This is a genomic window from Streptomyces sp. NPDC111507 (genome assembly GCF_055638955.1).
In genome coordinates, this window is sequence record NZ_JBVKBU010000003.1 from 341009 (window position 1) to 571694 (window position 230686).

At 69.2% G+C, this 230686-nt stretch carries 181 protein-coding genes and 14 pseudogenes (1 of these 195 only partly in view); 86 read left to right on the forward strand and 109 right to left on the reverse strand.

Annotation, left to right across the window (positions count from 1 at the left end; all coding sequences use genetic code 11):
* From ACZ7M2_RS14210 to ACZ7M2_RS14225, 4 genes are all read right to left on the reverse strand, one after another.
* On the reverse strand, positions 1 to 242 hold the 5' end (the start) of the coding sequence (locus tag ACZ7M2_RS14210) for a GntR family transcriptional regulator (RefSeq protein ID WP_095851607.1). 433 nt of this gene lie to the left of the window's left edge; only the first 242 of its 675 coding nucleotides appear in the window; the start codon lies at positions 240 to 242; its stop codon lies off the left edge, out of view.
* A 161-nt stretch (positions 243 to 403) separates the two neighbouring features.
* Complete coding sequence (locus ACZ7M2_RS14215) at positions 404 to 1351, reverse strand: beta-ketoacyl-ACP synthase III (protein WP_352044744.1); 948 nt, start codon at positions 1349 to 1351, stop codon at positions 404 to 406.
* A gap of 179 nt (positions 1352 to 1530) precedes the next feature.
* Entirely contained in the window at positions 1531 to 1668 is a 138-nt protein-coding gene (locus ACZ7M2_RS14220; RefSeq protein ID WP_471595467.1) for an MFS transporter small subunit, read from the reverse strand.
* Entirely contained in the window at positions 1634 to 2971 is a 1338-nt protein-coding gene (locus tag ACZ7M2_RS14225; RefSeq protein ID WP_471595468.1) for an OFA family MFS transporter, read from the reverse strand. The genes ACZ7M2_RS14220 and ACZ7M2_RS14225 overlap by 35 nt, the downstream gene beginning before the upstream one ends.
* Positions 2972 to 3319: 348 nt before the next feature.
* Between ACZ7M2_RS14225 and ACZ7M2_RS14230 the strand changes: the two genes are divergently transcribed.
* Together ACZ7M2_RS14230 and ACZ7M2_RS14235 are read left to right on the forward strand one after the other, a co-directional pair.
* Complete coding sequence (locus ACZ7M2_RS14230) at positions 3320 to 3643, forward strand: glycosyltransferase (RefSeq protein ID WP_393020388.1); 324 nt, start codon at positions 3320 to 3322, stop codon at positions 3641 to 3643.
* A complete protein-coding gene (locus ACZ7M2_RS14235; RefSeq protein ID WP_471595469.1) occupies positions 3640 to 4743 on the forward strand; it encodes a class I SAM-dependent methyltransferase in 1104 nt (367 codons plus the stop codon). Before ACZ7M2_RS14230 ends, ACZ7M2_RS14235 begins: the two co-directional genes overlap by 4 nt.
* A 300-nt stretch (positions 4744 to 5043) precedes the next feature.
* On the opposite strand, the gene ACZ7M2_RS14240 is transcribed toward ACZ7M2_RS14235, so the two are convergent.
* Positions 5044 to 5367 (reverse strand): hypothetical protein, encoded by a 324-nt coding sequence (locus ACZ7M2_RS14240; RefSeq protein ID WP_471595470.1) that lies wholly within the window; start codon positions 5365 to 5367, stop codon positions 5044 to 5046.
* Positions 5368 to 5688: 321 nt separating this feature from the next.
* Positions 5689 to 7005, reverse strand: coding sequence for an outer membrane protein assembly factor BamB family protein (locus ACZ7M2_RS14245; RefSeq protein ID WP_471595471.1), 1317 nt, complete (start codon positions 7003 to 7005; stop codon positions 5689 to 5691).
* 806 nt (positions 7006 to 7811) lie between these two features.
* Between ACZ7M2_RS14245 and ACZ7M2_RS14250 the strand changes: the two genes are divergently transcribed.
* Genes ACZ7M2_RS14250 through fdhD form a run of 5 tightly spaced genes read left to right on the forward strand, consistent with a single transcriptional unit; the run spans position 7812 to position 14258 of the window.
* Positions 7812 to 8783: a 2-dehydropantoate 2-reductase gene (locus ACZ7M2_RS14250; protein ID WP_471595472.1), complete on the forward strand. Its 972-nt coding sequence runs from the start codon at positions 7812 to 7814 to the stop codon at positions 8781 to 8783.
* Entirely contained in the window at positions 8780 to 10699 is a 1920-nt protein-coding gene (locus ACZ7M2_RS14255; protein ID WP_471595473.1) for a molybdopterin oxidoreductase family protein, read from the forward strand. The genes ACZ7M2_RS14250 and ACZ7M2_RS14255 overlap by 4 nt, the downstream gene beginning before the upstream one ends.
* A gap of 4 nt (positions 10700 to 10703) precedes the next feature.
* Positions 10704 to 12536 carry an NADH-ubiquinone oxidoreductase-F iron-sulfur binding region domain-containing protein gene (locus tag ACZ7M2_RS14260; RefSeq protein WP_471595474.1) on the forward strand — a complete coding sequence of 611 codons (1833 nt, stop codon included), beginning with the start codon at positions 10704 to 10706 and terminating at the stop codon, positions 12534 to 12536.
* Complete coding sequence (locus tag ACZ7M2_RS14265; RefSeq protein WP_471595475.1) at positions 12533 to 13393, forward strand: 2Fe-2S iron-sulfur cluster-binding protein; 861 nt, start codon at positions 12533 to 12535, stop codon at positions 13391 to 13393. The genes ACZ7M2_RS14260 and ACZ7M2_RS14265 overlap by 4 nt, the downstream gene beginning before the upstream one ends.
* Positions 13394 to 13400: 7 nt before the next feature.
* Positions 13401 to 14258, forward strand: coding sequence for a formate dehydrogenase accessory sulfurtransferase FdhD (gene fdhD, locus ACZ7M2_RS14270; protein WP_471595476.1), 858 nt, complete (start codon positions 13401 to 13403; stop codon positions 14256 to 14258).
* Positions 14259 to 14329: 71 nt separating this feature from the next.
* On the opposite strand, the gene ACZ7M2_RS14275 is transcribed toward fdhD, so the two are convergent.
* Complete coding sequence (locus ACZ7M2_RS14275) at positions 14330 to 14872, reverse strand: isochorismatase family protein (protein WP_471595477.1); 543 nt, start codon at positions 14870 to 14872, stop codon at positions 14330 to 14332.
* Positions 14873 to 14891: 19 nt separating this feature from the next.
* A complete protein-coding gene (locus ACZ7M2_RS14280) occupies positions 14892 to 15326 on the reverse strand; it encodes a MarR family winged helix-turn-helix transcriptional regulator (RefSeq protein ID WP_471595478.1) in 435 nt (144 codons plus the stop codon).
* A gap of 109 nt (positions 15327 to 15435) precedes the next feature.
* Here ACZ7M2_RS14280 and ACZ7M2_RS14285 point away from each other — a divergent pair, with 109 nt between their 5' ends.
* The 3 genes from ACZ7M2_RS14285 (at position 15436) to ACZ7M2_RS14295 (ending at position 19675) form a co-directional block, all read left to right on the forward strand.
* Positions 15436 to 16383, forward strand: a complete 948-nt coding sequence (locus ACZ7M2_RS14285; RefSeq protein WP_471595479.1) for a quinone oxidoreductase family protein — start codon at positions 15436 to 15438, stop codon at positions 16381 to 16383.
* 138 nt (positions 16384 to 16521) lie between these two features.
* On the forward strand, positions 16522 to 18420 hold the full coding sequence (locus ACZ7M2_RS14290; protein ID WP_471595480.1) for an exo-alpha-sialidase: 1899 nt from the start codon (positions 16522 to 16524) through the stop codon (positions 18418 to 18420).
* A gap of 10 nt (positions 18421 to 18430) precedes the next feature.
* Entirely contained in the window at positions 18431 to 19675 is a 1245-nt protein-coding gene (locus tag ACZ7M2_RS14295; RefSeq protein ID WP_471595481.1) for a DUF4185 domain-containing protein, read from the forward strand.
* Here ACZ7M2_RS14295 and ACZ7M2_RS14300 read toward each other — a convergent pair.
* Positions 19608 to 20648 carry a bile acid:sodium symporter family protein gene (locus ACZ7M2_RS14300; RefSeq protein ID WP_352044730.1) on the reverse strand — a complete coding sequence of 347 codons (1041 nt, stop codon included), beginning with the start codon at positions 20646 to 20648 and terminating at the stop codon, positions 19608 to 19610. The genes ACZ7M2_RS14295 and ACZ7M2_RS14300 overlap by 68 nt on opposite strands.
* 136 nt (positions 20649 to 20784) lie before the next feature.
* Between ACZ7M2_RS14300 and ACZ7M2_RS14305 the strand changes: the two genes are divergently transcribed.
* From ACZ7M2_RS14305 to ACZ7M2_RS14315, 3 genes are all read left to right on the forward strand, one after another.
* The gene (locus tag ACZ7M2_RS14305) at positions 20785 to 21678 is read left to right on the forward strand and encodes a LysR substrate-binding domain-containing protein (protein WP_099944252.1); all 894 of its coding nucleotides are present in this window, start codon (positions 20785 to 20787) and stop codon (positions 21676 to 21678) included.
* Position 21679: 1 nt separating this feature from the next.
* Positions 21680 to 21823 carry a hypothetical protein gene (locus tag ACZ7M2_RS14310; protein WP_471595482.1) on the forward strand — a complete coding sequence of 48 codons (144 nt, stop codon included), beginning with the start codon at positions 21680 to 21682 and terminating at the stop codon, positions 21821 to 21823.
* Between the two features lie 440 nt (positions 21824 to 22263).
* Complete coding sequence (locus ACZ7M2_RS14315) at positions 22264 to 24093, forward strand: AMP-dependent synthetase/ligase (protein WP_471595483.1); 1830 nt, start codon at positions 22264 to 22266, stop codon at positions 24091 to 24093.
* Between the two features lie 24 nt (positions 24094 to 24117).
* Here ACZ7M2_RS14315 and ACZ7M2_RS14320 read toward each other — a convergent pair whose 3' ends face one another.
* The 8 genes and pseudogenes from ACZ7M2_RS14320 to ACZ7M2_RS14355 form a co-directional block, all read right to left on the reverse strand.
* Positions 24118 to 26145 (reverse strand): PQQ-dependent sugar dehydrogenase, encoded by a 2028-nt coding sequence (locus tag ACZ7M2_RS14320; protein WP_471595484.1) that lies wholly within the window; start codon positions 26143 to 26145, stop codon positions 24118 to 24120.
* Between the two features lie 12 nt (positions 26146 to 26157).
* Positions 26158 to 31647 carry a glycosyl hydrolase family 28 protein gene (locus ACZ7M2_RS14325; protein WP_471595485.1) on the reverse strand — a complete coding sequence of 1830 codons (5490 nt, stop codon included), beginning with the start codon at positions 31645 to 31647 and terminating at the stop codon, positions 26158 to 26160.
* Positions 31648 to 31658: 11 nt separating this feature from the next.
* Complete coding sequence (locus ACZ7M2_RS14330) at positions 31659 to 32450, reverse strand: Tat pathway signal sequence domain protein (protein ID WP_471595486.1); 792 nt, start codon at positions 32448 to 32450, stop codon at positions 31659 to 31661.
* A gap of 7 nt (positions 32451 to 32457) precedes the next feature.
* Positions 32458 to 33657 (reverse strand): glycoside hydrolase family 88/105 protein, encoded by a 1200-nt coding sequence (locus tag ACZ7M2_RS14335; RefSeq protein WP_471595487.1) that lies wholly within the window; start codon positions 33655 to 33657, stop codon positions 32458 to 32460.
* Entirely contained in the window at positions 33654 to 34739 is a 1086-nt protein-coding gene (gene pqqE, locus ACZ7M2_RS14340; RefSeq protein WP_471595488.1) for a pyrroloquinoline quinone biosynthesis protein PqqE, read from the reverse strand. Before pqqE ends, ACZ7M2_RS14335 begins: the two co-directional genes overlap by 4 nt.
* Positions 34736 to 34990 (reverse strand): pyrroloquinoline quinone biosynthesis peptide chaperone PqqD, encoded by a 255-nt coding sequence (pqqD, locus tag ACZ7M2_RS14345; protein ID WP_471595489.1) that lies wholly within the window; start codon positions 34988 to 34990, stop codon positions 34736 to 34738. Before pqqD ends, pqqE begins: the two co-directional genes overlap by 4 nt.
* Positions 34991 to 35502: 512 nt before the next feature.
* Positions 35503 to 36213: pseudogene (pqqC, locus tag ACZ7M2_RS14350) on the reverse strand (pyrroloquinoline-quinone synthase PqqC); the annotation flags it as partial.
* Positions 36214 to 36231: 18 nt separating this feature from the next.
* Complete coding sequence (locus ACZ7M2_RS14355) at positions 36232 to 36426, reverse strand: hypothetical protein (protein ID WP_352044723.1); 195 nt, start codon at positions 36424 to 36426, stop codon at positions 36232 to 36234.
* A gap of 324 nt (positions 36427 to 36750) precedes the next feature.
* Here ACZ7M2_RS14355 and ACZ7M2_RS14360 point away from each other — a divergent pair, with 324 nt between their 5' ends.
* Both ACZ7M2_RS14360 and ACZ7M2_RS14365 read left to right on the forward strand, forming a co-directional pair.
* Positions 36751 to 37542, forward strand: coding sequence for an aldo/keto reductase (locus ACZ7M2_RS14360; RefSeq protein WP_471596012.1), 792 nt, complete (start codon positions 36751 to 36753; stop codon positions 37540 to 37542).
* A 235-nt stretch (positions 37543 to 37777) separates the two neighbouring features.
* Positions 37778 to 38473 carry a glycoside hydrolase family 75 protein gene (locus tag ACZ7M2_RS14365; protein ID WP_352044722.1) on the forward strand — a complete coding sequence of 232 codons (696 nt, stop codon included), beginning with the start codon at positions 37778 to 37780 and terminating at the stop codon, positions 38471 to 38473.
* A gap of 73 nt (positions 38474 to 38546) precedes the next feature.
* Here the strand turns inward: ACZ7M2_RS14365 and ACZ7M2_RS14370 are convergent, their stop codons facing one another.
* From ACZ7M2_RS14370 to ACZ7M2_RS14380, 3 genes are all read right to left on the reverse strand, one after another.
* Positions 38547 to 39248 (reverse strand): SDR family oxidoreductase, encoded by a 702-nt coding sequence (locus ACZ7M2_RS14370; RefSeq protein ID WP_471595490.1) that lies wholly within the window; start codon positions 39246 to 39248, stop codon positions 38547 to 38549.
* A gap of 85 nt (positions 39249 to 39333) precedes the next feature.
* Positions 39334 to 39855 carry a WD40 repeat domain-containing protein gene (locus ACZ7M2_RS14375; RefSeq protein WP_471595491.1) on the reverse strand — a complete coding sequence of 174 codons (522 nt, stop codon included), beginning with the start codon at positions 39853 to 39855 and terminating at the stop codon, positions 39334 to 39336.
* A 358-nt stretch (positions 39856 to 40213) separates the two neighbouring features.
* Positions 40214 to 41107: a class I SAM-dependent methyltransferase gene (locus tag ACZ7M2_RS14380; protein ID WP_471595492.1), complete on the reverse strand. Its 894-nt coding sequence runs from the start codon at positions 41105 to 41107 to the stop codon at positions 40214 to 40216.
* A gap of 139 nt (positions 41108 to 41246) precedes the next feature.
* Here ACZ7M2_RS14380 and ACZ7M2_RS14385 point away from each other — a divergent pair, with 139 nt between their 5' ends.
* On the forward strand, positions 41247 to 42017 hold the full coding sequence (locus tag ACZ7M2_RS14385; RefSeq protein ID WP_471595493.1) for a phytanoyl-CoA dioxygenase family protein: 771 nt from the start codon (positions 41247 to 41249) through the stop codon (positions 42015 to 42017).
* Between the two features lie 28 nt (positions 42018 to 42045).
* On the opposite strand, the gene ACZ7M2_RS14390 is transcribed toward ACZ7M2_RS14385, so the two are convergent.
* Together ACZ7M2_RS14390 and ACZ7M2_RS14395 are read right to left on the reverse strand one after the other, a co-directional pair.
* Entirely contained in the window at positions 42046 to 43761 is a 1716-nt protein-coding gene (locus ACZ7M2_RS14390; protein ID WP_471595494.1) for a glycoside hydrolase family 6 protein, read from the reverse strand.
* Positions 43762 to 43884: 123 nt separating this feature from the next.
* Positions 43885 to 45351 (reverse strand): cellulase family glycosylhydrolase, encoded by a 1467-nt coding sequence (locus ACZ7M2_RS14395; RefSeq protein WP_471595495.1) that lies wholly within the window; start codon positions 45349 to 45351, stop codon positions 43885 to 43887.
* A gap of 257 nt (positions 45352 to 45608) precedes the next feature.
* On the opposite strand from ACZ7M2_RS14395, the gene ACZ7M2_RS14400 reads away from it, so the two are divergent.
* Positions 45609 to 48530 carry a glycoside hydrolase family 48 protein gene (locus tag ACZ7M2_RS14400; RefSeq protein ID WP_471595496.1) on the forward strand — a complete coding sequence of 974 codons (2922 nt, stop codon included), beginning with the start codon at positions 45609 to 45611 and terminating at the stop codon, positions 48528 to 48530.
* 237 nt (positions 48531 to 48767) lie between these two features.
* The gene (locus ACZ7M2_RS14405; RefSeq protein ID WP_471595497.1) at positions 48768 to 51422 is read left to right on the forward strand and encodes a cellulose binding domain-containing protein; all 2655 of its coding nucleotides are present in this window, start codon (positions 48768 to 48770) and stop codon (positions 51420 to 51422) included.
* 58 nt (positions 51423 to 51480) lie between these two features.
* Here ACZ7M2_RS14405 and ACZ7M2_RS14410 read toward each other — a convergent pair whose 3' ends face one another.
* Positions 51481 to 53355 carry a rhamnogalacturonan lyase gene (locus ACZ7M2_RS14410; protein ID WP_471595498.1) on the reverse strand — a complete coding sequence of 625 codons (1875 nt, stop codon included), beginning with the start codon at positions 53353 to 53355 and terminating at the stop codon, positions 51481 to 51483.
* Positions 53356 to 53450: 95 nt separating this feature from the next.
* Positions 53451 to 54398, reverse strand: a complete 948-nt coding sequence (locus ACZ7M2_RS14415; RefSeq protein ID WP_471595499.1) for a helix-turn-helix transcriptional regulator — start codon at positions 54396 to 54398, stop codon at positions 53451 to 53453.
* Positions 54399 to 54438: 40 nt separating this feature from the next.
* Between ACZ7M2_RS14415 and ACZ7M2_RS14420 the strand changes: the two genes are divergently transcribed.
* Positions 54439 to 54945, forward strand: a complete 507-nt coding sequence (locus ACZ7M2_RS14420; RefSeq protein ID WP_471595500.1) for a hypothetical protein — start codon at positions 54439 to 54441, stop codon at positions 54943 to 54945.
* Positions 54942 to 55412: a hypothetical protein gene (locus ACZ7M2_RS14425; RefSeq protein WP_471595501.1), complete on the forward strand. Its 471-nt coding sequence runs from the start codon at positions 54942 to 54944 to the stop codon at positions 55410 to 55412. Before ACZ7M2_RS14420 ends, ACZ7M2_RS14425 begins: the two co-directional genes overlap by 4 nt.
* Here the strand turns inward: ACZ7M2_RS14425 and ACZ7M2_RS14430 are convergent.
* Together ACZ7M2_RS14430 and ACZ7M2_RS14435 are read right to left on the reverse strand one after the other, a co-directional pair.
* On the reverse strand, positions 55381 to 56139 hold the full coding sequence (locus ACZ7M2_RS14430) for a class I SAM-dependent methyltransferase (protein WP_471595502.1): 759 nt from the start codon (positions 56137 to 56139) through the stop codon (positions 55381 to 55383). The two genes, ACZ7M2_RS14425 and ACZ7M2_RS14430, sit on opposite strands and share 32 nt — an antisense overlap.
* 5 nt (positions 56140 to 56144) lie before the next feature.
* The gene (locus tag ACZ7M2_RS14435; RefSeq protein ID WP_471595503.1) at positions 56145 to 56450 is read right to left on the reverse strand and encodes a 4a-hydroxytetrahydrobiopterin dehydratase; all 306 of its coding nucleotides are present in this window, start codon (positions 56448 to 56450) and stop codon (positions 56145 to 56147) included.
* A 187-nt stretch (positions 56451 to 56637) separates the two neighbouring features.
* Here ACZ7M2_RS14435 and ACZ7M2_RS14440 point away from each other — a divergent pair, with 187 nt between their 5' ends.
* Both ACZ7M2_RS14440 and ACZ7M2_RS14445 read left to right on the forward strand, forming a co-directional pair.
* Complete coding sequence (locus ACZ7M2_RS14440) at positions 56638 to 57483, forward strand: helix-turn-helix domain-containing protein (RefSeq protein WP_471595504.1); 846 nt, start codon at positions 56638 to 56640, stop codon at positions 57481 to 57483.
* Positions 57484 to 57538: 55 nt separating this feature from the next.
* A complete protein-coding gene (locus tag ACZ7M2_RS14445) occupies positions 57539 to 58405 on the forward strand; it encodes a helix-turn-helix domain-containing protein (protein ID WP_471595505.1) in 867 nt (288 codons plus the stop codon).
* 76 nt (positions 58406 to 58481) lie between these two features.
* Here ACZ7M2_RS14445 and dnaK read toward each other — a convergent pair whose 3' ends face one another.
* The 6 genes from dnaK to ACZ7M2_RS14475 all read right to left on the reverse strand — a co-directional run bounded on the left by dnaK (position 58482) and on the right by ACZ7M2_RS14475 (position 66656).
* Positions 58482 to 60350, reverse strand: coding sequence for a molecular chaperone DnaK (gene dnaK / locus ACZ7M2_RS14450; RefSeq protein ID WP_471595506.1), 1869 nt, complete (start codon positions 60348 to 60350; stop codon positions 58482 to 58484).
* A 130-nt stretch (positions 60351 to 60480) separates the two neighbouring features.
* Positions 60481 to 60906: an OsmC family protein gene (locus ACZ7M2_RS14455; protein ID WP_403690954.1), complete on the reverse strand. Its 426-nt coding sequence runs from the start codon at positions 60904 to 60906 to the stop codon at positions 60481 to 60483.
* A gap of 130 nt (positions 60907 to 61036) precedes the next feature.
* Entirely contained in the window at positions 61037 to 62773 is a 1737-nt protein-coding gene (locus ACZ7M2_RS14460) for a vWA domain-containing protein (RefSeq protein ID WP_471596013.1), read from the reverse strand.
* Between the two features lie 71 nt (positions 62774 to 62844).
* Positions 62845 to 63906 carry an ATP-binding protein gene (locus ACZ7M2_RS14465; RefSeq protein WP_471595507.1) on the reverse strand — a complete coding sequence of 354 codons (1062 nt, stop codon included), beginning with the start codon at positions 63904 to 63906 and terminating at the stop codon, positions 62845 to 62847.
* A 124-nt stretch (positions 63907 to 64030) separates the two neighbouring features.
* Positions 64031 to 66115: a phage holin family protein gene (locus ACZ7M2_RS14470; RefSeq protein WP_471595508.1), complete on the reverse strand. Its 2085-nt coding sequence runs from the start codon at positions 66113 to 66115 to the stop codon at positions 64031 to 64033.
* Between the two features lie 88 nt (positions 66116 to 66203).
* The gene (locus ACZ7M2_RS14475; protein ID WP_471595509.1) at positions 66204 to 66656 is read right to left on the reverse strand and encodes a hypothetical protein; all 453 of its coding nucleotides are present in this window, start codon (positions 66654 to 66656) and stop codon (positions 66204 to 66206) included.
* A gap of 85 nt (positions 66657 to 66741) precedes the next feature.
* On the opposite strand from ACZ7M2_RS14475, the gene ACZ7M2_RS14480 reads away from it, so the two are divergent.
* Positions 66742 to 67515, forward strand: coding sequence for an MBL fold metallo-hydrolase (locus tag ACZ7M2_RS14480; protein ID WP_471595510.1), 774 nt, complete (start codon positions 66742 to 66744; stop codon positions 67513 to 67515).
* 14 nt (positions 67516 to 67529) lie between these two features.
* Positions 67530 to 68204, forward strand: a complete 675-nt coding sequence (locus ACZ7M2_RS14485; protein ID WP_471596014.1) for a DedA family protein — start codon at positions 67530 to 67532, stop codon at positions 68202 to 68204.
* An 18-nt stretch (positions 68205 to 68222) separates the two neighbouring features.
* On the opposite strand, the gene ACZ7M2_RS14490 is transcribed toward ACZ7M2_RS14485, so the two are convergent.
* The 4 genes from ACZ7M2_RS14490 to ACZ7M2_RS14505 form a co-directional block, all read right to left on the reverse strand.
* Positions 68223 to 69383, reverse strand: a complete 1161-nt coding sequence (locus tag ACZ7M2_RS14490) for an MBL fold metallo-hydrolase (RefSeq protein WP_471595511.1) — start codon at positions 69381 to 69383, stop codon at positions 68223 to 68225.
* Positions 69380 to 70627, reverse strand: a complete 1248-nt coding sequence (locus tag ACZ7M2_RS14495; RefSeq protein ID WP_471595512.1) for an aminotransferase class I/II-fold pyridoxal phosphate-dependent enzyme — start codon at positions 70625 to 70627, stop codon at positions 69380 to 69382. Before ACZ7M2_RS14495 ends, ACZ7M2_RS14490 begins: the two co-directional genes overlap by 4 nt.
* A 94-nt stretch (positions 70628 to 70721) precedes the next feature.
* A complete protein-coding gene (locus ACZ7M2_RS14500) occupies positions 70722 to 71756 on the reverse strand; it encodes a hypothetical protein (RefSeq protein WP_471595513.1) in 1035 nt (344 codons plus the stop codon).
* Between the two features lie 168 nt (positions 71757 to 71924).
* Positions 71925 to 72695, reverse strand: a complete 771-nt coding sequence (locus ACZ7M2_RS14505) for an ANTAR domain-containing response regulator (protein WP_471595514.1) — start codon at positions 72693 to 72695, stop codon at positions 71925 to 71927.
* A gap of 110 nt (positions 72696 to 72805) precedes the next feature.
* On the opposite strand from ACZ7M2_RS14505, the gene ACZ7M2_RS14510 reads away from it, so the two are divergent.
* Positions 72806 to 73933: a PAS domain-containing protein gene (locus ACZ7M2_RS14510; protein WP_471595515.1), complete on the forward strand. Its 1128-nt coding sequence runs from the start codon at positions 72806 to 72808 to the stop codon at positions 73931 to 73933.
* Between the two features lie 2 nt (positions 73934 to 73935).
* On the opposite strand, the gene ACZ7M2_RS14515 is transcribed toward ACZ7M2_RS14510, so the two are convergent.
* Complete coding sequence (locus ACZ7M2_RS14515; RefSeq protein ID WP_352044693.1) at positions 73936 to 74730, reverse strand: RNA polymerase sigma factor SigF; 795 nt, start codon at positions 74728 to 74730, stop codon at positions 73936 to 73938.
* Between the two features lie 190 nt (positions 74731 to 74920).
* Positions 74921 to 76933, reverse strand: coding sequence for a hypothetical protein (locus ACZ7M2_RS14520; protein ID WP_471595516.1), 2013 nt, complete (start codon positions 76931 to 76933; stop codon positions 74921 to 74923).
* 69 nt (positions 76934 to 77002) lie between these two features.
* On the opposite strand from ACZ7M2_RS14520, the gene ACZ7M2_RS14525 reads away from it, so the two are divergent.
* Both ACZ7M2_RS14525 and ACZ7M2_RS14530 read left to right on the forward strand, forming a co-directional pair.
* A complete protein-coding gene (locus tag ACZ7M2_RS14525; RefSeq protein ID WP_471595517.1) occupies positions 77003 to 77191 on the forward strand; it encodes a DUF2795 domain-containing protein in 189 nt (62 codons plus the stop codon).
* A 4-nt stretch (positions 77192 to 77195) separates the two neighbouring features.
* A pseudogene (locus ACZ7M2_RS14530) lies at positions 77196 to 77579 on the forward strand (DJ-1/PfpI family protein); the annotation flags it as partial.
* A 131-nt stretch (positions 77580 to 77710) separates the two neighbouring features.
* Here the strand turns inward: ACZ7M2_RS14530 and ACZ7M2_RS14535 are convergent.
* Positions 77711 to 77947, reverse strand: a complete 237-nt coding sequence (locus ACZ7M2_RS14535; protein ID WP_471595518.1) for a DUF6158 family protein — start codon at positions 77945 to 77947, stop codon at positions 77711 to 77713.
* Positions 77948 to 78164: 217 nt separating this feature from the next.
* Positions 78165 to 79784 carry an ABC-F family ATP-binding cassette domain-containing protein gene (locus ACZ7M2_RS14540; protein ID WP_471595519.1) on the reverse strand — a complete coding sequence of 540 codons (1620 nt, stop codon included), beginning with the start codon at positions 79782 to 79784 and terminating at the stop codon, positions 78165 to 78167.
* Between the two features lie 179 nt (positions 79785 to 79963).
* On the opposite strand from ACZ7M2_RS14540, the pseudogene ACZ7M2_RS14545 reads away from it, so the two are divergent.
* Both ACZ7M2_RS14545 and ACZ7M2_RS14550 read left to right on the forward strand, forming a co-directional pair.
* A pseudogene (locus ACZ7M2_RS14545) lies at positions 79964 to 80545 on the forward strand (phosphatase PAP2 family protein); the annotation flags it as partial.
* Between the two features lie 151 nt (positions 80546 to 80696).
* Positions 80697 to 81518: a class I SAM-dependent methyltransferase gene (locus tag ACZ7M2_RS14550; protein ID WP_471595520.1), complete on the forward strand. Its 822-nt coding sequence runs from the start codon at positions 80697 to 80699 to the stop codon at positions 81516 to 81518.
* A gap of 43 nt (positions 81519 to 81561) precedes the next feature.
* Here ACZ7M2_RS14550 and ACZ7M2_RS14555 read toward each other — a convergent pair.
* Positions 81562 to 83412: pseudogene (locus ACZ7M2_RS14555) on the reverse strand (transketolase); the annotation flags it as partial.
* Positions 83413 to 83524: 112 nt separating this feature from the next.
* A pseudogene (locus ACZ7M2_RS14560) lies at positions 83525 to 83767 on the reverse strand (NAD(P)/FAD-dependent oxidoreductase); the annotation flags it as partial.
* 182 nt (positions 83768 to 83949) lie between these two features.
* Between ACZ7M2_RS14560 and ACZ7M2_RS14565 the strand changes: the two are divergent.
* Positions 83950 to 84306 (forward strand): VOC family protein, encoded by a 357-nt coding sequence (locus ACZ7M2_RS14565; RefSeq protein WP_054230276.1) that lies wholly within the window; start codon positions 83950 to 83952, stop codon positions 84304 to 84306.
* Between the two features lie 58 nt (positions 84307 to 84364).
* On the opposite strand, the gene ACZ7M2_RS14570 is transcribed toward ACZ7M2_RS14565, so the two are convergent.
* From ACZ7M2_RS14570 to ACZ7M2_RS14615, 10 genes and pseudogenes are all read right to left on the reverse strand, one after another.
* Entirely contained in the window at positions 84365 to 86338 is a 1974-nt protein-coding gene (locus tag ACZ7M2_RS14570; RefSeq protein ID WP_471595521.1) for a DUF5107 domain-containing protein, read from the reverse strand.
* A 115-nt stretch (positions 86339 to 86453) separates the two neighbouring features.
* Complete coding sequence (locus ACZ7M2_RS14575) at positions 86454 to 87005, reverse strand: GNAT family N-acetyltransferase (RefSeq protein WP_471595522.1); 552 nt, start codon at positions 87003 to 87005, stop codon at positions 86454 to 86456.
* Positions 87006 to 87031: 26 nt separating this feature from the next.
* On the reverse strand, positions 87032 to 87973 hold the full coding sequence (locus ACZ7M2_RS14580) for a S66 peptidase family protein (RefSeq protein WP_471595523.1): 942 nt from the start codon (positions 87971 to 87973) through the stop codon (positions 87032 to 87034).
* Complete coding sequence (locus ACZ7M2_RS14585) at positions 87970 to 90006, reverse strand: prolyl oligopeptidase family serine peptidase (protein ID WP_471595524.1); 2037 nt, start codon at positions 90004 to 90006, stop codon at positions 87970 to 87972. The genes ACZ7M2_RS14580 and ACZ7M2_RS14585 overlap by 4 nt, the downstream gene beginning before the upstream one ends.
* A gap of 10 nt (positions 90007 to 90016) precedes the next feature.
* Positions 90017 to 91378, reverse strand: a complete 1362-nt coding sequence (locus ACZ7M2_RS14590) for a M20/M25/M40 family metallo-hydrolase (RefSeq protein ID WP_471596015.1) — start codon at positions 91376 to 91378, stop codon at positions 90017 to 90019.
* A 10-nt stretch (positions 91379 to 91388) separates the two neighbouring features.
* Positions 91389 to 92222 (reverse strand): M55 family metallopeptidase, encoded by an 834-nt coding sequence (locus tag ACZ7M2_RS14595; protein ID WP_471595525.1) that lies wholly within the window; start codon positions 92220 to 92222, stop codon positions 91389 to 91391.
* 44 nt (positions 92223 to 92266) lie between these two features.
* Complete coding sequence (locus ACZ7M2_RS14600; protein ID WP_471596016.1) at positions 92267 to 92428, reverse strand: SAM-dependent methyltransferase; 162 nt, start codon at positions 92426 to 92428, stop codon at positions 92267 to 92269.
* Positions 92429 to 92507: 79 nt separating this feature from the next.
* Positions 92508 to 92609 (reverse strand): annotated as a pseudogene (locus ACZ7M2_RS14605) (hypothetical protein); the annotation flags it as partial.
* A 27-nt stretch (positions 92610 to 92636) separates the two neighbouring features.
* Positions 92637 to 92888, reverse strand: a complete 252-nt coding sequence (locus ACZ7M2_RS14610; protein ID WP_403690929.1) for a hypothetical protein — start codon at positions 92886 to 92888, stop codon at positions 92637 to 92639.
* 591 nt (positions 92889 to 93479) lie between these two features.
* Positions 93480 to 93875 (reverse strand): helix-turn-helix domain-containing protein, encoded by a 396-nt coding sequence (locus tag ACZ7M2_RS14615; RefSeq protein ID WP_351438890.1) that lies wholly within the window; start codon positions 93873 to 93875, stop codon positions 93480 to 93482.
* Positions 93876 to 94105: 230 nt separating this feature from the next.
* On the opposite strand from ACZ7M2_RS14615, the gene ACZ7M2_RS14620 reads away from it, so the two are divergent.
* From ACZ7M2_RS14620 to ACZ7M2_RS14635, 4 genes are all read left to right on the forward strand, one after another.
* A complete protein-coding gene (locus ACZ7M2_RS14620) occupies positions 94106 to 94321 on the forward strand; it encodes a hypothetical protein (protein WP_254649600.1) in 216 nt (71 codons plus the stop codon).
* Between the two features lie 108 nt (positions 94322 to 94429).
* A complete protein-coding gene (locus ACZ7M2_RS14625; RefSeq protein ID WP_054230284.1) occupies positions 94430 to 94648 on the forward strand; it encodes a hypothetical protein in 219 nt (72 codons plus the stop codon).
* A gap of 80 nt (positions 94649 to 94728) precedes the next feature.
* Complete coding sequence (locus tag ACZ7M2_RS14630; RefSeq protein ID WP_471595526.1) at positions 94729 to 96642, forward strand: hypothetical protein; 1914 nt, start codon at positions 94729 to 94731, stop codon at positions 96640 to 96642.
* 65 nt (positions 96643 to 96707) lie between these two features.
* Positions 96708 to 97406 carry a hypothetical protein gene (locus ACZ7M2_RS14635; RefSeq protein WP_471595527.1) on the forward strand — a complete coding sequence of 233 codons (699 nt, stop codon included), beginning with the start codon at positions 96708 to 96710 and terminating at the stop codon, positions 97404 to 97406.
* Positions 97407 to 97474: 68 nt separating this feature from the next.
* Here the strand turns inward: ACZ7M2_RS14635 and ACZ7M2_RS14640 are convergent, their stop codons facing one another.
* From ACZ7M2_RS14640 to ACZ7M2_RS14655, 4 genes are all read right to left on the reverse strand, one after another.
* Positions 97475 to 98203, reverse strand: a complete 729-nt coding sequence (locus ACZ7M2_RS14640; protein ID WP_471595528.1) for a class I SAM-dependent methyltransferase — start codon at positions 98201 to 98203, stop codon at positions 97475 to 97477.
* A 141-nt stretch (positions 98204 to 98344) separates the two neighbouring features.
* Positions 98345 to 100801 carry an ATP-binding SpoIIE family protein phosphatase gene (locus ACZ7M2_RS14645; protein WP_471595529.1) on the reverse strand — a complete coding sequence of 819 codons (2457 nt, stop codon included), beginning with the start codon at positions 100799 to 100801 and terminating at the stop codon, positions 98345 to 98347.
* A gap of 195 nt (positions 100802 to 100996) precedes the next feature.
* Positions 100997 to 103387, reverse strand: a complete 2391-nt coding sequence (locus ACZ7M2_RS14650) for an MFS transporter (protein ID WP_471595530.1) — start codon at positions 103385 to 103387, stop codon at positions 100997 to 100999.
* Positions 103388 to 103571: 184 nt separating this feature from the next.
* Positions 103572 to 104015: an SRPBCC family protein gene (locus ACZ7M2_RS14655; RefSeq protein WP_471595531.1), complete on the reverse strand. Its 444-nt coding sequence runs from the start codon at positions 104013 to 104015 to the stop codon at positions 103572 to 103574.
* Between the two features lie 149 nt (positions 104016 to 104164).
* On the opposite strand from ACZ7M2_RS14655, the pseudogene ACZ7M2_RS14660 reads away from it, so the two are divergent.
* The 8 genes and pseudogenes from ACZ7M2_RS14660 to ACZ7M2_RS14695 all read left to right on the forward strand — a co-directional run.
* Positions 104165 to 104395: pseudogene (locus ACZ7M2_RS14660) on the forward strand (Rv2578c family radical SAM protein); the annotation flags it as partial.
* A 35-nt stretch (positions 104396 to 104430) separates the two neighbouring features.
* Positions 104431 to 104637 (forward strand): hypothetical protein, encoded by a 207-nt coding sequence (locus ACZ7M2_RS14665; protein WP_471595532.1) that lies wholly within the window; start codon positions 104431 to 104433, stop codon positions 104635 to 104637.
* A gap of 898 nt (positions 104638 to 105535) precedes the next feature.
* Positions 105536 to 105823 carry a hypothetical protein gene (locus tag ACZ7M2_RS14670; protein WP_471595533.1) on the forward strand — a complete coding sequence of 96 codons (288 nt, stop codon included), beginning with the start codon at positions 105536 to 105538 and terminating at the stop codon, positions 105821 to 105823.
* A 12-nt stretch (positions 105824 to 105835) separates the two neighbouring features.
* Positions 105836 to 106117 carry a hypothetical protein gene (locus ACZ7M2_RS14675; protein WP_471595534.1) on the forward strand — a complete coding sequence of 94 codons (282 nt, stop codon included), beginning with the start codon at positions 105836 to 105838 and terminating at the stop codon, positions 106115 to 106117.
* Between the two features lie 60 nt (positions 106118 to 106177).
* Complete coding sequence (locus ACZ7M2_RS14680) at positions 106178 to 106945, forward strand: hypothetical protein (protein WP_471595535.1); 768 nt, start codon at positions 106178 to 106180, stop codon at positions 106943 to 106945.
* Between the two features lie 490 nt (positions 106946 to 107435).
* A complete protein-coding gene (locus ACZ7M2_RS14685; RefSeq protein WP_471595536.1) occupies positions 107436 to 109898 on the forward strand; it encodes a hypothetical protein in 2463 nt (820 codons plus the stop codon).
* Positions 109895 to 110425 (forward strand): hypothetical protein, encoded by a 531-nt coding sequence (locus ACZ7M2_RS14690; protein WP_471595537.1) that lies wholly within the window; start codon positions 109895 to 109897, stop codon positions 110423 to 110425. Before ACZ7M2_RS14685 ends, ACZ7M2_RS14690 begins: the two co-directional genes overlap by 4 nt.
* Positions 110426 to 110542: 117 nt before the next feature.
* Complete coding sequence (locus ACZ7M2_RS14695) at positions 110543 to 112195, forward strand: hypothetical protein (protein WP_471595538.1); 1653 nt, start codon at positions 110543 to 110545, stop codon at positions 112193 to 112195.
* 47 nt (positions 112196 to 112242) lie between these two features.
* On the opposite strand, the gene ACZ7M2_RS14700 is transcribed toward ACZ7M2_RS14695, so the two are convergent.
* Positions 112243 to 112449: a hypothetical protein gene (locus tag ACZ7M2_RS14700; RefSeq protein ID WP_471595539.1), complete on the reverse strand. Its 207-nt coding sequence runs from the start codon at positions 112447 to 112449 to the stop codon at positions 112243 to 112245.
* A 31-nt stretch (positions 112450 to 112480) separates the two neighbouring features.
* On the opposite strand from ACZ7M2_RS14700, the gene ACZ7M2_RS14705 reads away from it, so the two are divergent.
* Complete coding sequence (locus ACZ7M2_RS14705) at positions 112481 to 112840, forward strand: muconolactone Delta-isomerase family protein (RefSeq protein WP_471595540.1); 360 nt, start codon at positions 112481 to 112483, stop codon at positions 112838 to 112840.
* 282 nt (positions 112841 to 113122) lie between these two features.
* Here the strand turns inward: ACZ7M2_RS14705 and ACZ7M2_RS14710 are convergent, their stop codons facing one another.
* The 3 genes from ACZ7M2_RS14710 to ACZ7M2_RS14720 form a co-directional block, all read right to left on the reverse strand.
* Positions 113123 to 113350, reverse strand: a complete 228-nt coding sequence (locus tag ACZ7M2_RS14710) for a hypothetical protein (RefSeq protein ID WP_471595541.1) — start codon at positions 113348 to 113350, stop codon at positions 113123 to 113125.
* 658 nt (positions 113351 to 114008) lie between these two features.
* The gene (locus ACZ7M2_RS14715) at positions 114009 to 119318 is read right to left on the reverse strand and encodes an NACHT domain-containing protein (RefSeq protein ID WP_471595542.1); all 5310 of its coding nucleotides are present in this window, start codon (positions 119316 to 119318) and stop codon (positions 114009 to 114011) included.
* Positions 119319 to 119763: 445 nt separating this feature from the next.
* Entirely contained in the window at positions 119764 to 121206 is a 1443-nt protein-coding gene (locus ACZ7M2_RS14720) for a recombinase family protein (protein ID WP_471595543.1), read from the reverse strand.
* 306 nt (positions 121207 to 121512) lie between these two features.
* On the opposite strand from ACZ7M2_RS14720, the pseudogene ACZ7M2_RS14725 reads away from it, so the two are divergent.
* A pseudogene (locus ACZ7M2_RS14725) lies at positions 121513 to 121719 on the forward strand (ATP-binding protein); the annotation flags it as partial.
* Here ACZ7M2_RS14725 and ACZ7M2_RS14730 read toward each other — a convergent pair.
* Together ACZ7M2_RS14730 and ACZ7M2_RS14735 are read right to left on the reverse strand one after the other, a co-directional pair.
* Positions 121720 to 123009 carry an MFS transporter gene (locus tag ACZ7M2_RS14730; RefSeq protein ID WP_471595544.1) on the reverse strand — a complete coding sequence of 430 codons (1290 nt, stop codon included), beginning with the start codon at positions 123007 to 123009 and terminating at the stop codon, positions 121720 to 121722.
* A 646-nt stretch (positions 123010 to 123655) separates the two neighbouring features.
* Complete coding sequence (locus ACZ7M2_RS14735) at positions 123656 to 123934, reverse strand: hypothetical protein (RefSeq protein ID WP_471595545.1); 279 nt, start codon at positions 123932 to 123934, stop codon at positions 123656 to 123658.
* Positions 123935 to 124267: 333 nt separating this feature from the next.
* On the opposite strand from ACZ7M2_RS14735, the gene ACZ7M2_RS14740 reads away from it, so the two are divergent.
* Complete coding sequence (locus tag ACZ7M2_RS14740; protein ID WP_471595546.1) at positions 124268 to 124720, forward strand: hypothetical protein; 453 nt, start codon at positions 124268 to 124270, stop codon at positions 124718 to 124720.
* Here ACZ7M2_RS14740 and ACZ7M2_RS14745 read toward each other — a convergent pair.
* A complete protein-coding gene (locus ACZ7M2_RS14745) occupies positions 124717 to 128325 on the reverse strand; it encodes an AAA family ATPase (RefSeq protein WP_471595547.1) in 3609 nt (1202 codons plus the stop codon). The two genes, ACZ7M2_RS14740 and ACZ7M2_RS14745, sit on opposite strands and share 4 nt — an antisense overlap.
* Positions 128322 to 129215, reverse strand: coding sequence for an S-4TM family putative pore-forming effector (locus tag ACZ7M2_RS14750; protein WP_471595548.1), 894 nt, complete (start codon positions 129213 to 129215; stop codon positions 128322 to 128324). The genes ACZ7M2_RS14745 and ACZ7M2_RS14750 overlap by 4 nt, the downstream gene beginning before the upstream one ends.
* Positions 129216 to 129247: 32 nt before the next feature.
* On the opposite strand from ACZ7M2_RS14750, the pseudogene ACZ7M2_RS14755 reads away from it, so the two are divergent.
* Together ACZ7M2_RS14755 and ACZ7M2_RS14760 are read left to right on the forward strand one after the other, a co-directional pair.
* A pseudogene (locus ACZ7M2_RS14755) lies at positions 129248 to 129484 on the forward strand (IS3 family transposase); the annotation flags it as partial.
* A gap of 98 nt (positions 129485 to 129582) precedes the next feature.
* Positions 129583 to 130068: a DDE-type integrase/transposase/recombinase gene (locus tag ACZ7M2_RS14760; protein ID WP_471596017.1), complete on the forward strand. Its 486-nt coding sequence runs from the start codon at positions 129583 to 129585 to the stop codon at positions 130066 to 130068.
* A 54-nt stretch (positions 130069 to 130122) separates the two neighbouring features.
* Here the strand turns inward: ACZ7M2_RS14760 and ACZ7M2_RS14765 are convergent, their stop codons facing one another.
* Positions 130123 to 131754 carry an IS4 family transposase gene (locus ACZ7M2_RS14765; RefSeq protein ID WP_471595549.1) on the reverse strand — a complete coding sequence of 544 codons (1632 nt, stop codon included), beginning with the start codon at positions 131752 to 131754 and terminating at the stop codon, positions 130123 to 130125.
* 497 nt (positions 131755 to 132251) lie between these two features.
* Here ACZ7M2_RS14765 and ACZ7M2_RS14770 point away from each other — a divergent pair, with 497 nt between their 5' ends.
* Positions 132252 to 132446, forward strand: a complete 195-nt coding sequence (locus ACZ7M2_RS14770) for a hypothetical protein (RefSeq protein ID WP_471595550.1) — start codon at positions 132252 to 132254, stop codon at positions 132444 to 132446.
* Between the two features lie 199 nt (positions 132447 to 132645).
* Here the strand turns inward: ACZ7M2_RS14770 and ACZ7M2_RS14775 are convergent, their stop codons facing one another.
* Both ACZ7M2_RS14775 and ACZ7M2_RS14780 read right to left on the reverse strand, forming a co-directional pair.
* The gene (locus ACZ7M2_RS14775; RefSeq protein ID WP_471595551.1) at positions 132646 to 132996 is read right to left on the reverse strand and encodes a hypothetical protein; all 351 of its coding nucleotides are present in this window, start codon (positions 132994 to 132996) and stop codon (positions 132646 to 132648) included.
* 865 nt (positions 132997 to 133861) lie between these two features.
* On the reverse strand, positions 133862 to 134020 hold the full coding sequence (locus ACZ7M2_RS14780; RefSeq protein ID WP_471595552.1) for a hypothetical protein: 159 nt from the start codon (positions 134018 to 134020) through the stop codon (positions 133862 to 133864).
* Between the two features lie 382 nt (positions 134021 to 134402).
* Between ACZ7M2_RS14780 and ACZ7M2_RS14785 the strand changes: the two are divergent.
* Positions 134403 to 134840, forward strand: a pseudogene (locus ACZ7M2_RS14785) (VOC family protein).
* 49 nt (positions 134841 to 134889) lie between these two features.
* Here the strand turns inward: ACZ7M2_RS14785 and ACZ7M2_RS14790 are convergent.
* A complete protein-coding gene (locus tag ACZ7M2_RS14790; protein WP_471595553.1) occupies positions 134890 to 136068 on the reverse strand; it encodes an IS110 family RNA-guided transposase in 1179 nt (392 codons plus the stop codon).
* A gap of 414 nt (positions 136069 to 136482) precedes the next feature.
* On the opposite strand from ACZ7M2_RS14790, the pseudogene ACZ7M2_RS14795 reads away from it, so the two are divergent.
* Positions 136483 to 136804 (forward strand): annotated as a pseudogene (locus ACZ7M2_RS14795) (thioredoxin family protein).
* An 804-nt stretch (positions 136805 to 137608) separates the two neighbouring features.
* Here the strand turns inward: ACZ7M2_RS14795 and ACZ7M2_RS14800 are convergent.
* Together ACZ7M2_RS14800 and ACZ7M2_RS14805 are read right to left on the reverse strand one after the other, a co-directional pair.
* A complete protein-coding gene (locus tag ACZ7M2_RS14800; protein WP_471595554.1) occupies positions 137609 to 138475 on the reverse strand; it encodes a serine peptidase in 867 nt (288 codons plus the stop codon).
* The gene (locus tag ACZ7M2_RS14805) at positions 138472 to 138921 is read right to left on the reverse strand and encodes a hypothetical protein (protein WP_471595555.1); all 450 of its coding nucleotides are present in this window, start codon (positions 138919 to 138921) and stop codon (positions 138472 to 138474) included. Before ACZ7M2_RS14805 ends, ACZ7M2_RS14800 begins: the two co-directional genes overlap by 4 nt.
* Between ACZ7M2_RS14805 and ACZ7M2_RS14810 the strand changes: the two genes are divergently transcribed.
* Positions 138916 to 140391 carry a S8 family serine peptidase gene (locus ACZ7M2_RS14810; RefSeq protein WP_471595556.1) on the forward strand — a complete coding sequence of 492 codons (1476 nt, stop codon included), beginning with the start codon at positions 138916 to 138918 and terminating at the stop codon, positions 140389 to 140391. The genes ACZ7M2_RS14805 and ACZ7M2_RS14810 overlap by 6 nt on opposite strands.
* On the opposite strand, the gene ACZ7M2_RS14815 is transcribed toward ACZ7M2_RS14810, so the two are convergent.
* The 5 genes and pseudogenes from ACZ7M2_RS14815 to ACZ7M2_RS14835 form a co-directional block, all read right to left on the reverse strand.
* Positions 140331 to 141854 (reverse strand): FGGY-family carbohydrate kinase, encoded by a 1524-nt coding sequence (locus ACZ7M2_RS14815; RefSeq protein WP_471595557.1) that lies wholly within the window; start codon positions 141852 to 141854, stop codon positions 140331 to 140333. The genes ACZ7M2_RS14810 and ACZ7M2_RS14815 overlap by 61 nt on opposite strands.
* A gap of 99 nt (positions 141855 to 141953) precedes the next feature.
* Positions 141954 to 142880, reverse strand: a complete 927-nt coding sequence (locus tag ACZ7M2_RS14820) for a sugar phosphate isomerase/epimerase family protein (RefSeq protein ID WP_471595558.1) — start codon at positions 142878 to 142880, stop codon at positions 141954 to 141956.
* Positions 142880 to 143350 carry a hypothetical protein gene (locus ACZ7M2_RS14825; RefSeq protein ID WP_471595559.1) on the reverse strand — a complete coding sequence of 157 codons (471 nt, stop codon included), beginning with the start codon at positions 143348 to 143350 and terminating at the stop codon, positions 142880 to 142882. Before ACZ7M2_RS14825 ends, ACZ7M2_RS14820 begins: the two co-directional genes overlap by 1 nt.
* Before the next feature lie 505 nt (positions 143351 to 143855).
* Positions 143856 to 144770, reverse strand: a complete 915-nt coding sequence (locus ACZ7M2_RS14830) for an ROK family protein (RefSeq protein WP_471596018.1) — start codon at positions 144768 to 144770, stop codon at positions 143856 to 143858.
* Between the two features lie 90 nt (positions 144771 to 144860).
* A pseudogene (locus ACZ7M2_RS14835) lies at positions 144861 to 145043 on the reverse strand (helix-turn-helix domain-containing protein); the annotation flags it as partial.
* Positions 145044 to 145168: 125 nt separating this feature from the next.
* Here ACZ7M2_RS14835 and ACZ7M2_RS14840 point away from each other — a divergent pair.
* From ACZ7M2_RS14840 to ACZ7M2_RS14860, 5 genes are all read left to right on the forward strand, one after another.
* Complete coding sequence (locus tag ACZ7M2_RS14840; RefSeq protein WP_471595560.1) at positions 145169 to 146473, forward strand: MFS transporter; 1305 nt, start codon at positions 145169 to 145171, stop codon at positions 146471 to 146473.
* A gap of 111 nt (positions 146474 to 146584) precedes the next feature.
* A complete protein-coding gene (locus ACZ7M2_RS14845; protein ID WP_471595561.1) occupies positions 146585 to 147694 on the forward strand; it encodes a Gfo/Idh/MocA family protein in 1110 nt (369 codons plus the stop codon).
* Between the two features lie 180 nt (positions 147695 to 147874).
* Positions 147875 to 148279, forward strand: coding sequence for a hypothetical protein (locus tag ACZ7M2_RS14850; RefSeq protein WP_471595562.1), 405 nt, complete (start codon positions 147875 to 147877; stop codon positions 148277 to 148279).
* A complete protein-coding gene (locus ACZ7M2_RS14855; RefSeq protein WP_471595563.1) occupies positions 148276 to 149421 on the forward strand; it encodes a Gfo/Idh/MocA family protein in 1146 nt (381 codons plus the stop codon). Before ACZ7M2_RS14850 ends, ACZ7M2_RS14855 begins: the two co-directional genes overlap by 4 nt.
* Complete coding sequence (locus tag ACZ7M2_RS14860; RefSeq protein ID WP_471595564.1) at positions 149418 to 150437, forward strand: sugar phosphate isomerase/epimerase family protein; 1020 nt, start codon at positions 149418 to 149420, stop codon at positions 150435 to 150437. The genes ACZ7M2_RS14855 and ACZ7M2_RS14860 overlap by 4 nt, the downstream gene beginning before the upstream one ends.
* A gap of 89 nt (positions 150438 to 150526) precedes the next feature.
* On the opposite strand, the gene ACZ7M2_RS14865 is transcribed toward ACZ7M2_RS14860, so the two are convergent.
* Positions 150527 to 151681 carry a sensor histidine kinase gene (locus tag ACZ7M2_RS14865; protein ID WP_471595565.1) on the reverse strand — a complete coding sequence of 385 codons (1155 nt, stop codon included), beginning with the start codon at positions 151679 to 151681 and terminating at the stop codon, positions 150527 to 150529.
* Between the two features lie 161 nt (positions 151682 to 151842).
* Between ACZ7M2_RS14865 and ACZ7M2_RS14870 the strand changes: the two genes are divergently transcribed.
* The 4 genes from ACZ7M2_RS14870 to ACZ7M2_RS14885 all read left to right on the forward strand — a co-directional run bounded on the left by ACZ7M2_RS14870 (position 151843) and on the right by ACZ7M2_RS14885 (position 155693).
* Positions 151843 to 152214, forward strand: coding sequence for a DUF4333 domain-containing protein (locus ACZ7M2_RS14870; protein WP_471595566.1), 372 nt, complete (start codon positions 151843 to 151845; stop codon positions 152212 to 152214).
* A 13-nt stretch (positions 152215 to 152227) separates the two neighbouring features.
* The gene (locus tag ACZ7M2_RS14875) at positions 152228 to 152911 is read left to right on the forward strand and encodes an ABC transporter ATP-binding protein (protein WP_471595567.1); all 684 of its coding nucleotides are present in this window, start codon (positions 152228 to 152230) and stop codon (positions 152909 to 152911) included.
* Between the two features lie 83 nt (positions 152912 to 152994).
* Positions 152995 to 154974: an FtsX-like permease family protein gene (locus ACZ7M2_RS14880; RefSeq protein WP_471595568.1), complete on the forward strand. Its 1980-nt coding sequence runs from the start codon at positions 152995 to 152997 to the stop codon at positions 154972 to 154974.
* 14 nt (positions 154975 to 154988) lie between these two features.
* Complete coding sequence (locus tag ACZ7M2_RS14885) at positions 154989 to 155693, forward strand: response regulator (protein ID WP_471595569.1); 705 nt, start codon at positions 154989 to 154991, stop codon at positions 155691 to 155693.
* A 56-nt stretch (positions 155694 to 155749) separates the two neighbouring features.
* Here ACZ7M2_RS14885 and ACZ7M2_RS14890 read toward each other — a convergent pair whose 3' ends face one another.
* The 7 genes from ACZ7M2_RS14890 to ACZ7M2_RS14920 all read right to left on the reverse strand — a co-directional run bounded on the left by ACZ7M2_RS14890 (position 155750) and on the right by ACZ7M2_RS14920 (position 162121).
* Positions 155750 to 156904 carry a DUF475 domain-containing protein gene (locus tag ACZ7M2_RS14890; RefSeq protein WP_471595570.1) on the reverse strand — a complete coding sequence of 385 codons (1155 nt, stop codon included), beginning with the start codon at positions 156902 to 156904 and terminating at the stop codon, positions 155750 to 155752.
* 8 nt (positions 156905 to 156912) lie between these two features.
* Entirely contained in the window at positions 156913 to 157404 is a 492-nt protein-coding gene (gene rraA / locus ACZ7M2_RS14895) for a ribonuclease E activity regulator RraA (RefSeq protein WP_471595571.1), read from the reverse strand.
* 48 nt (positions 157405 to 157452) lie between these two features.
* Positions 157453 to 158091 carry a 3-oxo-tetronate 4-phosphate decarboxylase gene (gene otnC, locus ACZ7M2_RS14900; RefSeq protein ID WP_471595572.1) on the reverse strand — a complete coding sequence of 213 codons (639 nt, stop codon included), beginning with the start codon at positions 158089 to 158091 and terminating at the stop codon, positions 157453 to 157455.
* Complete coding sequence (gene otnK / locus ACZ7M2_RS14905) at positions 158088 to 159347, reverse strand: 3-oxo-tetronate kinase (RefSeq protein ID WP_471595573.1); 1260 nt, start codon at positions 159345 to 159347, stop codon at positions 158088 to 158090. Before otnK ends, otnC begins: the two co-directional genes overlap by 4 nt.
* A 95-nt stretch (positions 159348 to 159442) precedes the next feature.
* Positions 159443 to 160528: an isocitrate/isopropylmalate dehydrogenase family protein gene (locus ACZ7M2_RS14910; protein ID WP_471595574.1), complete on the reverse strand. Its 1086-nt coding sequence runs from the start codon at positions 160526 to 160528 to the stop codon at positions 159443 to 159445.
* Positions 160529 to 160589: 61 nt separating this feature from the next.
* On the reverse strand, positions 160590 to 161423 hold the full coding sequence (locus tag ACZ7M2_RS14915) for a sugar phosphate isomerase/epimerase family protein (RefSeq protein ID WP_471595575.1): 834 nt from the start codon (positions 161421 to 161423) through the stop codon (positions 160590 to 160592).
* Positions 161420 to 162121 (reverse strand): aspartate/glutamate racemase family protein, encoded by a 702-nt coding sequence (locus ACZ7M2_RS14920; protein WP_471595576.1) that lies wholly within the window; start codon positions 162119 to 162121, stop codon positions 161420 to 161422. Before ACZ7M2_RS14920 ends, ACZ7M2_RS14915 begins: the two co-directional genes overlap by 4 nt.
* A gap of 607 nt (positions 162122 to 162728) precedes the next feature.
* Here ACZ7M2_RS14920 and ACZ7M2_RS14925 point away from each other — a divergent pair.
* From ACZ7M2_RS14925 to ACZ7M2_RS14935, 3 genes are all read left to right on the forward strand, one after another.
* On the forward strand, positions 162729 to 164024 hold the full coding sequence (locus ACZ7M2_RS14925) for a CitMHS family transporter (protein WP_471595577.1): 1296 nt from the start codon (positions 162729 to 162731) through the stop codon (positions 164022 to 164024).
* A gap of 130 nt (positions 164025 to 164154) precedes the next feature.
* Positions 164155 to 164430, forward strand: a complete 276-nt coding sequence (locus ACZ7M2_RS14930) for a hypothetical protein (protein ID WP_471595578.1) — start codon at positions 164155 to 164157, stop codon at positions 164428 to 164430.
* A gap of 73 nt (positions 164431 to 164503) precedes the next feature.
* Entirely contained in the window at positions 164504 to 164749 is a 246-nt protein-coding gene (locus tag ACZ7M2_RS14935) for a hypothetical protein (RefSeq protein ID WP_471595579.1), read from the forward strand.
* Positions 164750 to 165450: 701 nt separating this feature from the next.
* On the opposite strand, the gene ACZ7M2_RS14940 is transcribed toward ACZ7M2_RS14935, so the two are convergent.
* The 3 genes from ACZ7M2_RS14940 to ACZ7M2_RS14950 all read right to left on the reverse strand — a co-directional run bounded on the left by ACZ7M2_RS14940 (position 165451) and on the right by ACZ7M2_RS14950 (position 169159).
* Entirely contained in the window at positions 165451 to 166158 is a 708-nt protein-coding gene (locus tag ACZ7M2_RS14940) for a FadR/GntR family transcriptional regulator (RefSeq protein ID WP_471595580.1), read from the reverse strand.
* A 611-nt stretch (positions 166159 to 166769) separates the two neighbouring features.
* A complete protein-coding gene (locus ACZ7M2_RS14945) occupies positions 166770 to 168461 on the reverse strand; it encodes a GAF domain-containing sensor histidine kinase (RefSeq protein ID WP_471595581.1) in 1692 nt (563 codons plus the stop codon).
* A complete protein-coding gene (locus ACZ7M2_RS14950) occupies positions 168458 to 169159 on the reverse strand; it encodes a response regulator transcription factor (RefSeq protein WP_471595582.1) in 702 nt (233 codons plus the stop codon). The genes ACZ7M2_RS14945 and ACZ7M2_RS14950 overlap by 4 nt, the downstream gene beginning before the upstream one ends.
* A gap of 155 nt (positions 169160 to 169314) precedes the next feature.
* Here ACZ7M2_RS14950 and ACZ7M2_RS14955 point away from each other — a divergent pair, with 155 nt between their 5' ends.
* The 8 genes from ACZ7M2_RS14955 to ACZ7M2_RS14990 all read left to right on the forward strand — a co-directional run bounded on the left by ACZ7M2_RS14955 (position 169315) and on the right by ACZ7M2_RS14990 (position 177699).
* Entirely contained in the window at positions 169315 to 170856 is a 1542-nt protein-coding gene (locus ACZ7M2_RS14955; RefSeq protein ID WP_471595583.1) for a class I adenylate-forming enzyme family protein, read from the forward strand.
* 54 nt (positions 170857 to 170910) lie between these two features.
* On the forward strand, positions 170911 to 171702 hold the full coding sequence (locus ACZ7M2_RS14960) for a nitroreductase family protein (protein ID WP_471595584.1): 792 nt from the start codon (positions 170911 to 170913) through the stop codon (positions 171700 to 171702).
* A gap of 8 nt (positions 171703 to 171710) precedes the next feature.
* Positions 171711 to 172400: a GTP cyclohydrolase II gene (gene ribA, locus ACZ7M2_RS14965; RefSeq protein ID WP_471595585.1), complete on the forward strand. Its 690-nt coding sequence runs from the start codon at positions 171711 to 171713 to the stop codon at positions 172398 to 172400.
* Complete coding sequence (locus ACZ7M2_RS14970) at positions 172397 to 172729, forward strand: hypothetical protein (protein WP_471595586.1); 333 nt, start codon at positions 172397 to 172399, stop codon at positions 172727 to 172729. The genes ribA and ACZ7M2_RS14970 overlap by 4 nt, the downstream gene beginning before the upstream one ends.
* 16 nt (positions 172730 to 172745) lie before the next feature.
* Positions 172746 to 173750, forward strand: a complete 1005-nt coding sequence (gene cofD, locus ACZ7M2_RS14975; RefSeq protein WP_471595587.1) for a 2-phospho-L-lactate transferase — start codon at positions 172746 to 172748, stop codon at positions 173748 to 173750.
* Complete coding sequence (locus tag ACZ7M2_RS14980; RefSeq protein WP_471595588.1) at positions 173747 to 174163, forward strand: PaaI family thioesterase; 417 nt, start codon at positions 173747 to 173749, stop codon at positions 174161 to 174163. The genes cofD and ACZ7M2_RS14980 overlap by 4 nt, the downstream gene beginning before the upstream one ends.
* Positions 174160 to 176706 carry a bifunctional FO biosynthesis protein CofGH gene (locus ACZ7M2_RS14985; protein WP_471595589.1) on the forward strand — a complete coding sequence of 849 codons (2547 nt, stop codon included), beginning with the start codon at positions 174160 to 174162 and terminating at the stop codon, positions 176704 to 176706. Before ACZ7M2_RS14980 ends, ACZ7M2_RS14985 begins: the two co-directional genes overlap by 4 nt.
* 96 nt (positions 176707 to 176802) lie before the next feature.
* On the forward strand, positions 176803 to 177699 hold the full coding sequence (locus tag ACZ7M2_RS14990; protein ID WP_471595590.1) for a hypothetical protein: 897 nt from the start codon (positions 176803 to 176805) through the stop codon (positions 177697 to 177699).
* Positions 177700 to 177870: 171 nt separating this feature from the next.
* On the opposite strand, the gene ACZ7M2_RS14995 is transcribed toward ACZ7M2_RS14990, so the two are convergent.
* The 6 genes from ACZ7M2_RS14995 to ACZ7M2_RS15020 form a co-directional block, all read right to left on the reverse strand.
* Complete coding sequence (locus tag ACZ7M2_RS14995) at positions 177871 to 180261, reverse strand: pectinesterase family protein (protein WP_471595591.1); 2391 nt, start codon at positions 180259 to 180261, stop codon at positions 177871 to 177873.
* An 83-nt stretch (positions 180262 to 180344) separates the two neighbouring features.
* Positions 180345 to 182147: a LamG domain-containing protein gene (locus ACZ7M2_RS15000; protein WP_471595592.1), complete on the reverse strand. Its 1803-nt coding sequence runs from the start codon at positions 182145 to 182147 to the stop codon at positions 180345 to 180347.
* Between the two features lie 481 nt (positions 182148 to 182628).
* A complete protein-coding gene (locus ACZ7M2_RS15005) occupies positions 182629 to 184899 on the reverse strand; it encodes a helix-turn-helix transcriptional regulator (protein ID WP_471595593.1) in 2271 nt (756 codons plus the stop codon).
* A 500-nt stretch (positions 184900 to 185399) separates the two neighbouring features.
* Positions 185400 to 187586, reverse strand: a complete 2187-nt coding sequence (locus tag ACZ7M2_RS15010) for an ATP-binding SpoIIE family protein phosphatase (protein ID WP_471595594.1) — start codon at positions 187584 to 187586, stop codon at positions 185400 to 185402.
* A gap of 168 nt (positions 187587 to 187754) precedes the next feature.
* Positions 187755 to 189365, reverse strand: a complete 1611-nt coding sequence (locus ACZ7M2_RS15015) for a CocE/NonD family hydrolase (RefSeq protein ID WP_471595595.1) — start codon at positions 189363 to 189365, stop codon at positions 187755 to 187757.
* 203 nt (positions 189366 to 189568) lie between these two features.
* A complete protein-coding gene (locus ACZ7M2_RS15020) occupies positions 189569 to 190480 on the reverse strand; it encodes an SDR family oxidoreductase (protein WP_471595596.1) in 912 nt (303 codons plus the stop codon).
* A 627-nt stretch (positions 190481 to 191107) separates the two neighbouring features.
* On the opposite strand from ACZ7M2_RS15020, the gene ACZ7M2_RS15025 reads away from it, so the two are divergent.
* The 5 genes from ACZ7M2_RS15025 to ACZ7M2_RS15045 all read left to right on the forward strand — a co-directional run bounded on the left by ACZ7M2_RS15025 (position 191108) and on the right by ACZ7M2_RS15045 (position 197699).
* Positions 191108 to 191530 (forward strand): hypothetical protein, encoded by a 423-nt coding sequence (locus tag ACZ7M2_RS15025; protein WP_471595597.1) that lies wholly within the window; start codon positions 191108 to 191110, stop codon positions 191528 to 191530.
* Positions 191531 to 192216: 686 nt separating this feature from the next.
* On the forward strand, positions 192217 to 193485 hold the full coding sequence (locus ACZ7M2_RS15030) for an extracellular solute-binding protein (protein WP_471595598.1): 1269 nt from the start codon (positions 192217 to 192219) through the stop codon (positions 193483 to 193485).
* Positions 193486 to 193580: 95 nt separating this feature from the next.
* Positions 193581 to 194432 (forward strand): carbohydrate ABC transporter permease, encoded by an 852-nt coding sequence (locus ACZ7M2_RS15035; protein ID WP_471596019.1) that lies wholly within the window; start codon positions 193581 to 193583, stop codon positions 194430 to 194432.
* Positions 194429 to 195259, forward strand: a complete 831-nt coding sequence (locus tag ACZ7M2_RS15040) for a carbohydrate ABC transporter permease (RefSeq protein WP_471595599.1) — start codon at positions 194429 to 194431, stop codon at positions 195257 to 195259. The genes ACZ7M2_RS15035 and ACZ7M2_RS15040 overlap by 4 nt, the downstream gene beginning before the upstream one ends.
* An 85-nt stretch (positions 195260 to 195344) precedes the next feature.
* Positions 195345 to 197699 carry a glycoside hydrolase family 3 N-terminal domain-containing protein gene (locus ACZ7M2_RS15045; RefSeq protein ID WP_471595600.1) on the forward strand — a complete coding sequence of 785 codons (2355 nt, stop codon included), beginning with the start codon at positions 195345 to 195347 and terminating at the stop codon, positions 197697 to 197699.
* A 6-nt stretch (positions 197700 to 197705) separates the two neighbouring features.
* On the opposite strand, the gene ACZ7M2_RS15050 is transcribed toward ACZ7M2_RS15045, so the two are convergent.
* The 4 genes from ACZ7M2_RS15050 to ACZ7M2_RS15065 form a co-directional block, all read right to left on the reverse strand.
* Positions 197706 to 198737 (reverse strand): LacI family DNA-binding transcriptional regulator, encoded by a 1032-nt coding sequence (locus ACZ7M2_RS15050; RefSeq protein WP_471595601.1) that lies wholly within the window; start codon positions 198735 to 198737, stop codon positions 197706 to 197708.
* 87 nt (positions 198738 to 198824) lie between these two features.
* Positions 198825 to 201026 (reverse strand): RICIN domain-containing protein, encoded by a 2202-nt coding sequence (locus tag ACZ7M2_RS15055; protein ID WP_471596020.1) that lies wholly within the window; start codon positions 201024 to 201026, stop codon positions 198825 to 198827.
* 763 nt (positions 201027 to 201789) lie between these two features.
* Positions 201790 to 202227 carry a hypothetical protein gene (locus ACZ7M2_RS15060; protein WP_471595602.1) on the reverse strand — a complete coding sequence of 146 codons (438 nt, stop codon included), beginning with the start codon at positions 202225 to 202227 and terminating at the stop codon, positions 201790 to 201792.
* A gap of 121 nt (positions 202228 to 202348) precedes the next feature.
* The gene (locus ACZ7M2_RS15065) at positions 202349 to 202732 is read right to left on the reverse strand and encodes an ATP-binding protein (protein WP_471595603.1); all 384 of its coding nucleotides are present in this window, start codon (positions 202730 to 202732) and stop codon (positions 202349 to 202351) included.
* 408 nt (positions 202733 to 203140) lie between these two features.
* Here ACZ7M2_RS15065 and ACZ7M2_RS15070 point away from each other — a divergent pair, with 408 nt between their 5' ends.
* The gene (locus tag ACZ7M2_RS15070; protein WP_471595604.1) at positions 203141 to 205558 is read left to right on the forward strand and encodes a SpoIIE family protein phosphatase; all 2418 of its coding nucleotides are present in this window, start codon (positions 203141 to 203143) and stop codon (positions 205556 to 205558) included.
* Between the two features lie 556 nt (positions 205559 to 206114).
* Here ACZ7M2_RS15070 and ACZ7M2_RS15075 read toward each other — a convergent pair.
* Positions 206115 to 206246: pseudogene (locus ACZ7M2_RS15075) on the reverse strand (transposase); the annotation flags it as partial.
* Positions 206247 to 206805: 559 nt separating this feature from the next.
* Between ACZ7M2_RS15075 and ACZ7M2_RS15080 the strand changes: the two are divergent.
* Together ACZ7M2_RS15080 and ACZ7M2_RS15085 are read left to right on the forward strand one after the other, a co-directional pair.
* Positions 206806 to 207003 (forward strand): hypothetical protein, encoded by a 198-nt coding sequence (locus ACZ7M2_RS15080; protein ID WP_471595605.1) that lies wholly within the window; start codon positions 206806 to 206808, stop codon positions 207001 to 207003.
* A gap of 72 nt (positions 207004 to 207075) precedes the next feature.
* Entirely contained in the window at positions 207076 to 208629 is a 1554-nt protein-coding gene (locus tag ACZ7M2_RS15085) for an AMP-binding protein (protein WP_471595606.1), read from the forward strand.
* A 243-nt stretch (positions 208630 to 208872) separates the two neighbouring features.
* Here ACZ7M2_RS15085 and ACZ7M2_RS15090 read toward each other — a convergent pair whose 3' ends face one another.
* From ACZ7M2_RS15090 to ACZ7M2_RS15110, 5 genes are all read right to left on the reverse strand, one after another.
* Positions 208873 to 210357, reverse strand: coding sequence for an MFS transporter (locus ACZ7M2_RS15090; RefSeq protein ID WP_471595607.1), 1485 nt, complete (start codon positions 210355 to 210357; stop codon positions 208873 to 208875).
* Positions 210358 to 210522: 165 nt separating this feature from the next.
* Positions 210523 to 211683: an NAD(P)/FAD-dependent oxidoreductase gene (locus ACZ7M2_RS15095; RefSeq protein ID WP_471595608.1), complete on the reverse strand. Its 1161-nt coding sequence runs from the start codon at positions 211681 to 211683 to the stop codon at positions 210523 to 210525.
* Positions 211680 to 211877 carry a ferredoxin gene (locus ACZ7M2_RS15100; protein WP_471595609.1) on the reverse strand — a complete coding sequence of 66 codons (198 nt, stop codon included), beginning with the start codon at positions 211875 to 211877 and terminating at the stop codon, positions 211680 to 211682. Before ACZ7M2_RS15100 ends, ACZ7M2_RS15095 begins: the two co-directional genes overlap by 4 nt.
* Before the next feature lie 219 nt (positions 211878 to 212096).
* The gene (locus ACZ7M2_RS15105) at positions 212097 to 213173 is read right to left on the reverse strand and encodes a cytochrome P450 (protein ID WP_471595610.1); all 1077 of its coding nucleotides are present in this window, start codon (positions 213171 to 213173) and stop codon (positions 212097 to 212099) included.
* Between the two features lie 384 nt (positions 213174 to 213557).
* A complete protein-coding gene (locus tag ACZ7M2_RS15110) occupies positions 213558 to 214637 on the reverse strand; it encodes an SMP-30/gluconolactonase/LRE family protein (protein WP_471595611.1) in 1080 nt (359 codons plus the stop codon).
* A 153-nt stretch (positions 214638 to 214790) separates the two neighbouring features.
* On the opposite strand from ACZ7M2_RS15110, the gene ACZ7M2_RS15115 reads away from it, so the two are divergent.
* The 6 genes from ACZ7M2_RS15115 (at position 214791) to ACZ7M2_RS15140 (ending at position 221968) form a co-directional block, all read left to right on the forward strand.
* Complete coding sequence (locus tag ACZ7M2_RS15115; RefSeq protein WP_471595612.1) at positions 214791 to 215330, forward strand: PadR family transcriptional regulator; 540 nt, start codon at positions 214791 to 214793, stop codon at positions 215328 to 215330.
* Between the two features lie 199 nt (positions 215331 to 215529).
* On the forward strand, positions 215530 to 218082 hold the full coding sequence (locus ACZ7M2_RS15120; RefSeq protein ID WP_471595613.1) for an MMPL family transporter: 2553 nt from the start codon (positions 215530 to 215532) through the stop codon (positions 218080 to 218082).
* A 111-nt stretch (positions 218083 to 218193) separates the two neighbouring features.
* A complete protein-coding gene (locus tag ACZ7M2_RS15125; RefSeq protein ID WP_471595614.1) occupies positions 218194 to 219513 on the forward strand; it encodes a sensor histidine kinase in 1320 nt (439 codons plus the stop codon).
* Positions 219510 to 220166, forward strand: coding sequence for a response regulator (locus tag ACZ7M2_RS15130; RefSeq protein WP_471595615.1), 657 nt, complete (start codon positions 219510 to 219512; stop codon positions 220164 to 220166). Before ACZ7M2_RS15125 ends, ACZ7M2_RS15130 begins: the two co-directional genes overlap by 4 nt.
* A 75-nt stretch (positions 220167 to 220241) precedes the next feature.
* The gene (locus tag ACZ7M2_RS15135) at positions 220242 to 221171 is read left to right on the forward strand and encodes an SGNH/GDSL hydrolase family protein (RefSeq protein ID WP_471595616.1); all 930 of its coding nucleotides are present in this window, start codon (positions 220242 to 220244) and stop codon (positions 221169 to 221171) included.
* A gap of 56 nt (positions 221172 to 221227) precedes the next feature.
* The gene (locus ACZ7M2_RS15140) at positions 221228 to 221968 is read left to right on the forward strand and encodes a LuxR C-terminal-related transcriptional regulator (RefSeq protein WP_471595617.1); all 741 of its coding nucleotides are present in this window, start codon (positions 221228 to 221230) and stop codon (positions 221966 to 221968) included.
* Positions 221969 to 222169: 201 nt separating this feature from the next.
* Here the strand turns inward: ACZ7M2_RS15140 and ACZ7M2_RS15145 are convergent.
* The 6 genes and pseudogenes from ACZ7M2_RS15145 to ACZ7M2_RS15170 form a co-directional block, all read right to left on the reverse strand.
* Positions 222170 to 222685 (reverse strand): annotated as a pseudogene (locus tag ACZ7M2_RS15145) (IS701 family transposase); the annotation flags it as partial.
* 129 nt (positions 222686 to 222814) lie between these two features.
* Positions 222815 to 223597: a class I SAM-dependent methyltransferase gene (locus ACZ7M2_RS15150; protein ID WP_471595618.1), complete on the reverse strand. Its 783-nt coding sequence runs from the start codon at positions 223595 to 223597 to the stop codon at positions 222815 to 222817.
* Between the two features lie 43 nt (positions 223598 to 223640).
* On the reverse strand, positions 223641 to 224762 hold the full coding sequence (locus ACZ7M2_RS15155; protein WP_471595619.1) for an IS630 family transposase: 1122 nt from the start codon (positions 224760 to 224762) through the stop codon (positions 223641 to 223643).
* 335 nt (positions 224763 to 225097) lie between these two features.
* Positions 225098 to 226006 carry a fumarylacetoacetate hydrolase family protein gene (locus ACZ7M2_RS15160; RefSeq protein ID WP_471595620.1) on the reverse strand — a complete coding sequence of 303 codons (909 nt, stop codon included), beginning with the start codon at positions 226004 to 226006 and terminating at the stop codon, positions 225098 to 225100.
* 28 nt (positions 226007 to 226034) lie between these two features.
* Positions 226035 to 226997 carry an MBL fold metallo-hydrolase gene (locus tag ACZ7M2_RS15165; protein WP_471595621.1) on the reverse strand — a complete coding sequence of 321 codons (963 nt, stop codon included), beginning with the start codon at positions 226995 to 226997 and terminating at the stop codon, positions 226035 to 226037.
* Between the two features lie 44 nt (positions 226998 to 227041).
* Positions 227042 to 228112 (reverse strand): alpha/beta hydrolase, encoded by a 1071-nt coding sequence (locus tag ACZ7M2_RS15170; RefSeq protein ID WP_471595622.1) that lies wholly within the window; start codon positions 228110 to 228112, stop codon positions 227042 to 227044.
* A 161-nt stretch (positions 228113 to 228273) separates the two neighbouring features.
* On the opposite strand from ACZ7M2_RS15170, the gene ACZ7M2_RS15175 reads away from it, so the two are divergent.
* Positions 228274 to 228927, forward strand: a complete 654-nt coding sequence (locus ACZ7M2_RS15175) for a TetR/AcrR family transcriptional regulator (RefSeq protein ID WP_471595623.1) — start codon at positions 228274 to 228276, stop codon at positions 228925 to 228927.
* A 157-nt stretch (positions 228928 to 229084) separates the two neighbouring features.
* On the opposite strand, the gene ACZ7M2_RS15180 is transcribed toward ACZ7M2_RS15175, so the two are convergent.
* Positions 229085 to 230050, reverse strand: a complete 966-nt coding sequence (locus tag ACZ7M2_RS15180) for an alpha/beta hydrolase (protein ID WP_471595624.1) — start codon at positions 230048 to 230050, stop codon at positions 229085 to 229087.
* Positions 230051 to 230686 lie beyond the last annotated feature (636 nt).

Sequence of the window (230686 nt, forward strand, 5' to 3'; positions counted from 1 at the left end):
AAGGCGCCCTGGGCGGGCCGGAGATCGACCCACCCTTCCGTGTTCAGCCGCTGGAGCGCCTCGCGGACCGGCTGCCGGGAGACGCCCAGGTGCCCGGCGAGCTCGCTCTCGACCAGGTGCTGGCCCGGTTGGAGGGCGCGGGTCGTGATGAGTTCGAGCAGCGCCTCGTAGACGCGGTCGCGCAGCGGGCCTGGCCGTTCGAGCTTGGGCACCGCCCCCGGCGGCAGTCCTGTCGACAACATCGGGGTCCCCTCCTGCCGAGCCATCCCGTCACCGTGACCGTCGCGTCACCGGAAAGCACGTGTCAAAAGACAGTATCGATTGTCTTTCGTCTACAGTCTACGGCGCACCATGGCCAGGCCCGGGGAGGGTCGGACGCGTCACACCCGGTTGTCCGCGCACGTCAGGGGCAGCGGACGACCTGTCCCGCGTACGAGAGGTTGCCGCCGAAGCCGAACAGGAGCACCGGGTCACCGGTGCTGATCTCGCCGCGTTCGACGAGCTTGGAGAAGGCGAGCGGGATGCTGGCGGCGGAGGTGTTCCCGGAGTCGACGACATCGCGCGCGACGACGGCGTTCACGGCGCCGATCTTCGCGGCGAGGGGTTCGATGATGCGCAGGTTCGCCTGGTGCAGGACGACCGCGGCGAGGTCCTCGGGCGCGAGCCCGGCCCGCTCGCAGGCCTGCCGGGCGATCGCCGGGAGCCGTGTCGTCGCCCAGCGGTAGACGCTCTGCCCCTCCTGCGCGAACCGCGGGGGCGTGCCCTCGATGCGTACGGCGTGCCCCATCTCGGGCACCGATCCCCACAGCACCGGTCCGATCCCGGGCTCGGTGCCGGGAGCGGCGGCCTCGACCACCGCGGCCCCCGCCCCGTCCCCGACCAGGACACAGGTCGTACGGTCGCTCCAGTCCGTGACCTCGGACATCTTGTCCGCCCCGATGACGAGGGCCCGGGTCGCCGCCCCCGCGCGCACGGCATGGTCGGCGGTGGCGAGCGCGTGCGTGAAGCCCGCGCAGACCACGTTGACGTCCATCGCGGCCGGGGAGGGCACGCCGATGCGGGCGGCGACCCGGGCGGCCATGTTCGGGGAGCGGTCGATCGCCGTGGAGGTGGCGACAAGGACCAGGTCGATGTCGGCCGAGGTGATACCCGCCGCCGCGAGCGCCTTGGCCGCGGCGTGCGCGGCCAGCTCGTCGACGGGCTCGTCGGGACCGGCGATGTGGCGCGTGCGGATGCCCACCCGGCTCGTGATCCACTCGTCACTGGTGTCGACCAGGCCCGCCAGGTCCTCGTTGGTGAGTACCTTGGCGGGCTGGTAGTGGCCGACGGCCGCGATGCGTGAGCCGTTCATTGGGGGGTCTCCCTCGTTGCCTGGGTAGGGGGATCCTCCAGTCTGATCAGTGACTCGCGGGTACGACGGCAGGTGTTGCCACAGGAAAGCGGCGTCAGGCTTGTCGGCTTCTGTCAGACCTTCGGACGCCCTGCCCACGTCCGTACACACGCCCGGCGCCGCAGTCCCTACGCCGGGCGTTACCCCGTGAACAGCTGTTTGGCCTTCAGGACGAGCTCGTACAGGCCGTAGCACAGCGGCGCCCCCACCCACAGCCACGCGAGGGCGATCAGCGGACGGCGGTCAGGCGGACTGCTGGGGCTGGACGGAGTCGTCATCGGCGGCCTCCCTCGGGGCGGGGATGTGGTGGCGGGCATGGACGGGTCGCACCAGCTCGTTGGCGACGAACCCGACGACCAGCAGCCCGATCATGATCAGGAACGAAGTGTCGTAGAGCTGCGCACCGTGTTTGCCCGCCTCCTTCTGGCGGTCCGCGATCCAGTTGACGATCAGCGGCCCGAGGACGCCGGCCGTGGACCAGGCGGTGAGCAGCCGACCGTGGATGGCACCGACCTGGTAGGTGCCGAAGAGGTCCTTCAGGTAGGCGGGAATCGTCGCGAAGCCGCCGCCGTAGAAGGAGAGGATCACCAGGGCGCAGATGATGAACAGGGGCTTGGAGGAGTCCCCGAACTGTGAGATCAGCAGATACATGATCGCGCCCACGCCGAGGTAGACGCGGTAGATGTTCTTGCGGCCGATCAGGTCGGACGTGGAGGACCAGCCGATCCGGCCCGCCATGTTCGCGGCCGAGAGCAGCGCCACGAAGCCCGCGGCGGCGGAGACCGACACCGGGGTCGAGGTGCCCGCGAAGAAGTCCGTGATCATCGGGGCGGCCTTCTCCAGGATGCCGATGCCCGCGGTCACGTTCATGCAGAGCACGACCCACAGGCACCAGAACTGCGGGGTGCGCACGGCATTGTTCGCGGACACCTGCACCCCGTCGAGCGGCGCGGGTCCTGCCTTGACCGGCGGTTTGTCGCCGCGCGGCACCCGCACCAGCAGGACGCCGAGCGTCATGAACACGGCGTACGACAGCCCGTGCACGAGGAAGGCGAGCGCGATGCCGGAGGAGTCGGAACCGAAGGACTTCAGCATCTGCGCGGACCACGGCGAGGCGATGAGCGCACCGCCGCCGAAGCCCATGATCGCGATGCCGGTGGCCATGCCGGGCCGGTCCGGGAACCACTTGATCAGGGTCGATACGGGTGAGATGTAGCCGATGCCGAGGCCGATCCCGCCGACGAAGCCGTAGCCGAACACGATCAGCCAGTACTGCTCGGTGGCGGCGCCGAGCGAGGCGATCAGGAAGCCGGTGGAGAAGCAGACCAGGGCGACGGTCATCGCCCAGCGGGGTCCGTTGCGCTCGACGAGGGTGCCGCCGAACGCGGCGGACAGTCCGAGCATGACGATGCCGAGCTGGAAGGGCAGCGCGCTCTGGGTCCCGCTGAGGCCGAGCGCGGATTCGAGCGGCGGCTTGAAGACGCTCCAGGCGTACGCCTGGCCGATGGAGAGGTGGACGGAGAGTGCGGCGGGCGGGACGAGCCAGCGGCTCCAGCCGGGTGGCGCGACAGGGGGACTCATGATCCCGGACGATAGGAAGCGGTTGCCCGGTTGTGAAGCCGTTCGACACCAACTCGTCGACGGTATGCGGTGAGCGGTATCCATCGCGCGACGAACGGTCGGCCGGCCTGCACGGTGGCCCACGGTGGTGTGACCGCGAGCGGCGGTTGGCGAGCCGCCTCGTGACGCTCGGCGCCGCCGACACCGATGTGGGGCGCGCTTCCTGGGCGGGTGCCTGGCATCCGTGCGCGAACGGACCGACCGGGCAGGAGGTGATCGTCGACCCGGGCCGCGCGCTCGGCGCCGACACCCACGACAAGGACGTCCTCGTTCTCTCCCTCGGTCCCTCAACTCCCGTTCCTGGAACGGATGGACGCAGTAACCTGCCACGCCAGTCACAACAACACCATGTGCGAGGCCCTCTGGCACGCCGTCCCCCTCGTCGTGGCTCCGCTCCGCGATGACCAGCCGGTCGTGGCCGGACAGGTGACCGACGCGGGCGCGGGCGTCAGGGTCCGGTTCGGCCAGTCAACGCCGGGCGGCTGGGCACCGCGCTGGACGCCGTACTTCACGATCCCGCCCATCGCGCGGCAGCCGTCCGGATCCGCACGGCGTTCCGCGCGGTCGGCGGCAGCGGGGTGGCCGCGACCCACCTGGAGCGGCCAATGGCGCGCTCCCAAGGAGGACCAGTGAGCAACGACCACAAGAACCGCACCCACGAGCACGAGCCCGTGTCCCCGGGCCGAGCCGAGCAGGTCGCCGCGCTGCGTCCGGTCTACCGGGCCGACCTCGCCGAAGGCCTGGACCGCTTCTTCGAACCCCGGCGCGACACCTGCCCGTGGTGCGGCTCGACCCGGTTGGCGACGCGGCTGCGCACCACGGACCTGATCCAGCACAAGCCAGGCCGCTTCGTCCTCGACCGGTGCGCGGGATGTCGGCACACCTTCCAGAACCCGCGGCTCAGCGAGGCCGGCCTGGAGTTCTATTACCGCGATTTCTATGACGGCCTGGGCGAGAAGCAGCTCGCCATGACCTTCGCAAGCCGGACGAAAATGTACGTGCAGCGTGCCGAGTCCCTGGTCCCATTCGCCCCCACGCCCAAGAACTGGCTGGACGTCGGCACCGGTCACGGCCACTTCTGTGAGGCGGCCCGCACTGTCTTCCCGGATACGAGCTTCGACGGCCTCGACTTCACCGACGGCGCCGAACTCGCCGAGCGCGCCGGACGCGTGGACCAGGGCCACCGGGGCAGCTTTCCCGAGCTGGCTGAGCAACTCACCGACGGCTACGACGTCGTCAGCATGTTCCACTACCTGGAGCACAGCACGGAACCGGCCCGCGAACTTCAGGCGGCGTACCGGGCCGTCCGACCCGGCGGCCACCTGCTGATCGAGGTCCCGGACCCCGACAGTCGCTATGCCCGCCTTCTCGGCCGCTGGTGGCTGCCCTGGCTGCAGCCGCAGCACCTGCACTTCGTCCCGGTCGAGAACCTGCGTACTCGTCTCACGGACCTCGGCTTCACGGTGGTCGCGGAGCAGCACGCCGAGCCCCACGACCCCGTCGACCTGCTGGCCGCTGTCTGGTTTGCCCTGGACGCGGTCGCACCGCGTGACGACCTGCCCTGGCTGCCGGTTCCGCCGTCCCGCCTTCAGCGCACACTCCGCACCATGACAGTGATCGCCGGCATCCCGGCCTTGCTCCTGGGCAGGCTGCTGGACCGCCTCGTCGTCAAACGCGTGGCCCGGCCCCTGGGCCTTTCCAACGCCTACCGGCTGGTGGCCCGCCGGGACTGACCCTCGCGACCCGTACCGTCTGTCCTCCGACGCCCTGCTGCGGGGCCCGGCGCGACCGCGCACCGGGCCCGGCAGCGTCCGTTCGGACGGCCCGTCAGAAGACGCGTCCGACGTCCCGGCGGACGATGGTCTCCATGCTGTGCTCGGCGAGCGCCGCGATGGTGTAGACGGGTGCGGGCGCCCGTGGAGCCGGGGAAGCGGGCGCCGTCCAGGACGTAGGGGCCCTGGTGGCCGAGGACGCGACCGTAGACGTCGACGGCCTCGCCCATGTTGCCCGGCTGGCGGGCCGCCGACACGGAATCAGTTCAGGTCCTCCCACGTCCACATGACGGCGGCCTGCCCATCGGACTCCCTTCCGAATCGGAACCGCTCCTCAGCATTGTTGATCTGGACGAATTCACTGAAGAGCCCTGCGGCAGGAAACCGGGCCAGAACGGCGGTCTCCTCGTCCGCCCCGGCCGCGCACAGGCTGTCCAACAGCCGGACCACCGCAGACGGGTTGTCGAGGGAGGCGTGCGTGGCGGCTCTCGCGGTCAGTGTGGTCAGCTGCTCCTCTGCCCCGGCGTCCCGTAGGCAATCAAGCAGTTGGGCCACTGCGGACGGGTCGTCGAGGGCGGCGTGCACGGCCGCCCTCGAGGCCAGTTTGGCAGTCTGCTCGGCCTCCCGCGTCTGCCCAGCAGTCTGGCTGCGGAGCGGCAGGCCTTCTGCCTGTTGTCCAACGTCCGGGCCGCCGGTACTGGCCCTCGGCCGAGCCAGACCAGCATGGCGTGATCGGCAGAGGCCGCGGCCTGGAAGACGACCGTCAGAGGAGTGAACTCGCGGGCCCACTCCGGCGAGGCAGATGACGCGGGCAATCGACCGGTCATGATCGGCATGCGCGCTCCGGCCGGCTCACCAGCCCGTTCTGAGCCGCATCGCCAGCTCCGAGTGATTGCTCCCGCGGGGTCACCCGCGAACTGAACACTCCAGGATGCGGCCGTCGACGGTCCCGACGAGCAAGTGCCCTTGGGACGCTACCGCGAGAGAAAGTGCGGTGGTCGGTACTCCGCCGACCTCAAGCTCGGTGTGCCATCGCACCGAGCCACTGCCGGCGTCCAGTGCTGTCAGGGCTCCGGAGTTGTAGGCCACGTAGACCGTATCTGCGTCAGCATCGAGGGCGGTGGCGGGATGATCGGTCCGGTACTGCCACTGCACCGCGCCGTTCAGGGATCGCCGTACGACGTAGGCGCCACCCGGCTGGAGCCCATGCCCATGGTGGACGGCGCCGGCATACACCAGGGACTGCCCGATCTCGACCGCCGGACCCCCGAAGTGGTGCTCCTGCGGTACCCAGGAGTGCGGGAAGAGCCGCCGCAAGGTCCCGTCGGCGCCCACGGCCGCGATCCACTTGTCCTTGTGCGGTCTATCCAGGTCAGTGCCTACCAGCACATACGGGCGACTCGCGCACCGGACTGCAAACCCGTGATTGAGCGGGTCGAAGCGGCCTACCTCGGGACCGTCCACCGGACTTTCGAGGTCGTACATCATCAGCCGCGCGGGACGCTTGCTGCGGCCGTCCAACGGCCTCAGGATCGTCCTCTGGCCGCCTGTGACGAGAACCGCGCACATGCCCGGGCTCAGGGTTTCCAGCACCTGCCCTGCGTCGACGGCGATCCTGACGAGCCGGGGCGCGGACGTCTCCCAGCGTCTTCCCTTCCGGCGACCGCGGCGTTCGGCGTTGGCCCAGACCGATGTTCCGTCGGAAGCCAGAACCAGCTGGCGGCCGCCTTCCTCGTCCTCCACCGCCCACTGCCGGTCTCCTGACGGCAGCCACGACTCCGCCAGGACCCCGTCCAGAGCGGCCAGCACGCGGCCGTCCTCCATGCCTTCGACAGCCCACACCCGTCGACGTACTGACCACTGCCGACCGGCGGCGGCTGCGAGGTCCGCGAGAAGCCGGCGGGTCTCCGCACTGTGATCCGGCTGAACGGCCGGCTCTGCGGGGGCTGCCATTTCTTCAACACCGATCGCCCGCAGCTCGACTGCGCCCCAGTCCGCGCGAGTGACAAGGACCGTATGTCCCTGCTTGTGTGCGTGCGGGTTGTCCCAGTCATCGCACGGGGCCAGGACCAGACGCAGTGCTGTCTCACTGCGCCATTCGACGCTGAGCACCTCCCGCGGGTGCGGCAACGCGGACACCACGTTGCCGGAACCGAGGTGTATCAGCAACAGCTCGCCTTCGAAGGAGTAGCCGCCGTCGTAGCGTCCCGTGCCGACGGCCAACAGGGGAAGAACAGGGTGGAAGGCGAGAGATCGTACGGGGTACCAGGACCTCACCAGATGCCGGCACCGCAATCCGTCCCGCTCATAGACACCGATCCGGTGCCCCGTCCATCTGCAGTCCGCGGTCCCACTGCCGTTCCACTGAACTGCCCCGACGTCCCCGCCCACAGCGACCATCCGCGAGCGATCGTCGCCGACGGTCAGAGCGGGCTCTCCGACAGGCGGAGGCACTCGCCGCACCGCCCGCGTCCATCTGCCATCAGCAACGGCCGTCCACGCCGTCTCGGCAAAGCGGACCTGGGGCGGCCGGCCGGGCTACTTCAAGAACGCAGGACGTGACATGTGCCCCTCCCACGCCGGCAGGCACCTCGGGGCGGGCCTCTGGAAGGCACATTGATCAGGACTCGATACGCAGGTGTGCATCACGGCGTCGGGCAGTCGTGGTGGGTTGCGTCGGGAACGGCGAGGTCCAGCCCGGAGCTGCGGCGAACCGGCGGAAGATCACGCCCCGTTCCGGGAAGGGTCGGAGGGCGTCCGGTTTCAGCTGCCACCGCCTCAGGACCGCACCACGTCGTACGCGGCGTACACCAATCTCCCCAACCGATCACAACCAAGCGCGTTCAGACCAGCACGCCGCTACCGCTCGCCGACCAACGATCGGAACCGCCACCTACCGCTCGTGGTCATGGTGGTCCGTCGAGGTGCTGCGCGAAGCCTTGCCGCCCCAAGTTCCATACTGTAGACAATATTTCGTCGACAGAGTTCGGCAGTTCCTCGGTACCCTCGACCGAACGGAGCGAGCCACAGTGAAAGTCGCCGTTCTCGGCGCCGGTGCGATCGGCGCCTATGTCGGCGCCGCGCTGCACCGCGCCGGCGCCGATGTGCACCTCATCGCCCGTGGACCGCATCTTGCGGCCATGAGGCAGCACGGAGTCCAAGTCCTCAGCCCGCGTGGCGACTTCACCGCGCGCGCCCATGCCACCGACGACCCGGCCGAGGTCGGCCCGGTCGACTACGTCCTGCTCGGTCTGAAGGCCAACTCGTACGCGGCGTGCGGGCCGCTGATCGAGCCTTTGCTGCACGACACCACGGCGGTGATCGCCGCCCAGAACGGCATCCCCTGGTGGTACTTCCACCGGCACGGCGGCCCGCACGACGGCCACCGTGTGGAGAGCGTGGACCCGAACGGCGCGGTCAGTGCGGTGCTCGCGCCCGAACGGGCCGTCGGATGTGTCGTGTACGCCGCGACCGAGCTGGAAGGACCGGGCGTCGTACGGCACCTGGAAGGCACCCGGTTCTCCGTCGGCGAGCCCGACCGCACCCGCTCCGACCGGTGCACGGCGTTCAGCGAGGCCATGACGGCCGGCGGTCTCAAGTGCCCGGTCGAGCGGGATCTGCGCAACGACATCTGGCTCAAGCTGCTCGGCAACATCTCCTTCAATCCGATCAGCGCGCTGGCCCGCGCGACGATGCGGCAGATGTGCCTGCACGGCGGCACCCGCAAGGTCATCGAGATCATGATGACCGAGACGCTCGCGGTCGCCGAGGCGCTGGGCTGCGAGGTGGGCGTCTCCATCGAACGGCGGCTGGCCGGCGCCGAGCGCGTCGGCGACCACCGCACCTCCACGCTCCAGGATCTGGAGCGCGGCAAGCCGCTCGAACTGGACGTACTGCTGGCGGCTGTCGTCGAGTTGGCGGACATCACCGGCGTCGAGGTGCCCACCCTGCGCACCGTCCACGCCATCTCGGACCTGCTCGCGCTGAGGAGCGCCGCATGAGGAAACGTGAATCGAAGATCTACGCCCGGCTCACGCACCCCCTGGTCCGTGACGCGCGCGACGAGCCCTTCCGGCGGGCCGGCTGGGACGAGGCCCTGACTCGCGCGGCGGCGGGACTGAGCGCCGCCCGCGGCGCCTTCGGCCTGTTCTCCTGCGCCCGCGCGACCAACGAGATGAACTACGTGGCCCAGAAGTTCGCCCGGGTCGTGATGGGCACGAACAACGTCGACTCCTGCAACCGCACCTGCCACGCCCCGAGCGTCGCGGGCCTGAGCGCCGCCTTCGGTTCCGGCGGCGGGACCTCCTCGTACGCGGAGGTCGAGGAGACCGACCTCATCGTGATGTGGGGCTCCAACGCCCGCTTCGCACACCCGATCTTCTTCCAGCACGTGCTGAAGGGGATCAGGAACGGCGCCCGGATGTACGCGGTCGACCCGCGCCGTACGTCCACGGCCGAGTGGGCGGAGAGCTGGCTCGGTCTGAACGTCGGCACCGACATCCCGATGGCGCACGCGATCGGCCGCGAGATCATCCACGCGGGCCTCGCCAACCACGCCTTCATCGAGCGGGCCACCAGCGGCTTCGAGGAGTACAGGGCGCTCGTCGAGCCCTGGACGTTGTCGCTCGCCGAGAAGGTGACGGGCGTACCGGCGGCGGCGATACGGCAGTTGGCGCACGCGTACGCCCGCGCCGAGCGCGCCCAGCTGTGCTGGACCCTCGGCATCACCGAGCACCACAACGGCACCGACAACGTCCGCGCTCTGATCAACCTGACCCTGCTGACCGGGCACGTGGGCCGCCACGGCTCCGGACTCCAGCCCCTGCGCGGGCAGAACAACGTGCAGGGCGGCGGCGATATGGGCGCCATCCCCAACCGCCTCCCCGGCTTCCAGGACATCCTCGACGCCGAGGCGCGGCTGAAGTTCGAGTCCGCCTGGGGCACCGTCATCCAGCCGCACTACGGGCTGAACCTGACGGAGATGTTCGAGGCCATGGAAGAGGGCACGCTGAAGGCCGTCTACTGCATCGGCGAGAACCCGGCGCAGTCGGAGGCCGACAGCGAACAGGCGGTACGGCGGCTGGGCGCCCTCGACTTCCTCGTCGTGCAGGACATCTTCCTCACGAAGACCGCCCAGTTGGCGGACGTCGTGCTGCCCGCGACCGCCGGGTGGGCGGAGACGGAGGGCACCACCACCAACAGCGAGCGGCGGGTGCAGCGGGTGCGCGCGGCGGTGACGCCGCCCGGTGAGGCCCGCGAGGACATCGCCATCCTCTGCGACCTCGCCGCGCGTCTCGGGCACGACTGGAAGTACGCCGACGCCGAGGCCGTCTGGAACGAGCTGCGGTCGGTGTCGCCGGACCACTACGGGATGACGTACGAACGTCTGGCGGAGCACCAGGGCATCCAGTGGCCCTGCCCCGACACCGGGCGGCTCGAACCCACCTATCTGCACGGCAGGTTGTGGGCCTCGGACCCCGCCGAACGCGGCCGACTCGCGCCGTTCGGGATCGTCCAGCACGACCCGCCCGTGGATCTGACGGACGAGGAGTATCCGATCCGGCTCACCACAGGGCGGCGGCTCGACTCCTACAACACCGGGGTGCAGAGCGGCGGCTTCGCCTCGCCGTTGCGGCGCGGCGAGTATGTCGAGCTCTGCCCGGAGGACGCCGAGCACTACGGGGTCGTGGTGGGCGAGGAGGTCCAGGTCTCCTCGCGCCGGGGATCCGTCATGGCACCCGTGTGGATCGACACCGCGCTGCGGCCCGGCCTTGCGTTCATGACCATGCACTTTCCCGACGAGGTGGACACCAACCAGCTGACGATCGAGGCGAACTGCCCGATCGCGGGGACGGCGGAGTTCAAGGCGTCGGCCATCCGGATCGAGAAGCTGCCGGTCGCGACTCAAGTGAGGTGATGTGGTGGATCTGCACTTCGGTGACAGCAAGCCGACGGACGAGGAGCGGGCGGCGATCGACGCGCTGCTCGGTCCGCCGGAGTCCTCGTGGGAGGGCGCCGCCCGCGATGAGATGAGGGCCGCCGACCTCAGGTGGGCGCGCGGCGGCCGGGAGGCGCGCGAACGCCGTGACCTGCTGTTGCCGGGGATGCACGCCGTCAACGACCGGATCGGCTGGATCAGCGAGGGCGCGCTCGACTACCTGTGCCGCAGGCTGACCGTGCCACCGGCGGAGGCGTACGGGGTCGCGACCTTCTACGCGATGTTCTCGGTGAAACCGCGCCCCGCGACCGTGCTGCACGTGTGCACGGACCTCGCGTGCGCGGCGGCGGGCGCGGCGGAGCTGTGCGCCGGGGTCGAGGCCCGCCTCGGGCCCGGCAGCGGCGTCGGCGTCGAGCGCAGCCCCTGCCTGGGGTTGTGCGAGCGCGCTCCGGCGGCCCTCGCGGTCAGGGCGGGCGATCCGGTGCGTACGGCCGTGTCGGCGCCCACCACCGTCGCGCGGGCGGCACAGGCGGCGAGCGCCCCCGACTCGGCGCCCGAGGAGCCGCCCGCGGCCTTCGCGGTGCCCCAGGCGGGCGATCCCTCCCTCGTACTGCTGAGCCGGGTCGGTGTGGTCGACCCCGCCTCGCTCGACGACTACCGGGCACACGGCGGGTATGCCGCGCTGCGGCGGGCCTTCGCACTCGGGCCGGCCGGGGTCATCCGCGAGGTCACCGACGCGGGCCTGGTCGGGCGCGGCGGCGCCGCCTTCCCCACCGGCCGCAAATGGCAGGCCACGGCGTCCCAGCCCGATCATCCGCATTACCTGGTGTGCAACGCCGACGAGTCCGAGCCGGGCACCTTCAAGGACCGGGTCGTCATGGAGGGCGACCCGTACGCCCTCGTCGAGGCGATGACCATCGCGGCGTACGCCGTCGGGGCGCACAAGGGTTACCTCTATCTGCGCGGCGAGTACCCGCGCGCCCTGCGCCGCATGGAGCACGCCATCGGGCAGGCACGCGCGCGTGGCCTGCTCGGCGAGGACGTCCTGGGCCAGGGGTACGCCTTCGACATCGAGATCCGGCGGGGCGCGGGCGCGTACATCTGCGGCGAGGAGACCGCCTTGTTCAACTCGATCGAGGGGTACAGAGGAGAGCCGCGTTCCAAACCGCCCTTCCCTGTGGAGAAGGGTTTGTTCGGCAAACCCACTGCCGAGAACAACGTCGAGACCCTGGTGAACGTCCTGCCGATCCTGACGAGGGGGGCCGAGGCGTACGCGGCGATGGGCACCCCGGGCTCCACCGGCCCGAAGCTGTACTGCGTGTCGGGCAGCGTGGACCGGCCCGGCATCTACGAACTGCCGTTCGGGGCGACGCTGGGCGAGCTGCTGGAGCTGGCGGGCGTGCGCGAGCGGCTGCGCGCGGTGCTGCTCGGCGGCGCGGCGGGCGGCTTCGTACGGCCCGACGAACTCGACATCCCGCTCACCTTCGAGGGCACCCGGGCGGCGGGCACGACCCTCGGCTCGGGTGTGGTCATGGCCTTCGACGACACGGTCCCGCTCCCCCGCCTCCTGCTGCGCATCGCCGAGTTCTTCCGCGACGAGTCGTGCGGGCAGTGCGTGCCGTGCCGGGTCGGGACCGTACGGCAGGAGGAGGCGCTGCACCGGATCGCCGAGCGGCGGGGCGCCGCGGCGGCCGACGACATCGCCCTGCTCAGGGAGGTGGGCCGCGCGATGCGGGACGCCTCGATCTGCGGTCTCGGGCAGACCGCGTGGAACGCCGTGGAATCCGCGATCGACCGCTTGGGAGCCTACGAATGACCGCGATACCGCTGGGAGTGCCGCGTCGGCTCGTCGAGTTCACCCTCGACGGGCAGGAGGCCAGGGTTCCCGAGGGCTCGACGATCCTCGACGCCTGCCGGGCGGCGGGCAAGGAGGTCCCCACCCTCTGCCAGGGCGACACGCTCACCCCCAAGAACGCCTGCCGGGTCTGTGTCGTCGAGCTGGAGGGTGCCCGGACCCTCGTCCCGGCCTGCTCCCGCAAGGCGGAGGCGGGCATGGAGGTACGGACGGACACCGAGCGCGCCCGCCACAGCCGCAAGGTCGTCATCGAGCTCCTCGCCTCCTCGGTCGACTTGTCGACCACTCCGGAGGTGGCCGGGTGGATCAAGGAGTACGAGGCGAAACCGGACCGCTTCGGCCCCGACGCGGCGCGCCTCGACGAGGAACCGAAGATCGACAACAGCCTCTACGTCCGCGACTACGACAAGTGCATCCTCTGCTACAAATGCGTCGACGCGTGTGGCGACCAGTGGCAGAACACCTTCGCGATCTCGGTCACCGGGCGCGGATTCGACGCCCGGATCGCCGTCGAGCACGACGCCCCGCTGACCGACTCGGCGTGCGTGTACTGCGGCAACTGCATCGAGGTGTGCCCGACAGGGGCTCTGTCGTTCAGGTCGGAGTTCGACATGCGGGCGGCGGGTACATGGGACGAGTCGGCGCAGACCGAGACGACGACGGTGTGCGCGTACTGCGGAGTGGGCTGCAACCTCACGCTGCACGTGCAGGACAATGAGATCGTGAAGGTCACCTCCCCGCACGACAACCCGGTGACCCACGGCAATCTCTGCATCAAGGGCCGCTTCGGCTACCAGCACGTACAGAACCGGGACTGATCAGGACATGGGACGAGTCACGGAACGACGCAAGGTGATCCGCATCCGGGACGGGGCCATCTCGACCCGCCCCGACACGCTCGTCGCCGAGGAGCCACTGGAGATCCGCCTCAACGGGAAACCGCTCGCGATCACCATGCGCACCCCGGGCGACGACTTCGCGCTCGCGGCAGGCTTCCTCGTCAGCGAGGGGGTCTTCGGCCGGGCCGACGAGGTGCAGAACATCGTCTACTGCGCGGGCGCCACGGTCGACGGTTCCAACACGTACAACGTGGTGGACGTCCGGACCGCGCCGGGCGTCGTGCTGCCCGACATCACGCTGGAGCGCAACGTCTACACGACCTCGTCCTGCGGCCTGTGCGGCAAGGCGAGCCTGGACGCGGTCCGTACGACGGCCCGCTGGGCCATCGACGACGGCGCCGACGCTCCCCCGGTCCGGCTGGAGCCCGCTCTCCTCGCCGGCCTCCCCGACCGGCTGCGCGCGGCACAGCAGGTCTTCGACCGGACCGGGGGTCTGCACGCCGCGGCCCTGTTCACGGAGGACGGGGAGATGCTCGACGTACGGGAGGACGTGGGCCGGCACAACGCGGTCGACAAGCTGGTCGGGCGCGCCCTGCAACGCGGCGACCTGCCGCTCTCCCGCACGGTCCTGCTGGTGTCGGGCCGGGCCTCCTTCGAGTTGGCGCAGAAGGCGGTCATGGCGGGCATCCCCGTACTGGCGGCGGTCTCGGCACCGTCCTCGCTGGCGGTGGACCTGGCCATGGAGACCGGGCTGACCCTGGTGGGCTTCCTGCGCGGCTCCTCCATGAACGTGTACGCGGGCGAGCACCGCATCGCCCTGCGGGCCGCGGCCGCCCAGGGCTGACCGGCTCCCCGCGGCACGGCGGCGGGGCCCCGACCGGCGGGGAGCGCCCCCTGCGCCGTAGGGGCCCCGCCTCAGCCCGCGCTGAAGTGCACCTGCGCGGTGGTCACGACCGTGCCGAGGCGGGGGAAGTCGAGGCGGACCGACGCCTCGTGTTCGGGCGCGGTGAGGGCCGCCATCGCGTCCTCGGCGAACACGAGGTCGTAGCCGAGGTCGCCGGCGGCGCGGGCGGTGGACTCGACGCCGAGGTTGGTGGCGATCCCGCCGAACACCAGGGTGGAGATGCCGCGCTCCCGCAGCCGCTCGTCGAGACCGCTGCCCTGAAACCCGCCGATGGTCCGCTTCACGACCTCGAGGTCACCCGCCACCGCGAGCCCGGCGACGAGTCCGCTGCCGGGCGGCTGTTCGGGCAGCCCGGGCCGTTCGCCCCGGACGAGCACGACGAGCGCGCCCGCCTTGCGGAAGGTGGCCGCCAGCTCCTCGGCGGCGGCGAGGACTTCGGTGCCCTTGCGGGGTTCCACGGGCAGTCCGACGATGCGCTCCATCAGATCCACGAGCACCAGGGCGGTGCGCGCGGGGTCGAGGGCGAGCCGGGGTTCGGTTTCGGATGCGGTCATGACGGAACGTTAGCCTTCATCAGCCGTCCGTACCGGAAATCCGGATCAACAAGCCCATGAACTGCTCCCGCTCGGCCCCCGAGAGCGGCGAGAGGAGCGCGTCGTTGGCCTCGCGCGCCGCCCGCTCGCAGCGCGCGAGGAGGCGCGCACCCTCCTCGGTGATGGACACCGCGTTCTTGCGCCGGTCCCTGGGGTCGGGTTCACGCAGGACCAGGCCCGCGCCCTGGAGGTCGTTGAGAACACCGACCAGGTCCTTGGGGTCGAGCTGGATGCTGCGGCCCAGTTCGGCCTGGGCGACGGGGCCGAGATCGGAGACGGCGGAGAGCACCACGTGATCCCACATCTTCAGGCCCTCGGCCGCCAGCGCCTCGGCGACGAGGGCACGGCCGCGCGCGGCGGTGCGGCCGAGAAGCCAGCTGGGGAGGGCGCGGATGGCGGGCAGGGGGGCGGACATGAGACCAGTCTAGCGAATAACCGTTGGGCACCCCAATGAATCTCGGTTATCGTTGGGACTCCCAACGACCCGAGGGCTCGCCCCCTCACCCCCCACCCCTGGAGGTGCGATGCGCCGCGTCCGATACGAGCACACCGGCGGCCCCCTGTTCCTGGAGGACGTCCCCGCCCCCGCCGCCGGGCCCGGCGAACTGCTGGTGCGCACCGAGGCGATCGGCGTCACCCTTCCCGTCGTCCGCAAGGTCACCGAAGCCGCGAAGCCGATCCCGCTGGGCGGCGAGATCGCGGGCGAGGTCGTCGCCGTCGGCGCCGGCGTCACCCGCTTCACGGCGGGCGACCGCGTCACCGGACTCTGCTTCGGGCACGGGTACGCCGAGCACGCCCTGCTGAACGAGACCATGGCCTCCCCCGTCCCGGCGGGCGCGAGCGCGGTCGACGCCGTCACCCTCGTCCGCAGCGGGCTGGTCGCGCTCGGCGCCCTGAAGGCGGCGCGCCCCGCACCCGGCGAGGCGGCGCTGATCACCGGCGCGGCGAGCGGGGTCGGCCATCTCGCCGTCCAACTCGCCCGACTGCGGGGCGCGTCACGTGTCGTCGGGGCCGTGTCCGCGCTCGCCCTCGGCAAGACGGAGTTCGTGCGGGGGCTCGGCGCGGACGAGGTGATCGCGTACGGCTCCGAGGACTGGGGCGAGCCCGTCGACTACGTCCTCGACGCGGTCGGCGGCGACCTGCTCACCCTGGCCGTCGCCGCCCTCGCCCCGGGCGGGCGGCTCGTCGCGTACAGCTCGGGCGGTGGGAGCGTACGAGCGTACGACCTGCTGGTGGGCGCCAAGTCCGTGATCGGCTTCCAGCTGGCCCGGATCGCCCGGAACGAGCCGGGGCGGTACGAGCGGTGGCGCGAGGAACTGTGGCGCCTGTTCACGGAGGGGGCCTTGCGGCCCGCCGTGCACGGGGAGTTCGCCCTGGAGGACGCGGCGAAGGCGCACGCGGCGATCGAGTCACGGTGCAACCTGGGGAAGGTGGTGCTGCGCCCCTGCCAGACGAGTTCAGATTTGGCGTGAACACGACCGGTGCTCGCTGCTTGTGGGGCCACTGAGAGCCCAAGTAGCGTCTGCGGCGTACACATTGGACGTCGGATGTCGGATGTCGGATGTCCAGATCACCCTGGTTGCCCAGACACACGAAGGGCAGGTCGCACCATGTCGGCACGTCTGCGCGCACGTCTCAGATCGACCCTGACCGCCGTCCTCACGGCCGCCGCACTGTGCGTGCTCGCGCTGCCGAGCCCCGCGAAGGCCTCCGCGTCCGGTGCGTCCGGTGCGTCCGGCGCGTCCGGCGCGTTGTTCGAGCAACAGGTGCTCTTCAGGGCCTCTCAGGATCCCGGCTACGCCTGCTTCCGCATCCCGGCCGTCGTGCGGAGCACCCACGGCACCCTGCTGGCGTTCGCCGAGGGGCGCGTGCACGACTGCGGCGACGCGGGTGACATCGACATCGTCGTCAAGCGGTCGACCGACGGCGGCCGGACCTGGGGACCGCTCCAGGTCGTCAACGAGGGGGCCGGCGACACCCACGGCAACCCCGCCCCGATCGTGGACCGCGAGACCGGTCGCATCGTGCTGGCGGAGACATACAACACGGGCCGCACGGACGGGCGCAGTTGCGACGTCCCCTGCGACCGCACGCCACATCTCCAGTACAGCGACGACGACGGCCTCAGCTGGTCCGCACCGCGCGACCTGAGCGCCGAGATCCTCCCGCCGAACTGGAACTCCTGGTACGCCACCGGCCCTGTGCACGGCATCCAGCTGACCCGTGGCAAACATGCCGGGCGGCTCGTCTTCGGCGTCAACACCGAGACCTGGAACGGCAGTCGGGTCACGGCCAACAACGCCGCCCTCATCACCAGCGACGACGACGGCGACCACTGGCGGATCGGTGCGAGCGACTCCTGGCCGATCGCGGACGACGGCACCTTCCGTCAGAAGCCGTCCGAACTGACGCTCACGGAACGCGCCGACGGGTCCGTCCTCGTCAGCGGGCGCGAGCAGGACGGCACCGACCTCGGCCACCGCACCCAGACCGTCAGCCGCGACGGCGGCGACAGCTTCACGGCGCCCTTCCGCGACCTCCCCGGCCTCTACGCGCCCCAGGTCCAGGGCTCCGTACTCCGCCTCGGCGACCGCATCCTGCTGGCCTGCCCCGGCGACCCCGACCGCCGCAGGACCATGATGATCCGCTCCTCGTACGACGGCGGGCGGACCTGGGACAGCGTGGACCGCGGCACGGTCGTGACCACCGACTGGTCGGGCTACTCCGACCTGGTCGGGATCGGCGGCGGCGCCGTGGGACTGCTGTACGAGGGCGGCGCGGTCGACGCACGCGACGAGGTCCGCTTCGCCCGCTTCACCGAGGACTGGCTCACCCCGCGCCGCGGCCCCGACCCGACGACCGCCGACCTCGCCCGGCACGCCGAGCCGGCCGCGGTCCTCGGCGGCGCCCAGGAGACGGCGGGCGTACGTGGCGGCGCGCTGGAGTTCGACGGCGCCGACGACGCCGTACGCCTGCCATATCAGGACCGGCTCCCGCTCGGGACGAAGGACTTCACCGCGTCGCTGTGGTTCCGCTACACGGCCACCGGCGGGGAGCAGCCGCTGCTGTGGATGGGCGGGATCGGGACGACGCAGCCGCAGGTGTGGATGCGCGCCGAGCCCGCGTCCCACCGGATCACCGCGCTGATCACCACCAGGAGCGGAGCCGCGGCCCCGACCTCCGCCTCCGTCCGCACCGCGAGCGCCTACAACGACGGCCAGTGGCATCATCTGGCCCTGCGCCGGGGCGGCGGACTGCTCACGCTCTTTGTCGACGGCACGGCGGTCGCCGCCGCGGACGTGCCCGGGTCGGTCAGCCGCAACTCGCCGTTCGGGGTCCATGTCGGGCAACGGATGGACAGCCGGGCGTACTTCACGGGAGCGATCGACGAAGTACGCGTCTACGACCGGGCGTTGAGCGACGAGGAGCTGTCCGCGCCGCCCTCCCGGGAAGTGACCCGGGACACCGTCCTGTATCTGCCCATGGACCGGGTGCGCGGCGGCCGCTAACGTCCCGTCCGTGCCCGACGACGCAACGGCACGACGACGGCGGACCGGGGCCGGCCTCGGTGTCCTGCTCGCCCTGGTCTGCGCGGCCGTGCTGCTCACCGCCCTCCCCGACCACGACCGGGAGGGCGGCGGCGCGTGCACGGCCCGCACGCTGCGGTCCTGGAGCGCGAACGCGCGGCTCACGGGCGAGTTCGCGCGGTACGGCGACGACGCGAGCCGTGTCGACGACTGGACCGGCGGCGACGGCACGCACTCGGTGCGGCTGCCGGACGGGCGGGTGCTGTGGCTGTTCTCGGACACGTATCTGGGCCAGGTGCACGGGCCGCCGAACCCGGTCGGCGAGTCGTACGCGTGGCGCGACACGAGCGCGCCCCTGGTGCGGAACTCGGCCGTGGTGATGTCGAAGGACGGGCGGCTGGAGACGACACTGCCGACGCCGGTGTTCCCCGACCCCGGGCCGGGGCGGTGGCGGTGGCCGGTCGCGGCCCGCGTCGAGCCCCGCTCCCCCGGCTCCTCCGAACAGGTCGTCCGCGTCCTGCTGTGGACCCGTACCGCCGGCCAGGCTCCCTGGATCTACGGCGTGCCCACGTCCACCGAGGTCGCCACGCTCGCGCTGCCCGACCTGCGGCTGGAGGGCATCGCCACGGTCTTGGACCAGGGTTCCGTGACGGATCCCTCCCGGCGGGTGCTGTTTGGCACCTCGACGGTCGACGCGGGCGCGTGGACGTACATCTTCGGCGGCGACGACGGCCGGGCCGCCTCGCGCCCCGCCTCGCAGGCGTACGTGGCGCGGGTGCCGCGCGGCCGGCTCGGGCAGCCGGCGGCCTGGGAGTACTGGGACGGCGGCGGATGGGCGGTGCGGGCACGGCCGACGCCGGTGCTCGGGGACGAGCGGCGCACGGGGGTGGGCAGCGCGTTCACGGTGGTGCGGGACGGCGGGACGTACGTCCTGTTCACGATGGCGGCGGGCACCGCGGGGCTGACGACGATCACCTCGTACTGGGCGTGCGCGCCGACCGGCCCCTGGCACGGGCCCACCCGGAGTTTCAGTCCGTCCCTGCCGCAGGGGCAGGTGGCCGCGTACAACCCGCAGGTGCACGCGGCGCTGAGCGACGGCGACCGGCTCGTCCTGAGCTATGACGTGAACTGGCTGGACACGACGGGCGGTGTCTCGGCGCAGGCGAACCTCAGTCGGAACGTGGCGCTGTACCGACCGCGATTCGTGACGCTGCGGCTGGGGGAACCGGGGTCGTAGCCGCCTCGGGGTCGTGGGCGCGGCGCTTGGCGATCACCGCGCACACCATCAGCTGCATCTGGTGGAAGAGCATCAGCGGCAGCACGGCGAGCGAAGCGTGCGCGCCGAACAGCACGCTGGCCATGGGAAGCCCCGAGGCGAGGGACTTCTTCGACCCGGCGAACTGGATCGCGATGCGGTCCTCGCGGTGGAAGCCCAGCGCCCTCGCGCCGTACCAGGTGAGCGTCAGCATCACCGCGAGCAGCACGGCCTCGACCGCGAGCAGGCCCGCCAGCCGCACCGCGCTCACCTGGTGCCATATGCCCTGCACCATGCCCTCGCTGAACGCGGTGTAGACGACGAGCAGGATCGAGCCGCGGTCGACGTACCCGAGGACCTTCTTGTGGCGCGTGATGAACCCGCCGATCCAACGGCGCAGCACCTGCCCGGCCAGGAACGGCACCAGCAGCTGAAGCACGATCTTGACCAGCGAGTCCGCGGAGAAACCGCCGCCGCTGCCGCCCAGCAGTGCCGCGGCGAGCAGCGGGGTGACGACGATGCCCGCGAGGGAGGAGAAGGAGCCGGCGCAGATCGCGGCGGGCACGTTGCCTCGAGCCATGGAGGTGAAGGCGATCGACGACTGGATGGTCGAGGGGACGAGCGTGAGGAAGAGCAGACCGGTGTAGAGGTTGTGTGTCAGGAGCACCGGTTCGAGGCCGCGGGCGGCCAGGCCGAGCAGCGGGAAGACGACGAAGGTGCAGGCCAGGACGGTGACGTGGAGCCGCCAGTGCTTGAGGCCCTCGACCGCCTCACGGGTGGAGAGCCGGGCCCCGTAGAGGAAGAAGAGGAAGGCGATGGCGGCCGTGGACGCGCCCGACGCGACGTCGGCGCCCGTACCCCGTGCCGGGAGCAGGGCCGCCAGGCCCACTGTCCCGAGCAACAGCAGGATGTACGGGTCGATCGGCATCCAACTCGGCCACTGCAGGCGTTTCACGGTGCTCCACTGCTCAGACGTCGTACGGGGCGGAACCGGGGCGGGTCGTGCCCTCTCCATCGTCCTCTTCCGGCCCGCGATCGGGAATCCGTCATACCGTTCTGACTGTCATCGCGATTCGCGATAACGTGGGGGTGTGTACGACCCCTCCCAGCTGCGTACCTTCCTGGCGGTGGCCCAGACTCTGAGCTTCACGCAGGCCGCACGGCGGCTCGGGCTGCGCCAGTCGACGGTCAGCCAGCATGTGCGCCGCCTGGAGGACGCGGTGGGACGGCAGCTGTTCTCGCGGGACACGCACTCCGTGGAGCTCACCGAGGACGGCGAGGCGATGCTCGGCTTCGCGCGCCGCATCCTGGCGGTGCACGAGCAGGCGACCGCCTTCTTCACGGGCACCCGCCTGCGCGGCCGGCTGCGCTTCGGCGCCTCCGAGGACTTCGTCCTGACCCGGCTCCCGGAGATCCTGGAGGGCTTCCGGTACGACCACCCGGAGGTGGACCTGGAGCTGACGGTCGAGCTGTCCGGCACGCTGCACGAACAGCTCACCGCGGGCAGGCTGGACCTGGTGCTGGCGAAGCGGCGGCCCGAGGATCCGCGCGGCGAGCTGGTCTGGCACGACCGCCTGGTGTGGATCGGCGCGGAACGCCTGCGGCTCGACCCCGACCGCCCGGTCCCCCTGATCGTCTACCCGCCCCCGGGCATCACCCGCGCCCTCGCCTTCGAGGCCCTGGAGCGCCAGGGCCGCGCGTGGCGCATCGCCTGTACCAGCGGCAGCCTGAACGCCCTCGTCGCGGCGGCCCGCGCGGGCCTCGGCGTGATGGCCCACTCACGCGGACTGATCCCTCCCGGCCTCGTCCGCGTCCCCGACCGCGCGGGCCTGCCGGAGCTGGGCGAGGTCGACTTCGTCCTGGTGCACGGACAGCGGCGTACATCCGCGCAGGGCGCGGCGGACGCCCTCGCCGCCGCGATCCTGGGGGGCGGGGACCGCCTGCTCAGGGGAGGCGGCCCCAGCGGGTCGGTCTCGCGTACGTGAGGTGCTCGATGCGGCGCCCGCCGTGGCGGGCATGGCGGGCGGCGCGGTGAACACGGTCCGCCAGCTGGGGTACGCGCTCGGGGTCGCCGTCTTCGGCACGGTGCTGACCTCTCGCATGCAGAACACGCTCTCGCGGCGGGCGTGACGGGGATGGTCGCCGGGGCGCTGGTACTGGTGTTGGTGCGGACGCCGCGCGCTGTGACGGACACGGCCGAGGCACCGGCGGAGCGGGCGACGGCGTCCCGCGCATGACACCGGTGAGGGCCCGGTGATGACACCGGCGGAGCCGGTCCCGGAGCCACCGGGACCGGCTCCGGCGGTAGCCGCACGGCGCGGAATCGGAACATCGGTGTCCGGTATTCGGCGCGCCGTGCCCCGTAGGAGGGTCGTACAGATTCCGTGGAGATTGCGGGGCCGAAACTTACGTGAGCGTAGGGAAGATGTCCGGTCCCTTCCCCTTGTGCGGGCATTTTCTCGACTGACCAGTGCATATGCCGCGCCCTCCACCGCTTCGACCCCTCTCCCGCCCGGCCGCTGGGTGGGGTAGCTTCCAAGGCGCTGTGCGGAGCGCCACTAGGAGCGGGATTGCGCGAGTTCACCAACCCTCCGTTGGCGTCGGCGCCGCCGCCGGTGGGCGGCCTGGCCGACGTCGTGTTCGAGCATGCCCAGGAAGACCCACTGCGGGCCGCGTTCGGCCGCAAGGACGAGAACCAACAGTGGCGCGACGTGACGGCCGCCGAGTTCCGTGACGAGGTCCTCGCACTTGCCAAGGGACTGCTCGCCCAGGGAATCCGATTCGGCGACCGGGTCGCGATCATGTCCCGTACCCGCTACGAATGGACACTCTTCGACTACGCATTGTGGACGATCGGCGCCCAGGTCGTCCCCATGTACTCGACGTCCTCGGCCGAGCAGGTCTTCTGGATGCTGTACGACGCGCAGGTGTCGGCCGCGGTGGTCGAGCACGAGGACCACGCGATGACCATCGCCACGGTGATCGACCGGCTGCCCCAGCTGCACAAGCTCTGGCAACTGGACTCGGGCGCGGTCCAAGAGCTCTACGAGGCGGGCGCGAGCATCGACGACGAGGTGGTGCACCGGCACCGGCGCGCCGTCACCCCCGAGTCGATCGCGACGATCATCTACACCTCGGGCACCACGGGCCGCCCCAAGGGCTGCGTCATCTCGCACGCCAACTTCATGGCTGAGGCGAGCACGGTCATCGGGCTCATGGAACCGATCTTCACCTCCAAGCGCGACAACGGGGCGTCCACCCTGCTGTTCCTGCCGCTCGCGCATGTCTTCGGGCGGATGGTCCAGGTCGCGGGCGTCCTCGGGAAGGTCAAACTGGGCCATCAGCCGCAGATGCACGCCGCCGTGCTGCTGCCCGACCTGGCCGCGTTCCAGCCGACGTTCATCCTGGCGGTGCCGTACATCTTCGAGAAGGTCTTCAACGCGGCCCGCCGCAAGGCCGAGAAGGACGGAAAGTCCGGTGCCTTCGAGAAGGCCGTGGAGGTCGCGGTCCGCTACGCGGACGCGATCGAGGCGAAGGCGTGGGGGATCGGCGCCGGGCCGTCGGCGAGCCTGCGGATGCAGCACCAGTTCTTCGACAAGGTCGTCTACACCAGGATGCGCGCCGCCATGGGCGGCCGGGTCAGACACGCGGTGTCGGGCGGCTCCGCGATGGACCGTCGGCTCGGGCTGTTCTTCGCCGGCGCGGGCATCCAGATCTACGAGGGATACGGGCTCACCGAGACCACCGCCGCCGCGGTCGTCACCCCGCCCGAGCGGACCCGGTACGGGACGGTCGGCCAGGCCATTCCGGGCACGACCGTGCACATCGCGGACGACGGCGAGATCTGGCTGCACGGCGACAACATCTTCCAGGGCTATCTGAACGACCCCAAGGCAACCGATGCCGCACTGCACGACGGCTGGCTCGCCACCGGCGACCTCGGCACCCTCGATGAGGACGGCTTTCTCACCATCACCGGGCGCAAGAAGGAGATCCTGGTGACCTCCGGCGGCAAGAGCGTCTCGCCGGGCGTCCTGGAGGAGCGTGTCCGCGACCATCCGCTGGTCGCCCAGTGCATCGTGGTCGGCAACGACCGGCCGTACATCGCGGCGCTCGTCACCCTCGACTCCGAGGCCGTCGAACACTGGCTCCAGATGCGGGGCAAGACGCGGCTGTCCCCGTCCGACCTGGTGCGCGACACGGACCTGGAGACCGAGGTGCGGCGGGCGGTGGTCGCGGCGAACACCCTGGTCTCGCAGGCCGAGTCGATCCGTACGTTCCGGATACTGGCGAACCAGTTCACCGAGGAGCACGGGCTGCTGACGCCTTCGCTGAAGTTGAAGCGGAAGGCTATCGAGAACGCGTACGCGACGGAGGTGGAGGCGTTGTACCGGGCATGAGCCCGGTACAACGCGCCGTCCGGGCTAGCTGATGCTCACCTTGAAGATCTTGTCCGAGCCGTCCGCCGCTCCTCCGTTGTTGTCGCAGTTGGTGGTGGAGAGCCAGAGCTGGTCGGCGCCGGGCACCTTGGTGACCGTGCGCAGGCGGCCGTAGGTGCCGACGTAGTACGCCGTCGGCGTGCCGACGTTCTCCGTGTCGCCGGTGATGGGGATGCGCCACAGCCGTTCGCCGCGCAGGGACGCCATGTAGACGACGTTGCGCACGATCGCGATGCCGCTGGGTGACGCCTCGGAGACGTTCCAGGTCGCCTTCGGGTTGGTCATCCCGGAGACGCTGCAACTGCCCTCACAGGTGGGCCAGCCGTAGTTGGCGCCCGGTTTGATGAGGTTGAGTTCGTCCTTGGAGCTGTTGCCGAACTCCGCTTCCCACAGGCGGCCGTTGCGGTCGAAGGCGAGACCCTGCGGGTTGCGGTGCCCGTAGCTGTAGACGTAGTTGCCGAACGGGTTGCCGGGGGCGGCCTTGCCGTCCGTCGTCATCCGCAGGATCTTGCCGTTCAACGACGTCTTGTCCTGGGCCAGTTCGGGTGTCTGGGCCTCGCCGGTGGAGACGTACAGATAGCCGTCGGGGCCGAAGGCGAGACGTCCGCCGTTGTGGTAGCGGTTCTTCTTGATGCCCTGGAGGAGAATCGTGTAGTTGGTGAGGGAACTGCCGTCGTAGGTCATGCGGACGACGCGGTTGCCCTCGGAGGCCGTGTGCATGAAGTACACGTAGTGGTTGGTGGCCCACTTCGGGTCGACGGCCACGCCCAGCAGTCCGCCCTCGCCGTTCGTGGTGACGGCGTTCGGCACGGTTCCGACCTGGGTCCTCGTGCCGTCCTTGGTGACCTTCCAGACCCGGAAGTCGTCCCGCTCGGTGACCAGCGCCGTCTGTCCGTCCGGCATCCAGTACGTGCCCCAGGGGATCGTCCAGCCACTGGAGACGGTCCCGATCGACGAGGGGACCCCGCCGTCGGTGGCGCAGGCCTTGGTCGTGAAGGTGACCGTGTTGCTCTGCGGCGACACGTTGCCGGCCGCGTCGCGCGCCACCACGTTCAGCGTGTACGGACTGTTGCAGGCGAGCCCGGTGAGTGTGGTCGACGTACCGGTGACGCTCTTGTAGACCGTCGTGTCGCTGCGCACGTCGTAGCCGACGACCGCCTTGTCGTCGGTCGAGGCGCCCCAGCTCAGGTCGGCGCTGGTGGCCGTGACGTTGGAGGAGGTGAGGGTGCCGGGTTGGGTGGGTGGGGTGGTGTCGGAGCTGGGCCGCGTCGTGCAGTCGACGACCGGGCTGGCCTGGGAGGCGTTGCCTGCGGCGTCGCGGGCGATGACGGTGAGGTTGTAGGTGGTGTTCGGACTCAGGCCGGTGAGCACCTTGGAGGTCGCGTCACCGGCCGCCTCGGCGAGCTTGTTGCCATGCTCGTAGAGGTCGTACGCGGCCACGCCGACGTTGTCCGTGGAGGCGCCCCAGGAGAGGGTGAGGCCGTCCTCGCCGATGGCCGAGCAGCTCGGCTGGCCCGGCCGCGAGGGTGCCTGGGTGTCGGCGGCGGCACCGACGCTGACGCGGTCGAGGTTGGGGCCGCCGTTCGCCGTGGTGGCGGTCGCGCGGATCTTGTTGGAACCCGCGTTGAGCTGGACGTTCACGCTCTTCGTCGCCCAGGTGTTCCAGTCGGTGGTGGCCGGGAAGGAGACCCCGGAGGCGACGACCGTGCCGTTGACGGAGAGGTCCATCGGGCGGTCGACGCTCGTGCCGTTGGCGTAGCGCAGGGCCAGCGAGGAGGTGCCGGCCGTGGCCGCGCTCACCGTGAACTCCACGTACGAGCCGGTGATGTTGGTGTAGTCGACGAAGCCGGTGCCCGTGTAGCCGGTGTGGTTGGTGGCGACGGCGCCCTGCGAGATCGTGGCGTCCTCGGCCTGGTAGTCGGTGGCCGCCTGCGCCGCCGTGCCGGTCAGTGCGACGAGCGGCACGGCCAGGACGAGCGAGAGGCACCAGGGCAGCGCTCTGTTGAGTTTCATGATTTCGTCCCCTCAGCCCGTGTACTGGGCGAAGACCTTGAGGTAGTCGTACGGCTGCTGCGACACGCCGCTGCAGGAGTCACCGTCGGAGCCGGAGCCGCAGGCCCGGTCGCGGTTCACTGCCCAGTAGGTGAGGCGCCCGATGTGGTGCTGCTGGGCGTAGGCGAGCATGGTCTTGAAGTCGGCGACGCGGACCCGTTCGCCGGAGTCGTCGGTCTTGCCGTTCATGGACGACAGGCCGATGTGCGCGTACGCCGTCGCGTCGCTGTATCCATAAGCCGACTTGACCCGTGCCTTGAGGCCCTCCATGGCCTGGGTGGTGAGCGTGCCCATGTTCGTGGTGCCGCCCCCGAAGTCGAACGGCATGATGCACCAGATGTCGTTCGCGAGGCCCGAGGCGGCGGCGCGCTTGATCATGTCGACGCCGGTGGAGTCCGGGCCGCTCGTCGTCGTGCCGAAGGTGATGATCGTCTTGAGCCCGGGGTTGCCGGCCTTCACGATCTTCAGCGCGTCGATCACCCGTTGCCGGACGGTGGCGTTGCTCCACTCGGTGTTCTCGATGTCGATGTCGATGACCTTGAGGCCGTAGGCGTTGATGACCTTCTGGTAGGCGCCCGCGAGCGCCGAGGCGCTGGAGCACTTCTCGCCGAGCTTGGCGCCGCTCCAGCCGCCGATGGAGACGACGACGTCACCGCCGGCCGCGCGGATCGCGTTGATCTTCGACTGGTCGTTGCCGCCGGTCAGCGGGCGCGAGCCGTCCCACTTCGGGTTGCAGGAGCCGTCGGAGAGGACGAACGCGAGCGTGAACCACTTCACCCCGGTCGCCGACATGACCGACGTCGGGTTCTGCGGGCTGCCCCAGCCGAGGTACTCGTAGGGTGCCACCGCCATGCCGGGTGAGGCCGCGGCGGTCTTCAGGGCGGTGCTCACCGGCTTCACCCGGATCAGGCGCGTCTCCCCCGGGCGCAGGGTCGCGCTGTACGAGTCGGCGATCGTGCCCTTGTGGGAGCCCGACCACAGGTCAGTGACGTCGCCGGAGCCGGTGAAGCCGACCTGCGACCAGTTCACAGCGACCGTGGAGTTGCCGGACGTGCCGGTGTTGAAGAGGGCGACGACGTACTGGCCGTCGCTCTCCTTCTTGCTCCAGACCTGCTTGACGCCACTGCTCACGATCCGCTTCGCGGCGACGCCGTCCTGGTCGACACCGGTGAGGCGGTCGTTGGTCAGCATCGGCTTGTCGACGGAGTCGAGGTTGGTCAGGTCCGTGCCGAGCAGCAGGGGCGCGCCCGCCATCGCCCACAGGGTGAAGTGCGAGCGGCGCTGGTCGGCGGTCAGGCCCGCCTGGTCACCGTTGCCGATCTCCAGGGAGTCCAGGTCGTTCCAGCCGCCGGGGCCGGCGTACTGCTGCCAGTTGGCGGCCGAGGCGAAGCGGGCGGAGACGTGGGACCAGTCGGTCAGCGGATAGCCGCTGCCGTTCGCGCCCGAGCCGCAGTAGCACTCGACATCGCCCTGGGTGCGCCAGCTGTTCGCCAGGGACTTCCAGGTGGAGGCATTGGCGATCGGCAGGTTGTTGGAGAGGGCGAAGGTGATGGGCCGGCCGGTGGCGCGCAGCGCCTTGTCCCAGGCCTGGACGTCGGGGATGTCCGCGCTGCCCACCCCGTCGATCTTCAGGTAGTCGACTCCCCAGGAGGCGAACTGCTTGGCCCACGAGTTCACGAACTCCTGGGCGCCCGGCTTCCCGTAGTCGATGTAGTACATGTTCTTGCAGTTGTAGTTCTTCTCGGTCTTCGAGGTGTCCGCGATGTCGGCCGCGTGGTAGGAGGTCCCCTCGATCGGTGTGTTCCTGGTGACGGCGTTCTTGGCGATGCCCGGCGTCACGTAGAAGCCGAACTTCAGCCCCTTGGAGTGGATGTAGTCGGCCAACGCCTTGATCCCGGAGGGGAATTTGGCGGTGTCGACGGTCCAGCGTCCGTAGGAGTCGACGGTGAACCCGTTCGCGTCGCACTTCTGCCAGAAGTCGTCGAGGTTGATGTACACGAAGCCGTGGTCCTTGAGCCCGCTCGCGACGAGCGCGTCGGCCTGGGCCTTGATCTTCGCCTCGGTCGGCCAGCGGCGCACGAAGCTCCAGCTGCTCCAGCCCATGGCGGGGCGCAGGGCCTGGCCGTTGTCCGAGTACGTGTTGACGGTGGCCGCCGGGGTGGCGTACGACGTGCCGATCCAGGCCTCGTCGATCCGCAGCCGCTTGTAGCGGGTGGTGTCGGTGGACGCGGCCCAGGTGGTGTCGACTTCGAGGCGTACGTATCGGGCGTTCGCGGCGGTCAGGTCGATCCCCTGGATGCCCCGCCGACTGGCGAGCTGACCGGTCTTGACCGCGCTGCCCCAGGTGGACCCGTCGTTGCTGAGGAACACCTTGTAGTCCTTGATGCGTGCGGACTGCTCGGTGTCGGAGCGCGCGTAGGCGACGGAGTCCTCGCGCTGGTTGAGGCCGATGTACTGGACCTTCTTCGCGCTGCCGAGGTCGAAGGTGAGGTTGACGGGCAGCGTCTTGTTGCTGTCCCAGTAGGTGAGGTAGTTGCCGTCGCCCGCAGCCGCCGCGCCGTGACCGCTCGCCGAGGCGCTCGCGGACATCGTGACGCCGGACGCGATGCCCTGGCGGCCGGCCGTGGTGACCTTGAAGACGGTGTCGTACGGGTCCCAGTTCGCCAGGCCGCTCAGGGTGAGCACGCCGCCCGACTGGGACCACGAAACAGCCGCTCCCGTACGGAGGTTGGTGACGGAGGCGATGCGGTATCCGTTGTCGCGGATGCGCAGGGTGCTGGTGCTGGGCGGGGTCAGTACGTGGATGTACTGGAGGTCGGGGTCGGTCTTGCTGACCGTGGTGACACCGTGGGCCCCGTCGTTCCAGAAGCCGGGCTTGAGGCCGCCGTACATGTAGCCGCCGCCCTCGGTGCCGTGCAGTGACTGCCAGATGGGGCCGAGATAGGAGTCGGCGAAGTTGTTGAAGGCCTCCTGGTTCGTTGGGAACTTGCCGTTGACCTGCGCGGTCTCGGCCATCAGGGCCTTCACGGAGGAGCCCGCGTTGGTGATCAGCCGGCCGAGGGTGAGCATCTTGTCGACGGAGGGGTTGGAACCGTCGTACCACCACGCCCCGCTCGACGGCAGCTTGAAGTCCGCTTCGGTGAGGCGGGGTTGGGCCGTGTAGACGGCCTGGGGGTAGTCGTAGGACGGGGTCATGCCCGTCTTCTGCTCATTGCTGATCATGTCCATGATCGGCGTGTCTTCGTTGTTGTTGCTGAGCGTGTAGTTCGGGCGCTTCTGCTGGATCTGCGCGTAGAGGTCATGGCTCTCCCAGTACGCGTTGTCGTTGTCGATCCAGAAGCCGCCGAGGTCCGGATAGCGGTCCATGACCTCGAAGAAGTTGTCGTAGCTGAAGCGGCCGAAGCCGTCGCGGGTGGTGAGGTCGACGTCGGTGCCCTTGTAGGCGGAGTACGCGGCCGAGTCGAGCCACTCGTGGCCGCCCTCGTTGTGCCACTGGGGGTCGTCGGTCATGTAGAGGATGACCTTGAGGCCCTTGGCCTTGGCGGCGGTGACGAGTTCGCCGAGGAAGTCCCGCTTGGTGGAGCAGCTGCCGGGGATCTTCGAGGGCCAGGGGCGGGCGTAGCCGAGGCGGCTGTGGAAGGTGGCGAGGACGAGGTACTGGGTGTGCAGTTTCTGGGCCTCGTTCACCCAGTAGTCGGGAGTCCAGCCGCCGTTGGTGACGTCGTTCTCCCAGGCGGTGCAGCTGGTGTGGGCGGGGGCGGTGCGTTCGCCCCAGTGCAGGAAGAGTCCGCCGACGGAGCCGCGCAGAAAGGCCTGGCGGGGGTTTTCGAGGTCGAGCGGTTTCACACCTGTGTGCGGCCGCTGCACGGCGGTGGTCGCCGTCGCCGTGCTCTTTGCCGCCGTACCGCAGTTCTCACTGGAGCCGCCGGCGGAAACCCGCAGCGCGCCGCCCGAAGGGTTGTGACTGTCCGTCAGGCAGTAGCCGGTGACGTTCTGGAAGCCCATGTCGTGGGGTGAGTTGCTCCCCCGCTGGGCCGTGAACCGGGTGAACCTGATCCCGTTCGCGGCGTTCGCGATGACGGCCGGGCGTCCGTCGTCGGCCGCGTACCTCACCGAGCTGTCCGTGAAGGTGACGTTGTCGGCGTTGTGGACGTACCAGCCGTAGGCGGGCCGTGTGCCGATGGCCTTCGGGTTGTAGTCGCCCGGGTCGTTGCTCGGCACGGCGGTGGACATGGTGCCGTTGCCGCCGGGGACGGTGATGTTGACGTTGGTGAAGGTCACCCCGTTGATGCGGTGCCCGCTCTCGCCCCACAGCGTCGGGCTGAAGGACGGACTCACCCCGGTCGCCGTGATGTTGTCGTACGTGACATTGCTGATCGAGCCGACGCCGGGACTGTTGCCGCAGCGCTTTCGGGTACCGATCTTCTGCATGATCGGTGAGCGGACACCGGTCATGGTGATGTCGCGGTAGTGGACGTCGGAGATCTTCGCGCCGTCCATGGAGACCATGCCGAGCCCGGACTTGTCGGAGCCCTCGATGCGTATCTTGGCGAACTGGTAGTCGGAGAAGTCTCCGCAGGTCTCGGACCCGAACATCAGGGCGTTGCAGCACACCGCCGACAGATACGAATCGCTCACCCGGACGTGGCCGTTGGGGAGCTTGGCGCCGAGCGCGTAGTCGCTCTTGAAGACGAGGGCGTCGTCGTTGGCCTTGATGTTGGCGTTCGTGACCGTGACGTTGGTCGTGCTGATGATGTTCCAGCCGTCGCGGTCGCTCGCGGTGTCGATGGTCAGGTGGTCCGAGGTGACGTTCGTACAGCCGTTGATGAGGGCCGCGAAGTGACCGCCGCGCCGCAGGGTGAGGCCGTCGCCGAGGCGCAGGCCGTCGCAGCGGGTCAGCGAGAGGATCTTGTCGGCCTCGCCGGACTTGGGGTTGCCGGTGATGAGGTTGCCGAGGCCGTCGATGACACCCTCGCCGACGAAGCCGATGTGGGTCAGCCGGTCGCCGTAGATCATCGCGTTGTGGAAGTGGCTGTGCCCGTAGTCCTGGTAGGCGTCGTTGGGGTTGGCCTCGGGCGGGTCGTAGGTGTCCGCGCTGGAGCCCTGGAGCGTCGCGCCCTTGTCCACTTGAAGAGTGACCTCGCTCTTCATGTGGATGGTGTTCTTGGACTTGTACTGGCCGGCGGGGAAGCGGACGGTGCCGCCGCCCGCCGCGTTGGCGGCGGTGATGGCCTTGTTGATGGCGGGGGTGTCGTTGGTGGAGCCGTCGCCCTTGGCTCCGTAGTCGTGGACGTCGAAGACGGCGGCGTGGGGTGCGGTGGTGGACGTGGACGTGGACGCGGTAGTGGGTGGGGTGGCGGTTCGGGGGGCCGCGAGGGCCTCGGGGTGGGTCAGGCCGAGTACGACGGCGAAGGCGAAGAAGACGCTCGCCGCCCAACTCCGTTTTCTCATGGGTGGTTTCATGGAACGGCTCCTCATACCAGTTGGTAGCCGCGCAGTTTGGTCAGCAGCAGGTAGCAGTCCTGCAGAGACCCGGAGGTGTCGCCGAGGGACCGGTAGATGCCCCACTTGGGGCGCACCCGGTCGGCGAGGAAGGTGTCAACGCCCGTCCTGGACTTGTCGATGATCGTGGTCGAGCCGCTCTTGAGGATCCAGCGGACCGAGCCCGACGTACCGTCACCGACCTTGATCTGGAAGTCGACGTCCGTCCACTTGTCGTGCAGCGGATCGAGGTTCGTACGGCCGATGAGGATGTCGTCGATGGCGAGCCTCAGCTCGATGGTCTGCACGCCGTTCACCCGGCGCAGCGACTGCACGACGATCGGCGAGGTGCCGGTGCCCGGCTGCTTCATCTGCATGATGTGTGTGAAGGTCGTGGTCGCCTTCAGCGAGCTCGGGATGTACATCGAGTACGTGAGCCGCCAGGTCTGCCCGGCGGTCCACTTGAGATAGCTGCTGCCGCTCGTACGCAGCCCGGTGACCTCCTGGCGCTGGCGGTCGGTGGAGGTGTCGCGGTCGACGGTGTGCATGTTGAAGCGCCAGTTGTCGCCGGTGGCGAAGATGTGCGGCTGTCCCGCGGGGTGCGAGTCCGCGCGGTCGTCCTCGATCGTCTCGAAGGCGCCGAGCTTGTCGGCGCTCGCCGAGGGGGACCACTTCAGCTGCCAGGAGGCGGCGTGGGCGGCGGTGGCCGTCGCCGGGATGCCGACCGCGGCTCCGGCGGCGCCGCCGAGCGCCGCGCCGAGCAGGGTCCTTCTGGTGGTGCTCATGGCTGACTCACCTCGTCCTGAGTGGGTGGGCTGTGAGCTGTTCGTTCATGATCAGAAAGGCGCCGAGGCCGTGGAAGTCGTTCGTGGCCCGGTCGCGGGCGATGTAGTACGCGTAGTCGCCGACATTGGTGCCGATGGAGATGTCGGTGAGGTTGGTGCGGCCGTCGGAGCCGACCGACATCCTGGCGAGGACGCCCTGGTAACCGCGTTGCGCGACGGTCGCGTAGTGCGGGTCGAGGTAGCCCTGCTGGGCGCCGCGGGAAAGGGCGTAGGTGAACATGCTGGAGCAGGACGTCTCGGTCCAGTTGTCGCTGCGGGCACCCTTGTCGATCACCTGGAACCAGCGGCCGGTGGCCGGGTCCTGGTACTTCTCCAGACCGGCCGCCAACCTCCTGAAAATTCCTACGAGTTGGGGCCGCCTGGGGTGGTTCACCGGGATCGCGTCGAGCACGTTGGCGATCGCCATCGCGTACCAGCCGACCGCCCGGCACCAGTGCTCCGGGGCGAGGCCGGTCGCCGGGTCGGCCCAGCTCACCGTCCTCGACTCGTCGTAGGCGTGCTTCAACAGGCCGTTCGCCACCTGAAGGTGGTTGCCGTAGACGTAGAGCTGCTTGGCGGCCTCGTCGTTCGCGTAGGTCGCGTCCCCGAACTCCTTGCCGTACTCGACGAGGAACGGGTTCACCATGTAGACGCCGTCCGACCAGAGCTGGTGGGCCCGGCTGCTGGTGTCGGCGTGCCAGAAGCCTCCGTCGGAGGTCCGCGGGTAGGTGTTCAGCCGGTTCCGGATCTTCAGGGCCGCCTTGCGGTAGCGGTCCTGGCCCGTCTCGTGGTGCAGGATCGTCAGCAGCCGGCCCGCCTGCATGCTGTCGAGACTGTTGAAGCTCTGGCCGATCGAACCGTCGCTCGACACGAAGCGGTCGACATAGCTCTTGATGTAGGTGAGATAGCGGGCGTCGTGCGTGCGCTGGTACGTGAGGTACTGGCCGTAGAGGTACAGCCCGACCGGGTACGACCAGCCGCCGATCGTGCTCGGGGTGTAGCGGGCCATGGTCGAGTCGATCAGGGCGACGGACCAGTCCTGGGCGGCGGCGGGCCTTCCCGCAGGCGCTTGGGGTAAAGGTGCCGGGGGTGCGGTGGCGGCCACCGTGGTCAGGCCGGCGGTGGTGAGCACGCCCGCCATCAGCGCTGCCCGCAGTCGTCGTCTCATGTTCCTCCCTCTCGGTAGGCGTAGGCGGAGTTCCTGAGCGGGGCCTCGTCGACGAGCGCGCGGACGAGGTGGTGGTCGGAGGCGTGGCGGCAGGCCGGGTCGGTGCGGGAGGCGTCGCCGGTGAGCGCGTACGCCTGGCAGCGGCAGCCGCCGAAGTCGGTCGTGCGCAGGGCGCAGCTGCGGCAGGGGTCCGGCATCCAGGCCTCGCCGCGGTAGGCGTTGAAGGCCTTCGACTCGCGCCAGATCCAGTCGAGCCGGTGTGCGCGCACGTTCGGCGCGTCGAGTGCGGGGAGTGTGGCGGCGGAGGGGCACGGGAGCGCGGTGCCGTCCGGGGCGACGGTCAGGGAAACGGCGCCCCAGCCGCCCATACAGGGTTTCGCGGTGGCGTCGAGCAGGTCCGGGGCGACCCAGACCAACTCCAGGGAACCGGCGAGTTGTTCGCGTCGGCGGCGCACGATGACGCGAGCCTGTTCGACCTGGTCCCGGGTCGGCAGCAGGGCGGTGCGGTTGCGGGCGGCCCAGCCGTAGTACTGCGTGTGGGCGAGCTCGATCCGGTCGGCGCCCCAGGCGAGGGCGAGCGTGATCAGGTCGTCGACGGCGTCGATGTTGGCCCGGTGCAGCACGACGTTCAGACCGAGTGGCAGCCCTGTCGCCCGCACCAGCCGTGCGGCGCGCTCCTTCGCGGTGAACGCACGAGCTCCCGCGATGAGTCCGGCGGCCTGGGCATCGGTGTGCTGTACGGAGAGCTGGACGCTGCGCAGTCCCGCGTCCACCAGCTCCGCGAGCCTTCGCTCGTGCAGACCCACTCCGCTGGTGACGAGCTGGGTGTAGAGGCTCACGGTGTCGGCGGCGGCGACGATCCGGGCGAGATCACGCCTGAGGAGGGGTTCGCCGCCGGACAGGTGGGTCTGCACAACGCCCAGGTCAGCGGCTTGACGAAAGACGTCGGTCCATTGTTCGGCGGTCAGCTCTCTTGACCGACTGATCAGTTCGACTGGGTTGGAGCAATACGCGCAGCGCAGCGGGCAGCCGTGAGTGAGTTCGGCCAGCAGGGCCCAGGGGGGATCGACGGTCGCGGTCATCGCAGCCAGCCCTCCTCGTGCAACGCCGAGAGGAATCGGGGCACTTCGTCGGCGACCGGCGCGCCGGGGAAGCGTGCGGCGAGCGCGGCAACGATCTCGGGTACCTCGCGCCTGCCGTCACAGAGCCGGACGACACTCCCGGCGTGGCCGCGCAGGACGACGACGCGTTCGGGCATGAGCAGCAAGTCGGTGTCGCGGACGGGATCATGACGGAGCATCAGGGTGCGGGCGAGAACGGGACGCCAGGTCATGGCGGCCCCCCTGCGGGGCCGGGCACCACCGGGGTGTCCGTCTGCACGGGTGCACCGGGGTGACGGGGCTGGGCCTTCGTCGGCATCGACGCACCCGAGGTCCGCGTCTGCGCCGCCGCGCCTGATGCCCCGGAATCCACGTCGCCGCCAGCTACATTCCGCGCGGCGCGGGGGCACCCCTGCGCGGGCCGGCGCGCACGCGAAGTCGCCACCGAATCCGACAGACCCGCTGAGGCGCCTCCGTGCGAGACATCCCCTGACGCCGACTCCAACACGAGGTGTGAGACATCTCCCGGCGCGCCCTCGGACACCAAGGGCAACACATCCCCCAACACATGCTCGAACACGAGGGATGAAGCACCTCCAGGCGCACCCTCAGGCACCGAGGGCAACGCAACCCCCGGAACACGCTCAGGTCCGAGGCCCGAGGCATCCCCCGACGCACCCCCGGACACGACAGACAAGGCATCCCCCGACACCCCGTCCGACGTGCCCGTCGGCACTGAGTCGCTCGCTCGGTCCACCGCGTCCAGGAGCGCCCACAGCACCTCGCACTTGAACGTCAGCGCCGCCACGGCCCGTTCCTGCTGCTCACGGGTGCGGGCCCAGCCCTGGACCAGGGCGAGCGCCTCCTCGCTGTCACGGCCGCCCTGCCCGATGCGGGTACGGAAATACGCGAGCCCCTCTGCCTCGATCCAGGGGTAGTACCGCTCGAACGCGGCGATCCGCGTGCGCATCAGCCCCGGTGCGGACAGCTCCGTGAGGGAGGCGGCGACCGCGTCGAGCGCGGGGCGCAGGCGGCAGAAATTGACGTAGCCCTCGACCGCGAGCCGGACGCCGGGCAGCACCCGGGCGGTGTTCCACAGCGCCGGCCGTTCGAGTCCGGCGGCCTCGCCCAGCCGCAGCCAGCGTTCGATGCCGCCCTGCCCGACAGCCGTGCCGTCGTGGTCCTGGATTCTGCGGACCCATACCCGCCGCAGTGCGGGATCGTCGAACTTGGCCAGGATCAGGGCGTCCTTGACGGGGATGTGGCGTTGGTAGTGGAAGCGGTTGATGATCCAGCGGCGCAGCTCGGCCGGGGTCAACTCGCCTCGGTGCATACGGACGTTGAAGGGATGACGGTCGTGGTAGCGGTCCTCGGCGACGGCACGCAGCCGCTCGGTGAACTCGGCGGTTCCCCAAGGGGCCGCGGCACCGTCGTCGCGCACCGGTGTCGCGGTCATGGTTCGACAACCGTGGGGCTAGGCCGTACGTGCCAGGTGCGGCCCGGCGGTTGCCCGCTCGGCCACCGGGCCCAGGCGGTCGCCGAGGGCGTACGCGGTGACCTCGAGGGCGGTCTCGACGACCAGATACCCGGGGGTCTCCCAGACCCTTTCCTCCGATGTTTCCCGAATGGCGTGCTCCACGCGGCGGCCTTCGAGGGCGCTCTTGTTCATGTGCGCGTACCTGCTTTCCTGATGGGTGGGGGGTATAGAGCCCAGACAGGTGCTGGTGTTCACATGCATGCACCGGGTTCATGAACCCGTTCGGTGACGCCCTACAGAGTGGTCGGATGACGGAACTCGGTCAATGGTCCGGACCGATAAGGTCGGATCCATTTCCGGCCAATCTCCGACCCTCACCAGGAATCCACAGCGAATCCGCCGGTCAGGAATGCATAACGACCGGTGATCGTTGACCATGGGAGTACCACCCGACAACTTAAGGATCAAAAGCTCGTGAGCAAGGTCCCCCCGATCATCCTGAACAACGGCGTCGAGATGCCGCAGCTGGGCTTCGGTGTCTGGCAGGTCCCGGACGACGAGGCGGAGCAGGCCGTCGCCACGGCGCTGGAGTCCGGATACCGCAGCATCGACACCGCTGCGATCTACGGCAACGAGGAGGGTACGGGCAAGGCCATCGCCACCTCCGGCATCCCCCGTGAGGAACTCTTCGTCACCACCAAGCTGTGGAACAGCGACCAGGGGTACGACTCGACGCTCCGCGCGTTCGACACCTCCCTGGAGAAGCTCGGCCTGGACTACCTCGACCTGTATCTGATCCACTGGCCGCTGCCGACCCGGGGCAAGTACATCGACACGTACAAGGCCTTCGAGAAGCTCTACACGGACGGCCGGATCAAGGCCATCGGTGTCTCCAACTTCTACCCGGAGTACCTGGAGCAGCTGATCGAGGCGACGTCCGTCATCCCGGCCGTCAACCAGATCGAGCTGCACCCGCACCTCCAGCAGCACGCGGCCCGCGAGTACCACGCACAGCAGGGCATCGCCACCGAGGCCTGGTCCCCGCTCGGCTCGGGCAAGGGCCTGCTGGAGGTCCCCGCGATCGTCGCCATCGCCCAGAAGCACAACCGCACGCCGGCCCAGATCGTGCTGCGCTGGCACATCCAGCTGGGCAACGTCGTGATCCCCAAGTCCGTGACCTCCTCCCGGATCAAGGAGAACATCGACGTCTTCGACTTCTCGCTCGACACCGAGGACATCGCGGCGATCAGCGCGCTGAACGAGGACCGTCGCCTGGGTCCCGACCCGGCGACGTTCGACATGGGCTGAGCCCGGCCCCCATGGGCTGAGCTCCCCCGATCCCACCGCCGGCCCGGACGCGCACCGCGTGTCCGGGCCGGCGGCGTTTTCCCCGCACGCGCCGACGCGCGCCTGCACCCCTTCACGGCGGTTTCAACCCCTGGACCGGACCAACTCCGCCGGGGGACTTGACGCGCTCATGCAAGAGGGCCACCTTGTACGGCAACCCGGTAAGGAAACTTTCCTAACAGAAGGGTCCCCCACAGTGCGCTCTCGAACACTGACCCTCGCGGCCGTCGCCGGCGCCGCGCTCCTCGCCACCGCGGCACTCCCGGCCAGCGCGTCGGGCTCCGTCACCCCCCGTTCCGCCCAGGAGGGTTCGGTCAGCGCGGCCGACCTGCTCGCCAAGGTGACATCCTGTTCGCAGATATCGAGTGGCAAGTACAAGACCGACGACGAGACCTCGGCCACCATCCCCGTGTGCGGCAAGAACGGCGCGGTGTTCTGGAAGGCCGACATGGACATCGACTGCGACGGTCAGGTCACCGGCAAGTGCAACGGTGACGCCGACCCCTGGTTCCAGGACGACACGGCGTTCCACCAGTCCAACGGGAAGCCGCTGCGCGCCGAGTCACTGCCGTATGTCGTCGTGCCCAGCACCAGCAGCATCTGGAAGTACACGAGCTACGGCATCAAGGGCGGCGGTGTCGTCGCCGTGATCTACAACAACAAGGTCGAGTACGCGGTGGTCGGCGACACCGGGCCCACGAAGATCATCGGTGAGGCGTCGTACGCCACGGCGAAGGCCCTCGGCATCGACCCCGACCCTGCCACGGGCGGGGCCGACTCCGGCGTGACGTACATCCTGTTCAAGAACTCCCAGGTGTCGCCGATCGAGAGTCACAGTGCGGCGGTGTCGCTCGGGGACTCGCTGGCGAAGCAGTTCCTGCAGAACAACTGAGGCGTCCGCAACGACTGAGGCTTCCGCAACAACCGAGGTTGCCGCTACAACCGAGGCGCCCGCGGATCCGGCGTCAGTTGGGCTGGCCGATCGGACGTACCACCACGGTGTTCACATCGACGCCCGAAGGCTGTCCGATCGCCCAGACGATCGACTCGGCGAGCTGGTCCGCCGTCAGCAGATGACCGGGTGGCAGACTCCCGTAGCTGTCCCAGAACGGGGTCTCCACCCGGCCAGGCGAGATCAGGGTCACGCCGACACCGAACTCGGTCACCTCGCGGCGGGCGTTCTCTGCGAGTCCGGTCACGGCCCACTTGGTGGCCCCGTAGATGTTGCCGGGGCCGTGGACGTGGCCCGCCACACTCCCGACCAGCACGATCCGGCCCCGCGTCTCCTTCAGGGCGTCGATGGAGGCCCTGATCAGCAGCGCGGGACCCAGCACATTGGTCAGCACCATCTCGGACCAGCCCGCCGGGTCACCCTCGGCGACGGTGTCGTGCGTGGCGAAGCCCGCGTTGGCCACGACGGTGTCGAGGCGCCCGAACTCCTTGAGCGTCAGCTCGACCGCGGCACGCACCTGGTCGTAATCGGCCGCGTTCCCGACGACCGTCAACAGGCCGGGCGGACGCCCGAGTTCCTCGGCGAAAGCGCTCAGCCGCTCCGCACCGCGGCCGGTGACCGTGACCCGGTGGCCGGCGTCGAGCAGTCGCCGCGCGACCGCGGCGCCGATACCGCTTCCGCCACCGGTGATGAGTGCGACAGGTGAGTCGGTCATGGATACCCCCGTATGTGTACGACAACGAACGGGAGTACATCACTTGAAGCACTCTCGAAGTCAAGGCCGGCACCGCCGGCCTCCCTCAACACGTCCGCCGGTAGGGCACGTCGGGCAGATATCGGCGCCACTCGGCCCGGGCCACCCCGCCCCCCGCCCGGGCGCAGACATCGCCCGCCGCACGGTTCGGCGCCAACTGTGCCGAACGCGGGGGAAGATGAGCTGTCGCGATGTGCAACTCCCTCGCGTCCTGGGTGAATCCGATCGCGAGGACCGGTCCGTCACCGGTGGGGAGACTCGCCCCCTCCAGTCGCGGGGACGCCGTCTCCCACACGCGGACCGAGCCGTCGGCCCGGCTCGCGGCCAGCAGCGAGCCGTCGGCCGAGAAGGCCAGGGCGGGCCGCTCGACGGTGGAGTCGGCGGCTGCCAGGACGGCGATCCGGTGCCGCCCGCCCGCGTCCCACAGGGTGAGGCGCCCTTGGGTGTCGGCGGCGGCCAGGTAGCGTCCGTCCGGGCTGAAGACCGCGGTCGGCAGGAGATCCTCGCCCTGGAGTCCCTGTCTGCGACTGCCCGTCGCGACGTCGATCAGGACTCCCTCGACGGTCACGACCGTGCGCCTCCTCGTGCTGCCCGCCCTGCTGCTCCTGCTGGTCTCGCTGGTCACCCCCCTGTATGTGGATCGCTATGTGCTCTACGGCCAGAGCGGCACCGCCCTGTTGACCGGCGCGGCGCTGGCCCGGCTCACCCGGGCCCGGCGGACCCGCGCGGCGGCGCTGACCTGTGCGGGCGCCGCCGTTCTCGCGCTGCTCCCCGTCACCCTGCAACTGCGTACACCACAGAGCCGGGTCGACGACGTGGGCGCGATCACCCGGGCCGTCGCCGAGGCCGGTGCGCCGGGTGACGGGGTCCTCTACCTGCCGGCGCGGCGCCGGGGCGGGCCCCGGCACCTGCTGACCGGACGGGAACTACTCCGGCTTCACCGCGACGTGCACGGTGTGCGCGGTCAGCAGGAAGACGTCCGGCCGGTGGTACACGCTCGCCTTGTCGTCCGGGTCGAGGAGACGGTCGAGGGTGGCGAGGTCGTCCGCGTCGAGGCCGGGAGCGAGGAAGGTGCGGCGGTGGGTGAGGGAGGTGACGACGAAGGCGCGTGCCTCGTCCGAGAGCGGGGCGGGGAGGTCGACGAGGAAGGTGCGGGTCGCGGTGTGGCGCAGGCCGACGGCGGTCATCAGGGCGGGCCAGTCCTCCGTCTCGGCCACCGCTCCGGGCAGCTCGTCCCGCATCCGGCCGAACCACTCGTCGTGGACCGCCTCGACACGGGACTGGAGGCCGGGGCGACCCATGCCGATGTCGCGCGGGAAGTAGCGCGTGGGCAGGCCGCCCTCCATGAGGGCGAGGGTGCCGCCGGGCGCGAGGGCGCGCGCGAATCCGGCGAGCGCGGCACGCTGGTCGCCCACGTGGTGCAGGGACCTGCTCGCCCACAGCAGGTCCGCCGGGTACTCCAAGTCGCTGAGCCCGCTGCCGAGTTCGGCGCGCAGGGTGCTGAAGCGGTCGCCGAGGCCGAGCCGGTCGGCGCGGGCGCGGGCCCGCTCCAGCAGGGGTTCCACCTCGTCCACGGCCACGACCCGCGCCGCGGGGAAGGTGTCCGCGAGGAGACAGGAGATGACACCGGGGCCACTGCCCGCGTCCACGATCAGCCCGGTCTCGGACCGCTGGTCCCGCAGCCAGCCCGCCGCCTCGGTGTAGAGCGGGCTGAACAGCTCCGCCTCCTGCTCCAGCATGGGGATCATCTCGGCGAAGTCCACGTGGGTGTGGTCATGAGCGTGCTGGGCGCTCTCGTGGCCGTGGTGGTCGTGTGCCATGGTGGTCCGCCTCTCGTCCGGGTGCGTACACAGCGTGCTCCTCGGCTCCCGGAAACAGCCAACGATGTTGCGCAAACGGCAAACCCGGCCGCCGAAAAACCTGATGCGTCCCAAGCGGCCCGTCCCCGAGCATGACCCCATGGACGACGAGATGGTGGAACGGTTCCTCGAGGACGGGTTCGTGAAGATCGAGGGCGCCTTCCCGCCGCGCGTCGCCGAGAGCTGCGCCCGGCTGCTGTGGAAGGAGACGGGATACGACCCGGACGATCCCGGCACCTGGAAGGACCCCGTGCACTGGGTGAGCGCCATGGCGCAGGGCCCGTTCGCCGCCGCGGCCAACTCCCCCGCGCTGCACCAGGCCTTCGATCTTCTGGTCGGCGAGAGACGCTGGGAGCCGCGCTACGCGCTGGGCAGCTTCCCGCTGCGGTTCCCGCACCCGCAGGAGCCGGACGACGCGGGCTGGCACATCGAAGGCAGTTACCTCCCCGACGGTGAGGCGCTCTACCACTCCAATCTCCGTTCGCGGGGCCGGGCCCTGCTGATGCTCTTCCTGTTCAGCGAGGTGACCGACGCCGACGCCCCGACCCGTATCAGGGTGGGCTCGCACCTCGACGTGCCGCCGGTCCTGAAGCCGTACGGCGAGGCGGGGGCCTCGTTCCTCGAACTCGGTCCGAAGGTGGCCGCGGCCTCCGCACACCGCCCGCTCGCCCACGCCACCGGCCGCCCCGGCGACGTATTTCTCTGCCATCCGTTCCTGGTGCACGCGGCGCAGCCGCACCACGGCACGCGCCCGCGTTTCATGGCGCAGCCGCCGCTGTATCCGGCGGTGCCCTACGAGCTGGAGCGGGCGGACGGCGACTACTCGGCGGTGGAGTTCGCGATCCGCCGGGGGCTGGCCCAGAAGGCCTGACCCCCGGCGGATCACCAGGTCGGACGCCCTACAGCGGCGGATACGCGTTCGTCATCAGCTGCTGGAACTGCGCCGAGAACCAGTGCCCCGACAGCGGGGCGTTCGGCAGCGCGCCGGACATGTTGTTGTTGTTCCGGGGGTTGCCCGTGTAGGTCGGGTCGCACATCCGGTCGAAGCCCTTGCCCTCGTCGTTGGCGATGGCGGAGCTGGAACCGTCGGACTCACCCGGGGGCTTCATCCAGACATAGGCGTCGATCCCGGTGGCCGGGGAGGCCTGCGGGCGCTCGCCGAGACCGGCACCGGCCTGGTTGCACCAGTTCCCGACGTGGATACGGCGGTCGTAGCGCCCGCCGTCGACGTAGGTGTCGACGCTGGTCGTCGCGCCGGGACCGGTGGGCCGGGCGGTGCCGCCCCAGCCGTTCCTGGAGGTGTCGATCAGCATGCCGATGCCGGAGTTGAAGCCGACCGACACGAGCTGGTTGCGGAAGGCCTGGGCGAAGGACAGCTCGTCGACATAGCGGTTCCAGTCGACCCACTTGGACTGGCGGACGGAGGTGCCGTTCACCGAGTCGTTGATGGTGAAGTTGTTCTCCTTCAGGGCGCTGTAGTTCGCCGTGTTGGTGATGAACCCGGCGACGTCGTCGACCGTGGCGCCCTCGCTGGTGGCCGCCTGCTTGAACAGGGTGGCGGACGCTCCGAAGTTGTCGTCCCAGCCGATCCAGCCGTGGTGGCCGGCGTCGAGGTAGTTGTAGACGTTCGGGATCGCACCGAGCTTGGCGAGCGCGTAGCCCACGCCCTTCACGTAGTTGCCGTTGGCGAGCATGGTGTCGCACTGCGGGGTGGCGGTGGCCCGGCTGCCGGTGTTGGTGACGAGGTTCGGCAGCGAGTCGATCTCGAGGGTCGTGACGATCCGCAGCGAGGCGTACTTGCTGTCCGCGAGGATCGCCGCGATCGGGTCGATGAACTGTGTCTTGTACTTGTCGATCTCCGTCGGGCCGAGCTCTCCGTTGGAGGCGAGGGCCGCGCAGTCACGTCCGGGCAGATCGTAGACGACCAGCTGGACGACCTCTTCGCCGCTGCCCTTCTGCGCGAGCGCCGCGTCGAGGTGGGCGCGCAGGCCCATGCTGCCGCCGGCCCCGTTGATCGCGGCGATCCGGTCGAGCCAGACACCGGTGGGCTGGTTGGAGATCCGGCTGCCGCCGGTCTCCGCCGCCGCCTTCGCGGACCACTCCGGGTTCACATACACCTTGGCACCGGCGTACGGGTTGTCGACTCTCCCGGAGGGGTCACTGCCCCCGCCGCCGCCTCCGCCACCGCTTCCGTCGTCGACGTTGCAGGTCACCCCGTCAAGGGTGAAGGAGGTGGGCAGCGCATTGGTGCCGCTGTAGGAGGCGTTGAAGCCGAAGCTGACCGAACCGCCGGTCGCCAGCGTCCCGTTGTAGGTCTCGTTGGCCGCGGTGACGGCGGTGCCGCTCTGACTGATCTTCGCGTTCCAGCCCGAGGTCACCTTCTGGTTCCCGGCGTACGCCCACTTCACCGCCCAGGAGGACTTGGCGGCGCTGTTGTTGGTGACCGTCACGGCGGCGGTGAAGCCGGTGTCCCACTGGTTCTGCACCTTGTAGTCGACGGTGCAGGGGATGGCGGCGATCCCGGCGGGGTCCGCGGGAACGGCCGCCACGGCGGTTCCCGAGGCGCCGGCGAGCAGGACGAGCGCCCCTAAGAGCGCGGTTTTGGTACGACTCATGAGTGCGGGTTCCCATCTCTTCTTGTGCGGGTGTCCGTTGACTTCCTGCGCGGGTGTGCGTCTGGTTCCTGCGCGGGTGTACATCTGTTTCCTGCGCGGGCGTGCGTGTGATTCCTGCGCCGGCTATCCTTTGAGGGCGCGCAGATGATCACGCAGCCCGACTCCGTACGACGTGGGAGTGCCGTCGTAGTCGGAGATCAGGGAGGGACCGGAGGAGCAGTCCCAGGTGTTCCAGGTCCAGCCGAGGTAGGAGAGCCCCCGGTCGTCGAACCACTTCATCGCGGTGTCGACGAAGCCGTGGGAGCAGGTGTTCTCGCCGATCTCCCCCGCCACGAGCGGGACTTGGGCCGCCACCGGGGCGAGCGTCGAGTTCCAGCAGCTCTCACTGGCGCACGTGTTGAAGTTGTAGGTGTGGAAGGCGGCGCCGAGGTTGCCCGTCGGATCGCTCGGCTTGTACGTCAACCACTGGCTCAGGTCGTTGGAGTACGCGAGCCCGCCGGCCAGGATCAGGTTCCTGGCGCCGGTGCCGCGCACCGCGTCGACCAGGTCCTGCATCCCGGCGACCTCGTAACCGATGCCCGGGCAGGTGCCGCCGTCCTTCCAACAGGCCCACGCCTGGGCGGTGGTGGAGGTCGCGCGGTCCGGGTAGGGCTCGTTGAACAGGTCGAAGGCGACGGCCTGGTCGTCCTTGAACGTACGGGCGACCGAGGACCAGAACGCCGGGCTGTACTGCGCGTCCGGCATCGGCTTCTGACAGGTGGCGTGCACGTCCGAGCAGCCCGCCGAGTTCCCGGTGTACTGCCCGTAGCTCCAGTGCAGTTCGACGAGCGGGGTCATCCCGTGCGCCTCGACCTTGGCCACCAGGTCCTTGACGGCGGAGATGTAGTTGGCGCCCGCGTACTCCGGTTTGACGTTGGACAGGCCGAGCCAGCACTCCTCGTTGAGCGGAATGCGGACCGTGTTGGCCTTCCAGTCGGCGATCGCCTTGACCGAGGCGTCGTCGACGGGGCCGTCGAAGATGCCGTAACCCTGGACGCACATGAACTCGCCGCCGGAGCGGTTGACGCCGAGCAGCCGCCGTGTCGCGCCGTCGGCGTCGACGAGCTTGTTCCCGGAGACGTGCAGCTCGGGTGCCGTACCGGTCGTGGGCGGCGGATCCGTCGGAGGCGGCTCCGTGTCCACGTTGCACGTGGTCCCGTTGAGCTTGAACGTCGTGGGTACGGCGTTGCTCCCGGACCACGAGGCGAGGAACCCGGCGCTGACACTGGCCCCTGAGCCCAGCGAACCGTTCCAGCTCTCGTTGGCCGCGGTGACCGTCGTGGCGGACTGGGACCACTTGGCGTTCCAGCCCTGGCCGACCTTCTGACCGTTCGCGAAGTCGAAGGTGAGACTCCAACCGCTGAGCGCGGCCCTGTTGTTGGTGATCTTCACGGCGCCCTGGAAGCCGGTGTCCCACTGGCTCGTGACGGAGTAGTCCACCGTGCACGCGGGTGTGGCTCCTGAAGCCGTGACGACCGGCGCGATCGCGGTGCCCACGAGGGCGACCGCGGCGCCGACCACTAAAAGTCCTGAACGCGGAGGGTGTCGCATGAGCGACTCCTTGCAGCTCGGGCGCGTCGTGACGGACGCGTCGACTGATGGAACCGCTCCCACTGGTGCGGATGAAGTTAGCGCCAAGTGTCGGTAAAGGACAGAGGCGTCGCACTGTTGATCAATCGAACAATTTCGACTCTTCAAGCACCTTGACCCCTTCGACCCCCCTCTCCAATATGGGAGCGCTCCCACTGGTTCAAGGCTTGTTGCTGCTCCGCCCCCCACTTCTCCGAGCCGCAAGGAGGAACCAGGACATGCACCCGAGTTCAAGAAGCAGACGCCGGAGGATCCGGCGGCTGTGGACCGCCGTGGTGGCAGCCCTCGCGCTTCCGCTCACCATGCTCGCGAACGGCTCAACTCCTGCTCAGGCAGCTGGAGTTCAGTGCAGCGTCGACTACAAGACCAACGACTGGGGCTCCGGCTTCACTGCGGATCTCACGCTCACCAACCGGGGCACGGACCCGGTCAACGGCTGGACCCTGACGTACGACTACACGGGCAACCAGACGCTGACCAGCGGCTGGAACGGGACCTGGTCGCAGTCCGGCAGGACGGTCACCGCGAAGAACGCCTCCTGGAACGGGACGATCGCCGCCGGGGCAGCGGTCTCCACCGGCGCGCAGTTCACCTACAGCGGCACCAACACGGCGCCCGCCTCCTTCGCGATCAACGGCACCACCTGCACCGGCGCCCACCAGCCGCCGGTCACCGTGCTGACCAGCCCGGCCGCGGGCGCGGTCTACACACAGGGCGACGCGATCCCGCTGGCCGCGACCGCGGCGGCCGCCGACAACGCGACGATCGCCAAGGTCGAGTTCTACGACGACACGACCCTGCTGGGCACGGACACCAGCTCCCCCTACACGCTGCCCACTTCCAGTTTGACCGTGGGCAGTCATTCGCTGGTGGCCAAGGCGTACGACAGCCTGGGCGCCTCCGCGGCGTCCACACCGGTCGGCATCACGGTCGCCTCGGGTCCCGCCGTGGTGGCCTCGCCGACCCAACTCGGCGTCCAGCAGGGCAAGTCGGGAACATTCGCCGTGCAGCTTTCGAAACAGCCGGCCGCGAACGTGACGGTGACGACCGCCCGTACGGACGGCAACACGGGACTGTCCGTGACCGGCGGCGCCTCGCTCACCTTCACCCCGGCCAACTGGAGCACGGCGCAGAACGTCACCCTCACCGCCGATGCCTCCGGGACCGGCGCCGCGACCTTCACGGCCTCGGCGACCGGGTACGCCAAGGCGACGGTCACCGTGACGGAGCTGGCCGCGTCGAAGGCGTACGACGCGCGTTTCCTGGACCTCTACGGCAGGATCACCAACCCGGCGAACGGCTACTTCTCCCCCGAGGGCATCCCCTACCACTCGGTGGAGACGCTGATCGTCGAGGCGCCGGACCAGGGTCATGAGACGACGTCGGAGGCGTACAGCTATCTGATCTGGCTGCAGGCGATGTACGGGAAGGTCACCGGCGACTGGTCCAAGTTCAACGCCGCGTGGACGACCATGGAGACCTACATGATCCCCACCCACGCCGACCAGCCGACGAACTCCTTCTACAACGCCTCGAAGCCCGCGACCTACGCGCCGGAGCTCGACACCCCGAACGAGTACCCGGCCAAGCTCGACACGGGCGTCTCCGTCGGCTCGGACCCGATCGCGGCCGAGCTGAAGAGCGCGTACGGCACGGACGACGTGTACGGCATGCACTGGCTCCAGGACGTCGACAACGTCTACGGCTACGGCGACGAGCCCGGCAAGTGCGAGGCCGGACCGACCGCGACCGGACCGTCGTACATCAACACCTTCCAGCGCGGCGCGCAGGAGTCGGTGTGGGAGACCGTGCCGCAGCCGACCTGCGACGCCTTCAAGTACGGCTCCACCAACGGCTACCTGGACCTGTTCACCGGGGACTCCTCGTACGCCAAGCAGTGGAAGTACACCGACGCGCCGGACGCCGACGCGCGGGCCGTGCAGGCCGCCTACTGGGCCGACGTGTGGGCCAAGGCGCAGGGCAAGGGCGGCGAGGTGTCCACGACCGTCGGCAAGGCGGCGAAGATGGGCGACTATCTGCGCTACGCCATGTACGACAAGTACTTCAAGAAGATCGGCAACTGTGTCGGCCCGTCGGCCTGCGCGGCCGGCACCGGAAAGGACGCCTCGCACTATCTGCTCTCCTGGTACTACGCCTGGGGCGGCGCGACCGACACCTCGGCGGGCTGGGCCTGGCGCATCGGCTCCAGTCATGTCCACGGCGGCTACCAGAACCCGCTGGCCGCGTACGCGCTCAGCTCGTACGCGGACCTGAAGCCCAAGTCCTCCACGGGGGCGGCCGATTGGGGGACCTCCCTCACCCGGCAGCTGGAGTTCTACCGCTGGCTGCAGTCCAACGAGGGCGCCATCGCGGGCGGCGCGACCAACAGCTGGGCGGGCCGCTACGCGACCCCGCCGGCCGGGACGCCGACCTTCTACGGCATGTACTACGACCAGCAGCCGGTGTACCACGACCCGCCGTCCAACCAGTGGTTCGGCTTCCAGGCCTGGTCCATGGAGCGGGTCGCCGAGTACTACCAGCAGACGGGGAACGCGAGCGCGAAGACGGTCCTCGACAAGTGGGTGTCCTGGGCGCTGTCCAAGACCACGATCAACCCGGACGGCACCTACCAAATCCCCTCGACACTCCAGTGGTCGGGCGCGCCCGACACCTGGAACGCGTCAAGTCCCGGCGCCAACACCGGACTTCACGTGACCGTCGCCGACTACACCAACGACGTCGGTGTGGCCGCCGCTTACGCCAAGACCCTGTCGTACTACGCCGCCAAGTCCGGCAACGCCCAGGCGAAGACGACGGCGAAGGCACTCCTCGACGGCATGTGGAGCAACTACCAGGACAGCCTGGGCATCGCCGTCCCGGAGACCCGCGCCGACTACAACCGCTTCGACGACACGGTCTACGTCCCGAGCGGCTGGAGCGGCAAGATGCCGAACGGCGACGCGATCAACTCCACCTCGACCTTCACCTCGCTCAGGTCCTTCTACAAGAACGACCCGAACTGGTCGAAGATCGAGGCCTATCTGGCGGGCGGAGCCGCGCCCTCCTTCACGTACCACCGGTTCTGGGCACAGGCGGACATCGCCCTGGCCATGGGCTCGTACGCGGAGCTTCTCGAATAGTCCCCGCCGAGCGCTCCGCGGGATGGGCGGTACGTGAACTGCGGGCCGTCTGTGGCTGGTCGCGCAGTTCCCCGCGCCCCTGAAGGGGCGCGGTAGCTCGCCGCGCTTCACCGGAACCGCTTGGAAGCTCCGCGTGCGCGGTCTCGTCACCTGACGACGAGGCCACCGGGCCGGGCGGCCCCCACCCGCACTGGGGGCCGCCCGGTCGTCATGCCCTTCTTCAGAGAGGACCTCAGCGTGCGAAGAACCCGCATCCTCACGGCCGTACTGGCCCTCGCCGCGGGCTTACTGGCGGGCAGTCCGTCCGCCCTCGCCGCGAGCACCCCGACAACGACGCTCGCCGCCGACACGTACACCTGGAAGAACGCCCGGATCGACGGCGGCGGTTTCGTCCCCGGCATCGTCTTCAACCGCTCCGAGAAGAACCTCGCCTACGCCCGCACGGACATCGGCGGCGCCTACCGCTGGCAGGAGTCGACGAAGACCTGGACCCCGCTCACCGACTCGATCGGCTGGGACCGGTGGGGCCACACCGGGGTGGTCAGCCTCGCGTCCGACTCCGTAGACCCGAACAAGGTGTACGCGGCGGTCGGCACGTACACGAACAGCTGGGACCCCGGCAACGGTGCCGTACTGCGCTCCGCCGACCGGGGCGCGAGCTGGCAGCGGACGGACCTGCCCTTCAAGCTGGGCGGGAACATGCCGGGCCGGGGCATGGGCGAGCGCCTCGCGATCGACCCCAACAAGGACAGCGTGCTGTACCTCGGCGCGCCGAGCGGCAAGGGTCTGTGGCGGTCCACGGACTCGGGTGTCACGTGGTCGCAGGTGACCAGTTTCCCGAACGTCGGCACCTACGTGCAGGACGCGACCGACACGAGCGGCTACGCCAGCGACAACCAGGGCATCGTGTGGGTGACCTTCGACGAGTCCACGGGCACCTCCGGAAGCGCCACGCAGACGATCTACGTGGGGGTCGCCGACAAGGACAACGCGGTCTACCGCTCGACGGACGGCGGCGCGACCTGGTCACGGCTCGCCGGGCAGCCCACCGGCTACCTCGCCCACAAGGGCGTCCTCGACGCCACGAACGGCTACCTCTACCTCGCCTACAGCGACAAGGGCGGCCCGTACGACGGCGGCAAGGGCCAGCTGTGGCGGTACGCGACCAGGACCGGGACCTGGACGAACATCAGCCCGGTCACGGAGGCGGACAGCTACTACGGATTCAGCGGACTGACCGTCGACCGGCAGCATCCGGGCACGGTGATGACCACGGCGTACAGCTCGTGGTGGCCGGACACCCAGATCTTCCGGTCCACCGACAGCGGCGACACCTGGACGAAGGCCTGGGACTACACCTCGTACCCGAACCGCTCGAACCGCTACACGATGGACGTGTCGTCCGTGCCCTGGCTGACCTTCAACGCGAACCCGTCACCCCCCGAGCAGTCCCCCAAACTCGGCTGGATGACCGAGGGGTTGGAGATCGATCCGTTCAACTCCGCGCGGATGATGTACGGAACGGGCGCGACGATCTACGGCACCGAGAACCTCACGAACTGGGACAGCAACAGCCAGTTCACGATACGGCCCATGGTCCAGGGCCTGGAGGAGACGGCCGTCAACGACCTGGCCTCTCCGCCCTCCGGGGCCTCCCTCCTCAGCGCCCTCGGTGACATCGGCGGCTTCCGGCACACGGACCTCACCAAGGTGCCGTCGATGATGTACACCTCGCCGAACTTCACCACGACGACGAGCCTCGACTACGCCGAGACCATCCCGAACACGGTGGTGCGCGTCGGCAACCTCGACTCGGGCCCGCACATCGCCTTCTCCACGGACAACGGCGCCAACTGGTTCGCGGGCACCGACCCTTCGGGCGTCAGCGCTGGCGGCACGGTCGCCGCGGCGTCCGACGGCAGCCGTTTCGTGTGGAGCCCGGTGGGCGCGGGCGTGCAGTACACGACCGGCTTCGGTACATCGTGGTCGGCGTCGGCCGGCATCCCGTCCGGCGCGATCGTGGAGTCGGACCGGGTCGACCCGAAGACCTTCTACGGGTTCAAGTCCGGCAAGTTCTACGTCAGTTCGGACGGCGGTGCCACCTTCACCGGCTCCGCCGCCACCGGCCTGCCGAGCGGTGACAGCGTGCGCTTCAAGGCGCTGCCCGGCACGAAGGGCGACGTGTGGCTGGCGGGCGGCGCGAGCGACGGCGCGTACGGGCTGTGGCACTCCACGGACGGCGGCGCGAGCTTCGCCAAGCTGTCGAACGTCGACCAGGCCGACACCATCGGCTTCGGCAAGGCGGCGACCGGCGCCTCGTACCAGACGCTCTACACCAGCGCGAAGATCGGCGGGGTACGTGGCATCTTCCGCTCGACGGACAAGGGCGCGAGCTGGACCCGCATCAACGACGATGCCCACCAATGGGGTTGGACGGGCGGCGCGATCACGGGAGACCCGCGGATCTACGGACGCGTGTACATCGCGACCAACGGGCGCGGAATCATCTACGGCGACAGCTCCGACACCGGTGGCGGGGGTGGCGGCACGGATCCGACGCCCCCGCCGACGGGCGCCTGCGCGGTGACGTACAAGATCACCAACCAGTGGTCGGGCGGCTTCCAGGCCGACGTGGCGCTCACCAACACCGGTACCACCGCCTGGAGCGGCTGGTCCCTCTCCTGGGCCTTCGCGGACGGACAGAGGATCACCCAGGCCTGGAACGCCGACGCCACCCAGTCGGGCACGACGGTCACGGCGAAGAACCTGACCTGGAACGCGAACGTGGCAACGGGCTCATCGGTGAGCTTCGGCTTCACGGCCGGCTGGACGGGCGCGAACACCAGACCCACAACCTTCAAGCTGGGCGATCAGGCCTGCTCGGTGAGCTGATCCACGAGGGTGGGGCGCGCGCCGGCCTCGGCACGCGCCCCTTCTCTCTGCTGCGGACCTACGGCGTGTAGACCGTCGGTCGGGGCGGCGTCGGCATTCCGTCGCCGAGGAAGAAGCTCGGGTGCGGGGGCTGGTTGTAAGCCGTGTTCTGCCAGGCCAGGGCCGTGCGGTACTGGGTGTCGTGGAGGAGGGTGGTGATCCTTGTGGTCGTCTCGTACGGGGTGGAGTAGATCCTGAGGGCCGTGTTGTCGGTCGTCGGCCAGACGACCTCCTCCCGCCAGTCCCCGAGGATGTCGCCGGACAGTGACGGAGTCGCCTTCGTGCTGTTGTTGGAGTGGACGCCCGAGCCGGTCAGCAGGCGGGTGTCGGACGAGGTGCCGTACTTGTCGATGTGCGTGTCGTCGAGGAGTTCACGGACGGGGTCCCCGTCCCACCAGGACAGGAAGTTGATGCTGCCCGGCTTGCGGGTCGCCACCACCGTGCCCTGCGGGTTGCGGACGCCGTCGGCGTGCGAGGACCAGGACTCGGCGCCCGCGCTGCCCGCCCAGATGTCACCGGAGACGCCTCGGCCGTTGTCGCCGTTGGCCGCCGTGGACCAGAGGATCGCGCCCGTCTTCGCGTCCGCCATCCAGGACGCCGGTTTCGAGGAGTCCTCGTCGACCTTGAACTCCTCCAGGCCAGGGCGGGACGGGTCGAGGTCGCCGACGTGCAGGGCGTCCCCGTGCCCGTTCTTGGTGGTCCACAGGCCGTTGCCGTTGTCGTCCACGGCCATCGAGCCGTACACGATCTCGTCCTTGCCGTCCCCGTCGACATCGGCGACCGACAACTGGTGGTTGCCCTGGCCGTCGTAGCCCTTGCCGCTGTTGGTCGAGGAGTTGGTGTCGAGGGTCCAGCGCCGGGTGAAGGCGCCGCCCCGCCAGTCCCAGGCGGCGATGACGGTGCGGGTGTAGTAGCCGCGCGCCATGATGAGGGAGGGCCGGGAGCCGTCCAAGTAGGCGGTTCCCGCGAGGAATCGGTCGACCCGGTTGCCGTACGAGTCGCCCCAGGAAGAGACCGTGCCGCGCGCCGGGACGTAGTCGACGGTGCCCATGGCGGCGCCCGTCTGCCCGTTGAACATGGTCAGGTACTCGGGCCCGGACAGCACGTATCCGCTGGAGTTCCGGTAGTCGGCGGAGGAACTGCCGATCACCGTGCCCCGGCCGTCCGTCGTCCCGTCCGCCGTCTTCATGGCGACCTCGGCCTTGCCGTCGCCGTCGTAGTCGTACACCTGGAACTGTGTGTAGTGCGCGCCCGAGCGGATGTTCCTGCCCAGGTCGATGCGCCACAGGCGGGTGCCGTCGAGCTTGATGCCGTCGATGACGGTGTTGCCGGTGTAGCCCGACTGGGAGTTGTCCTTGGCGTTGGTGGGCTGCCACTTGAGGACGAAGTCGAGCTGGCCGTCCCCGTCGAGGTCGCCGACGGAGGCGTCGTTGGCCTCGTAGGTGTAGGCGACTCCGTCGGGAGTGGTGCCCCCCGCGGGCGGGGTGATGGGCACGTCCTTGTATCCGGTGCGGAACTGGACGGCGTGGACGGAGTCGGCCTGCTCGACGCCGTTCACGATCGCGCGGACCGTGTAGTCGGCCTGGGCGGGCGCGCCCGAGTGGAAGTAGTTCGTGGAGCCGGTGATCGGCGTCGGGTTGACCAACGTACCGGCCCGGTAGACGTTGAACGACACGTCGTTCGGGTCGGTGCCGAGCCAGCGCCAGCTGACCAGGTTGCCGCTGTCGGTGTGGACACTGACGACGCCCCGGTCGAGGGCCTCCACCTGGCGGGCGGTGGCCGCCTGCGCGGTGCCGGTGCCGAGGGCGGTGAGCCCGGCGGCGATCAGGGCGGCCGTGGCCACCAGGGCCGAGCCGATGGCGCGTCTGCGGTGCTGCCTGTGCGGGTGCTGCACGACGGTTACCTCCTGGGAGGACAGACTGCTTCTGTCCCCTCAGTTGCCGCGGCGGGCAGCGGGGTTGCCGCCCTCGGACACCCGCCTGCGCATGCCTACTCCGCGTACAGGCGGGCCAGTGCCGCCACCGTGCGCGCGATGCGCTCCCTCAGTTCTGCGGGTTCCAGGACCTCGATGGCCGCGCCCAGTCCGAGGAATGCGTCGTGGGCCTGGTCGATGGACTCGATGGGAACGGTCGCGCGCGTCCAACTGTCCTGGTCCACATGTCCGTTGGCCTCGGCGGCCCGGGCCGTCGGGCCGGTGAGCACGGTTCCCGGCGCGATCCGGATCACGGCCTCGGCGCGGTGCAGCCGGTCGTGGAACTCCTGTTGGTACGCCGTCCAGTACGCGGCCAGGTCGAACGTCTCCGGGCGGCTGAACTCCTCATCCGTCGTGGTGAGTTCGAGCATCTGGTCGACGCGGAACGTGCGCGGACCGGGGCCCGCGACGACGTACCAGCGGCCCGCCTTCAGGACCAGGCCGTACGGCTCCAGGCGGCGCCGCACATCCGTGGGCTCGCGCCAGCGGCGGTACAGGACGTGCAGCACCCGCGCGTTCCACACGGCATCGGCGATGGCGGGGAGGTACGGGGTGTCGTCGGCGTCCGCGTACCAGCCGGGGGCGTCGAGGTGGAAGCGGCTGCTGATCCGGTCGGCGTGCGTGCGCAGCTCGCGCGGCAGGGCGGCGCGCACCTTCAGCTGGGCGGCGGCCAGGACCGGGCCGAGGCCCAGCTCGGCGGCGGGGCCGGGGACGCCGGCGAGGAAGAGGGCCTCGGCCTCTCCCTCCGTGAGGCCGGTGAGACGGGTGCGGTAGCCGTCGAGGAGGCGGTAGCCGCCGGCGTGCCCCGCGTCGCCGTACAGCGGGACGCCCGCCGCGCTCAGTGCCTCGACGTCCCGGTAGACCGTGCGCACCGAGACGTCGAGTTCCTCGGCGAGGTCGGCTGCGGTCATCCGGCCGCGGGTCTGGAGCAGCAGGAGGATCGAGACGAGTCGGCTGGACTTCACTGACACAGGATGTCAGTGAAGTCGGCCTAGCGTGCGCGTCATGGCTTCCACGACCTTGCCGAGCTCCTCGGACTTCAGGGAGAAACTGCTGACCGTGCCGCCGCCGATCGAGGTGGCGGGGCGACGGATCAAGCGCTACCACGTCACCGCGGACCCGGCCGGTATCGCACCCGACGTCGAGGCGGCGGCGTACGCGATGCTGCCGAAACTACTGCCGGAGCCCGACGGCACACCGCCCGCGACCTTCGTCGTACTGCACCGGGGCGGCGACGACGGCGCCTACCTCAACGCGTACAGCTGGGTGTGGGACAACGTCCTGCACTTCCGCGGCGCGTCGGCGGGCCAGCCGGTCCTGGGCTGCCCGGACCGGGACCCCACGCACTTCATCGCACCCGACCTCCCCTGGATCGGCTGCGTCTGGGAGCTGCCGCCGATCCTGCACGAACGCGACGCCTGGGTGCGGCACATGCTCGCGCCCGACGCCCCCGACCTCGACGCCTATCTCGCCGACTCCCTCCCCGAGGGCACGACTGGAGACCGCTCATGAGCAGCCCGCACGACTTCGACTTCTTCCACGGCGAGTGGGACGTCCGCCACCGGCGTCTGACCGACTTCCTCGACCCCGACAGCGGCTGGGAGGAGTTCGGGGCCACGAGCCGCTGCTGGAGCCTGTTCGAGGGGGCCGCGAACATCGACGAGATGACGGTGCCCGGTCAGGGCTGGCAGGGGCTCACCGTGCGCCTCTTCGACCCGGCGGCGCGGGTGTGGTCGCTGAACTGGTCGTCGAGCCGCAGCGGGAAGCTGTTTCCGCCGGTGGTGGGGCGGTTCGGGTCCGACGGGCGCGGTGAGTTCCACGGCGACGACACGCACGACGGGAAGGACGTGCGGGTGCGGTTCGTGTGGTCGGGGATCTCGCCGGCCACGGCCCGCTGGGAGCAGGCCTTCTCCGTGGACGGGGAGAGGACGTGGGTGACCAACTGGGTCATGGAGTTCGCGCGGCGGGGATCTTCCTGAACGCGCGGAGGGCGAACTGCGGGTCGGGGCGCGGGACTTCCTGATCGGGCAGCGCTTCGAGCAGCGTGACGAGATGCTCGGCCAGCGGTTCGTCCGGGGTGATCCGGGTGAACCAGCCGCGGCGCAGGTCCGCCACCGTGCTGTGCGGACTGCGACCCTGGCCGTGGCCCCGGAAACGGGCCCCACCGGCCGGGGTGAGGCCGTGCTCGACGGCGTACGCCTCGACGTCCTCGGTGCGGTCCTGGGCGGGGCGGCGCGGGCGGGAGGCGAGTACGGCGTCGATGTCGCTGCCCACGTCGTGTGCGGCGGCCTTGTCGACGGTGGTGACGTACACCCCGCCCGGGCGCAGGACCCGCGCGCACTCGGCGACGATGGCGCGGACGTCCTCGGCGCCGTCGACCAGATGGAGCAGCCAGACGCTGGTGACGGCGTCGAACGAGGCATCGGGGAAGGGCAGTCGGCGGCTGTCGGCGCGGATCACCGAGCCCGGGAGCCGTGCCGCCGCCATCCGGGCCATGCCCTGCGCGGCGTCCGCGCCCGTCACCCGCAGCGCCGGGCGGGCGGCGGCGAGGAGGCGCGTGACGATTCCGGTGCCGCAGGCGACGTCGAGCAGGGCCTGTACGCCGTCGGGGACGAGGCCGAGTACGGCGTCCGCGGCAGCGGCCGCTCTGGGCTCACCGCCCCTGCTGGCGTCGTACAGGTCGGCTTCCTTGTCGTAGTCCAGCATGTGGATCAGTGTGCGCCATGTCCCGGAGCGAGTGCCTCCACCCTGCGGGCGAGCTTGAGGTCGAGCTCGGTGACGGCGCCGCCGATGCTGTGGGTGTTCACGGTGAGGGAGATCGTGTTGTAGCCGAGGGTGAGGTCGGAGTGGTGGTCGAGCTCCTCCTGGACCTGGGCGATGTGTACGACCATCGCGGTCGCGGCGAAGTGGGAGGGGAGGCGGTAGGAGCGGGCGAGGTGGTCGCCGTCCAGCGACCAGCCGGGCAGCTCCGCGAGCTGATCCTCGATCTCCTTCTGCGACAGGGGTTCGACGGGCATGGCCTCGCTCCGTTCTTCTTGTGGTGGGGTGCGGCGGGGACTGTTCCTCAGCCTGCCACAGTCCCCCGACCAGGGCTCTCCGGCGCCCCGGCTCTCTCCGGAGGCTGCGCCCGAAAGTCCCGGCCGTCCGGCGTTCGGGGGCAAGGCCCACGCTCCACCCGCGGCGTTCCTCGGTTACGGTCGGTTTATGTCCCTCGTCGCGTCCGGTTCGACCAGATCCTCAACCCACCCCGTCGGCAAGGGCGTCGGCCCGCTGCTGCGCGGCTGGCGGGAGCAGCGCCGGGTCAGCCAGCTGGAACTGGCGCTGCGGGCCGACTCCTCGGCCCGCCACATCAGCTTCATCGAGACCGGCCGCTCCCGCCCCAGCGAGGAGATGGTGCTGCGGCTCGCGGAACACCTCGACGTCCCCGTACGGGAACGCAACGCGCTGCTACTGGCCGCCGGCTACGCGCCCCACTACCCGGAGACCCCCCTCGACGACCCCTCGATGGACGCCCTGCGCCAGGGCATGGAGCGGCTGATCCAGGGCTACGAGCCCTACCCGGCGCTGGTGGTCGACGCCACGTACACCGTGCTCGCCGCCAACCGTGGCATCGCCATGCTCCTGGAGGGCGTCCGCGAGTCGCTGCTCACGCCGCCGCTGAACGCGATGCGGCTGACCCTCCACCCGGAGGGCCTGGCGCCGCGGATCCGCAACCACCGGGCGTGGCGCGACCACCTGCTCGCGCAGATGGAACGGCAGATCGCCCTGGACCGCTCCGAGCCACTGCGTGCGCTCTACGAGGAGGTGGCGGCCTACCCGGTACCGGAGCAGGAACAGGGACACGAAGGGGAAGGGGACGGCGGCGTCGAGCCCGTTCCCCATTTCGCGCTCCCCCTGCAGATCGAGCACGGCGGGCGCGTGCTGTCCTTCATCTCCTCCATCTCCACTTTCAACACCCCGATGGACGTGACCGTCGCCGAGCTGGCCATCGAGACGTTTCTGCCCGCGGATCCGGCGACGGTCAAATACCTTCAGTCACTGGTCTCTTGACGGAGCGTCGCCGATCCGTTTGAGTGGTGGCTTCGGCGCTTGGGGAGGGCGTGGCGTGAGTGAGCGGCGGGCTGCGCCCACCGTGGGGCAAGTGGTGCTCGGGCGGCGGCTGCAGGAATTGCGGGAGGCCACCGGGCTGAAGCGCGAAGAGGCCGCGCGTGTCCTGCGTGTCGCCCCGGCGACGGTGCGGCGGATGGAGATGGCCGAGGTCGCCCTCAAGATCCCTTACCTCCAGGTGCTGCTGACGACGTACGGCGTGGCCGACGACGAGGTGGCCGCCTTCGTCACGCTCGCCGAGGAGGCGAACCAGCCGGGCTGGTGGCAGCGGTTCCACGATGTGCTGCCGGACTGGTTCAGCATGCACGTGAGCCTGGAGGGCGCCGCCCGTCTGATCCGCTCGTACGAGCCGCATTTCGTGCCCGGGCTGCTGCAGACCGAGGAGTACGCGCGCGCCGTGCTGGAGGCGGGGACGGTGGGCCAGACGGGGCCCGAGGCCATCGAGCGGCATGTGACGCTGCGCATGACGCGGCAGCAGTTGCTGCTGGGGCGCGAGCACCGGCCCCACCTCTGGGTGATCATGGACGAGACCGCGCTGCGGCGTCCGGTGAGCATCCGTGGCGAGGTCATGCGGAACCAGATCGACCGGCTGCTGCGGGAGATGGAGAGCGACGACATCTCCGTCCAGGTCGCCGAGTACGCGAGCGGCCCGCATCCGGGGACGTACACCTCCTTCGCGCTGTTCCGCTTCGCGGAGCCGGAACTGCCCGACATGGTCTACAGCGAGTACCTGACCGGTGCCCTCTACCTCGACTCGCGCGCCGAGGTGGGCATGCACCTGGAAGTGCTGGACCACATGTCCGCCCACGCCGCCTCCGTGCCCCGTACCAAGGAGATCCTGCGGGAGATCCGGGACTCCTACTGAGAAGCTCCCAGAGCGGGGTTCTCGGCGAGGAGTTGCCCGTGAGGGGCTCCCCGCGAGCCCCTCACCTCCAGGGTCCTTACGCCGCGCCGCCCCTCGCCTCCCTCTCGTCGTCCACGATCTCGGCGTCCACCACACCCTCCTCCTCCGCCGCCGTGGTGTGCTCGGCGGCCGGCTCCTCCGGGGGCGTCTGCTGGGCCCGGGCGTACATGGCCTGGCCCATCTTCTGGCTCACCGAGGCCAGATTCTCGACGCCGCCGCGCAGGGCGGCGGTGTCGGTGGCGGAGTCTTCCAGGAGGCGCTTGAGGTCGGCGACGGCGGACTCGACCTCGGGCTTCGTCTCGGAGGGGATGCGTTCGTCGTTGTCGCGAAGGAACTTCTCGGTCTGGTAGACGAGTTGTTCGGCCTGGTTGCGGGTCTCGGCGGCCTCGCGGCGCGCGCGGTCCTCCTCGGCGTACTGCTCGGCCTCGCGCATCATGCGGTCGATGTCGTTCTTGGGGAGCGCGGAGCCACCCGTGACGGTCATCTTCTGTTCGCGCCCGGTGGCGAGGTCCTTCGCGGAGACGTGCATGATCCCGTTGGCGTCGATGTCGAAGGCGACCTCGATCTGCGGGACTCCGCGCGGCGCGGGCGGCAGCCCGGTGAGGTCGAAGACGCCGAGCTTCTTGTTGTACGCGGCGATCTCGCGTTCGCCCTGGTAGACCTGGATACCGACCGAGGGCTGGTTGTCCGCGGCCGTGGTGAAGATCTCCGAACGACGGGTCGGGATCGTGGTGTTGCGCTCGATGAGCCTGGTCATGATGCCGCCCTTGGTCTCGATGCCGAGGGACAGCGGGGTGACGTCGAGGAGCAGGACGTCCTTCACGTCCCCCCTGATGACACCCGCCTGGAGGGCCGCGCCGAGCGCCACGACCTCGTCCGGGTTGACGCCCTTGTGCGGGTCCTTGCCGGTGAGTTCCCTGACCAGGTCCGTGACGGCGGGCATCCGGGTCGAGCCGCCGACCAGGATGACGTGGTCGATCGCGGCGAGCTTGACGCCGGCGTCCTTGACCGCCTGGTGGAAGGGGGTCTTGCAGCGGTCGAGCAGATCGGCGGTCAGCTCCTGGAACTGGGCGCGGGTCAGCTTCTCCTCGAGATGCAGGGGGCCGTCGGCGGTGGCGGTGATGTAGGGCAGGTTGACGGTGGTCTCGGAGGAGCTGGACAGTTCGATCTTGGCCTTCTCGGCGCCCTCGCGCAGCCGTTGCAGCGCCATCTTGTCGTGGCCGAGATCGATGCCGTACGAGGCCTTGAAGCGCTGTGCGAGGTGTTCGACGATCCGCTGGTCCCAGTCGTCGCCGCCGAGCCGGGTGTCGCCGTTGGTGGCCTTGACCTCGATGACGCCGTCGCCGATCTCCAGAAGCGAGACGTCGAAGGTGCCGCCGCCCAGGTCGAAGACGAGGACGGTCTGCTCCTCGCCCCGGTCGAGGCCGTAGGCGAGGGCGGCGGCCGTCGGCTCGTTGATGATCCGCAGCACCTTCAGGCCCGCGATCTCGCCTGCCTCCTTGGTGGCCTGGCGCTGGGCGTCGTCGAAGTACGCGGGCACGGTGATCACGGCGTCCGTGACGTCCTCGCCGAGGTAGGCCTCCGCGTCCCGCTTCAGCTTCTGCAGGACGCGCGCCGACAGTTCCTGGGCGCGGTAGCGGGTGCCGTCGACGGAGCCCTTCTCCGGGAAGCGCCAGCCCGCGTCGCCCATGTGGCGCTTGACCGAGCGCGCGGTGCGCTCCACGTTCGTCACGGCCTGACGTTTGGCGACCTCGCCGACGAGCACCTCGCCGTTCTTGGCGAAGGCCACCACGGAGGGGGTGGTGCGCGCGCCCTCCGCATTGGTCACGACGGTGGGGTCGCCGCCTTCCAGGAGGGCCACCACCGAGTTCGTCGTACCGAGGTCGATCCCGACCGCACGTGCCATGTCCGTCCCCTTCCGCCAGGGCGCTGCCCACCTTCAAGCACAAAACTTGAGTGCGTTCTTGTCAATGGGGCGGACATGACAGCGCCGCGGGCCCTGCGCGGGGACCGCGGCGCCGTACTGCTCCCGGACGTCAGCCCAGCTTGGCCGACAGGGTGATCGTCGTGCCGGTCAGCGCCGCGCTGACCGGGCAGTTCTTCTTCGCGTCCTCGGCCGCCGCGACGAAGCCGTCGTTGTCGAGGCCCGGCACCGTGCCCTCCACCGTCAGGTGGATGCCGGTGATGCCCTCGCCGGGCTGGAAGGTGACGTCGGCGTTGGTGACGAGCTTGGTGGGCGGGGTGCCCGCGCCCGCGAGGGCGTGCGACAGCGCCATGGAGAAGCAGCTGGAGTGGGCGGCGGCGATCAGCTCCTCGGGGCTGGTCTTGCCGTTGGCGTCCTGCGCCCGCGACGCCCACGTCACCGGCTGCTGGCCGATGCCGGAGGAGTCGAAGGTGACGACGCCGCTGCCCTCGAGCAGGTTGCCTTCCCACACGGTGTGCGCGGTGCGCGTGGTTGCCACGATGATTCCCTTCGATGGGGTCCCGTTTTCGGGGTCCGTGCGCACCATCCGATCACACCTGCGCGCGACTCACCCAGAATGACGGCTCACCAAGTCCGCCAAGACGGCTCGCCGCGGCCGCGAAGGTGGTTCACCGCACCCGGAAGACCGGTCCCCGCGCCGAGAACGGCAGCCGCGCGCCCTGCGGAATCAGATACGCGTGCTCGCGCCGCACCCGCAGCACGTCGCACCCGCCGTCCGTGATGACCAGCAACGGCGCGCCCGGCGGGAAGTCGTCCGCGCGGTGCAGCAGATCGATGCCGGGCTGCAGCACCGTACCGCCGCGCCCGTGCACCCGTACGCGACCGGCGATCTCGGTGACCGGGAGATAGCCCGCGTCGTGCGGCGCCGCGTCGCAGAGCACCACCCGCGCCGCCGGTACGTCCCGGGCCTCGGCGTACGAGGCGATGGCTCCCAGCGCCTTGCCGAGCAGCGTGCGGTCCATGGAGCCGGAGGTATCGAGCACGACGCCGAAGGTGCAGCGGGCGATCTCCTCGGGCGGGAAGTACCGTCCCGCGCGCGGGATGTCGGGGGTGGACGCCTGACGGCGCGAGGGGCGCGCGTACGTCCGTACCGGCTCGGGGCGGGGCACGAACTCGTCGAACCAGCGGGCCAGGCGGGCGTCCCAGGGCAGCGGCGGATGGTCGAGCGCGCGGATCTCCTCGACCAGACCGCCCGGCAGATAGCCCCGCTCCAGCTGCTGGTGCAGGTCGAAGCCGTGGCTCAGCCCGCGCCGGTAGAGCTCGTCCAGGTCCACGTAGTCGCGCGGGGAGCCGAGCGGGGCACCGAGGATGTCACCCACACCCTTGCCGCGCAGCGTGGACAGCCGGCGCATCCGGCGCAGGTCCTTCGCGATCCGGTCGTACACCTCCTCCGCCGAGAGGTCCTTCAACTCCGCGTCGTACAGGAGCCCTTCGGGCATCGTGCCGACCTGCATCTCGCACAGCCAGCCGTTGATGACGTAATCGGCCGCGATGTTGAAGAGGTACGGGTCGCGGGGGCCGCAGCGGTCGCCGTGCCGCAGGGCGGCGTGCAGCATCTCGTGGGCGAGGACGAACCGCCATTCCTCGTCCTCCAGTTGACGCAGCGGGTTGATGTAGATCTCCCCCGCCTCCGCGTTCACCGCGGCGACGGAGATGTCATGGGCGCGGGCCAGTTCGGCGTCGGCGACCAGGGTGATACCGGCCGCGATGCCGCCGAGCAGCGGGTAGGAGGAGATGAACCAGCTCAGCGCCTGCTCCCAGGGCTGGAGCCTGGTGGGCCCGCCGCGCATCGAGCCTCGGCGGCCGCCGGCCACATCCATCGCCGTGGCCACGGTACGGGTCAGGGCGTGCGCGAACTCGAGCTGCCAGTCCGGGGCCCGGCCGCCCTTCCAGGTGTCCCACGGCACCAGCAGCTGGTCCGGCTCGCCGCCGGCCGTACCGCAGCGCTCGTACGGGGCCGGAGTGCCCTCGCGCCGCCAGCGGGCGGCGAGTTGCTCCTCGTCGCCGTCGGGGTAGCCGGGCGGCAGGTCCTCGGGGGTGAGGCCGATGGGGAAGCCGAGCAGGAAGCGGTTGACGACCGCGCAGCGGGCGGCGAGGGCGTGGCGGTCGGGCTGCTCGCGCGTCTTCGGCGCCGCCGGGACATGGCCGAAGCCCAGGTGGATGACGGCGTGCGCGACCGCCCAGGCCCACTCGACGGGCTCGGCGCGGCGGGTGGGGTGGACGTGCAGCACACCGTTGGAGTCGACGCGGACGAGACCGTCGCGAGGCGAGTCGGGGCAGTCCTCCTGGCGGCAGGTGCTGAACCCGATGGCGGCGAGCGCCCGGTTGGCCCGCACCAGCCGCATGCCCTCCGCGAAGGCCTCCGCCGCCAGGTCCTTCTTCGGCTGTCCCTTGCCGCGGCTCGTCGGGGTGCGACTCACTGCCGCGCCTCGACCAGCCGGGGCATGTCACGGGCCGCCTCGACCAGGAACCAGGCGGGCAGGAGGGGATTGCCGTCGGTGTCCGGGGCGATGACGCTCTGCGCGACCTCCACGGAGATCTCGGCGAGCTGCACGAGCAGCGACTTGGCGCGGTACGCGGTCTGCTGTCCGTTCGCCGAGAGGTGCTCCTTGCTGGCGGGCAGCTCCTTGACGAGCCGGCCGCGGAAGGACTCGGCGAGGTAGTAGAGCAGGTCGCGGTCCTCGGGGCGGTGGGGCCAGCGGGCGTCGCCCTTGACGATCGCCTCGATGCCGAACCGGCTGCGCACGATCTTCACGTAGCCGCAGAAGGCGACCGCGTGCGCGGGCGTCAGGGTGCCGTGCGCGATCACCTTCAGGGTCGGCTCGTCGAGGGCCGGCCCGAAGGAGTGCAGCGCGTCGGAGAGCATGTGCCAGGAGCGGGGCGTGGAGAACGGCTCCTCGGTCTTCGGCGGCTTGGACCACAGGTGGTCGGGCCGGTCGGTGAGGTGGTCCACGACCCAGGGGTGAATGCCGTTGCCGGCGGCCCAGGCGAGCCAGTCCTTGGAGGACGCCTCCAGGTGCACGTGCGTGAGGCGGTTGATCAGCGCGGAGGCGATCGGGCGGGCCAGCGCGTTGTCGGTGGCGCGGTTGCCCGCGCCGATCACGATCGAGCCCTTGGGCAGCTCGTAGTTGCCGATGCGGCGGTCCAGGATCAGCGAGTAGAAGGCCTTCTGCACATCCGGCGTCGCCGCGTTCAGCTCGTCCAGGAAGAGGCAGTACGGCTCGTCCCTGGCGATCGCCTCCGGCGGGCAGAACACCGAGCGTCCGTCGCGGATCTGCGGGACGCCGATCAGGTCCTCGGGTGCGAGCTGGGTGCCGAGCAGGCTGACGCACTCCAGTCCCAGCGACTCGGCGAACTCCCTCACCAGGGAGGACTTTCCGATGCCGGGGGCGCCCCACAGGAAGACCGGCCGCACGGTCGCGAGACCGAGCAGCAGTTCCGGTATCCGGGCGGGGGTGACGGTCACGACTGCCTGCACGCAGCATCCTCGGGGGTCGGGAAGTGCCCCGCGGGTGCGCGGTGCTCCATGCGAACAGTGTGTGCGCGGGACTCGCCGACCGCAGCCCATTTTCCGCCGCCCCGGCCCGCCCCCTGGCCGTGGCTCAGGCGGCGCGCTCGTCCGCGGTGGCCGTCAGCGGCACTTGGGGGCCGTCGCACTCGCGCAGCCAGCGCCGCAGCACGCGGTGCACCTGCTCGGCGCCCACGAGATCCGCGTCGTCCTCGACCGGCACGGACAGGGCCACGGGTGACAGCAGGAAGGGGCGCGCCTGGGCCCCACCGAGTCCGCCGTGCGAGCCGATCTGCTCCTCGAAGGCGAGGACCTCGCCCTCCTGCGGGTCGTACGAGGAGTTGACCATGATGTCGGCGACGTGCGGGAAGGCGTGCGTACGTCGTACGGCGTCGGCGGCGCCGGGGCCGAAGTCGGCGAGCGGGCCCTGGCGCGCGTCGTCGAGCTTGTCGACCGGTACCTCCGCGCCGTTCGCGCCCAGCACGAGTCCGCCGTACTCCTCGCTGCGGACCAGCACGAAGCCGACGCCGGGGTGGTTGGCGAGGGTGGAGAGCAGCGCGGGGTGGCGGCGGTCGATCTCCTCCCGGCTCATCCGGTGCGGCACGTCGGGGAAGGAGACCAGGCCGAGGTTGCCCGAGGCCAGCACGATGGGCTCGGAGCGGCGTGAGGGACGGTGCCGCTCGCCGCGCTCCTCGACGGGTCTGCGCAGCGCGGCCCGTACCGCCGCCCGCGCCTCGGTGCCGCTGTGGGTGCGCTGCGCCTTGCGCGGCACGGGCAGCCCGCAGCCGGCCCGGACCAGGTTGCCGAGGCTGAGACCGTAGCGGGTCAGGAAGGTCTCGCCGGGGCTCTGGCCGTGGTCCGACAGCACCACGATCCGGTAGGGCCGCGGGGCGTGTTCGGCCACCTTGGCCACCAGGGCGAGGGACCGGTCGAGGCGCTCCAGGACCTTCTCGGCGTCCCGGCTGCGCGGCCCGGAGTGGTGGGCCACCTCGTCGTACGCCACCAGGTCCGCGTAGACCGCGTTGCGCCCGGCGAGCATGTCGCCGATCACCGCGGCGACGACGACGTCCCGCTCGACGACGGTCGCGAAGGCCCGCACGAAGGGGTACAGCCCGCCGCGCTTGACCCGGGGCCGCCGCTTCTTCATGCGGGCCCACGTGGACTGGCCCATCTCGCGCAGCACCTCGGCGACGAAGGACATGGCCGTACGGACGGCGTTGGCGGGGTCGCTGAAGTAGGCGAAGTAACCGGAGCGGGAACGGTTCTCCCGGCCCCTTCGCGCGGCGATGGACAGCACCAGGGCCAGCTGGTCGGCGCCACCGCTGAAGAGGTTGCCGCGGCTGGCGCCGTCGACGGTGAGCAGGCCTCCGTCGCCGGTGTACTCGATGGCCCGGCGCTGGAGTTCGGCGGCGCTGGAGGGCCGGTTGCACACCATGACCTCGTGCGTGTCCTTCTCGTACCAGCGGAAGGCCGGCACGTCGTGGTTGCTGCCGTGCAGGATGCCGAGCTGGCTGGCGCCGGTCTGGCTGGACCAGTCGGTGCGCCACGGGGTGAGCCGGTGGGTGGGGCAGCCGCCCTCCCCAGGGCCCTCGAGCCACTGCGCGACGGTGGGCATCAGCCCCTTGCCGACCGCTTCCTGCAGCACGTCGTGGCCGACACCGTCGAGCTGGAGGAAGACGGCGCCGGGGGTCGAGGGCCAGGCCAGCCCGTCACCGCGCCTGCGGCGCCGGTCGGCGAGCCGGTAGAGCCTGCGCCGGTAGGCGTCGTCGTCACGGACGGCGAGGGCACCCCCGGTGGCCGAGGCGACCGCGGACATCACGGCGGCGACGACCACGGCGGTCTCGGGCGCGGCCTCGCCCTGCCCGGAGGGGTTGATGCGCAGGGCTATCAGCAGCAAGGACCCGTTCAGGAAGAAGACGAGCAGACCGAGCACGAGGGCGGGCACCAGGAGCAGCGCCCGTACGAGCAGGGGCCACACGAGCGAGGAGAGCAGACCGAAGACGGCCGCGCCGGCCCCGGCGGTGACCGCGATCCGCGTGGCGCTGTCGCCGTTGCTGGACTCCAGCTGGAAGTCGGGCAGCACACCGGCGAGGACGAGCATGGTGACCGTGGACACGGCCCACACCGCGATGCTCCGCCACACTCCGCTGAGAAGCCGTCGCCAACGCCTTCCGCCCACGCCCTGTCCACCTCACGTCCCGGCCCGCCCGGTGCGCGAGGCCTGCTCCCACCCTGTCACAACGGCCGAGCGGCCCCCGGTGTCCCCGTCAGCGGCCGTCGTAACCCGCGGTCGGCATCGACAGGCGGCGGTGGACTTGGGCCTTCATCTGGGCGTCGTACGACGGTTCCGCGCAGCCGACCGTCTCGATCCGTACGCCGCGGCGGGCGCATTCGGCGGTGAACTCGTCCACTGAGGCGAGGGCGCGCTCCAGGACGCGGTGGCTCGGCGCGACGAACAGGTCGACGAGGCCCGCCTCGACGTCCGCCCACAGGGTGCGGTGGTCGGGGCGCAGACCGCGGACGAGGAGCTCGCGGGTGACGACATATCCGCGCTCGGCGGCCCAGCGGGCGCACATCGCGTACTGGCTGCGGGAGTCCACGAGGAAGGGGTCCGCGTCGAGCTCCTCCAGGGGCGTCAGGCTCGCGATGGCCGTGACGCGGACCACGGTCGGCACAGCCGGCACGGTCGGCACTGCGGAGGCGCTGCGCGCGTGTCCCATGGCGTCCCCCCTCACCTCCGGGTTTCGCCGCCGACCCTACTCCTGCACGTAGGCTCGGGGGGAGTCGCACGGAGGAGGCAAAGAAGTGCCGGTGGAGATCACCTGGTGGGGGCACGCCACTTGCACGCTGGAGGACTCCGGCACACGCGTCCTCACCGATCCGCTCTTCGCGCGCCGGCTCGCGCACCTGCGGCGCAGGCGCGGGGCGCCGCCCCCTCCCGAGGCGGCGGTCGCGGACGTGGCGCTGGTCTCGCATCTGCACGCCGACCATCTCCATCTGCCCTCGTTGCAGCGGCTCGCGCCGGGCACGCCGGTGCTGGTGCCGAGGGGCGCACCACGTGTGGTGCCGGCGCTGCGCAGGCTGGACCATCTGCGGTTCGTCGAGGTGGCGCCCGGGGACCTGACCGAGGTCGGCGACCTGGTCGTACGTACGGTGTCGGCGCGGCACGACGGGCGGCGACTGCCGATCGGACCGCACCGCTCCCCCGCGCTGGGCTTCGTGGTGGAGGGCGAGGCGCGGACGTATTTCGCCGGGGACACCGGGCTGTTCGAGTCGATGGCCGAGGAGGTCGGACCGGTCGACGTGGCGCTGCTGCCGGTCGGCGGGTGGGGCCCCTTCCTCGGGGAGGGACACCTGGACGCGGGGCGGGCCGCCGAGGCGCTGGCCCGGCTGATGCCGAGGAGCGCGGTGCCGGTGCACTACGGCACGTACTGGCCCATCGGCATGGACAGCGTGCGCCCCCATGAATTCCATGCGCCGGGTGATGATTTCGTGCGCCTGGCTGGGGAACGTGCGCCCCAGGTGGCGGTGCACCGGCTCGAACACGGCGAGAGCGTGCGCCCGGAGGTCGCGCGGTGACGCCTCTGACCGCCATGGGCGCGGCCCCCGCGATATTCCTGTCCGCGAAGAGCACCACCCCCGCCCTGTTCCTGTCCGCCGCGGGCGCGGCCGTGTCACCGGAGAGCACGCAGCAGGCGATCGGCTATCCGTCGCTGTTCGTGCTGGTGCTGATCGGCGCGCTGGTCCCGGTGGTGCCGACGGGCGCGCTGGTCAGTTCGGCGGCCGTGGTGGCCTTTCACGAGACCGCGCCGTTCGCCCTGCTGCTGGTCTTCGCGGTGAGCTCGCTCGCGGCGTTCCTCGGTGACGTGGCGCTCTACTGGCTCGGCCGGCGCGGCATGAAATCCAAGAACGGCTCGCGCTGGCTGGAGGCGATCCGGGTGCGCGCCCCGGAGGACCGCCTCACCCAGGCCCAGGAGAAGCTGGACGACCACGGTGTCGCCGTCCTCGTCCTGTCCCGCCTCGTCCCGGCGGGCCGCATACCGGTGATGCTCGCCTGCCTGCTGGCGAAGATGCCCCTGCGCACCTTCGCCCGCGGCGACATCCCCGCCTGCCTCGCCTGGGCGGCCACCTACCAGGTCATCGGCATTCTCGGCGGCTCCCTCTTCGACGAGCCGTGGGAGGGCGTGGTGGCGGCAGTGGCCCTGACACTGGCGATCAGCGCGGCGCCGGGAGTGTGGCGGAGGGTACGCGGGACCGCGCCTCGGTAGGCACCCCCACCACCGTCGTCACCCCAGGACCCGAGAACCCCCCACCGCCAGATCCCACAGATTCCCCCGCTCCAGCCCCACCCGCTCCCAAGCCGCCCTCACCCGGGTCAACGGCTCCAGCACGGGCTCCGCGGACAGCACGAACGTCCCCCAGTGCATCGGCGCCATCCGCCGGGCCCCCACGTCGACGGCCGCCCGAACAGCCTCTTCCGGGTCGCAGTGGACGTCACTCAACCACCACCGGGGGTCGTACGCCCCGATGGGAAGCAGGGCCAGGTCTATCCCCGGGTACCGCTGTCCGATGGCCGCGAACCAGTGCCCGTACCCCGTGTCCCCCGCGAAGTACACCCGCTGTCCTTCGGGCGCCGTCAGCACCCAGCCGCCCCACAGCGTGCGGCAGGTGTCGGTGAGACCGCGCTTGGACCAGTGGTGCGCGGGGACGAAGTCGAAGCGCACGCCCTCGAGTTCGACCGCCTCCCACCAGTCCAGCTCGGTGACCCGGGTGAACCGGCGGCGCCGGAACCAGCGCCCGAGTCCGGCCGGCACGAACACCGGTGTGTCGCGCGGGAGCCGGCGCAGCGTCGGCGCGTCCAGATGGTCGTAGTGGTTGTGGCTGATGACGACCGCGTCGACGCGCGGCAGCGCGCTCCAGGCCATGCCGACCGGCGTGATCCGGGCCGGGGTGCCGAGGATCTTGCGGGACCAGACCGGGTCGGTGAGGACAGTGAGCCCGCCTATACGGATCACCCAACTCGCGTGCCCCGCCCAGGAGACGGCGACGGTACGGGTGCCCACCCGCGGCAGCGGACCCGGTTCGAAGGGCAGCTGTGGAATGCCGGCGAGCCCCTCGGGCCTCGGCCGCAGCGCCCCCTCACGGGCGAACCGCGCGAAGGCCCGCAGTCCCGGCAGCGGCGCGGTCAGCCGGTCGACGAACGACCGCGGCCACGCACGGCGCTCACCGAGCGGACGGGGTTCGGCGAGAGGTGGGGGCTCGACGAGCGGACGGAGGGGAACGGCCAGTGAGGAACGCCCCGCCGTGGGGGCCATGGAGGACGCCGGCTCCTCGGCGTCCTGCGTGTCCGTGGACACGGACGTGCTCGTGGGTAGGGACGTACTCGTGGATATGGACGTGCTCGGGGACGTACTCGTGCTCGTGGTCGACTGGGACTGCTGCGTCATCGAGGAGGCTCCCATCGCTGAGCGTCGTCACGGAGATCGTCGAACGCCGACCCCAAGAGGGTCAACGCGCGTTGCACCTGTGGCAGTTCCAACGGTGAGGGTGAACTGAGGCATTCCGCCCGCTCCTCGTCGGTGGCGCCGAGCAGCGGTCCGGTCCCCAACCGCACGCGCAGCGCCTCGAGGTCGTCCCCGAAGCGGTGGCCGCCCGGCGCGGGCATGCCGAGCCGGGCGGTGAGGAAGTCCTCCAGTTCCTGTGCGTCCCCGACGCCGAGGGCGGTCAGCGCGGAGCTCAACGGGCCGAGATCCACGTACAGATGCCGGCCGGCCTGCGGCGGCCGTGCGAGGGCACCCGACCCGATCACCGCGCGGTGCGCGGCGAAAGCCACGCGCGCGTGCAGGCGTACGGCGGCGGTCAGCCGCTCGGTGACCGCGTCCGGCTCGCCGAGCGCGTACGCGGCCGCCGCGGCGACCGGTTCGGCGACCCGGGCACTGAGCACGGTGAGCACGTCGAGGACGCGGGCGCGCAGTCGAAGGCCCTCGTCGGTGTCCGGGAAGCGGGCGACGGCGGCCGGCCAGCCCTGCGGCAGGAAGGCGCCCGCAAGGTCCGTCAGCACGGTGACCTCGCCGGGGAGCATCTCGGCGGGGCTGAGCAACACGGTGTCGTGCGGCCGGTGCAGGGTGTCGCGCCAGGTCTCGTCGCTGACCACGTGCAGTCCCTCGCCCACCGCGGCCTCCACGGTCTCGTGCACCACCTCGGGCGGTGCGACGGTGGCGGTGGGGTCGTCGGCGACGGAGAGCACGAGCAGGCGCGGGTCGCCGCCCTCGGCGCGGACCCGGCGGACGGTCTCCAGGAGTGCGTACGGATCCGGCAGGCCACCGCACTCCGCGGGCGTCGCCGCGTGGAACACGGACCGGCCCAGGAGGCGGACCTGTGGTGCCCACCAGGCGGCGCACGGGCGCGGCACCAGGACGTCGCCGCCGAGTGCGCCGGTCAGCGCGAGGAGCAGCGCGGGGGCGCCGGGGGCGGCGACCACCCGGTCGCGGTCGGCGGCCAGGCCCCGCCGGGTCCAGTAGCCGCAGGCGGCGTCGAGGAGCGCGGGGCCGCCGCCGGAGGGCTCGGCGTGGGCGTGGCCCGCCGCGTCGGCGAGCACGGCGCGCAGCTCGGCCAGTACCGGCAGGCCCTGATCGGGAAGGGGCGGGCCGTAGCGGACCGGACCGTGCCCTTCCGGAACCGTCCGCCGCATACGTGCCTCCGTGCAGTCCGTGGTGCCGTGCCCTGTCGTTACCCGGGCTCCCGCCCGGTCATGGGCGCCCGGTCGGGTTGCGCCCGTCACAGCGTCAGCGGTGGGAGGAGCCCTTTTGGCGCAGCCGGTGGGCGGCCGCGCCCAGCGCGCCCACGATCAGGACGCCGCCGGTGATCAGGGCCGGGACGGAATCGGTGAAGGTGCCGCCTTCGCCGCCCTGCACTCCGTACTGGGAACCGGTGGGGCGCTCCTCGGTGTCGTGCCCCGTGCCGGTGTCACGCCCGGTGCCGGTGTCGTGAGCCGCACCGGTCTCGCGCCCGGCACCCGTGTCATGAGGCGCGCCGGTGTCGTGCGTCGCACCGGAGTCACGACCCGTACCCGTGTCACGTCCAGTACCGGTGTCGTGCGTCGCACCGGTGTCGTACGTCGCACCGGAGTCACGACCGGCACCCGTGTCATGAGGCGCCCCCGTGTCACGAGGCGCACCGGTCTCGCGCCCCGTAGCCGTGTCACGCCCGGCACTTGTGCCCGTGCCCGTGCCGTTGCCGACGCCGTTGCCGATGCCCGTACCGGTGCCGGAGCCCGTACCGGTGCCGATGCCCGTACTGGTGCCGGCGGCGCGGGACACGGTGTACGAGGCGTTCCACGGCCGCTCCTGGCCACCCGGCGCGACGGGACACACGCCGTTGACGCCCCATTGGGCCTCACGGTCCCCGGCGACGGAATCGCTGCTGAACTGCTCGCCGGCCCCCGCTGCCGCTCCGAACCCACCGACCGCTCCGGATCCACCGACCAGTCCGGATCCACTGGATCCAGCGTCGGAAGTGCCACCCGCCGGGACACGGGCTGTCCCGCGGTACGAGGTGGCGCCGTCCGTCTTCTCGTCGCCGCCGGTGACCCGGTGCAACTGGACCTTGCCCCCCTCGAAGCCCTGGGAGTGGGCGTCGATGGACTCGGGCGGGGTGCCGCCGATCGCGTCGCACGTGACGGAGATGGAGAGGACACCACCGGGGCCCACGGAACGGGGATCGACCTCCGCGCCCGGATCCGCGGACGCGGCCGTGGCGGCCGCCCCCAGGGCGGCACAGGCCAGGGCGGTGGCGGACAGGACACGGACGGTACGGCACATGGGTCGGGCTCCTTCGGACAGACACTGTCTGAAGGGGGCACGGCCGTCGCGCCCCCACGCCATCACAGCCCGCCCCGGCGCGCGGCGCGCGCGGCCGGACACCATTCGCGCGACACGGACGCCCGAGCGGGTGACGTGGGTGACAGCGGCGGCTCTCGGCCGACCGGGTCAGTTCGACAGGGAGGCGAGCTCCCGTTCCAGGCCGCGTCCACGCTTGTCCACGACGGCCGAGGCCACGTCGGACAGTTTGCGCTGGGTCGCCTGCGAGACGCGGCGCAGTACGCCGAAGGCCGCGTCCGCGTCGCAGCCCAGTACGTGCATGACGATCCCGCACGCCTGGTCGACGACGGGCCGGGTGCGCAGCGCGGCGCCGAGCTGGTCGAGCTCGGTGAGCGCGGCCCGGTAGGAGCGGTCACGGACCAGGCAGGTGACGGCGAGGTCGCCGAGCGCGCGGGCGGGTCCGTGCGGGGCGTCCTCCAGGGCGCCGGGCCGGAAGCTGTAGAGGCTGAGGGTCACGGTCAGCCCGGAACGCCGGAAGGGAATCGTGACGCTGGAGCGGACACCCGAGTCGAGGGCCGTCGCGCGGTACGCCGGCCAGCGCTCCTCGCGCAGCAGGTCCGCCGAGTCGACGGGCTCACCGCGTTCCAGCGCGGCGGGGATCGGACCGTCTCCGGAGCGGAGTTGGACCGAGACGAGTGCGGCGAGGTCGGGGTGGGTGACCGCGGCGGGGCGTTCCGGGCCGCCCTCGGAGACCAGGCAGCTGGCGCCGCAGCAATCGGTGGTGCAGCGGGCGGCCTGCTCGGCGAGCTCCGACAGCCGCCTCCCTGGAAGCGTGGATTCCGGCGACCGCGTCCCCAGGTGCCCCAGTCGACCGCCTCGACCGTCTCGACCGCGCCGTTCGTTGTGACCGCGTTGCTCAAGTCGCCCCGCATCCAGCATGGTTCACCCCTCCTCCCTCCGCGCCTTCCCGCTCACCTGCGCGGAAAACAGTCCCGGTGGGTTACACCCCCGCCACACCCGGAACCAATCCTTCGGGTTACGTTCATCGCATGGCGCAGACGGACGAATTCGGTGAAGAACTCGCGGATTTCGTACGCCGCGTGGCGGAGCTCAAGGCGGCTCGATCGGTACCGGCCGACGACCTGCCGACGGTGCTCGACGCGGCGATCTTCGAACTCGACCACGTGGCCGGCCAGTTGTGGCCCTGGTACGAGAGGCTGTCCTCGACGGGCCCGTCGGGCGTCGCCTCCGTCGACCGCCAGGAGCAACAGCTCCTCAAAGCGCTCTTCCAGCGGGTGCCGTTGCCTGTCGCGCTGGTGGACCGCGAGACGGTGGTGCGCAGGCTGAACTTCGCGGCATCCTCGTTCACCGGCGTACGGGCCGGCTACGCGACGGGCAGACCGCTCACCGGGTTCCTCGCGCACGCCGACCGTGCCGCGTTCCGCTCGCAGGCGGCGGCGGTGGCGCGCGGCGAGGGCGACCGCAGTCTCACCGTGCACCTCCAGCAGCAGCCCGCGGTGCCGGTGCGGGCGACGCTCACCGCGCTGCGGCCCAGCGGCGAACCCCGCACCGCCGTCCTGGTCGTCCTGCAGCCGGCGGACAGCCGGGTGCCCTCCCCCGAGCGCGCGTCCGGCCCGGTACCGGACCTGACCGAGGCGACCCGGCACGCGGCGCTGATGGACCTGGTGGACGCCATGACCACGGCGCTGCTCAGCGGTCCGGTCGGCGATCCGTCCGGGGTACTGGAGCGGGCGGCCGGGGTGCTGCACGGGCGGTTCGCCGACTGGGTCGTGGCCGACGTGGCGGGAGCGGCGCGGCTGTACCGTACGACGGTGCTGGCACCCTCCGACAGCGTGGAGGGGGCCCGGGGCGTGGCCGCACAGGATCCCGCCGGGTGTCCGCTCGTCGTCGAGGCGGCCCGTGGCGGATCCACCGCGCTGCCGGTGCGCCCCGAGGATCCGGACGCCTTCGGCCGTGACACCTCGGGCGCCCCGATCCTCGTACGCGCGAACGTGACGTCGCTGCTGTGCGTGCCCCTGCCCACCGCATCCGGCCCCGTACAAGGCGTGCTGACCCTGTTCCGCAGCGGCGCCCGCCGGGCGTTCTCGATGGCGGAGGCCCAGGCGGTGGACATGATGTCCCGCCATCTGGCCCTGGCGATGAGCGCGCCCCGGTAGGGCTACGCCGCGTCGCGCATCACCTGGTCGCGCAGCCGGTGGCAGCACCGGCTGATCAGCCGCGACACGTGCATCTGCGAGATCCCGAGTTCGTCGGCGATCCGGCTCTGCGTCATGTCGCCGAAGAACCGCATGTAGAGGATGGTGCGTTCACGCTCGGGCAGGGCCCGCAGCCGGGGCTTGACGGCCTCGCGGTCGATGACGACGTCGAGCGCGGGGTCGGCCGAGCCGAGGGCGTCGCTGAGCGAGTAGCCGTCGTCGCTGCCGGAGACCTGGGCGTCCAGGGAGAGCGCGGTGAAGCTCTCCAGGGCCTCCAGGCCGGCCTGGACGTCCTCCTCGCTCATCCGGGCGTGCTCGGCGATCTCGGCGACGGTGGGCCCCCGGCCCGAGATGGTCCCCGAGAGTTCCTGGACGGCGAACCGCACACGGTTGCGCAGGTCCTGGACGCGGCGCGGCACGTGCAGGGTCCACATGTGGTCGCGGAAGTGCCGTTTGATCTCGCCGGTGACGGTCGGCACGGCGTAACTCTCGAAAGCGTTGCCGAGCTCGGGGTCGTACCGGTCCACGGCCTTGACCAGACCGAGCGCCGCGACCTGGCGCAGGTCCTCCAGGCTCTCACCGCGGTTGCGGAACCGGCCCGCGAGCCGGTCCGCCATCGGCAGCCAGGCCTCGACGATCTGCTCGCGGAGCGCGTCGTGCGGCCGGCCCGGAGGGAGCGAGGCGAGCCTGCGGAATGCCTCCGTGGTGTCGGGGGCGTCGTCGTGCGGATGGCGTTTCGCGCTCACTTGGTTTCGCATGATGCGTCGCAACTCCCTTGCAGGTGCCTTGGGTTGGACGGTCACCGTGGGAGCGCACGGGTGCGTCGAACGGCACACCCGTGGCGAGGACTTCCCCGCTTCCACGGACGTGCCTCCTGTCCGAAGCACTTGAATTCCGCCTGCCCCGGCCTGTGCGGGGCAAACACCCGCGCCTGTCGGCGCCTTGGGCTCAGGGAGGGGCGAGCAGGTTCTCGATCGCGGCGCGCAGCTCCTCGTCCTGGAGGAAGGCCTCGTAGTTCCGTTCCTGCGCCAGGCGGCCGTCGAAGCCCCGTACCGTCCGCAGTGCGGCGCGCGTCGCGGGGGTAAGGGTGCCGATCCGGGCCAGGGCTCGCAGCGCGTCTCCGAAGAGCCCGTAGTCGTCGCCGCCGTCGGCGATGGGCAGGACGAACTCCGCCAGGACGGAGATGCTCGGCTCGGGCTCGCCCGTGCCCGACCAGAGGGCGAGCGCGGCGTCGATCCGGCGAAAGCCGCCGGTGTTCTCCATGATGTGCCGCACCCGGTCGGCGTACGGCGCGGCCACGGGACCGAACTCGGTCAGCAGGTGGACGGGCCCGTAGTAGGGGCCCTCCTCGGTCAGCACCGCGTCGCCGATGAGCCGCAGCGCCGCCGTTCGGTCTCCGCCCATCTGCGAGGCGGCCCACGCCACGTTCCACTGGTATTCCGGCCAGTTGAGCGGCTCACAGGCGCGCAGGGCGGGCTCGGCGGACGCGGCGCCCGGCCCCATCGCCGCCAGCACCTCGACGATCGAGAGCGAGCCGCCCTCCTCGTCCAGCAGCGCCACGACCTCCGGCAGCGCGGGCAGCGCGTCCGGCCCCCACGCCTTCAGGACCTTCAGGAAGGCGCCGGTCAGCGGGCCGTGGCCGCCGTTGTGCCTCGCGTGGTGCCGCATCACTTTCCGCAGGTCGGGCAGCAGCACGTCGGCATGCGCCCGCAGCGGGACCAGCACGGCGTCGACGTCCGGAAGGCGCGGGTCGCTGACGCAGTAGCCACGTCCGTAGTGCTCCCGATAGGGCTCGTAGAGCCGCTCGACGAGCCCCGGCATCGCGCGCGGGTCGCCGATCCGGGTGAGCGCCCAGCGCGTGTAGTCACCGACGGTCCCCTCCAGACAGGGGGCCTTCCCCGGGTCGTCGAGCAGCGTGGCGAGCCGGTCGGCGTACCGGGCCGACCGCCGGCCGAGCACCGCCAGAAGGTGTGCCGCCCGCAGGCGCACGGGGTCGGCCCGGTCGTCCAGCAGCCGGCCCGCCACCGGCAGCAGCGCGGTCGCCGCGGACGGCCTGAGCACCAGCAGCCGCCATGCCTCGTCCAGCACCGCCTCGGACAGTTCGGTGTCTCCGGTGCGGGCCGCCGCGTCGGCCAGCCGGACCACGAAGGAGGCGGCTCTCCGGGCGTCGTGGTCGAACAGCTCGGCGGCCCAGGTGACGACCGCTGCACGGCTGAAGGGCTCCTCGACGCCCACCACGTACCAGATCTCCTCGAACCTGGGCCGTAGGGCGAGGTCGGAAAGTGTCTCCAGGAGCAGGTCGATCCACCGGACCGGCTCCTGCGGGTCGAGCTGCGCCCAGGCGATCACGGCCGCGACCTTCATGACGGGCTCGCCGTCACGCAGGACGCCGTCGAGCACCGCCCGCACCTCTTCGACCGACCGGGCATCCGCTTCCACCGCGGCGGCGGCCGTCCATCCCAGCCGCAGCAGCACCGGCAGACGCACCGCCGGGTCCGTCTCGGCCCGCCACCGCTCCAGAAGCGGTACGACACCGTCGGCGAGCGGGATGGCCTCCCGCCGCACATCGGGGTCCGGGTCCGCGAGCAGCGCCAGGACCGCACCCTGGTGGCGTCTCCACGCCGCGGGCCACCCCTCGTCCACCAGGTCCGGCCGGGCCGTCCTGATCGGGTGCGCGAAAGCCACCAGCAGTCCTACGAGGTCGACTCGTGCGCCCGACCCCGGGTCGGTGGCGAGCGCCACCACGAAGGGCAGGGCCGCGGTCGCGGCGGAGGGCACCCGGCCGTCGCCCGCGAGCAGGCAGGAGTACAGCGGGTAGCAGTACTCCTCCGTCGCGGCCCCGCCCGCGAGCGCCAGCCGCCGCAGCGCGCGAGGCACCTCCTCGACCGGGTGCCGGGGCAGCGCCGACTCGAGCCGGTCCCACGGCACCGCGTCCAGCGCCTCGAGCGATATCCCCGTCACTTCCACCCCCATGACCTCGGAGAACCGGTTCTCCGGCCGTCATCATGCCGCCTGGCGGTGGAGCTCGTCGTGCCGTTTTCCCGGTTCCTGAGCCGTACCGCCTTCCCCGCGGGCCCCCGCGACCTGGCCGACACCCTGCGCGACCAACATGCGCCCGACCCCCTGGTCGAGGCCGTGGAGCGGCGCCCGCACAAGGCGCGCTACGCCGCGGTGCACGAGCCGGCCGAATCGGTCGTACGCGCCCGGCACACACGGTGAACCAATGGCACCCGAGGCCGTCGAGCAGGTCGAGCTGACCGACCCCTGGCAGGCGGTACCGGACGCGGGCGGGGAGCCCGTCCTCGTGTCCACGAAGCCCGGCCGGATCCAGGCCTTCCCTCACCTCGGCAAGGCGGACACCTTCCCTGTCGACGAGGTGGTCGCCGACGTGCCGGCCGAGTCCTTCGACGGGCTCGTGCTGCCGGGCGGTGCGGCCAACCCGGACGCGCTGCGCCTCGACGAACGGGCCGTGGCGGACGTGGTCGACGGCCGGGTCCTCACGTCCTGGCCGAGTCCGCGCACCGACATCCGCAACGCGGGCGGCACCTGGGTCGACCGGCGGGTGCGGGTGTGCGAGCAGGCGCCCAACACCCTGATCACCAGCCGGGTGTGGGCGTCAGCGGCGGGTGCGGGCGGCAACGGGTGTGCGGACCGGGCGAGTTCGGACCGACGTCGTCACTCGTGCCCCCCTGACGCCCTTCTGACGCCCCGTCCCGTCATGTCGCCCCGACCCGTCGTTCAGCACTCCGCCGCGAGGCCCCGCTCCCGGGCCCCCTCGCGCGTACGGCCCGTGGCGACGCGGCGGCGCGGATGGCGGCGCAGGTACTCGCCCTCCAGCTGCGCCATGCGCATGTTGTGGGTCCGCAGGGCGTCGTTCGAACCGTGCAGCAGTGTGTCGTGGCGGGTGCGGTGGATCGACTCCAGCTCTTTCATCAGCTGCTGGTCGTCCAGCCGGTCCGGGTCGACTCCGGTCATGGTGGTACCCCGCTCGTCGTGTCCTGCGGCGCGGTCCGGGCAGCCGCCGGGCAGGCGCTGCCGTGCGCGGCGCCCGAGCGGCGTCCGGGAGGGAGCCGTGGATCTCGCCGTCCTCCCTCCACTCTACGAACTTCCGGGCCCCCGGTCCTCCGGGAAGCACCGGACGACCGGGACCGGGACCGAGTCCTGGCGTGCCCGGTCGTAGCGGACCCGAGTCCTACCGGGCCCGCTCGACGCGCCGCTCGTCCCACACCGGCTCCGCCGTCTCCCGGATCCTGCCGTCCGAGCCGAAGACCAGATAGCGGTCGAAGGAGCGGGCGAACCAGCGGTCGTGGGTGACCGCGAGCACCGTCCCCTCGTATGCCTCCAGGCCCTCCTGGAGTGCCTCGGCCGACTCCAGGTCGAGGTTGTCGGTGGGCTCGTCCAGCAGCAGGGCCGTGGAACCCTCCAGCTCCAGCAGCAGGATCTGGAAGCGTGCCTGCTGGCCGCCGGAGAGCTTCTCGAAGCGCTGCTCGGCCTGGGCGGTCAGCTCGTAGCGGCGCAGCCGGGACATGGCGGCACCCCGGTCCTGGGAGTGCTCGCTCCACAGGATGTCGAGAAGGGCGCGGCCCTGGAGCTCCGGGTGGGCGTGCGTCTGGGCGAAGTGTCCGGGCACCACGCGCGCGCCGAGCTTCCACTCGCCCGTGTGCGCGACGGTGTCACCGGCGAGCAGGCGCAGGAAGTGCGACTTGCCGGAGCCGTTGGAGCCGAGCACGGCGACCCGCTCGCCGTAGAAGACCTCCAGGTCGAACGGGTTCATCAGCCCGGTGAGCTCAAGTCCCTTGCAGGTGATGGCCCGTACGCCGGTACGCCCGCCGTGCAGACGCATCTTGATGTCCTGCTCGCGCGGCGGCTCCGGCGGCGGGCCGGCCTCCTCGAACTTCCGCAGCCGGGTCTGCGCCGCCGCGTACCGGGACGCCAACTCATGGCTGATGGAGGCCGCCTGCCGCAGATTCAGCACGAGCTTCTTCAGCTGGGCGTGCTTCTCGTCCCAGCGCCTGCGCAGCTCCTCGAAGCGGGCGAACCGCTCCTGTCGCGCCTCGTGGTACGTCGCGAAGCCGCCGCCGTGCACCCATGCGTCGGCGCCGGTGGGGCTCGGCTCGACGCTGACGATCTTCTCGGCGGCGCGGGACAGCAGCTCCCGGTCGTGGGAGACGAAGAGAACGGTCTTGCGGGTCTCCTTGAGCCGCTCCTCCAGCCAGCGCTTGCCCGGGACGTCGAGGTAGTTGTCCGGCTCGTCGAGGAGCAGTACCTCGTCGGTGCCGCGCAGCAGGGCCTCCAGCACCAGCCGCTTCTGCTCTCCTCCGGAGAGGGTGCGCACCAGTCGCCACTGCGCCTTCTCGTACGGGACGCCGAGCGCGGCCATCGTGCACATGTCCCAGAGCGTCTCGGACTCGTAGCCGCGTACCTCGGCCCAGTCGGAGAGTGCCTGCGCGTAGCGGAGCTGGGCGGCCTCGTCGTCCACGGTCATCATGGCGTGCTCGGCCGCGTCCACGGCCTTGGCGGCCTCCTGTATGCGGGGCGACGCCACGGAGACGAGCAGGTCCCGCACGGTCGTCTCGTCTCGCACGGACCCCACGAACTGACGCATCACGCCCAGACCGCCGGTCACGGTGACGGTGCCCCCGTGCGGCTTCAGCTCCCCGGACATCAGGCGCAGCAGCGTGGTCTTGCCCGCTCCGTTGGGGCCCACCAGTGCGACGACGGCCCCTTCCCCCACCCGAAACGACACATCGCCGAGCAGCGCCCTCCCGTCAGGAAGGTAGTACTCAAGATGCGCGGCTTCGAGATGTCCCATGGGGAGGCATTGTCCGGCCACCCGGCCCACGGAGCAAACGCATATCCCCTCCCCAGGGGCTCCACCCCTGGGAATGCGGGGCGAAGCCCCTGTCTCAGGGGCGCGGGGCCAGGTTCGGGAGGGGACGGGTAGGGGCGGCGGGGGCGAGGAAACGGCGGTTCGGCGGGTACGGGGAGTTCATGACCGTCACCCCGGACATCGACCTCACCACCCGCCCCCCGAACCACCACACCCTTCGCAACCACTTCCTGGCGGCCGACTCCCGCCTCTTCGAAGCCATCGCATCCCGCCACTGGCCGGGCTGCGACCCCCTGCTGCCCAAACTGAGCCGCAGCGCGAACCACGGCCTGCTGTGGTTCGCCACAGCGGCGGCGCTCACAGCGACCCGCACCCCCCACGCCCGCCGAGCCGCCGCAACCGGCCTCGCCTCCCTCACCCTCGCCTCCGCCACGATCAACACCGTGGGCAAGCGCTCGGTACGCCGGCCCCGCCCGCCCCTCGCCCCGGTCCCCCTGGCGCGCCGACTCAAGCGCCTGCCGATCACCACCTCGTTCCCCTCGGGCCACTCCGCGTCGGCCGCCGCCTTCGCCACGGGCGTGGCACTGGAGTCGCACGGCTGGGGCGCCGCGGTGGTGCCGCTCGCCACCGCCGTGGCCCTGTCCCGCGTCTACACCGGCGTCCACTTCCCGAGCGACGTCCTCGCGGGCGCGGCGCTGGGCACGGCAGCCGCGTACGCCGTGCGAGGCCTTCTCAGCCGCCGCCACCGACCGTGACCCGACCGGACATCTCACCCCGTCAACGCCCGCGCCCCACCACGCAAGTTGTCCATATACCAAGACTTGGGTCTCACCATGCGACATGCGGGCGTACGGTGATGCACAACCGACGAGACGACGCGAAGGGGAATCGGTCATGTCGAAATCGCAGGAGACCGCCGTCTACACCCACGGCCACCACGAGTCCGTACTGCGTTCGCACACCTGGCGCACGGCCGCCAACTCGGCCGCCTACCTGCTCGACTCGCTGAAGCCCCACATGAAGATCCTGGACATCGGCTGCGGTCCTGGCACCATCACCGCCGACCTGGCGGAACTGGTCCCCGAAGGCCACGTCACCGCCGTCGACCACGCCCCGGGAATCCTGGACCAGGCCCGCGCCGTGGCCGCCGAACGCGGCCTGGACAACGTCGATTTCGGGGTCGCGGACGTGCACGCCCTGGACTTCCCGGACGACACCTTCTGCGTGGTCCACGCCCATCAGGTGCTCCAGCACGTGGGCGACCCGGTGCAGGCGCTGCGCGAGATGTACCGGGTCACCAAGCCGGGCGGTTTCATCGCCGCCCGCGACGCGGACTACTCGGCGATGGCCTGGTACCCCGAGGTGCCGGGCCTGACCGACTGGCAGGACCTGTACCTGCGCGTGGCCCGAGCCAACGGGGGCGAACCGGCGGCCGGCCGCCGTCTCAAATCGTGGGCACTGGCGTCCGGCATCAAGGACATCACGGCGACGTCGGACACCTGGACCTTCGCCACCGACGACGAGCGGGAGTGGTGGGGCGGGCTGTGGGCCGATCGCACGCAGGCCTCGGCATACGCGGAGCGCGCCACGGAGGGCGGCCACGCGACCACCGCGCACCTGCGGGCCGTTTCGGAGGCGTGGCGGGAGTGGGCGCGGCAGGAGGACGGCTGGTTCTCCGTCCTGCACGGAGAGATTCTCTGCCGAAAGGAAGCGTGATCCGCCCACGGTTCTCTTGGGCGCCGGATTCAGCGGGTGCGGCTCAGCGCACGATCGCCGTCTCCACCAGCAGCCGCGCCGCCGCCGCGATCGACTCCGCGTCGATGCCCGCGGCATGCAGTTGCTCGGCGGGGGTCGCCGAACCCGGCATCGTACGGACGGCGAGGCGGACCAGGCGCGGCACCGGCCGGCCGTCGAGGAAGGCGTCGAGGACCGCGTCGCCGATGCCGCCCTCCTCGCGGTGGTCCTCGACGGTGACGAGGCAGCCGGTCTGTTCGGCGGCCTCGCGCAGGGTGTCGCGGTCGACGGGCTTGACCGAGTAGAGGTCGATGACCCTGACCTGGATGCCCTCGCGGTCGAGCGACTCGGCGGCGGCCAGCGCCTCGTGCAGGGTGACGCCCGCGGCGACGAGCGTCAGCCGGTCCTCGTCACTGGCGCGCAGTACCTTGCTGCCGCCGACGGGGAACTCCTCGGTGGGGCTGTAGATCACCGGGGTGTCCCCGCGCGAGGTGCGCAGATAGCGGATGCCCTCGCGGTCCGCCATCGCGGCGACGAGCTTGGCCGTCTGGTTGGCGTCGCACGGGTAGAGCACGGTCGTGCCGTACAGCGCCCGGAACATCGCCAGATCCTCCAGGGCCATCTGCGAGGGGCCGTCCTGGCCGATCGAGACGCCCGCGTGCGAGCCCACGAGGTTGATGCCGGAGCCGCTGATCGCTGCCATCCGGATGAAGTCGTGGGCCCGGGTGAGGAACGCCGCGAACGTGGTGGCGTACGGCACCCAGTCGCGCGCGGCCATACCGACGGCGGCCGCGACGAGTTGCTGCTCGGCGATGTAGCACTCGAAGAAGCGGTCGGGGTGCTCCTTGGCGAAGAGCTCGGTGCGGGTGGAGTCGCCCACCTCGCCGTCCAGGGCGACGACGTCACCACGGGCGGTGCCGAGGGCGGCGAGCGCCTGTCCGTAGGCGTCGCGGGTGGCGGCCTTGCCCCCGGTGTCGTAGCGGGGCAGTTCGAGGTGACTGGAGCGGACGGCGTGCAACACCCTTGCCGGGGGCGGCTGTTGAACCTCCACGTGCAGGTTGCGCACTCCGCCGAGTTCGGCGATCGCCTCCTCGGCGTCCGGCAGCGGTTTGCCGTGCAGGCCCTCGCGGTCCTGGACGGACTCCACGCCCTTGCCCTTGAGCGTGCGGGCGATGATCACGGTGGGCTGTCCCGCGGTGGACTCGGCCTCGGCGTACGCCCGGTCGATGGCGTCGACATCGTGTCCGTCGATCTCCACCGTATGCCAGCCGAACGCCTGGAACCGGCGCGCGTACGCGTCGAGGTCGTGGCCGTGCCGGGTCGGGCCGCGCTGGCCCAGCCGGTTGACGTCGATGATCGCGACGAGGTTGTCGAGGTGCTCGTATCCGGCGTGCTCGGCGCCCTCCCAGACGGATCCCTCAGCGAGTTCGCTGTCGCCACACAGCACCCACACCCGGTAGCCGGTGTGGTCGAGCCGTTTGCCGGCCAGTGCGACACCGACCCCGACGGGCAACCCCTGGCCGAGCGAGCCGGTGGCGGTCTCGACCCACGGGAGCCGCCGGGGTGTCGGATGCCCTTCGAGGCGGCTGCCGAGCCTGCGGAAGGTGAGCAGTTCGGCCTCACTGATGGCCCCGGCCGCCCTGTACGCGGCGTACAGGAGCGGTGAGGCATGCCCCTTGGAGAGGATGAAACGGTCATTGCCGTGATGCTGGGGGCGCTCGAAGTCATAGCGCAGGTGCTTCGCCAACAGGACCGCCATCAGGTCGGCCGCCGACATCGAGGACGTGGGGTGCCCGGATCCCGCGGCGGCGGCAGCGCGCACGCTGTCGACACGCAACTGCTGGGCCAGTTCCTTGAGTTGACGGGTTTCCATCGCGTTCACAGTGATGTTCATGACTCTCCTTCCGGACGGCTCACGAAGTCGCGGGGGGAACCGGCCACCCGTGCCGGTTCCGGCGAGGGGGCCGGACAGCGGGATACCCAGGGGGTCGGGTCGCGCGGTCCCGGAGGTACAGCGCCTCGGGCAGTCCGCGGAAGCCGTGCGCGTACTCGGCGACACCGGGCACGGGCAGCAGCTTGTTCACGCCGCCGACGGCCAGCACGAAACGATCGTACGTCAGCGTGGTGACACGGCGTGGCTCCAGGATGCCGGCGGCGACCTGGGACAGCAGGGGCAGATACAGAAAGTAGTCGATGCGGTCGCGCAGGGTGATGTCGGCCTTGTGCCGGGTTCACGGTCTCGCCTCCGTCGATGTCGCTCCTACCTCGTACGGGGCTTTCCGCGTCCCCGTGGTCGGGGCGCCCAAACCCGGGGGCTCCGGTGTTTCCTCCTCACCCCCGGGGTCACTCCGCGCTCCGCAGGAGACGTCCGAATCGATCTCGCCCTCCGACGTGCCCAACTAAGCTCGTCCGCATGGAGATTCTGGGAGCCACGTTGCGGATCTGCGTCGACGACCTGGAGGCTTCGGTCCCCTTCTACGAAAGACTTGCGGGTGGGCGGGCCCTGCGGTTCGAGCGCGGCGGTGTGTCGGTGGCGGCGGTGGGCTGTTTCCTGCTCATGAGTGGACCCGAGGCCGATCTGGAGGTCCTGCGGAAGGTCTCCGCGACCATCGCCGTCAAGGACGTCGAGGACGCGCACCGGGTGCTCAGTGAGCTGGGCGCGCGGATTCTGGCGGGCCCGGTGGGGACGCCGGCCGGACGCAACCTGATCGCCATGCATCCGGACGGCGCCGTGTACGAGTACGTCGACCGCGGTTCCCCGACCCCCTGACCGCCCCCCGGAGCTTCGCCCCGGAGCCCGCCGTGGTCTTCGGCTGTGGGCGCGTGGGCTAGTCGGAGGGCGGGCGCATGCGGAAGTCGTAGTGGGGTGGGAGTGGCTCGTCCGTCAGACGGGTCCACAGGGCGGTGACGGTCTCCGCCCCCTCCCGCAGGTCGGCGACCTCGAACGCCTCGTCGAAGACGGCCCGCGCCCCGTCCCGGTCCCCCTCCGCGAGGAGCAGCTCCACCTCGAGCAGACGGAACCGGCCGCGCGCCCGCGTGGCGGGCCGCAACCGGTCCCAGACCCGCCGCGCCTCCCCCGTACGCCGCACCGCGAGCAGCGCCCCCACCGCCTCCCGCCCGAGCGCGGCCGTGGCCGCGGTCCAGGCCGGACCGTCGTCACGCCGCTCCTGGCACAGGTCGTCGAAGGCCTCGGCGTACCGGTCGGCGGCCCGTTCCCGGTTGCCGGCCTCCTGGTCGGCGACGGCCAGACACCGCAGCAACGGCCAGAGCGACGGGGCGAGTTCGAGCGCCCGCTCCCAGCTGCGCACGGCCTGCGCCAGGTCCCCGGCATGCCACTGCGCGACGCCGAGGTGGTACTCGGTGAGCGGTTTGGCGGGCGCGGTCTCCAGCATGTCCCGCCAGTGCGGAGCGACCAGGCTCTCACCGGGTGGCCCGACCCGCCGCGGCTCCGGGAAGGCGCCGGTCCGCAGGAGTTCCACCCAGGGTGCCTGCGGCTCCCCCAGCGTGGACTCGTCGAACGGCGTCCCGGCCAGCTTGTGGGAGGCGCGCAGCACTTCGAGCGCACCCCAGCCGGACCCGACGGCCAGCACCTCACCGGGCTCGGTGTCGGCGTACGGCAGCCACGCCTCGTACGCCGCGTCGACGTCCCTCCGTGGCAGGACCTCCGACAGCCGTCGTTCCGTCTGCGCGCACGCGAGCGCCCAGTCCGCCCCGTGCACCGCCTCCGCGTCCGTCGCGAGCGGCCCGTACGCCTCCAGCCAGGACACCTCGCTCTCCGCCTCCAGCCGGACATGCTCCAGCTGGGTACGGGCGAGCCCGGCCTGGATCTCGCAGTAGCCGCCGGTGCCGGGTTCGGTGAGCCATTCCTGCCAGCGCCGTCCGCCCGGGCCGGAGCCCCAGACGAACAGCTTGCGCCCGCGCAGCACGTCGGTGGAGGTCTGCACGAGCCCGTCGCCCTTGTCGTCGAGCGCGGCGATCCAGCGGCGCTGCCCGTCGGGCACCTCGTAGAAGTAGTCGGCGGGGAAGACGCTGCGCGGCGGATACGTGCGGTCCACCCCCTCGTACTCCGGTACCGGCACCCTCCGCAGCCGCCGCTCGTACCCGAAGTGCCAGGCCTCGTCCGCGGGGGCCAGCACCCGGCGTTCCTCGGGGACGGCGATGTTGGACCACCAGTACAGGGGCGCGGGCCTCTCGTGCGGATTGCGGACGCGGACGCCGACATGGAGGAAGTCGGAGCCGTCCGGGAGCCACAGATCGACCTGGAAGGGCACGTCGCGCAGCCTCTCCCACTCCCACAGGCGGAGCATCTCGCCGCCGTCGGGGGCGGGGACCCGGGCGGCGTGCACGGGGGCGCAGGACAGGGTGGTGTGGCCGGTCGCGCCGATGTTCCACTCGATGCCGCCGGAGAACCAGGCTCCGTTGAGGGCGAAGCAGGCAGGCTGCACCACCGGGTTGCGGTAGAGGAGTTCACGCTGCGAGGGCTTGTGGAACAGCGAGACGACCCGGCCGCCGTGGCCCGGCAGCACCACCGCCCGCAGCCGGTCGTTCTCGATCACGATCGTGTCGATCCCGCGCGGCTCGCGCCGTCTGTCGTATCCGTCCCGGATGCGCTCGGGCAGGACGCTCCGCAGCGGCTCGTAGCGGATCTGCCGGGCCATGTCGCGCGGCAGGTCGGCGCTCTCGCGGTCGTCGATGCGGTGTGTCTCGTCGAGCGGCCGCAGGGGTGGCAGCGGGTTGTCCGGGCCCAGCTCCGCGACCGGCAGGGTCAGTACGTCACGTCGGATCGTCGTCACGATGACCATGGAACAGCGACATCGGCCACCTGACCAGGGTGTCCGCTCGTCAGGATCCGGTCAGGATTCCGCAAAGGCGACGACGACGCCGGTACTCGACGGGGGGTCCGGCCGGAGGGGAGGTTCAGCTCGACGGGAGCATCTCCGAGGTGATCGCCCATCGCTCGTGGTCGCGCCACGCCCCGTCGATGTAGATGAAGTCCGGCGAGAACCCCTCGAGCCGGAATCCGCAGCGCCGGGCGAGGGCGATCGAGGCCGCGTTGCGGGGCTGGACGTTGATCTCCAGGCGGTGCAGCCCCATCGCCCCGAAGGCGTACCGGACCACGAGCCCGAGCCCCTCGGCCATCAGCCCGCGCCCCGTGGCGTGTGCGAAGGCGCCGTAGCCCAGCGCCCCGCACAGGAAGCCGCCCTCGACGATGTTGTTGATGTTGATGAAGCCGGCGATGGCCCCGTTGTCCCGTTCGCAGACCAGGAACCCGGCCTTCGTACGGTCCTCGATGAGCCGCCCCGCGTAGGCGGTGTAGGCGGCGACGCTGCGGGGCGGGAAGAGCCAGGGCTGGTGCAGCGCCTTGCTCTCCCGGGCCCGTGCGGTGAACTCGGCACCGTCCTCGTGGGTGAAGTGCCGGATGCCCACGCGGGGGCCCTCGGCAAGATAGGCGAAGACGTTCTCAGGCATCCCGACACAGTACGCGACGGCGGCCTTCACGCCAGGCCCTGGACGAGCGCCGGCTCCTCCAGCGTCAAGGTCCCCGCGTCCGCGTCGAGTTCGGCCCGTACCCCGAAGGGAATCGTCAACGCGCCCTCGCTGTGCCCGAATCCGAACTCCTCGACGACCGGCACCCCGAGCCCGCCGAGCCGGTCGGTGAGCAGCGCCCGCACGCGCTCGTACGGCGAGCAGCGCACCCAGGAGCCGAGCAGGATCCCGGTGACCCCGTCCAGCCAGCCGGCCCGCAGGAGTTGGGTGAGCGCCCGGTCCAGGCGGTACGTCTCCTCACCCACGTCCTCCAGGCAGAGCAGGCCGCCGCGCGCGGAGGTCCGGGCGTGCGGGGTGCCCAGGTCGGCGGCGAGCATGCTCAGGCATCCGCCGAGCAGGACACCCGAGGCGCGGCCGGGCACGAGCGGTGCCGCGCCCCCGCCGGACTCGATCACCCGTACCGTCTCCGGTTCGAAGAGCGTCGCCCGCAGATGTTCCTGTGCCCGCTCGTTCTTGACGAAGTCGACGGCGGCGACCATCGGCCCGTGCAGCGTCGCCAACCCCGCCCGATTGGCGAACGCCTCGTGCAGTGCCGTGATGTCGCTGAAACCGAGGAGCACCTTGGGCCCCGCGGCCCTTATCGCGTCCCAGTCGAGGAGGTCCACCATGCGCTGGACGCCGTAGCCGCCACGGGCGCAGAGCACCGCGGCCACGTCCGGGTCGCACCAGGCGGCCTGGAAGTCGGCGGCCCGGTCGGCGTCGGTGCCCGCGAGGTAGCCGAACTCGGGGTGCCGGTCCAGGACATGGGGTGCCACTACGGGGTCGAGGTCCCAGCCGCGCAGGATGTCGAGGCCCGCGGCCAGGCGCTCCTCGACCAAGGGTCCGCTGGGAGCGACGACGGCGACGCGGGCCCCGGGGGCGAGACGGGCGGGACGGGTCAGGGCTTTCACTGGGTGGACTCCACGATCGGTGGGACGGAACCCGTCGGCGCCGCGACAGGCTCTTCCTGGGCGGTGAGGTGCAGGGTGGGGATGCCGGGCGGACGCAGGCCGAAGACCTGGGCGTACAGGGAGAGTTCGGCCTCGAGGGCCCGCACCATGGTGTCGGCCCGCCGGAACCCGTGCCCCTCTCCCTCGAAGGTGAGATAGGCGTGCGGTACGCGTCGCCCGGTCGACCGGGCCAGCCTGGCCAGGAACCGTTCGCACTGCGCGGGCGGACAGATGACGTCGTCCAGTCCCTGGAGGAGGAGGAAGGGCGCGGCGATGCGGTCGGCGCGCTCGGTGGGCGAGCGTTCCACATAGCGGCCCGGCACCTCGGCGATCGGCCCGATCAGCGTCTCCAGGTACTGCGACTCGAAGTCGTGGGTCTCCCCCGAGCCCCATTCGCCGAGGTCGAGGACCGGATACAAGATCGTGCCGCAGGCGTAGACCTCGGTGCTGGTCAGGGAGGCGGCGGTGGTCCAGCCGCCCGCGCTGCCGCCGCGGATGGCGAGCCGGCGCCGGTCGGCGGTGCCCTCCTCGGCGAGGGCGAGCGCGACGGCCGCGCAGTCCTCGACGTCGACGACGCCCCACTGCTCGCGCAGCCGGTTGCGGTACTCCCGCCCGTGCCCCGCCGATCCCCCGTAGTTGACCTCGGCGACGCCGATGCCGCGCGAGGTGAAGTAGGCGATCTCCAGGTCGAGGACGAGGGGCGCGCGGCCGGTGGGCCCGCCGTGCGCCCACACGACGTAGGGCGGCAGTTCGTCGCCGGGCGCCACGTGGTCGGGGTGGTGCGGCGGGTAGATGTGGGCGTGGACCTCACGCCCGGCGGGGCCGGTGAAGGTGCGGATCTGCGGCTCCGGGTAGTGCGCGGGGTCCACCGGGTCGGCGCGGCCGGCGCCGATCACCCGGGCGCGGCCGGTGCGGGCGTCCAGTTCGACGACCTCGTACGCGCTGCGGGGGCTGGCGGCGACGCCCACGATCCGGCTGCCGTGGACCGCGAGTGTCGGGGTGAACTCGGTCCAGGGGCCGGCCGCGTCGACGACCTCGCCGGTCTCCGGGTCCAGTATCCCGAGCGCGGTCGCGCCCCGGCCGTGCACGACGGCGACGAGCCCGCTCTCCAGCGGCGCGAACCAGCGGTACCCGATCTTCCACAGCGGCCCGCCGAACTCCTCCTCCCGGGGGCAGACCGGCGTGTCCTCCCCGAGCCGGTAGAGGTTCCACCAGCCGGTGCGGTCACTGGCGTACAGGAGGGTGCCGTCGGGGGTCCAGTCCGCCTGGGCGATCGACTCCTCCGGTCCGCCCGTGACGGGCCGCGCGCCGCACAGGGTGCCGTGCTCGGTGACGTCGGCGAGGATCAGTTCGGTGCCGTCCCAGGGCATGCGCGGGTGGTCCCAGGCGAGCCAGGCCGCCTGCGCGCCGTCGGGCGAGAGCCGGGGTCCTGTGACGAACCGGTGGCTGCCGTCGGTGAGTTCGCGCACCGCGTCGCGGTCCTGCGCCGCCGAACCGTCGAGCGGCACCGCGGCCACGACCCGTCGTACGTCGGTGGGTCCGTCTCCGGTGAACTCCTCCAGCACACACCACACTTCGCCCAGCTCGGGGCGCAGCCGCGGGTCCACCCAGCGCAGTCCGCCCCCCACCGGGGACACGGGGGTCAACGGGCGGGGCCGCGCGTCCGGGGCGTCGGGCTCGTAGGCGTAGAGCCGCTGGTCGGCGAAGTCCACGAACACCACGAACGGCCCGTCGGGGCGCATCTCGCCGGCCCAGGGCTGCCCGCCGTACTCGATGACCCGGCTGCGCACGTTCCAGGGGGCCGGCAGCACCGGCTCCTGCGTGCCGTCGGCCCGTCGGCGTACGAGCGTGCGCCGTCCGCCCTCCGTGGGCCGGGGCTCGGTCCACCATGCCTCGTCGCCGACGAAGCCGACGAACTCGGGATGCCCGTCGTGCGCGGCGGCGAGCGCCGCGTCGATGGGCGAGGGCCACGATCCGTACGCCAGGTTCTGCATCCTGTCCTCTCTAGGCCGTGCGCAGGAAGCGGTCGAGGACGCGAACGCCGAAGTGCAGCGCCTCGACGGGAACGCGTTCGTCGACTCCGTGGAAGAGGGCCTGGTAGTCGAAGCCCTCGGGGAGCTTGAGCGGGGCGAAGCCGTAGCCGGTGATGCCGAGGCGCGAGAACTGCTTGGCGTCCGTACCGCCCGACATGCAGTACGGCACCACGTGCCCCTCCGGCGCGAACTCCTCGACGGCGGCACGCATCTTGGCGTACGTCGGCGAGTCCACCGGCGACTGGAGGGCCACCTCGCGGTGGTGGAACTCCCACGCCACGTCCGGTCCGGTGAGCCGGTCGAGGGTCGTGCGGAACTCCTCCTCGCCGCCCGGCAGATAGCGGCCGTCCACGTGGGCGACGGCCTCCCCCGGAATCACGTTGATCTTGTAACCGGCGCTGAGCATGGTCGGGTTGGCGCTATTGCGGACGGTCGCCTCGACGAGCGCGGCGGCGGGCCCGAGCTTGTCGAGGAGGCCGTCGACATCGTCCAGGTCGGCATCGACGCCGTACAACGTGGCGAGTTCGGTGAGGGCGGCGCGGACGGTCGGGGTGAGCCTGAGGGGCCACTCGTACGCGCCGATCCGGGCGATCGCCTCGGCCAGCCGGGTCACCGCGTTCGCCCGGTTCACCTTGGAGCCGTGGCCCGCCCGCCCGCGCGCGGTGAGCTTGAGCCAGCCGGTGCCGCGCTCCCCCGCCGCGATCGGGTACAGCTCCCGGCCCGCGCCGTCGTGGAAGGTGAACGCCCCGGACTCGCTGATGCCCTCCGTACAGCCCTCGAACAATTCCGGATGCCGGTCGGCGAGGAACCCGGAGCCGTCCTGCGCGCTCGCCTCCTCGTCGGCCGTGAACGCGATCACCAGGTCGCGCCTGGGCCTGACGCCGAGGCGCGCCCACAGGCGTACGACCGCAAGGATCATCGCGTCCATGTTCTTCATGTCTACCGCGCCGCGGCCCCACACAACCCCGTCGCGGATCTCCCCGGAGAACGGGTGCACGCTCCAGTCGTCGGCCTGCGCGGGCACCACGTCGAGGTGACCGTGGACGAGCAGCGCGTCGGCGGACGGGTCGGTGCCTTCGAGACGGGCGACGACGTTCGTACGGCCCTCGGTGCGCTCCAGCAGTGTGGGTTCGAGGCCCGCTTCGGCGAGGCGCGCGGCGGCGTACTCGGCGGCGGGGCGCTCCTGGCAGTCGCCGCCGCCCCGGTTGGTGGTGTCGAAGCGGATGAGATCGGAGGTGAACCGTACGACCTCGTCCAACGCCCGCTCGTCCACGACCCGCTCACCCGTGGCCCGCTCATCCGTGGCCCGTTGGTCCACAGCCCACTCGTTCATGGCCCTCCGCTCAGCCATACTGCTCCTCCACCGCGGCCGAGACGATCGTGGTGACCGCCTTGAAGGTGCGAATCCCCTCGTACATGGTGTCGCTGGTGTACTCCACCTTGCGCTCCCCGACGCGCCGCACGCCCGGCACGACGGTGGCCGCCATCGACAGGTGTTCTGCGTCGAATTCGAGCGCCACCGTGAACGGGCCACCCACCAGCGGTTCTTGACGTACCGCCAGGGCTGCCGCCGCCTTGGCCGCGGCCCGGATGTCGGCAGCGGTCCTGGCCGGTGTGCGGCAGACCGCCGTGTACCGCGACACATGGTCCTTGACCGCGACCTTGAGTGCCTCCGGCGCGTAGCCGAGCGCGTCCTCGCAGGTCAGGTCGTCGCCGGTGACGAGCACGACGGGCACCCCGTACTCGGCGACGACATGGGAGTTGAGCAGTCCCTCGCTGGCCCGTACGTCGTTCACCCACACGCCGGTGATCGAGTTGGGGAGGTAGGTGTGGGCGAGGACGCCCTCCGTGCCGGCGCCCGTGTGGTAGCCGACGAACGCGATCCCGTCGACGTCTCCGTGCTGGACGCCCTCCACCATGGACAGCGTCTTGTGGCGTCCGGTGATCATCTCGGCCCGGTCGTCGAGCTGCTCCAGCAACAGATTGCGCATGGACCAGTGGGCCTCGTTGATCAGTACCTCGTCGGCGCCGCCATCGAAGAAGCCGAGGACGGCGGCGTTGACGTCCGAGGTGAACATCGGCCGGCAGCGCTCCCACTGCGGGGTCCCCGGCAACACGTCGGCGGGCCAGGTCACCCCAGTGGCGCCCTCCATGTCGGCGCTGATGAGGATCTTCACGACACACCCTTCCGGCACAGGTCAGCGGCTGTCTCCATGTCGTGTCACGTTACGTGGCGCCGCACGGCCGGGCCAGGAGGCCCTCCACGGACGGCGCCGGCGTCGGGCCGGGAGCGCCACTGTGCGCAGGAGACGAGACCCGGATCGAGGAGGTCCAGGCCCTCGAAGAAGGGGGTGATCTCCGCGCGGCCACGGGCGGTGATCAGCGGGGTCGCGCACGTAGAGGGTTCCCGCGACGCTCCGCGTGACGGCGCCGGGGTCGTGGACGTCGGCGTCGGCGTCGAGGTAGTCGGTGGCGCCCTCGGGCGTGCCGGTCAGCAGCGCGCGGGTGTGGGCGAGCACCACGCGGTGGTTGTCCCGGCCGCCGATCCAGTGGTTCCACGGCATCGGCTCAGAGGGCGGGCATCGCCCGGATCAGTCCTCGTAAACGGTCAGCACGACACCGTCGAGTTCGATGCGGCGCGGGGTGCCGCCCTCGCCCCGGACGAGGGCGTCCAGGCAGCGCCGGAAGAGTTTCAGCTCCTCCTCGTCGAGAACGGCCGCGGCGAGGTCGAGGAGTTCGGTGAGCGCGCCCTCGGTCAGTATGGCGGGCAGCTCACCGGAGAGGAGGACGACGGACTCGCCCGTACTGCCCCGCACCACTGCGGTGGTGGGTCCTCCGTGCACGAACAGCACATGTCCCCCTGGGTGACACAGGGGTCGTGCGGCTCACGTGCCCCGAGCAGAATGAGAGACTAGCTGCGGATCTTGGGGGTTTCGGCCGTTCTGGATTCTTTTACCGGGAACCCCGGGAAGCGGAACCGGAGCACTCGGACGGGCGTCTTCGCCGTACGGCCCTTGACCGGGCCAAAGCCTCCGGGGCGCCTCCGACGGAGCGGCCGTACGGACCGAACCCAGGTCAACGTCTCCTTGACGAGGGGCTCCGACATCCGACGCAGACCCCCGCAGCACCGCCGCCGCCCAAGTCCACCCGCCCCTACGACGCCACTCCGCCCCCCATCACCCGAATGCAAGCCGCCCTCGTAGACGCGGACGCATCCCCCTCCGGAGACGACCGCCGCCCCGCCAGGACGGGCCATTGCCCACCGGCCGGGCACCCCTCCGGCACCGCGGGCCCCAGAGCCGCGGACGCCTGCCGACGCATCACCCACCCGGCGCGGCGCGCCCCGGCAGGCCCTAGGACCTGTCCGACAATTCCCGCCGGGCCCGCGACGCCTCGCACCGCGGTCCGATCCGACGCGAATTGTCAGACAGGCCCTAGCCGCGTCGCGCGTCGCGGCCCAACAAGGACTCGACCAGGGCGGCGACATGGCGGCGGTCGTCGGCCGAGAGTTGCTGGACGCTGGCGATGAGCAGGTCGACCTCGGGGTCGGCCGGCGCGCCGGACGCGCCTTCGGCGGGCGGGGCGTCGGCCGCGTAGACATGGATGCCGCACGCCTCCGCGGCGGCCCGCCGCACGGTGTCCAACGACAGTCCAAGCCCCTTGGACAGTCCTTCCAGCGTGCTGGGCTGGGGCATGCGCACCACCCGCTCGGCCGTGGCCAAGTGGTGGACGGTGGAGCGCGGAATGCCGCCCCGACGTGCCACCTCGCCGTAGGACCAGCCTTCGCGGTCGAGGCGATCTCTGATGATCTGCTGCAGTGCGTTGGCCACCGATGGTCACTTCCTGCTCGCCGCCGGGCGGAACTCTTCCAAGCGGGATCGATTCTACGGGGGGCTTCGCTCCGACCCCAGAAGTCTTTCCCCGAACCGCTTGCGCGGCGAGCTCCAGGGCTACTACTGTCCAATCTCGTTGGACAGCACGTCCGACCAGATTGGACAGAGTTTGGGGGGAACCAGCCTCTGTCCGATCGGAAATGCCCATCCCTGAGGGGGAATTGATCATGATGGACAACCGTGAACTCGACACCGAGACCGCTGAGCTGCTCCCGGGTCGCGAGGCCCTCGGCCGGCTGAAGTTCAGCTTCGGCAAGACCGTCAACGTGACCAAGCACGTCGCGAACATCGACGCCTCCAACCAGTCGGCCGCCCTGAACGACCACTCCAGCTGGTCGGACGCGTCGTCGGGCGCCTCGCAGGCCATCAACGTCCACCAGTAATCGGCATCGGAGGCTCGCCCGCCTCCGCGTCACCGGATGCTCGCCCGCATCCGCCTCTGTGCCCTCACCACACCCGCATCAACGAACCACGTCCCGAAAGGACATCCCATGAGCATGGACATGAACGAGCTGCAGTCCGAGTCCGCCGAGCTGCTCCCCGGCCGCGAGGCCCTGGGCCGCCTGAAGTTCAGCTTCGGCCGCACCACCAACGTGACCAAGCACGTCGCCAACATCAGCGCCCACAACGAGTCGGCCGCTCTGAACGACCACTCCAGCTGGTCGGTGGCGGAGTCCAGCGCCAACCAGGCGATCAACGTCACGCAGTAACACCCGCCGCGCACAACGGCTGTTCGGCGGACCGCGCCCGGGGGCGGGCGCGGTCCGCCCTTGGGGGGGAAGGACCAGAAATGACGGCACTGGGGGACGGGCCCGCGTTGCTGTACGACACCGGGTCGCCGGTGCCGGGGCCGGGGGGAATCCCGGTCACCTACGAGCAGTTCGCCACGGGAAGCCTGCCGGTTGTCGGCGCCGGCGTCGAGGCGCTGCCGGTGCCTCGGCTGAGCTCCGGGCTCAAACTGCACGGGGAGTACCAGGGTTCGGGCTTCACCGAGCCGAAGTACATCGCGCGCCGCGGAGACGGCCAGGTCGTGCAGCTGTCACGGCTGCTGTACCTGGTCGCCTCCGCGATCGACGGCGTGAACGACATCGAGACCATCTCGCACCGGGTCAGCGCCCGCTACGGCCGCGAGCTCAGCGCCGACAACGTGCGATTCCTGGTCGAGGAGAAACTCGACCCGCTCGGCGTCACCGTGCCGGAGGGCAAGGAGGAGGACGAGGTCTCGGCGCCGCGCTCCGACCTGCTCCTCGCCCTCAAGGGGCACCGGATCATCTTCAACGAGCGCAGGGCGGGCCGGATCGCCCGCTCGCTGGCCTGGCTGCACCGCCCCACGGTGGTCGTGCTGACGCTGGCGGCGGCCGTGGCCATGGACGTCTGGCTGTTCGGCTTCTTCGGCGCGGTGGAACCCGTGCTCCAGGTCCTCGACCAGCCGGTCCTGATGCTCGTCGTGTTCGCGCTCACCGTGGCCTCGCTGGTCTTCCACGAGTTCGGCCACGCCTCGGCGTGCAGATACGGGGGCGCACGGCCGGGCTGCATCGGCTGCGGGCTCTTCCTCATCTGGCCGTCCATGTACACCGACGTGACGGACATCTACCGGATCGGCCGGGCCGGACGGCTCCGTACCGACCTGGGCGGGGTGTACTTCAACGTCGTCTTCATGCTCGGCATGGCGGGCGCGTACTTCGCCACCGGGCAGCAGTTCTTCCTGGCCACGGTCTATCTCGGACACTTCGAGATCCTGGAGCAGCTGATGCCGGCCGTCCGGCTGGACGGCTACTACATCCTGGGCGACCTCGCCGGCGTCCCGGACCTCTACGGCAAGATCAAACCGATTCTGCTCAGCACGGTGCCGGGCCGGCGCGGCAAGGCGGCGCGCGCCGAGGTCGTCGGGCTCAAGAAGTCGTCCAGGACCATCATCACCACCTGGGTCCTCACCATGGTGCCGCTGCTGATCGGCGAGCTCGGGTACGCGCTGTGGAACCTGCCGCGGATCGTCGCGACGATGGTCCGCTCGCTCACCGACCAGGTCGTGGGCACCGGGGACGCCTTCGCGGGCGGTCAGATCGCCGCGGCCCTGATGGGCGTGATCGGCTGCTTCATGCTGCTGTGCCCGATGGCCGGCGTGGTCTATCTGTCGGTCAAGATGGGCGGCCGGGTCTTCCGCGCCGCGAAGCGGTCGACGGCGGACAAGCCCCGGCTGCGGGTGGCACTGTGCGCGCTGGCACTGCTGGGCCTCGGCTCGCTGAGCTACGCGTGGGTGTCCGGTGTGACACCCGAGCCACTGCCGAAGCGTCCGCCGATCGCGCCGATCCTCCAGCCCGGCGTGTCCACGGCCGAGCCGCCCGCCCGGCCCGCGACCGCGCCCCGGCCGCACACGTCACCGTCCGACACCTCGGCGGCCCTGCCGTCCGGCGCCGCGTCCCCCGGCTCCACGGCCACCACCGCGCCGAGCGCGTCGGCCTCGCCCAGCGCGGACGCCTCCGCCTCCACGTCACCCGGCGCCTCCCCGTCCACGAAGCCGACCACACCGGGCGGCGGTCCGGGCACGACGGGTTCCGTCTCGGCCGGTCCGTCCGCGGGTCCGTCCGAGCCGACCGGCCCGTCGCCGTCCGTCTCGTCGTCCGCACCGGCGCCCTCGACGGATCCGCCGACGCCGACCGAATCCGTCAGCGCGACCGGCGCACCGAGCCCGGCCACCCCGTGACCGCCCTCGGCGATCACCGGCCCGGTGGCCGTCGTCCCGCCGAACCACGACCGCAGGAGACCCATGTGAGTATCCATCCCAACACGCACCGCAAGCCTCGCCCGGCAGGCCGGGGCCTCTCCCAACGAGCCATGCGCATAGGCCTGTTCGCGGCCGGCGCGGCCGGTATCGCCGCGGCTGTCCCGGCCCAGGCCGCCACCGCGGCGGCGGGCTCGGTCGCCCGCCACGCCGTCGCGGAGGACCACACCTTCAGTCGCGCCGACCGGGCGCATCCGACCCAGGTCAAGGACTCCTTCACCGTGCGGCAGCTCGGCACGGCGAAGGCGGTGGGTGTACGCAACCAGGCGGGCGCCGTCTCCGTCGGCTGCTCGGTCGACGCGCACTGCCGGTCGGTCGCACTGTCCTTCCAGATCGTCACGCTGGCGGGCCAGAACACCCACCTGAACGCGGTGAACCTCAGCGACGCGACCAACGAGCACTGCGACGGCTGCCAAACCCTCGCCGGCGCCTACCAGTTCGTGGTGTCCACCGCCCGTCCGTTCACCCTGGACGCCACCGCGCAGCGCAAGCTCGCCGACATCCATCGCAGGCTGGACGACCTGACCCGGTCCAAGATCCCGGCGGCCGACCTCAAGACGCGGGCCGACTCGCTGGCCGCGGAGGTCACCGACGTCCTGCACGACGCGGTGGCAGGCGCGCCGAAGGCCCCGGACGCGCCCGCCGTCGCGGTCCACCGTCACCTGGACGGCTGGCCCGGCCACTGACCCAACGGCCACCATGAAGGGGTACGGCGTCACCGACCGGCAGGTGACGCCGTACCCGTGCGTGCGGCTCAGCCGGCTGTGCGTCCTGCCACCAGCCACTTCGACGGCAGCTCGATCCGCGCGCCCTCGGCCGTGAACTCGGTGGTCACGAGAGGGAGTTCACCGCTCGCGAGGACGGTGAGGCCCGCCGCGCCAAGGTAGTCGGGGACCGCGTCGTCGGACACCTCGCCGGGCGCGATGCCGTGCCGGAAGATGGGGGCCAGTTTGGGCGGCGGTCCGTCGGAGCCCCGGGCCAGGCCCATCAGGACCGGCCGGGCGGCTTCGGAGAGTTCGACGAGAAAGGCCCGGCCGCGCTCCCCCACCAGGGTGGCGAGGGCGTCCACCAGCGGCTGGCGGTCGTCCGGCTCGCACTGGTGGAGCACGCCCCGCATATAGACGTTGGCGTCGCCCAGCTCCGCGTGCAGGGTCTGCGCCTCGGTCTTCTCGGCCGCGTCGAGCAGCCGGTACGTCGCCTGGCCCGCCGGATCGGCGAGGCGGGCGTGCTCGAGAGCGGCGGCCGAGAGGTCGGCACCGACCACATGCCGGAAGCGGTCGGCCAGGAAGCGGGTCTGGGTGCCGTTGCCGCAGCCCAGGTCCACGACCGGCAGATCGTGAGCCGACAGGTACGGCTCGAAGAGGGCAAGGTGGACGCCCGCGGTCAGTGCGGGGTCCGCGTCCCAGAAGACGGCTCCCTGCTCGTCGGGGGCCTCGCGCCAGAAGCCCTCCCAGGCCTCCCTGTACCGATGTGTCACGCTCATGCCCGCTCCCCAGGTCGCCACCGCGGCCCGCCGAGGATGGCGGGCGGGATCGGTCTATCGCGCCGGGCGTGCGTCGACAAGCCTGCGGCGCATTCCTGCACGGTTCATTTCGATCCGCGTACGCCGGTACGCGCCCCCGGGTCAGCGCCTCGGCAGGGTCAGCTCGAACCACACGGTCTTACCGGCGCTGGTGCGGCTCGTGCCCCACTCGCGGGCCAGTGTGCTGACGATACGCAGACCGCGGCCGAACTCGTCGCCGGGGCTCGCGCTGAGCAGCGTCGGCAGGGTGTGGTCGTCGTCGGCCACCTCGCACAGCAGGGTGTCGCCGCGCACGAGCCGCAGTTCGATCCGGTCGCTGTGCGCGTGCCGTACGGCGTTGGTCACCAGCTCGCTGACCATCGACTCGGCCGGGTCGGCCAGCCGGGCCAGGCCCCAGTCGTGGAGCTGTTCGCGGACCACGGCGCGGGCCCGACGGGCCTCGACCGGGTCGAGCGAGAGCCGCCACTCGGCGACATCCTCGGGTTCGATGCCGTTGAGCCGGGCCATCAGCAGGGCCACGTCGTCCTTGCGGCCGCCACGGGTGTTGAGGGAGCGGATGATCGTGTCGCAGGCGTCGTCCATGGACGCGGCCGGGTGGGCGGCGGACTCGCAGAGTGTGGCGAGGCCGACGCCGATGTCCTCGCCGCGCACCTCGACCAGGCCGTCGGTGCACATCACGAGCCGGTCGCCGGGTGCCACCCGCACGCGTACCGCCTCGAAGGGCACGCCGCCGACCCCGATGGGCGCGCCGGTCGGCAGGTCGAGCAGTTCGCTGTGGCCGTCCTCGGCTCGGACCAGGACGGGCGGGATGTGGCCCGCGTTGGCGATCTGCAGCTCGCCGGCGAGGGGGTCGTAGACCGCGTACAGACAGGTCGCGAGGTAGTGCTCGCCGAGCCGCTGGGCCAGATCGTCGAGGCTGCGCAGGAGTTGGGCGGGCGGCAGGTCGAGCGCCGCCATGGTCTGCACGGCCGTACGCAACTGGCCCATCATCGCGGCCGAGTTGAGGCCGTGGCCCATCACGTCGCCGACGACGAGGGCGGTGCGGGAGCCGGGCAGTTTCACCGAGTCGAACCAGTCGCCGCCGACGCGTCCCAGCAGGGTGCCGGGCAGATAGCGGGTGGCGATGTCACAGCCGGCCATGCGGGGCGCGATGTGCGGCAGCATGCTGTCCTGGAGGGTCTCGGCGACGCTCTCCTGGTAGGTGTACATGCGCGCGTTGTCGAGGACGAGGCCCGCGCGGGCCGCGAGTTCGGCGCCGGTGGCCCGGTCCATGTCGTTGAACTCGACGCGCTCCGGGTGGCGCAGCAGGATCATGAACCCGAGGACCACGTTGCGGGCCTTCAGGGGCACGACCAGCATGGAGCGGTTGGTGATCAGCGGCCTGATGTCGCGCTTCTCGAACTGCGCGGCGATCATGTGCCCCATCTGCTCGCTGATGCGCGGCACGAGGACGGGTTCACCGGTGGTCATGCATTGGAAGAACGGTGTGTGCGCGGGGAACGGCATGGCCTCGCCGACCGGCACGACGTCGTCCCAGCGGCCCGGCTCGTCGGTGTGTTCGAGGGCGACGCGGTGCCACATGGTGGTCGTGTCGGGCACCCCGTCGGGGAAGCCCTCGCCGGCGACGACCTGTTCGCGCAGATAGGTGCCCGCCACGTCCGTGAAGCGCGGCACCACGGCCCGGCTGACCTCGAGGATCGTCTGCGCGAGGTCGAGCGAGGTACCTATGCGCCCGCTGACCTCGTTGAGGAACTCCAGGTGTTCGCGGACGGCGACGTACTCGAGGTCCTCGCCCTCCTCGTCCTGGAGTTCCTGCGGCAGGAGCTCGCCGGTGGCCGCCGCGCGCGCCGCTCGCTCACGGCGCGCCTTGCGTTCGGCGCGCCGGGGCACGCCCCAGTCGGGAGTCACCGGCACCCGGTCGTTCTGACTGAACTCCAGGACGGGGTAGCCCAGTTCGAGGACCTGGGAGACGATGCGGGCGCCCTCACTCACGCTCATGCTGGGCAGGATCTCGGGCAGTGCCCGGGCCAGTTCCTCGGCGCCGGGGAAGTCGGTGTGCAGCGCGAAGCCGGGCGCGATGCGCTCGACGGCCACCTCTTCGTCCTCGTGGCGCAGCGCGTCCGCGTCGGCGGCGAGCACCAGCAGCCGCTCCGGCCCGGGGCCGACCAGCGGGTACGCCCACCACAGGACGTCCACACGGTCCCGCTCGGGCACGGTGAGCCGGGCGCGTCCGGCCGCCGGGTAGGAGAACCGTCCGCCGAGGGAGGACTCCAGGCCGGGGCCGAGTCCGTCGTACGCCGCGTACGCCCCGTAGGGCGCGATCTCGTCCTCTTCGGGGAGCGCGCCGGAGACCGGGAGCAGGTCGACGGCGGGGCGGCCCACCGCGTCCTCCTTGGGCACGCCGAACTGACGCCGGGCGCCCTTGCTCCAGTGGGACACCAGTCCGTCGCGATCGACGACGACCACGGCCAGCGGGATACGCCCGGCGTCGGTGTGCTCCACCACGCCGTTCCCGGCCGAGGGGCCAGGAAGCGAACCCGTCTCGGTGCCATGGTCCATGGCTCAGGCCCTCTTTTCCCGAGTCCGCAAGATCTGTTCCGCCACGACCCACGGTACGACCACGGCCGGTTGCGATGTGTGGCATTACGCGAATTGCGCCCGGGGGCGCCTTCGGCGCCCCGCGAGGGGCGCGGGGAACGGCGCGACCAGCCACGGACGACCGGCGGCCGACGGACTCGGCCGGTCCTCGCCCTCCTAGTCCTCGTGCCCCAACTGCAGATCCCGCTCGGTCCTGCCGCCCCCGGCCACCTGGAGCACCGTGGCCACCGGCGGGTACCCGGCCGCGATGACGGTGTACTCGCCGGAGGACAGGTCGACGAACCGGAACGCCCCGTCCGCACCGGTGGTGAGGGTGTCCACCACGTTCCCCGCGGCGTCCAGGAGCGTCACCCGCGCGTCCTCGACGGGCCGGCCGCCGCCCGCCCGCACGGTGCCGCGCAGCACGGCGCCGCCCGCGAGTTCGACGTCCTGACGGGTCTCGCGCGAGGCCTGCACGCTGACAGGGAGGGCGGCCGGGCGGAACGCGGGCGCGCTGGCGGCGAGGGTGTACTCACCCGCCACCAACTCCGTGATGACATAGCCGCCTTCGCGTCCGCTGCGGGTGGTGGCCACGACTTCCCCGTGGACGTTGGTGAGCGTGACGGTGGCGTCGCGCACGGGGCTGCCGTCCGCGGTCAGCACGCTCCCGGCGAGGCGTCCCGCGCCGCCGAGGACGACGTCCAGTTCCACGGGGCGCTCGCCGATGGTCACCGAGACGGCCTGCGGCTGGTGGCCGCCGGCCGCGGCGATCAGGACGTACGACCCCGATCCGGGCGTGGACAGCGCGTACCGGCCGTCTTCGCCGCTGGCGCCCCGCCCGATCTGCTGTCCTGCGATGTCGATGAGGGTGAGCGCGGCGCGCGGCACGACGGTCCCGTCGGGGTGCTGCACGGTGCCGCAGACGGGGATCCCGGCGGTGTGGGACGAACGGGCCTGCGGGATCGGGGCGTTCACCCGTGGGGCTTCCGGGTCGGCGATGGGGGCGTTGTGGGACACCAGCGGTTTCTCCTTGAGGAAGCAGGCGATGAGCAGGCCCAGGACGAGCACCGGGACGAGATACAGGAAGATCCGCGGCATGGCGTCCGCGTAGGCGCGGACGTAGGCGTCACGCAGGGCCCCGGGCAGGGAGTGGACGAGCTGCGGGGTGAGGGACTCGGGGTCGGGCAGGCCGGTGCCCGCGCGCTGGGGCAGGCGGTCGGCGAGCGCGTCCGAGAGCCGGTGGGCGAACAGCGTGCCGAAGATGGCGGCGCCGACGCTGCCGCCGATCTGCCGGAAGTAGTTGTTGGCGCTGGTCGCGGTGCCGAGGTCGGCGGGGCGCACGGAGTTCTGCACGGCGAGGACCAGGACCGGCATCACCATGCCGATACCCGCGCCGAGGATGGCCATCCAGACGCTGTACTGGAGGCGGGGTGTGTCGACCTCGAGGCGGGACAGCAGCCACATGCCGAGGACCGACAGGGCGCTGCCGAGGACCGGATAGATCTTGTAGCGGCCGGTGCGGCTGATGAGCTGTCCGCAGACGACGGAGGCGCCGACGATGCCGCCCATCATGGGGAGCATCAGGAGTCCGGACCCGGTGGCGCTGGCCCCGTCGACCATCTGCAGGAAGGTCGGCAGATAACTGGCCGCTCCGAAGAGTGCGACGCCGATGACGAGCCCCACCAGGGCGGTGATGTTGAAGACGCCGTCCTTGAACAGCCTTGGCGGGATGAGGGGTTCGGTGGCGAAGCGCTCGGCGACGAAGAAGAGGACGGTCGCGACGAGCGCGCCCGCGCCGAGCCCCATGATGACCCGTGAGCCCCAGGCGTACTCGGTTCCGCCCCAACTGGTCAGCAGGACCAGGCAGGTCGACGCGGCGGCCAGCAGTAGCACACCGAGTACGTCGACGCGTCCGCGCGCGGGGGGCCTGGGCAGCTTCAGCACGACGGTGACGACGGCCAGGGTGAGCAGGCCGAACGGCACGTTGATGTAGAAGCACCAGCGCCAGGAGAGGTGGTCGGTGAAATAGCCGCCCAGGAGGGGCCCGGCGACCGAGGCGAGGCCGAAGGCGGCGCCGATCAGGCCCATGAAGCGGCCGCGCTCGCGAGGCGGCACGATGTCCGCGATGATCGCCTGCACGCCGATCATGAGGCCGCCCGCGCCGACGCCCTGGATCGCACGGAAGGCGATCAGCTGGTCCATGCTCTGGGCGCGTCCCGAGCACGCCGAACCGGCCACGAAGACGACGATCGCGAACTGGAAGACGCCCTTGCGGCCGAAGAGGTCGCCGAGCTTGCCGTAGACGGGGAGTCCGACGGTGGAGGTGAGCAGATAGGCGGTGATCGCCCAGGACATCCTGCCCAGGCCGTGCAGCTCACCGACGATCTTCGGGAGCGCGGTGGCCACGATCATCTGGTCGAGGGCGGCGAGCAGCAGCGCGAGCATGAGCCCGAAGAAGACCAGCCGTACCTGGCGCGGGCCCAGCCGGGCGGTCCCTGGGGCCGGTGGAGGGGAGTGCCGCGGCGGCGCGGCAGCCGGTTCGTTCTGCACCAGAGTGATCCCGCCCACGTACCGCTCCCCTCGTCGCGCCCACCGCACAATTCCCGCTTATCGCGACAACTGTGAGCAAGCGCGACGAGTTACGGCGTACCGCCGCGTCGCGAGGAGATCCACTCGAACCGGTGAGGGTGACAACGCGCCCCGGAGAGTTGCCTCTTGGGCCGTGCGGCCGTCAAAGAGGCGTAGGTCCGGGCTACTTCTGCGTCTCGGTGGCGAGCTTGTCGAGCACCAGGTCGTAGATCCTGCCGAGTCCCTTGGGCGCGAAGGTCTTCTCGAAGAAGCCGCCGATGCCGCCCGCGCCGTCCCAGACGGTGGTGACGACGACGCGGGACTTGCCCTCGCCGGCCGGGGTGACCCGCCAGGTGGTGACCATGGAGGAGTTGCGGTCCTTCTCGACGAGCTCGCCGTCGGTGGGCTCGGTGACCTCGAGCAGGCAGTCGCGCACGCGCTTGCTGGTGGCCTGGAGCTTCCAGTGGACGAGGGTGCCCTCGCCGTCGCCGCCCTCGCGCACCTCGTACTCGCTGAAGTGCTCGGGCAGCATCTTCGCGCGCGTGCCGCTGTAGTCGGCCAGGGCGTCGAACACCGCCTCCGCGTCCGCCGCGATGACCCGCTCCGTCGTGGCCTCGACCTGCGCCATTGCACTTCCTCCAGCACTTGGTGACTCGGGGTGTGCGGCAAGCCAACCACCCGGCGGCCCGACCCCCCAAATCGGGGCCCCGAAATTGCGGTCGCACGATCAAGGGAACATGTGTTCTATTCTGTGGCCAGTGCTATCGAGGAGGCGTCATGCGCTGGGACAACCTCACAGCGGACCCCGCCGGGGACCGCGCCCGGGACGCCGCGCTGTTCGGCGCGGACGCGGTGACCACCCGTACGTTCGACACCCCGGAGTTCCGTGGCATCACCTTCCACGAGATCCGCGCCCGCTCGATCGTGAACCGGGTACCGGGGGCCTCGCGCATGCCCTTCGAGTGGACGGTCAACCCCTACCGGGGCTGCACACACGCGTGCTTGTACTTCACTGCGTGACCCTATTGAGCCCGGGAGGGCCGATGCTCAGCACTCCGAACGCGGACAAGGCCTGGAAAGGCATGACGGGGTCATTCCCGACCCCAGAGGCGCCAGACCAGTATGCCGCCCCGGACAAGGTGGAGAGGACGGCTTACGCCGTGCTGCTGCACGGACCGGCTGCGCGCTCAGGCGGCACCGACGCGAGTCAGTGGCTGCTGCTGCGCGACCGCACAGCCAAGCGCCTGTAACCGACACACCAGCAGCAGCCACACTTCAGGAACGCGCCGGTCGCCCACGACGCCGTCGAGGTAGTCCTGCACCGGCCCGTACAGGCCACGCGGAACCAGCCTGCGCACAATCGCCCCGCGAGGCCCAGACGACCCCTGTGACTTCTCTGACGCTCACCGGGGCGTTTCCGTGTGTGCGCTCAGGTCAGCGCAGGCCGTCTGTGTCGTCGTGCTCTTCGCCGACGGGGAGTCGCCGACGGTCGTCCCCCGGGGCCTCGCTGTAGAGGACCGCGGACACCGCGCTCCTTCGACCTGGGCCCGCGTCGGCGGCGGCCTCGTGCCGGACCGCCGCCCCTTTCACCAGTATCGGCAGGGATCAGTGGGTGCCGGTCAACCGGCGGGCGGTGCGGGCACGTGTCACCGTGCTGTGCGGCCAGCCTCCCTGTGTCGCGTCGGTTTGCGGCCAGTAGCGGGTCAGGGAACCGGGGGGCGTGCTGTGTCGGGGCCAGACCGTTCGGCCTGGCCCCGACACAGCACCGACGACCGGTTGTGATGCAGCATCACGCTGCCATGTCGGAGGGGGCAAGGCAGGTTGGAACGTGAACGGACCGCCGCCGCCAGGCCCGGACGGACGACGTGCTGGCCACCGCGGGTGGGAGCGCCGCGGCGGGGTGCACCCGGTCTAGGCACCTACCTGGAACATCTCCGGACCCACAAACCGGCATTCCGGCCTTAAGGGGTTTTCTGGGCGGGCGGGGCGGGGGTGGGGCGTGCCATGCTCGTCGCCACCGGAGGGCCGGCGGCCGTCAACTGCCTTCCCGCGATACCGGTTTGCGGCCAGTAGCACCTTCCCACCCGGCCGCCGGCTCCCGTTCGCGGGGCCGGCGGCCGGGCCACCGGTCAGGAGGATCTCCCCGTCATGTCCACGCATCACCCCGGCGCGAGCGCGCCCGAGTCCGAGCCGCCCCGTACCCCGGTGCGCGTGCTCACGCCCGTGCAGGTCGCCGGTGTCACCGTTTTCCCGGTCCTGGGCGCCGGTCTCGCCCTGCAGGGCATGCCCGTCGACGACGTCCTGACCCTGCTCGCGGGGTGCGGTGCGATCGGCGCGGGCACCATCGCCGCCGCCGGCGGCGGACGGCACTTGCTCACCGCGCTCGCGGCGGCCGTCGTCCGCGCGGCCGCCCACGCCGAGCCCCGCGGCAAGTAGGAGGCGGCGTCGATGACTTCGCCCCAGTCCCGGCGCCCCGGCTCTTCCCGGACCTCGCGCCACCACACGCGCCTCACCGTCCTCCTGCGGGCGCTCAAGGACCGGTGCCGTCTCCCCTTCCGAGAGCTCGCCGCCCGGGCCGCCCAAGCCGCCCGTCTGGAGGACACCTCCGTCGTCTGCCAGAACAGCCTCAAACGGGCGGCCGGTGGCCACGACCTGCCCTCGGAACGTGTCGTCACCGCCTACGTGCGCCCCTGCGGCGCCACGGCCGAGGAAGAGCTGCAGGCGCTGTAGCCGTGGCGGGCCGCCCGCGCCGAACAGCACGGCTTCCTCGCCGACCTGCACGCCCCGGCCGTGCGCAGCATCCGCACCCCCGCCAACTTCGACGCCGCGCTCGTCGCCGCCTACGAACGCGCCGGCGCCCCGGCCCTGCGCGTCCTGCAGCAGCGCGCCACCACCGACGAAGCCGACGGGGCCCTGCTCCTGCCGCTGACCACCCCGTGGCGGATCACCCTGCGTGAGGCCCAGGTCGCGACCTGGGAACAGTGTGCGGCCTTCCTGCGCGGCTGCGGCATCCATCCCCGCCGCATGGGCCTGTGGCAGGCGGCATGGCAGCACATCCACACCGCCGCCCGGGCCGAGAATCCCGAGCCGGCGCCCGTCCCCCGCCACACCACCCGCGGCTCGTGGTGGACCAGCGAGAGCCGCATGTCCCTGCCCGTCACCCAGCCCGCCGACGGCACCTGGCCGAGCACACCGGACCGCCCCGTCGCATACGAGCCGTTCCGGCACGCCGCCGTGGACCAGTCCTGGCAGCAGTCGGGCGCGGCCACCACCATCGGCCGCGCGTTCACCAGGCTCGACCCCGCCGACCAGTTCTCGGTCCTCGCAGCCGGCCTCACCCGCCTCGCCGCCGCCCGGGGCCGGGCCCGCCGCAACGACACCGCCCCTGACACCGGGATCGACGCCTTCGCTGTCAGCGACGGCGGACTCGTCCTGCTCCAGGCCAAGTTCTCCGACGGCACGACCTCCGGTCCGTCCGGCACCGGCAGCAGCCCGGCCCCTGCTCTCCCGCCCGGCCCCTCCGGTCCCCACCGGGCACTACAGGCCGCCCCGGCCTGATCCCCCGCTGCGATGTGCCGGTGTGGCAACTCCGGTGGGAACAGCGGGGGTTCACCGGCCGGTGTGGGTGTGCGGAAGCATCCGTACATTGGTGATCTTGTAGTTCTATGCGCTTCTTGCATGCAAGTTGTGTGATTTGCAAAGGGTCTGACAGACTGTTAGGGCACGTCAGTGGTCTCAACGACCTGCCAGCCCCGTACCGCCGTCGGCGGAGGGGGCGTGAGCCGTGCGCCGCGGAACTGCCCACTATTTTGATGCTGTTGCAGTGGTGATGTTCCGGTGGCGCGCACAGTCTCCGGTGGTGGACTCGAAGAGGCAGACGGTCTTCGCCGGTACGCGCCGCAGGTGCGTGGTGGTGACGGCGTCCCTCGCCGGTGCTCCGTGGAAGGAGTGCCTGCGGTCCGGGTGCGTGCCGTATCCGGCATCGCCGGATGCGCTGGGTCGCGCCCGGAGCCATGAGGGCTCCCGGAGTTAGGACCGTCTGTTTCTCATGTCTGCCCGTAAGGCCCCCGAGGGGCCCTTTCCGTATCCCACCCACCCGACCTGGGCTCTGAACCTCTACGAGGCGGTCGTCAACACCTGCGGGATCGAGGGCTTCGCGCCCGTGCCCCAGCAGGCCGTGCTCGACGCTCTCGCGCCGGCGCTCGGCGAGGGCGAGGCCAAACACATCACCGAACGCCGGCGTGAGAGCCGCTTCCTGCGCGCCACCGCCTACCACATCGAGCAGCGCGACACCGACGGGGCGCTGCTGGTGCTAAAGGCGAAGCTGCACGGGGCGGCGACGCTGCCCTGGGTCAACAACGACCGCACTCGCAGCGCCTGGCTGCACCCCTCCGCCGAGAACCAGCAGCGGCTGGAGGAACTCGTCGACCAGCAGCGGTCGGTGGCCGTGCGGACCGCCACACTGGAGCGGGCGCGGTCGGCGCTGCGGGCCGTGGCCCCGACCGCGGCGGCGACGGAGAACGACGCGGCGGCGGCCGCGGTCGAGGCCGCCGAGGAAGAATTGGCCCGCGCAAGGCGGGAACTGGAGGCGTGCGAGCAGGCGCTGGGCAAGCGGCGCCCGCTGCCGGTGGTGCGGGCCGTCACCGAGGACGGGACCCCGCTCGCCGCGCTCACGACGGAGGCCGTCCGTGCGGAGGTGGCCGCCGAGGTGCAGCGCTACGCCGTGGAGGCACTGCGGCAGCGGGCGCGGCGGCGCCCCTACGACCTGGCGGAGTCCCTGGTACAGGAGGGCCAGCGGGATTCCACGGTGGTCGTGCTGCAGCGCACCCCGGTGATCGACCAGGACGGGGCGTGCCGGCACATCTGGCGGGGCCAGCAGGCCACCGGCGCCAACCGGACCGATGCCCGTCTGGAGACCTTCGGCGTCACGCCCCAGCACCTGCTGACCGGGGTGCCGCAGTCCCTGCTGCGGCTGCCCGAGGAAGAGGACAACCGGCGGATGGTTGTACGGGGTCTGGGCGAGATCCTGCGCCGGATCAGCTCCCTGCTCAACGCCGAGTACGCCGATCCCGACCAAGATCTTGAAGGGCGTGCGCAGCGGGCGGCGCGGATCGCGCAGGTGCCGGCCCGGATCGTGGTCGGCGCCAAGAAGCCGGAGCGCCTGGAGGAGTCGCTGCGCCAGCTGAACGTCCACGAGCACCTGCGCGGCCAGCTGGACTACGAGGACATGGACCGCTCCCTGGGGCTGTGGTCGACCCTGGTAAAGGCCTACCGGGCCAAGGAGCTGCTGGGTGAACTGCTGGCCCAGGAGGTCGCCCACGGCCGCATCGCGGCCGAAGAGCTGGACGAGGAAGCGATCGCCGACGCGCTGGTCGGGGCCCGGGCTCTCGACGAACTCGGTGTGCTGCTGCCGCCGGGCGACGAGGTGAGCCCCATGACCCTGCGGGACGTGGCGATCCGCTGCGCCACCGTCCTGGTGTTCCCGCCGGTCCCGCCGCGCCCCGAGGGCCTGCCGGCCCGGGCACACATGCCCACTGGCCGGTACTGGCCGGTGGTGCGTGCCACCCTGCAGGAGGCCTCCTGGGCGCAGAGGAACGGGGACAAGGTCAAGCGGCGCACGGAGATCTGGGCGGCCGTGGCCGCCCAGCACTTCCTTCGCCCCGGCCCCCCCGCCGCCGCCGAGGGCCTGTTCGGCAGGGCCGAGGTGCAGTTTGGGGTACGCACCGACGCGCGCAGCCTCGCCTCGCTGCTGACCGCCTGCCGTCAGGGGGACCCCGTGGCCTGGGAGGCCCTGGTGCGGCGGCACCTGGTGCCCGGCATGATCAGCGGTGCCGAGCCGTTCATCACGCCCAACCAGGGCTCGCTCGCCAGCGCGGAGCGCAAGGGTGTGCGGCGCGCGCCGTCCAACGCGGTCCAGTCGCTCGTGGAGGCGTACACCAGCCAGCCCGAGGGCGTCACGCGTGCGCTGCTGCTCGCGTTCGCCGAGTCGGTGCTGCGCGCCCCCGACTCCCCGGCTGGCGACGGTCTGGCACCGGGTACCTTCTGGGCGCCCGACGCACACGGCGATCCCTGCGAGGGACTCCTCGCCGACAAGGAGTGGTTCGACGCACTCTTCCCCCTGACCTCGTTTCCCAGGTCCAAGCGGCCGCAGCCGCCCGCGGACACCATCGGTGCCGAGGACGGGGACACCAGCGAGAACAGCGGCCAGGACACCGTGGAACTCGCCGAGGAGCTTCCCGAGGACCCGCTCATGCGGCTGACCCGTCTGCGCATGGAAGTGTCGGCCGTGGTGGACAGCAGCACGGTGGGCGCCGCCGCCCTGGCCGAGCAAATCGCTCGGCTCCTGGTCACCCTGGAGGACGCCGTGCGTGCCCGTGGGGAGGCCGGCGCAGAGGAGGAGCCGGCGCAGGTGCAGAAGCTGTACGTGGAGGACTTCAACAAGATCAAGGCGGAGGCGGCGAAGATCGCCCCGCTGCTCGACAAGGCCACCCTGGCGGTGATGTCGCTGTGAGCGTGGACTGCTGCCCGGAGCCGGTCGCCGGGCCGGTAGTCGACGCACGGGTGCTGCGCCACGCGTGGACGGCACTGGGCCCGCTGGCGCGCGGCGACTGGCCCGCCTCGCGCAGCCTCCTCCTCCCGCACCGGGCCGAGAGCCTCGCGGCGCTCGGCGATGTGCTGGCCGGGCTGTACCTGGCGGTCGACGCGCAGGGGCGGCTGCGGTGGCTGGGCAAGGCGCACCGCGGCAGCGGCATCGGCGCCAGGCTGGAGGATCACTTCCGTCATCCCGAGCGCGAGCGGGTCTACGCGGGGGTGTTCGTCGTGGAGGCCGACCCGTTCAGCCCGGCGAAGGCGATCGAGGCCGCCGAGGGCCGGGCCGCCGACCTGATCGGGCTGCGCGGCCGGATGGGCCCGCGGACGTGGCCCGTGGTCACCGAGGCGCGGTGGCTCGCCCAGGTCACCTCGCACCCGGCAGCCCGTATCGGCCGTCCCCGCCCGAGCATGGACGGCTCCGACGACCGGCCCGCGGCACCGGCCTGACCGGTCCTCGTTCGGGTCCCGGCGGATTGTCCGCCGGGACCCGAACGGGCAACAGGCAGGAGGTCCGCCACAGCGGATGCGGTTCGTGGTGTCAGTGGGCGTTCGTAGGGTGGGTGAGTGGTGAAAGTTCCGTGGGACAGGCTGGCGGCCGAGAGCCCGAAGGTATCCGAAGCTCTGGTAACCCTGCTGGTGCTGCGGCTGCATGAGAGAGCGCGGGCGGTCGACGGCAGCGGCGGGGACGGCGGCCGGGACCTGTTCGAGGACACCGAGGACGGTGAACACGTCGTCTACGAGGCGAAGTCGTTCACCGGCCGCATGACCCAAGTACAGCGGCGGCAGGTGGTGCGCTCGCTGGTGTCGGCGGCCCGCCACCAGCCCGACCACTGGGACCTGCTCGTGCCGATCGACCACAACCCCGCCGAGCTGCGGTGGTTCGAGGGACTGCGCGAGAAATTCCCGTTCGTACGAAACTGGCGCGGGCGCAGCTGGCTGGACGAGAAGTTCGCGGCCCATCCGGATCTGGTGCGCTACGCGCTGCAGGAGTCCAGCGACTACATCCTGGAGCGGATCATCGAGGCCCGCGCCGAGCGGGAAACGCTGCTGGGCGGGCTGCCCGACTACCTTCAGCGGGCGGGCGCGCTGCACGCGCGGGCCCAGGAGATCTCCCCGCACTACGCCCTACACACCGAGCTGGGCGCGGACGGGCGGACCATCGTGCACCTGACACCCCGGGGACCCGCTCCCAACGGACAGGCGGCGATCCGCTTCACCGGCCGGGTCCGCTTCGCGGCCGGCGACGCGCAGGAGGCCGAGCGGCAGCACCGGTTCGAGGAGACCATGCGCTTCGGCGGCGAGGTGGAGCTGACGGCGGACAACCTCGCCGAGACGCGTCTGACCGGGCCCGCGGGTCTCGGACTGGAACAGCTCACGCTCGGCAGTGTGCGCATCACCTCGCCCCGCCAGGAGGTGACACCGCCGCTGCGCGGGCAGGTCGTCGTCCAAGAGCCCTCCGGCCTCCCCGTCACCTCCCTGCCCGTCACCTTCACCCACCGCGTCCTGGGCACGGACGGCGGGACCCTGCACGGCCGCGACATGACCGGCCTGATGCGGGTACGGGCGCGCGTCGACCGGCGCGATCGCTCCGGCCGGCTGACGTTCTCCTTCGAACCGCCCGAGGTGGCGCTGCCGACAGCCGTGGTGCCGGTGCTGCGGCTGCTCGCCGAGAGCCACCCCGGCCGCTTCATGGCGCTCGTCTTCGCCGCAGACAGCGGCCAGATCCGCGCCCCGATCACCACCGGCATGACCCCGCCCGGCTGGGAGGCGGGCGAGGACCGGTTCTGGGCCGACGCGTACGACGACCTGGCCCGGCTGCAGAGCAGGACCGGCCAGTTCTTCCCCGTCCCCGACGACTTCACCCAGCAAGACGTGCGCGAGGTCAAAGCGGTCCACGAGCTGCTCGACGGGGAGGAGACCGTCCTGCGGGGCGACTGCGTGTCCGTGGAGGTGATCAGCACCGAGGGCCTCGACCTTCTGGCCGGCATCCGCGAGGGGACGTTCCGCCTCACCGCCGGATACGAGTCCATGATCTTCGCTCTCGGCGACCATCAGATCGATCTGGGCCCCTGCACCGAGACCTACACCGTGGACAAGATCCTCAACATGGGCGCGGCGCGGCGCGAACTCGCCGAGCACGGGCGCGCCGCGGTGGTGATGCGCCTGGCCGAGCGCTTCCCGGCCGTGCGTCACCTGGGAGCCGAACGACCGCGGTAGGCATACGTCGTGACCACGCCCGGCGGGATCCCCGGGGCCGCGTGTCGTCAGAAATGGGGCCGGTCGGCACCGTCGCTCGTGCTGTCGTAGGCGTTGATGTAGGCGAGGCGGAACGTCGGCCCGCAGCGGCCGGTGTCGCCGTAGAGGCCCTCGTCGCCGAGGAGTTGGTGCGCGGCCACCGCGAAGACGCCCTCCGCCGAACCGACGACCTTGCCGCTGGTGTCGAGGAACTCGTACCGGATGTCGTACGCCATCGCATGCGCGGCATGATTCCGCAGCCAGAACGTGAGCTGCGGCGAGTCCCCGGCCTCGCGATCCTGGCGAGCGTCGCCGCTGCAGTCAACACCGCGCCGCGACGGCTGGCGCGAGTACTTCGTCGAGTTCGTCCTGGGCGACACCAGTGGCCTGGCTCCGGATCAGCTCGCAGACAAGTGGCAGCAGGAGGAAGTGGCTGCCGGCAACGCTGCGTCGGCGGGCCTGCTGCGCCGTCTCTGGCTCCGCCCGGACGAGCTCCCTGCCCTCGGGGTGTGGCAGGCCACCGACCGGGCGCTCAAGGGTCTCCCTATGGCTCCGTGGCTCATGATGCCGGTCACTCACCTGGATCCACACCCGAGCGACCCCGTCGAGCAGGCGTCCGCAGTGTGACGAGAAAGCCCTCTCTCGCGCCGCCATGTCCGAGTCCCTGCTCAACGCCGAGATGGCCTTCGCGGGGGCGGAGTTCCACGAGGAACTCTTCACCCCCGGGCACCACCTGGCGTATGCCCAGGGAGTGTTTGGGCTGTCGTCTGTGCGACGGGGTAGGCCCGCGGAGGATTCTCGAGAGGGTCCGCGACGACCTAAAGGCGCGGTACAAGAACACGGAGATCCGCGTCGACCAGTGCGTCGTCGAGCATTGCCGCGGTCTTGGCCATGAGTCGGCCGGACGTCTCACGACCGGGCACCTTCCTTGCCGCGGTGGTCGGCCTGCTCGGCAACGCAGTGCTGCCGAGCCTCGCGACCTCTTACGCGGCGATCTCCTCGCGCGGCTTGGTGACCTTCCAACCCGCCGCGACGCGTACGCCGACGCGCCCAGGACGATGCGACCGTCGTGGCCGTCTCCCCGACCTTGAGGTTCTCGAGCAGCGTTTCGAAGATCTCTGAGGTCTTCATCGTCATGCCTCGCCTTCGCCGAGCCGGAGCGCCTCGGGGAGGAAGGCGGGAGGATGAAGATCATGTCGAGGTCGGACACGCCCTTGATCGCGGTGTGCCGGCCGAACGATTCGGTTGTACGCCTTCTTCGCCTTCGGCGGGCCTCTCGCATCTGCGCCAGAAGGTACGGGTCGCGGTCGGGCACCGCTTCGCTCTCGTGTGTCAATTCGTTCCTACTCGGTCGAGGACTCCTGGACATGCGCCTGAAAGTCAGTTGCACATCTTCTGAGTATGGCGGCGACCACTGACACTCCGACCGACTCGAGCTACCTCCCGTTCAGGCCGCGCTCGATCCGGCCCGCCCTGCGGCCCTCTCCTGCTTCGCGGAGGTAGCGGAGAGCGGTGGACACAATGCCGCGGAGCCGCTCGCCCTCCTGCTCCGCGGCGGCCCCGCGAAGCTCCTGGCTCCAGGCCCGGGCGAGAGCGAGGCTCAGAGCAACTGGTGCTGATCCGGGCGGACCAGGGCCGGACCTGGCAGCTCGCCGACGCCTGTGCCGCGTGTACGGTCGCGATTCCGCAGGCGGCGAGCGGGGCTTGAGTTCATGTCGCAACGTCAGAAGCGCACACTGGAACCGGCCTCTGTGCGCGGGGCGGGGCAGGCCAAGCGGGCAACGACGTTCGGAGCTCAGCGAACGGTGTCGAGGAGATCGAGGACGGCAAGCCTGATCGGCCTTGGTGTCATGAGGGGGTTGTCGTGCAGGACGCTGTCGCTGTCCGCGAGCGGTGCCAGGGCCGCTGCAACGTCGATGGGCAGTCCGGTGGCGGTGGCCAGAATGCTGGCCATGAGGATCTGCTGGTGATCTGGATTGCTGGGCACAGCGGTGTAGGTGCGGCCGTGGAGGTGCCACGGGGCGGCGCTGGTGTCCATGGTGTCGGGGCTGATGATGGCGTCGATCACGGCCTGTTCAGCATGGGGGTCACGGCGGATGCGGTGGACCGTTGCCTCGAGGAGCGCGGGCGCAGCGAAGTCGGCGTCGCGGCGGTGGAGCCGTTCGGCTATGCGCAGGATGAGGTCGGGTAGGTGGACGACCGGGGCGATGTTGATCGTCACAGCGATGGCTTCGGGCCATGTCCAGTCGATGCGGTAGGTGCCGGCGAGGTGTTTTTGCAGGGAACGGTAGAGGCTGTGCGTGTGCGGGTCGTCCGGGAAGAGGCGGGCCAGGGCGATGCGACGCCAGCCGGTGACGGCCATGTCGATGTCGTCGTCAGTGATCAGTTGTGCTGCCGGTGTTCTACCCGGGGGGTGAATCAGGAGTTCCAGCAGTTCACGCTTAGGATCGTGGAGCGGGTGAAATCTGTCCGCAACGTGGAGCACGGGCTCGGGGTCGTTGTTGGCCTGGGCGGCCTGGACTGCTTGGCTGAGCAAGTCTGGATCGTCCGGGTTGGTGTCGGCGTACCAGGCGAACACCTTCGTGTCGCGCAAGAGTTCGGGGTCGGCGCGCACGGCATCGCTCAGTGCACCGTCGAGTTCGGAGTGGCGGGCAGCAACGGTCGCCAGCGTGGCCCATACCTCGGCAAGTTCCGGAGGATTACGGCTGAGCCGTCCGACCAGGCGTTCGGGCAGCCGGTTTCCGCACTGTTGTTGCAGCGCCGTCCAGTGGGTTGCGACCAGCTCGACGAGCTGCGGGTCGGGGTCGGATAGATGGTCGTCGAATTCGACGGAAGCGGGCCGGCCATTGTTGCGCTCGACGACGCCGTCCAGGAGGGCGACGTCGCCGAGCAGGAGCATGATTACCCAGGCAGTACGTCGGCGGTCGTCGCCCGTGTTCAGGTCGTAGGAGAGCAGTTCCTGGCGGCATTCGGCACGCAGCCTCTCCCGTGCCTGCTGCCAGCCGGGGTGTGCTGGGGTGGCTTCCGGTGTCGCACTGTCACTGTCGGACGAAGTGACGGGGGTGGCGGCGAGGGTCCCGGCCCATGTGGTCGCTGCGGCCCGGCGGACTGAGCTAGAGGTGTCGTGGCGCCATTCCTTGAGCAGCTCGGTCACAGTGTCGGTGTCGATGCCGCGCCGTGTTAGCTGCTGGGCGATCAGCGCGCGCAGAACGGGAGGGAGCGGGTTGAGCAGCGCCGTGGCTTCGGCGACGATCTGCACGGCCTGTGGGCCGTTGAGCGGGCCATAGCCGATGAGAACCGGGCCGACCTCGGGCTCGGCGCCGCTGAGGCACTGGCGGGCGTAGTTCAGGACCTCGGGGACTTCAGGCCATGCTCCGATGATCCAGCCGCGTGCGGTCCCGAAGTCCTCTATCGGCACCGCGTCAAGGCACGCTCGGGCAAGTGCCTGTGCGTCGTGGTGTTCCAGAGCTTGTTCGGCCTGAGCGGACAGGGCATGAGAGGGTTCGCCACGTACGGCGTTCTTGCAGTCGATCCAGAGGCTGGCGAGAGCGGAGATGGCATGCTGGACGCCGTTGAGTCGGGGACGCTGCTGGATCAGCTGGAGCAGGCGTTCGATGCCTTCTACGGGCCCCAGGATGTGGGCCACGACTTCGACGAAGTAGAGAGCATCCTCGGCAGGGCCACTGATTTTGCGCAGCAGGGCTTCCCGGGCAAGGGCGTCATCGCTGTAGTGCTCTTGCAAGGCCCGGGCGGTTGCGGCTGTCCCGTAAGACGCGTCGAGCGCACTGATCAGTCGGTCACGGACCAGGTCGGTGCGGGCGAGCCTGGTCAGGTGGAAGGTGTTGTTGTTTACCGGGTGGAAGGATTCGTGCAGGATGCGGGTCTGAGCGGCATCACGGATGGCAGGCACATCCGCCCAGGCGGCCGGCGCGAGGGCCAGGGAGTAGGCCAGGTAATCGGTGGAGGCGATCGTGCGTGCCGCCCACTGGAGGACCGTCGCATCGTGCGGGAACGCGGTGAGCAGCACCCGCCAGGCGAGCTCCCTCCATCCCGGGGTGCCGGGCCGGCCGGGAGTACCCGAGAGGATGGCAAGGCAGAGGTCTCGCACGGACTCGTCGCCCGCGGCTGCGTCACTGACCGTCTCCGCGGTAACCCGGTCCGGGGTATCCCCCACCGGGTCGCGCTCAAGCAGGCTGAGCAGCCACTGGCGGTCGTTCTCGTCGTAGGGTTCTGTGCCCTGGGAGGTCTCGCGTGGCAGGACGCGGTGGGCACGCAGCGCGACGGCCCGGATGCCGATGGCGCCCTGGCGCATGCCCCAGGAGATCAGTTCCGTCGTCCGGCTATCGCCGGGCCAGCCGGTGACCAGTGCTTCGAGCGCGGCGGCCTGGATGGTGGCGTCGCTTCCTTCGCGGGTCAGGACTGCCAAGGCCTGTGCCACTTCGTCGGTGCCTGTCATGCGCTGGGCGAGGGCGTGAGCCGAGGCGTGCTTAATGACGTCGGAGGGGTCGCGCAGCGCCTTCAGGAGGATCGTCTCAACGTCCGGTACGGCGATGTCTGTGCGGCGCAGTGACCAGTAGGCGTTCGGCTCGTCAGTGGTGGCGATGGTCTTGCGGGCGAACCACGGCAGCAGGACCCGGCGGGCAGTGGTCTCGGCCAGGGCACCGGTGAGGGCGGCGAGCAGTCGTTCCCGATGAGGCATCCAAGGGTGGTGCTCGACGCGGGCGCACAGCAGCAGGGCGAAGCGGGTGACCTCCCGGTGGGGCATGCGCACGCCGGTGGCCAGGGCCTCCGCGGCCAGCTCGTGACCGCCCAGCTCGGCAGCCGAGTCTTTCGGACCTGCGTCCAGGGCCGTCTGCAGGAGCTCGGCGGCGTCGCTCGGGCGGTCCTGTCCGGCCAGCAAGGCAAGCAGCACGTCCCGCCAGGAACGGCCCCCCGCTCTGGATCGGACGACGGCCTGCTGGTCAGCGAGGGGCAGGGTCATCAGGTGCTCGGCGCACAGTTGCTCGGCGACAGCCCGGTGGGCAAAGCCCAGGGTGCCGGCTCCCTGAGCTTGCAGGATGCCGAGATCGCCTTCGGCTACCTCCATGATCTGCGGGGCCAGGCGGCGGGCATCGGCGCTGTCGTAGCCGAACAGATCGTCATCGCTGAGTGCCCGGACCACGCCGGCGCGCCACACCCGGATGCCGGCGGCAGGTCCTGTGTCGGCCTGTCGCAGCTCGTAGGCGACAGCGGCAAGCACTTGGCGGATGTCCCGGGCATCCAGTCCGCCGACGGGACGGCGCACATCGCGGCGCCGGATGGCCGGATGCTGCTCCAGCAGTACGTCAACCAGCCGCCGGTAGGCCTCCATACGGCGCGTGGGCAGCGGGCCGCTGGACCACATCCCGGCCAGCATCAGCAGGAACAGCGGAACGGCGGCCAGCGCCTTGAGGTCGGCCACGGCCTTAACTTCGTCCAGAAAGCGGTCGGCGGTCTCACCCGTGAGACGCTGCGCAACTTGATCTGCCTTCGGTTCGCCTGCGGCTGTGGCCGGCTCGGCGGTCACAGCCCTGGCGAACGCGGCCCGTGTCATGCTCTGCTGCTGTGCCGCAGACAGCGGGGCCAGGTATCCCACCCGCCATCCCGCCAGAGGCATCAGACGACGTAGAGCGTAGGGGCGGCTGGAGACGATGGCGGCGACGTTGCGGCTGCGGACGAAGTTCTCCAGGAGTGTCAGGGCCGGGCGGGCGCTGCCCTCGTCGGTCCACTCGTCCAGACCGTCGACGACGAGCAGCAGTCGGTCATCGGCCAGGGCCCGCGCCACCAGGTGGTGCAGGTGTTGCGCAGAGTAGCGGGTGAGCCAGGCCCGAACAGCAGACTCCACTGACCGCTCGGCATCCCCCTTGAGGTATTCGCACAGAAACGAGAACGGCAACCACACCGGCAGATGCGAGCCGAACTTCGCGGCCAGCGCTGCCGAACGGGGCCCGTCGTCCAGAAGGTCGGACACCACGAAGCGCAGCAGACTCGACTTTCCCGCCCCCGGCCCGCCGACCACGACGGAAAGATCACCGTCGGCCAGCCACTCGTCGCATGCGCTGCGGGTCACCTCCAGGCCGCCCAGTTCGTCCTCTGCCCGACCGCGCGCCAGCAGGCGGTCCACGGCGGGAACGGCGTCACGGTAGGACCAGCGGGCGTGCACGCCGACGGCCTGTTCTATCTCCGCCGTTCCTGCCGCACCTGGGCCGGTCGCGCTGGGCAACCCATGCCTGTCTTGGCGCTCGTCCGCCAGGGCCTGCTCACCCGCAGTGCCCGGCTGGCCGCCGAGGAACTCACCACCGCTGTCGGTGATGTCCAGCAGCACGAATTCAAGCGGCTTGGGCGGGTGTGTGGACACGGGCGGAGCCAGCAGGACCGCCCCTGTGTCCTGAAGAGCGAAGGACGCCCGGTACAGGCCGCGCAGGCCCGCGCGCAATGCCTCCACGTCCGGGCCCGGCAGCCGGTTCGCCAGAGCCTGTGCGTCCTCGGGACCGCAGTACTCGGCTACCCAGGAGCGGCCGAAGAAGTCGTCGACGATCTCGGGCAGGTGCCGCAGCCGCTCGCTCACCGACTCGCGTCCCCAGCGCTCAAGCCGGATCCCCGCCTTGTGCAGCCTGTCCGCCTGGCGCTCGAGTTCCTCAGCCAACGCAGTGGGGCGCAGGTCATGGGTGGTGGCGTAGATGAAGACTTCCGAGCGGCTGGCCCAGGAACCTGCGAAGAACTTGTCGACCGCTGTGATGATGTGCGCCGGTGACAGCGTCGCCACGCGCTTTGACTGCAAGGTGGTGTAGCGGCGGCCGGGATCGGTGCCGGCGGACGCAGCCGGATCGCGGGTGTTGCGGACGAACAGGTCGATGCCTTCCTGACTCTGCCCCGCCGTGCCGTACAACTCGGCGTGCTCAGCCCGCCCGTCCCGCTCGGCCAGCCGCAGAAAGAGCCGCTCCGCATCCGGCCAGGGCAGTTGATCCAGAGGCAGATAGTCGGCCTTGGTGGCAATCGGCGGCGCAACCCTGCCCGAAGGGGGAACACGCAGGCTTGTCGGCACCTCCCCCGACGGCCGCACCACCACACCACCGCGTCTCGCCACGATGTGTATCCTCGCACGGCGCTGCCTCACGTTCGCTGAGAAGCTTCGGGCCGCCATCTGTCACGCACGCACCGCTCGACCAGCACCGGGTCGGCGTCCGCGCGGGCGAAGGTATCCACTGCGACCACCCGGCGCGCGAGCGCTGCGGATCGCCGGGAGCCACAGCGGTCACCCTCCGGTCGAGATGCGATAGGCAGCACCCGGGCCTCATCCTCGCCGCGGTCCCGGCAAACCTGCGTAGGAAGTACGCCCCCCGCAGGGCGCCGGTCGGGCCCTGTCAAACCGCCGACCGCTGCCGCATGGGCGCACGCACGAAAGCATGTGAATTTGTGAAACCCATCCGGTGGCACCTCAGGGCAGCCCCAGCACACGACACCGTCACACGGGCTCGTCTCGGCGCGGCACGGCGTACCACTAGCGCGGGCTGCCCTCGTCGGTCGCGGGGTCAGCCCATCCCCTGGAGCGGCTCGATCCGCACCGATCGCGGATCGAACGGCGCCCTGCCCGGACGGCCGGGCAGGAGCGTTACCGTGGCCAGCGTTACGACGACCGCGCGCTGCCGGTCCAGCGTCAGATCCTTCCAGGCCTTGGTGGGATCTTCGGCGGTCACGAGGTCCACCAGGATGCGCGTCCGCTGCGGGTGCGCCATCTGCGCCTCGACGTCAGCCAGCCGGGCCTTGATCCTGCGGGTAGCGGCCTTGAATTCGGCGGCGTCCGCATCGTCGTCATCCGCGAACTCGTCGGTCAGGGACTGGATTCGGGACCGCAAGGCAACGGCCTTCGCCCGCAGCTCCTCCGTCCTCGGTGCGGTCTCGTCGACGAGGAGATCGACGGCGTCGGGGCGCGACAGGCGCCGGATCACGTACTCCTCGACGGTGAGGTCGATCGGTTCCGTACCGCGCGCCAGGTGCTTCGTCGTCCGGCACCGGTACAGCGGCGTCGTGAGCCCCCGCGTGCCTTTCGGGCCGCCCCGCGACCCGGACGTCACGGTCGTCCCGTCGTCGCAGACACCGCACCGGGCGATCCCCGACAGCAGCCACCTCCGGCCCGGTCCCGGGCTTGTCGCCCGGCTCTCGTCCTCAAGGACGTGTTTCGCCTCCCGCCATGTGGCCTCGTCCACGATGACCGGCCACTTACCCGGGTACAGCTCGCCGCGGTACTGACGCAGCCCTGCGTAGCGCTCGTTCAGGAGTACGCCGCGGATGGCGTTGTACGACCAGGGTTTGCCGTTGCGGTTGAGGATGCCCCGCTCGTTGAGGTCGGCGGCCATGCCGGAGAGGGTCGCTCCGGCGAGCAGCGCGTGAAAGCAGTCCTTGACCTCGGCGGCCTCGTCTTCGACGAGCTCCGCGCCGTCTGCGGTGTAACCGAAGCAGCGCGGCCCGGCCGGCGGCAGACCGCGCTCGACGCGCTGGCGCATCTCCCGCTGCTCCCGCTCCGACATCTGCTCGACCTCGAACGTGTCCACCTCGCCGAGGAGGCCGGCGAGGAGGCGGCCAGCGGCCGTCGTGAGGTCCAGCTCGGGGCCCTTGACGCACAGCACGGACACCTCGTGCTTGCAGAGAATCTCGATTCCCTCGGCCCGTTCGCGCCGGTTCCGCCAGAGCCGTCCGAGCATGTAGACGATGATGACGTCGACTTCGCCGCGATGTACGGCAGCCATGAGGAGCTCGTACTGGGGGCGGTGTTTGCCGTGGGTGGCCGACTTGTCGTTGTCCCGGAAGCGGCGCCCCTGGAGGGGGATTCCGCGCCGTTCGGCCAACTCTGCGGTGTCCTCGCCCTGACGGATGACACCGTCTTCGTCGCCCACATCCGCCTTGCTGATGCGCTCGTATGACGCACCCTTACTAAACGGTGTCATAAATTGAAGTATAGGTACGGGACGGGGCATTCAGGGAGCGCCCGCCTCAGCCCCAGAACTCCGTGCCCGGCTCCACCTGGACGTCCAAGACATTCGCGGTGTGCGCGTGGTGGGCGCGCATGCTCCGTTCGATGTACGGGTCAGGTGGAGGCGGGTACGTCGGGGATCACCCGCAACTGGGCGGCGGTCAGGGAGGGTTGAGCGAAATCGCTGGCCGTCCTCCTTCCAGTGTGGCGCACCGGAGACGGCGAGAAGGACGTTTGTCACTCCTGAGCATGATGTGACGGTCCGCGGAGAACAGCCCTCCCGGAGAGGACACAAGCTCAAACGGGCCTGGTTCTGACCGAGCGGGAGGAGAAGAACAGCGTCGCCATCGCCTCCAACGAGTCGTTCGGGTGGACGAAAACCTTCACCGACCCGCGGCTCTGTGCGGCCATTGTCGACCGGCTCACCTTCGGCGGGAACATCATCGAGACTGGCAGCGACTCCTACCGACTCGCCAGCACCAGAACCGCCCAGGCCCAAAACGCCACCGCGAGCTGATCAGTCCTTGCCCTCCCCGGCAGCGGCTTCTGCGCCGTGCCGTGTCAGGCCAGCTGTCGAGGGATCGAGTCCGTCGGCAGTACGCGCCTTCCGGGTGGGAGAAACCGTCAGCAGGAGTGCCTGGACGACTGCTCCGGACAGTCCGATCCACAGGGCGAAGCGAAGGCTGACCTGATCGGCGAGTACTCCGCCAACTGGCGCCCCCACCGCGACCATTCCCCAGTTCATCGAGCGGATCGTCGCGTTCATCCGCCCGCGCAGCCGGTCGGGTGTCACCGCCTGGCGGTAGCTCATCTCCACCGGGCTCGCGACGCCGATGGCCAGGGACACGAGGAAGAAGGCGAGCGACACGGAAGCGAGCGCCCACGGTCCGCGCACGGCCAGGACCAGAGGCAGCCAGCCGACGGCTGCGAGCAGGCGGAAGGCGGTCAGGGTGACGCCGACGTCCAGTCTCCTGGCCACGCGCCCGGAGAGCGCGCCACCGAGGAGCGCGCCGATACTCGCGCAGGCGTAGGCGACCCCCAGACCGAACGCCCCGATCTTCAGGTCGTGCAGGGCGAAGACCACGAAGACCGTGCTCACCATGCTGTTGAAGAGGAGCATCGCGTGCGAGGTCAGGGCGATGGATGCCAGCGTGCGATGCCGGTACACCCATGCCACGCCCTCCCGCAGTTCGCTGCCCAGACCGCGCCGTGCGCCTCGGTCGGGAACCGGATCGGGCGCCTTCACCGAAGCGAGCAGCAGGCCGGACATCAGATAGCTGAGGGCGTCCACCAGCACGGCAAGCGGCGCTCCCATGATTTTGATCAGTACCCCGGCGACGAGAGGGCCGGATGAGCCGGCCACCGCGTCGGCCTGTTGTACACGGGCGTATCCCGCGTTGAGCAGTTCCTTCGGTACCAGCTGTGGCACGTACGACTGGTTTGCCGCCTCGAACAGCAACGACAGCACCCCGAACACGAAGACGAACGCGCACAGTGCGGGGATGCTGAGCCGGTCCAGCGCATACAGCACCGGTATCGCACCGAGCAGGACTGCCCTTGCGAGGTCGGTGGTGACCATCATCGGCTTGCGCCGCCAGCGGTCCACCAAGACCCCGGCCATGAGTCCGAAGAGCAGATACGGAACCCAGCGGGCGGCGTTGACGATGCCGACCTCGGTGGCAGATGCGCTCAGCGTCACTGCGGTAAGGATCTGCAAGGCCAGCCCCGTGACCTGCGAGCCGAAGGCAGACACGGCCGAGGCGGTCCAGAAACGTACGTACCCAGGAACTTCCACTAGGCGCGGCATGACCGGACCGTACCAGTGAAGATCACCGACAGGTGATGTCGGAACAGGTCACCCAACGACGGCAGGATGCGCCAGTATTGTCGGCTCTCATCGATATTTGCGAGCGATCTGATCGTTAAGTGCTGCCCAAAAACAGCGATAAACGTTGCTCGCTTTCGCGTACGAAACCATACGGAGCGAGGTGCGGGCCAGGGCAAAGGTGAGCGGGGTCTGCCGCACGATCGGGTGACCAAACCGTGGGGCAGGTCACCCTGTCACCCAACCCTGCAGCAGACCCGTTTCCTCGGTCTCGTGACGCTCACGGCGCTCGTGCTGGCGCGCGAGACACGGGGTGTTCGTCTGACCGCCGACGCCGTGCTGCCCGAGGAGAAGGGAGTGCCTCAGCCGGAGTTGAGCTGACCTTGCGTGGAGCGAGGACGACCGCATTCGTGCGGGAACCGGCGAGGCGTACCGCGGTCGAGCGACCGCGGTACGCCTCGGCCCGGTCAGTGACAGACATGCCCACGGAAACCGCTGCATTTCCACGCCGCTCAGACCAGGTCCACGCCTCCTGCGGGAACGGCAGGCCAACAGGCACGAAGCGTTCCTCGGACTCGCCTGCTGCCCGATCACTCACTGCCAACTCGGCTCGTTCTGTTGGCCGTTGCTAGAGCCCGCGGGGCCGTCCCCGACGGCCGAAGCGCCACAACGGCTGTGCGGGGCGGGGACCGTCGATGACCTTGCGCACCATGTCCTTGGAGATGTCGTGGCGGCCCCGGTTGTAGTAGATCTCCGCGTGAATCTCTTCGGCCGTGAACCTCGGGTTTGCCTCCGCGACCTCGCGGATGTACCGGGTCTTGGCCTCATCGGGAGTACTGTCGGCCGGTTGTCTGCGGCGCCGGACCCGCCGACGTATGCGGCGACCGGGATTGTCGGAGTAGACCACACGCGCCTCCCCCAAGCGTCGATGGAGGATCCGACGCTAGGCGAGCAGAGCGTTGCAGGTCCATGACTGATCGTGCGCACCCATGACCACCCGCTGGCAGGTTCCTGTCCCGCCCTAAGCTGTCGGCTGCGTTCCGGCCGGTAGCGCGGCGGTCACAGGGAGGGGTAGGTCACGGCAACCGTTCATGTCGCGGTCCTGGACCCGCTGCCGGTGTTCCGCCACGGCGTCGCAGCATCCTTGTCGAGCCTGGGGCACCTCGTCGAAGAGCCCTCGAACGCCGAAGCCTGGCTGTGTGAACACCCCGGCGGGGTAGTACTGCTGACCCTTCGTTCCATGGAGGACCTGGACCGGCTGACCGCTTTGTGCGGCCTACGGCCCCGCCCTCTCGTCGTCGCGTTGACGGCCGACGGCGATGCCACGCTGGGCGTACGAGCCCTGCGGACCGGTGCCCGGTCGGTGGTGGCGCGCGAGGCGCCGGTGCCGGCGTTGCAGCGGGCGGTGTCCGCGACCCTCGACGGCGAGGCAGTGATGCCGACCGATGTGGCCGATCTCCTGGTGACGGGCCGGGGCGGCCGGGCATCACGCGGCTCGGTTCCCTCCACGGAACAGATCACCTGGTTGCGTCGACTCTCCGAGGGCTGGACCGTGTCCCGGCTGGCCTCGGACACCGGCTACTCGGAGCGGGCGATGTACCGGCTGCTCCGGACGTTCTACCAGCGCATCGGTGTCAGCTCCCGTCTGGAGGCCATCATGTTGGCGCACGACAAAGGCTGGTTCGAGAACTAGACGGCGGGGCCCGGTCGCATGCGTGCCAGTTCTGTGAGCACCGGTTCGAGACGCGGGTCGCCGTTGGCCAGGACCTCGACCATGAACCTCAGCCGGTCGTCCAGCCCGGGGGTCCGCTGTGCCGGCTCGGGCCGTGCCCGACGGAACGCCTCCAGCGCCGTCGCGGGTTCCGCTTCGTCGACGAGGATCGAATAGCACTCGGCGATACCCGTGAAGTCCCATGCGACCAGGTCGCGCGCGTCCGCCCCGGTGCGCTGGCCGGTCTCGTCGTGGAGTTGTCGGAAGAGATCCCTCGCGGTGCCCGGGAGACCGGAGCGGTGCGCGATGATCCCCCGGAGCGCGAGTTCGGCGATCTCCTTGCCGGCCACCCGGTAGCGGGCCGACTCCTCGATCGCCTCTCGGGCCGCCGGAAGATCGCCCAAGTGCACGTGTGTGAGGGCCAACACGGTGAGGGACCGCCGCAGGTTGATCGGATCCCGGTGGTCGCGCGCGATACCGATCGCTCGCTCGACCGCCGTACGCGCCTCGCGGTGCCTGTCCTGATAGAGGTACAGCTCGGCCGTCGCACTGAGCAGTTCCGCCTGTGTCGAGGGGTCGGGGCGAGCCGCGACCAGCTCGCCGCACCTGGCCAGCATCGTCAGCGCGTCCGGGATCTCGTTCAGCTCGGCGTACCACCGGGTCAGTCGCAGGGCGGCGCCGGACGCCAACTCGGGCTCGGTGTCGTAGGCGGCTTCGAAAGCCGAGAGGGCGTCCTTGATCGCGTGGCGGTAGTTGCCGCGCCGTTGTCGGCAGTCGGCAAGTCCGGACAGTGCGGCGGCACGGTCACCGTCGTCGTCGTCCTCCCCGGCCAGCCCCCAGGCCCCTCCGTAGTGCTTCTCGGCCTCGGTGAGGTGGCCGTGTTCCCAGAACATGACGCCCATGCCGATGTGGATACGGCGTATCGCCTCGCGGTCCTGGTCCTCCTGGGCCATGGTGAGCGCGGTCGTGTAGGTCGACCACGCGGACGAGAAGTCGCCGCTGTACGAGTAGATGTCCCCCAGTCCGGCGAGGTTCACCATCTCGCCTTCCCGATCGTCACCGAGCCGGCTGCGCACGGCTTCCCTCTGGGTCCGCAGTTCGGTCCCGCTGCCCCAGCGGTGCACCAGGTCGTCCATCGATTCGATCAGGCCATGTGCGCAGTCGTGCAGTCCCGCCCGGAGCCAGACGTCGACGCGCGCGAAGTGCGCGTCCAGGTCGACCATGCCGTGGACGTCGTCGTCGTCCTTCTGCATGCCCTGCAACACCCCGGCCGCTCGCAGCAGGAGGACACGTCGGGTCGGCGACTCACTCGCGTCCGCCCGCCGGTCACCACAGGCCAGACGATTGAGCACGGCCTCGATCTCGCTCTTGCGCAGATAGCTGCGGCCGTCCCGACGCTCCAGGACGAATCCGGCCGCCACGAGCGCTCGCAAGGCCGGCTCGATCCGGGGCGCTGGCACATACGGCTCCAGGATGCCGATGACGGCTTCGGTATCGGCCGGAATGCCGAGCGCTGCCAGCCCCTCCGCCACCCGCTGCTGTTCGATGGGGAGGCGGTCGACGAACTTGTGCACCAGGCGTTGATGCACCTCGCTCGTCGGCACGGAGGACAGCCACGCTCCGATCTCGTGGACCTGCATCGCCGGCGGATCACTGCTGATGCCCGCGGAAAGCAACTCGGCGAGCCGCGGGTTGCCGGCCAGACGGCCGTGAACGCGCCGTAGATCGCTCTCCGACAGGACGGCCAGTCCGTACATGTCGCTCGGGTCCAGTGCGGCGAAATGCTTCCGCAGCCACAGTGGCTTGTATCCCCTGAGACCGATGTGGACGGCGTTCTCCGTCCACGCCACGCCTGTCGTCGCCTCGGGCACGTGCTGCGTCACGAAAACGACCTTGACGAGCGGGTTCGGCCGGCTTTGCACGGCCTCCAGCGCCAGGTCGAGCTCCGAGTCACGCAGGACGTGCTCGTCGTCGAGAAGGTTCTCCGCCGAGTCGATCACGATCACCGGCCGGAAGCCGGCAGTCGTATCGAGGCCGTCGAGGGCGATCTCCAGACGAGCCCGTGCGAAGGGGCCGGCCGCCTGACCCGACCCAGGTGGTTCGATGTCCTCGACCAGAGTCGCCACGCCGATCTCTCCGTACGGTGTGGCGTCGTGCCAGCGAACGGCCGAGGACTCGTCCTCCGGATCGGCCCTGCCCAGATCGGCGAGCACCTCGCGCACCAGCGCCGTCTTCCCTATCCCGGCCGGACCACTGACCACGATGACCGAGGTGGCCTGATCGTCCAGCGCCGCGCGAAGACGGCTCTGCGGACCCTCTCGGTCCACGAAGGCAGATCTGTCCCGCCCCGATCGGCCGGTCGGCCGCGCCACTACGGTGCCGGTCGCCCCCAGGATCGCTCCCGCGTCGAAGGACTCCGAGCGCGCCGCCGACAGGTCCACCGTCCCGAGCAGGACCCGGGTGAGCCGCCCCGCCAACCGTGCGCACCAGCGTCGGGCTTCCGGCGTACCGCTCTTGTATGCGCTGTGCAGCATCGCCTGGGCGAGCAGGGAGACCTTCAGTTGCTTGTGCCAATACTCCGGATCCCCGCGCTTGTCGACGACGAACTGGAGCGCGGGTTCCCGAAGTGCGTCAATGATCTTTCGCACCCTGCCCGGCATGCCGCCATCGAGGCGCTTGTCGCGCTTGTCGCGCTCCAGATAGGCGAGAAACGTCTCCTGGCTGTCCGAGGAGGACTCCCCGATCTCCCGCGAGCAGAGCGAGATCAGCAAGGTGGCGAGATCCCGGCTGAGCGGTGCCCGCGCGTCGTAGGTGGCCAGGTCGATCAGCCGGAAACGGTCCGCTTCGACGCGCCCGTCGTACGCGGGTACAAGGATGTTGTCACCGTGGAGGTCGCCGTGTGTCCGGCCCACCAGACAGTGGATCTCCCGCAGTGTCGCGGGCATGTCCTTGGTGAACAGTCGCCACGGGTTGGGCAACGGCTGGCTCTCGCCCGGCAGTTCCAGGAGGTCCGGCGTGAGCAGGCCGCGCTTTCGCGCCCAGTCGTACAGCCACCCGTCGGTCCTGAAGCCGTCGCCCAGCTCGCACGTCAGCAACTCGGCCACCGTCGCCGACTCGCTGTCGTACTCATCACCGGTCCACCCCAGGAGCATCTCGCACCAGATCGTCTTGCAGGCGTCGGCGAGTCGGTCGAGATCCACGTTCCCCAGGGGAATGCCGTCCGCCATGAACTGACCGACGACAAGGGCGTTCTGGGGACAGGCGACCGGTTGAAAGGCGAACTCGGCGAGGTGCTGTAGGCGGAATTCCTGGGGTGCCTCATGCAGGGCCGCTGCGTGCTGTTGGCTCTCCCGGCGGCGGTTCGCCGGCACCGGCGGGCAGAACTTGATCACGCACCATTGTGGTTCGGGCCGCCCCGTGGCTTTGGTCAACAGCGCCTTCGCGAGCCGGGCTCCGGTAAAGCCCCGACTTCGTGCCTCGATGGTGCCACTACGGATCTTGAAGCCGCTGACGAGCAACGACTCGATGATCGCCGAAGCGACGTCGGCGTCTCCGAACTCGCGAGTCAGATCTTCCAGGGCGGTCATGGCCGCGGGAACCTCGATTCCAGCTCTTGCATCCTGATCTGGAAATCGCCCTTGTCCTGGTCGTGATAGCGCCGGAAGTACCAGGCCGGCAGGCGGGGCTGGAGCCGTCGCATCTGATAGAGCGTGTCCTGGACCTGACGGGCGAAGCAGGTCAGCACCTCCGGTGTGGTGATCACCGGTGATGTGGGGTTGTCGATGACCGCGCGCACCAACCCGAGGACGCGCAGCCGCTCCTGAATGCTCGTCATCTGTGTGCGGTACATCTCCAGGCACAGAAGCAGCAGACCGAGCGAGGGAACGAACCACCCGGTGACCAGTCGGCTCATCGTCCCGCTGGTGGCGAGGGTCAGCAGGACCCCCGCCGCGGACCACAGCACCAGCACCCCGAGCATCAGCTGGGCGAAGCGAAGCCGGATCCGGGCCCCCCAGGCCAGGTTCTGTTCCAGGCAGAAGAGCACGTCGTAGGGCGCGGCGGCATCCACCACGAGGTAGTAGCCCCGCAGCCGGTCCTCACCGCCACGAAAGCGCCGGCTCAGCCGGCTCACCTCGTCGTCACCGATCCGGTTCCCGACCGCAACGCTGTTCCACGGCAGGCCGAGTACGTCGGAGTCGAACATCTCCTGAAGGGTCGCGGCGATCCGCAGGTACCGCTCGGCCCAGGGCGCCATCACCCCCATGTAGAGCGCGGCCCAGAGCGTGCCACCGAGGGTGATGGCGGTGCCGTACCGCGAACCCGAGACGGACAGCAGGCCTGCGACGGCCAGAGCGATCGAAACGCCCAGGCTCAGCGTCTGTGCTCGCTGATTGCGGAGGTGAGCCACGGCGATGGCTTTGAGTACGCGCATGGCCGCGGCGTTCTCCTGCCGGTCCGCGATGTGCTGAGTGCTCACCAACGCCCCTCCCCCGAGTGCGGTTCCACCTAGTGAGTTTCACACGTCCGGTAGCCCTGGCGGTACAGTCAGTTGTCTTCCGTAACCGACGGTGCGCCCGCCAGGCCGCCGACGACTCGCTCGCGCACGAGATCATCGTGCTGCACCTCACGTCCCGGAAGACTTATGGCGTTCCGCGCATCCATGCCGAACTGCGGCGTCTGGGACGCCAGGTGAACCGAAAGCGCGTCGCCCGTGCGATGCGCGAGCGCGACATCCGGGGCGTCACCCGGAGGAAGTACCGCTCGCTGACCCGGCCGGACAAAAAAAGCGAAGCCGGCCCCGGACCTGATCGGCCGCGATTTTCACGCCTAGCGTCCCGGAAAAGCTGGTCGGCGACATCACCTACCTGCCGACGGCCGAGGGCTGGCTCTACCTCGCCTGCTGGCTGCACCGGGCCACCCGCGAGGTCGTCGGCTATGCCATGGCCGATCACCACCGCGCCGAACTCGTCGTGGACGCCCTGGACATGGCCGACGGCCGGGGGAACCTGGAGCCGGGCTGCGTGATCCACAGCGATCGCGGCAGCGAGTACACCTCGACTCAATTCCAGGATCAAATAAGGGAGTTGGGGCTGCGGCAGAGCTGCGGGCGCACCGGATCATGTTTCGACGCCGCCGTGGGGAGTTTCTGGGCCCTGCTCAAGGAGGAGATCGGCACCCGGATCTGGCCCGACCGGGCCACCGCCCGCGCCGAGGGATTCAATTTCATCGAGACCTTCTACAACCGCCGCCGCCTACGCAAACACAAGATCTTCGGCTACCTCACCCCGGCCGAGACCAGGCAGCGGCATCAACACGCCCTCGCGGCATAACCATCGAGTGTCCAAGATCATGAGGAAACTTCCAAGGCCGGGAAGTTAACGTATTCACGCTGGTGGCAAGGGGGTTGAGGGACGTTTCGGGCTGGCGTAGGTAGCGGGCCCGGTCTTGTCGATGAGTCCATGGCCGGCCCAGCGGTCGAGCTGGCGATACATGGTGGCCAGTGTGATGTCGCCGAGATGTCGGGCGAGGTCGCGGGTGTGCCAGTGACGGTCGGGGTCGGCGTGGAGGAGGTCCAGGACGCGTTGCCGGCGGCGGTCGGCTGGCGGGGTGTGGCGGTCGTCGTGCGAGGCAGTGGGCAGATCAGGCTCGGGTTCGACGATGATGATGGCGAGTTCGGTGACCTGTCGGCTGGTGTCGGGGCGACCGTCCTCGAGGCGTTCGTTATATCGGGAGATCGGCGATTTCACCTTGCGAGTGCTCACCCGCGGCCGCCTCGGCGGGAGCAGACCGGCCAGGACACGCTGGCCTATGACGCCGACCCGACCAGGTTGCGTGGCGATGCCAGCGGCCTGGACGACCAGGTCACGAGCGGTCTGCAGGGCGATCGTGAAGCCGCACCGGTCGGGGTCGGTGCCCGGCCTCGATTCGGCGGCATCGACCATCACCGTCCGCAGCACCTGGTAGAGCGTCAGCAGAGTCCACATTTCCTGCTCAACCCCTTCGGGGTCTTGTGAGCGCAGGAGTCGGCCCTGCTGGAGGGTATGCCGCAGCGCGTAATACGCGGACTCGTGCTCCCACCGCTGATGGTAGAGCGCGACCAAGGTCTTGGCCGGGTAGCGTCGGGCATCGGTCAAGGTCGTGGCCAACTGGTAAGTGCCCGTGAACGAGGTGCCGTCGGCGCAGGTCACGGCGATCTGCGCCTCCACGATCCGGACCGGAGTGGTGCCGATGACGGACAGGTACGAGCCGTCGGCCAGGCGGACCAGGACAGGGGTGCGTCGCCTGGAACGGAGCCGACCCAGGAACTGCGCGCCAGTGTCGGCCACGGCAGCAAGGAACTTGTTGCCGTCGAAGCCCTTGTCCCACAACACCAGCATGTCCGGGCCGAGATGGTGCAGCAGCTGCCGGGCGTACGCGGTCTCACCGTCACTGGTGTGGCCGAACACGGCGCCGATCATCGCGCGGGTGCCGGTCTCGACCAGCGTCATCAGCTCCAGCATCGGATACGTACCGTGTCCCGGAACACCGAACCAGTCCCGGTTCCGGACGCTGTCGGCAAGCTTGATCGAGCTACAGCCGTCGAAGGAGACGGTCCGGTACGGCCCGAACCGCACGCCGGGCGTCGCCGGCCGCGCCAGCGTGCCGGACAGCACCTCGAACAGACGCCGCATCGTGGCGGTGCCGACCCTGCGGCGCAGGTCACGCAGCGCCTTCGCGCTAGGCATCGCCACGTCCAGCCCGCCCAGCCCGGCGGTGAGCTTGGCCCACACCAGCCGGTAACCGACCTCCGGGAACAGGCACATCGCCAGCAGGAAGTACACCCCGACCCGCGAGGGAAGATCTCGCAGGCGGCGCTGCACGCCCCGCGTCTCGACCAGTACTTCGTCGACCAGCTCGAACGGCACGAGAGGGGTCAGCTCACCCAGATGGCCCGGAGCAAAGCGGCCTCCGGCCACCGTGAACTCACGCGAGACGGTCATCAACGCGGACGGCGGGGCACAATGACGCACGGGCAACGGAGCTCCATGGCAACGGGAAGTCTTGGCGGACTACCTGCTAACAGGGCCTCCGTTGCTGGCGTTTCGCCGCCGCACACTCACACCGCGATCAGCCTTGCCACCAGCAGCAATACGTTAACTTCCCGGCCTTGAGGAAACTTCACCGCCCCTGGACAAGCAGCCGGGTCCTGCACCTGCAGCACGGGTCCTTGCCAGGGGTGTTGACAGAAATGAGCCTCGGGCGCTGCTGAGTCGGCGGTACTGCCGATAGGCCCGTCGATCTCTTCGCCGTAGGCGTGGGAGTTGGGGGTTCCTGCCCTTACCCCTCACAGCAGGGATTCCCACGTCACGGCCGTTTCCCGTTCCATGGTCAGTGTGGTCAGCAGGAACGGATGACCACTTCGCGCCAGGTGTCCCCCGGCCTCACCGACGCAGCAGAACGACGTCGGCACCCAGATTCCCGCCCTCGACAGCGCGAACACCCGTAGAAGCCGGTGCCCGCGCTGCAGTGACAATTGGAGGAGTTCGACCGGGTCGCCGAGGAGGTCCGCATCACCCGCAAGACGCTGCTGGCTCTGCCTGATCCATCCCCGCCCACGCCGCCGACCGCGAAGCTGCCGGACCATCCGGGCTACCGGCAGATCATGGCGGTGTTCGCCGCGGCCGACGCCCCGTTGCGGGCGCGGGGGAGGTTGCCCATCACCTCGTAGAGCTGCTGCGGGGTCAGCGGGGCGGTGGGGAGCAGCCCGGCGGTGTGATCACCGCAGCAAGGGCTGTAGAACGGGCAGGCAGGAGACTGCTTGGAGTCTGCAATTGTGGTGCTGCCGAAGCCGATCAGGGCGCCATCGGTTGGCTGTGGGGGCGGTGACCTTGGGCTCCGATGCGGGTGACGCCACTGGCAGCTTCGAGTTATTGCCGCAGGCGATGGTTGTCCAGGGTGATCTGCTGGATGTGGGCGGCGGCGAGCGTGAGGTGGGAGCACAGCTCTCTATTACGTCGCTTCAGTTTCGCGTTTCGGGCAACGAGTTCGTCGTAGCGGCTGGTTGAAGTACCTGCTTGCGGTGCTGGGGGCCGGGCGGCCTCGGCGATGTCCCGGCTGATATCCGGGAAGTGGCGGCGGAATGTGGTGTTGCTCAGCCCGAACTCTCGGGCCAGAGCAAGGACAGTGGGACGCTTGCCGGTCTCAGTGGCCCGCTGGCGCAATCGGGTCAGAGCCACGCGGACCCGAGCTTCGGATGGGAGGTCGACGCGGCGGGTCACGAGAGCTCCCGCGTTGTGCTGCCGAGGAAGTCTTCGCCTGCTTTGTACTTCACTGCGTGACCCTATTGAGCCCGGGAGGGCCGATGCTCCGCACTCCGAACGCGGACAAGGCCTGGAAAGGCATGACGGGGTCATTCCCGACCCCAGAGGCGTCGCCAAGGCCAGTATGCCGCCCCGAGCAAGGTGGAGAGGACGGCTTACGCCGTGCTGCTGCACGGACCGGCTGCGCGCTCAGGCGGCGCCGACGCGAGTCAGTGGCTGCTGCTGCGCGACCGCACAGCCAAGCGCCTGTAACCGACGCACCAGCAGCAGCCACACTCCATGAACGCGTCAGCCGCCCAAGACGCCGTCGAGGCAGTCCCGCACCGGCCCATACAGACCGCGCGGAACCAGCCTGCGCACCATCGCCCTGCGAGGCCCAGACGACCCCCGTGACCGCCCTGACGCTCATTGGAGCCTTTCCGTGCGCGCTCAGGTCAGCGCAGGCCGTCTGTGTCGTCGTGCTCTTCGCCGACCGATAGTCGCCGACCTGAATGGCTAGGGCCTTGCCATTGAGGCTCAGGCCTTCACGGCGGGCAGAAGCTCGGCGATTCTCCCCCGTCATCGGCCGCCGTCAGCAGCCGTACTCCTCCAAAACCGTGCGCGTGGTGCGGTCAAGAGGGCGCAACGGGTCGGTGCAGGTTTCACGGGCCGGACCAAGGCGAAGAGGGGGTCTCCCCTGCTGGGACGCACCACCAGCCGACTCCGTCCCAGGAGGCGGCCACCACCCGGAGACGGACCTCCGCGCCTTCCCACCCGCCTGCCGCGATGAGAACCGACCCGCTCCGCCGGAGCACGGCGCGCAGCCTGCGGGCCACCTGGCCGCTCACCGGCCCAGCGCCCCGACCAGCACAACCGGGACCGCTTCGAGCGTGATGGCCAGAACCTGCCCCCATCGGGGCCCGGGCTCGTCAATCCGCATGCCGCGGGCCAGCTCCAGGCCGGCGGACTCGGCGGCCAGCATGCCCAGCTGCGGCAACCCCACGGCCGCCCGACCGGCCGTGCCCTGAACGGCCGGCGCAGCGAGCGCCAGGAGAAGCGGCTTGTCCCCGCCGGCACTGGCCGCCGTCCCCCGAGCGCGAGCGGACGGCCCTGCGGCAAGCACGATGCTCAGCGGTGATCTCAAGGTCTCACCGGTGCCGTGCTCACGTCTGTCGTCTACCACCGGTGCACCCACACCAACGGTAATCGAACTTGCATGCTACTACTGCAAGCCGACTGCCTCAGACGCCACCCCGTCGTGACTGGGTGTCCCGTGTCACCGATTCCTAATGCCGTTCGTCAAGCCGCAGGGCACGCGCGAAGTGACGGGCTGGGGATTGTCAGAGGTGCCCAGTACGGTCCGTTCATCAGACTGGGGAGGGCTCATGGCGACCAAGTGGAGCTTGACGATCGACTGCGCGTACCCGGCCAAGCTGGCCGAGTTCTGGGCGCTGGCATTGGGCTATGCGGAGAAGCCCGCGCCCGCAGGGTTCGGGCGCTGGGAGGAGTGGTTCTCGCACCATGGCGTTCCGGAGGACGAGTGAGATGACGGGGCGTATCTCTCGGATCCGGACGGCGTAGGCCCCACCTTGTCCTTCTTGAAGGTGCCGGAGCCGAAGTTGGTGAAGAACCGGTTGCACCTCGACGTGCAAGTCGGTGGCGGCCGTGAAACACCGTGGGAGATCCGCTGGCCGCGCGTGGTCAAGGCGGTCGAGCGGTTGACCACGGCGGGTGCGATTGTGGTCCGCGAGGACAAGCTGCAGGGCAGGCCGGATCACGTGGTGATGGCAGACCCTGAAGGTAACGAGTTCTGCCTGGTCTGACTGAACGCGCCAGATCAACCGTCCGACGCGGAACGTGTCGCGTCGGTTTCTACGCGGCAGCCCTTGCCGGCGGAGATGGCTCGTAACACCGGCCGTCACGCAGGAGGGCCCATAGGACGTCGACCCGGCGTCGAGCGAGAGCCAGGACAGCCTGGGTGTGACGCTTTCCCTCGGCACGTTTGCGATCGTAGAACTGACGAGACTCGTCACAGTGCCGGATACTGAACAACGCCGACGTGTAGAAGACGCGTTGGAGACGGCGGTTGTAATGCTGCGGGCGCCGCAGGTTGCCGCTGATCTTGCCGGAGTCACGTGGGACGGGCGCCACGCCGCCGAAGCCTGCGAGGCGGTCCGGGGTGCCGAAGACGCTCTTGCTGCCGCCGGCGGCAGCCAGGAACTCGGCGCCGAGGATGATGCCCAGGTCCGGCATGCTGGTGATCACGTCGAAGGCGTGGTGGTCACGAAACCAGGCCTCGATGAGCTTGTCAAGGTCGGCGACCTGCTGTTTGAGGGCCATCACTTCCTTCGCGTGCGTGTGCACCAGCTGAGCAGTCAGCTTCTCTCCGGGGAGGCTGGTGTGCTGGTGCTCAGCGGCTTGGACGGCCGTTTCGGCGCGCTGGTCGACGCTGCGGACCTTGCGGTTGCGCAGCCAGTTCTCCAGCCGTTTGGTGCCGAGCCGGCGGATGGTGGCCAGCGTCTGGTAGCCGGTCAGGAGTGTGAGCGGGCCGGTGCTGGTGAGGTCCAGCGCGCGCTCCAGACCGGGGAAGATGCCGGTGAGCTGGGCGCGGAGGCGGTTGACGGTGCGGGTGCGGTCGGTGACCAGGTTCATGCGGCGACCAGTGAGGATCTTGGGGTCGGTGACGGTGTCGTCGCCGCTGCGTAAGGGGTGCAGATCGCGGCGGACGCGGACCTGGTCGGCGATGACCGCGGCGTCCCAGTCGGTCTTGCCCTCGCCGCGGTAGCTCTCGGAGGCGCGGTGGATCGCCCGGCCGGAGATGTAGCGCACCGTCTGGTCGTGGTTGAGCAGGATCACGATGGCCAGGGCGGCTCCGCCGTCGGCCAGGTCGATGCCCCAGGTCACTTCGTCGCCCATGGCGAGGCTGTCGGCGAGCAGTTCGGTCTCGTCGTTGGCGACGCGTCGGGACAGCAGCTGGCGGCCGCTCTCGTCGATCGCGACGCAGTGGTGGTGGGTCTTGCCTGCGCCGATGCCGGCCCAGATCGCGGCCAAGTTGCGCCTCCGTGCGGTGTGCTGCTGGTACCTCCCGACGGACGACCTCGCTGTCGATTCCCTACGGAGCGATCATTCGCAATTCCTAATTGACAGCCGAGTCGTCGTGGGGCGCCGGGCGGCCAATCGATGGAAGCCACAAGTGGCAGAAGTTTGAAAGCCACACCCGACGCCCCTGGGTGGGCCAACCATACGAAGGGCTCGCCCTGTCCCAGAGAAGAACGTAGGGAAGTTTGATCACGCGGCACACGTGACGTCCGTGCCGGTCATGTCCAGACACTCGATCCAGGCAACTCCGCCAGGTTGACGTGCGGCGGGGAGTCGCGCGGGGTGGTGATCGAGCAGAAAGATCACTTTTCGCCCCATAGTTCTGCGTGCAGTCGGCTCGCTGATGGGGTGTGCGCCGACGGAGGGATCGCAATCAGGGCTGTGGCCGATGCCGAATTCGAAACCAAGGTACTCAGGAGCGACAAGCCGGCACTCGCCCAGTACTGGGCCGAATGGAGTGCGCCCAGCCGCACGCTCTCCCCGATTGTGCAGGAGATCGCGGCCGAACAGGCGGACAAGTTGGTGACCGTCAAGATGAACATCGACGAGAACCCCCCTGCCCCCGGGAGAGCTCGGGGTCACCGACCTTCCCACCTTGCTCGTCTTCCAGAATGGTGAGGTGGCCAAAAAGATCGTCGGGGCCAAGTCCAAGAGCGCACTGCTCCGCGATCTGGCCGAGTTCATCTGACCCAGCCCGGTGAGCGGCCGCCGCTAGCCGAGCCGCTCGCCTCGGGGCTCGGTGGCCTCGTCAAGCCCCTAGCCAGCGCGCGAATCTTCGATGACACGTGATCAGAGTTCGGTGGCACAGGACAACATGTCCTGTGCCACCGAATCTTGAGTGTGCATCATCGAAGGTTGGCCGGCGCGGGCTCCGCGAGTCACCGCTCCCTCATCAGGAGATGCAGCAGCGTTACCGCAGCGATTCCGACCAAGAGGGCGGTGCCGAACGCGGGATGCTCAAAGGCCGCATAGACCGCGCCGGAACCGACAAGCCCAAGCAGTACCGTTCGCTGATCTGTCGGACCATTCATCGGAGTCCCCTCCCCGTGTGCGCCGCCATCGGCTTCGGCGGCCTTCATCTAGCCGGGTGATGTGCTTCCGATGGAAACAACGACTGGAATCGGGACAGATTTCCCAGCCTCCCTCTGGATTTCTCTGATCACGCAGTACCCTGCCCGGCCGCCCGCAGAGGCGGCGTGCCAATAGCGCGCATGGAGGTGCAGGCGAAACCTGAGTCGAGGAGGATCTCGATGCCCTCAGGGCATCTACAGCCACTCCATACGAGAGACCTGGGTCACTCGCACTTCGATGACGCGCAATGAACCTTCATTGGCACAGGACAGCGTGTCCCGTGCCACCGAACCTTGATTGTCCGCTGACATCCAATCCAGTCGTTTGACAGCGAACCTAATCGTGAGAGGCAAGCATGCTCCTGCATGCAGGAGCGGTGCCTGCGACGCTAGATCATTGAAGACGCAGACCAACGAGAGTCTCAGGCGATCTGGTCCGGGGTTGTCGGGTTGAGGACGAAGGGAGTAATCGCTGCAGCGGTGAGTGGGGAGGACAAATACGCTCCGAGGGTGTGGAAGTCGATACGGCCAATCGGGGTGTCGGCGTGCTGGTCAACGGGGAATCGGTCGCCGAGCCGGCGGGGAATCGCCACAAGGTCGCCTGTGTCGGCGAGGTTCACCCAGTAGCGGACCCCGGCAGGTCGGGCACCCCGATCGGCGATGGGTGCGGGCTCCAGGTGATCAAAAATCCCGCCTGGCAGGCCAAGGGGAGAGCCCAGGGTTACGAAGCAGTCCACGGTCAGTTCCGGGTGAGCATGGAGGGCCTCGTACGCGACGACGGAGCCGAGGGAGTGCGCCAGCACCACGCGGGGGCGCACCCGCCGGATCGACTCGGCCACGGCGGATCGGGCGGCAGCCCGTACCTGCGGAACGTGGAGGTAGCGGCGGACCTCGCCCGCCAGCTGGACGGCGAGCCGGATGACCGTCCCGATGGGGATGTTGCGGCGTTGGGAAACCCAGGACAGGACCTGCCGCAGCGGTGCAGTAATCAGTCCCTGCCGTTCCTGGAGGGAGGGTGAACCCAGGGCCAGTGCCCAGGCGATGACCACGGACTGTTCACGTTCGTCGATAGCAAGTACATCCGGCACGACAGCCTGCCGCTCCGCAGCGTGGGTGTGGTGAGCGTAGTACGCGACGTGCAGGGCAGGGAGTTGGTGGGCGCCCAGTCCGGCAGCCGTGAAGCCATGCTGAAGTTTGAGCCGCCACTGCCCTGCTAGTTCGGTGGCCGCTTGTTCCGGCGAGCGGCCGTTCAGGTGGTTGCCGATGCCGTGCACTGCGACGATCGTCACTGCTCTGGTCCTTCCTCCACGTGACAATGGACGGAGTACGCGGGGAATCGCCACGGGCCGCCGGTGGTCACACCGTCGACCTTGCTGATCTCGTACTCGTGTGCCTCTAGCCGCACGACCTCAAATCCGTCGGGCGTCAGTACGTCGACGAGAGCATCGTGGAGTTGTGCAGTCGTCGCGGTCATGGGGCAGGTGTAGACCAGGCCGGAGGACGGCGGCAGTCCCTTCTCCCATTCGTCGGTGGTGTGCAACTCCCACCCGTCTGCGCGGGGATCGCCGCATAGCAGTTCGCCCGGAAACCAAGCCAGGACGTGGGTGACGTGGACGGTCGGCCGCCTCGGATGGAGCGCCGGCGCCGTTGCGGAGCAGGCCCAGTCGAGGGCCGTGACATGGCCGGACTTGCTGCCTGTCAGCACGCCGTTCTCGTAGGGGGCGATCGTGTGCACTTGATCCGGTACTGGGGCCGGCGGGCCGAGGGGATCGCCGGATTCGGCATCCCATGCCTGGACCTCCGTCTCGCTGACAGCGGCATGGCGGTCACCGACCACTCCCAAGACGGCAAGCACGGCACCGACGGTGTGGCCACCCTGTGGTCCGCCACGCTCGACGCGCTCGCCGCGGGAACGGATGTGGTGGCGCACGACGACCGCATCGAGCTGATCGGTGCTCCCGACCCGGATGCCTCCCGGTTGATCGTCGTCAGCGCCGGGAACATCCGCGGGCTCATGCCGCACCAGATCCGCACCCCGCAGGGCGATCTGGACTACATGACGATGTGTGACCTGTCGAGGATCGAAGAGCCCGCGCAGGCACACAACGTCCTCACCGTCGGAGCGTTCACCGAACTCACCGGCGTGCCCGAGGACTCTTCGTTCTCGGGATTCCGGCCGCTCGCGGCCTCTGGCCGGCTTTCCCCGTTCAGCCGGACCTCCGTCGCCCTGACCGGAACGCCCCTGGTCAAACCCGACATCGTGATGGAGGGCGGCAATCTGCTGGTCGACCCCGGAGAAACTCTCCTGACCCCGCACGACGTGGTCAGCGTGACCACCACCGGCAAGGACTTCTTCCGGCAGGTCAGCTCGGCGAACGCGACCAGCTCCGCCACCGCCCAGGCCGCGTACCTTGCCGCTCTCGCCCACGCCGCATACCCCCATCTGACCCCGGAAGCCGTACGCGGGCTCTTGGTGCACGAGGCACGCTGGACACCCGCGATGACAGGCGCAGGTCTGCACACGAGTACCGGCCGCCCGCGGCTGGCGAAGAAGGACCTGATGAAGCAGGTCATCCGCCGTTACGGATGGGGCGTACCGAGCGCCGAACGGGTGCTGTCCAGCGCCGCCAACGCCGTCACTCTGATCGTGCAGAGCCAGCTGGTCCCGTTCCGCAAGGAACCCGGCGTCGGCGTGCGCCTGGCCGAGCTCCACCTGCACGAGCTCCCCTGGCCGCTGGAGCAGCTGCGCGACCTGGGCCCCGCCACCGTCGCACTGCGGGTGACCCTGTCCTACTTCGTCGAACCGAACCCCGGGCGCCGCGGAATGCAGGGCAAGTACAGCTACGCATCACACAAGCTGCGCTTCGCCATCAGGGCACCCGGCGAGTCCGTGGACGGCTTCCAGCGGCGCATCACCGCGCAGGCGGAAGCCGAATCCGACACCCCGCCAAGGCCTTCGAAGCGGACGAGAAATGGCTGGTCGGCAGGAACGGCCGGAGATCGGCTGGTAGTCCGCCACCACACCATCGCCCCCGCTCAAACGGGCAGGGTGCCCCAGGCCGAGGGCGACGCTCGCGCAGCACGCTCAGCACAGTCCGGCCAGGTGACCTTGCCACCGGCGCAACCGCCTCCTCGACGAGGTCGTCAGATCACAGCCGACTGGAATGCGGTGAGCGCGTGCATTGTGTCGGCGGTTGCAACGTAGAGCTGCCGGTAGAGGCCATACAGCTCGTCGTAGACCGGAGCTGTTTCGCGATGGGGAGTAACCACACGCGCGACGGGGTTCCACGATCGTGCAGAAGTCGCCGTGTCGGGCGCTGCTGCCTTCGCGGCAAGGAGAGCTGACCCGTAGCTGGCGCCGACGGTGATGCGGGGGACCAGCTGTTCGACGCCTGAGATATCAGAGACAAGCTGCAGCCACAGATCTGATTGGGTGCCGCCCCCCACTGCGACCACGCGGCGGATGTCGACGCCCGCCTCGCGCATCGTCTCGATGTTGTGACGGACGGCGTAAGCAGTTGCCTCAAGACCGGCACGGTAGAGGTCACCACGGTGGTGATCGAGTGTGAGACCGGCGATAACACCACGAGCGTGCGGGTCCATGATCGGTGTGCGTTCACCCGAGAAGTAGGGAAGCATGATCAGGCCGCGCGCACCAGGTCCGGATTCGGCGGCCTGAGCAGTGAGTTCGCGGTGGCTTCCGTGCAGGAGTTCGGTCATCCACTCGGTCAGGGCGCCAGAGGTTCCCAGTCCGCCGGCGAGACAGTGAGTGCCTGCCTCGACACCTGCGGTGGTCCACATCGAGGCAGAGCGAGGCACAGTGGTGCGGCTGGTGGCGGTCAGGAACATGGTGGTGCCGTACATGATCATCAGATCGCCATCACTGCACGCATCGACGCTGACGCCCTCCGACCATGCGTCGATGGTGCCGGCGATCACTGGAATGCCTGCAGGAAGGCCGGTTGCTGCAGCTGCCTGTTCTGTGACGGTCCCGCCGATGTCGCTTGCCCAGGCCAGTGAAGGGCGCAGCACATCCGGAGCGTAGTGATCCCACCACTCCGGAATCCACTCGTTCATCTCGATGTCGTAGAACGGGGTGCACTGACTCGCGGACTGATGGTCCAGGACGTAATTGCCCGTCAGGTTCCAGAGCAGCCACGACGCAGGCATGAAGATGCGCACGGCGCTGGACCGGACCTCCTCGTTGCCGAGAGCCCATGCGATCTTCGGACCTGCCGACTGTGAGGACAGCGACGACCCGCAGCGCCGCACGATCTCCTCATGGCCGAGCTGCTCCGTCATCAACCCCGCGGTAGCAACCGCGCGCGTGTCAATGCCGTACAGAATCGCCGGATGCAAGGGCCGACTCGTCCTGTCGGCCATCATCACGCATGGTCCCATGCCGCTGATACCGATCCCGATGATGTCCGCATCGATGCCTCTGACGGCTTCGAGCAGTTCGCGGGCGAGATCGATGAACTCCTCCCACCAGACCGTTGCGTCCATTTCGACCCAGCCTGGCTGGGGGCGTGCGACAGCGTGAGCGCGGTTGGCTTGCGCGACGATGCGGCCGTCTGCGACGTCGACGAGAATGGCTTTGCTGCTGGATGTTCCCACGTCCATACCGAGCACCATGCGGGTGGAGTTCTGCGACCGTTCCGATGTCATGTACTGATGCGTCTCTCCGTTGGGTGCCCGGTACTGGACTTGCGTGTGCTCTGGGGCCGATGGGGCAGCAGACGGCCCTTTGGCCCCAGGAAACCCTTACTACCCGCTACGACGAGCCTCGGCCGGCTGCGCGCCGACAGGGGTGGTCAGCAGCCTACGCAGAAGGGCGAGGCTCTTTACGGTTTCCTCGATGGGGTCACGCTCAGGGTGCAGATCGGGGATCCACCCCTCGTACTCGATGCAGAACAGGTGGTCGCTCCCAGCGTTGCGCACGGCCGCGAACATCTCGTCCAAGGGGAAGTTCGGGTCCGTTCCATGCTCATCGAGCTCAAGAATCTTGGCATGGATGAACGGCGCGTACGGCAGACACTCGGCGAAGCTCGCAACGTCGAGGGGCACTGCCAGCTCACGCGTCGGGTTCTCCGGGTAGCGCAGCGGCGGCATGCCCGCTCTCGGCCTGCGCCAAGCCTCGAAGTCCGGAGTGACGGTCAGCCACGGCGATCCGAAGGACCGTACAAGATCGAGAGTGCCCATCGGCGAGTTGAACGTCGCCGGTGCTCGCGGAGCCTCGAACGCCACCCGCACACGATGACGCTCGGCCAGGTCGGCAAGCCTCGGATAGAGACGCAGAAGACCTTCACGCGCCTCCTTGTCCGTAACGCCCGGCGCGGGGTTGCCGTTCTGAATGGTGAGGAAGTCCGCACCGAAGTACTCGCAGATCGCGAAGTACTCCTCGATCGAGCCGATCATGACGTCGATGTCGTTGTCGGCCATGGCCAGCCCGGCGAGCAGGTCCACCCAGAACCAGCACGACGACACCGTGAGGCCGTTCGCGGCCGCGGCATCGCGGATCATCCGGAGCCTGACCAGGTCGGGGTGCGGACTCAGACCCATCCACACATCTCCGACGTCGATGGAGTCGAACCCGATCGACGCCGCGGTCTCGACCATCTGCGGCAGCGTCATCCGCTCACTGAGCAGCAGACCCTCGAACGACCAGGGGTTGAGCGATATGCGGGCCGTCATCATGCCGCCTTTCGACCGGTCGTTGCGGGCAGAGTCGTAGCCAGTGAGGCTTCCAATCGCCCCTGGGAGGTGGGGTAGCGACCGTCTCGGTCAATGAGCGGTGTGCTCGTCACGAGCGGCAGTTCGAAGTCGCACCTCACGTGGTGTCGCAGGGCGCGTGCGAGCTGCGCACTACGCGCCTCGACCCGAAGCGGCTCAAGCGGTTGCCACCAGATCTCGGAGATGGTGGCGATGTCAACGCAGGCCAGTCGCTGGCCGCGGAGCACGAGAGTGGTCGCGTGCGGATCGATCGGAATCCCATCCACCTCGATCTTGAGGGATCGGAACCAACCCAGCGGGCGGCCTGCATGAAAGAAGCGGTTCACGATCGTGAACTCGACGCCGTCGACTTCTTCCGTCTCGGGCGGCGCGAGCTCGACAAGCTCTCTGAGCATGTCGGTACTGACCCAGTGAGCTGAGCCGATCGGCATTCGAGTTCCCTTCCTCGGAGTCGTGCACCCCCACAAGGCACCGTTCATGGTGCGCAAGGTGATCCCCCCGCCAACGGGCGACTCTCTTCGCGAGCCTCCACGAGGAGGTGGCGAGCATGGGGGAAGGCGCGACCGCGCCCTACTTTTGGAGTCACTCAGCCATAAGTATGGCCCGAGGAACTGCGGAGAAGCAACCACCGCCTGACCGAGGATTCTGCAGAAGAGCCCGGCGTCCGCACAGGGGGTGAACCCACCTCAGGGCCGCTGTGACATGCATCCTGGAGCACACGGTTGAGCGTACGACTCTGATGCTCCGCCCAGGACGTGGCGAATCAGGGGCGCTCGCTTCCTGCGTCAGCCGCGAAGAGGCTGGGGTGCCTGCAGCAGGAACCGTCCCGCAAGGCCAAGGAATCGAAGAACCGCGCCGAGGCCTACATGCGGGCCGACCCGACTCACGGGAGGCGATAGGTCGCCCTCCTTGTGAGCCCCAGGGCCAGCGAGCACCTCAATCGGTCTCTGCTATCCCGGCGAAGTACTTCTGTGTCGCGAAGGCGCTCGCCCCGATGAGCGAAGCACGGTCGCCGGCCGATGACTCACGAAAGCTCAAGTCGGCCGCCGACAGGGGAAACGCGTGCTCGGTGACGGCCTCACGCACGCCTGTGAGGAACTCAGGACCGCCTTCCAGCAGGCCCCCATCCATGACCACAACGGCCGGATCGAGGACCGAGACATAACCAGCAACGGCTGCACCGACTTTGCGCCCGCCCTCGCGCAACGCCTCGCGCACTTCTTCGTCGCCCTGGCGCGCGGCCGAGACGATCGAGGAGGCGGAGTCGGTCCGCAGACGGTCACCGAATCGGCGCACCAGGGCGGCACCGCTGGCCACAACCTCCAGGCAGCCTCTGTTGCCACACGTACACTCGTCGTCTTCGGGCCACGGGCCGCGGATGTGGCCGATGTGACCGACGTTGCCACTCGTGCCGCGCACGACGCGCCCTCCGACCACAGCGCCGGCCCCGATCCACATTCCGGCGTGCACGAAGAGCATGTCCTCACACCCAGGGCCACCGAAAGTGAGCTCACCTGCCGCCATGAGACTGCTCATGCCGTCGATGTGCACGGGGGCCTGCACGACACGATGCAGTCGCGACGCGATGTCATAGTCATGCCAGCGCGGGATGCGCGGCGGATTCCGGGGGCGTCCCGAGGCCGGGTCGACCGGGGCACTGAGGCTGACCCCGACTCCCAGTAGCGGGCTGCTGGACCCCTCTGCCGCCAGCACCTTCCTCACGAGGTCTTCGATCTTCTCGAACGCCTCATCGGGATCCTGGTCCAACGGCTGATCGACGGCGGCCTCGTGCAGCAGCCCCTGCCGCAGGTCGGTGAGCGCCGCCCTGAGACGCCCACCGTCGATCTCCACAGCAAGGATGACTCCGAATGTCGGACGCAGGCGGAACAGCGTGGCCGGCCGCCCCCCTGTGGACTCCGAGGTACCGATCTCCTCCAGTGCACCACATGCGACCAGAGAGTCCAGCCGCGGGCGTACGGTCGAACGCGCCATCCCAGTTGCGGCCATAACCTCGGCCCGCGTACGGCCTCTTCCGTCTGCGAAGACCGCCAGCAGCGCGTCAGGCAGCACCGACGCAGCTGCGCGGGGGGTGGAATCAACACGATTTACGGCTGGGGCTCGCACGTTCTGATAGTACTGTGCAAGACTTCTGGTCGTTCCACTCCAAAAGTGGTGTGACCGGCTCCCCCAGCGAACTATGGGGTGACGTCGCCGCCCCGGCCACTACGTCTCTTCAAAGGGGAAGAGGTATGACCACAATCTCCGCGCAGCCATCCGCCGCTCATCGAGTGACGTTCATGCGCCTGTGCTTGATGATGCTGCTGCAGTACGGCACATTCGGCTCATGGTGGGTCACCGTGGGCCTCGTACTCACCTCCAAGGGACTCGGCAGTATTGTGGGCCTCGCGTTCACGCTGGCTGCGGTCGCCGCGATCGTCTCCCCTCTCGCGACCGGCGCCGTCGCTGATCGCTTCTTCGCCTCCCAGAAGGTCCTCGCACTGCTCCACATGGTCGGCGGGGCACTGCTGCTCGTGCTGGTCCCTCTGGTCGACGCGGGCAACGCCGGACTCCTCTTGCTCGTCCTGTTCGTCTACATGCTGTTCTTCCAGCCGACGCTCGGCATCGCGAACAGCATCGCCTTCACCCACCTGCCCGAGAAGTCGAACGCCTTCGCCTACATACGGGCGGTCGGTACGGTCGGCTGGATCATCGCCGGCCTCATCGTCGGACAACTCGGTCTGTCCGCAAGCACGTCGATCTTCATAGTCGCATCGACGATGTCGTTCCTTCTTGCCGGATACTCCCTCACGCTGCCTGCTACTCCTCCACCCGCCAGGGGAGCACACTTCTCCTGGGGTGACGTCGTCGGCGTTCGTGCGTTCCACCTGTTCAGAAACCGCAACTTCACGATCCTGATGCTCTGCGTCCTGCTGTCAGCAGTGCCGATCTCGATCTACAACTCTTACGGGTCGACCTACTTCAGCGAAGCAGGCATCCCCAACGTCGCATCCGTAATGGCTATCGGCCAAGCGACCGAGTTGCTGTTCCTGGTTCTCGTACCCGTCATTCTGCGTCGGGTCTCCATCAAGTGGGTCCTTCTTCTCGGTATCTTCGGGTGGGTGATCAGGGCCGCCGTTCTCCTTACGATGACGTCAGGTGACCTGGCGCTCGCGATCCTCGCCATCGCGCTGCACGGAATCTGTAGTGACTTCTTCATCCTCACTGCCGTTATCTACGTCGACCGGGTTACGCCCTCCGAGACACGATCACAAGCGCACTCCCTGTACATGTTCATCCAGCTCGGCGTGGGCAATGCCATCGGGTCCTATATTGCTGGATCTCTGTTCAATTCATCCGTCGGCGATCACGTCGAATCACTGGGCGCATGGAACCCGCTCTGGTACGCCGCATTGACGCTCTCGGCCGTCGCGACCATCATTTTCGCCGCTGCGTTCAAACGTCCGGAGGACGACGACCACGCCGCGGCTCCACCGACCGACTCCCAGGACGGTGTTCCGGACACGGCTCCAGCCGAGCCGAGCCGGAGCTCGTAGATGTAGTACCACTCGCATAAAGCTCAATGAGCACTCGGAAGCTCCACGCCGAAAGCGTCGACGCACCGTGATCATTCACCCGAGTGTGCAATCAGAAACAAGGAGCCATCTGTGACTCGTTTCGGAGTCGGCATCATCGGGGCAGGAAACATCTCGACCCAATACCTCGAAAACCTCACACGCTTTCCTGACATCAAAGTGCGCATGATCTCGGACGTCATCCAGGACCGCGCCCGCGCACAGGCTCAGACGTTTGGGATCGCCAGCTACGGAGACACTGACGAACTCCTCGGGCGCGAGGACGTCGACATCGTCGTGAACCTCACGGTTCCGGCTCTCCATGCCGAGGTCGGGGAGCAGATCATCCGGGCCGGCAAGCACACATGGAGCGAGAAGCCCCTCACAACAGACCGTCATTCAGCACGAGCGCTCCTGAAGGCTGCTGCCCAAAAGAACCTCCGCGTCGGCTGTGCACCGGACACGGTTCTCGGCCCAGGGGTACAGACAGCCCTCCGCTCCATCGCCCGCGGTGACATAGGCGAGCCGCTCACGGCCACGACCATCTTCCACATGCCTGGTCCCGAGTCGTGGCACCCGGCCCCCGACTTCCTGTACGCAGAGGGTGCAGGGCCGCTGTTCGACGTCGGCCCCTACTACATCACCACACTGGTTCACGCCCTCGGCGGCGCCTCACGGGTCCAGGCGGTTTCCTCCCAATCGTGCAAGACGCGAACCATCGGATCCGGTCCTCGAGCCGGTGAAGAGTTCGCTGTGGAAGTGCCGACCCACTACTCGGCCTTGATCGAGTTCAACGGCGGTACGTCCGCCCAGTCGACTCTGTCATTCCAGCACGCGATGACCCGCAAGCGATTCGTGGAAATCAATGGCACTGAGGGGATGATCGCCTTCCCCGACCCGAACAACTTTGATGGCGATTCGACGCTCTGGCGCTATGACCGCGCCGAGCCGGTGACCATCGCTGCAAAGAAGTCGCCATGGTCACGCGGCATCGGCGTTGTGGATCTCGCACGCGCAATCGCCGAGGACCGGCCGGAACGAGCCTCGGGGGCCGTCGCTGCGCACGTTCTCGACATCCTGCTCGGCATTCGCGATGCCGCTGCGACCGGCACCACCGTTCCGATCGACACGTACGTGGACCCCGTCGAACCGTTCACCGAAGACTTCGACCCCGCGTCATCCGTCATCTCAGCTGTCTCCTAGGAATCACTCACGAAATCGAAGTAGCGCAAGGCCTCCAGGACAGTGGGGCAGCATGCACGACCGGCGCAAGCCTAAATTTTAATCGGGATGCTAGCAAGAATCGGCGATCCCTGACGGTGGCGCTTGGCGAATTCACCGGTACGCAGTCGTCAGGCACACCGTTGAGCTGGAGAGAGATTCATGAGCATCGTGCTCACACGGATTAAGTACGCCGCAATGGCCGAACACAAGATGAGTGCCCTACCGGACGCTGCCACGGGCAATGCCGCGCCGAAGCAGGCCGTGGCCGACCCGACTCATAGGGTCCTCAACATGTCCCACAAGGACGGCAAGGTAGCCACAGCGGTCAGCACACGCAATGAGGGGCGCCGCCAGATACTCGGCTGTCTTGGCAACCGGCCGGGGACAGGTCGGCGATCGACTGATTTCAGCGTGCCCCTCGCGGCTTCCTCGTCGAGCGGCGGCTGGCACGTCATCGAGTGCAACCTGCCGTGCTTCCCCACCCCGTCGGCGCGCAGCGTCACCTCCCCAGGGTTCCTGCAGCAGCGCTCCTTCGTCGCCCCGTCCGTCGGCGGTGCCTCATGACAGCCGTACCAGCGCCGCTGCGCGTGGCAATCATCGGAACCGGGATGATCGCGGCTACGCATCTGCGGGCGGCCCGGGATGCCGGCGCCGAAGTCGTGGGTGTACTCGGTTCGTCGCCTGAACGGTCCTGGGAGACGGCCGAACAGTGGGGCGTGACGACCGGTTTCGGCGCGCTCGAAGATGTGCTCGATGCGCGTCCGGACGTGGTGCATATCTGCACCCCCAACGATTCGCATGTCGGGTACGCGCACGCAGTGACCGCAGCGGGGCTGCACATGGTGGTCGAGAAGCCGATCGCTACGACGCTCCAGGACGCGAACGCGCTGGTGGCGGCGGTTCGAAACGCCGGTACCGTGGCCACAGTGCCGTACGTGTACAGGTATCACCCGCTCGTACGGGAGATCCGCGCGCGTCGGCAGGCCGGCGAATTGGGCGAACTGCTGCTGATCCACGGTTCCTACCTGCAGGACTGGCTCGTGTCCCCCGACGCATCCACCTGGCGTGTCGACCCGGAAACCGGCGGCGCGTCGCGAGCCTTCGCGGACATCGGTTCGCACTGGACGGACCTGGCCGAATTCGTCTCCGGGAAGCGGTTCGCTGCGCTGTCGGCGAGCACATCGATCGCCTATCCGAGTCGGCCGGCGACGTCGGGCCCGTCGTTCAGCGGCGCCGGGGACGGTGACCGCGTGCTGGTGGAGACGGAGGACATCGCGATCGCGACGTTCCGCACCAAGGACGGGCTCCTGGCGAACACCGTTGTCTCGCAGGTCTCCGCAGGCCGGAAGAACCGACTGTGGCTGGAGCTCGACGGGGCGCGGCAGTCCGCCGTTTTCGATCAAGAGCAGCCGGAATCGGTCTGGTTCGGGACCGAGCGCGGTGCGACCATGCTCCGTCGTGGAGAAGGCGATGCCGCCGCGGACCAGGCCCGGCTGAACCGCACCCCGCCCGGACATCCACAGGGCTGGACGGACGCGTTCGACGCGTTCATCGCCGACACCTACACCGCCGTCCGGGGAGGGAGCCCCGACGGCATGCCGACGGTGGAGGACGGACTGCGATCCGTCGAAGTCATCCACGCCCTGCTGCGGGCCGCCGAAACCGGCACCTGGGTCACCATCGACACGACAGCGGAGGAAGCATGACCGGGGCACGCCATCCCGTCACCCTCTTCACCGGCCAGTGGGCCGACATGCCATTCGAGGAGCTCGCCCAGCGCGCGGCTCAGTGGGGGTACGACGGACTCGAGATCGCGGCCTCGGGTGACCACCTCGATCTGCAGCGCGCGGACGAGGACGACACATATGTGCAGTCGAGGCTCGACATCCTCGACAAGCACGGCCTCAAGGTGTGGGCGGTCTCCAACCACCTCGCAGGCCAGGCGGTGTGCGACGATCCGATCGACTTCCGCCACCAGGCGATCCTGCGCGACTACGTGTGGGGCGACGGTGACGCCGAGGGTGTGCGGCAGCGCGCCGCGGAGGATATGAAGCGCTCGGCACGCGTAGCTCGCAAGCTCGGCGCCGACACGGTCGTGGGCTTCACGGGATCGAAGATCTGGCCGTACGTGGCGATGTTCCCGCCCGTTGCCACCGAGGTCATCGACGCTGGGTACGAGGACTTCGCGAACCGCTGGAACCCCATCCTCGACGTATTCGACGCGGTGGGTGTGCGCTTCGCACACGAGGTGCATCCATCGGAGATCGCGTACGACCACTGGACTTCGGTGCGGACCCTTGAGGCGATCGGCCGGCGTGAGGCGTTCGGCTTCAACTGGGACCCGTCTCACATGGCCTGGCAGGGCATTGACACGGTGTCGTTCATCACCGACTTCGCCGACCGGATCTACCACGTGGACTGCAAGGACACTCGGATCCGCAAGGCGTCGGGCCGCCAGGGCATTCTCGGCTCGCACCTTCCTTGGGGCGATCCGCGCCGGGGGTGGGACTTCGTCTCGACCGGCCACGGCGACATCCCCTGGGAGGACGCGTTCCGGGCGCTGGCGTCGATCGGTTATGACGGCCCCATCTCAATCGAGTGGGAGGACGCCGGGATGGACCGATTCCACGGTGCGTCCGAAGCAGTCCGCTACATCCGCTCTCTGCTGTGGGAACTGCCCGAAGCGCCATTCGACGCGGCGTTCAGTACCCCGCGGCCATGACGGCCGTCCCCATCTGCCGGCGGTGCAGACACGAACCACTCTCTGCGGAGTGCGTGGGGCGCGGAGCACCGGCAATCCGACGACCTTCCTCACTCCTTCCTCGGCGGGAACAAAGCCCTGACCATCCAGCCGCCTTCCGCCCTCGGCCCCGTTTCCAGCGTGCCGCCGAGGGCGGTGACGCGTTCCGTGAGGCCGACCAGGCCGAAGCCGCCGCCGTGTGCGGCATCCGGGAGTCGGGCGGAGCCGTGGCCGTCGTCGAACACGGTCACCTCCAGGTTGTCCTGCGCCCGGAGTAGCCCAACCGTGATCTCGGTGGCGTCGCCCGCGTGTCGTCGCACGTTCGTCAGGGCCTCCTGTACGACCCGGAAGGCCGCAGCCTGCACCTCGTGCGGCACCTCGGTGTCCAGGTCGGCGGCGCGGTTGAGGGAAACCTTCTGGCCGGGGGCCGGGAAACCGTCGGTGAGTTCAACGATGGCGGCCAGGTCGCCGACGGGACGGCGGTCGGCCTCCGGGCCGGTGTCCCGCAGCACCCCCACCGTGCGCCGCATTGAGGCGAGGGCCTCCGTGGCCGCCCGTTCGATGCCGGCCAGCACCGGGTCCAGCTCGCCCGAACCGGAGGCCGCCATCATCCGGGCCACCTGCGTCTGGACGAGTATTCCGGTGACATGGTGGGCGACGAAGTCGTGCAGGTCGGCCGCGATGGCCAGCCGCTCCGCCCGGCGTGTCTCCCCCACCGCGACCGTCCGCCGGTAGTCCATTGCGCGCAGATAGCTCGCGAGCCCGGTAGTGAGGCCGACCAGCAGGAGCCCGACGGCGACGAAGCCCAGCGTGTCGTCCGCGAGCGCCCCGTAGTAGCGCACCGGGGTGCCCAGCAACGCGACGGCGTCCAGCAGGGTGCAGGCCACGACCCAGTGCTGTCGGCAGTGCCGTACCGCGATGAACAGCAGGCACAGCAGGACAACGGCCTCACCTGGGCCGAACGTGTAGCTACCAGATACCAGGGATCCCACCGTAAGCAGGAGGGACAGCGCGCCCGGGACGCCGGTGCGCAGTTCAGGTGTCAGCCACGCGGGGCGTCGGGCAGCCGGCCACAGGACGCCGGCGAGGCCGACGAGCAGCACGACCACGACCGGCCAGACGCTGTCACCGGCAGTGCCCGCGTACAAGACGTCGATGACGCAGGCCGCGATCAGCACTCCTACGCCAAAACCTCTGAGGCAGCCGTGGGGAGAAACGGACTTCATGCCGATCACGGTAGACACCGCCGCACCTCAACGGGATCGGCCGAACGGCCGAGGCGGCTGCGCCGGACCATGGCCGAACGGCCGAGGCAGGCGGACGGAGCTGCAGACGAAAGTGAGAGCACCACATACCACTGCCGTTCTTCAGTCTCCAGGAGTACCCCATGCAGCGGAACAAGTTCGTCGTCGGCGTCGTCGGCGGTGCTGTCGCCGTCGTCGCCGTCGGTGCCCTCGGCACCCACCTCCTCTCCGACCCCGAGTCCACCAGCCGGCTCGACGCCCACAGCACGGTCACCGTCGACGGGCACAAGGCGCTCGCCGCGAACATCGTCGCGGGCCGCACCGAGAGCAGGTACCACCCGCTTCCCCGGATCGGCGACAAGGTCAGCGGCGTCACGTGCCCGACCGGTCTCCAGACGGTCGCCGGGGCGACGGTGACCTGCACCGGCAAGAAGACAGACGGTTCCGAAGTTCGTATTCCGGTCCGTGTCGTCAAGGCCACGGACTCGTCCGTGACCTGGAAGTTCGAGCGCTGAGCGGGAGCGCGGGATGACCGAGACACTGGCCGGGCACGGCCTCGTGAAGAAGTTCGGCGCCACCACGGCCCTCGCGGGCGTCGACGTGGCGGTCGGCGAGCGCGACTCGTTGGCGATCATGGGCCCGTCGGGGTCCGGCAAGTCCACCCTGCTGCACACCCTGGCAGGCATCATCCGCCCCGACGACGGTGAGGTGCTGCTGCGGGGCGAGCGCATCGACAAGCTCGGCGAGAACAGGCTCAGCGCGCTGCGCAGGACCCGGTTCGGGTTCGTGTTCCAGTCCGGGCAGCTGCTGCCCGAGCTGCCGGCCGAGGAGAACGTGGCGCTGCCGCTGATGCTGGAGGGCGTGCCGCGCCGCCGGGCGGTACAGCGGGCCCGGCGCTGGTTCGCGCCGCTCGGCCTGGACGGGCTGGAGCAGCGGCGGCCCGGCCAGCTCTCCGGCGGCCAGGCCCAACGGGTCGCCATCGCCAGGGCGTTGGTCGTCGAACCCGACGTGGTCTTCGCCGACGAGCCCACTGGCGCCCTAGACCAGACCACCAGCATGGAGGTCGTCCGGCTGCTCACCTCGGTGACCCGAGAACAGGGCGCCGCCCTGGTGATGGTGACCCACGACGCGGATGTCGCCGCCCACTGCGACAGGATCCTTCAGGTCCGCGACGGACGGATCAGCTCCCACAGCCAGTACACGGTCAGCTGAACGAAGCAACGACGAACTGCACGAACCACCCGAAAAGCCCGACCCTGTCGAGAATCCGCCCCGTCCACAAAGGCTGTCCTCTCATGCGTTCTCCCGTCCTACCCCTGACCTGGCATCTCACCAGGTCCTCCGGCCGCCGCGGTCTGCAGAGCCAGCTCCTCGCGGCCGGTGCCGCCGCTGTCGGCTCCCTCGTCCTGCTGATCCTGCTCGCCGCCTACCTCGGCGCCGGCGCCCGCGCCGACCGCACCGCCTGGCGCACCCCCGCCCCCGACCAGCACGGCACAGCCGTCCAGGCTCTCGCCACCACCTATGTAGGCGACGACCCGATCAGCGTCGTCTCTCTCGCTCAGCTCCCGCACCATGCGCGGACTCCCGCCCCGCCGGGTCTGTCCTCCTTCCCGAAGCCCGGGCAGACGTTCGTCTCCCCCGCGCTCGCCGAGCGCCTGCGCGCCCTGCCCGCCGCCCGACTCGCCGCTCGCTTCCCGAAAATGACCGGCACCATCGGCGCTGCCGGGCTCGCCTCACCGGACGAACTGCTCGCGGTGGTCGGCCGCTCCCCCGGAGACCCGGCAGTCGCCAAGTCGGCTGCCGGCGACGGCATCTGGGACGAGGGACTGACCGCCCGAGCAGTGATCTCCGGCTTCTCGGGCAGCCGACAGAGCGTGTTCACCTCCAGCGACCAGAACGCCGTACTGCTCGGCGTCGGCCTCCTCGCGGTCCCGGTCGCCGTACTCGCCTCGGCCGCCGGGCGGTTGGGGGCCGCTCGGCGCGAACAGCGACTGGCAGCGTTGCGCCTTGCCGGTGCGACCCCGCGCCAGATCCTCGCGATGACCGGCGCCGAGTCAGCAGCGGTGGGTACGGCCGGCGCCGTGACGGGCGCGCTGGCGTACGGTGCGCTGCTGCCGCTGCTGGCCCAAGTGCCGTATGGAATCGGCGGTTGGTACATCGGTGAGCTCTGGGTGGGACTGCCCTGGCTGCTGGCCGTGGTGCTGACAGTGACCGGGCTGATCTCGGTGAGCGCGATGTCGATGCTCCGGCAGGTGGCTGGATCGCCGCTGGGGGTGGCCCAGCAGGCGAACCCGCGCCGCACCCGTCTGATCCGCCTGCTGCTCTTCGTGGCGATCCTGGTATTCATCAAAGCGACCGCCCACGGCAGTGACCTGACCCCTGCCCAAGTCGTCGGCTTCATGGTGCTGTTCTACGGCGCGTTCTGGATGTTCGGGCCGTGGGTCGTGGACCGGCTGGGCCGGATCGTGGGCCGGTTCGCCCGGCGGCCGGCCATGCTGTTGGCCGGGCGCAGGCTCAGCGACGACCCGCGCGGGGCCTGGCGGACAGTGAGCGGGCTGGTGCTGGCCGGGTTCGTCGCCGGGTTCTTCACGGTCGGCAACCTCGGCATCATCGAATCCGGTTTCCAGAGTGACAAGGTCGCCGTACCCACCACACACGGCACGGTCACCGAGGTACGGGCCCTCCTGAAGGACGCGGGCATCACGGCCGAGGCCGGCGAAAGAGACGACGACTTCCTGCTCGGCGGCCAGCCCGGTGTCATCGCCGAGATCACCGGCGGCCCCGAGCGCATCGACCGGGCGCTCACCGCCCTCCAGCCCCTCGGCCGCGGCCGCCTCCCCTACGGCAAGGCCTATGCCGACGCCCAGAACATCACCATCACTGACCGGCTGACCCAGCTCGCCACCGCCACTCTTGCAGTCAGCTTCCTGATCGCCACCGCCTCGGCGGGCCTGACCGCAGCCGCCAATGTGCTGGACCGACGACGCGTGTACGCACTGCTGCGCCTGTCGGGCACCCCGCTGAGGATCCTCGACCGGGCCCGGGTCCGGGAGACGGTCCTGCCGCTCCTTGTCCTGGCCGGCAGCACCACCGCGACCGGCGTGTACGCCGCCTACGAGCTGAACAAGGCCGGTGACAGCACGATCAGTACGTCGGGCGCGGTCCAGCTCGCGGTCTGCGTCACGCTGGGGGCGCTGGCCATGTTCGCCGCGATCGGCGCGAGCCGCCCGCTGCTGCGCAAGGTGACGGCGGACCCGACCCGGACCGCCGACTGAGAGATCATGGAGACATGACCGTCCCCACCCCCCTCTCCGGTTCCGCCCCGCCCATCCGGGTCCTCATCGCCGACGACCAGGCCATGGTCCGCACCGGCTTCCGGTTCTTCCTGGATGCCCAGCCGGACATCACGGTCGTCGCCGAGGCCGCCGACGGCGAAGAGGCGGTGGTACTGGCCCGGAAGCTGCGCCCGGATGTGTGCCTGCTGGACATCCGGATGCCGAGGCTGGACGGCCTGGAGGCGACCCGGCTGCTGGCTGGACCCGAGGTGGCCGACCCGCTGCGGGTGGTCGTGGTCACGACCTTCGACCTCGACGAGTACGTCTACGGCGCGCTGCGCGGCGGTGCCTGCGGGTTCCTCCTCAAGGACTCCGGGCCCACCCTCCTCGCGGAGGCTGTCCGCGCCGCCGCGGCCGGCGACTCGCTGGTCTCCCCCTCGGTGACCGTCCGCCTGCTCAAGCACCTCACCACGCGGCCGGAGCCAGCACCGGCACCGGCCTCGACGCCTGTCCAGGAGCCGCACACCGAGCCGCTCACCGACCGTGAACTGGACGTGGTACGGCTGGTGGCCGTCGGCCGCACCAACGCCGAGATCGCCGCCGAGCTGTACGTCTCGCTGTCCACGGTCAAGACCCACCTGTCCAGCGTCCAGCTCAAGCTAGCGGCCCGGAACCGGGTCGAGATCGCCGCCTGGGCCTGGCGCAACGGACACAACTGACCCGGCAACGCCTCGGGCGTCTCCGCTCCCGGCAGGGAGTGTGAGCTGCTGGGCTGTCAGACTCCGGACGGAACGTCTGCCTTGTTGCCCTCGTCCGAGCCTGCCGCACTCTCCTCGGCCCCCGCCAGGCGCTGGTTGCGGTGTACCGAGGACCAGAACGACCAGCCGATCAGGACGACGCCGACGAGACCGGTGATGACCTCGTTGATCTGGTACTGGATGGTGACCATCAGGATGACTGCCAGCGCGCCGATCGCGTAGTGCGCGCCGTGTTCCAGGTAGACGTAGTCGTCCAGGGTGCCCTGCCGGACCAGGTACACCGTCAGCGACCGGACGTACATCGCGCCGATACCGAGGCCCAGGGCCATCAGCACGATGTCGTTGGTGATGGCGAACGCGCCGATCACGCCGTCGAAGGAGAAGGACGCGTCCAGGACCTCCAGGTAGAGGAACATGAAGAACGCGGCCTGGCCGGCCAGCAGCACCGCCGACTTCTTCTTGCTGCTGCGCTCGGCCTCTTCCTCCTCCTCGTGCTCGCGCTCCTCCTCGGCCTCCAACTGGTCCTCGAAGAAGCCGGAGAGACCGCCGACGATCATGTACGTGATCAGGCCGGCGATACCGGCGATCAGGACCGTCTGCGCCTTGTCGACGTGGCCGCCGCCTTGCTGGTGGGCGTAGGTGGCGAAGGTGAAGGAGGTGATCAGCAGGACGATCAGGGCGATGCAGACCGACAGCATGTCGACCTTGCCGAGCTTGGCCAGCGGGCGCTCGATCCAGCGCAGCCACTGGATGTCCCGGTCCTCGAAGATGAAGTCGAGGAAGATCATCAGCAGGAACATACCGCCGAAGGCGGCGATCGCCGGGTGGGCGTCGGTGACCAGTTCCTGGTAGCGGTCCTTGTTGTTGAGCGCGAGGTCGACGGCCTCGATGGGGCCCATCTTGGCGGTGACCGCCACGATCACGACGGGGAACACCAGCCGCATGCCGAAGACCGCGATCAGGACGCCGACCGTGAGGAAGATCTGCTGCCAGAAGGCGTTCATCTTCTTCAGGATTCCGGCGTTGACGACCGCGTTGTCGAACGACAGGGAGATCTCGAGGACGGCGAGGATGGCCACGATACCGAAGGCCTCCCAGCCCCCGTAGAAGACCGCGGCGACCAGGCCGAGCGCGGTGATCGCGAACGACCAGCCGAAGGTTTTCAGAAGCACTGACTGCCTCACTGTGAGTGCGGGAGAACGGCTATGCCGTCGTCGTCGGCGTGGAGGATGTCGCCGGGGTGGAAGGTGATGCCGCCGAACGTGACTGGGACGTCGATCTCTCCGGCGGCGTTTTTGGCGCTCTTGCGAGGGATGGTGCCCAGGGCCTTGATGCCGGTCCGGAGGCCGGCGAGGGCGGCGCTGTCGCGGACGGCGCCGTGCAGGACGAGGCCGGCCCAGCCGTTGTCCTGGGCGGAGGCGGCGATGAGGTCGCCGACCAAGGACGTGCGCAGGGAGCCGCCCCCGTCGACGACGAGGACGCTGCCGTCGCCTGGGGTGCGCAGCAGGTCGCGCAGCAGGCCGTTGTCCTCGTGGCAGGACACGGTGCGCACCGGTCCGGCGAAGAGGCGGAGGGCTCCGAACTGACGGAACTGCAGGTCACATACGCGCAGTTCGGTCCCGTACTGGTCGACGAGGTCGGCGGTGGGTACGGGGGTGACTGGTCCGGGCATGGGTGTCGGCTTTCGTCAAGGGCTGTCGCATTCGCGGGTATCCGGCCGTCAGGGGGATGCGGGCGCGAGCGCGGCAGCCTGCTCGGGGGCGAGGGGACGGGTGGGGTGTCCCTGTAGAAGGAGGTGCAGTCTGGCGGTCTCCTCCAGTTCCTCGATGGCGTCCGCGGCCTGTTCCAGGGTGCGGCCGGCGACGACGGGGCCGTGGTTGGCGAGGAGGATCGCGTGGTGGTCGCGGGCGGTGCGCTCGGCGAGGGGTTCCAGGTCAGTGTCGCCGGGTGCGTGGAAGGGCAGCAGAGGCAGGGTGCCGATGCGCATCGCGTAGTAGGCGGTCAGGGGCGGGAGTACGTTCGCCGGGTTGGCGTCGGCCAGGCAGGAGACAGCGGCGGCGTGGGTGGAGTGCAGGTGAACGACCGCGTGGGCGGCGGGCCGGGCCCGGTAGAACGCGGCGTGCAGGAAGGCCTCTTTGGTGGGCCGGGGCCCGTCGAGATGCCGACCATCGATGTCGGTGCGGGACAACTTGGTCACGGTGCCCAGGCTGACGCCGGTCGGGGTGAGCAACAGGCTGCCGTCGGCGAGCCGTACGGAGAGGTTGCCGGTCGAGCCGTGGGTCAGGCGACGCTCGAACAGAGAACGGGCCGTGCGCACAATCAGGGCGCGGGCGTCCTTCTCGTCGGTGTAGGTGGTCATGACCGTCCCAGGGCTCGGGTGAACAGGTCCGCGGCGCCGAAGTTGCCCGACTTGAGCATCAGGGCGAGGTCGCCGGACTTTGTCTCGGCGTGCGTCCAGGGCACGCCGGGGTCGGCCTCCTCGCCCACCAGGACGGCACGGATGCCGAGCGCGGTGGTGACGGCGCCAGAGGTCTCGCCGCCCGCGACCAGGAGGCGTCGTACGCCGCGTTCGGCGAGGTGGGTGGCGAGGGTACCGAGGAATTCCTCGACCTGCGCGGCGGCTTCCGCGACACCCAACTCCGCCTGAACTGCGGCGAGTTCCTCGGGCGAGGCGGAGGCGTAGATCAGCACGGGCAGGTCCGGGTCCTGGGCGTCGTACCAGGCAAGGGCCTCCCCGGTGACGTCACGGCCCGCGGCTGCCGCGAGGACGTCGAGGTGGAGGGAGGGCAGGCCGGCAGCGTAGAAGTGGGCGATCTGCTCCAGCGTGCGGGCCGAGCAGCTGCCCGCCAGGACTGCGGCCCGGCCCTCCTGCGGGAGCGTCTCGACCGGGGCCGGACCGGTCGCCGGGTAGGCGTGCCCGAGCCCCTCGGCAAGGCCTGCCGCGCCCGCGATGACCGGCAGTTCGAGAACAGCGGCGCCGAGGACGGCGAGATCGTTGTCGGTGAGCGCGTCGGCGATGACGTGCCGTACGCCGGCCTGCTGATGCGCCACCAGCGCCTCGCGGACTGCCTCGCTACCCCGCCGGACGGTCGCCCAGTCGATGAGCGCGACGCGGTGGCGGGTCTGCGCAGACAGCAGGCGCACCAGAGCGGAGTCCGTCATCGGGTTGAGCGGGTGATGACGCAGCGGAGAGTCGGACAGCAGTTGGTTGTGGACGAAGAGGTGCCCCTGGTAGACGGTACGGCCGTTGGGCGGGGAGGCCGGGCAGTGCAGGGTGATTGGCGCCCCGGCGGCGTCGAGGAGGGCGTCGGTGACCGGGCCGATGTTGCCGTGCGGGGTGGAGTCGAAGGTGGAGCAGTACTTGAAGTAGGTCTGCGCCGCGCCCTTGGCCCACAGCCAGCGCTGGGCGGCAAGGGAGTCTGCGACGGCCTCGTCGGCCGGGGTGGAGCGGGACTTGAGGGCTACGACGGCTGCGTCGCAGTCGGCGGGGAGCACCGTGTCGGTGTCCGGGGTGCCGAAGACCAGGGCGGTGCGCATGCCGGCGCGCCGGAAGGCGGCAGCGACGTCGGTGCCGCCGGTGAAGTCGTCGGCTATGCAGCCGATGCGCAGAGACATGGTCGGGCAATCTCCTCGGAAGGGCGGGTGCGGTTCGTGATGTTCCGGGGCGGGCGCCGGTCGGGGGGTCGGCGCCCACCCCGGGGCAGAGGCGGTCAGTTCTGGCCCGCCCCGTTCTGGATGGCCTTGACGACGGCCGCGGTGAACTCGCTCGTGGACGCCGAACCGCCCAGGTCCCGGGTCGAGAGGCCGCTCTCGATGGTGGCGGCGACCCCCGCGTCGATGATCTTCGCGGCGCGGCCAATCGCCTCGTCGCCGTGCTTGGCGCCGAGCCACTCGAAGAGCATCGCGCCGGAAAGAATCATGGCGACGGGGTTGGCGATGTCCCTCCCGGCGATGTCGGGGGCGGAGCCGTGGGAGGCCTGGGCCATGGCCGTGGTGGCGGAGGCGTTGATGGACGGGGCGGTGCCCAGCGAGCCGGAGATCTCGCCGGCCAGGTCAGAGAGGATGTCACCGAACATGTTCTCGGTGACGATGACGTCGAAGTCCTGGGCGCGGCGCACCAGGTGGACGGTCATGGCGTCGATGTGGAAGTCGTCCACGGCCACGTCCGGGTACTCGGCGGCGATCTCCTGACACACGGTGCGGAACAGACCGGTGGTCAGCTTCAGCACGTTCGCCTTGTGGACGATCGTGAGCTTCTCACGGCGCGAGCGCGCCAGATCGAATGCGACACGGGCGACGCGCTCGGTGGCCTCGCGGGTGATGATGCCGAGCATGATCGCGGTGTTCTCGGTGGGCATGAACTCACCTGTGCCGGCGAAGGTGTTGCGGTCGGCGTAGAAACCCTCGGTGTTCTCCCGGACGATCACCAGGTCGGCGTTGTCGCAGACGGCCCGCGCGCCGGGGAAGGACTTGGCCGGGCGGATGTTGGCGAACAGCTGGAAGTGCTTGCGCAGGGTGCCCGATGGGTTGAGCGCCGACTTATGGGGCTCGGGGTAGCTGACGGAGTCGTGCGGGCCGAGGAACCAGCCGTCGAGGTCGTCCAGCGCAGCCTTGGTCTCCTCGGGGACCGGGGTGCCGTGCGTCTCGATGGCCGATGCTCCGAGGGGCAGCGTGACCCACTCGACACTCGTGCCCGTGGCCGCGACGGCCGCCGTCGCGATCTCGACCGACGACGGGACGATCTCCGGACCGATGCCGTCGCCCTCCAGGACGCCGAGGCGGTAGGTGGTGCTCATAGTGCGGGTTCCTCTCTGAAAGGGGCGGACGGCGGGTGCCGTAGGGGGCGGGATGCGGGAGTCAGGTCAGGGTGCGGGCCGCGTCGGTGAGAGCAGTCCACGACCGGGCCGCGGCCTTGGCGCTGTCGCCGTCCTGGGTGTGTTCCAGGGTCAGCCAGCCGGTGAAGCCGCCCTCACGCAGCGCGCGCAGCAGGTGCGGGAGCCGGTGGTCACCGACGGCCAGGGGTCCGCGCGTGGCGGACGCCGCGAGTTGCAGGCAGCCGGTGACGGAGGCGTGGCTGGCGACCGCCCGCACCGGTTCGAGGCCCTCGGCTTCGAGGTGATGGGTGTCCAGCACCAGCCCGGCGGCCGTGCCGAACGAGCCCAGCATGGCACGGGCTTCGTCGGGGGTGTTCCACAGGGAGGTGTTGATGCGGGTCTGCGGCTCCAGCAGCAGTCGGCTGCCCCGGGATGCGGCTTCCTCGGCCAGTTTCCGTACAGCGCTCTCGGCCCAGGTCCGCTGGAGGTCCTCCAGGCCCGGCAGGAAGGTGCCGCGGGTCTGGCCCAGGGTCAGCGGGACGCCGAGGCTTCCGGCGAGGCGGGCAGCGCCGAACAGGCGGTCCAAGGCGTGTCGGCGGACGTCCGGGGCGGGGTCGGTCAGGGTCAGACCGTCCTGCGCGGCGACCGGGCCCGTGCCGATGCCGAGGATTTCCAGGCCGCTGTCCTCGACCGCCCGGACCTGGGCGTCGGCGTCGCGTGCCGTGACGTCCCTGACCTGCAACTCCACGCCGTCATAACCGAGTTCGGCCAGGCGTACGGCAGCCTCGGCGAGCGGCGCGTCGAACCCCAGCGGCATCGGGGCGCGGCAGTCGTCGCCGGAGACGGTGTAGGCCAGCGGCCAGGGCAGCGCGGTCATGACGCGACCGTCGCGGGTTCCGGCCGGCCGGAGGCGGAGAGCAGGCCGCGCAACATGCGGGCGGCGGCTCCGGCGCCGTCCAGAACGGGCACCTGCAGCATTTCGGCCAGCGGTGCGCGGGCCGGGGTCAGGGAGTACTGGGCCAGCAGCACCGCGTCGGCGTCGGCGGCACCCGCGGTCTCCAGAGCGTCGGCCAGGTGGCGGGCAGTGGCTTCGGGACCGTCCGCCCGGGAGGCCGCCTCGCTCAACGCGGTCACGATTTCGACCGGGCGGCCGGAGCGCGCCTGGGCGAGCGCTTCGAGCTGGGCAACGGCGGCTGGAACGGCCGGCCGGGTGGAGGCGACGACGGCAATGCGCTCATAGGGGCCAGCCAGCGCGGCCCGGAACATGGCCTCGTCGGACTTCAGGACGGGCACGCCCCACAGGGTCCGGGCGGTGTCCACCACCTCCCCGTAGGAGGAGCAGGTCAGCAGCAGTCCCTGGGCGCCGCCGTCCATGACGTGCGTGATCAGGCGGAGCATGCGCCGGCGCAGCGAATCGGTCAGGCCGCCGGCGTCCTGGGCGTCTTCCAGCAGGCGGTCGTCCAGCAGGTTCCACACCCGCGCGTCGGGGAAGTCCTCGGCGAACGCTCGCTGCGCGATGCGGGCGCCTGTCGGAACGGCGTGGATCAGGGCGACCAGGGGTCGTTTCTCGATCACCGGGGTCTATTCCTCTTCCGGGAGACGGGAACCCCTACAGAAGGTTCCCTGGCCTGGCCCGGCGGCGCCGGCGCAAGCCGTTGGAGCATGGCGCAGCCGGTCTCAGGCGGCTCACGGCAGCGTTCCGTTCTGCTGCCGTGCCGTCACTGTAGACACCGAAAAATTTCCGGTCAACCGGTTGACCGGTTCGGGGGCGAGTCGACAGCCCGAAGAGCTCGCCACGCATCGCACCCCCCGGACGAGCCCGGCCGAGAACTTCCCCATTTCGGTATTGACGCGATGGCCGGATTCTAGTTACCTACCGGCAACCCGGTCGACCGGTTATCCACGGCTTTCATCAACGGCCCCATCTCCGTGCATCAGCCGGGAGCCCCCGCCTTCGCCGGGCGCGCCGTCGCAAACATCCGCCCGCCTTGCCACCGGATTCCTCCGGTATCCGCGAGGCGGACGTCCTCAGGAGCCGCACGCACCATGACCATCCCGTCGTACCAGCCGAAGACGGCGCCCCCTGCCTCGCGGGTCACCGCCTGACCCCGCTCGCACCGATCCGCGCCGTCCCTGGCCGCCGCAGCCCCGGCGGCTCTCAGCCCTGCACCAAGGAGCAACGATGCTCGCCGTCCTCGGCTTCGCCACCCTGGGCAGCTTCATGCTGCTCGTGATGCGGAAGTACCTCTCCGCGTTCACCGCCATCATGCTCACGCCGATCGCCGCCGCCCTCGTGGCGGGCAAGGGCGCCAAGCTCGGCGACATGATCATCAACGGCCTCGACACCGTCGCCCCCACCGCGGCCCTGCTGCTCTTCGCCGTTCTCTACTTCGGCCTGATGATGGAGGCCAAGCTCTTCGACCCCGTCTCCCAGGCCATCATCCGCGCCTCCAAGGGCGACCCGGTACGCATCGTCGTCGGCACCGCCGTGCTCTCCCTGGCCGTCGCACTCGACGGCGACGGCACCACCAGCTACATGATCGTCTGCTCGGCGTTCCTGCCCATCTACCGGCGCCTGGGCATGAACCCCCTCATCGCCGCCACCATCGCGGCCATGGCACTCGGCACCATCTCCGGCACCACGCCCTGGGGCGGCGCCGCCACCCGGGGCATCAGCGTCCTGCACTTGGACGCCACCGAATACTTCGTCCACATGATCGGCCCCATGGCCCTCACCAGCCTGGCCATCATCGCCGTCGCCTACTGGCTGGGCGTGCGCGAGCGCGGCAAGCTCGACCCCGAAAAGCTCTCCGCCTACCGGCTGGAGATCGCCTCCGGCGAGGCCTTCACCCCCGTCAAGGCCGACTGGCGCATGTGGTTCAACGCCGCCCTCACCCTGCTGCTGATGGTCCTGCTGATCCTCGAAGTGGCCGAACTGCTGGTGCTGTTCATGGTGGCGTTCGTCATCGCCCTGATCGTGAACGTCCGCACCATCGGCGACCAGCAGGACCTGATCAAACGCCAGGCCACCAACGCCGTCCCCGTGATGATCCTGGTCCTGGCCGCCGGCGTCTTCACCGGCATCATGACCGACGCTGGAATGATCAAGGCCATGGCGAATGCCGCCCTCTCCGTCGTGCCCGACTCCATGGGCGGCCTCATCCCCGTGTTCACCGCGGTCCTCTCCCTGCCGCTCGGCTTCTTCATGTCGAACGACGCCTACTGGTTCGGGGTCATCCCCGTCCTCGCCGAGTCGGGCGCCCACTACGGCATCGACGCCAACGAGATAGCCCGCGCCGGCGCCATCGGCCAGATCCTGCACATGATGGGCCCGACCAGCGCACCTCTGTGGGTCCTGCTCGGCCTGGTCAAGGCCGAACTCGGCGACTTCCAGAAGCACGCCCTGCGCTGGGGCGTCCCCGTCTCCCTCGCCTATGTCGGCTTCGCCGCACTCACCGGAGCCATCAGCTTCGGCTGAGACCACCGCCCGACAACCGGACACAGATCGCCCCCCCCACAAGAGGAGAGTGCCGTGAACCCCGCTCCGAACAGTTCGGCCCTGCAAGCCGAACCCGGCAGCTGACGGCCCACGGCACCAGGGCTCCAGGTTGCCCCCGACACTTCCCAGGCGCGGCAACGCGAGCGGACCACCACACCCGCGCGCGAGGGCGCAGGATTCGGCGGCCGCCGCCCTGGAGCAGATCACCGTTTCGGTCGCCGAGCTGGTCGACGGCTGCCACGCGGCCGACATCCTCGTGCTGCACGAGGATGTCGGTGACGGCTCTCGCCCCCCCACCCACCAGCTGGCCATCGACAGCGACCGACTCCAGGAACGCCTGGTGGAGGCCCCGTTCTTCGACAGCCGCCCACCGCTCGCACGGTGAACGGGTCTACCGCGCCGAGCAGCAGCGTTGACTCGCCTGCGCTCCCCAGGCGCACAAACTCGGGGTGGGCAGCATGATGAGCTTCCTGCTGTTCGCCGAGGAGGACGACTCCGGCACCCTGAACCTCTCCTGCCGCGAACCCTGCACGTCTGCCGCCACCGACGAGATGGCTGGCCTCCGGTTGGCCTCCCACGCCGCCATCGCCCTTTCCAGCGCCCGCACCCACGCGGCTGGCGACGGGTCGATGCAGCCGTGTGAGCACGCCAGGCTGATGCATGAGGCCTCCTGGCCGAAGGCCCCTCGCCGAGTTCTGCTCTAGATGCGGATGTAGCAGTCGGAGACCCAGCCGGTCACACCCGTGTCTTCGTCAGTGATGTTCCACCAGATGCTCGACCTGCCGGAATCGCACGTAACCCACTCGGCCACCACATTCCGGTTGTAGTCGACGCAGTCATCGCTGTATCCGACCCCGACGACCAAGGCGCCGGCCGCCGGCGCACTGTGAATCCTGACGCCATTGCCCGTGAAGCCTCCGCACTTCATCGGCCTCACGGAGCCGTGATGCACCTTGGCGCTGATCGTGGTACCTGGACCGTTCGCCGCAGTTGCTGTCCCCGCCGTGAGCGCAAGTGTGCAGAGTCCCATTGCAACGGCTGTGATCAAACCGCGTCTCGCCCCGTTTCGCATGGCCATCGAGCCACTACCTCCATGGAGTGCCGCAGCGGTCGGTCGATCCGCTGTCCATGTCATGCTTCCTGTGATGACATGTTCGCCGCCATGTGTTCGACGCTCGTCGAATTGTTGCTTCGCCTTTGAGTCGCCGCACGACGGTGTCGGCGTTGTGGCGGGCATACAGGGAGGCCCTGCGAACCGTGATCGACCGCCGCACTTCTTCACGATCTCCGGCGCCCTGTCCACGCCCGCCGCCCGCTGCGCCCCGCAGCCTGACATCAAACGTCACTGACAATGATCACGGTTGGGTGGTCGTCCGGCCGAACGGATGCCCCGGCCGGCTCCGCTCTACTGTTCCAAGGCCGCCAGTAGCCGTCGTGTTGCGCCGTCCATATGGTGCGCCATGGCCTCGCGAGCGGCCTCCACGTCGCCGTCCTTGATCGCTTCGAGGATGGGGACATGATCGTCATAAGCGACCTGACGGCTGCGCGTGGAGCCTGTGCGCTCGATCCAGCCTCGCTGGATCATGACCCGTAGCCCCTTGAGCATGTCCCGCAGGACGACATTGCCGCACAGGTCGGCCACGGCAGCGTGGAAGGCCATGTCAGCCGCGGCGAAGTCCTCGTCGGCGCAGGTCCTCATGGTCTCAAGGCGGGCACGCAGGACGTTGACACCATCGTCGTCGATCGCTTCGGCAGCGAGGCCCGCGACCAGGACCTCCAGCTCGGCCCGCGCCCGGAGGAGGTCCTTGGAGCCGCGCTCACCGAGTACGAGGCCGAGTTCGAAGAGGCGGTAGAGGACGTCCGAGTCAGGGCCGCGGAAGTACGTACCGCTGCTCTGCCGGATCTCCAACAGCCCTAGGAACCCCAGCGACTTGATCGCCTCGCGGACGGTAGGCCGGTTCACGCCGAGCAGTTCTGTCAGCTGCCGTTCGGACGGGATCCGCTCCCCCGGAGCAACCTCCCCCGACATGAGATAGTCGATCAGCTTCCGCGAGACCTCGGAGGCCAGCGGTTCCCGCGGCTCCACCTTGATCCTGGACAGTTCGGCGGTCATGGCATCGCTTTCTGATCTACTCGACGGTCTCCCCACTCTAGCCACGACCGATCAACCGGTAAACCGGTGGCCGATGCACGGTCATGAGGGGTATCGGAATCTGCAGACCCGCCCTCACGCTCACGATCAAGTGGGCCCGGACCATCAGTGCGAGCGAGCCTCGACAACCGTTTCGAGGGGAGGCGCGTGCAACGTACCGACCCATTGTGATTGACCGTAGATCAACGACAGCACCGGCGCCGAGCAGTGGGCCGCCTGCGGCAACATGCTGCCAGGGTCGTGGCGCCTCGCTGTCGAGCGATGCCGGCGATCAGGACCATCTGCGCCCTGTCGACGTGGCCGCCGCCGTGCTGGGGAGGTGTCGCGCAGTATGGATGTGTTGTCGGGCTTCATTGCGATGTGCGTCGCGTTGGACGACGGCGCGCGGCGCTGGTTGCCGGCGCGGACGCAGGCCCTCGTCGCCAGCAGCACCTCGACGTTCGCAGCTTGCCCGGGCCGTTGTGGCGGCGCCAAGGCAAATGATCACGGGGTCCAGGATTCCTGACAGAGTCGCTCACTGACCTGCGTCGCCTTACCGGACGCGGAAATGTCCACGCGCAGAGGCGTGGCCATCAGGGCGCCGCCTCAAGGGCGATCTCCACCGTTGTGCCCTCGCCGTGCCGACTGAACACACCGAGGGTTCCACCCATGACCTTGACGAGATGCCGCGACAGAGTGAGACCCACTCCTGCTCCCGGCTCGCCGGAATGTTCCGCGTCGAGCCGGTCGTAAAGGGTGAACAGCCGCTTCTGCGCCGCTTCGGAGATTCCGGTTCCGGTGTCCGTGACCACGATGGCAGCGATGCCAGGTCGCTGGCTCACCTCGACCGTGACTCGGTCGCCGGAGCGGCTGTATTTGATCGCGTTAGAAATGATGTTGAGCAGCACCTGTCGGAGCCGACGTGCATCGGCGATCGTCATGACCCGATCGTCCAGTCCGACCGCCTCGACGACGACGCCGCGTGCTTCGGCAATCGGTTCGACCAGCTTGACCACATCGTCGACCAGCGGCCCGAGCAGCAGTCGTACCAACTGGACATGGACGGCACCCGCCTCCAGCCTGGCGATGTCCAGCACGTCGTCAAGGACCGCCAGAATATGGTCTGCGGCGTTACCGATGTTCTCCACGGCGGATTGTCTGCGGCCGGCGTCGAGCGGGAGGGTCCGCAGCAACTCGGTAAACCCAACGACCGCGCTGAGCGGCGTACGGATCTCATGGCTCAGTGTCGACAGGAATTCCGACTTGTGCCTGCTGGCGCGCTCCGCCGAGATCCTGGAGGCCTCCGCCTCACTACGGGCCACCAAGGCTGCTTCGGCCGCGCGACGCTCAGTGATGTCCAGGACATTCGAGCTCACGTAGAGCGGTGCTCCGGATGCGTCTCTGACCACGGAGGCGGTCATCGCCACGGCGACCTCGGTGCCGTCCGGACGGAGATAGCGCTTCTCCAGGTGGGCACTCTGGCTCCCGCCCGTGGTAAGCACGGTCCACAACCGCTCACTCTCCGACACGTCCTCCGGGTGGGTGATCGCCAGAAAATAGTCGCCCAGCAGTGCTTGCTCCGAACGACCCGCGATCTTGCACAACGCCTGGTTGACACGGAGATACCGGCCGTCCAGCCCGAGCAGGGCCATGCCGACCGCGTTGTCCTCGAACGCGCGCCGGAATCGTTCCTCACTCTCGGCAAGAGCCCCGTAGAGACGCTCGTGTTCGATTGCCACGGAGGCCAGATGTTCCAGCCGGTGAACCAGGGCGGCTTCGCGCGCGACGGGCTCGTGCGGTTCGTCGTGGTACACGGCGAAGGTGCCCAGAACCGTGCCGGCCTGCCCAAGGATCGGAGTGGACCAGCAGGCCCTCAGTCCGTGCGCGAGTGCCAGATCGCGGAATCCTGCCCATCGCCCGTCCGTGGCGATGTCGTAGGCCGCGACAGGCGAGACGAGGAATGCGGCGGTGCCGCATGAGCCGGACTCCGGGCCGATCGTCATACCGTCGATGGCGGCGCTGTATACGACCGGCAGGCTGGGCGCGGCGCCATGATGCAGCGAGCCGCGCTCCCGATCGAGCAGCAGTACGGAGCACCGGCTGGCCGGCATCAGCCGTTCCAAGGCGGTGGCCACAGCCGCGAGTACATCGGGCAACGGGGTGCCGGAAGCCAGCAACTCCAGGATGTGCGACTGCTGATTGAGCAGTTCAAGGCTGTCGGCGTGGCCGAGAACAGCAGCGGGTGTCTCGCCCTCGACGCGCGGCCACATCTGTTCGCTCGTCATGGCTCGAACCGGTAGCCGGCGCCTCGCACGGTGAGCAGCCATCTGGGGTGGTTGGGATCGCTCTCCAGCTTGTGGCGCAGTCGGTGGATGTGCTGGGTCACGGTTGCCTCGTCACGCCATTCCGGCGAAGCGCCCCAGACACTCGTGAGCAGCTGAGGCCGGTTGAACACCTGTCGCGGGGCTCGGCACAGGAATGCCAGCAGATCGAACTCTTTGGCGGTCAGCTCGATCACCGCGCCGTCCAGGGCGACCTCCCGGACCGCCACGTCGATGGCGAGTCGGCCGAAGTCGAGCCGGTCAGCGGCTCTGCCCGGTGTCGTCCGGCGGAGCACCGAGCGGACGCGGGCGGCCAGCTCCCCCGGAGAGAACGGCTTGACGACATAGTCGTCGGCCCCCAACTCCAGACCCATGATTCGTTCGGACTGTCCGTCCCGGCCGGTCAAGACGATCACCGGAACACCACTGGTGCGCCGCACCCGGGTCAGCACGTCGAGGCCTGGCACGCGCGGCAGCGTAAGATCGAGCACCACCAGATCCGGAGACTGCGCTTGGATCTCGTCCAGAGCTTGTGCACCGTCAGCGGCCTCGATCACGCCGAACCCGTCGGATTCCAGCTGCCAGCGCACAATCGTACGAATGTGCTCGTCGTCGTCCACCACGAGCACTTGGCGAGTCCCAGTCACGCTGTCCTGCCACATGCGGCGAGTCTACGTCCAATGTTTCCGTGCGATCAGTGATCGTGTGGCGCGAATCCCTACAGTGCTCATCCCCAAAGCCGAGCCCTGATCGCTGTTAACGGCATGTTGATGTCGCGTTACGCACCCTCTGATCCGGCTGGTCGAGGCTTTTCCGCGTGCAACCACTTCTTCAGAGCATCAGCGGATCGGACACGGTGAACGGTGTCCTGCGACGGCACGCCAAAGAACGTCCGGATCAGCCCTTCCTGGTGTTCGAGGAGGAACCGGGCTCTGTCCTGACGGTCACCTACGGCGAGATGGACCGGCGCGCGGACCGGATGGCCGCGCTGCTGACCGGCAGGGGCGTCGGGGCGGGCAGTCGGTTCAATGTGCACCTCACCAACTGTGTGGAGTTCTTCGATGCATGGTTCGGCGCCGCCCGGGCCGGTGCCGTCATGGTGCCCACCAATCCGCTGTCGACACCGGCCGAACTGGCTTACGTCCTGGCCCATTCCGGCTGTCGGCTGAGCCTGACCCGACCGGACCTTCTGGAGACCGCAAGGACAGCAGCAACCGAATCGACGGGCTGCGAGCATGTACTGGTCACCGGCACCGGGCTCCACGCGGAACTCGGGGCTGCGACTCCACGGACCGGGCAGCCCGCGGACGACGACCCAGAGGCCGCCCTGAGCATCCTGTACACGTCCGGCACGACCAGCCGCCCCAAAGGCGTGCTCGTCACCCACGCGGCCTATCTGCACACGGGCGAGGTCGTGGCCCAGCACCTACGGCTGCGGCCCGACGACCGCCAACTGATCGTGCTGCCGCTGTTCCACGGCAACGCGCAGTACTACTCGACGATGTCGGCCCTGGTGACCGGCGCTTCAATCGCGCTGGCCCCCCGGTTCAGCGCCTCGCGGTGGGCGGAGCAGGCGAGCGAGCTGGGGGCGACCGTGGCAAGCCTGTTCGCCGCACCGATCCGGATGATCCTCGCGCACCCGGCCACCGGGTACGACCGTGCCCACCACCTGCGGACGGTGCTGTTCGCCCAGAACGTCACCGGGGAGCAACTGGGCACCTTCGAGGAACGGTTCCAGGTACCACTGATCCAGTTGTACGGGATGACCGAGACCGTCACTCCGCCGCTGATGAACCCGCTGTACGCGGAGCGGCGCAATCACAGCATGGGCCGGCCAGTGCTGACCGCACGCCTGCGCGTGGTGGACGAGGAGCTGCACGACGTCGCTCCGGGAGAGCCAGGCGAGCTGCTCGTCGGCGGCGCTCCGGGACGCACACTGATGGCGGGCTACCTGAACAACCTGGCGGCCACTGCCGAGGCACTGCACGACGGCTGGCTACGCACCGGGGACACCGTCCGCGTCGACCCCGAGGGCTACTTCCACTTCGTGGACCGCGGTAAGGACATCATCAAGCGAGCCGGCGAGAACGTCTCGTCCGGTGAGGTCGAACGCGTCGTCAACGAGCACCCCGCAGTGTTCGAGTCGGCGGTGGTCGGGGTGACGGACGAGATCCGGGACGAGGCAATCAAGGTGTTCGTCGTGCCCCATGACGGCGCCGAAGTCGGCGAAACCGAGATCATCGACTGGTGCTCGGCCCGGCTGGCCAAGTTCAAGGTGCCGAGCCACGTCGACGTGGTCGACGAGCTGCCGCGCACCTCGGTCGGCAAGATCCAGAAGCATCTGCTGCGCGGCAGGTGACCGGCGTCGTCGGCACGGGTGCCGACGCTGTTCCATCAACATCAGGGAGAGACAATGGAGTTCAAACGCGCGGTGGGCACACGCCGTACGACCCGCTACTACCAGGCGTGGCGTCCGGTGGAGAAGGAGAAGATCCAGAAGATCCTCGAAGCCGTACGTCTGCAGTCGCACCACGGAAACGCCGCAGAGGTCCGCAAGGCCGTCGTCGTCACCAAGGGCGAGACGCCGGACAAGATCCGCGACGAACTGATCGACGCGGTCTACAACCAGCCGCAGGCCCACCAGGCGCCGGTCGCCATCGTCTGGTGCACCGACATCACCGGCTGGGAGCCGCTGCGTCCCACCCTGCTGAAGCTGATCGAAGCCGGTGCGCTCACCTCCAGCTATGGCTGGAGCGAGGAGTTCGTCGACAGCGTGGTGATGAAGACCCCCGACTTCAACGTGCTCGCGGGCGACCGGACCTTCGCAGAGTGGCTCAGTGCCTTCGAGTGCGGCCTCGGGGTCGGCTCCGCTCTGCTCGCCGCCACGGACGAGGGGCTCGGCACGGGCCTGGTCACCGGCCGCCGCGATCAGATCCGCGACCTGCTCGGGATGCCGGCGCACGTGGTGCCGACGCAGATCCAGCTCGTCGGCTACTCGGCAGAGGGGCCGGAGGCCGGTGGGCAGCGACCCCGCCCCGACTTCGAGCAGCTGTACTTCGACGGGGCCTGGGGCGCCAGCTTCCGGCGCGACCCCGCCGTCGTCGAGGAGATTACGGCGGCCGGCATGGTCCAGGCGCTGGCGCCGCTGCCTCACCGCAAGGCCGAACTCCGGGCTCTCGCGGGGATGTTCGGCCTCCCCGACTGATGACGGACATGGAACTCCCCACTGCGGCGGTCCCCGGAATGCCGGCTCCACCGCGGTCGGCTGAAATCTTCAGCGCACCAGACACGGTGCTCCGGCAGGCCGAGGCACGCATCCCGACCGCCCACGGCGAGGTGAACTGCCTCGCCTACGAGGCGGCGGACGGAGCCGAACACCTCGCCTTCATGGTCGGCGCCCCCGCCGGTGAGGACACCCTGGTCCGGTTGCACAGCGAATGCATGACCGGGGACATCCTCGGCTCGCTGCGCTGTGACTGTGGTCCGCAGCTGGCCGAGTCCCTGCGACTGATCGCCGCCGCCGGGAGAGGCGCCGTGGTGTACCTGCGAGGACACGAGGGACGGGGCATCGGCATCGCAGCCAAACTGCGCGCCTACCAGTTACAGGACCGCGGCATGGACACGGTCGACGCCAATGTGGCACTCGGCCTGCCGGTCGACCGGCGCGACTACGCAGTGGGCGCCGCGATCCTGCGGGATCTTCGGATAACAGGAGTCCGGCTGCTCACCAACAACCCGGACAAGGTGAAAGCCCTCACCCGGTACAGCATCAATGTGAGCACCCGCGTGCCCCTGGTGATCACACCCAACGAGCAGAACCTGCGCCACCTGCAGATCAAGCGGTCTCGGATGGGACATCTCCTCGCCGAGATCGACGAAGCAGTGCCGAGGAGCTACCCATGACTGCGCCCGATTTCAACGATCTGACAACCGTCCGACGGTACGCGGAGAGCTTGACCGATCTCGACGCCAAGGCGCGCGAGACCCGGCTCGCCACGCTCCGTGAGTTCGCCGAGTTCGTCGAGCGCACCCCGGACCAGATGGTCGCCGAGATCTTCGACGAGGTGACCCGCAAATACCGCAAGCGCGGCTTCTACAGTGACCGGGTCAAGGAGTTCTCCGCTCTGTTCGCAGGTCCCCGGCACCTTCAGCTGGCCCGCGGCAACGTGATCCGCTCGTTCTTCATCGCCAACGGCCGCCGGATCCCGCCCGAACAGCCCGACTGGCTCTGAGACGGGCGGCAGACACATGATCACGATACTCGGAGGCGGCATCGGTGCCTCCCGCTTCTGGCAGGCAATGCTGCGCCACGTCGACCCGGCCGAACTGACCATCGTCGTGAACACCGCGGACGACCTCTGGATCCACGGCCTGCGGATCTGCCCCGACCTGGACACCACTCTCTACACCCTCTCCGGCCGGCACTCGACGGCACGCGGATGGGGCCTTGCGGCGGAGTCCTTCCGCTGCATGGACGCACTCGGCGGCCTCGGCCACGACGTGTGGTTCAACCTCGGGGACCGAGACCTCGCCACCCACCTGCTGCGCACCGGTCTGCTGCGCGAGGGCGTAGGGCTGTCCGAGATCACCCGCCGGCTCGTCGACGCGATGGGCATCCGCTCACGCGTCCTGCCGGTGACCGAAGACGAGGTCGCCACCCACGTCCACACCAGCGACGGAAGCGTCTCGCACTACCAGGAGTTCCTCGTCCGGCGAGCTGCCACAGAGCAGGTGTGTGAGCTGTCGTATGCCGGCGTCGCCGATGCCCGGCCCGCCCCTGGTGTCCTCGAAGCCATCACATCCGCGGACCTGGTGGTGCTTGGGCCAAGCAACCCCCTCGCCAGCATCAGCCCGATCCTCGCGATAGCCGGCATACGCGACGCCCTGCGCGGAACGCGGGCACCGGTGGTCGCGGTCACCCCAGTCGTATCGGGCATCCCCATCACCGACCCGGGGGAGCGGCGCCGCGCCGACAGCCGGGCCGCCCTGCTGCACGCCCGGGGGCTGCCGCACACCGCCTCCGCCGTGGCCTCGTTGTACGGCGACCTGTGCGACACGTTCGTTCTCGACCTGGCCGACGCCGACGAGCAACCTGCCATCACCGCCCGAGGAATCGACGTCCTCATGGCCTCGACACTCGTCGCGGACCCGGCAGTGGGCGACGACGTGATCCGGCGAGTGCTCTCCCTGCGACCCAGGACACCCCTTCAGCCACTCCGCACGGCGTCCACCCCTAACGGAGCGAACCATTGACCAGCGAACCGCACCCCATCGACGAACTCCTCGGGATCCGGTATGAGGAACGGAATCCGACCCGCGTGGTCGCCACCCTGACCGTGACGCCGCAGCTTCACCAGTCCGCGGGCGTCCTGCACGGCGGGGTGTTCGCGGCACTGGTGGAGAGCACGGTCGGTGCCGGAGCCGAGCTCAATGCCGGCCACGGCAGATCGACGACCAGTGTCGAGAACCAGGTGCACTTCCTGCGCCCCGCGGTTTCCGGTGTCCTCCGCGCCTGCGGGATCCCGGTGCACCGCGGCAGGAGCCTGCAGTTGTGGACCGTCGAGGTGACCAACGACAAGGACGACCTGGTCGCCTGCGGGACGGTGCGCCTGCTGAACATCGACGAGCGGCGAACAACGCACTCACCAGCCGGGGAGACCCGATGACCCCGACGGCAAACGCGATGCGCCGGGCACTGCGCAGGGCCAGGGACGGTGTCACACTGGACCCGGCGGAAGCAGCCGTCCTGCTGGAGGCCCGCGGCGACGACCTCACAGCACTCACTGGCGCCGCTGCACGCGTCCGCGATGTCGGCCTGTCCGCTGCCGGACGGCCGGATACGGTCACCTACTCGCCCAAGGTGTTCGTCCCGGTCACGCGGCTGTGCCGGGACCGCTGTCACTACTGCACCTTCGTCAGGACCCCCGGCCGGCTGCGCCGAAATGGGCACGCCCCGTTCATGTCCGTCGACGAGGTCCTGGACGTCTGTCGTCGTGGGGCCGAACTGGGCTGCAAGGAAGCACTGTTCACACTCGGAGACCGGCCTGAGGATCGCTGGCCCGCCGCCCGAGCCTGGCTCGACGAGGCTGGATACGACACGACCCTGGCCTATGTCCGGGGGCTGGCGATCCGGGTCCTGGAAGAGACCGGCCTGCTGCCCCATCTCAATCCGGGGGTGTTGTCCTGGGAGGAGATCAACCGCCTGAAACCAGTCGCCCCGTCCATGGGGATGATGCTCGAGACGACGTCGCGCAGGCTCCACGAGGAGCCCAGCGGGCCGCACTTCGGATCCCCCGACAAGGACCCCGCCGTACGGCTGCGAGTCCTGGACGACGCCGGTCGGCTCAACGTCCCCTTCACCACCGGGATTCTGGTCGGCATCGGCGAGGACGCCGACGAACGGGCCGAGTCGCTCTTCGCCGTCCGGAATGCCGCCCGCGCCTACGGGCACATTCAAGAGGTCATCGTCCAGAACTTCCGCACGAAGCCGGACACCGCCATGCGCTCCACTCCGGACGTGGCGTTCGAGGAGCATCTGGCCGCGGTCGCGGTGGCCCGGCTGCTGCTCGGTCCAGGCGCCCGCATCCAGGTGCCGCCGAACCTGTCCGCCCTGGACCAACTGCCGGCGCTGCTCGCCGCTGGTGCCGATGACTGGGGCGGGGTGTCGCCGCTGACGCCCGACCACGTCAATCCGGAACGTCCCTGGCCACACCTGGACCAGCTGCGGGAAGCGACCGGGAAGTGCGGATTCGAGCTGGTCGAACGTCTCACCGTGCACCCGGAGTACGTCCGCGTCAGCGAGCCGTGGATCGATCCCCGCGTCCTGCCGCACGTCTCCGCACTGGCCGATCCCGCCACGGGGTTGGCCCGCGCCTCGGCCCGTCCGGCCGGACTGCCCTGGCAGGAGCCCGACCCAGGCTGGGGTTCGTCGGGGCGTACGAACCTGGCTTCGTCCATCGACACGGAGGGCCGGCTCGCCGACCGCCGCTCTGACTTCGACGCTGCCTTCGGGAACTGGGACGAGGTGCTCGCGGACGCCGGACGGATCGCTTCCGCATCCCGCGCCCCGGAACGCCTTGGCCATGAGGTCGCGGCGGCCCTGCGGGCGGCGGAGCGAGCGCCGAGCGCACTGACCGAACCCCAGGCACTCGCTCTGATCACCTGTGACGGTCCGGCCCTGAAGGCGGTCGTCACGCTGGCCGATCAGGTACGCCGAGACACGGTGGGTGAGACGGTCACCTACGTGATGAACCGCAACATCAACTTCACCAACGTCTGCTACACCGGCTGCCGCTTCTGTGCCTTCGCTCAGCGCCGCACAGATGCCGATGCCTACACCCTCTCTCTCGCCGAGGTCGGCCGCAGGGCTGAGGAGGCAGCGCGCCTCGGTGCGACCGAGGTGTGCATGCAGGGCGGTATCCACCCGGACCTGCCCGGCACCGCGTACTTCGACCTGATCGCCGAAGTCAAGCGTCGGGCACCAGGAATGCACGTGCATGCATTCAGCCCCATGGAGATCGTCAACGGTGCCACCCGCTCGGGGATGGGCATCGGGGAGTGGCTCGCCGCGGCCCGCGACGCCGGCCTCGACACGATTCCGGGAACGGCGGCGGAAATCCTCGACGACGACGTGCGGTGGGTCCTCACCAAGGGCAAGCTGCCGACCGCGACATGGATCGATGTCGTCACCACCGCCCACTCGCTCGGCATCCGGTCGTCGTCGACGATGATGTACGGCCACGTTGACACTCCCGCCCATTGGGTGGCACACCTGCGGCGGCTCGCTCGACTCCAGGACGAGTCAGGCGGTTTCACCGAGTTCGTGCCGCTTCCCTTCGTCCACAACAGTTCGCCGATCTACCTCGCCGGCGTCGCCCGGCCCGGACCGACCGACCGCGACAACCTCGCGGTGCACGCAATGGCCCGGCTCCTCCTGCACGGGCGGATCGACAACATTCAGACCTCCTGGGTGAAGCTCGGCGTCTCCGGCGTGCAGGCGATGCTGTCGGCCGGAGCCAACGACTTGGGTGGCACCCTCATGGAAGAGACCATTTCCCGCATGGCGGGCAGCGAACACGGTTCCGCGAAGACGGCCTTGGAACTGGAAGCGATCGCCATGGGCATCGGCCGCCCCACCCGTCGCCGCACAACCTTGTACGCGTCCCAGGAGACGCCGGTCGTGGTAGCGAAACCTGCATCCTCGCGATAAGCCGATGATGCACTGTTAACGATGTGTTACTGGTGGCCCTGAATTTCTCCCAGTACCGTCAAAAAGGGACGACGTCGATGAGGGAGGCGGGCAGCGATGAAGCGACGCGGCGTACGGTGGAAGAATTGGATCGAAATCGACTCTCTTGATCCGGCGAAGGATCATTCACGCATCCTTGAGCTGTTCTTCGAGGATTTCGGGATGGCTCTTGCCTGGTCCGGTCTCGAAGGATTCGGGGTAACCTACGCGATTCCGACGATGAGTCGTATCCTCATCCAAAGCGAAGTCTTCACCGACTTCGACAAGCGGACCACCGACACCACCGTCCTGATGGATGCCATGTTCGCCAAAGGGTTCGAACACGGGGACGGTCGGGCAGCACTAAGGCGAATGAATCAGATGCACAAGATGTATCCGATTCGCGCCGAAGACTTCCTGTTCGTGTCAACTGTCGAGACAGTCCAGATGAGTCGGATCGTCGAACGGTTTGGCTGGCGCAAAATGCACCCCAAGGAAAGGGAGGCATTTGTCAGGCATGCCGCAGCGCGGTCGAAACACATGAATGTTTCTGGAGTGCCTTACACTTACGAGGGGATGGCGCGACTCTATGACGCCTACTTGAACGAATGCGCCCGTTTCGAGGCGCAGAACAAGGTCCTCTACGACGTTTTGTGGAATTGGACGCTGTCGCAATTCTCGCCGAGGCTGCGACCGATAGGGCGAATGATTGCACTGTCTGCCGTGGACCCTCGCATCCTCAAGGCCGTCGGGTATCCAGTAGTTCCGCGCCGAATGGCGAATGCGTTCGCCACCATGTGGAGGATCGCGGTGAAGGTGACCGGCCCCGGGAAGCCCGGCGTAAGCCCGTCCGATCAGTTGGCCAAGAAGCGTTACCCGAATGGCTACCGTATCGAAGAACTGGGAACGTTCCCCCCCGGTAAGTGCCCATTTCCTCACTTCGCGCAGGACGAAGCTGGCCACGTGCAGAAATGAGGATTGCGCCTGGATCGGCAAGCTCAGCCGAGGAGAAAGCGGGTGGCTCGCAGCACTCGGCCCCGCTGAGCAGATGCTCAGCGGGGCCGAGTGGCGACTCCCCCGACGTGATCAGCAGCGTCCAACTACGCTGACCCGGTCCTGTCGTGGTTCACCGCGATATGAGGGTGGTCACCAGGTGGGGTTCCAGCCGTCGGTGCCGGCAAGGTACTTGGCTGCGGTGTAGTCGTTGGCCTGTGCGTCGGTCAGCTGGGGTCGGTTGGAGTTCAGTCCGGCTCCGGCACCGTTGTTGTGGTACTCGAAGAACCGGGCCTGCTGCCAGGTGTAGTCGGTGGTCATGTTGGTCCAGGGCTGCGCCGTGGTGATCGCGGCAGGCAGGGTGCTGTCGCGGATCACGGCCTGGGGCTGGGCGGTCGTCGTGTTGTGCCAGGGTCGGCCGAGGTAGTACGTGTTGGCCGCGGCCGAGGAGTAGATGTTGCTGTTGGTGATGAGGATTCCGTACTTCTGGGCCTGGTCGGTGTTCGGTGCCGTGATGGTGCCGCCGGGCCAGGCAGTGATGCCGATGTTGGCATGGTCGAACACCGCGGTGGCGTTGCCGAAGATGAAGTCGATCGCACCCTGGATGTAGACGTTGCGGAAGTACTGCCGGGTCTGGTCGGTGGCGACCGGCGACTTGGCCAGCACCGTGTCCTGGCGCCCGATGATCCGGACGTTCGTGTACACCTGCCGGTCACCCGTGGCGGCAAGTGCGACGGCCTGGGTGTCGTAGGGGCTGATCTCCGGATGGGCGCTGGGGTTGAAGGAGTTGGTGATCGTCAGGCTCTCGACTCTCAGATTGGGTGCCTTGAAGCTGGCTGTCGCGCTGCCCTCGGTGCCGTACGGGGTGCCGTCGGGTTTGAGCGTTCCGTGGGCGCGGCCGGAGGTGATGTTGACGTCCTCGGCATTGCCGGTGGCACCCTTGATCGTCAGGCTGGTCAGGTTCTTCGGGACGGTGATGGCCTCGTTGTAAGTGCCCTTGTTGACGATGATGGTGTGCGGGTTGGTGTCCACGGGAACGGCGTTGATCGCGTCCTGCACGGTGGTGAACTGGGCGGAGCCGTCGGCCGCGACCGTGAAGGTATCCGTGCCCTGAACCAGTTCATCGTGCGGCAACCCCACATCGACCAGGGCACCAGTGGCCCCGGACCCAGGATCGTGGTCCCACCGGAAGCCGAGCCGAGCCTTGCCGTCGTTGCAGTCGAGCTGGGTCGACAGATAAGTGGCCAGCCCCTCGTCGTCGCGGAAGGGGTCCGCTCCGACACAGGTGTTCCCGTTGAGCGGGATCATCTTCAACTGCCCTGTGTCCGTCCAGATCTCGAAGATGAACCTCTGCGCAGTACTGCCATTGCAGGTTTTGTACTTCACATAGGAATCCTGGAAATCCATACAATCGCCGTTGGCGTTGCTCCGCAATTCATACCACTCACCCCCGGCAACCTGGTTGAGACGCCAACTCGCCTCGGGAAAATTCTCGCCTGTCACACTGTCCCAGGCCGTCACCAAGTCACTCTCCCCCCCAGCGTCGCTCACCGTGGTTGCCGTGGCGTTGTTTTGGGACCCCAGACTCAGGTTCACGTCCGCGCCTGCCCGCAGGGTGTAGTAGAAAACGGCGCGGTGGTCGGAGCCGAGGTCGGTGGTGCCGGGCGTGAAACTCCGGATCAGCGTGTTCGCGACCATGTAGTCGAGTTCGTTGTTGGTGCCGCTACCGCCGTAGTGGGTGGGCTGACCGGTACGGTACATGTGCATACCCGCCGATATATCCTGGTTCATCCTGTCAGGCAGTCGGTTGAAGTCGCCCATGGCGGCCCACTGCCTGGTGCCCGAGGCGGCCGCGATGTTGCTGAGCAGGTGAGGGCCGTCGTTGCCACCGCCGGAGAATGCGTGGACGGTCCAGAAGTAGGTACTGTCGGAGCCGGTGCCAAGTCTTACGCCGAATGACGGCCGGCCTCCCGGAAGACCGGGCGCGGCGTAGTTGACTCCCTCCGCCCGGGTGTTGGTGACGATGGCGAGGTTGACCCGGTTGGCACCGAAGTCGGTCTGCATCCAGTAGATGTTGTACGTGCCGCCGCGACTACCGTTCGGCTGCCAGGAATACCGCATGATGGTGTACGGCCCTTGGACCGTAGTGTAAGTCGTTCCGTCTCGCCTGGTGCGGGTGAGCGTGAAGCTCCGCGAGTTATATTCGTACTCCACCTCTCCCGGGTCGATGCGGCCGGTCACGGGGTTGAGGCGTCCTGCGGAGGCCGGCGGGGCGCCGGCCTCTTGGAGAGCGATCACGTTATGGCCGTCGTTGATCAGCCTCCGGACACCGGACTGCCATTTGTTGTCCTGTCCGTTCTGACTGCCCTGCATGTTCCAGTTGGCGGGCTTCCAGTCCTCGATCGCGGCGGAGGCGTGCGGCGGGGTCACGAAAAAGACCACACTGAGCACGCCGGCGATCATCGCGCCGACGAGCATGAGGCTGGGGATTCTTCTTCTTTTCCGATGCGTGCCGCGGCTCGCCCCGGAGAGGCGAATTCTCATCTTCTGTCCTTTTCTGACGCACCGACGGAGCGGGCGTGCGTGGTCCTGGTCGTTTCATCGCCCACGGTGGGGCGTGACCCGCTCTACTCGGTCAGTTCGGCGCCCGGTGTGGCAGCCGTGGGCGGCGTGTACGCCTTGATGGTGATCTTGCCGGGGTAAGCGCTCACCAGCGGATCCGTGGCCGATGCGGGCGCGTCGGTCTCCACCACCACCCGGTCGGACATACCGTCGTAGTGGACCGACACGCTGTATCCCGTGACACCGTCGGAGACGGCCTCGGGTGACAGCTTGTCCATCACCGCCTCCTGGATCTTCTTGACTAGGTCGACAGTGAACAGAGGGCTCTTCGCGGTGGTCACCACCGGCCATGACGTGGGAGTCTGCCCGGACTCCGAAGTCCAGTTCGGCGGGTTCTTCACGGTCGTGTCGGTGCGGTCCGACGGGAAGATCAGGACCGGTCCGATGGTGGGGTCCTCGAACACGGCCAGAGCACAGTTGTAGTCCCGCAGGGCCTCCAGCTGTTCCCACTGCTGATCGGTGCGATCGTCGGCCACTCCGAAGTCCGGAGTGGCAGCGTTTGCCGACACCTGGTTTGCGGTCTGATCCTCCTGTGTGCACTTGGCCGCCGAGCCGTTGTCCGAGGCCTCGATCGTGACTTTGCCGGCGTAGGTCGTCTTCAGCGGGTCGGTGACCGATGAAGGCGCGTCGGTCTGCACCACCACCCGGTCGCTCTTGCCGTCGTAGAAGTACGCCAGCTTGTAGGTGGTGTCCGGCACCAACGTGTCCGAGCTGGGCTGCACCTGTGCGACGACGGCGTCCTCGATGTCACTGATCTGCTGCTGGGTGAACTGACTGCGCTGCACGGTCGCCGGCTGAGGCCACGATGAGGGAGTGACCCCGTACTCGGACTTCCATTCCGTGGGGGGCACCAGGCAGTTCGTGCAGAACTTGCCATCCGGGTAGTCCGAAGGGAAGACCATCTCCGGGCCCGTGTCCGCCTTGAACAGCGCCAGCGCACCGTTGGTGTCGGCGAGTGCCTGCAGCTGCTGCCACTCCACTACCTCACGGTTGGCCAGCTCGGACACCTCGTTCTGCGCCAGGGACCGGTCGTAGATGCGGAAGTCACGCATCCGGCCCTTGAAGTACTTGTCATTGGAGTAGAGCGAACGCCCGATGTAGTCCGCCGTGGTCGTCCCGTTTCCGATCGAGCCCGGTGTGATGGTCACGTGGGTGTTGCGGCCGGTCTCCACCCCGTTCTCGTACAGCACACCGGTGGTGCCGGTCTGGGTGTAGGCGACGTGCTTCCACATGCCACGGTCCAGCTGGTACGAGGTCGGCAGGCTGGTGTTCTGCTCACCGCTCCAGTCAGTGAGCGTGGCGGCGGTGCGGAACTGGTTGCCGGTGGAGAACAGGTAGCCGTTGCCGTTGCCGTTGCTGGTGTTTCCCATCCCGTAGAAGAAGTAGGGCGTGCCCATGGAGGGGTCGATCCACACATCGAACGCGACCGTGATCGAGTTCAGCCCGGACATGATGTTGTTGGGCATTTTGATGTAGGTACTGCTGCCGTCGAAGGCCAGGCCCTCGTCACCGTGCCAGTCCACCGAACCGGAGATCGTGCCGTCGTTGTTGTGGCCCGAGGAGTCAGCCGCACCAGAGGCCGTCGTGGAGTTGAGCTTGTACCACAGGAGCAGACCATTGGTGATGTCCGCCTGGGCAGGCGTGCTGGCGCCGAGCGTCAGTCCCCCGGCCATCAGCGCAGCGGCCATGGCCGCACCGATACCCGCGACCACGCCCCGCCGACGCCGCGGGCCCTCCTCTCTTCTGAGGCCTCGGCCGGCCGCGGTCACGCGGGCGCGCATGGCCCTGACCACGTTTCTTCGTCGCATGCTTTTCCTTTCACAGCGCTGCTCAGCCGTGCGGATCAACGGCTGCGGGCGTCGAGTCCGGGTGCACCAGCAGGCGCGGTCGCCCTCGGATCACGGTGAGCCCGTGATCGTGAAAGTCCGCGCCTGCCGTACTTCCTGAACCCGTACTGAGCGGGCAGAACACCGCGAACCAGCCCTTATCCGATGTTTGGCGTCGCCATCGCCGCCAATGCCGGCTTCCGTATCGAGGTGCTGCGCGCGAGAAATAGTGGACATGGGGGTACGCCAGGAACCAGCCAGTAGTTCTGCGGGGTACGGGAGGCAGGTACCGGGTTTCACTGTTCGCCATGGACCGCGTACGGAGGGTATCCGCCTGTCGCCTGGACTCAGTGCCTCCCGAGTGGCCGCTCGCCGCACCCATCAGGTCGGCGGGGCAGCGCCTTTGGCTCGAGCGGCGTCGCCACCCGTCTCGCAGTCGCTCGATGAAGTGCGCCGTGGGGCACTACGCGCGGGGTGTTTGGGTCAGGCACCACCAGGAGGCGATCTGCGCGCGGGACCCGGAGTCAAGTTTGGACAGGACGTTCTGAATGTGCCAGTCGACAGTACGCAGCGACAGCCCGAGGCTGGAGGCGATCTGACGGTTACTCAGCCCCTTCGCGACGAGCGCCGCCACTTCACTTTCGCGCCGGGTGAGCAGGCCTGATGCGGCGTCCTCCGAGGCCAGCACACAAGCAGGGGCCAGGGCGAACTGGACGGCCTGGTCCGGAGTGACGCCGTGACGGCCGCCTTCTGTGAATGCCTGTGCGTATGCCTCCGGACCCAGGGCGTCTACGGCGGCCTTCTCACAGTGCGTGTGCTGCTCGGCCATGTGAGGGCCGAACGCGGATATGCCGGTGCCTGCGGCCCCCTCCCAGAGGGCGCCCGCGGTACCCAACAATCGGGTTGCCCCCAGGTGGTCGCCACCGGACGCGGTGGCCCAAGCGAACAGTTCCAGCATGCGCGCCACCATCGCGTGGTCGTTGAAACCCCGCATGTCCTCCAGTGCGGACCGAGCCAGCGCCTCCGCGGCCTCATTGTCACCACAGGCCCAGGCATGGTGGCCAAGCGCCATCAGCGCCTGCGCACGGGCCCACCGCTCCCCGCTCGCTTCGAAGACGGCGATCAGCTGCCTGCCCGTCCTCGTCGCGCGAGGATCGCCGGCATAGGCCTGGACGCAGGCCTCCGCAAGCAACCAGACGATCGAATCGCGCTCATCGCCCAGTGCCGTGTGGGCAGCCAACGCGTCTTCGTACCGGGCGACGCTCTCCTCCGGTCGCCCCCAGTAGTGGGCCGAAACGGCGCGGAAGCCTCCGACACGGGCCCGCAGCGCAGGATCACCCAACCGCTCAGCCAACTCCTCGGCCTCGTCCAGCCACCGGTCGGCCACAACCAGATTCCCCTGCGTTTGCGCCACCCATGCGGCGACCATCAGCGCACGGCCCCGCCCCGGAGTGTGGTCGGGCGCCGCGTTGAGGGCCCGGTCTAGCTGACGATGCCCCTCGCTGAGGAACCCACCGACACACCAGTGGAAAAGCAGCGCCGTGGCCAACGCGAGCCTGGCCTGTGGATCGGCGTCGTGATCCAGGGCCGCCAGCAGATTGAGGTGCTCGACCCGCAGCCGAGCCAGCGCCTCGACCTGACCGGGCCCGAACCAACCCTCGTCGATGCGCTGGGCCAGGGCGAGATAGAAGTCCTGGTGCCGTCGCTTGAGCGCGTCTTCCTCGCCCGATTCCCTGAGCCGTTCCTGGCCGTATTGCCGGACGCTCTCCAGCAGTCGGTAGCGCGACAGCCCGTCGCTCTCGGTAGTCAAAACGACAGATTGGAGGACCAGCCGGTCCAGAAGGTCCAGCACCCCGTGCTCCGTGATCCCCTCGCCCGCGCAGACTCTCTCGGCAGCATCCAGATCGAATCCGCCGGCGAATACGGACAGCCGATTCCACAGCAGCCGCTCAGCAGGAGCGCACAACTCGTAACTCCAGTCGATCACCCCGCGGAGTGTTCGCTGGTGCGGCCGCGCGGTCGGGTTCCTGCTGGTGAGCAGAGTAAAGCGATCCTCCAGCCGGTCCGCCATCTCCTGCACGGTGAGCGTGCGCAACCGGGACGCGGCGAGTTCGATCGCCAGCGGTAGACCATCCAGGCCTGCGCACAGCCGGGCGACCGGCGCCCGGTTCGCCTCGCTGAGCTCGAACCCAGGCCGAACGGCAGCGGCCCGGTCCTGGAGTAGGACCGCCGCATCCTTCTGCGGCAGCGGCGGAACTGTGAAGACGTGCTCGCCCGTGAGGCCCAGCGCATGGCGGCTCGTCGCCAGGATGTGCAGTTGCGGAGCGGCTGACAGCAGCACCTTAGCCATCTCGGCACAAGCCCCGACCAGATGCTCGCAGTTGTCGAGCACCATCAGCAACCGCCGTTGCGCAAGATACGCCGCGAGTCGCTCCACAGCGGGCCGGTCACCCAGGTCCGGCACGCCCAGCGCGGTCGCGGCCACATCCGTCACAGCCACCGGCTCCCGCACCGAGGCCAGTTCAACCAGCCAAGCCCCGTCCGTAAAAGTCTCTGCCGAGATGGCGGCGGCCGTCAGCGCCAGCCGGGTCTTTCCGACCCCACCCGCCCCGGTGAGCGTCAGCAGTCGAGCTTTCCCCAGCAGGCTGCCGATCTCGGTGACCTCCGGCTGTCGACCGATGAGGCTGGTGAAGGCCGCGGGCAGATTCCCACCCCGTGACGCCACATTGACCATGGCCCTTGCCTCCCGATCGCCACCTCATATAGCAACCCATCGAGCACAATTATCACGACACGGAATGCGAGTCCATGACGAGTCCGCCGTGAAGAAGGCAACACAGATATGCCGCTGGCGATACACCATGAGGCAGCAGCATTGAATGTTCGAAGGCCAGACCGGGTGACCGCCCAGCGACGCTCACCCGTGTGACATGGCTCACTGAATCGGCGAAGGCGCCCTGTGGTTGTTGTGAACGCGTCGCAAACCGAACGCATGATGCAATATCCCGTATGCATCCCGGCGTTTTCGCGAGGGTCTGATCCCCGCGTAATAGGACTCAGCTACGCCCATGTTGGTTCCAGGAGCAGTGAACACGTGTTGGACGTGGATTTATGCCAGACCGCGATGACGGTAGCGGCGGCGGCCGTGACCAAGAGGTTCGCCGTCGACACTCTGCGTCATTCCCCGGAGCACGTAAGTCAGCCTTGTCGCCGAAGCCCCTGCCAGGTTCCCGCTCACATCAGGTTGGAGGGGTTGTCCGGGCCAGCCAGAGACTGCTCCGCCCAAATAACCTTTCCGTCGCGCGTATGGCGTGTGCCCCATCGGTCGCAGAGCTGGGCCACCAGGAGAAGGCCCCGGCCGCCCTCGTCGAAGATGCGAGCACGACGCAGATGCGGAGCCGTGCTACTGCTGTCGGAGACTTCACAGGTCAGGGTCCTGTCGAAAATAAGGCCCAGCCGAATGGGCTCCCGACCGTAGCGGATCGCGTTCGTGACGAGTTCGCTGACGACGAGTTCGGTGATGAAGGCCGCCTCCTCCAAGCCCCATGCTCTGAGTTGATTGCCGGCAAGGGCACGGGCCTCGGCGACGACCACCGGATCGGACGGAATGTCCCAAGAGGCCACGTGGTCCGCCCGCAGCCCTCTGGTCCGCGCCAGGAGCAGGGCTACGTCGTCCGACGGCTGACCGGGCAACAGCGCGGCCAGCACGCTGTCACACGTCTCCTCCAAGGAGGGCGGAGCATGCAACAAGGCCTCGCACAGAAGGTTGAAGCCCACGTCGATGTCACGGCCGTGCGGGTGGAGCAGGCCGTCCGTGTACAGCGCCAGCAGCGTGCCTTCGGGCAGCTCGTACTGGGCCGTTTCGAAGGGGAGGCCGCCGAGGCCCAGAGGCGGCCCGATCGACAACTCAGGGAAGTCGGCAACGCACTTGGCCGGTCTGCCTGCGGCAGTGGCGGTCGGGGTGACGACAGCTGGCGAGAGGTGGCCGGCGCTTGCCACGGAACAGATGCCGGAGACCGGGTCGAGCACGGCGTAGAGACACGTGGCGCTGATCTCGTCCTCGGCCTGGTTCTCCTCACGTTGCAGACGGATGACCACGTCATCCAAGTGAGTGAGCAGTTCGTCGGGCATCAGGTCAATGTCCGCCAGGGTGCGCACCGCTGTGCGGAGCCTGCCCATGGTGGCGGAGGCCTGAATCCCGTGCCCGATGACGTCGCCGATGACGAGGGCGACCCGGGATCCGGACAAGGGGATGACGTCGTACCAGTCACCGCCGACGCCTGCGCGAGCTCCCGCAGGCAGGTATCGGTATGCGGTGTCCACCGCGGAGTGGGGTGTGAGGCGCTGGGGAAGCAGGCTGCGCTGGAGGGTCAGGGCCGTGGCGCGCTGGTGGGTGTAACGGCGGGCGTTGTCGATGTATACGGCGGCTCTGGAGGCGATCTCCTGGGCGAGGAGAAGGTCATCGTCGTCGAACGGGTCTTCCATATCGCCGCGGTAGAACTGAGCGAGGCCCAGCATGTCCCCGCGGGCCTGCAGAGGGACGATCAGCACGGAGTGGATGCGCTGTTGGAACGATGGCTCCGCGTGGTCGAGGGGCGGCAACCAGAAGAGGGGACGGTGGGCCGCCGCGTGCTCGGTGAGGGACTGCCCGGTGGCGAGCGCTCGGGCGGACAGTGAGTCCTCGGGGTAGGTGTGCCCCCGTCTGCTGCCAGGCAGGGGTTCGAAACGAGGGCTGGCCCTGGATTGCTGTGCGACGCATCGCAGCACCGGGGGGCCAGGGGCCGGTCCTGCTTCGTCATGCAGCAGCACGGCATCCAGCAGATCGACCGTGACCAGGTCGGCGAGGTGCTCGGTACCGAGATCTGCCAGCTCTTGGGCGGTGTGGGTGATGTCGAGTGTGGTACCGATCCGGGTGGAAGCCTCGTTGACCGTGGTGAGTCGTCGCTGTACGCGGCGGTCACGTTCCTCTTGGTAGGCCTCTACCGCCTGCTCGGCCGTGCGGTCGATGTAGTCAAAACCCATCGAGCTCAAGGCAACCGCCGCACCGTTGATCAGTTCCGGGTCCTTCGTACGTTGGGCTACCTCTTCAAGCACCACCTGGAGAAAAGTGGCGTGGCTAAGCCGATAAGCACGCGTGAGCGTTCTGAGCCGCCCTCCAGACTGCGCAAACAGACGCGCGAACTCAATGGCAGTGTGCGGCGCCTCTGCCTTGGCCACGTCAATGCCGTACTCAAGGATGTCCAGTACGTCACTGACATGATCGACGACGCTTGCCGGTAGCAACGGAACGAGGTCCTTGCGCTTCTCGAACTCAGGAAGTTCCGTGCGGAGGACCTGTACGAGGGCATCGACCAACTCGTCCGTCCGCGGTTTGAGACTGCGGGCGATGTCCGAGAGAAGAACTTCTACCTCGACCTCCACACCCAAAATATAGTGCTCCGTGTCCTCCCGGCGCGATTGCAAAAGGACGGCGCCGAAGGCTGACTGCGAAGGCGGAGGCCCTGGGTGAGGATCGAGCGGGTCCGCGGTCGAAGAGCATCCGAAGGCTTCATTCTGCTGCGGCGCCGTGACGGGCGCCGCAGCTTGGTTTCAGTCGACTGCCTGGACCGGGAGAACGATTACGGAGGGGCGTTCCGGGTCGTGATGGACGGTTTGGTCGGCGGCGCGGAGGGTGGTGGCGGTGACGTGCGGTTCCCCGGTGCCGAGGTTTCGGGCGTAGCGGGGGAAAGCGGCGCTGGAGACCTGAACGCGGATGCGGTGCCCGCGCTTGAAGCGGTAGGCGGTTGGCCAGAGCCGAACGGGGACACACTGAGGTTCGTCGGCGTCGTCCAGGCTCATGAGTCCGTCGCAGATGTTCCAGGAGTGCCCGGCGGGATCGACGTCGCAGAGCCGGACGAACACGTCGGCGTGGGACAGGCTGGAGCTGAACCAGATTTCGGCACTGACCTCGCCGATGATCTCCACATCCTGATCGAGGGCGGGCGTGGTGTAGGTGAGTACATCCGTCCGCTCTTCCAGCGTCGTGTTGTCGGCGCGACCACCTCCGTTGACCATGCGCGCGCCGCCGACTGCAGGGGTCGGGTCGGCGGGGTCATAACGGAAGTGGTCGGGCTGTGAAGCCTCGGGCGGTTCCGCAGCCAGTCCCCCACCGGGATGGAGGTGGAAGCGCTGCGGCTCGTAGCCTCGGGGCGGCCAGGATTCGAAGTCGCGCCACGCGTCCTCCCCCATGACGTACAGGCGCACGGGCTGGCGCTTCGGGGGTTCTTCGCCGCGGGCGTGGGCGAGGCCGAACTCGACGGCCTCGTCGACTGGAGTGCTGAAGAACAGATCGTGGGTCCACGGTCCGACGGTGAGACGTGCCGGGCGTCCCGCTTCTTGCAGGATCTGGAAGTCGCGCAACTGGCCGGGCAGAAAGATGTCGTACCAGCCGGCGATCGAGCTGACCGGCACGGTCACATCGGCCACTCGGGGCCGGTGGTCTCCGTCGGCCCAGCGCGAGGACTCCGCATCGTGGACGAGGAAGTCATGGATGATCTCGGAGCGCTCGCCGAAGGCGGCGACGTCGGCCTGGCCCAGTGGCAGCGTGCGCAGCGCACGCCTCGTCTTCATCGCCTGGACCGGCTGACGCAACGCCGCCCAGCGGCGTTCCTGTGTGCCGATGGCCACTCCCCATGAGAAGAGGGTCTCCAGGGACAGGGCGTCGGCCGGCAGGAGGCCCAGGATCAGCGCCGAGTCGGTCACGATGGGAATGATCGCTTTGACCTGGGGCGGAAGGCGGTCGGCTACCGCCCACTGCACGTATCCCATGTAGCTGGCACCGTGCAGTACGATCCCGTCGCCGCACCAGGGCTGCTTCACCAGCCAGTCGAGGGTCGCCAGGCCGTCCTCGCGTTCCTGCAGCATCGGATCGAAGGTGCCACCGGACCCGAAGCGGCCTCGAGTCGTCTGGATCACGACCTGGAAACCGCGCTCCGCCAGTGGACGGGCCTGGATGTCGGCCACCAGGCCGCTTCGGCCGTAGGGACAGCGAATCAACGCGGTCGGCAGGCCGTCGCCTCCGCTGCGCGGTACCCATCGGTCCGCCAGTAGTACGACCCCGTCCGGCATCGGCACTCGGAGGTCGCGCTGAACCACCAGGTCTCGCGTGAGTGGTGCGGACAGCTTTAGTTGACGCTCGACAAGGTGGCTTCTGAGATTCATCGAGGACCTTCTCTTTCTGAGGTTCACCGGCAAGCCGGCTCCGGGCGTGGACGGGCGTCACACGCGGCAACTGCTCAGCGGCGGCGGACTAATTCGCCCAGTCGGGGCGGCTCCGCCGTATGCAGTGCCGCGGCCGCCGTGACCACGACGGCACGAGCCGTCAAGCAAAGCCACAATCGGTCGCCAGCAGCGGGCGCGCTGGTTCAGAGGTGGGCAGGGACAAAGACGCCGGTTAGGCGTTCGGATTCGAGCCACAGGCGGGCAACGACTGCCTGGTCCAGTGCTCGGCGCGGGAGGCGGCCGGCCTTCGTCGGTCCGACCAACGACCAGCGGGGCCCGTAGTAGCCGCCAGCCACCACATCCGAACTGGTCGCCGCGTACAGCAGGGGCTCCGCGGCCTGCTCGACCCGCTGTGCCGGCATGAGCCTTGCCGAGACCCGGGTGATCAGACTCGGCTTGCCGCCGGAGTTCGATTTCGTGACCGGCCATCTAGTGCGGGTGTTACCCGGGTGTGCGCCGGTGGACAGCAGTGGCCATCCGCGCGCGGCAGCCCACTCGGACAACTGCCAAGCCATGATCAGATCGGCCAGCTTGGACTGGGCATAGGCCGCAGGCGGGCGATACCTGCGTTCCCACTGCAGATCGTCGAAGTTGATCCGCCCGACGCCGGCCATGCCGCAGCCCATCGTCGCCACCCGTGGAGCGGTAGCTTCCAAGAGGAGCGGCAACAGACGGACGGTCAGCGCGAACGGCCCGAGGTAGTTGCTGCCCATCTGCAGCTCGAACCCATCGACCGTTACCAGGCGGTCCGGTGGGGCCATGACACCAGCGTTGTTAATCAGCAGATCCAACGGTCTGGCGTTGGCGATCAGTCCATCGGCAAAGTCGCGGACTGAGGAGAGGTCGGCAAGGTCGATACGACGGACCTCCACTTGGGCGGACGGGTGCGCGGCGAGAATCTCAGCACGCGCTTGCTCGCCCTTGGACGGCGTACGCACCGCGAGCACGACGTCAGCACCAGCTCCAGCCAGCCGCTTGGCAGCCTCCTTACCGATTCCGCTGCTCGCACCAGTCACCACGGCAAGCTTCCCCTGCTGATCAGGAACCTGGTACATGTCGAGATCCTTAGAGACTGACGGTCCTTAACACCCCACAGCATAACGGACCGACAGGCTCTTAATAAGAGACTGCCGGTATAAGGATCTGAAACGTGACCGCGCTTGTCCTCTATGACCTGACACCGCCGCGCACAGCGATGCCCGCGAGGCGTCGCCTGGCCATTGCGCCCACGTCGTAGCGCGTATCGGAGTGACGGCCCGCGGAGGAGTGGCCCAGCCAAGACGGTTGAGCAAACCGATCGCACGCCCTGGGCCCGCAAAGGGGCTCCGGCTGACGAGCCCGACCGTGGCCACCTGACGCGGGGCGCCGAGAAACCGCAGTCGCTGACGACGCAAGCCGTCCGCTTCGCGCGCACAGCGCTCAGCCACGCGCGCCCCTCGTCAGGAGCTCGTAGCCTTGGTTCATGGCGGAAGCCACCTCCGACAGCGGGCCGGACAATAGCCATAAAAAGAGTGACGCCTCCGGACGAACCCCTTCCGGCGGCTCGGCGCTCACGGACCCCGCAGCCGAGAGCGGCGCCGAAGCCATCCAGCTCCCCGCGTGGACCAAAGCCCTCGGCTGGTGCGGTGTCGCCGGGCTGATCTACCTGCTGATCTGTGCCGTGAGCATCATCAGTCGCGGCTTTGCGGGGCTGGGCAGCGACGCGGCGCACACCATGTTCGCCTTCGCCGCGCACCCGCGGCGTCGGGCTGAGCGTCGGCGTTCTCGGAACGGTCCTGATCCAGTCGTCGACCACGACGACGGCCATCGCTGTCACCGCCGTAGGGTCGGGCGCGTTGCCCATCCAGGGCGCGATCCCCATCATTCTGAGCGCGAACGTCGGCACCACCGTGACGACGAGCCTGGTCGCACTGACCTTCATCGGCGACCGCACAGAGTTCCGCAGGGCGCTGGGCGCCTCGACCGTCCACGACTTCTACAACTGGCTCGCGCTGCTGATCTTCTTCCCGATCGAGCTGGGCGTCCGCCCGGCCCGTCCGATGGCTGGATCAGCAGCTTGTCCGCCGTATCGCGGCATGATTCATCACAGTTCCGCCAGGTGGTGACTTCACCAGGCCCGGCGCCCGCTGCGGCCCGTCCGCCCTGGTGAGGACGACTGCGTGACCATGCTCCTCGAACGAGTTCGGGCGGTTGTCGCTGGAACAGTTGGACCAGTGCGCCGGTGGGGTCGTACGAACCACTGGTGCCGGTAGATACGGCCGGCAGTGTCACGGGCTCCTCGATCGTCGTCTGGAGCAGGCCGGATGGAATGGCGGAGCATGATGTAACGGACGGACGCGCCGGGGCGCTCGGCGTCCGCCCCGGCGTAGCCGTTGGCGGGCGGCGGCGTCAGGCCGTACCAGCTTCTTTCCGACCTGGAGGGGCAGCCAATGCTCGCGCTCCGAGTTCGCCGCCGGGTTGATGTAAACCACGGGTTCGGTCCGGGGTAGTCCGTACACCGGGCGCCCGTCTCGGCGACGCCTGCCGACGGAGCTCCTTCTCACCGGCTTGCGAAAGTGTTTCGTAACCGAGCGATTTCCCCTTCTTGTCCCGGCTGTGAAGCCCGTGTCAGTGTCCTGGTCCAGCAGGCAGGACCATCCGCGGTGAGGGCACCGAAAGCCTTTCGTGCGCGCTACTCGTCTGCCTGGCACATGAACAAGGCACGCCGAGAGAAGAGAGGCAGAGCATGCGCGGATTCCAGGTACTCGGTCGTTCAGGCGATCGTGTCCTTCCCAGAACGCGTCGGGCGCTCGTGACCGCGGTCACCGCGACGGCGGCCCTGAGCGTCCTCGCCGCCTGCGGGACGTCCGGGCCGTCCACCACCTCGTCGTCGAAGGGACTGACGATGTGGGCGCTCAACGACCAGACGACCCTGAAGGAGTCCGTGGACGCCTACAACAAGGATCATCCGGACGAGAAGATCACCCTGCGGCTGTTCGCGAACGACGACTACAAGCAGAAGCTGCGCGTGGCCTTCGGCGCGAACCAGGCCCCGGACATCTTCTTCAGCTGGGGCGGCGGTGCGCTCGACGACTACGTCAAGGCGCACAAGGTCGACACCCTCACCGATGCGCAGGTGGATTTGCGCCGGTTCACACCGAGTGTCCTGAAGAGCGCCACCTTCGACGGCCATGTCTACGGCGTGCCCGCCAACGGCCTCGCCCCGGTGGTGCTCTACTACAACAAGAAGGTCTTCAAGGGCGCAGGCATCCAACCACCGAAGACGTACGACGACCTGCTGGCCGACGTGAGGAAGATCAAGAGCGCCGGCGTCACCCCGATGTCTCTCGCGGCCAACTCCAAGTGGCCGACGCTGATGTACCTGGAGTACCTGCTGGACCGCGAGGGCGGATCCCAGGCGTTCGACCAGATCGCCTCCGGTTCCGCCGAAGGCTGGAAGGACGCCTCGGTCACCGCGGCCAACACGCGCCTCCAGGAGCTCGCCAAGGCGGGTGCCTTCGGCGACAACGCCTCCTCCGTGAACTACGACCAGGGCGCCTCCACGGCCCTGCTGTACACCGGCAAGGCCGGCATGGAGCTGATGGGCACCTGGGAGTACGCCAACCTGGTCAAGGCCGCGCCGGACTTCGTGAAGAAGGACCTTGGCTACATGGCCTTCCCGTCCCTGTCCGGCGGCCAGGGCGACGCGAAGGACATCGTCGGCAACCCGTCGAACTTCCTGTCGCTGAACTCCTCGAGCAAGCACAAGTCCGCGGCGCTCACCTACTTCAAGGACTACGTCCTAAACGACTCCCAGGTCGACGCCTACCTGGCGTCCGGCAGCGTGCCGCCGGTCAACCGCCTGGAATCGAAGCTGGCCGCGGTGAAGTCGGTCGACGACAAGAAGTGGCTGACCTTCGTCTACGACCTGGTGCAGAACTCGCCGAACTTCCAGCTCTCCTGGGACCAGGCGCTGCCCTCCGACCAGGCCGACCCGCTGCTGACCAACGTGGACAAGTCATTCCTGCGGCAGATCACGCCCGAGCAGTTCGGCACGAACATGAGCAAGGCGGCGCAGTAGTGACCACCGTGGTTCGTACGTCGCGGCCGGTCGCGTCCCACAGGGCGCGGCCGGGCACGGCCCGTGGCGGGCGCCGCCGCTACAGCGGTCTGCTCATGGCCGCGCCCGCCCTGCTCCTGTTCGCCCTCTTCGGCCTGGTCCCGCTGGTCGGTGTGGTGGTGCTGAGCCTCGCGCACTGGGACGGTCTCGGTTCGATCGGCTGGTCCGGCTTCGCCAACTGGACCGGAGTCCTCACCGATGACGCCACCTGGCAGGCGCTGTGGCTCACCCTCAAGGTGATGGTGGTCAGCTGGCTGGTCCAGACGCCCCTGTCGCTGGCGCTCGGCCTCTTCCAGGCACCCCAGAACCGGCTGCGGGCGTTCTTCGCCGTGCTGTGGTTCCTGCCGCTGCTGCTCTCCGCGGTGGCGGTCGGACTGACCTGGCAGGCCCTGCTCGACCCGTCCTTCGGCATCGGCGCCACCCCGGGACTGCACTGGCTGGCCAAGCCCCTGCTCGGCTCGCCCGACCTGGCCCTGTACACGGTGATCTTCGTGATCGCCTGGCAGTTCGTGCCGTTCCACGCCCTGCTCTACCAAGCGGGTGTGCGGCAGATCCCGGTGTCGCTCTACGAGGCCGCCGCCATCGACGGCGCCGGCCCCGTCACCCGTCTCCTGCGGATCACCCTGCCGCAGCTGAAGTACACATTCGTCACGTCGAGCACCCTCATGCTGGTGGGCTCGCTCACCTACTTCGACCTGATCTACGTCCTGTCCGGCGGCACGGGCGGCCCGGGCACCGCCACCCGCGTGCTGCCGCTCGCCATGTACATCACGGGTTTCCAGGCGCACGACATGGGCCGCGCCAGTGCCGTCGCCACGCTCCTGGTGGTCTTCGGGCTCGGGCTGTCGCTGCTGACCACCCGCCTTTCCGGGTTCACCCGGATGGACAGCCAGCAGGAGGGCATGTGAGCACCGTCGTGACGGCCCTGCGCCGTGCCGCCATCAGCGGCGTCACTCTGCTGTGGACCGCGCTGGTCGTCGTACCCCTGTACTGGGTGGTCGTGACCAGCCTCCGCGGCCAGGCCGACTTCACCACGGGGAACCCCCTGGCGCTGCCTGGCCATCCAACCCTGGACAACTACAAGACGGTTCTGGACGGCGACTTCACGACCTACATGGTCAACAGCGTGATCGTCACCGCCCTTACGGTCGTGATCGTCGTAGTCGTCGCCCTGATGGCCGCGTTCTCGATCGTCCGTTACACCAATCCTTGGTCCCGTCTGACCTTCCGCCTCTACCTCCTGGGTCTGGCGATCCCCCTCCAGGCGGTGATCATCCCTGTCTACCTGCTGATCATCCGTATGCAGATGTACGACAGCCTGCTCGCGATCGTGCTGCCCTCGGCGGCCTTCGCGCTGCCGGTCACGGTGATGATCCTGGTCAGCTTCCTGCGGGACGTGCCGCGTTCGCTGTTCGAGGCGATGGTCGTCGACGGCGCCGGTGACTGGCGCATGCTGTTCTCGCTCGCGGCGCCGATGGCCCGCCCCGCGCTGGTGACGGTCGCGGTGTACGACGGCCTCCAGGTCTGGAACGGCTTCCTCTTCCCCCTGATCCTCACCCAGAGCGGCGACAAGGCCGTGCTGCCGCTCGCCCTGACCCTCTACCGCGGCGAATTCGGCATCAACGTGCCCGCGACAATGGCCGCGGTCGTACTGTCCACCCTTCCCATGCTGGTCGTGTTCGTCCTCGCCAGGCGGCAGCTGGTCGCCGGACTCACCGCCGGATTCTCCAAGTAGCGCACGCCGAACGGGACTCGGCCGGAGCCATGGGCGCCGGCCTCCCTCGGCATGCCCAGGCAACAACCCCCACGAGGAGTCGTGCATGACGACCACCACGCCGGACCACTCCGCTCCCTCCCCGGCGGGTGACGACCGCCCCTGGACCGACCCGGACAGGCCGGCCGACCATCGTGTCGAAGCCCTGCTCGCCCGCCTCACCCTGAAGGAGAAGGTCGCCCAGCTGAGCAGCACCTGGGAGGACGTCGAACCGGCCGGCCCGGACGTGGCCCCCGGCACCAGCCTCTTCGACCGCGTCGGCGACCTCGACGAGACCGCCCGCCACGGCCTCGGCCAACTCACCCGCCCCTACGGCACCGTCCCCCGGCCCGCCCTGGAACACGCCCGCCTGCTGGCCGAACGCCAACGGCAGATCATGGCACAGAGCAGGTTCGGCATCCCTGCCATGGCCCACGACGAGTGCCTGACCGGCTTCACCGCCTACGGCGCCACCATCTACCCCACCTCCCTGGCCATGGCGGCCACCTTCGACCCGGCCCTGATCCGCCGGGTCGGCGCGGCCATCGGCGCCGACATGGCCGCCGCCGGCGTCCACCAGGGTCTCGCCCCGGTCGTCGACGTCATCCGTGACTATCGCTGGGGCCGCTGCGAGGAGACATACGGCGAAGACCCCTACCTGGTCGGCGAGATGGGCGGGGCTTATGTCCTGGGCCTCCAGGGCGCCGGGGTGTACGCGACCCTCAAGCACTTCGCCGGCTACTCCGACTCCATGGGCGGCCGCAACCACGCGCCCGCGCGGATCGGGCGGCGCGAGCTCTTCGACGTCATCCTGCCGCCGTTCGAGCGGATCGTCGCCGCCGGCGTGGGGTCCGTCATGAACTCCTACGCCGAGATCGACGGCGAGGCGCCCGCCGCCAGCCGCTGGCTGCTGACGGAGGTGCTCCGGGAGCAGTGGGGCTTCGAGGGCACGGTCGTCTCCGACTACTGGTCGCTGCCGTTCCTGGTGAGCGCGCACCGGGTGGCGGCCGATCTGTCCGACGCCGGGGCACTCGCCCTGAAGGCCGGGCTGGACGTCGAACTCCCGGACCAGCGCGGCTTCGGCGACGCCCTCGCCGACGCGGTACGCGACGGGGCCGTCGACGAGGCCGACCTCGACCGGGCAGTGCACAGGGTGCTGCGGCAGAAGGTCGCGCTCGGGCTCCTGGATCGCGACTGGAGTCCGGAACCCATCGCGTTGCGCACGGGCGAACTGGACCTGGACAAGCCGGAGAACCGGGAGCTCGCCCGCGCGGTGGCCCGGTCGAGTGCCGTGCTGTTGTCGAACGACGGGGCCCTGCCTCTCCCGTCCACCGGCCGGATCGCGCTGATCGGTCCCTGCGCCGACGACGTCCGCACCATGTTCGGCTGCTACAGCTTCCCCAACCACGTCCTCTCCGATCGCGACGACCTTGGCAACGGTGTCGACGCCGTGTCTCTGCGGTCTGCACTGAGCAGCGAACTCGCCGATAATCACTGGGACTTCGCGCCGGGCTGCCCCGTCCGGGACGAGGACCGCTCCCGGATCCCCGACGCGGTCGCCGCCGCGTCCGGCGCGGATCTCGCCGTGCTGGTCGTCGGCGACAAGCCCGGGATGTTCGGCATCGGCACCTCGGGCGAGGGGTGTGACGTCGAGGACCTGCGGCTGCCCGGCGTACAGGACGAGCTGGTGGAGGCCGTGCTGGCGACCGGGACCCCGGTCGTGCTGGTGGTCAACAGCGGGAGGCCGTATGCCGTGGGGCGGTTCGCGGCCGCTACGGCGGCCATGGTGCAGGTCTTCCTGCCGGGCGAAGAGGGCGGCAGCGCGATCGCCGAACTACTCTCGGGTACCGCCAACTTCAGCGGCAAGCTGCCCGTGCAGATCCCCAACTCGCCTGCGGGGCAGCCGTACACCTATCTCCATCCGCCCCTGGGCGACAGGCAGAGCTGGCTGTCCAACCTGGATCCGACGCCCGCGTTCCCGTTCGGGCACGGGCTGTCGTACACGACATTCGAGATCGAGAGGCTTGCGGCCGACCGTGAACTGGTGCCTACGGATGAGGGATTCAGCGTCTCGGTGCTCGTGCGAAACACCGGGACGCGGGCCGGCGCCGAGACGGTCCAGCTGTACTTCACCGACCCGCTCGCCCAGGTCACCCGGCCGGTAAGGGCGCTGCTGGCGTTCGCCAAGGTCGAGTTGGAGCCCGGTGAGGAGGCGACGGTCCGCTTCGACGTCCACACCGACCGCCTGGCCTTCACGGGTCTGGACGGTCATCGGATCGTCGAACCCGGCGAGATCCTGCTGCACGCCGGGGCGTCGAGCGCGGACACCCCCCTCACCCGGGCGATCCGGCTCACCGGGGAGCAACGGGACGCGACCGTCGTACGACACCACGCTGTGCCGGTGAGCGTCGCGCGGGGATGATGGACCTCAGGTGCTGCGGGCCACGGATGTCGAGGTCCGCAGCACCATTTCCGTCGCCAGTTCGATGCGCGGGGAGGCCGGCGGGCGGCCCTCGGCCACCTGGAGCAGTACCCGGGTCGCCTCGCGTCCCAGTTCCTCGAACGGCTGACGCACCGCGCTCAGCGGCGGGCAGGCCATGGCCGCCACCAGGGTGTCGTCGAACGACATGACCGACAGGTCCTCCGGCACCCGCAGTCCCCGCTGCCGGGCCGCCTCCAGCACGCCGAGGGCCTGCGCGTCGCTGGCCGCGAACATGGCCGTCGGCGGGTGTTCGGCGCACAGGATGTGCAGGCTGGCGGCGAGCGACTCGTCGTAGTCATAGTCGGTGGAGCGCACGATCGCCGGGTCGTAGCCGATGGCGGCCTCCTCCAGCGCGGCCCGGTATCCGTGCAGGCGTGCCGATCCGGCCAGGGAGTGCGAGCGGCCCGCGACCATGCCGATGCGGGTGTGGCCGAGGCCGAGCAGGTGCTGCACCGCATCCCTGGCCCCGCTCCAGTTGGTGACCCCGATGCTCGGGATGTCCGACGAGGGCGCGCTGAGCGGGTCCACCAGCACCACCGGCAACCGCTGTTCGATGATGCGCCGCTGGTCCTCCTCGGACAGCATCGAGATCACGATGATCACCCCGGCGGCACCGAGCGCCACGCACTCCTGAAGCCACTGGGAGATGGAACGTCTGCCGGTAGTCCCGGTCACTACGTCGATGCCGAGTTCACCGGCCGCCTCCACGATCCCGCGGACCACCTCCAGCGTGTACGGACCCGACAGGTCCCGGAACACCGTGATGATCTGCTTCGGCGCCTGGGGCTCCCGCTCCCACGGGCGTACGAACCCGTGCCGTGCCAGCAGCTCCTCGACCTTCACCCGGGTCGCCGCACTCACGTCACGGCGCCGGTGTACCACCTTGGAGACGGTGCTGAGCGACAGGCCGGCCTCCTGGGCGATGCTCGTCAGCAGCCCGTACTGCGCGTCCAGCTGTCCCTTGTCCTGAACGGTCACTCCACGTCCGCCCCGCTCGAGAATCCCGCGGCAAGCCAACAGCACCGGGCGCCGGCAGACAAGAGGCCGGCGGCCGGTGCTGTTGGACTATGCCCTGCTCCAGACTTGGGTCGCGTTGCCCAGGGGTGTCCACAGCTGCACCTTCGTGCCGTTGGCCGTCCCCCAGCCGGTGACGTCGATGGCGAGGCCGTTGGAGCGGTTGGCGATGGTGCCGTCCACGCGGAACGACCACTGCTGCCCGGTCTTCCCGTTGCAGGCCCAGAGGATGAGCTTGGTGCCCGCGGTGGTGCCGTCGCCGTCGGCGGCCAGGCACTTGCCGGAGATTCGGAGTTCGCCGGCCGTGGTCTGGGTGATGGTCTGGTTGGCGTTGCCGGAGCAGGCGTAGATCTGCACCTGCACGCCCGTCTGCCCGTTCGGCACGTCCAGGCACTTGCCGGAGTAGCTGCCCTTCAGCGTGAACGTCGAGTCGGTGGGCAGGGCGTCCTGGACGAGCTGCCAGTCCTGGGAGCCGTCGCTCGTGGCGGTCTGAACGGTTACTGCACCGTCTGCGGTGGCGCCGGTCATATAGAGGCTGGTGTTGCGGACCGACCGGAGCTCGTAGTAGCCGCTGGTCGAGGAGGAGACGAGGGTCCACTGTTTGTCGGTGGCGTCGTCGTCGACCCACTGGGCGAGCTTCTGCCCGGCCGTGGCGGTGCCGGTCCAGAGGGCGACCGCGCGGCCGCCGGCCTTGTTCAGCAGGGTGGTGTTTCCTCCCTTGGCCCGGGTGTGCCAGCGCTGGGCGTCGTCCGAGGAGCTCACGGCGCTCGTGACGAGGTCGGGGACGTTCCCGGTGAGGTTCGCGTCCTGCGTCTTCCCGCTGGACGGGGTGAGGGCCTGTCCGGTCAGACGGTTGACGAGGGTGTAGTAGGTGCCGTCGGACCGCCCAAGGTCGACCTCGGCGTACTTCACCGGCCCGACACTCCCGCCGCTCCAGGACGCCTGGAGGATCAGGACGCGGCCGGTGCCGTCCACGTACTGGAGGTCGCGGCTGTACCCAGCGGCCATCGGTGTCTGGTACTGCTTCCAGATCCCGGTGCTCTTGCCGGACTCGTTCACCCAGACGCTGCCGCTCCCGGCCGCGTTGTAGACGATCCGCCCGTCGGTCATCGGCAAGAGCACAGGACTGCCGCCCGTCGAGAGGGTGTTTTCTCCCGTGGGCACGGGCAGCGAGGTGATCGCCCCGTCGGTGCCCGCGTAGAACTTCGTCGGGTCGTCGGCGATCCTATAGCGGACGTTGGTCCCGCCGCCCCAGTACTCGTACGTCATGAGCCACTTGCCATCGGTCGTCGGGGCGATCGTCGTCATGCCGGGGCGGCCGCCGCCGATCTCGGTCTTGCCGCTGCCCATGCTCACCGTGGAGCCAGGCACGTCCACGACCGGAGAACTCCAGGCGGAGGTGGTGCCGTCCCAGGTCCGGTGCATCAGTACCTGGCCGCCCGAGTCGGTCGTGGTGACGTTGTCCGGGTCCAGGGTCGGCACTCCGGTGGAAGTGTCGTAGCCGGTGTAGTCGTTCTCGTCGGAGTAGTAGGCGATGAGCCTGCCGCCATAGGCGTACAGGTGCGGCTCCCAGACGGGGTCGACCTGGGCGTAGGTGTTGGCGGTGGAGACACGGCCGATGCTGCCCGCGCTGCCGCCCTGCCAGGAGCCCGCGGCGATGATGTTCTCGAAGCTCCAGGTCGCCCCGTCGTCGGTGCTGGCGTACAGGGCCAGCGCCACGTCCTTGCGGTCGCCGTCGCTGGAGGGCGTCCAGCTGGAGTTGGCAGCCTTCTGCTCCTCGTAGTAGTAGTCGTCGCCCGAGACGACACTCGCGAGCAGCAGCGTGCCGGCACTCAGGTTGCCGACGGCATGCGGGAGTACGTAGAGGTAGGGGTTCGTCCAGTTGCTGGTGTACTTCGCGTACGCCGAGTCGCTCGACAGGTAGGCAGGGGCCTTGACGTCGGTCAGCTTCGACCAGGTCGTGCCATCGTCGTCGCTCTTGTACAGGGGCAGCGTCTGGCCCACCGGGGCACTCTCACTGTCCTCGAACGTCGCCACGATCCGGCCGCTCGGCAGCTGGGCGGACTTCGGGTAGAGAACGCACGGGCTCTTGTTGCACGCCGCAGAATTACTCGCGACATACAGGTTCGCCGGGCTCGGCTGATATGCCGCCGCATTCCCCGCGGAGGCTATGGTGAGTGCGGTGCCGATACCTACGGCTGTCGCCGCGGCGACAGCTCGGCTTATCGACTTTTGCACTAGCCTTCGTATCACCTTCTGTATCAATGCGGCTCCTCTGCGGTGTGACCGGCGGCCACGAGACCTGGGAGGGCCGCTCGAAGTCCGGCCACCACTACGAGGGTTGGTGCCGAGGCCATCGGGGAAATACCGCACCCTCGCATTTCGCTGCTCGCGAGCGCCGGTTGCTCATCGAAGCGAAATGCACTCAATGAGATCTGATCCGGACGGAGACAGTATTGGTACGCGAGGTCACCATGTCACCGGTACGTTTCCGAAAGACTTTCGTACGCCGACTGCCACCGGGAGTTGACCCGCCGCCACAGACCGAACGCCCTGCACGCTCGGCCGGTCCTCTCCGGGCTCCGACGTCCGTGCGTGTCCTCGTGACCAGCGCCGAAACCGGGAGCCTTCCCGTCTCCTCGCGACTCCGGCAGGTCAGCGGAGCCCCGCGACGCCTTGCGTCGCCACTACGAACGCGAACGCGCCGAGAGCCGTCCGCCCCAGGGCTGCCCTCACTCTCCCGCTGGCCGGCGCGTCAACGTCCTGTGGGCCCTCCTGCGTACCCGTCGATGCTGCGAACTGACGCCTTCCCAGCCTCCTGTTGCTGGACAGAACGGTTGAGGGACCAGTCACGATTCAGGTTCTCGCCGTTCCTGTCATCGGAACCACGTTCTGATCCGCGGTGTCTCGTTCGGTTGTATGACGGGGGCGGCTCGATCACTCTCCGGTACATGGCCAGCTCCGCCACTTCGCGCTCTCGGCGGGTGAGCGGGCCGGTGGCGCAGGCTGACCCGGCCTACTCTTGGGTGGGCTCCAAGGCGTACTGGATGGCCCGGCTGGGGCTGTCGTGGCTGCCGCCTTCCGCGAGCGCCTGCGTGTACGACGCCAGGCCCAAGGCGCCGGTGACCGTCTTCTCGCAGCGTGCGTGCTGTTCGGCCATCTGCGGGCCGAATGCGGAGATGGTGGTGCCGGCGTCCTTCCACAGAGTGCCCGCGGCGCCCAGAAGCCGGGCCGCCCGTCCGTGATCGCCGGCGGCGGCGGTGGCCCAGGCGAGCAGTTCCAGCATCCTCGCCACCATCGGGTAGTCATTGAAGCCCCGCATGTTCTCCAGTGCGGAACGGGCCAGCGCCTTCGCGGCCTCCTGGTCACCACAGGCCCAAGCATGGTGGCCAAGCGCCATCAGCACCTGCGCGCGGCCCCACCGCTCCCCGCTCGCTTCGAAGGAGGCGATCACCTGCCTGCCGGTCTCCGCCGCGCGAGAGTCCCCGGCATAGGTCTGGCCGCAGGCCAGTGCGAGCAGCCAGAAAGTCGCTTCCCGCTCATCGCCCAGCGCCGTCAGAGCGGCCTGCGCCTCCTCACACGCCGGCGAAGACCGACAGCCGATTCCACAGCAGCCGCTCGGCCGGGGCGCACAGCTCGTAACTCCAGTCGATCATCCCGCGGAGCGTGCGCTGGTGCGGCTGCCTGGTCGGGCAGCCCTCTGTGAGCAGGGCGAAGCGGTCCTCCAGCCGGTCCACCACCTGCGCCACGGAGAACGTGCGCAGCCGGGACGCGGCCAGCTCGATCGACAGCGGTAGCCCATCCAGACCAGCACACAGCCGGGCGACCTGGTCCCGGTTCCCCTCGCCCACCTGGAACGTCGGCTGGACGGCGGCGGCCCGGTCCAGCAGCAGGTCGGCCGCGTCCTGTGGCGACAGCGGGGGGACAGTGAAGACGTGCTCGCCGCAGATGCCCAGCATGTGGCGGCTCGTCGCCAGGATGCGCAGTTCTGCATGGCATCCTCGGCTACCGCACTCCCGCAGAGGACGAGACGGTCCTGGTTGCCTGACCACCGCAGCGCTGGTGTCCGTCAAAGCAGAGCAAATGCGATTCCGTCAGGTTCTTGCCGAACTCGGCCCGGGAGCATAAACAGCGCCTCGCAAGCTGATCAGCCAGGCGGCCAGAACGCCAGCAGACGAGTCGGCCGGGCGCCGGTACCGACGGACCCCGGTGCTAGCGCCAGATGACGCGGACGATGACGATCAGATGTGCTCTCGGGTGGGACTTGCTCCCCGAAGCTCGCGGCATCACGCTGGTGATGTAAGGCCGCTGCCCACAGGCTCGTGTCGAAAATCGGCAGGATTTCGGTGAGAGCGAGGTGACCAGCGATGACGCGGCGCCCGACGACTGCCGATGGCCCGCCCGCCCGCTGGACCGCGGCCGCCTTCACGGCCGCGGCCACGATCGATGAGCGCGGCCTCGTCATCTCCTGGAACGAGGGCGCCGAACGGCTGCTCGGCTATCGACCCGCCGAGATCGTGGGCCTCCCTGCCGTGGACCTGCTCGCGGGCGAACTCGCGGTGACGAGCCCGGAGATCCCCTTTCAGAAACGGTGGACTGCCCGGGCTCCACTGCGGCACCGCGACGGACACATCCTGCCCGTCAATCTGCTCGCGCACCGGCGGGCGGGCGAGGACGGCAACATCGAGTGGTTCGTGTTCTCGGCGGTGGGCAGTGAACTGTGCAACGAGCAGGAGACCGGGGCGGCCGTACTGGCGTTCACCCACTCGCCGATCGCGATGGCGATCTCCGACACCGACCTGCGGCTTATGCGGGCCAACGATCGCATGCTGCAGAACATGGCTCTCCCGGAAGACGCCATGCGGGGTCTGCGCCTGCCCGAGATCGTCATCGGTTCGCAAGGCGAGGAGATGGCGGATGCCCTGCGTCGGACGCTCCAGGGCGAACCGCAGGACCTGATCACCTTCCTGCCCGTCGGCGGGAGGAAACGGGGACGCGTCCTGGCTGTCTCGTTCTCCCCGATGCCGGACGAGACCGGCCGAATTCTGGGGGCATGCTGTTCCGTGCACGACATCACGGAACAGCACTGGGCCCGTCAGCGGCTGCTGTTGCTCAACGAGGCGGGCACCCGGATCGGGACGACCCTGGACGTGGTTCGCACTGCGCAGGAGCTGACCGACGTGGCGGTGCCAGGGCTCGCCGACTTCGTTCGCGTCGACCTGCTCCCCTCCATCGACCAGGGCGGAGAGCCGGAGAGCGACCGATCCAGCGGCGCCGTCACGCTGCGCCGCGCGGCCCACGCGTCCGTCCTCGAAGGGGTGCCCGAGGCGACGCTGGCCATCGGGGAGACCGAGGCCTTCCCACCGCGGTCCCCCACCGCCGAATGCATCGCCACGGGCCGTTCTCAGGTCTATGACGTCACCCCCGCCGTCACCCGTTGGGGACCGAAGGATCCGGCCTGGGCCGCGAGCGTCCGCCGTCACGATGCCCATTCGGCAATCACGGTGCCGATGGCAGCCCGCGGGGTCACTCTGGGCGCCGTGGGGTTCGCCCGCCACCAGCGCGCGGAGTCCTTCGACCCCGACGACGTGATGCTCGCGGAGGAGCTGACGGCACACGCCGCTGTGTGCATCGACAACGCACGCCGGTACACCGCCCAGCGCGACACCGCCGTCGCGCTCCAGCGCAGCCTCCTCCCACAAGCACTGCCCGCCCAGTCGGCCATGGACATCGCCTTCCGCTATCTGCCCGCAGACTCCCGCGCGGGCGTGGGCGGTGACTGGTTCGACGTCATTCCGCTCTCCGGCGCGCGGGTCGGCCTCGTGGTGGGTGACGTCGTCGGCCACGGCATCCAAGCGTCGGCGACCATGGGCCGGCTGCGGACGGCGGTACACACCCTCGCCGACCTCGACCTGCCGCCGGACGAACTTCTGGTGCACCTCGACGACCTCGTGACCCGCCTTACGGCGGACCCCGGCACCGCGAGCGCGATGGGTGCCGCCGCCACCTCCGCCGGGGACATCGGCGCCACGTGCCTCTACGCCATCTACGACCCTGTCTCCGGCAGCTGCTCGCTCGCCCGGGCCGGCCATCCGGTTCCCGCGGTGGTCCGGCCAGGAAGCCACGTGGACTTCGTGAACGTTCCGGCCGGGCCTCCGCTGGGCCTCGGCGGCCTGCCGTTCGAGGCCGTCGACATCGAGCTGACCAGCGGCAGCCTCCTGGTGCTCTACACCGACGGCCTGATCGAATCCCGCAACCGCGACATCGACGAAGGGCTCAAGACGCTGCGCAGCTGCCTCGGCCAACCCTCCACCTCGGTGGAGGAGACCTGTGACACGGTGATCGCCGAGCTGCTCCCCGACCGCCCGGAGGACGACGTCGCGCTGATCGTCGCCCGTGCCCGGGCGCTGGACGCGAGCCAGGTGGTCACCTGGGACATGCCCGCGGACCCGGCCGCCGTCGCGGACGCGCGCAAGAAGGTCACCGACCAGCTGACGCTGTGGGGACTGGACGATTCCGTATTCACCGCGGAACTGGTGGTCAGCGAGCTCGTCACCAACGCCATCCGCTACGGCGGGCCCCCCATCCAGCTGCGGATGATCCACGAGCGCAGCCTCATCTGTGAGGTCTCCGACGCCAGCAACACCGCCCCCCACCTACGACGGGCCCGCACCTTCGACGAGGGCGGCCGCGGCCTGATGCTGGTCGCACAGCTCACCGACCGCTGGGGCACCCGGCACGCCCGCACCGGCAAGACGATCTGGGCGGAGCTCTCGACGGACTGACCCGCACCCGAACGAGGCAGTCACGCGACGGCCAGGAGTCACGGACAGACAACAGCCAGTGTCCTGAAATCAGGTGACGCGCAGGCTCGCTGGGACTGGGGGATCGCCACGCCGCCCGGCGGAGCTCCCCGCTCTGGCGGCCGGATCGTCTCAATCACTGCGCCGCCTGGCAAGGCGGCCGCTCCCCAGCCTCCCGCTCGATCGACTGATCAGGTGTGAGGTCGTGATCCGCTGGATACCAGGCCTGCGCCGATCCGCAGCGGTTGTCAGCTGCAAGGTGCCATCAGACCGTCCAGGAGGAGGTCGAGCTTCGCTCACAGGGCCGGAGTGAGGGGCAACGGCCCGTCGGCGTGCTGCCGTGCCTGAAGCCAGCGAAGGAGCGAGTCGGAATAGCAGGGGCAGAGCATCTCCGCGACTACCTCCGCGGAGACCGAGCGCCGGAAATCGCCGCGTTCCTGACCCAACCGAACACTGTCTCGGAAAATTTCGAAGATCGGGAACGGCCGTCGCTGAGGCGTCCGGCCAGACGCCGGTCCTGGCAGCGGTCACCACCCTCGCGGCCCCACGGGCCGTACTCCTCGGTCATGTCCCGCCAGGGGATGCCAGTACGGACCCGGAACCGTATGCCGTCGATCAGCTGCCGCCGAGTCCATATCGGCGGCCGGCCGAGCTTCTTGCCCTTCGGCAAAGCAGCTCCGTGAGTTGTTCGGTGGCCCGGGAGGGCCGGATGTGGCTTCAAAGCAGCTTGCCGACCGGGGCTCGGCTGGAGTGGCCCCCCAGCAGCCACCCCGGCGTCCCGTCCGGAGCAGCGCCTCGATCCGCACCCACTGTGCATCGGCCAACGGGGGCTTCAAGGGAGCGCCCCACCGGGAAAATGCCCGCCGCTGTCATGGCGCCAACGCCGCGCAGGCGCGGCGCAAGCCAGCACGTAAACGTACCGCCATTTCTTTATATACCGTCGGTCCTTTACTAAGCGACCGGCAGTACTCTAAGGTGATCGCAGGGAAGGAAGCGGCAGACAGGTTCATCGTGTCCAGGCCGAGGGGGGTTGACGGGTAACCCGCGTAGGCCTCGGACTGATCCCCATCCTGGGCTGCTGGCCGTGGGACAGCAAGCGCTCCAACGGCAGCCACACGGCCTGCGTGAGCGTTGCAACGCGGTCCGGCCCGCCCTCCTGAAGCAACACATGTGCAGCTCGAAGGGAGCACGTTGTGCAGCAGCGGACTCCCGGTGAAACCTGCATTTCGGTGAGGGTTCTCTGGTCTGGCGTCACGAACTTCGGCGCCTGGGGTGGCCTCGACAAGGCGAAGGAGGGCCCCTGCCGCCGGCTGGCTCTCGGAGGGCTCATGCAGACCGTCGAGGACGGTCTGCATCGGAGCGACACCGACTACATCACATCAGCGGCCCACACCGACCAGGCAGAACACGTTCTCGCACGTCAGTGACTGCATGAGGATACGGGCAGCCGTGTCTCGTCGAGTTGCCCGTGAACCCGTGAGCCAAATCGAGGAGCAGCAGTGATCGTCCCGTTCAGCATTTCCGATTTCATCGACCGGGCCGTTCAGGTCTACGGCAATCGCACCGGTGTCATCGACGAACCGGAGCAGCCGGCACCCTCGCTCGGTGAGTTGAGCTATGCCGAGCTCGGGACGCTGGCCCGCAGGCAGGCGGCCTTCCTCGACGACCTGGGTGTGGGGTACGGCGAGCGGGTCGCGGTGGTAAGCCACAACAGCGCACGGCTACTGACCTCGTTCTTCGGAGTATCCGGTTATGGGCGCGTGCTGGTGCCGGTAAACTTCCGGCTCCGGGCCCACGAAGTGCGCTACATCGTCGAACAATCCGGCGCCCGGGTGCTCTACGTCGACCCCGAACTCGACGAGGCCCTTAAGGACGTGACCGCCGAGCACCGTTTCGTACTGGGCGATGACAGTAGTCTCTTCGCCGCCCCCGGAGCCGAGCCCCGTCCGTGGGAACCCGATGAGAACGCCACGGCCACAATCAACTACACCTCCGGTACGACCGCACGACCCAAGGGCGTCGAGAGCACGCACCGCAACATCTGGACCAACGCGGTGACGTTCGCCCTGCACGCCGGCGTGACCGACCGCGATGTGTATCTCCACACCTTGCCGCAGTTCCATGTCAACGGCTGGGGCATGCCGTTCGCGATGACCGGCCTCGGCGTACCGCATGTCATCCTGCGCAAAGTCGACGGCGCGGAGATTCTGCGGCGGGTGGAGCGGTACGGCGTCACAGTCATGTGCGCGGCACCCGCTGTGGTGTCCGCCGTACTCGACGCCGCGCAGACGTGGGACGGCGAGATCCCAGGCCGCGACCGGGTACGGATCATCGTCGCCGGTGCGCCGCCACCGACGAAGACGATCATGCGGGTACAAGAAGAACTCGGCTGGGAGTTCATCCAGATCTACGGGCTCACCGAGACGTCACCGCTGCTGACCATCAACCGTGTCCGTGCAGAGTGGGACAACCTCTCGTCCGAGGACCGCGCCACCAAACTGGTGCAAGCCGGCGCACCTGCCCTCGGGGTGCGGCTGAGGATCGAGAGCCCCGAACATGAGGAACACCCGACGGGCGAGGTACTGGCCCGCTCGAATGTCGTCCTCAAGGGCTACTGGGATCGGCCCGAGGAAAGCGCTACGGCTCTGAGGGATGGCTGGTTCCACACCGGTGACGGCGGCGAGGTCGGCAACGACGGCTACCTCACGATCCGCGACCGCAAGAAGGACGTGATCATCACCGGAGGCGAGAACGTCTCGTCCATCGAGGTGGAGGACGTTCTCTTCTCTCATCCGGCCGTCGCCGAGGTCGCCGTCATCGGCGTCCCCGACGAGAAGTGGGGCGAGACCATCAAGGCCCTCGTCGTCCTGGCGCCCGGCCAGGAGGCCACCGAAGCCAACCTGATCCGCTGGTGCAAGGAAAAGGCTGCCGGTTACAAGGCGCCGACCTCGGTGGAGTTCCGCGACGACCTCGCCCGGACCGCGACCGGAAAGCTGCAGAAGTTCAAGCTCCGCGCACCGTACTGGGAGGGGCATGACCGCGGCATCAACTGATGTGCACCCAACAGCCTTCGCTCTGCCCACTCCCCCGGGTCATCCAAAACGGCACACGCACAAGCAGGTTCAGGGGCGGAGTGAAGCCATCCCTGCTCAGCTCCGCCACAGCTCGGACTCCCGTCGCTTCCATGCGGTTCTCTGCACCTGCTCGGTCCATACCCAGCCCCTGCCAACCGGCGCAGTTGAGCAACGGCAGCGCGCCACGGTGAGAGGCGGCGATACCTCCGGGCCGGAACGAACTCACCCGGGGTCGGCTGCCGGCTTCTCTGCGGTCGCGGCGACCGCCTGTCGGCCCGGCGAGGTTGAGTTCTGCCGCATCCCGGGGATCAATGTCGCGATAGCGAAAACGACAGCGGCCGCCCCTGCGCCGATCGCCAGGATCGCGCGTAGGCCGTTCTCGGAAGGCAGGAGGATGCCGCCGAAGCTCGTCGTCATGTGGGCGAGGATCACGCCTGCGACAGCGCTGGAGGAGGTGGTGCCGATGGACCTCATGAGCGTGTTGAGGCCGTTGGCAGCCGCGGTCTCGGAGACCGGCACAGCGCTCATGACCAGCGTCGGCAGGGCACCCAGGCAGAAGCCTGCACCGGCAGCGATGATGCAAGAGGCCACGATGAGCTGCCATATCCCGGACATCAGGACCATGGCGAGGAGATAGCCGGCACCTGTGATCGCGGCTCCGATCATGAGGGTCACCTTAGGGCCCTTGGACTTGGTGACACGAGCTGCCAACGGCGAGACGGCCATCATCGCCAGGCCCTGAGGGGCCAGGGCCAGGCCGGTGGTGACGAGAGACCTGCCCAGGCCGTACCCGGTGGCCTCAGGCAGTTGGAGGACCTGCGGCACCACCAGATTGGTCACGAACATCGAGAGCCCAAGCGCCACGGCCGCGAGGTTGGAAAAGAGCACGAGCGGCCGTGTAGTAGTACGCAGATCCACCATGGGTTGGGGGGTTCGTAGCTCGAACCAGCCCCACAGTGGGAGGACGACGACGGCCACGGCCAACAGCGACAAGGTGGTACCGCTGCCCCAGCCCCAGTCCTCTCCCTTGGACACCGCCAGCAGCAGGGAGACCAGGCCGACACTCAGCCCCAGGGCTCCGGGGAGGTCGAAACGCCCGCCGGCGCGCACCTTCGACTCGGGGACGAGCAGCAGGATGAGAACGAGGGCAACAGCGCTGCAGGCTGCCGCCGTCCAGAACAGGACGTGCCAGTGGAAGTTGTCGGCGATGACTGCCGCCGCGGGCAGACCGATGGCTCCTCCGACGCCGAGGGAACCCAGCATCACGGCCGTCGCCAGGGGAAGTCGCTCCGCAGGGACTTCGTCCCGCATGATGCTGACGCACATCGGGATCACCCCGTGTGCCAGGCCCTGCAGCGCACGGCCGACGAGCAGCGGCCCCAGGGAGTCGCTCAGCGCACAGACCACCGAGCCGATTCCCAGCAGAGCGATGCCGAGCAGCAGCATGCGGCGCTTGCCGTACATGTCGGCGAGGCGTCCCATCACCGGTGTAGAGACGCCGCCGCAGAGCAGTGTCACGGTGAGGGCCCAGGCGGTGTCGGACGGCGACGCGTTCAGGTAACGGGGCAGATGCGGGAGGATAGGAACGACCAGGATATTCAGCAGGCTGGCGACGATCCCGGTGAGGATCAAGGCCACCACCAGGACGGTGGTCCGGGACGAGTCAGGCTCGTCGGGCGGATTGGCTGAAGCATGTGTGGGGGACACGACTGGGGCCTCCGTGGGGGGGTCAACAGGGGACGACTCGGAGAAGCGGGAACGGACTGTGCGGGTGGGGGCCGTACAGGAGTACGGTGCAGGATCATGGGCGCCTGCTGAGCCGGCCGGCTTCGGAGCGGCATACGAGTGCGGGCCGGTGGTGAGGAAACCGACCTAGGGAGCCACGTTGCACCAGGCCGTGCATGCGACGATGGCCTGCCGCCATTGCCTGATCGCTTTGGGGGGCATGCCGATCGCGAGCGCTCCGGTCAGGCGCTCGCCGGTGCGGTAAAGCGCCACGAACTTCCTCTGTGACAACTCGCCTTCTACGATGGCGACTTCGTCATGCCCTCGCAGGTTGCCGTACGCCTGGATCTTCATGTCGTACTGGTCGGACCAGAAGTACGGGGCGGGCGCGAACGGCCTGCGTTCGGCTGGATTGAGGATGTTCCGGGCTGCGGCCATGCCCTGCTCCGCCGCATTCGTACGGTGCTCCATCCGCATCGTCACACCGAACAGCGGGTTGTACCAGCGGGCGACGTCACCTGTGGCGTACACGTGCGGCGCTGCTTGGCAGTACTGGTCGCAGACGACGCCGTCCTCCAGGGTGAGGCCGCTGCTGGCGAGCCATTCGGTGTTGGGGAGGGAACCGATGGCGACCAAGATCTCGTCCCCCTCGATCAGTTTCCCGTCCGCGAGGCGGACACCGCCTTTGACCACTTCGGTCACCGTGACACCGGTGCGCAGGTCGACGCCGTTGTCCAGGTGGGCTTGTGCCAGTAGTCGTCCGATTCCGGTACCGACCGCGTGGGCCAGCGGAACCGGAGCGGGCTCCAGCACGGTGACCTGTGCGCCCAACGTCCGGCCCACGGCAGCCGCCTCCGCGCCGAGGAACCCGGCGCCGACCACCACCAGCCGCCGCCCCGGACGCAGCCGGTCGCGCAGGACCAGTGCATCGTCGAGAGTGCGCAATTCATGTGCCTTGGCCCCGGGAAGCCGACGCGGCCGGACCCCGGTGGCAATGACCAGTGCGTCGTACGGCACCCGATCTCCGTTCGCCAGATGCACCTTGCGGTTCTCCGCGTCCAGTTCGGTCGCGGCGACGCCAAGTCTCAAATCGATGCCGAGCGCGCCCAGTGTGTCCGGCGACCGGAGTACCGCTCGCTCGGGCGGCCACTCGCCAGCCAGGATCTGCTTGGACAGGGGCGGGCGGTCGTAGGGAAGGTGGTACTCGTCCCCGACAAGGGTGAGCGTGCCGTCGTAGCCCTGCCGACGCAGCGTTTCGACCGCCGCGAGTCCGGCTGCGGAGGCACCGACGACGACGATGCGCCTCACTGTTCGCCCAGGTAAATCGCCGCTGCGGGGCAGAGCGCCGCGGCTTCGCGCACGTCGTTCTCCAACTCTTCGTCCGGATACGGGGACAGGACGATCGCGATGCCGTCCTCGTCGCGTTGGTCGAAGACATCGGGTGCGGCCAGGACGCACTGTCCGGCGGCGACACATTTGGGTTCGTCGAGTGTCACATGCATGGTGGTCGGCCTCGAATGCTTCCGTGGAGGGGATGGTGCGCACGGCGAACGACGGCAGAGCAGGTCCAACCGTCCGGTGATGACGGCAATGAGCGGGTGAGGTTACGAAGTCGCGGCGTACGTTGCGCGCGGCGCCCCCGCGGGCACCCGCTGCGCATAGAACCGCACGGGACGGACTGCAAGTCGTCCGCCCAGCACCCGCAGTGGTGGGGAGCGGCGCTACCAGGTGACCGGCAGTTCGTGGACGCCGAAGGTGGCCATGTCGTGCCGGAACCTCAGTTCCTCCAGCGGTACGGCCAGGCTCAGGTTGGGCAGCCTGCGCAGGAGTGCGGGCAGCGCCTCCTGCAGCTCGATGCGGGCCAGGGTCTGGCCGAGGCACTGATGGATGCCGTGGCCGAAGGCGAGATGGCCGCCCAGGGTGGTGCGGTCGATGTCGAGGACGTCGGGGGTGTCGAAGTGGCCATCCCGATTGGCGGCGGGCAGGTTGACGGTCAGCAGGTCTCCGGCGTGTACGCGTTGTCCGCCGAGGGTGAGGTCCTCGGTGGCCACCCGGTGGATGAACTCCTGGACGATGGTGAGATAGCGCAGCAGTTCCTCGACGGCGCTGGCGATCAGCGCGGGGTCGTCGGTGTCGCGGATTCTGGCGGCCTGGTCGGGGTTCTCCAGCAGAGTCAGTGTCCCGAGGCCGATCATGCTGGCGGTGGTCTCATGGCCGGCGAAGAGGAGGGTCTTGCAGTTGACGGCGAGTTCGTGGCGGCTGAGCTCGCCGGTGGCAACGCGCTCGGCGATCAGTCGGGTGATGAGGTCGTCACCGGGCTCGCTCTCTTTGCGTTCCACCAACTCCAGGACGTAGGCGAAGAGCGCGTCACGCGCGGCGATCTTCTCGGCCCGGGACGCCTCGCGGTAGGTGAGGACCGCGCTGTACTTCTGGAAGATCGGGTGGTCTTCGTACGGCACACCGAGCAGCAGGCAGATGACCAGTGACGGCACGGGCAGTGCGTAGGCCCGTACGAGGTCGGTCACAAGCTCGCCTCGGCTGGTCATGTCGTCAAGGAGGCCGTCGATCTGCTCGCGGATGCGCGGGCGTAGCGCTTCCATGCGCTTGACGGTGAACTCCCGGGTGAACATCCGCCGGATTCGGGCGTGTTCGGGGTCGTCCATGCGCGGGAACACCTGCGTCTGCCCAGCGTCCTGGGAACTGTTCACCAACTGCGGGAACCGGCTGGCGTCCGCGCTGAAACGGGGATCGCTCAGCACCGTCTTGACGTCTTCGAACCGGCTGACCGCCCAGGCCACCTCGCCATGCGATGTCCGGACCCTTTGGAGTCCCTCGCCTGAGCGCCACTTCTCGTACGCCGCGGAGGGGTCGAAGGGACAGCGTGCAGAACGCCCGCCGGGAAAGGTGGGAAGGGCGGCGCCGTCTTCGGTTCCGGCCGGAGAACTCATCGATGCTCCTGTGGGGGGAGGCCGGCGTGCGAGCGCGTCCCTGTCAGCGTCGGACAGGGGTAGACGCGCTGCGCAGCCGGACCAATCGGGTACGAGCGGGGCTATGTCACCAAGACCTAGGTCACCGTAACCTCACTTCGCATAGTCTGTGATCCTCCTTTTGGCGGAGTCCGGATCAGGCCGATGGTGCCGTTGTGGGCCGGGTGGGGCGCCCTGGCGTCCGGGCGTTGCCGGTTATCCGGCTGCGCCTCCGCCATTGGACTGGGTGTCGCCGAGGCCGAGCGCGGTAAAGGTGTAGACAAAGCCGCCGTTGCCTCCGCCGACCACCAGGTAGCCGTCCCGGGTGCCTGGCTTGATGACGAGGTTCGAGGTGAGGAGCTGCGGCTGCGGCATTGTCTGGGGCACGACGATGTTCGCGATCAACTCACCTTTGGCATCGAAGACTTCGACTTTCCCGTCGTTGATGACGCACTGGTAGATGTTGCCGCTGGCGTCGACGGCGTTGGAGTCGAACCCGCCGACTCCCTGGTTGCCGTACATGCCGACGCTCGGCATGGTCACGGTGGTGTGGTCGGCGGACAGTCGCAGGTAGTCCACGCGACCGGCGCCGAGTTCGCTGACCCACAGCCCGGAGTACGCGGGATCGAACGAGATGCCGTTCGCTCCGGCGAGGCCGTCCATCAGGAGGGTGGGATGCGTGCCGTCCGGGTCGAGGCGGATCACCCGACCGGTCGGCGCCCACGCCGTGCCGTGGTAGTCGGTGACGAACATGGCGCCGTGCTGGTCGAAGGTGAGGTCGTTGGCCGAGAACGGCTGTCCGAGCACGGGGCCGGACAGGATCGTGGTGAAGCCGGTGCCGTCCGGGTTCATTCTGTCAATTCTGCCGTTGTTGTCCGTGAGGTACATCTTGCCGTCGGCGGGGCTGAACTGGACCGACGAGAAGCGGCTGGAAGAGTCGGTGTAGACGGTGCGGACCTTGCGGGTGCGGACGTCGAGGGCGATGACCTTGGGCTGGCCGGCGGGTGCGGTGGGATGGACCATGTAGAGGTCGCCGTCCGGGCCGAAGGCCGGTCCCTCCAGGTTGGTTATGTGGCCGTTGGCGCCGGGCGGGTCGAGTGATGCCACTTTCGCGAACGGTTTGGCGGTGATCGTGGCGGGCCCGTGGTTCGCTGTCCGGGCGGCAGTGGGTGGCGCCGAGTCCGCGGCGGCGGCGCTCACGACGCCGGCGGCGGCCAGTGTCCCGGCCAGTCCGATCGCGGCGAGTCGGCGGCTGCGTGGGACGGCCGTGAGACCCGGATCCCTTTTGAACTTCATCTGCTTGTCCTTGCCCTTCGCACCCCGTTGTCCCAGGGGTGCCGATATCTGTTCGGGGGCGATGATTGTGTCGGCGCGAATCCCGGCGGAAGGATCTTGATCCCAGGCGAACGGGCTGCGTCACGACAACGTAGGTCACCGTAACCTTGCAGCATGTGGATTGAGATCCTCCTTTTGGCGGAGGTCGCGCGAGGACCGCGGCACGGCTACGAGCTGCGCCGGGAGATCGAGGCAGCGACGGGTCACACGCTTTCGAACAACTCCCTCTATCCCCGGCTACGCCGGTTCGTGGCGGCGGAGGCCGTGTCGCGGCGCGCGGAAGAGCGTGAGGGCACGCCGCCTCGCCATGTCTACTCGATCACCGGCGTCGGCCGGGAGATGCTGCACGACATGCTGGCTCAGCCTCCCGAGGACTCCGCCGACAACGGAGAGGAGTTCATGGCGCGGGTGGTGAACTTCTGCTGGCTGACTCCCGAGGAACAGCTCCGAGTCCTGGACGGCCAGGACCGCATCCTGGCTCGTAAACGGGACCGCGTCGCCGGCCTGGCGGCTTCGCGGACGGAGCCGTGGAGTCGTCGGGTGCTCGACTACGGGATGGCACGGCTGGACGCTGACCGCGCCTGGGTGGCCGCTGTCCGCGCGGAGGTTGCGGCGACGGCAGCGGCCTCGGGCCGAGGTGGCGAAAGCCCGTGAGCCCGGGCCCTCGCGACCAGCACGCATCGTCGGTCACTGAGCTTCGAGGATGACTGGCATTAGTCCTGCGGTACTAGAGAACTGCGCCGGAATGGGAACCGCAGGAGGCTGAGCACGCCTGGAACCGCTCCTAGCTTGAGATCACGGGTCAGTTGGCCCCAGCTCACGCAATGACCTCTTCTCTTGGTGGGAGTAATCCGTGGCCACCTTCCTCTATCGGCTCGGCCGGTTGGCCTTCCGGCGACGACGCCTATTCCTGATGTTGTGGATCGTCGTCCTGGCAGCCGTGGGTATCGGCGCCGTGAACTCGTCCGGTTCCACGTCCGAGGGTTTGAGTCTTCCCGGGACCCAGTCCCAGGAGGCGATCGACCTCCTACAGAAGGAGTTCCCGCAGGCGTCCGCCGACGGCGCCACCGCTCGGGTCGTCTTCGAGGCACCCGCTGGACAGAAGCTGACCTCCGGCGCCCACAAGACCGAGATCCAATCCCTGGTGGCCAAGCTGACCAAGTCGCCGCAGGTGTCGAGTGTCTCCGACCCCTTCGCCGACGGCCAGATCAGCCGATCGGGCACGATCGCCTACACCCAGGTGTCGTACAAGGTCGCCCAGGCCGACGTCAGCTCCGCCGCACACGATGTGCAGGCAGAGGTCGTCACGCAGGGCGAGAAGGCCGGCCTGACCGTGAGCCTGGGCGGAAACGCCGTCCAGGACAAAGCCTCCAGCAAGCTGGCAGAATTGCTCGGCCTCGCGGTCGCCGCCGTCGCCCTGGTCATCACATTCGGCTCGCTCATCGCGGCTGGTCTGCCCCTGCTCACCGCGATCATCGGTGTGGGCACGGCCGTCCTGTCGATCACCATCGCCACCCAGTTCTTCGACCTGGCCTCCCAGGCGTCCACCCTGGCGCTGATGCTGGGGCTGGCCGTCGCGATCGACTACGCCTTGTTCATCGTCTCCCGTTACCGCAACGAACTCCGCGACGGCCATGAACCGGAGGACGCGGTCGGGCGGGCCCTGGGGACGGCCGGCTCGGCGGTCGTCTTCGCCGGCCTGACCGTGATCGTCGCGCTCAGCGGCTTGAGTGTCATCGGCATCCACTCGCTCACCTCGATGGGCCTGGCCTCCGCCTTCGCCGTCGCCGTTGCCGTGGTGATCGCGCTGACCCTGCTGCCCGCCGTGCTGGGCTTCGCCGGTAAGCGGATCACGAGCAACCGGCTGTCGACCCGCCGTATGAAGGCCCTGGAGCGCGGCCAAGGCGATGCGATTGGGGTGCGCTGGGCGAAGTTCGTCACCCGCAACCCGGTCAAGGTCCTCGCCGTGTCGGTCATCGGCCTCGGCCTGCTCGCACTCCCAGCCACATCCCTGCGCCTGGCCCTTCCCGACGACAGCATGAAGCCGCCGGGCAGCACCCAGCGCGTCGCCTACGACACCCTCAGCAAGGGCTTCGGGCCCGGCTTCAACGGCCCGCTCACCGTGGTCATCGACGCCCGCGGCAGTGACGACCCCAAGGCCGCCGCCAAGGAAGCCGCCACCCTGCTGGGCAAGCTCGACGACGTCGCCGGCATGAGCGACGCCGCCTTCAACAAGGCCGGCGACGTGGCCCTGATCAGCGCCATGCCGAAGAGCGCCCCGACCAGTCAGGCCACCAAGGATCTGGTGGGCGCCATCCGCGGCCAGAGCGCCGACCTGCACAAGGACACCGGCGCAGATCTGATGGTCACCGGCTTCACCGCCGTCAACATCGACGTCTCCGCCAAGCTCTCCCAGGCCCTCATCCCCTACCTGGCCATCGTCGTCGGCATGGCCCTGATCCTCCTGCTACTGGTCTTCCGCTCGATCATGGTCCCCCTCAAGGCCGCCCTCGGCTTCCTGCTCAGCGTGGTCGCCACCCTCGGCCTGCTGGTCGCAGTCTTCCAGTGGGGCTGGCTCAAGGACCTGTTCGGCATCGACCAGACCGGCCCCATCGTCAGCATGCTGCCCATCCTGCTGATCGGCGTCGTCTTCGGACTCGCCATGGACTACGAGGTCTTCCTCGTCACCCGCATGCGCGAGGAGTACGTCCACGGAGCCGAACCCACACACGCGATCGTCCAGGGCTTCCGGCACAGCGCCCGTGTCGTGACCGCCGCCGCCATCATCATGATCTCCGTGTTCTCCGGATTTCTGCTCGACGACGCGGCGCTGATCAAGTCGATCGGCCTCGGCCTCGCCTCCGCGGTCCTCTTCGATGCCTTCGTCGTCCGCATGACCATCGTGCCCGCGGTCATGGCGCTCCTCGGCCACCGCGCCTGGGCACTGCCCCGCTGGCTCGACCGTGCCCTGCCGAACGTGGACGTCGAGGGCGAGAAACTGCGCCAGGCACTGACAGCCGAGCAGGCGATCACCTCACCCGAGCCCGTTCTGGCCGGCGTGGCTGCCACACCGCACACCGGCACGGAGCGCAATCCCCAATATGGTCTCGACACGGCCAGCACCTCAGTCCCCGGCAGCCCGGGCATGCCCGCCTCTGAGTCGCCGCTCCCCCGCCACCACCACGGGCGAGCCCGCAAGCTGCCCCAAAGCAGGGACCCTCACACGTACGGCGAAACGCCCGGGGTCACCTCGACGCCGTCACCGCAGCCGCAGGCCCAGGGCAAGATACGAGGACTATCCAAGCTCAAGCAGCGCTTCGCCCGTGGCAACGCCGCCCCCTCCGAACCGGCCGCCTCCAAGGCCTCGGCCCGGAAGAGGCGGCGGAAGCCCAACGACGAGAACTAACGCCGACCGGCCTTCACCGGAATAGCCCGGGGGAGGCGACAGCACCAGCCCCGTCCGCCGGTCCGATCCCCCTGGACCGGCGGACGGCCCCGAGTCCACGAAGGGTGCACCGTGACCGCACCGAGCGCCCCCGCTCCCACCCCCCGCCCCGAGGAGGGCCGGGTGCTGGCAGCCCTGACCGGCGACCCCGAACAGAGTGTGATCGTCTCGGTCATCGCAAGGCTGGCCACCTGGCGACGAGCCGACAGGGCCCACCCTCGGATCAGGCGCTGGGGCATCCCGGTCCTGTGCACCCTGGCCGGTATCGACACCTATCTCAACCCCTACAACGTCGGTGACCCCAAGTTGCCGCTCATCCTGCTGTTCACCGTCCCGCTGCTGTGGCGTGAGCGCCGCCCCATGCTGGTGTTCGCCCTCACCACCGCCGCCTCCGTCGCGGCCATTCCCTTCGGCGTACTGACGGGTGCCGAATGCGCCAGGGTCGTGGCCCTCTTCAACGTCGGACGCTTCTGCACCCCACGGCAGGTGGCCGCCGCCATCACCATCACCACCGTGCAACTCGCCGCCTGGGCTTACTTCTTCTGGCGCGGCGGCCAACTGGAATACGCCACGCGCCCCGATGTCATCACCCTGCTGGCGATGGCCGCCATGGCCTCATTCGCCGCGCTCGGCCTCCTCCTGCGCCTCGCGTACGCCTACATCGACATCCTGAAAAGGGAACGTGACCAGCAGGCCCGCTTGGCCACCGCACAGGAACGTGCCCGCGTCTCCCGCGAAATGCACGACATCCTCGGTCACACCTTGGCCGTCATCGTCGGACTCGCCGACGGTGCCGCCGGACTAGCCGAGGCCAAACCCGAACGCGGCGCCCAGACCCTGCGCATCATCAGTGCCAGCGGCCGTGACGCCCTCGCGGAACTGCGCCGCCTACTCGCCGTCATCAGCGACGACCGCGAGGATCGCGAGGACGTCAACCGCGCTCCCGGCGTCCCGCTGGCCCCTCAGCCCGGCGTCACAGATCTCGCCGCTCTCCTGGAAAGGATCCGTAGCGCAGGCCCTACCGTCACCCTGGACACACAAGGAGACCTCACCGGCCTGTCCCCGGGCCTGCAACTCTCCATCTACCGCATCGTCCAGGAAGCCCTCACCAACACGGTCAAATACGCCGCCGCCGACACCTCGATCCGTGTCTCCCTCACTGCCGCCCACGACGCCGTGCACGTAACCGTCGAGGACACCGGGCCATCCCACACACCGGGCACGGGCCGTCGCGCCGTCCGCGGCGGCCGGGGCCTGCTCGGCATGCGCGAGCGCGCCGCCCTCTACCAGGGCAGCGTCACCGCCGGCCCGAACGCCCAAGGCGGCTGGACCGTCAACGCCCTCCTCCACCCCAACCCGCCCACCGACTCCTCGGAGAAGAAGTTCGCATGACGACCGTCCTCATCGTCGACGACCAGGCCCTGCAACGCATGGGCTTCAGCATGCTCATGGAGCAGCACTCCGACATGACCGTGGTCGGCGAGGCCGCCAGCGGCAGTGAGGCCGTGCGAATGACCGCCGAGCTCCGCCCCGACGTCGTACTGATGGACGTCCGCATGCCCGGCATGGACGGCATCGAGGCAACCCGCCGCATCGTGGATTCTGGCGGCCGCTCTCGGATCCTGGTCCTGACCACTTTCGGCCTCGATGAATACGCCTACGAAGCGCTCCGCGCCGGCGCCAGCGGCTTCCTGCTCAAGGACGCGCAGCCCGAAGAACTCGTCGCCGGCATCCGCGCGGTCGCCGTCGGCGACGCCGTCATCGCGCCCGGCCTGACCCGCAAACTCATCGACGCCTTCAGCGACCGCCTGCCCGGCCACTCCCCAGAGCAGGAACGCCGCCTGGCCGAGCTGACCGACCGCGAACGCCAGGTCCTCACGGCCGTCGCCAGCGGCTGGACCAACGGCGAGATCGCCGACCGCCTCCACCTGGCCGAGTCCACCGTCAAATCCCATCTCAACCGAATCCTCGCCAAGATCGACGCCCGCGACCGCATCCAAGCTGTGATCTTCGCCTACGACACCGGCCTCGTAAGACCGGCCTGAAACACCCCCCACCGCTCCCCTCGCACCACCACGTCCCCGCAGCCGAACACCCACGACAACGAACAGGACACAGCGATGGGACCGTTGACGCGCACCGGCGCAGCCGTGGCCCTGGCGTGCGGGGTACTGATCACCGCCGTCACTATCGGACGGAGCTCACACCCGGCCGACGACGACAAACACCTTCCGAAGGGCCCGTACGTCGCCCTCGGCGACTCCTACACCTCAGGGCCGAAAATCCCTCCTCAGACCTCCAACCCGGCCGGCTGCGACCGCTCCGGCCGCAACTACCCGTCCCTCGTGGCCAGGGAACTCGACATCAGCAAGGCCGACTTCCGCGACGTCAGCTGCAGCGGCGCCACCCTTGCCGACCTCACCGCGCCCCAGTCCACCGGGAGCGGCACCAACCCCGCCCAGCTCTCAGCGCTGTCCGCCGGCACGAAGCTGGTCACCCTCGGCATCGGCGGCAACGACATCGGCTTCGGCTCGATGATCACCAAGTGCGTGACAACTGGCGTGCTCTTCAAACTCGCCGACACCATCAAGACCGTCTCCAACACCGCTCCCTGCAAGGAACGGTACGTCGCGGGAACGACCGACCAGGTGAGCGGGCGGATCCGGACGGCGGGCGAAGCACTAGCACGCACCCTCAGGGAGATCGAACGACGCTCACCCGAAGCCCGGATCTATATCGTCGGCTATCCCTCGATCCTGCCTACCGACGCCGCGACCTGCGGCCGCGACATGCCCCTGGCCCCCGGCGACGTCACCTACCTCCGTCAGAAGGAAGAGCAGCTCAACACCATGCTGCACGACCGGGCGAGGACCGCCGGAGCAACGTATGTCGACGTCTTCACTCCGTCCGTCGGACACGACACCTGCTCCCCCACAAGCACCCGCTGGATCGAACCCGTCAGGCCCGACAGCCAGGCAGCTGCGGTCCACCCCAACGAACGTGGTGAAAAGGGCATGGCCACCGCCGTCCTGGATGCCCTCAGAGACTGAACACACGGCGATTCCCCGACCCGCCCGAGTCCCGGTTTCGCTGGGAGAGCGCTCGCATGACCACCGTACTCATCTTCAACAATCAGCCACTGCAACGTCGTGGCCTGCGCTTGTTCTTGGAAGCACAGCCCGGTCTCATCATCGTTGGTGAGGCTGCCTCGAACGCCCAAGCGGCCGATGCCGCGGCCGAACTCCGCCCCGATGTCGTCCTCATGGACATGGGCGTACCCGACGCGGAGAGCGTGCGGACCATACGGCGCATCGCCACTCTCGACGGCCCCTTCGCGGCCATTGCGGGGAGCGGGAGGAAGCCCTCCCCTCGTGTCCTGGTGGTGGCTCCCAACGGCGAGTCCGCCTGCACGGCCTTGCGTGCCGGAGCAGGCGGACTCCTCCTCAAGGACACCCTCCCAGACCAACTCACCGCAGCCATCCACGTCATCGCCGGCGGCGGGTCCGTCCTTCCGCCACAGCTGACCCGCACTCTCGTCGACACACTCCGCGGCGAGACCCCTAGCAACCGATACGACCCCAGACTCGCCCTCCTCACCGATAGAGAACGCCAAGTGCTCATCGCGATCGCCTCTGGCTGGAGCAACACGGAAATCGCGCAGCGGCTCTCCATCGCACCAACGACGGTCAAGACGCACGTCAGTAACATCCTCGCCAAGCTCGGCGTGCACGCCCGAGTGCAGGCCGTAGTGATCGCGTATGAGACGGGCTTGGTGGGGCCAGGCGCATCCGGGACATACCTACGCCCTGATCAGTGCGCGCACGCCAGACGACGAATGCCTCGGTGAACACGGGAGGCCTCGTGTCAGACGGCACTACAAGACGTCGACCGACTGCGGGCTGACAATGACCAGCCGCACATTCCGACACCGAATCGTCCCAACTCCACTTGCACCGGGCGAGGCTAGGACAGCAGACCTCCGCTGTCATCGGGACTGCCGTGGCGCTCGCAGAGCGCGGCCGATGGCGCCGTTCGCCTCGGCGTTCATCCGGTGCCCGACCTCCTGCGGTATCCCGGTCTTCTTCCGCCGTCCGGCATCGTGCGCCCACTCCTCGGGCACGAACAACCGCCACTGCAGCGGACAGGACGCTGTGTCGGAGACCGCGTGCACGCTCACCGCGACCTGTCAGTTGGCCTGCTTGCCCAAAGCCCCGCAGTACTGGGGCGCGACCGCCACCGACATGTTCCCGTCCTTGGGGAACGACACGTCATCGACCGCCCAGGCATCCGGGCCGATCTGCGGCACCATCCGCTCCGCGATCCGCCGCCGCACAGGCACCGGATCCCAGGTCGACTGGTTCACGAACTGTTGCAGGTTCTGCTCGTTGCCGTCCGGCAGCCGCTCCGCCATGGCCTGGACGGACTTGCGCCGCCCGTCCAGCATCAGCCCCCGCAGATAGCAGTCACCCTTCGCCCGCTGATCCTTGCGAGGCACCGACGCGAACACGTCAGCCACGAATAACGCCAACTTCGCCCGAGCACGGTTCACTTCATGTGCGTCCACACCCCCACCATGCCCCAAACAGGACCACGAGTCAGACCTAACGGAGTCCTACTAGTGCTGTGACCGGCAACGTTCACCGGTTTGCCATGGATGAACGGAAAGTTAGGCAAGGCGGAGCCGATGTCTGGGCTACTGCGCTGAGGGAGCGCGCTGTGCGGTGAGTGCGGGCTGGTAGTACCCGCTGGAGGCCGGACTGTGCCAGGCGATGTTGGTGAATCCGGCTTCAGTCACGAACTCTGTCAACTGCGGGGGCGTCAGCGCCCAGTGGGTGGTCCGGCGGACTCGGACCTGCCAGGTGGTCTTTGCGGGGATGAGCTGGAAGTGCTCCAGGTCGTAGCGTTCGCCGTCCTCGTGCCAGTGCCACAGCTGGAAGGTGATCGCTTGGCCGTCGCGTGTTTGCGAGACCTGGGGAGGTGTCGACGTGGGTCTGGTCTGGCGCGCCTCGTCGTAGGCCCGGACAGTGATCATCAACAGTCCGTCGTCTCGGAGTACCCGTCTCATGCCGCGGAGTGTCGTCCGGAGATCTTGCCCGGAGAGTAGGTGCGTGAGCGAGTTGTCCGCGCAGAGGACGATGTCGAATGACGTCTCTTTGAAAGGCAGTTGGCGCATGTCAGCCGCAGCGGCCGGAAGCCGGCTGCCACGGGCCGCCGCCTCGGCGGCGGCGCGCGCGGCGGCGACCGGGCTCAGGTCGCTGCCGACGACTTGGTGCCCGGCCCGGGCCAGCCCGATGGCCTGGGTGCCGATCCCGCACGAGCAGTCCAGGACGGTGTGCGGTCCCGCGCCGAGAGATTGGCGGACGAGGCCGCCCAATACCTCGGCCTGGTAGGTCATGCTTGCGTCCCAGTCCCGGAACATCAGGTGGTAGTCGTGGGCCAAATCGTCGTAGAAATCCCGCACGGAGGGCTCGGACATGTATCCCACCGTAGTGCGTGGCCGCCGGGGAGCGCGGGCAGTTTTAGGCAGCGGCTGCCTGACTTCCGCCGCCCCAGCGGATGCCCTTCTCGCTGCGGATACGGGCGCGTTCGCGGCGTTGGGCGGCCAGCACGTCGGGGTGGCGGGCGTTCGCGTTGCGCCAGTGGAGGTAGGCGTGGAGGGCTCGGGTCTGCACGGTGTGGCTACGATGGTTGGAGTTAGCGATGGTGAACTGCCGCAGCGGTCCGAAGTGCGCCTCGATCGGGTTGGCCCAGGACGCGTAGGTCGGGGTGAAGCACAGCTCGACCCGGTTCTTCTTTGCCCAGCGCCGGATGGTCTCGCCCTTGTGGGCGGACAGATTGTCCAGGATGACGTAGATCGGGGCGCCGTCCGGGCGGGCAGCCCGGATTGACCTCAGCGCAGTCAGGGTGTTCGCGGCCCCCTTCTTGCGCCGGTTGACGCCCCAGAGCGTGTCGTCGCCGACCGAGTAGCAACCGTGAAAGTAGCGCACCCCGTGAGTACGGTGATAGGTCGCGGGATGCCGCTCGGGCCGACCCTGTTCAGCCCAGCACGACCCGGCGGTGGGCCTGATGCCGAGCGGGCCGAACTCGTCGAACGCGAACACTCGGTCCGGGAAGTGCTCCAGCACGTACTCGATCCGGTCAAGCTTGGCGTCGCGCTCGGGGTCGGGGGATTCCTTCCAAGTCTTGGTGCGCTGGAAGGTGACACCGCGGCGGGCGAGCAGGCACCGTAACGCCTCGCGGCCGATCCGGATCACACGGCCGTGTACGCGGCGCAGGTAGGCGGCGAGTTTGCGGATGGACCAGCGCGTGAAGGGCTGCCCGAGCTTGGTCGGTCGGGTGGTGGCCGTCTCGACGACGAAGTCCTCGTCGTCAGGACTGAGCAGGCGGGGACGGCCTCCCGCCCACCGAGGGTCCAAGCAGGCCAGACCGATCTCGTTGAACCGGTGGATTACGTCCCGGACCGTGTCCTCGTCGGCCTGCACCAACTTCGCGATCACCGGCACCCGGTTCCCGCCAGCCGAGGCCAGCAACATCATCGCGCGCCGGTAACGCACCGAACTAGTGCTGCCCCGGCGCACGATCTGCTGCAGCTTCTGCCCCTCCTGGTCAGTCAACCTGCGCACACGGACAGGCTCAGCCACCACACCCCAGCGGTCAGAACGGACGTCACCGTTCATCCAACCGCTCGGACACCCAACCCGGCGAACCTACGTGGTCAGAGCACTAGCCGCAGCCCCGGGCTTTGGCAAGTGGTCTGTCAGAAGGTGGGATCGCATGACCAGGACATCCGGCCGGAGCCGCGTGACCGGCGCGGATGTCGCGCGGGAGACCGGGATCTCCCCCGCGACGGTGAGTTACGTGCTCATAGTGAGCAAGCCGGGTCAAGGGCGGAGTCCTGTTGTTTCCGCTGTGGAAGTGATCGCGGAAACGTGGGGCCGACAGGGGATCCAGGCGGTTGCGGGCTGGGCCAGATAGTTCAGACGATGCGTGAGGTTACGCTGCCTAGCTGCTCCACGGATACGGTGACTACGTCTCCACGTGTAAGGGGCGGATGAGCATCGATTCCCTGCCGACCCCACAGTTCGGCGAGACAACCGCCTCCGCACGTACCGGATGCGAGGACATCACCCGGCTTGATCCATGTGCCCCGGGAGGCGTAGGCCGCCATCTCCGAGAACGAGAACGTCATCGAGGCGAGGGTGTCCTCGCCGATCACTGTGCCGTTGACGGCTGCGGTCATGCGGAGGTCGAAAGACTTTCCACCGCGAGTGGTCGTAAGCTCGTCCGGGGTGACCAGGGCCGGCCCGAGAGTGGTGGCAGTGTCCTTGCTCTTGACGGGGCCCAGGCCGACCTGCATCTCCGAGAACTGCAGGTCCCGGGCGGACCAGTCGACGAGGATGGTATATCCGGCGATGTGCGCCTCCGCTTCCTCGGCCGTGAGGTTCGTTCCGGCGCGACCGATGACTGCCGCTACCTCCAGTTCCAGGTCGAAGAGGGTACTGCCGGGGGCGACGGGGACGGGCTCATCGGGTCCGATGACGGCGTAGGGGTTGGTGAAGTAGAACGCAGGCGCCTTGTACCACTGCAGCGGGATCGTCGCTTGCGGATCAGCGAGTTTCATGGCACCGGCGAGGTGCCGCTCGAAGACCATGAAGTCCCGGACTGTGGGCGGTTGAGGGATGGGCGCACGCAGAGTGACTTCGTTCATCCTGCGGACCTGGTGGGGGTTGGCGAGGGCCCCTCGGCCGGCGGTAGCGAGACGTTCGCCGTCGTCGCCTAGCAGGTCCACCAGGCTCAGTCCGGGCTCCAGCGCGTGGACGAGGTCGCCGTCAAGGACACCGACGCGCTCGCCGTCGTCGGGATGGGTGTAGGTGACAAAGCGCACGAGGGAACTCCTGAGTGGGCGTCGCGGATCATAGGGCTGAGTGCAGAGGGCCACCGTTGAACGCTACGGCGTCGCTGAAGGCCGCTTCGATGTCGAGGGAAGCGTTGTCCTCGTCGCAATAGGCACGGTGCAGGTTCAGCACGATGCGCTCCTGATCCGGCCAGTCGGCGAACTCACCCAGGTCGCAGCTGCTCGCGGCCTCCAGAGGTGTGAGACCTCGGGCACGGCTGTCACGGGCGATGCGTTGGACGTAGCGGTAGTAGCGCGCGTGGGCGTCGAGCACGTCGCCGAACTGGTCACGGTCGATCAGAGGGCCATGGCCGGGCACGACATGCTGGGCAGGGAAGCGGGCGAGCCAGTTCAAGGCGCGCAGAGCGCCGTCCACGGAGCCTGTGAACACCAGCGGTGTGACGTGGTGGAAGAGCAGGTCACCAGTGAACAGGACTCTGGCATCCGGCAGCCACACGATCAGGTCGCCGGGGGTATGCGCGGCGTACCCGGGATGGTGGACCTCGATCTGTCGATCTCCGCTGTGCAGCGTCGCCTTGTCGCTGACGATCACGTTGGGCGGACGATGCCGAGTGATGCCCCAGTCGGGAACGGGCGCCCAGATCGATGGAGGTGAGGTCAGGACAGTGTCCTGCAGGATCGCCTGGCGGGTCTGCGGATGGGCCAGGATCGGCACATGCGGAGGGAGCAGGGCGTTGCCGTGAGAATGATCGCCGTGCGCGTGGGTGGTGACCGCCGCAAGGACCGGTGCCTGGCCGGACGCCTCGGCGACGGCGGAAAGGAAGGCCTGGGTGCGCCGCGCGGTGGCGCAGGCGTCGATCAGTACGGTGCCATCGTCTCCGACGACGGCACCCGCGTTGTTGAGCCACCACGTGCCGTCGGGCTGGACCCAGGCGTGAGCTCCTGGAGCGACTTCCAGTAGATGAGACTGGGGGGCAGGACCACAGGGGGCCGCAGCGGGTGTGCGGTGACTCTCCAGCATGAACGTCCTTCTGGTCGGAGGGCAGGGCTGTGGGGCGACGGTTGTCAGGCCAGGCGGTCCGCGAGCCACTGCATGCTCCACGGGAGCAGCTCGTCGTATCGCTGCAGCGCGCAGTGAGTCGCGTTCGGAACGAGTCTGATGACCGTGTTCGGTCGGGCTTCGAGTGGCACCACGTCCTCGGCCGGTACGTGCTGGTCCTCGGCACCGTTGATGAACAGCAGCGGTACAGGGCTCTGTCCCCAGTTGTCCAGCAGCCCCTGGACGCGCAGGGAGAACGGCGCCATGGCGGCGGCGAGTTCATCCGTGCTCGGCTCGGCGCCCAGGCGGAGGGAGTTGCCGAAGATGCCTGCCATGCCGTAGCGAAGGCGGGCGATATGCGCGGGGTCGAATGCGGCGTCGACGATTCCGCCGATGCTCACGGCGGCGTCCACTCTGCCGAGCAGCGCCAGCTTGATCGTCCAGTGGCCTGCGAAGCTGAAGCCCATGGCGCCCACACGCCGGGCCTGGGGAAAGCGGAAGCGCAGTGCGTCCAGGACGCCGGCGATGTACTGCTGCCCGTCGGGACCGTTGGCGACCGGTGACTCGCCAGTGCCGGCCATGTCGACAGCGGCGACTCTCGCGCCGACCATCTGTGCCGTCGCGACCGCGACGGGATGAATTTCAGCCTTCCATGTGTCCACTCCGCTGAAGACCAGCACCAGGGGTGCCTCCGGGGGCAGGTGATCGGGAAGGTAGAGGTGCACGGGGACCTGCGCCACCCGCCCGCGAAAGGGCACATCGAGGACCTGCCGCTCGAAGGGCACTTCGAATCCGGGCGCGGCCTGCAGGAAGGTACGCAGATGGTTCTCGTACGCGCGCCTGTGGGCGTCGTTTGCGAGAACGGGGAATTTGGCGATTGCGTAGAGGCTGCTTGCCCGGAGCAGGTTGCCGTCCTTCTCTTCGCGCTCGGCGAGCGCCGACCACTCGTGCACCCAACCGCCGGGACCGTCCGCCCACAGATCGTGGATGCGGCCGGCCATCCGGTCCAAGAGGACCGGGGCGAGGCCGGCCAGGAGCCACTGGGGCTTGCGCTCCTCGATGAGCTCGGCCGGATCGACAGAGAATGCGAATGGCATGGGTGCGGCCCTCCGATGAAGGTGAAGGTCAGGACACCTACTGCGCCCCACCTCCCCGGAGTGTGCATCACGATGCATGAATGCATCAAGAGTGCACGATTATGATGGAGCTCTCACATCTTCCGAGAACACCCACAGCCACTGCACTACAAGGGGAGCCCGTGACCCGATCAACTGCGTCCGCCGTAACCCCCAACGGAGCGGCCGGGCAACCGGCCGGCCGCAGGGAACGGCAACGACAGCAGATCCGCACCGCGATCCTGCACGCCGCACTGGATCTGTTCGCGGAGCAGGGTTACGCGGCGACGACAGTGGACCAGATCGCCGAGCGTGCGGACCTCGCCCGCCGCACAGTTTTCAACCACTTCCCCCGTAAACGGGACATGCTGGAGGTCTGGGCGACGGAACGCCGCGAGCAGGTGGCGGCTCGCCTGGAAGAGGACACCGTCCGCCAGGCCACAGCCCGACGCCAGCTTGAGGCGCAGATGGAGGTTCTGGCCGAGGCCAACGAGCAGGACCCGCGGACAGCCCAGGTCCTATCTCTGGGCTGGTTGAGCGAACTGGGGACCTTCGAGAGCCCGTTCCCGATCTTCGAAACCTTCCGAGACAGCATCCGGCGGGGGCAGGAACACGGCGACTTCCGGCGCTCGGTCCCTGCGGAGACAGTCGCGGAGACGCTCTGCGCCTGCTATTCCGACACGCTCCTGCGGTGGCTCCAGGCACGGCAGCACGCCGACGGGCCGTTTCCCCTCGCCGCAGCCCTCCGAGAGAAGCTTGATCTACTCTTCGACGGCCTGACGGAGCCTCGCCGCTGACAACTGCGCTTGTGCACACCTGGGCAGCCTTTGGCTTCCGATCCGGCGCGGAGGCATCGTTGCGGGTAGTCGTAGCCCTTGTCGGCGTGGAGTTCGACAGGGATTCGTCGACGCGGTCCACGGCCAGAAGGGATCGGCGGGATACAAGCCTCCGCTTTCACTGGGACTGCCGCGGCACCCGCAGAGCGCGACCGATGGCGGCGTTCGCCTCAGCGTTCATCCGGTGACTGATCTCCGGGCCCGGGATTCCGAAGGCTCCGTGAAAGGTGCCCGGGAAGAGGTGGAGTTCGGTGGGCACTCCGGCCTGAACGAGGCGCTGGGCGTAGTCCATGCCCTCATCTCGCAGCGGGTCGAACTCGCAGACGGAGATGTAGGCCGGCGGAAGGCCGGCCAGGTCTTCGGCGCGGGCCGGAGCGGCGTAGGGGGAGATGTCATCTCCGCCCCGGCGACCCGACCCGAGGTAGTAGTCCCACATGATGGCGACGCCGGGCCCGGTGAGGACCGGCGTGTCGGTGAATGCGTTCATGGACGGGGTGCCGAGGCGGTCGTCCAGGGCGGGAACCCCCAGGTACTGGAAGCATGGTGCCGGGCCGCCCCGGTCCCGAGCCATCAGCGCGACCACGGCCGCGAGATTCCCGCCTGCGCTGTCGCCCCCCACACCGACCCGCTCGGGTGCGATGCCCAGTTCGGCGGCGTTGTCAACCGTCCAGACGAAGGCCGCGTAGCAGTCCTCGGCCCCGGCCGGGAACGGGTCCTCGGGAGCCAGCCGGTAGTCGACGGAGACCACGATCGCGCCCGACTCGGCGGCGATCGTGTAAGTGCGGCCGTCGTTGGCGGGAACGTCACCGGCGACGAAGCCGCCGCCGTGGAAGTAGACCAATGCGCCCTGTGCACCCTCATCCGGATGGCCCTTAGGCGTGTACACGCGCACTGGAACTTCCGGCGCTCCCCCAAGCCCCGGCACCGTGGCATCGCGTACATCCACCGGGACGGATGTCTCGGGACGCGGGGTTATCGCGCCATGTTCGGTCGCTATCCTTCGCGTCGCCTCGACATCGTCATACGGAAGGAGTGGGAGCATCTCCACGATGGGCACCAGCTCAGGGTCAATGGCATAGGACATGATGATCTCCTTGGTGAGGCGCGTCGCGTCGTACGCAGCCGGAATGCGTGGAGTACGGGGGTTGCGAAGGCATGTGCCGACGCGAGCAACACTGCCGTCGCGTACAGGAGCTGGCGTTGGGTCTCAGAGAGAAACAGTGCCCAGTGCCGGCTGCTGACCACAAGGTCGGCGCGGTCGACGCCATGCTCGTCCAACCGATAATGAAGACGTACGGCAGCTCGCTGAAGCCCCGGGTAGGGGTTTAGACGACAGCCCGCCGCGTCAACACGGGCCGGTGCACGCGCCCAATGACGCGCGAACTGGCTGTACCCGTTCGACCTCCGGGAGGACCACAGAAGGTGTCTTACCTGGCTGCCAGGTGCGTACTTCTGGTCAAATGGCCCCGGCCGAAGGTGCTTTCAAAGTCGAGATGGCCCGCGAGGAGTGGCTGTGTGCCACTCTGCGACATGAAGGTCCGTGCGACTCAGAGCGGAATGACCGGCTGAACGGACCCGGTCGCGGAGAATGCGGTGCCTGGTCTCACCGAGTACTGGCGCACGCTTCCACGCGCTGCGACGGTCGGCGAAGTCTCATACACCTCCCCCGCCCGACTCGTCAACTGGGTTGGCGCTGTTGTCGAGGAGGTTGACTTAGACC

Bases quoted from the DNA above. Each gene is read 5' to 3' on its own strand.
- ACZ7M2_RS14490 (WP_471595511.1), bottom strand. From the start codon at position 69,383: ATGACGCAGCAGTCCCAGTCGACCACGAGCACGAGTACGTCCCCGAGC.
- ACZ7M2_RS14590 (WP_471596015.1), bottom strand. From the start codon at position 91,378: ATGAACGAGTGGGCTGTGGACCAACGGGCCACGGATGAGCGGGCCACG.
- ACZ7M2_RS14640 (WP_471595528.1), bottom strand. From the start codon at position 98,203: ATGAGCGTGACACATCGGTACAGGGAGGCCTGGGAGGGCTTCTGGCGC.
- ACZ7M2_RS15135 (WP_471595616.1), top strand. From the start codon at position 220,242: ATGGGACCGTTGACGCGCACCGGCGCAGCCGTGGCCCTGGCGTGCGGG.
- ACZ7M2_RS15070 (WP_471595604.1), top strand. From the start codon at position 203,141: ATGACGCGGCGCCCGACGACTGCCGATGGCCCGCCCGCCCGCTGGACC.
- ACZ7M2_RS14820 (WP_471595558.1), bottom strand. From the start codon at position 142,880: ATGACGGCCCGCATATCGCTCAACCCCTGGTCGTTCGAGGGTCTGCTG.
- ACZ7M2_RS14505 (WP_471595514.1), bottom strand. From the start codon at position 72,695: ATGCTGGATGCGGGGCGACTTGAGCAACGCGGTCACAACGAACGGCGC.
- ACZ7M2_RS15100 (WP_471595609.1), bottom strand. From the start codon at position 211,877: ATGCATGTGACACTCGACGAACCCAAATGTGTCGCCGCCGGACAGTGC.
- ACZ7M2_RS14265 (WP_471595475.1), top strand. From the start codon at position 12,533: ATGACCGCGATACCGCTGGGAGTGCCGCGTCGGCTCGTCGAGTTCACC.
- ACZ7M2_RS15020 (WP_471595596.1), bottom strand. From the start codon at position 190,480: ATGTACCAGGTTCCTGATCAGCAGGGGAAGCTTGCCGTGGTGACTGGT.
- ACZ7M2_RS15035 (WP_471596019.1), top strand. From the start codon at position 193,581: ATGGCCGCGCCCGCCCTGCTCCTGTTCGCCCTCTTCGGCCTGGTCCCG.
- ACZ7M2_RS14950 (WP_471595582.1), bottom strand. From the start codon at position 169,159: ATGTGGCAGGACAGCGTGACTGGGACTCGCCAAGTGCTCGTGGTGGAC.
- ACZ7M2_RS14225 (WP_471595468.1), bottom strand. From the start codon at position 2,971: ATGAGTCCCCCTGTCGCGCCACCCGGCTGGAGCCGCTGGCTCGTCCCG.
- ACZ7M2_RS14540 (WP_471595519.1), bottom strand. From the start codon at position 79,784: ATGGGACATCTCGAAGCCGCGCATCTTGAGTACTACCTTCCTGACGGG.
- ACZ7M2_RS15150 (WP_471595618.1), bottom strand. From the start codon at position 223,597: ATGTCCGAGCCCTCCGTGCGGGATTTCTACGACGATTTGGCCCACGAC.
- ACZ7M2_RS14985 (WP_471595589.1), top strand. From the start codon at position 174,160: ATGACCCCGACGGCAAACGCGATGCGCCGGGCACTGCGCAGGGCCAGG.
- ACZ7M2_RS14625 (WP_054230284.1), top strand. From the start codon at position 94,430: ATGAGCATGGACATGAACGAGCTGCAGTCCGAGTCCGCCGAGCTGCTC.
- ACZ7M2_RS14915 (WP_471595575.1), bottom strand. From the start codon at position 161,423: ATGACCGCGCTGCCCTGGCCGCTGGCCTACACCGTCTCCGGCGACGAC.
- otnK (WP_471595573.1), bottom strand. From the start codon at position 159,347: ATGTCTCTGCGCATCGGCTGCATAGCCGACGACTTCACCGGCGGCACC.
- ACZ7M2_RS14400 (WP_471595496.1), top strand. From the start codon at position 45,609: ATGCACCCGAGTTCAAGAAGCAGACGCCGGAGGATCCGGCGGCTGTGG.
- ACZ7M2_RS14945 (WP_471595581.1), bottom strand. From the start codon at position 168,461: ATGACGAGCGAACAGATGTGGCCGCGCGTCGAGGGCGAGACACCCGCT.
- ACZ7M2_RS14665 (WP_471595532.1), top strand. From the start codon at position 104,431: ATGCTCAGCACTCCGAACGCGGACAAGGCCTGGAAAGGCATGACGGGG.
- ACZ7M2_RS14390 (WP_471595494.1), bottom strand. From the start codon at position 43,761: ATGAGTCGTACCAAAACCGCGCTCTTAGGGGCGCTCGTCCTGCTCGCC.
- ACZ7M2_RS14940 (WP_471595580.1), bottom strand. From the start codon at position 166,158: ATGACCGCCGAACTGTCCAGGATCAAGGTGGAGCCGCGGGAACCGCTG.
- ACZ7M2_RS14740 (WP_471595546.1), top strand. From the start codon at position 124,268: ATGGAGGACCTGGACCGGCTGACCGCTTTGTGCGGCCTACGGCCCCGC.
- ACZ7M2_RS15165 (WP_471595621.1), bottom strand. From the start codon at position 226,997: ATGCTGGAGAGTCACCGCACACCCGCTGCGGCCCCCTGTGGTCCTGCC.
- ACZ7M2_RS14355 (WP_352044723.1), bottom strand. From the start codon at position 36,426: ATGAACAAGAGCGCCCTCGAAGGCCGCCGCGTGGAGCACGCCATTCGG.
- ACZ7M2_RS14855 (WP_471595563.1), top strand. From the start codon at position 148,276: ATGACAGCCGTACCAGCGCCGCTGCGCGTGGCAATCATCGGAACCGGG.
- ACZ7M2_RS15180 (WP_471595624.1), bottom strand. From the start codon at position 230,050: ATGTCCTATGCCATTGACCCTGAGCTGGTGCCCATCGTGGAGATGCTC.
- ACZ7M2_RS14215 (WP_352044744.1), bottom strand. From the start codon at position 1,351: ATGAACGGCTCACGCATCGCGGCCGTCGGCCACTACCAGCCCGCCAAG.
- ACZ7M2_RS15005 (WP_471595593.1), bottom strand. From the start codon at position 184,899: ATGGTCAATGTGGCGTCACGGGGTGGGAATCTGCCCGCGGCCTTCACC.
- ACZ7M2_RS15015 (WP_471595595.1), bottom strand. From the start codon at position 189,365: ATGAATCTCAGAAGCCACCTTGTCGAGCGTCAACTAAAGCTGTCCGCA.
- ACZ7M2_RS14290 (WP_471595480.1), top strand. From the start codon at position 16,522: ATGTCGGCACGTCTGCGCGCACGTCTCAGATCGACCCTGACCGCCGTC.
- ACZ7M2_RS14510 (WP_471595515.1), top strand. From the start codon at position 72,806: ATGGCGCAGACGGACGAATTCGGTGAAGAACTCGCGGATTTCGTACGC.
- ACZ7M2_RS14535 (WP_471595518.1), bottom strand. From the start codon at position 77,947: ATGACCGGAGTCGACCCGGACCGGCTGGACGACCAGCAGCTGATGAAA.
- ACZ7M2_RS14685 (WP_471595536.1), top strand. From the start codon at position 107,436: ATGTCTGCCCGTAAGGCCCCCGAGGGGCCCTTTCCGTATCCCACCCAC.
- ACZ7M2_RS14990 (WP_471595590.1), top strand. From the start codon at position 176,803: ATGAAGCGACGCGGCGTACGGTGGAAGAATTGGATCGAAATCGACTCT.
- ACZ7M2_RS14860 (WP_471595564.1), top strand. From the start codon at position 149,418: ATGACCGGGGCACGCCATCCCGTCACCCTCTTCACCGGCCAGTGGGCC.
- ACZ7M2_RS14865 (WP_471595565.1), bottom strand. From the start codon at position 151,681: ATGAAGTCCGTTTCTCCCCACGGCTGCCTCAGAGGTTTTGGCGTAGGA.
- otnC (WP_471595572.1), bottom strand. From the start codon at position 158,091: ATGACCACCTACACCGACGAGAAGGACGCCCGCGCCCTGATTGTGCGC.
- ACZ7M2_RS14495 (WP_471595512.1), bottom strand. From the start codon at position 70,627: ATGCGGCGGACGGTTCCGGAAGGGCACGGTCCGGTCCGCTACGGCCCG.
- ACZ7M2_RS14730 (WP_471595544.1), bottom strand. From the start codon at position 123,009: ATGCCGCGCCTAGTGGAAGTTCCTGGGTACGTACGTTTCTGGACCGCC.
- dnaK (WP_471595506.1), bottom strand. From the start codon at position 60,350: ATGGCACGTGCGGTCGGGATCGACCTCGGTACGACGAACTCGGTGGTG.
- ACZ7M2_RS14285 (WP_471595479.1), top strand. From the start codon at position 15,436: ATGCGCCGCGTCCGATACGAGCACACCGGCGGCCCCCTGTTCCTGGAG.
- ACZ7M2_RS15170 (WP_471595622.1), bottom strand. From the start codon at position 228,112: ATGCCATTCGCATTCTCTGTCGATCCGGCCGAGCTCATCGAGGAGCGC.
- ACZ7M2_RS14380 (WP_471595492.1), bottom strand. From the start codon at position 41,107: ATGGCACACGACCACCACGGCCACGAGAGCGCCCAGCACGCTCATGAC.
- cofD (WP_471595587.1), top strand. From the start codon at position 172,746: ATGATCACGATACTCGGAGGCGGCATCGGTGCCTCCCGCTTCTGGCAG.
- ACZ7M2_RS14885 (WP_471595569.1), top strand. From the start codon at position 154,989: ATGACCGTCCCCACCCCCCTCTCCGGTTCCGCCCCGCCCATCCGGGTC.
- ACZ7M2_RS14230 (WP_393020388.1), top strand. From the start codon at position 3,320: ATGGACGCAGTAACCTGCCACGCCAGTCACAACAACACCATGTGCGAG.
- ACZ7M2_RS14870 (WP_471595566.1), top strand. From the start codon at position 151,843: ATGCAGCGGAACAAGTTCGTCGTCGGCGTCGTCGGCGGTGCTGTCGCC.
- ACZ7M2_RS14745 (WP_471595547.1), bottom strand. From the start codon at position 128,325: ATGACCGCCCTGGAAGATCTGACTCGCGAGTTCGGAGACGCCGACGTC.
- ACZ7M2_RS14500 (WP_471595513.1), bottom strand. From the start codon at position 71,756: ATGTGCCGTACCGTCCGTGTCCTGTCCGCCACCGCCCTGGCCTGTGCC.
- ACZ7M2_RS14960 (WP_471595584.1), top strand. From the start codon at position 170,911: ATGGAGTTCAAACGCGCGGTGGGCACACGCCGTACGACCCGCTACTAC.
- ACZ7M2_RS14825 (WP_471595559.1), bottom strand. From the start codon at position 143,350: ATGCCGATCGGCTCAGCTCACTGGGTCAGTACCGACATGCTCAGAGAG.
- ribA (WP_471595585.1), top strand. From the start codon at position 171,711: ATGGAACTCCCCACTGCGGCGGTCCCCGGAATGCCGGCTCCACCGCGG.
- ACZ7M2_RS15115 (WP_471595612.1), top strand. From the start codon at position 214,791: ATGTGGATTGAGATCCTCCTTTTGGCGGAGGTCGCGCGAGGACCGCGG.
- ACZ7M2_RS14850 (WP_471595562.1), top strand. From the start codon at position 147,875: ATGAGCATCGTGCTCACACGGATTAAGTACGCCGCAATGGCCGAACAC.
- ACZ7M2_RS14330 (WP_471595486.1), bottom strand. From the start codon at position 32,450: ATGAGCACCACCAGAAGGACCCTGCTCGGCGCGGCGCTCGGCGGCGCC.
- ACZ7M2_RS14880 (WP_471595568.1), top strand. From the start codon at position 152,995: ATGCGTTCTCCCGTCCTACCCCTGACCTGGCATCTCACCAGGTCCTCC.
- ACZ7M2_RS14585 (WP_471595524.1), bottom strand. From the start codon at position 90,006: ATGCAGAACCTGGCGTACGGATCGTGGCCCTCGCCCATCGACGCGGCG.
- ACZ7M2_RS14430 (WP_471595502.1), bottom strand. From the start codon at position 56,139: ATGCTGGACTACGACAAGGAAGCCGACCTGTACGACGCCAGCAGGGGC.
- pqqD (WP_471595489.1), bottom strand. From the start codon at position 34,990: ATGACCTGGCGTCCCGTTCTCGCCCGCACCCTGATGCTCCGTCATGAT.
- ACZ7M2_RS15140 (WP_471595617.1), top strand. From the start codon at position 221,228: ATGACCACCGTACTCATCTTCAACAATCAGCCACTGCAACGTCGTGGC.
- ACZ7M2_RS14360 (WP_471596012.1), top strand. From the start codon at position 36,751: ATGCCGCAGCTGGGCTTCGGTGTCTGGCAGGTCCCGGACGACGAGGCG.
- ACZ7M2_RS14550 (WP_471595520.1), top strand. From the start codon at position 80,697: ATGTCGAAATCGCAGGAGACCGCCGTCTACACCCACGGCCACCACGAG.
- fdhD (WP_471595476.1), top strand. From the start codon at position 13,401: ATGGGACGAGTCACGGAACGACGCAAGGTGATCCGCATCCGGGACGGG.
- pqqE (WP_471595488.1), bottom strand. From the start codon at position 34,739: ATGACCGCGACCGTCGATCCCCCCTGGGCCCTGCTGGCCGAACTCACT.
- ACZ7M2_RS14910 (WP_471595574.1), bottom strand. From the start codon at position 160,528: ATGAGCACCACCTACCGCCTCGGCGTCCTGGAGGGCGACGGCATCGGT.
- ACZ7M2_RS14475 (WP_471595509.1), bottom strand. From the start codon at position 66,656: ATGGGACACGCGCGCAGCGCCTCCGCAGTGCCGACCGTGCCGGCTGTG.
- ACZ7M2_RS14570 (WP_471595521.1), bottom strand. From the start codon at position 86,338: ATGGTCATCGTGACGACGATCCGACGTGACGTACTGACCCTGCCGGTC.
- ACZ7M2_RS14655 (WP_471595531.1), bottom strand. From the start codon at position 104,015: ATGGCGCAGGTCGAGGCCACGACGGAGCGGGTCATCGCGGCGGACGCG.
- ACZ7M2_RS14565 (WP_054230276.1), top strand. From the start codon at position 83,950: ATGGAGATTCTGGGAGCCACGTTGCGGATCTGCGTCGACGACCTGGAG.
- ACZ7M2_RS14720 (WP_471595543.1), bottom strand. From the start codon at position 121,206: ATGCCCCGTCCCGTACCTATACTTCAATTTATGACACCGTTTAGTAAG.
- rraA (WP_471595571.1), bottom strand. From the start codon at position 157,404: ATGCCCGGACCAGTCACCCCCGTACCCACCGCCGACCTCGTCGACCAG.
- ACZ7M2_RS14815 (WP_471595557.1), bottom strand. From the start codon at position 141,854: ATGACATCGGAACGGTCGCAGAACTCCACCCGCATGGTGCTCGGTATG.
- ACZ7M2_RS14935 (WP_471595579.1), top strand. From the start codon at position 164,504: ATGATGAGCTTCCTGCTGTTCGCCGAGGAGGACGACTCCGGCACCCTG.
- ACZ7M2_RS14630 (WP_471595526.1), top strand. From the start codon at position 94,729: ATGACGGCACTGGGGGACGGGCCCGCGTTGCTGTACGACACCGGGTCG.
- ACZ7M2_RS14995 (WP_471595591.1), bottom strand. From the start codon at position 180,261: ATGAGAATTCGCCTCTCCGGGGCGAGCCGCGGCACGCATCGGAAAAGA.
- ACZ7M2_RS14220 (WP_471595467.1), bottom strand. From the start codon at position 1,668: ATGACGACTCCGTCCAGCCCCAGCAGTCCGCCTGACCGCCGTCCGCTG.
- ACZ7M2_RS14425 (WP_471595501.1), top strand. From the start codon at position 54,942: ATGAGCAGCCCGCACGACTTCGACTTCTTCCACGGCGAGTGGGACGTC.
- ACZ7M2_RS14515 (WP_352044693.1), bottom strand. From the start codon at position 74,730: ATGCGAAACCAAGTGAGCGCGAAACGCCATCCGCACGACGACGCCCCC.
- ACZ7M2_RS15130 (WP_471595615.1), top strand. From the start codon at position 219,510: ATGACGACCGTCCTCATCGTCGACGACCAGGCCCTGCAACGCATGGGC.
- ACZ7M2_RS15000 (WP_471595592.1), bottom strand. From the start codon at position 182,147: ATGCGACGAAGAAACGTGGTCAGGGCCATGCGCGCCCGCGTGACCGCG.
- ACZ7M2_RS14460 (WP_471596013.1), bottom strand. From the start codon at position 62,773: ATGCGGCTGGTGCGGGCCAACCGGGCGCTCGCCGCCATCGGGTTCAGC.
- ACZ7M2_RS14575 (WP_471595522.1), bottom strand. From the start codon at position 87,005: ATGCCTGAGAACGTCTTCGCCTATCTTGCCGAGGGCCCCCGCGTGGGC.
- ACZ7M2_RS14385 (WP_471595493.1), top strand. From the start codon at position 41,247: ATGGACGACGAGATGGTGGAACGGTTCCTCGAGGACGGGTTCGTGAAG.
- ACZ7M2_RS14875 (WP_471595567.1), top strand. From the start codon at position 152,228: ATGACCGAGACACTGGCCGGGCACGGCCTCGTGAAGAAGTTCGGCGCC.
- ACZ7M2_RS15065 (WP_471595603.1), bottom strand. From the start codon at position 202,732: ATGCTGGGCATCTGCGGCGAGCACGTCTTCACTGTCCCCCCGCTGTCG.
- ACZ7M2_RS14440 (WP_471595504.1), top strand. From the start codon at position 56,638: ATGTCCCTCGTCGCGTCCGGTTCGACCAGATCCTCAACCCACCCCGTC.
- ACZ7M2_RS14925 (WP_471595577.1), top strand. From the start codon at position 162,729: ATGCTCGCCGTCCTCGGCTTCGCCACCCTGGGCAGCTTCATGCTGCTC.
- ACZ7M2_RS14370 (WP_471595490.1), bottom strand. From the start codon at position 39,248: ATGACCGACTCACCTGTCGCACTCATCACCGGTGGCGGAAGCGGTATC.
- ACZ7M2_RS14670 (WP_471595533.1), top strand. From the start codon at position 105,536: ATGTCCACGCATCACCCCGGCGCGAGCGCGCCCGAGTCCGAGCCGCCC.
- ACZ7M2_RS14275 (WP_471595477.1), bottom strand. From the start codon at position 14,872: ATGACCGCATCCGAAACCGAACCCCGGCTCGCCCTCGACCCCGCGCGC.
- ACZ7M2_RS14710 (WP_471595541.1), bottom strand. From the start codon at position 113,350: ATGACGATGAAGACCTCAGAGATCTTCGAAACGCTGCTCGAGAACCTC.
- ACZ7M2_RS15045 (WP_471595600.1), top strand. From the start codon at position 195,345: ATGACGACCACCACGCCGGACCACTCCGCTCCCTCCCCGGCGGGTGAC.
- ACZ7M2_RS14420 (WP_471595500.1), top strand. From the start codon at position 54,439: ATGGCTTCCACGACCTTGCCGAGCTCCTCGGACTTCAGGGAGAAACTG.
- ACZ7M2_RS14255 (WP_471595473.1), top strand. From the start codon at position 8,780: ATGAGGAAACGTGAATCGAAGATCTACGCCCGGCTCACGCACCCCCTG.
- ACZ7M2_RS14645 (WP_471595529.1), bottom strand. From the start codon at position 100,801: ATGGACCATGGCACCGAGACGGGTTCGCTTCCTGGCCCCTCGGCCGGG.
- ACZ7M2_RS14675 (WP_471595534.1), top strand. From the start codon at position 105,836: ATGACTTCGCCCCAGTCCCGGCGCCCCGGCTCTTCCCGGACCTCGCGC.
- ACZ7M2_RS14395 (WP_471595495.1), bottom strand. From the start codon at position 45,351: ATGCGACACCCTCCGCGTTCAGGACTTTTAGTGGTCGGCGCCGCGGTC.
- ACZ7M2_RS14280 (WP_471595478.1), bottom strand. From the start codon at position 15,326: ATGTCCGCCCCCCTGCCCGCCATCCGCGCCCTCCCCAGCTGGCTTCTC.
- ACZ7M2_RS14335 (WP_471595487.1), bottom strand. From the start codon at position 33,657: ATGAGACGACGACTGCGGGCAGCGCTGATGGCGGGCGTGCTCACCACC.
- ACZ7M2_RS14485 (WP_471596014.1), top strand. From the start codon at position 67,530: ATGGGCGCGGCCCCCGCGATATTCCTGTCCGCGAAGAGCACCACCCCC.
- ACZ7M2_RS14325 (WP_471595485.1), bottom strand. From the start codon at position 31,647: ATGAAACCACCCATGAGAAAACGGAGTTGGGCGGCGAGCGTCTTCTTC.
- ACZ7M2_RS14320 (WP_471595484.1), bottom strand. From the start codon at position 26,145: ATGAAACTCAACAGAGCGCTGCCCTGGTGCCTCTCGCTCGTCCTGGCC.
- ACZ7M2_RS14435 (WP_471595503.1), bottom strand. From the start codon at position 56,450: ATGCCCGTCGAACCCCTGTCGCAGAAGGAGATCGAGGATCAGCTCGCG.
- ACZ7M2_RS14700 (WP_471595539.1), bottom strand. From the start codon at position 112,449: ATGGCGTACGACATCCGGTACGAGTTCCTCGACACCAGCGGCAAGGTC.
- ACZ7M2_RS14970 (WP_471595586.1), top strand. From the start codon at position 172,397: ATGACTGCGCCCGATTTCAACGATCTGACAACCGTCCGACGGTACGCG.
- ACZ7M2_RS14840 (WP_471595560.1), top strand. From the start codon at position 145,169: ATGACCACAATCTCCGCGCAGCCATCCGCCGCTCATCGAGTGACGTTC.
- ACZ7M2_RS15110 (WP_471595611.1), bottom strand. From the start codon at position 214,637: ATGAAGTTCAAAAGGGATCCGGGTCTCACGGCCGTCCCACGCAGCCGC.
- ACZ7M2_RS14620 (WP_254649600.1), top strand. From the start codon at position 94,106: ATGATGGACAACCGTGAACTCGACACCGAGACCGCTGAGCTGCTCCCG.